200 protein-coding genes, 3 rRNA genes and 1 pseudogene (2 of these 204 running past the window's edge) are annotated in these 230,686 nt (G+C 71.2%); 65 read left to right on the forward strand and 139 right to left on the reverse strand.

Annotation, left to right across the window (positions count from 1 at the left end; translation table 11 throughout):
- Both AMO33_RS13985 and AMO33_RS13990 read right to left on the reverse strand, forming a co-directional pair.
- A protein-coding gene (locus tag AMO33_RS13985) for an AAA domain-containing protein (protein ID WP_076573584.1) crosses the window boundary here: on the reverse strand, positions 1–2,295 show its 5' portion. 480 nt of this gene lie to the left of the window's left edge; only the first 2,295 of its 2,775 coding nucleotides appear in the window; its start codon is at positions 2,293–2,295; the stop codon falls past the left edge of the window.
- Between the two features lie 169 nt (positions 2,296–2,464).
- The gene (locus tag AMO33_RS13990; protein WP_060592881.1) at positions 2,465–2,677 is read right to left on the reverse strand and encodes a hypothetical protein; all 213 of its coding nucleotides are present in this window, start codon (positions 2,675–2,677) and stop codon (positions 2,465–2,467) included.
- Between the two features lie 136 nt (positions 2,678–2,813).
- Between AMO33_RS13990 and AMO33_RS13995 the strand changes: the two genes are divergently transcribed.
- Positions 2,814–3,443, forward strand: a complete 630-nt coding sequence (locus AMO33_RS13995; RefSeq protein ID WP_228801744.1) for a methyltransferase domain-containing protein — start codon at positions 2,814–2,816, stop codon at positions 3,441–3,443.
- A 47-nt stretch (positions 3,444–3,490) separates the two neighbouring features.
- Here the strand turns inward: AMO33_RS13995 and AMO33_RS14000 are convergent, their stop codons facing one another.
- Positions 3,491–4,441 carry an acyl-CoA thioesterase gene (locus AMO33_RS14000; protein WP_240327518.1) on the reverse strand — a complete coding sequence of 317 codons (951 nt, stop codon included), beginning with the start codon at positions 4,439–4,441 and terminating at the stop codon, positions 3,491–3,493.
- 161 nt (positions 4,442–4,602) lie between these two features.
- Between AMO33_RS14000 and AMO33_RS14005 the strand changes: the two genes are divergently transcribed.
- A complete protein-coding gene (locus AMO33_RS14005) occupies positions 4,603–5,472 on the forward strand; it encodes a PaaX family transcriptional regulator (protein WP_011207781.1) in 870 nt (289 codons plus the stop codon).
- A gap of 117 nt (positions 5,473–5,589) precedes the next feature.
- Positions 5,590–5,910, forward strand: coding sequence for a hypothetical protein (locus AMO33_RS31480; RefSeq protein ID WP_159005491.1), 321 nt, complete (start codon positions 5,590–5,592; stop codon positions 5,908–5,910).
- On the opposite strand, the gene AMO33_RS14010 is transcribed toward AMO33_RS31480, so the two are convergent.
- From AMO33_RS14010 to AMO33_RS14020, 3 genes are read right to left on the reverse strand one after another with little or no spacing between them, the layout of a single operon-like run.
- Positions 5,874–7,583 (reverse strand): flavin reductase, encoded by a 1,710-nt coding sequence (locus tag AMO33_RS14010; protein ID WP_060592883.1) that lies wholly within the window; start codon positions 7,581–7,583, stop codon positions 5,874–5,876. The two genes, AMO33_RS31480 and AMO33_RS14010, sit on opposite strands and share 37 nt — an antisense overlap.
- The gene (locus AMO33_RS14015) at positions 7,580–8,809 is read right to left on the reverse strand and encodes a styrene monooxygenase/indole monooxygenase family protein (RefSeq protein WP_060592884.1); all 1,230 of its coding nucleotides are present in this window, start codon (positions 8,807–8,809) and stop codon (positions 7,580–7,582) included. Before AMO33_RS14015 ends, AMO33_RS14010 begins: the two co-directional genes overlap by 4 nt.
- Positions 8,810–8,836: 27 nt before the next feature.
- Positions 8,837–9,640 (reverse strand): SDR family oxidoreductase, encoded by an 804-nt coding sequence (locus tag AMO33_RS14020; RefSeq protein WP_060592885.1) that lies wholly within the window; start codon positions 9,638–9,640, stop codon positions 8,837–8,839.
- A gap of 301 nt (positions 9,641–9,941) precedes the next feature.
- Between AMO33_RS14020 and AMO33_RS14025 the strand changes: the two genes are divergently transcribed.
- Positions 9,942–10,982, forward strand: a complete 1,041-nt coding sequence (locus tag AMO33_RS14025) for an AraC family transcriptional regulator (protein ID WP_060592886.1) — start codon at positions 9,942–9,944, stop codon at positions 10,980–10,982.
- Between the two features lie 93 nt (positions 10,983–11,075).
- Here AMO33_RS14025 and AMO33_RS14030 read toward each other — a convergent pair whose 3' ends face one another.
- The 4 genes from AMO33_RS14030 to AMO33_RS14045 are packed head-to-tail and all read right to left on the reverse strand — an operon-like array spanning position 11,076 to position 15,953.
- On the reverse strand, positions 11,076–13,457 hold the full coding sequence (locus AMO33_RS14030) for a bifunctional salicylyl-CoA 5-hydroxylase/oxidoreductase (RefSeq protein WP_060592887.1): 2,382 nt from the start codon (positions 13,455–13,457) through the stop codon (positions 11,076–11,078).
- A 7-nt stretch (positions 13,458–13,464) separates the two neighbouring features.
- Positions 13,465–13,905, reverse strand: a complete 441-nt coding sequence (locus tag AMO33_RS14035; protein WP_060592888.1) for an acyl-CoA thioesterase — start codon at positions 13,903–13,905, stop codon at positions 13,465–13,467.
- The gene (locus tag AMO33_RS14040; protein WP_060592889.1) at positions 13,902–15,512 is read right to left on the reverse strand and encodes an AMP-binding protein; all 1,611 of its coding nucleotides are present in this window, start codon (positions 15,510–15,512) and stop codon (positions 13,902–13,904) included. The genes AMO33_RS14035 and AMO33_RS14040 overlap by 4 nt, the downstream gene beginning before the upstream one ends.
- A gap of 48 nt (positions 15,513–15,560) precedes the next feature.
- The gene (locus tag AMO33_RS14045; protein ID WP_011207772.1) at positions 15,561–15,953 is read right to left on the reverse strand and encodes a RidA family protein; all 393 of its coding nucleotides are present in this window, start codon (positions 15,951–15,953) and stop codon (positions 15,561–15,563) included.
- Positions 15,954–16,117: 164 nt separating this feature from the next.
- Here AMO33_RS14045 and AMO33_RS14050 point away from each other — a divergent pair, with 164 nt between their 5' ends.
- The 6 genes from AMO33_RS14050 to AMO33_RS14075 all read left to right on the forward strand — a co-directional run bounded on the left by AMO33_RS14050 (position 16,118) and on the right by AMO33_RS14075 (position 23,865).
- Entirely contained in the window at positions 16,118–16,975 is an 858-nt protein-coding gene (locus AMO33_RS14050) for a fumarylacetoacetate hydrolase family protein (RefSeq protein WP_060592890.1), read from the forward strand.
- The gene (locus tag AMO33_RS14055) at positions 16,972–17,412 is read left to right on the forward strand and encodes a cupin domain-containing protein (RefSeq protein ID WP_060592891.1); all 441 of its coding nucleotides are present in this window, start codon (positions 16,972–16,974) and stop codon (positions 17,410–17,412) included. Before AMO33_RS14050 ends, AMO33_RS14055 begins: the two co-directional genes overlap by 4 nt.
- A gap of 102 nt (positions 17,413–17,514) precedes the next feature.
- Positions 17,515–19,128, forward strand: a complete 1,614-nt coding sequence (locus AMO33_RS14060; protein WP_060592892.1) for a phytoene desaturase family protein — start codon at positions 17,515–17,517, stop codon at positions 19,126–19,128.
- A gap of 99 nt (positions 19,129–19,227) precedes the next feature.
- Positions 19,228–19,989, forward strand: a complete 762-nt coding sequence (locus AMO33_RS14065) for a cyclase family protein (RefSeq protein ID WP_060592893.1) — start codon at positions 19,228–19,230, stop codon at positions 19,987–19,989.
- Positions 19,990–20,062: 73 nt separating this feature from the next.
- Positions 20,063–22,225: a thiamine pyrophosphate-dependent enzyme gene (locus AMO33_RS14070; RefSeq protein WP_011207767.1), complete on the forward strand. Its 2,163-nt coding sequence runs from the start codon at positions 20,063–20,065 to the stop codon at positions 22,223–22,225.
- Positions 22,225–23,865 (forward strand): indolepyruvate oxidoreductase subunit beta family protein, encoded by a 1,641-nt coding sequence (locus AMO33_RS14075; RefSeq protein WP_060592894.1) that lies wholly within the window; start codon positions 22,225–22,227, stop codon positions 23,863–23,865. Before AMO33_RS14070 ends, AMO33_RS14075 begins: the two co-directional genes overlap by 1 nt.
- A 50-nt stretch (positions 23,866–23,915) precedes the next feature.
- On the opposite strand, the gene hutG is transcribed toward AMO33_RS14075, so the two are convergent.
- The 6 genes from hutG to AMO33_RS14105 all read right to left on the reverse strand — a co-directional run bounded on the left by hutG (position 23,916) and on the right by AMO33_RS14105 (position 30,690).
- Positions 23,916–24,848 carry a formimidoylglutamase gene (gene hutG, locus AMO33_RS14080; RefSeq protein WP_060592895.1) on the reverse strand — a complete coding sequence of 311 codons (933 nt, stop codon included), beginning with the start codon at positions 24,846–24,848 and terminating at the stop codon, positions 23,916–23,918.
- Positions 24,849–24,854: 6 nt separating this feature from the next.
- A complete protein-coding gene (hutI, locus tag AMO33_RS14085) occupies positions 24,855–26,033 on the reverse strand; it encodes an imidazolonepropionase (RefSeq protein WP_060592896.1) in 1,179 nt (392 codons plus the stop codon).
- A 9-nt stretch (positions 26,034–26,042) separates the two neighbouring features.
- Complete coding sequence (locus AMO33_RS14090; protein ID WP_060593488.1) at positions 26,043–27,479, reverse strand: purine-cytosine permease family protein; 1,437 nt, start codon at positions 27,477–27,479, stop codon at positions 26,043–26,045.
- A 186-nt stretch (positions 27,480–27,665) separates the two neighbouring features.
- On the reverse strand, positions 27,666–28,331 hold the full coding sequence (locus AMO33_RS14095; protein ID WP_060593489.1) for an IclR family transcriptional regulator: 666 nt from the start codon (positions 28,329–28,331) through the stop codon (positions 27,666–27,668).
- A 41-nt stretch (positions 28,332–28,372) separates the two neighbouring features.
- The gene (locus tag AMO33_RS14100) at positions 28,373–29,515 is read right to left on the reverse strand and encodes a CaiB/BaiF CoA transferase family protein (protein WP_011207761.1); all 1,143 of its coding nucleotides are present in this window, start codon (positions 29,513–29,515) and stop codon (positions 28,373–28,375) included.
- 11 nt (positions 29,516–29,526) lie between these two features.
- Positions 29,527–30,690: an acyl-CoA dehydrogenase family protein gene (locus tag AMO33_RS14105; RefSeq protein WP_060592897.1), complete on the reverse strand. Its 1,164-nt coding sequence runs from the start codon at positions 30,688–30,690 to the stop codon at positions 29,527–29,529.
- A 262-nt stretch (positions 30,691–30,952) separates the two neighbouring features.
- Here AMO33_RS14105 and AMO33_RS14110 point away from each other — a divergent pair, with 262 nt between their 5' ends.
- Together AMO33_RS14110 and hutH are read left to right on the forward strand one after the other, a co-directional pair.
- Entirely contained in the window at positions 30,953–32,428 is a 1,476-nt protein-coding gene (locus AMO33_RS14110) for an amino acid permease (RefSeq protein WP_060592898.1), read from the forward strand.
- Complete coding sequence (gene hutH / locus AMO33_RS14115) at positions 32,425–33,999, forward strand: histidine ammonia-lyase (RefSeq protein ID WP_170916127.1); 1,575 nt, start codon at positions 32,425–32,427, stop codon at positions 33,997–33,999. The genes AMO33_RS14110 and hutH overlap by 4 nt, the downstream gene beginning before the upstream one ends.
- Positions 34,000–34,252: 253 nt before the next feature.
- On the opposite strand, the gene hutU is transcribed toward hutH, so the two are convergent.
- The gene (gene hutU / locus AMO33_RS14120) at positions 34,253–35,926 is read right to left on the reverse strand and encodes a urocanate hydratase (RefSeq protein WP_060592899.1); all 1,674 of its coding nucleotides are present in this window, start codon (positions 35,924–35,926) and stop codon (positions 34,253–34,255) included.
- A 192-nt stretch (positions 35,927–36,118) separates the two neighbouring features.
- On the opposite strand from hutU, the gene AMO33_RS14125 reads away from it, so the two are divergent.
- Both AMO33_RS14125 and hutC read left to right on the forward strand, forming a co-directional pair.
- Complete coding sequence (locus AMO33_RS14125) at positions 36,119–39,523, forward strand: NAD-glutamate dehydrogenase (RefSeq protein ID WP_060592900.1); 3,405 nt, start codon at positions 36,119–36,121, stop codon at positions 39,521–39,523.
- A gap of 61 nt (positions 39,524–39,584) precedes the next feature.
- Complete coding sequence (hutC, locus tag AMO33_RS14130; RefSeq protein ID WP_060592901.1) at positions 39,585–40,340, forward strand: histidine utilization repressor; 756 nt, start codon at positions 39,585–39,587, stop codon at positions 40,338–40,340.
- Here hutC and AMO33_RS14135 read toward each other — a convergent pair.
- Positions 40,337–41,638, reverse strand: a complete 1,302-nt coding sequence (locus tag AMO33_RS14135) for a LuxR C-terminal-related transcriptional regulator (protein ID WP_060592902.1) — start codon at positions 41,636–41,638, stop codon at positions 40,337–40,339. The two genes, hutC and AMO33_RS14135, sit on opposite strands and share 4 nt — an antisense overlap.
- A 148-nt stretch (positions 41,639–41,786) precedes the next feature.
- Between AMO33_RS14135 and AMO33_RS14140 the strand changes: the two genes are divergently transcribed.
- The gene (locus tag AMO33_RS14140) at positions 41,787–42,872 is read left to right on the forward strand and encodes an S-(hydroxymethyl)mycothiol dehydrogenase (RefSeq protein ID WP_060592903.1); all 1,086 of its coding nucleotides are present in this window, start codon (positions 41,787–41,789) and stop codon (positions 42,870–42,872) included.
- Positions 42,869–43,501 carry an MBL fold metallo-hydrolase gene (locus tag AMO33_RS14145; RefSeq protein ID WP_060592904.1) on the forward strand — a complete coding sequence of 211 codons (633 nt, stop codon included), beginning with the start codon at positions 42,869–42,871 and terminating at the stop codon, positions 43,499–43,501. The genes AMO33_RS14140 and AMO33_RS14145 overlap by 4 nt, the downstream gene beginning before the upstream one ends.
- 75 nt (positions 43,502–43,576) lie before the next feature.
- On the opposite strand, the gene AMO33_RS14150 is transcribed toward AMO33_RS14145, so the two are convergent.
- The 9 genes from AMO33_RS14150 to AMO33_RS14190 form a co-directional block, all read right to left on the reverse strand.
- Positions 43,577–45,016, reverse strand: a complete 1,440-nt coding sequence (locus AMO33_RS14150; protein ID WP_060592905.1) for an aldehyde dehydrogenase family protein — start codon at positions 45,014–45,016, stop codon at positions 43,577–43,579.
- A gap of 16 nt (positions 45,017–45,032) precedes the next feature.
- Positions 45,033–45,548, reverse strand: a complete 516-nt coding sequence (locus AMO33_RS14155; RefSeq protein ID WP_060592906.1) for a flavin reductase family protein — start codon at positions 45,546–45,548, stop codon at positions 45,033–45,035.
- Positions 45,545–46,837, reverse strand: coding sequence for a styrene monooxygenase/indole monooxygenase family protein (locus AMO33_RS14160; protein ID WP_011207749.1), 1,293 nt, complete (start codon positions 46,835–46,837; stop codon positions 45,545–45,547). Before AMO33_RS14160 ends, AMO33_RS14155 begins: the two co-directional genes overlap by 4 nt.
- A 121-nt stretch (positions 46,838–46,958) precedes the next feature.
- Positions 46,959–49,277, reverse strand: coding sequence for an ATP-binding protein (locus tag AMO33_RS14165; RefSeq protein WP_139337509.1), 2,319 nt, complete (start codon positions 49,275–49,277; stop codon positions 46,959–46,961).
- A 91-nt stretch (positions 49,278–49,368) separates the two neighbouring features.
- A complete protein-coding gene (locus tag AMO33_RS14170; RefSeq protein WP_060592908.1) occupies positions 49,369–50,748 on the reverse strand; it encodes an MFS transporter in 1,380 nt (459 codons plus the stop codon).
- 28 nt (positions 50,749–50,776) lie between these two features.
- Positions 50,777–51,976: a cytochrome P450 gene (locus AMO33_RS14175; protein ID WP_060592909.1), complete on the reverse strand. Its 1,200-nt coding sequence runs from the start codon at positions 51,974–51,976 to the stop codon at positions 50,777–50,779.
- Positions 51,977–51,996: 20 nt separating this feature from the next.
- Positions 51,997–53,247, reverse strand: coding sequence for an NAD(P)/FAD-dependent oxidoreductase (locus AMO33_RS14180; protein ID WP_060592910.1), 1,251 nt, complete (start codon positions 53,245–53,247; stop codon positions 51,997–51,999).
- Positions 53,234–53,560: a 2Fe-2S iron-sulfur cluster-binding protein gene (locus AMO33_RS14185; RefSeq protein ID WP_011207744.1), complete on the reverse strand. Its 327-nt coding sequence runs from the start codon at positions 53,558–53,560 to the stop codon at positions 53,234–53,236. Before AMO33_RS14185 ends, AMO33_RS14180 begins: the two co-directional genes overlap by 14 nt.
- Before the next feature lie 49 nt (positions 53,561–53,609).
- The gene (locus tag AMO33_RS14190) at positions 53,610–54,800 is read right to left on the reverse strand and encodes a cytochrome P450 (RefSeq protein WP_060592911.1); all 1,191 of its coding nucleotides are present in this window, start codon (positions 54,798–54,800) and stop codon (positions 53,610–53,612) included.
- 104 nt (positions 54,801–54,904) lie between these two features.
- Between AMO33_RS14190 and AMO33_RS14195 the strand changes: the two genes are divergently transcribed.
- The gene (locus AMO33_RS14195; RefSeq protein WP_060592912.1) at positions 54,905–55,837 is read left to right on the forward strand and encodes a LysR substrate-binding domain-containing protein; all 933 of its coding nucleotides are present in this window, start codon (positions 54,905–54,907) and stop codon (positions 55,835–55,837) included.
- 116 nt (positions 55,838–55,953) lie between these two features.
- Here the strand turns inward: AMO33_RS14195 and AMO33_RS14200 are convergent, their stop codons facing one another.
- Complete coding sequence (locus AMO33_RS14200) at positions 55,954–56,328, reverse strand: winged helix-turn-helix transcriptional regulator (protein ID WP_240327520.1); 375 nt, start codon at positions 56,326–56,328, stop codon at positions 55,954–55,956.
- A gap of 85 nt (positions 56,329–56,413) precedes the next feature.
- Here AMO33_RS14200 and AMO33_RS14205 point away from each other — a divergent pair, with 85 nt between their 5' ends.
- On the forward strand, positions 56,414–57,007 hold the full coding sequence (locus tag AMO33_RS14205) for an NAD(P)-dependent oxidoreductase (RefSeq protein ID WP_060592914.1): 594 nt from the start codon (positions 56,414–56,416) through the stop codon (positions 57,005–57,007).
- Positions 57,008–57,079: 72 nt separating this feature from the next.
- Positions 57,080–58,288 (forward strand): hypothetical protein, encoded by a 1,209-nt coding sequence (locus AMO33_RS14210; protein WP_060592915.1) that lies wholly within the window; start codon positions 57,080–57,082, stop codon positions 58,286–58,288.
- Here the strand turns inward: AMO33_RS14210 and AMO33_RS14215 are convergent.
- The 5 genes from AMO33_RS14215 to AMO33_RS14230 all read right to left on the reverse strand — a co-directional run bounded on the left by AMO33_RS14215 (position 58,275) and on the right by AMO33_RS14230 (position 63,096).
- Positions 58,275–59,147, reverse strand: a complete 873-nt coding sequence (locus AMO33_RS14215; protein WP_197657706.1) for a ferredoxin reductase family protein — start codon at positions 59,145–59,147, stop codon at positions 58,275–58,277. The genes AMO33_RS14210 and AMO33_RS14215 overlap by 14 nt on opposite strands.
- Positions 59,039–59,590: a ferric reductase-like transmembrane domain-containing protein gene (locus AMO33_RS32325; RefSeq protein ID WP_197657708.1), complete on the reverse strand. Its 552-nt coding sequence runs from the start codon at positions 59,588–59,590 to the stop codon at positions 59,039–59,041. The genes AMO33_RS14215 and AMO33_RS32325 overlap by 109 nt, the downstream gene beginning before the upstream one ends.
- A gap of 271 nt (positions 59,591–59,861) precedes the next feature.
- On the reverse strand, positions 59,862–61,280 hold the full coding sequence (locus AMO33_RS14220) for an amidase (protein ID WP_011207736.1): 1,419 nt from the start codon (positions 61,278–61,280) through the stop codon (positions 59,862–59,864).
- Positions 61,281–61,283: 3 nt separating this feature from the next.
- Entirely contained in the window at positions 61,284–61,481 is a 198-nt protein-coding gene (locus tag AMO33_RS14225; protein ID WP_060592916.1) for a hypothetical protein, read from the reverse strand.
- Between the two features lie 133 nt (positions 61,482–61,614).
- The gene (locus tag AMO33_RS14230) at positions 61,615–63,096 is read right to left on the reverse strand and encodes an aldehyde dehydrogenase family protein (protein ID WP_060593491.1); all 1,482 of its coding nucleotides are present in this window, start codon (positions 63,094–63,096) and stop codon (positions 61,615–61,617) included.
- Positions 63,097–63,326: 230 nt separating this feature from the next.
- Here AMO33_RS14230 and AMO33_RS14235 point away from each other — a divergent pair, with 230 nt between their 5' ends.
- The 4 genes from AMO33_RS14235 (at position 63,327) to AMO33_RS14250 (ending at position 68,829) form a co-directional block, all read left to right on the forward strand.
- Entirely contained in the window at positions 63,327–64,928 is a 1,602-nt protein-coding gene (locus AMO33_RS14235) for a sigma-54-dependent Fis family transcriptional regulator (RefSeq protein ID WP_060592917.1), read from the forward strand.
- A 73-nt stretch (positions 64,929–65,001) separates the two neighbouring features.
- A complete protein-coding gene (locus AMO33_RS14240; protein ID WP_011207732.1) occupies positions 65,002–66,453 on the forward strand; it encodes an LLM class flavin-dependent oxidoreductase in 1,452 nt (483 codons plus the stop codon).
- A 10-nt stretch (positions 66,454–66,463) separates the two neighbouring features.
- On the forward strand, positions 66,464–67,633 hold the full coding sequence (locus AMO33_RS14245) for an LLM class flavin-dependent oxidoreductase (RefSeq protein ID WP_060592918.1): 1,170 nt from the start codon (positions 66,464–66,466) through the stop codon (positions 67,631–67,633).
- The gene (locus AMO33_RS14250) at positions 67,630–68,829 is read left to right on the forward strand and encodes an SfnB family sulfur acquisition oxidoreductase (RefSeq protein WP_060592919.1); all 1,200 of its coding nucleotides are present in this window, start codon (positions 67,630–67,632) and stop codon (positions 68,827–68,829) included. The genes AMO33_RS14245 and AMO33_RS14250 overlap by 4 nt, the downstream gene beginning before the upstream one ends.
- A gap of 16 nt (positions 68,830–68,845) precedes the next feature.
- Here the strand turns inward: AMO33_RS14250 and AMO33_RS14255 are convergent, their stop codons facing one another.
- The 7 genes from AMO33_RS14255 to AMO33_RS14285 all read right to left on the reverse strand — a co-directional run bounded on the left by AMO33_RS14255 (position 68,846) and on the right by AMO33_RS14285 (position 76,926).
- Positions 68,846–69,679, reverse strand: coding sequence for a vWA domain-containing protein (locus tag AMO33_RS14255; protein ID WP_197657709.1), 834 nt, complete (start codon positions 69,677–69,679; stop codon positions 68,846–68,848).
- 122 nt (positions 69,680–69,801) lie between these two features.
- Entirely contained in the window at positions 69,802–70,728 is a 927-nt protein-coding gene (locus AMO33_RS14260; protein WP_011207728.1) for an AAA family ATPase, read from the reverse strand.
- On the reverse strand, positions 70,725–71,840 hold the full coding sequence (locus tag AMO33_RS14265) for an NDMA-dependent alcohol dehydrogenase (RefSeq protein WP_011207727.1): 1,116 nt from the start codon (positions 71,838–71,840) through the stop codon (positions 70,725–70,727). The genes AMO33_RS14260 and AMO33_RS14265 overlap by 4 nt, the downstream gene beginning before the upstream one ends.
- A gap of 93 nt (positions 71,841–71,933) precedes the next feature.
- On the reverse strand, positions 71,934–73,187 hold the full coding sequence (locus tag AMO33_RS14270; protein ID WP_060592920.1) for a cytochrome P450 family protein: 1,254 nt from the start codon (positions 73,185–73,187) through the stop codon (positions 71,934–71,936).
- Between the two features lie 213 nt (positions 73,188–73,400).
- Positions 73,401–74,573 (reverse strand): aminoglycoside phosphotransferase family protein, encoded by a 1,173-nt coding sequence (locus tag AMO33_RS14275; protein WP_060592921.1) that lies wholly within the window; start codon positions 74,571–74,573, stop codon positions 73,401–73,403.
- Positions 74,574–74,710: 137 nt separating this feature from the next.
- Positions 74,711–76,477: an aa3-type cytochrome oxidase subunit I gene (gene ctaD, locus AMO33_RS14280; protein ID WP_011207724.1), complete on the reverse strand. Its 1,767-nt coding sequence runs from the start codon at positions 76,475–76,477 to the stop codon at positions 74,711–74,713.
- Between the two features lie 74 nt (positions 76,478–76,551).
- On the reverse strand, positions 76,552–76,926 hold the full coding sequence (locus tag AMO33_RS14285) for a hypothetical protein (protein ID WP_060592922.1): 375 nt from the start codon (positions 76,924–76,926) through the stop codon (positions 76,552–76,554).
- A 301-nt stretch (positions 76,927–77,227) separates the two neighbouring features.
- Between AMO33_RS14285 and AMO33_RS14290 the strand changes: the two genes are divergently transcribed.
- Positions 77,228–78,124, forward strand: coding sequence for an NAD(P)H-binding protein (locus tag AMO33_RS14290; RefSeq protein WP_060592923.1), 897 nt, complete (start codon positions 77,228–77,230; stop codon positions 78,122–78,124).
- Positions 78,121–78,741 carry a CPBP family intramembrane glutamic endopeptidase gene (locus tag AMO33_RS14295; RefSeq protein WP_082668665.1) on the forward strand — a complete coding sequence of 207 codons (621 nt, stop codon included), beginning with the start codon at positions 78,121–78,123 and terminating at the stop codon, positions 78,739–78,741. The genes AMO33_RS14290 and AMO33_RS14295 overlap by 4 nt, the downstream gene beginning before the upstream one ends.
- A gap of 6 nt (positions 78,742–78,747) precedes the next feature.
- Here AMO33_RS14295 and AMO33_RS14300 read toward each other — a convergent pair whose 3' ends face one another.
- Both AMO33_RS14300 and AMO33_RS14305 read right to left on the reverse strand, forming a co-directional pair.
- Positions 78,748–79,899: a hypothetical protein gene (locus AMO33_RS14300; protein ID WP_060592924.1), complete on the reverse strand. Its 1,152-nt coding sequence runs from the start codon at positions 79,897–79,899 to the stop codon at positions 78,748–78,750.
- A gap of 14 nt (positions 79,900–79,913) precedes the next feature.
- Positions 79,914–80,852 (reverse strand): metal-dependent hydrolase, encoded by a 939-nt coding sequence (locus AMO33_RS14305; protein WP_060592925.1) that lies wholly within the window; start codon positions 80,850–80,852, stop codon positions 79,914–79,916.
- Positions 80,853–81,053: 201 nt separating this feature from the next.
- On the opposite strand from AMO33_RS14305, the gene AMO33_RS14310 reads away from it, so the two are divergent.
- Entirely contained in the window at positions 81,054–81,680 is a 627-nt protein-coding gene (locus AMO33_RS14310) for a TetR/AcrR family transcriptional regulator (RefSeq protein ID WP_060592926.1), read from the forward strand.
- A gap of 3 nt (positions 81,681–81,683) precedes the next feature.
- Here AMO33_RS14310 and AMO33_RS14315 read toward each other — a convergent pair whose 3' ends face one another.
- Entirely contained in the window at positions 81,684–82,208 is a 525-nt protein-coding gene (locus tag AMO33_RS14315) for a hypothetical protein (protein WP_139337510.1), read from the reverse strand.
- A 106-nt stretch (positions 82,209–82,314) separates the two neighbouring features.
- Here AMO33_RS14315 and AMO33_RS14320 point away from each other — a divergent pair, with 106 nt between their 5' ends.
- On the forward strand, positions 82,315–82,980 hold the full coding sequence (locus AMO33_RS14320; protein ID WP_082668666.1) for a TetR/AcrR family transcriptional regulator: 666 nt from the start codon (positions 82,315–82,317) through the stop codon (positions 82,978–82,980).
- A gap of 64 nt (positions 82,981–83,044) precedes the next feature.
- Here the strand turns inward: AMO33_RS14320 and AMO33_RS14325 are convergent, their stop codons facing one another.
- Entirely contained in the window at positions 83,045–83,587 is a 543-nt protein-coding gene (locus tag AMO33_RS14325) for a DoxX family protein (RefSeq protein ID WP_011207716.1), read from the reverse strand.
- A gap of 72 nt (positions 83,588–83,659) precedes the next feature.
- The gene (locus AMO33_RS14330) at positions 83,660–84,202 is read right to left on the reverse strand and encodes a YaeQ family protein (protein WP_060592928.1); all 543 of its coding nucleotides are present in this window, start codon (positions 84,200–84,202) and stop codon (positions 83,660–83,662) included.
- Positions 84,203–84,430: 228 nt separating this feature from the next.
- Between AMO33_RS14330 and AMO33_RS14335 the strand changes: the two genes are divergently transcribed.
- A complete protein-coding gene (locus AMO33_RS14335; RefSeq protein ID WP_011207713.1) occupies positions 84,431–85,327 on the forward strand; it encodes a cutinase family protein in 897 nt (298 codons plus the stop codon).
- Between the two features lie 38 nt (positions 85,328–85,365).
- Here the strand turns inward: AMO33_RS14335 and AMO33_RS14340 are convergent, their stop codons facing one another.
- The 4 genes from AMO33_RS14340 to AMO33_RS14350 all read right to left on the reverse strand — a co-directional run bounded on the left by AMO33_RS14340 (position 85,366) and on the right by AMO33_RS14350 (position 88,105).
- On the reverse strand, positions 85,366–86,277 hold the full coding sequence (locus AMO33_RS14340; RefSeq protein ID WP_060592929.1) for a manganese catalase family protein: 912 nt from the start codon (positions 86,275–86,277) through the stop codon (positions 85,366–85,368).
- A gap of 175 nt (positions 86,278–86,452) precedes the next feature.
- Positions 86,453–87,160 (reverse strand): hemerythrin domain-containing protein, encoded by a 708-nt coding sequence (locus tag AMO33_RS14345; RefSeq protein ID WP_060592930.1) that lies wholly within the window; start codon positions 87,158–87,160, stop codon positions 86,453–86,455.
- Positions 87,161–87,233: 73 nt separating this feature from the next.
- Entirely contained in the window at positions 87,234–87,383 is a 150-nt protein-coding gene (locus AMO33_RS32085; RefSeq protein WP_167547512.1) for a hypothetical protein, read from the reverse strand.
- 86 nt (positions 87,384–87,469) lie between these two features.
- A complete protein-coding gene (locus AMO33_RS14350) occupies positions 87,470–88,105 on the reverse strand; it encodes a TetR/AcrR family transcriptional regulator (RefSeq protein ID WP_060592931.1) in 636 nt (211 codons plus the stop codon).
- A gap of 96 nt (positions 88,106–88,201) precedes the next feature.
- Between AMO33_RS14350 and AMO33_RS14355 the strand changes: the two genes are divergently transcribed.
- Positions 88,202–89,197 carry a Rieske 2Fe-2S domain-containing protein gene (locus AMO33_RS14355; RefSeq protein WP_060592932.1) on the forward strand — a complete coding sequence of 332 codons (996 nt, stop codon included), beginning with the start codon at positions 88,202–88,204 and terminating at the stop codon, positions 89,195–89,197.
- 44 nt (positions 89,198–89,241) lie between these two features.
- Entirely contained in the window at positions 89,242–90,333 is a 1,092-nt protein-coding gene (locus AMO33_RS14360; protein WP_060592933.1) for an NAD(P)H-dependent amine dehydrogenase family protein, read from the forward strand.
- A 67-nt stretch (positions 90,334–90,400) separates the two neighbouring features.
- Here AMO33_RS14360 and AMO33_RS14365 read toward each other — a convergent pair whose 3' ends face one another.
- Complete coding sequence (locus AMO33_RS14365) at positions 90,401–91,243, reverse strand: crotonase/enoyl-CoA hydratase family protein (RefSeq protein WP_167547513.1); 843 nt, start codon at positions 91,241–91,243, stop codon at positions 90,401–90,403.
- Positions 91,244–91,383: 140 nt separating this feature from the next.
- Between AMO33_RS14365 and AMO33_RS14370 the strand changes: the two genes are divergently transcribed.
- Positions 91,384–92,976 carry a GMC oxidoreductase gene (locus AMO33_RS14370; protein ID WP_082668667.1) on the forward strand — a complete coding sequence of 531 codons (1,593 nt, stop codon included), beginning with the start codon at positions 91,384–91,386 and terminating at the stop codon, positions 92,974–92,976.
- 105 nt (positions 92,977–93,081) lie between these two features.
- Here AMO33_RS14370 and gndA read toward each other — a convergent pair whose 3' ends face one another.
- Positions 93,082–94,524 (reverse strand): NADP-dependent phosphogluconate dehydrogenase, encoded by a 1,443-nt coding sequence (gene gndA / locus AMO33_RS14375; RefSeq protein WP_011207705.1) that lies wholly within the window; start codon positions 94,522–94,524, stop codon positions 93,082–93,084.
- A gap of 92 nt (positions 94,525–94,616) precedes the next feature.
- Positions 94,617–96,323 (reverse strand): dihydroxy-acid dehydratase, encoded by a 1,707-nt coding sequence (gene ilvD / locus AMO33_RS14380; protein WP_060592935.1) that lies wholly within the window; start codon positions 96,321–96,323, stop codon positions 94,617–94,619.
- A 109-nt stretch (positions 96,324–96,432) separates the two neighbouring features.
- Between ilvD and AMO33_RS14385 the strand changes: the two genes are divergently transcribed.
- The gene (locus AMO33_RS14385) at positions 96,433–96,804 is read left to right on the forward strand and encodes a helix-turn-helix domain-containing protein (RefSeq protein WP_011207703.1); all 372 of its coding nucleotides are present in this window, start codon (positions 96,433–96,435) and stop codon (positions 96,802–96,804) included.
- Between the two features lie 211 nt (positions 96,805–97,015).
- Here AMO33_RS14385 and AMO33_RS14390 read toward each other — a convergent pair whose 3' ends face one another.
- Both AMO33_RS14390 and AMO33_RS14395 read right to left on the reverse strand, forming a co-directional pair.
- Positions 97,016–97,609, reverse strand: a complete 594-nt coding sequence (locus tag AMO33_RS14390) for a ClpP family protease (RefSeq protein ID WP_011207702.1) — start codon at positions 97,607–97,609, stop codon at positions 97,016–97,018.
- A complete protein-coding gene (locus AMO33_RS14395) occupies positions 97,606–98,211 on the reverse strand; it encodes a ClpP family protease (RefSeq protein ID WP_060592936.1) in 606 nt (201 codons plus the stop codon). The genes AMO33_RS14390 and AMO33_RS14395 overlap by 4 nt, the downstream gene beginning before the upstream one ends.
- 270 nt (positions 98,212–98,481) lie before the next feature.
- Here AMO33_RS14395 and AMO33_RS14400 point away from each other — a divergent pair, with 270 nt between their 5' ends.
- Positions 98,482–100,098, forward strand: a complete 1,617-nt coding sequence (locus AMO33_RS14400; RefSeq protein WP_229434913.1) for an amidase — start codon at positions 98,482–98,484, stop codon at positions 100,096–100,098.
- Positions 100,099–100,122: 24 nt separating this feature from the next.
- On the opposite strand, the gene AMO33_RS14405 is transcribed toward AMO33_RS14400, so the two are convergent.
- From AMO33_RS14405 to AMO33_RS14420, 4 genes are all read right to left on the reverse strand, one after another.
- On the reverse strand, positions 100,123–100,632 hold the full coding sequence (locus AMO33_RS14405; protein WP_060592938.1) for a L,D-transpeptidase: 510 nt from the start codon (positions 100,630–100,632) through the stop codon (positions 100,123–100,125).
- 128 nt (positions 100,633–100,760) lie between these two features.
- On the reverse strand, positions 100,761–101,273 hold the full coding sequence (locus tag AMO33_RS14410) for a GtrA family protein (protein WP_082668669.1): 513 nt from the start codon (positions 101,271–101,273) through the stop codon (positions 100,761–100,763).
- The gene (locus tag AMO33_RS14415; RefSeq protein ID WP_060592939.1) at positions 101,270–103,513 is read right to left on the reverse strand and encodes a hypothetical protein; all 2,244 of its coding nucleotides are present in this window, start codon (positions 103,511–103,513) and stop codon (positions 101,270–101,272) included. Before AMO33_RS14415 ends, AMO33_RS14410 begins: the two co-directional genes overlap by 4 nt.
- A gap of 204 nt (positions 103,514–103,717) precedes the next feature.
- The gene (locus AMO33_RS14420) at positions 103,718–105,064 is read right to left on the reverse strand and encodes a WS/DGAT/MGAT family O-acyltransferase (RefSeq protein WP_060593497.1); all 1,347 of its coding nucleotides are present in this window, start codon (positions 105,062–105,064) and stop codon (positions 103,718–103,720) included.
- Between the two features lie 256 nt (positions 105,065–105,320).
- On the opposite strand from AMO33_RS14420, the gene AMO33_RS14425 reads away from it, so the two are divergent.
- Positions 105,321–107,771, forward strand: a complete 2,451-nt coding sequence (locus AMO33_RS14425; protein WP_139337511.1) for a LuxR C-terminal-related transcriptional regulator — start codon at positions 105,321–105,323, stop codon at positions 107,769–107,771.
- Between the two features lie 36 nt (positions 107,772–107,807).
- The gene (gene galT, locus AMO33_RS14430) at positions 107,808–108,872 is read left to right on the forward strand and encodes a galactose-1-phosphate uridylyltransferase (protein WP_060593498.1); all 1,065 of its coding nucleotides are present in this window, start codon (positions 107,808–107,810) and stop codon (positions 108,870–108,872) included.
- 9 nt (positions 108,873–108,881) lie between these two features.
- Here the strand turns inward: galT and AMO33_RS14435 are convergent, their stop codons facing one another.
- Positions 108,882–109,151: a cold shock domain-containing protein gene (locus tag AMO33_RS14435; RefSeq protein WP_011207693.1), complete on the reverse strand. Its 270-nt coding sequence runs from the start codon at positions 109,149–109,151 to the stop codon at positions 108,882–108,884.
- 125 nt (positions 109,152–109,276) lie between these two features.
- Between AMO33_RS14435 and AMO33_RS14440 the strand changes: the two genes are divergently transcribed.
- Positions 109,277–109,783, forward strand: a complete 507-nt coding sequence (locus AMO33_RS14440; RefSeq protein ID WP_082668670.1) for a CinA family protein — start codon at positions 109,277–109,279, stop codon at positions 109,781–109,783.
- 44 nt (positions 109,784–109,827) lie between these two features.
- Here AMO33_RS14440 and AMO33_RS14445 read toward each other — a convergent pair whose 3' ends face one another.
- Positions 109,828–110,097: a DUF2277 domain-containing protein gene (locus tag AMO33_RS14445; protein ID WP_011207691.1), complete on the reverse strand. Its 270-nt coding sequence runs from the start codon at positions 110,095–110,097 to the stop codon at positions 109,828–109,830.
- Between the two features lie 148 nt (positions 110,098–110,245).
- Here AMO33_RS14445 and AMO33_RS14450 point away from each other — a divergent pair, with 148 nt between their 5' ends.
- Positions 110,246–111,166, forward strand: a complete 921-nt coding sequence (locus tag AMO33_RS14450; protein WP_041559905.1) for an STAS domain-containing protein — start codon at positions 110,246–110,248, stop codon at positions 111,164–111,166.
- A gap of 4 nt (positions 111,167–111,170) precedes the next feature.
- Here the strand turns inward: AMO33_RS14450 and AMO33_RS14455 are convergent, their stop codons facing one another.
- A complete protein-coding gene (locus AMO33_RS14455) occupies positions 111,171–111,506 on the reverse strand; it encodes a MerR family transcriptional regulator (RefSeq protein ID WP_011207689.1) in 336 nt (111 codons plus the stop codon).
- A 132-nt stretch (positions 111,507–111,638) separates the two neighbouring features.
- Between AMO33_RS14455 and AMO33_RS31485 the strand changes: the two genes are divergently transcribed.
- Both AMO33_RS31485 and AMO33_RS14460 read left to right on the forward strand, forming a co-directional pair.
- Complete coding sequence (locus tag AMO33_RS31485) at positions 111,639–111,800, forward strand: hypothetical protein (RefSeq protein WP_157838347.1); 162 nt, start codon at positions 111,639–111,641, stop codon at positions 111,798–111,800.
- A gap of 274 nt (positions 111,801–112,074) precedes the next feature.
- On the forward strand, positions 112,075–113,340 hold the full coding sequence (locus AMO33_RS14460; RefSeq protein WP_060592942.1) for a diguanylate cyclase domain-containing protein: 1,266 nt from the start codon (positions 112,075–112,077) through the stop codon (positions 113,338–113,340).
- A 209-nt stretch (positions 113,341–113,549) separates the two neighbouring features.
- Here AMO33_RS14460 and AMO33_RS14465 read toward each other — a convergent pair whose 3' ends face one another.
- The 8 genes from AMO33_RS14465 to AMO33_RS14500 are packed head-to-tail and all read right to left on the reverse strand — an operon-like array spanning position 113,550 to position 121,133.
- Positions 113,550–114,491 (reverse strand): ABC transporter substrate-binding protein, encoded by a 942-nt coding sequence (locus AMO33_RS14465; protein WP_060592943.1) that lies wholly within the window; start codon positions 114,489–114,491, stop codon positions 113,550–113,552.
- Between the two features lie 19 nt (positions 114,492–114,510).
- A complete protein-coding gene (locus AMO33_RS14470) occupies positions 114,511–115,218 on the reverse strand; it encodes a class II aldolase/adducin family protein (RefSeq protein ID WP_041559904.1) in 708 nt (235 codons plus the stop codon).
- An 11-nt stretch (positions 115,219–115,229) separates the two neighbouring features.
- Positions 115,230–116,399 (reverse strand): LLM class flavin-dependent oxidoreductase, encoded by a 1,170-nt coding sequence (locus tag AMO33_RS14475; RefSeq protein ID WP_060592944.1) that lies wholly within the window; start codon positions 116,397–116,399, stop codon positions 115,230–115,232.
- Entirely contained in the window at positions 116,396–117,499 is a 1,104-nt protein-coding gene (locus AMO33_RS14480) for an LLM class flavin-dependent oxidoreductase (protein WP_060592945.1), read from the reverse strand. The genes AMO33_RS14475 and AMO33_RS14480 overlap by 4 nt, the downstream gene beginning before the upstream one ends.
- Positions 117,496–118,518 (reverse strand): ABC transporter substrate-binding protein, encoded by a 1,023-nt coding sequence (locus AMO33_RS14485; RefSeq protein WP_060592946.1) that lies wholly within the window; start codon positions 118,516–118,518, stop codon positions 117,496–117,498. The genes AMO33_RS14480 and AMO33_RS14485 overlap by 4 nt, the downstream gene beginning before the upstream one ends.
- A complete protein-coding gene (locus AMO33_RS14490; protein WP_098701493.1) occupies positions 118,515–119,252 on the reverse strand; it encodes an ABC transporter ATP-binding protein in 738 nt (245 codons plus the stop codon). The genes AMO33_RS14485 and AMO33_RS14490 overlap by 4 nt, the downstream gene beginning before the upstream one ends.
- Complete coding sequence (locus AMO33_RS14495) at positions 119,249–120,097, reverse strand: ABC transporter permease (protein ID WP_011207680.1); 849 nt, start codon at positions 120,095–120,097, stop codon at positions 119,249–119,251. The genes AMO33_RS14490 and AMO33_RS14495 overlap by 4 nt, the downstream gene beginning before the upstream one ends.
- A gap of 1 nt (position 120,098) precedes the next feature.
- Entirely contained in the window at positions 120,099–121,133 is a 1,035-nt protein-coding gene (locus AMO33_RS14500) for an NrtA/SsuA/CpmA family ABC transporter substrate-binding protein (protein ID WP_060592947.1), read from the reverse strand.
- A gap of 252 nt (positions 121,134–121,385) precedes the next feature.
- Here AMO33_RS14500 and AMO33_RS14505 point away from each other — a divergent pair, with 252 nt between their 5' ends.
- Positions 121,386–122,132 carry an IclR family transcriptional regulator gene (locus AMO33_RS14505; protein WP_060592948.1) on the forward strand — a complete coding sequence of 249 codons (747 nt, stop codon included), beginning with the start codon at positions 121,386–121,388 and terminating at the stop codon, positions 122,130–122,132.
- Positions 122,133–122,151: 19 nt separating this feature from the next.
- Here AMO33_RS14505 and AMO33_RS14510 read toward each other — a convergent pair whose 3' ends face one another.
- The 3 genes from AMO33_RS14510 to AMO33_RS14520 form a co-directional block, all read right to left on the reverse strand.
- A complete protein-coding gene (locus tag AMO33_RS14510) occupies positions 122,152–123,843 on the reverse strand; it encodes an FAD-binding dehydrogenase (RefSeq protein ID WP_060592949.1) in 1,692 nt (563 codons plus the stop codon).
- Positions 123,840–124,469, reverse strand: a complete 630-nt coding sequence (locus AMO33_RS14515) for a TetR/AcrR family transcriptional regulator (protein WP_060592950.1) — start codon at positions 124,467–124,469, stop codon at positions 123,840–123,842. Before AMO33_RS14515 ends, AMO33_RS14510 begins: the two co-directional genes overlap by 4 nt.
- Positions 124,470–124,871: 402 nt before the next feature.
- Positions 124,872–125,522: a hypothetical protein gene (locus tag AMO33_RS14520; protein WP_060592951.1), complete on the reverse strand. Its 651-nt coding sequence runs from the start codon at positions 125,520–125,522 to the stop codon at positions 124,872–124,874.
- Positions 125,523–125,752: 230 nt separating this feature from the next.
- Here AMO33_RS14520 and AMO33_RS14525 point away from each other — a divergent pair, with 230 nt between their 5' ends.
- Complete coding sequence (locus AMO33_RS14525) at positions 125,753–126,415, forward strand: TetR/AcrR family transcriptional regulator (protein ID WP_060592952.1); 663 nt, start codon at positions 125,753–125,755, stop codon at positions 126,413–126,415.
- Between the two features lie 38 nt (positions 126,416–126,453).
- On the opposite strand, the gene AMO33_RS14530 is transcribed toward AMO33_RS14525, so the two are convergent.
- The 6 genes from AMO33_RS14530 to AMO33_RS14555 all read right to left on the reverse strand — a co-directional run bounded on the left by AMO33_RS14530 (position 126,454) and on the right by AMO33_RS14555 (position 132,463).
- A complete protein-coding gene (locus AMO33_RS14530) occupies positions 126,454–127,293 on the reverse strand; it encodes a DUF72 domain-containing protein (RefSeq protein WP_076573587.1) in 840 nt (279 codons plus the stop codon).
- A gap of 10 nt (positions 127,294–127,303) precedes the next feature.
- The gene (locus AMO33_RS14535; protein ID WP_139337512.1) at positions 127,304–128,638 is read right to left on the reverse strand and encodes a hypothetical protein; all 1,335 of its coding nucleotides are present in this window, start codon (positions 128,636–128,638) and stop codon (positions 127,304–127,306) included.
- A gap of 87 nt (positions 128,639–128,725) precedes the next feature.
- Complete coding sequence (locus tag AMO33_RS14540; protein WP_139337513.1) at positions 128,726–129,223, reverse strand: Rv3235 family protein; 498 nt, start codon at positions 129,221–129,223, stop codon at positions 128,726–128,728.
- A gap of 88 nt (positions 129,224–129,311) precedes the next feature.
- Complete coding sequence (locus tag AMO33_RS14545; protein ID WP_060592956.1) at positions 129,312–130,736, reverse strand: DUF1254 domain-containing protein; 1,425 nt, start codon at positions 130,734–130,736, stop codon at positions 129,312–129,314.
- A 66-nt stretch (positions 130,737–130,802) separates the two neighbouring features.
- Complete coding sequence (locus AMO33_RS14550) at positions 130,803–130,997, reverse strand: ferredoxin (protein WP_011207669.1); 195 nt, start codon at positions 130,995–130,997, stop codon at positions 130,803–130,805.
- On the reverse strand, positions 130,994–132,463 hold the full coding sequence (locus AMO33_RS14555) for a cytochrome P450 (protein ID WP_240327528.1): 1,470 nt from the start codon (positions 132,461–132,463) through the stop codon (positions 130,994–130,996). Before AMO33_RS14555 ends, AMO33_RS14550 begins: the two co-directional genes overlap by 4 nt.
- 101 nt (positions 132,464–132,564) lie before the next feature.
- On the opposite strand from AMO33_RS14555, the gene AMO33_RS14560 reads away from it, so the two are divergent.
- Complete coding sequence (locus tag AMO33_RS14560) at positions 132,565–133,212, forward strand: TetR/AcrR family transcriptional regulator (RefSeq protein WP_011207667.1); 648 nt, start codon at positions 132,565–132,567, stop codon at positions 133,210–133,212.
- A gap of 185 nt (positions 133,213–133,397) precedes the next feature.
- Complete coding sequence (locus AMO33_RS14565) at positions 133,398–133,823, forward strand: hypothetical protein (protein WP_011207666.1); 426 nt, start codon at positions 133,398–133,400, stop codon at positions 133,821–133,823.
- Positions 133,824–133,826: 3 nt separating this feature from the next.
- Here AMO33_RS14565 and AMO33_RS14570 read toward each other — a convergent pair whose 3' ends face one another.
- Both AMO33_RS14570 and AMO33_RS14575 read right to left on the reverse strand, forming a co-directional pair.
- Positions 133,827–135,104 carry a sensor domain-containing diguanylate cyclase gene (locus AMO33_RS14570; protein ID WP_060592958.1) on the reverse strand — a complete coding sequence of 426 codons (1,278 nt, stop codon included), beginning with the start codon at positions 135,102–135,104 and terminating at the stop codon, positions 133,827–133,829.
- A gap of 29 nt (positions 135,105–135,133) precedes the next feature.
- Positions 135,134–135,943: an SAM-dependent methyltransferase gene (locus AMO33_RS14575; RefSeq protein ID WP_060592959.1), complete on the reverse strand. Its 810-nt coding sequence runs from the start codon at positions 135,941–135,943 to the stop codon at positions 135,134–135,136.
- 437 nt (positions 135,944–136,380) lie between these two features.
- Here AMO33_RS14575 and AMO33_RS14585 point away from each other — a divergent pair, with 437 nt between their 5' ends.
- The 4 genes from AMO33_RS14585 to AMO33_RS14600 all read left to right on the forward strand — a co-directional run bounded on the left by AMO33_RS14585 (position 136,381) and on the right by AMO33_RS14600 (position 141,149).
- Entirely contained in the window at positions 136,381–137,280 is a 900-nt protein-coding gene (locus tag AMO33_RS14585) for a cation diffusion facilitator family transporter (protein ID WP_041560715.1), read from the forward strand.
- 48 nt (positions 137,281–137,328) lie between these two features.
- Complete coding sequence (locus AMO33_RS14590) at positions 137,329–138,369, forward strand: DNA polymerase III subunit beta family protein (RefSeq protein WP_060592961.1); 1,041 nt, start codon at positions 137,329–137,331, stop codon at positions 138,367–138,369.
- Positions 138,370–138,409: 40 nt separating this feature from the next.
- The gene (locus AMO33_RS14595) at positions 138,410–138,895 is read left to right on the forward strand and encodes a hypothetical protein (protein WP_240327531.1); all 486 of its coding nucleotides are present in this window, start codon (positions 138,410–138,412) and stop codon (positions 138,893–138,895) included.
- 280 nt (positions 138,896–139,175) lie between these two features.
- A complete protein-coding gene (locus AMO33_RS14600; RefSeq protein ID WP_060592962.1) occupies positions 139,176–141,149 on the forward strand; it encodes an AAA family ATPase in 1,974 nt (657 codons plus the stop codon).
- Here the strand turns inward: AMO33_RS14600 and AMO33_RS14605 are convergent.
- Positions 141,047–142,555: a flavin-containing monooxygenase gene (locus tag AMO33_RS14605; RefSeq protein ID WP_060592963.1), complete on the reverse strand. Its 1,509-nt coding sequence runs from the start codon at positions 142,553–142,555 to the stop codon at positions 141,047–141,049. The genes AMO33_RS14600 and AMO33_RS14605 overlap by 103 nt on opposite strands.
- Before the next feature lie 71 nt (positions 142,556–142,626).
- Between AMO33_RS14605 and AMO33_RS14610 the strand changes: the two genes are divergently transcribed.
- Positions 142,627–143,643, forward strand: coding sequence for an AraC family transcriptional regulator (locus tag AMO33_RS14610; protein ID WP_060593501.1), 1,017 nt, complete (start codon positions 142,627–142,629; stop codon positions 143,641–143,643).
- Positions 143,644–143,652: 9 nt separating this feature from the next.
- Here the strand turns inward: AMO33_RS14610 and AMO33_RS14615 are convergent, their stop codons facing one another.
- The gene (locus AMO33_RS14615) at positions 143,653–144,369 is read right to left on the reverse strand and encodes a hypothetical protein (protein WP_139337515.1); all 717 of its coding nucleotides are present in this window, start codon (positions 144,367–144,369) and stop codon (positions 143,653–143,655) included.
- A gap of 208 nt (positions 144,370–144,577) precedes the next feature.
- On the opposite strand from AMO33_RS14615, the gene AMO33_RS14620 reads away from it, so the two are divergent.
- The 3 genes from AMO33_RS14620 to AMO33_RS14630 all read left to right on the forward strand — a co-directional run bounded on the left by AMO33_RS14620 (position 144,578) and on the right by AMO33_RS14630 (position 147,086).
- Entirely contained in the window at positions 144,578–145,519 is a 942-nt protein-coding gene (locus tag AMO33_RS14620) for an alpha/beta hydrolase (RefSeq protein WP_060592965.1), read from the forward strand.
- Positions 145,520–145,545: 26 nt separating this feature from the next.
- Positions 145,546–146,268, forward strand: a complete 723-nt coding sequence (locus tag AMO33_RS14625; RefSeq protein WP_060592966.1) for a VIT1/CCC1 transporter family protein — start codon at positions 145,546–145,548, stop codon at positions 146,266–146,268.
- Between the two features lie 134 nt (positions 146,269–146,402).
- Positions 146,403–147,086, forward strand: coding sequence for a phosphoribosyltransferase (locus AMO33_RS14630; RefSeq protein WP_060592967.1), 684 nt, complete (start codon positions 146,403–146,405; stop codon positions 147,084–147,086).
- An 88-nt stretch (positions 147,087–147,174) separates the two neighbouring features.
- Here the strand turns inward: AMO33_RS14630 and AMO33_RS32090 are convergent, their stop codons facing one another.
- The 12 genes from AMO33_RS32090 to AMO33_RS14685 form a co-directional block, all read right to left on the reverse strand.
- Positions 147,175–147,330, reverse strand: a complete 156-nt coding sequence (locus AMO33_RS32090; RefSeq protein ID WP_011207653.1) for a DUF6131 family protein — start codon at positions 147,328–147,330, stop codon at positions 147,175–147,177.
- Positions 147,331–147,375: 45 nt separating this feature from the next.
- Entirely contained in the window at positions 147,376–147,789 is a 414-nt protein-coding gene (locus AMO33_RS14635) for a hypothetical protein (RefSeq protein WP_011207652.1), read from the reverse strand.
- Positions 147,790–147,926: 137 nt separating this feature from the next.
- The gene (locus AMO33_RS14640) at positions 147,927–148,952 is read right to left on the reverse strand and encodes a DUF418 domain-containing protein (protein WP_139337516.1); all 1,026 of its coding nucleotides are present in this window, start codon (positions 148,950–148,952) and stop codon (positions 147,927–147,929) included.
- A gap of 104 nt (positions 148,953–149,056) precedes the next feature.
- Entirely contained in the window at positions 149,057–150,013 is a 957-nt protein-coding gene (locus AMO33_RS14645; RefSeq protein WP_011207650.1) for an MlaD family protein, read from the reverse strand.
- Positions 150,010–151,080 carry an MlaD family protein gene (locus AMO33_RS14650; RefSeq protein WP_060592969.1) on the reverse strand — a complete coding sequence of 357 codons (1,071 nt, stop codon included), beginning with the start codon at positions 151,078–151,080 and terminating at the stop codon, positions 150,010–150,012. Before AMO33_RS14650 ends, AMO33_RS14645 begins: the two co-directional genes overlap by 4 nt.
- The gene (locus tag AMO33_RS14655; protein ID WP_060593502.1) at positions 151,077–152,180 is read right to left on the reverse strand and encodes an MlaD family protein; all 1,104 of its coding nucleotides are present in this window, start codon (positions 152,178–152,180) and stop codon (positions 151,077–151,079) included. The genes AMO33_RS14650 and AMO33_RS14655 overlap by 4 nt, the downstream gene beginning before the upstream one ends.
- Complete coding sequence (locus tag AMO33_RS14660; RefSeq protein ID WP_060592970.1) at positions 152,180–153,226, reverse strand: MlaD family protein; 1,047 nt, start codon at positions 153,224–153,226, stop codon at positions 152,180–152,182. The genes AMO33_RS14655 and AMO33_RS14660 overlap by 1 nt, the downstream gene beginning before the upstream one ends.
- Entirely contained in the window at positions 153,214–154,218 is a 1,005-nt protein-coding gene (locus AMO33_RS14665; RefSeq protein WP_011207646.1) for an MlaD family protein, read from the reverse strand. The genes AMO33_RS14660 and AMO33_RS14665 overlap by 13 nt, the downstream gene beginning before the upstream one ends.
- Positions 154,215–155,243, reverse strand: coding sequence for an MlaD family protein (locus AMO33_RS14670; RefSeq protein WP_060592971.1), 1,029 nt, complete (start codon positions 155,241–155,243; stop codon positions 154,215–154,217). Before AMO33_RS14670 ends, AMO33_RS14665 begins: the two co-directional genes overlap by 4 nt.
- Positions 155,244–155,246: 3 nt before the next feature.
- Positions 155,247–156,113, reverse strand: coding sequence for an MlaE family ABC transporter permease (locus AMO33_RS14675; protein WP_011207644.1), 867 nt, complete (start codon positions 156,111–156,113; stop codon positions 155,247–155,249).
- A 1-nt stretch (position 156,114) separates the two neighbouring features.
- Complete coding sequence (locus AMO33_RS14680; RefSeq protein ID WP_011207643.1) at positions 156,115–156,960, reverse strand: ABC transporter permease; 846 nt, start codon at positions 156,958–156,960, stop codon at positions 156,115–156,117.
- 197 nt (positions 156,961–157,157) lie between these two features.
- A complete protein-coding gene (locus tag AMO33_RS14685) occupies positions 157,158–158,252 on the reverse strand; it encodes a calcium:proton antiporter (RefSeq protein WP_011207642.1) in 1,095 nt (364 codons plus the stop codon).
- Positions 158,253–158,368: 116 nt separating this feature from the next.
- On the opposite strand from AMO33_RS14685, the gene AMO33_RS14690 reads away from it, so the two are divergent.
- The 3 genes from AMO33_RS14690 to AMO33_RS32590 all read left to right on the forward strand — a co-directional run bounded on the left by AMO33_RS14690 (position 158,369) and on the right by AMO33_RS32590 (position 160,827).
- On the forward strand, positions 158,369–159,034 hold the full coding sequence (locus tag AMO33_RS14690) for a phosphate signaling complex PhoU family protein (RefSeq protein WP_229434911.1): 666 nt from the start codon (positions 158,369–158,371) through the stop codon (positions 159,032–159,034).
- A 195-nt stretch (positions 159,035–159,229) separates the two neighbouring features.
- Positions 159,230–160,009, forward strand: coding sequence for an HNH endonuclease family protein (locus AMO33_RS14695; protein ID WP_060592973.1), 780 nt, complete (start codon positions 159,230–159,232; stop codon positions 160,007–160,009).
- Positions 160,010–160,044: 35 nt separating this feature from the next.
- Positions 160,045–160,827 carry a hypothetical protein gene (locus AMO33_RS32590; protein WP_240327534.1) on the forward strand — a complete coding sequence of 261 codons (783 nt, stop codon included), beginning with the start codon at positions 160,045–160,047 and terminating at the stop codon, positions 160,825–160,827.
- 211 nt (positions 160,828–161,038) lie between these two features.
- Here AMO33_RS32590 and AMO33_RS14705 read toward each other — a convergent pair whose 3' ends face one another.
- The 9 genes and pseudogenes from AMO33_RS14705 to AMO33_RS14745 form a co-directional block, all read right to left on the reverse strand.
- A complete protein-coding gene (locus AMO33_RS14705; RefSeq protein ID WP_011207638.1) occupies positions 161,039–161,848 on the reverse strand; it encodes an ABC transporter permease in 810 nt (269 codons plus the stop codon).
- Positions 161,848–162,771 (reverse strand): ABC-2 transporter permease, encoded by a 924-nt coding sequence (locus AMO33_RS14710; protein WP_082668672.1) that lies wholly within the window; start codon positions 162,769–162,771, stop codon positions 161,848–161,850. The genes AMO33_RS14705 and AMO33_RS14710 overlap by 1 nt, the downstream gene beginning before the upstream one ends.
- A complete protein-coding gene (locus AMO33_RS14715) occupies positions 162,768–163,736 on the reverse strand; it encodes a daunorubicin/doxorubicin resistance ABC transporter ATP-binding protein DrrA (protein WP_060592974.1) in 969 nt (322 codons plus the stop codon). The genes AMO33_RS14710 and AMO33_RS14715 overlap by 4 nt, the downstream gene beginning before the upstream one ends.
- A complete protein-coding gene (locus tag AMO33_RS14720) occupies positions 163,733–176,950 on the reverse strand; it encodes a non-ribosomal peptide synthetase (RefSeq protein WP_060592975.1) in 13,218 nt (4,405 codons plus the stop codon). The genes AMO33_RS14715 and AMO33_RS14720 overlap by 4 nt, the downstream gene beginning before the upstream one ends.
- Before the next feature lie 242 nt (positions 176,951–177,192).
- Positions 177,193–177,618: an AMP-binding protein gene (locus AMO33_RS14725; protein WP_011207634.1), complete on the reverse strand. Its 426-nt coding sequence runs from the start codon at positions 177,616–177,618 to the stop codon at positions 177,193–177,195.
- Positions 177,619–177,761: 143 nt separating this feature from the next.
- Complete coding sequence (locus tag AMO33_RS14730) at positions 177,762–178,973, reverse strand: FAD-dependent oxidoreductase (protein WP_060592976.1); 1,212 nt, start codon at positions 178,971–178,973, stop codon at positions 177,762–177,764.
- 187 nt (positions 178,974–179,160) lie between these two features.
- Positions 179,161–179,814, reverse strand: a complete 654-nt coding sequence (locus AMO33_RS14735; RefSeq protein ID WP_041559898.1) for a PadR family transcriptional regulator — start codon at positions 179,812–179,814, stop codon at positions 179,161–179,163.
- Between the two features lie 54 nt (positions 179,815–179,868).
- Positions 179,869–181,904: pseudogene (locus tag AMO33_RS33015) on the reverse strand (MDR family MFS transporter).
- 66 nt (positions 181,905–181,970) lie between these two features.
- Positions 181,971–182,618 (reverse strand): TetR/AcrR family transcriptional regulator, encoded by a 648-nt coding sequence (locus tag AMO33_RS14745; protein WP_060592977.1) that lies wholly within the window; start codon positions 182,616–182,618, stop codon positions 181,971–181,973.
- Positions 182,619–182,742: 124 nt separating this feature from the next.
- Between AMO33_RS14745 and AMO33_RS14750 the strand changes: the two genes are divergently transcribed.
- Genes AMO33_RS14750 through AMO33_RS14760 form a run of 3 tightly spaced genes read left to right on the forward strand, consistent with a single transcriptional unit; the run spans position 182,743 to position 184,517 of the window.
- Entirely contained in the window at positions 182,743–183,618 is an 876-nt protein-coding gene (locus AMO33_RS14750) for an oxidoreductase (RefSeq protein WP_011207629.1), read from the forward strand.
- 42 nt (positions 183,619–183,660) lie between these two features.
- Positions 183,661–184,137: a transcriptional regulator gene (locus AMO33_RS14755; RefSeq protein WP_086839971.1), complete on the forward strand. Its 477-nt coding sequence runs from the start codon at positions 183,661–183,663 to the stop codon at positions 184,135–184,137.
- 56 nt (positions 184,138–184,193) lie between these two features.
- The gene (locus AMO33_RS14760; RefSeq protein WP_060593504.1) at positions 184,194–184,517 is read left to right on the forward strand and encodes a DUF3817 domain-containing protein; all 324 of its coding nucleotides are present in this window, start codon (positions 184,194–184,196) and stop codon (positions 184,515–184,517) included.
- A gap of 21 nt (positions 184,518–184,538) precedes the next feature.
- Here the strand turns inward: AMO33_RS14760 and rdgB are convergent, their stop codons facing one another.
- The 4 genes from rdgB to AMO33_RS14780 all read right to left on the reverse strand — a co-directional run bounded on the left by rdgB (position 184,539) and on the right by AMO33_RS14780 (position 187,664).
- The gene (gene rdgB, locus AMO33_RS14765; protein WP_060592979.1) at positions 184,539–185,153 is read right to left on the reverse strand and encodes an RdgB/HAM1 family non-canonical purine NTP pyrophosphatase; all 615 of its coding nucleotides are present in this window, start codon (positions 185,151–185,153) and stop codon (positions 184,539–184,541) included.
- Between the two features lie 2 nt (positions 185,154–185,155).
- The gene (rph, locus tag AMO33_RS14770) at positions 185,156–185,929 is read right to left on the reverse strand and encodes a ribonuclease PH (RefSeq protein ID WP_060592980.1); all 774 of its coding nucleotides are present in this window, start codon (positions 185,927–185,929) and stop codon (positions 185,156–185,158) included.
- A gap of 85 nt (positions 185,930–186,014) precedes the next feature.
- A complete protein-coding gene (locus tag AMO33_RS14775) occupies positions 186,015–186,779 on the reverse strand; it encodes a cyclic nucleotide-degrading phosphodiesterase (RefSeq protein ID WP_076573656.1) in 765 nt (254 codons plus the stop codon).
- A gap of 192 nt (positions 186,780–186,971) precedes the next feature.
- Entirely contained in the window at positions 186,972–187,664 is a 693-nt protein-coding gene (locus tag AMO33_RS14780) for a rhomboid family intramembrane serine protease (protein WP_170916128.1), read from the reverse strand.
- A 132-nt stretch (positions 187,665–187,796) separates the two neighbouring features.
- On the opposite strand from AMO33_RS14780, the gene AMO33_RS14785 reads away from it, so the two are divergent.
- Positions 187,797–188,069 (forward strand): YciI family protein, encoded by a 273-nt coding sequence (locus AMO33_RS14785; RefSeq protein WP_011207622.1) that lies wholly within the window; start codon positions 187,797–187,799, stop codon positions 188,067–188,069.
- Positions 188,070–188,115: 46 nt separating this feature from the next.
- Here the strand turns inward: AMO33_RS14785 and AMO33_RS14790 are convergent, their stop codons facing one another.
- The 6 genes from AMO33_RS14790 to clpS form a co-directional block, all read right to left on the reverse strand.
- Positions 188,116–189,078: a PLP-dependent cysteine synthase family protein gene (locus AMO33_RS14790; RefSeq protein WP_011207621.1), complete on the reverse strand. Its 963-nt coding sequence runs from the start codon at positions 189,076–189,078 to the stop codon at positions 188,116–188,118.
- 4 nt (positions 189,079–189,082) lie between these two features.
- Positions 189,083–189,370 carry a MoaD/ThiS family protein gene (locus AMO33_RS14795; protein ID WP_011207620.1) on the reverse strand — a complete coding sequence of 96 codons (288 nt, stop codon included), beginning with the start codon at positions 189,368–189,370 and terminating at the stop codon, positions 189,083–189,085.
- 50 nt (positions 189,371–189,420) lie between these two features.
- Positions 189,421–189,876, reverse strand: coding sequence for a Mov34/MPN/PAD-1 family protein (locus AMO33_RS14800; protein WP_060592981.1), 456 nt, complete (start codon positions 189,874–189,876; stop codon positions 189,421–189,423).
- 94 nt (positions 189,877–189,970) lie between these two features.
- Positions 189,971–191,029: a P1 family peptidase gene (locus AMO33_RS14805; RefSeq protein WP_060592982.1), complete on the reverse strand. Its 1,059-nt coding sequence runs from the start codon at positions 191,027–191,029 to the stop codon at positions 189,971–189,973.
- Positions 191,030–191,043: 14 nt separating this feature from the next.
- Positions 191,044–191,613: an oxidative stress transcriptional regulator AosR gene (gene aosR / locus AMO33_RS14810; protein ID WP_041559895.1), complete on the reverse strand. Its 570-nt coding sequence runs from the start codon at positions 191,611–191,613 to the stop codon at positions 191,044–191,046.
- A 44-nt stretch (positions 191,614–191,657) separates the two neighbouring features.
- Positions 191,658–191,978 (reverse strand): ATP-dependent Clp protease adapter ClpS, encoded by a 321-nt coding sequence (gene clpS / locus AMO33_RS14815; RefSeq protein WP_011207616.1) that lies wholly within the window; start codon positions 191,976–191,978, stop codon positions 191,658–191,660.
- Between the two features lie 101 nt (positions 191,979–192,079).
- Here clpS and AMO33_RS14820 point away from each other — a divergent pair, with 101 nt between their 5' ends.
- Genes AMO33_RS14820 through AMO33_RS14830 form a run of 3 tightly spaced genes read left to right on the forward strand, consistent with a single transcriptional unit; the run spans position 192,080 to position 196,117 of the window.
- Positions 192,080–193,396, forward strand: a complete 1,317-nt coding sequence (locus tag AMO33_RS14820) for a nicotinate phosphoribosyltransferase (protein ID WP_060592983.1) — start codon at positions 192,080–192,082, stop codon at positions 193,394–193,396.
- A gap of 37 nt (positions 193,397–193,433) precedes the next feature.
- On the forward strand, positions 193,434–194,003 hold the full coding sequence (locus tag AMO33_RS14825) for a nicotinamidase (RefSeq protein WP_060592984.1): 570 nt from the start codon (positions 193,434–193,436) through the stop codon (positions 194,001–194,003).
- Between the two features lie 59 nt (positions 194,004–194,062).
- Complete coding sequence (locus AMO33_RS14830) at positions 194,063–196,117, forward strand: ATP-dependent DNA helicase (protein ID WP_060592985.1); 2,055 nt, start codon at positions 194,063–194,065, stop codon at positions 196,115–196,117.
- Positions 196,118–196,357: 240 nt separating this feature from the next.
- Here AMO33_RS14830 and AMO33_RS14835 read toward each other — a convergent pair whose 3' ends face one another.
- From AMO33_RS14835 to glgP, 3 genes are all read right to left on the reverse strand, one after another.
- Positions 196,358–196,912 carry a DoxX family protein gene (locus AMO33_RS14835; protein WP_228790267.1) on the reverse strand — a complete coding sequence of 185 codons (555 nt, stop codon included), beginning with the start codon at positions 196,910–196,912 and terminating at the stop codon, positions 196,358–196,360.
- Positions 196,913–197,015: 103 nt separating this feature from the next.
- The gene (locus tag AMO33_RS14840) at positions 197,016–198,377 is read right to left on the reverse strand and encodes an NCS2 family permease (protein WP_060592986.1); all 1,362 of its coding nucleotides are present in this window, start codon (positions 198,375–198,377) and stop codon (positions 197,016–197,018) included.
- Between the two features lie 187 nt (positions 198,378–198,564).
- On the reverse strand, positions 198,565–201,138 hold the full coding sequence (gene glgP / locus AMO33_RS14845) for an alpha-glucan family phosphorylase (protein ID WP_060592987.1): 2,574 nt from the start codon (positions 201,136–201,138) through the stop codon (positions 198,565–198,567).
- A 131-nt stretch (positions 201,139–201,269) separates the two neighbouring features.
- Between glgP and AMO33_RS14850 the strand changes: the two genes are divergently transcribed.
- A complete protein-coding gene (locus AMO33_RS14850; RefSeq protein ID WP_060592988.1) occupies positions 201,270–203,273 on the forward strand; it encodes an alpha-1,4-glucan--maltose-1-phosphate maltosyltransferase in 2,004 nt (667 codons plus the stop codon).
- A complete protein-coding gene (gene glgB, locus AMO33_RS14855) occupies positions 203,270–205,504 on the forward strand; it encodes a 1,4-alpha-glucan branching protein GlgB (RefSeq protein WP_060592989.1) in 2,235 nt (744 codons plus the stop codon). Before AMO33_RS14850 ends, glgB begins: the two co-directional genes overlap by 4 nt.
- A 25-nt stretch (positions 205,505–205,529) precedes the next feature.
- Here the strand turns inward: glgB and AMO33_RS14860 are convergent, their stop codons facing one another.
- The 3 genes from AMO33_RS14860 to AMO33_RS14870 form a co-directional block, all read right to left on the reverse strand.
- Complete coding sequence (locus tag AMO33_RS14860; RefSeq protein WP_041559893.1) at positions 205,530–206,378, reverse strand: tetratricopeptide repeat protein; 849 nt, start codon at positions 206,376–206,378, stop codon at positions 205,530–205,532.
- A 61-nt stretch (positions 206,379–206,439) separates the two neighbouring features.
- Positions 206,440–206,808: a DUF3817 domain-containing protein gene (locus AMO33_RS14865; RefSeq protein ID WP_060592990.1), complete on the reverse strand. Its 369-nt coding sequence runs from the start codon at positions 206,806–206,808 to the stop codon at positions 206,440–206,442.
- Between the two features lie 127 nt (positions 206,809–206,935).
- The gene (locus tag AMO33_RS14870; RefSeq protein ID WP_060592991.1) at positions 206,936–208,114 is read right to left on the reverse strand and encodes an acetyl-CoA C-acetyltransferase; all 1,179 of its coding nucleotides are present in this window, start codon (positions 208,112–208,114) and stop codon (positions 206,936–206,938) included.
- A gap of 125 nt (positions 208,115–208,239) precedes the next feature.
- Between AMO33_RS14870 and mce the strand changes: the two genes are divergently transcribed.
- Entirely contained in the window at positions 208,240–208,728 is a 489-nt protein-coding gene (gene mce / locus AMO33_RS14875) for a methylmalonyl-CoA epimerase (protein WP_011207604.1), read from the forward strand.
- 86 nt (positions 208,729–208,814) lie between these two features.
- A complete protein-coding gene (locus AMO33_RS14880; RefSeq protein ID WP_041559892.1) occupies positions 208,815–209,819 on the forward strand; it encodes a coiled-coil domain-containing protein in 1,005 nt (334 codons plus the stop codon).
- 119 nt (positions 209,820–209,938) lie between these two features.
- On the opposite strand, the gene AMO33_RS14885 is transcribed toward AMO33_RS14880, so the two are convergent.
- The 20 genes from AMO33_RS14885 to prmC all read right to left on the reverse strand — a co-directional run.
- Positions 209,939–210,244, reverse strand: a complete 306-nt coding sequence (locus AMO33_RS14885) for a hypothetical protein (RefSeq protein WP_011207602.1) — start codon at positions 210,242–210,244, stop codon at positions 209,939–209,941.
- Positions 210,245–210,254: 10 nt separating this feature from the next.
- Entirely contained in the window at positions 210,255–210,947 is a 693-nt protein-coding gene (gene nucS, locus AMO33_RS14890; protein ID WP_041559891.1) for an endonuclease NucS, read from the reverse strand.
- 1,039 nt (positions 210,948–211,986) lie between these two features.
- Positions 211,987–212,103: ribosomal RNA gene (gene rrf, locus AMO33_RS14895) — 5S ribosomal RNA — on the reverse strand.
- A 119-nt stretch (positions 212,104–212,222) separates the two neighbouring features.
- Positions 212,223–215,351 (reverse strand): 23S ribosomal RNA (locus AMO33_RS14900).
- 334 nt (positions 215,352–215,685) lie between these two features.
- Positions 215,686–217,204: ribosomal RNA gene (locus tag AMO33_RS14905) — 16S ribosomal RNA — on the reverse strand.
- Together the 16S, 23S and 5S rRNA genes form the textbook arrangement of a ribosomal RNA operon.
- 519 nt (positions 217,205–217,723) lie before the next feature.
- Complete coding sequence (gene murA / locus AMO33_RS14910) at positions 217,724–219,004, reverse strand: UDP-N-acetylglucosamine 1-carboxyvinyltransferase (protein WP_011207599.1); 1,281 nt, start codon at positions 219,002–219,004, stop codon at positions 217,724–217,726.
- Positions 219,005–219,055: 51 nt separating this feature from the next.
- A complete protein-coding gene (locus tag AMO33_RS14915; RefSeq protein WP_060592992.1) occupies positions 219,056–219,637 on the reverse strand; it encodes a cob(I)yrinic acid a,c-diamide adenosyltransferase in 582 nt (193 codons plus the stop codon).
- Between the two features lie 21 nt (positions 219,638–219,658).
- Positions 219,659–220,081, reverse strand: coding sequence for a DUF2550 domain-containing protein (locus AMO33_RS14920; protein WP_011207597.1), 423 nt, complete (start codon positions 220,079–220,081; stop codon positions 219,659–219,661).
- Between the two features lie 180 nt (positions 220,082–220,261).
- Complete coding sequence (locus tag AMO33_RS14925) at positions 220,262–220,654, reverse strand: F0F1 ATP synthase subunit epsilon (RefSeq protein WP_011207596.1); 393 nt, start codon at positions 220,652–220,654, stop codon at positions 220,262–220,264.
- 6 nt (positions 220,655–220,660) lie between these two features.
- Positions 220,661–222,109, reverse strand: coding sequence for a F0F1 ATP synthase subunit beta (gene atpD, locus AMO33_RS14930; RefSeq protein WP_011207595.1), 1,449 nt, complete (start codon positions 222,107–222,109; stop codon positions 220,661–220,663).
- A gap of 98 nt (positions 222,110–222,207) precedes the next feature.
- On the reverse strand, positions 222,208–223,179 hold the full coding sequence (locus AMO33_RS14935; RefSeq protein WP_011207594.1) for a F0F1 ATP synthase subunit gamma: 972 nt from the start codon (positions 223,177–223,179) through the stop codon (positions 222,208–222,210).
- 66 nt (positions 223,180–223,245) lie between these two features.
- Positions 223,246–224,883 carry a F0F1 ATP synthase subunit alpha gene (atpA, locus tag AMO33_RS14940; RefSeq protein WP_011207593.1) on the reverse strand — a complete coding sequence of 546 codons (1,638 nt, stop codon included), beginning with the start codon at positions 224,881–224,883 and terminating at the stop codon, positions 223,246–223,248.
- A gap of 68 nt (positions 224,884–224,951) precedes the next feature.
- Positions 224,952–225,761 (reverse strand): F0F1 ATP synthase subunit delta, encoded by an 810-nt coding sequence (locus tag AMO33_RS14945; protein ID WP_060592993.1) that lies wholly within the window; start codon positions 225,759–225,761, stop codon positions 224,952–224,954.
- A gap of 19 nt (positions 225,762–225,780) precedes the next feature.
- A complete protein-coding gene (locus AMO33_RS14950) occupies positions 225,781–226,341 on the reverse strand; it encodes a F0F1 ATP synthase subunit B (RefSeq protein ID WP_011207591.1) in 561 nt (186 codons plus the stop codon).
- 5 nt (positions 226,342–226,346) lie between these two features.
- Positions 226,347–226,592: an ATP synthase F0 subunit C gene (locus tag AMO33_RS14955; RefSeq protein WP_011207590.1), complete on the reverse strand. Its 246-nt coding sequence runs from the start codon at positions 226,590–226,592 to the stop codon at positions 226,347–226,349.
- A gap of 76 nt (positions 226,593–226,668) precedes the next feature.
- Positions 226,669–227,499 carry a F0F1 ATP synthase subunit A gene (gene atpB, locus AMO33_RS14960; RefSeq protein WP_076573613.1) on the reverse strand — a complete coding sequence of 277 codons (831 nt, stop codon included), beginning with the start codon at positions 227,497–227,499 and terminating at the stop codon, positions 226,669–226,671.
- Between the two features lie 261 nt (positions 227,500–227,760).
- On the reverse strand, positions 227,761–228,219 hold the full coding sequence (locus tag AMO33_RS14965; RefSeq protein WP_060592994.1) for a hypothetical protein: 459 nt from the start codon (positions 228,217–228,219) through the stop codon (positions 227,761–227,763).
- Positions 228,220–228,229: 10 nt separating this feature from the next.
- Positions 228,230–229,402, reverse strand: coding sequence for an MraY family glycosyltransferase (locus AMO33_RS14970; protein WP_041560704.1), 1,173 nt, complete (start codon positions 229,400–229,402; stop codon positions 228,230–228,232).
- Between the two features lie 40 nt (positions 229,403–229,442).
- Positions 229,443–230,108: an L-threonylcarbamoyladenylate synthase gene (locus AMO33_RS14975; RefSeq protein ID WP_041559887.1), complete on the reverse strand. Its 666-nt coding sequence runs from the start codon at positions 230,106–230,108 to the stop codon at positions 229,443–229,445.
- An 81-nt stretch (positions 230,109–230,189) separates the two neighbouring features.
- Positions 230,190–230,686, reverse strand: partial view of a peptide chain release factor N(5)-glutamine methyltransferase gene (gene prmC / locus AMO33_RS14980; protein WP_060592995.1) — the 3' portion only. It continues 376 nt past the right edge of the window; only the last 497 of its 873 coding nucleotides appear in the window; its start codon lies off the right edge, out of view; it ends in the stop codon at positions 230,190–230,192.

Consider the following 230,686-nt stretch of genomic DNA (forward strand, 5'->3'; position numbering starts at 1 on the left):
CACCGAGACGATCGAGCTGTCGAAGACGTCGTCGCGGGGGTTCTGATACCTGATGTAGCCGATCAGGTCTCGCAGATTCCGGCTCCGCGGCAGCAGGTCGAAGTTCGTCACCAGCACGAAGCGCTTCCGCGCTCGCGACACCGCTACATTGACCAGCTGCGGCTTGTCGGCGAACTCCAGTCCCCTGTACCCGCGTCTGGTTTCGTCGAGTACGGTCGTCATCACGATCGCTTCGCGTCCTTGGAAGCTGTGGACTGTGTCGGACTCGATACTCCGGATCAGCTGATCGGTCACCAGGTCGGCTTGCCTGCGGAAGGGAGTGGTGATCCCGATCTGCTCGTCACCGAACTCCGCGCAGAATTCCGGTAGTACTTCTTCCCGAACGACATCTATTTCACGCTGATTGATCTTGCCCCCATCCCGGTGCGTCCGCATGTGGTTGCCTCGTTCGGTCCGCACCAGGACCATGGCGCGGTGGCCGGGGGTGGCGCGGGTGAACGGGACGAGGTCGTCGGCGTAGTACTTCTGATTGCAGAAGCCGATGATCCCCGGGTCGCAGCGGTAGTGCTCGCGCAGCATGGTGCGAGGTAGGTGGTCGCCATGCAATTCGAGCAACGACGACAGGATGCTGTGCCGGTGGTAGTCGTACGCCGGCGCCGGCGCAGCGGGGCAGGAGGATGCAGGCACATCGACAACGGGCGCGAGCTGCCGAAGATCGCCCACGACGACGAGATGTCGGCAGCAGGCCATCGCTGCCCCGGCCGCGAGCAGGTCGACCTGGGACGCCTCGTCGATGATCAAATAGTCGACGAGTCTTCCGCGACCGATGCTCGCCCCCAGCGAATGACAGGTGCTAGCGATGACCGGATAGTCACGACTGAATTCACCCCACTGAGCGAGGTAACGGTTGTCGTACCGCCGCGTCGGCCTGCCGGCGTATCGGCGGCGCAGATGCTCGGTCAGCCAAGCCACGGAGAGCGTACGTTGTTCTTCGGCGAGCTGATCGAAACGTCGCCTGCTGAGCATGCTCTGGAGCTCGTCGATCCGTTGGTCGAGTTCGGCGATCTTCCTGTCGTAATACTGTCGCTGTAATCGGAGAATGAGATCCACGTCCTGGGAGTCGGCGAATCGCAGCGAGCGGAACCGAAAGTAGTTTCGTATCCGCTCGATATGACGTGCCAGGCCACTGGTCCGCGCCAACTCGGGGTCCGTCGCGGCGATGAAGGAGAGGATTTTCGTCGAGCTCCACCGCAGCACCGGCAGCAGATCCTCGCCGGGTAGCCGGTGATTTTCCAGATGCTCCGCGAAGTGGCTGCGCTCGAGCTCATAAGCGGAACGCTCGGTCGTCAGCTGGGCGAGTTCTCGCTCCATTTCCCGCAGCGCCAGCAGTCTGCCGTCCAGCGCGACCAGCTCCGCGGGAGCCATCGGCACCGCCTCCGCCGACATCCGCAGCCGATCGACCTCGCTGTTGCGAACGTCCTGGTCCGCGAAGAATCGCTCCTTCTTGGACCTCCGGCCCAGGTTGGCGATGACGTAGCCGAAACCGGCCTCCACGAGTTTCGCGTGCACATTGTCGACCGCGGCGTTGTTCGAGGAGACGACCGCGACGGTCTTGGTCTCGTCGACGATCACATTGGCGATGAGATTGAGTATCGTCTGGGTCTTCCCGGTCCCCGGTGGTCCATCGATCACCGACAGCGGATGGGTGAGGGCCTTTTGGATGGCCTCCCGCTGACTGAGATTGGTGTGGAAGGGATACAGCGGGGGTCCCACCGGCGGCGCCGTCGGCGTGATCGGCGTTCCGTTCAGGTAGCGGTACAGTGCGCTGTCGGGCCGGAGGATCAGCTCGTCGCCATAGGCCTTTCGTAGCGACTGCCCGGCCTCTGGGAGCAGGTCGGCGATCGCTCGCCAGTAGGCCAGGATCGTCCCGGTTCTCGGCTCCCGTCCCGCATCGGTGACGATCTCCACCGACGAGCCGGGCCGGACCTCGTATTCACCGTCGCCGCGGACGAGGTGCCACCACTCTTCACCCCTCCCGGCGAAATGGTAGGCGGTGGTCACGTCGCTTCGGAGCTGTCCGCGGACCATGATCCGCGTGCCCGGACCAGGTCTCACGATGTGTGGATGGTCCAGTATCAGGACGCGGTCCCATCCGTACCGGTAGGAACCCCCGCCGCTGAAGGTGACGACCGGACCGGCGGCACCGAGACGCAGTGCTGTCACGTCCCGCGTGCGGTTCGAATACGGCTGGCCCACCGACTTGCGGATCAGCACGGCCTGTTGTCGTGGATCCACGACACCCCCTCGTCCCTAGCCCATGACCCACCTAGGGAGTAACGAATCATCGCGGCGGAATGTCTGGCACTCCCCCCGTGAGCCGAACGCCAGAAGCATACCCTCGCCGGAGCGATGAGGGCAGGTCATCTGCGGACCGAACTTGTTGCAGTTCTTGATGACTCGTTCATCAGGCGCCGTCGAGCACCGACCTCGCCGCACTCCGCTCGGGCAGCTGGCCGAAGCCGGTCCCCGTGCCCGCCCCCGTATCGGTCGACGGCGCCTGGTCGGCGTGATCGTCGGCGACGGTGCCCGCGACCATCCGCCCGGCGCGTCGCGGAGTCGGGGCGAGACGGCCGGCGTAGCCGCTCCCCTGCGCCGCGGGGGTGTCACGCCACCGCATGAAGCTGCTCTACCCCACGTTTGTCCATGGATCGGCCGGGTAGGGCATCGGCATGACTATGACCGCTCCTGTGCAGGAACTGTCTCCGCGACGGATGGATCTGTGTGATCGGCACTTGGAGGCCGTGGCTCGGGACATGGTGGGGTATGACGAGCGGCTGCGGGGGCTGGACTTGCGGGTCGAGTTCCGGGGTGGGGTCGCGCATCTGACCGGGGAGGTGGCCGATGCGGCGGAGCTGCGGACCGCGCGCGGGTTGATCGGGGGGCTGGCGGGGGTGCTGGCGGTGTGGGATCGGGTGCGGGTGGCGGGGCGGGAGCCGCGGATCCTGGATGTGGGGTGTGGGGAGACCAAGCAGTATCCGGGGAACGTGGGGGTGGATGTGCGGCCGGTGCCGGGGGTCGACGTGGTGGCGGATCTGCGGGGTGGGCTGCCGTTCGACGACGCGTCCTTCGACCGGGTGTTCGCGGTGCACGTGCTCGAGCACCTGGCGGATTTCCTGCCGCTGGTGGACGAGTGCCGCCGGGTGCTGCGGCCGGGCGGAATCCTGCACGTGCTGTCGCCGTGGTGGCGTTATGTGAACGCGGTGGCCGATCCGACGCATCTGCGGCTGCTGGATGTGCAGACGTTCAAGGGGATCTGCACGCGGGATCCGGCGTGGTATCCGCTGCACGCGGGGTGTGACGGCGCGAGCATCTTCGCGGATCTGGAGAACCGCGGGAGCCCGGTCACGCCGGACCCCGAGCATCTGGCGCGGTTCTTCGACTGAGCCGAAGACGCTGGGGCGGAGACGGACTCGGCCCACCTCGGTCCACCTCAGCGCGTGCGGATCATGCCTTCCTGCAGGACGGTGGCCAGGTGGCGGCCGTCGCGGGTGAAGAAGCGGCCTGCGTTGAGGCCGCGGCCGTGGTCGGCGGCGACGGCGTCCTGGACATAGAGCAGCCAGTCGTCGACGGGGCCCTGGCGGTGGAACCACATGGCGTGGTCGAGGCTGGCGGTGACCAGGGCGGGATCGGCCCAGGGCAGGCCGAGCACGCGCAGGGTCGGTTCGAGGATGGTGTAGTCGCAGACGTAGGCGAGGGCGGCGAGGTCGCGCTGGTCCGCGCGCAGGCCGTCGACGGGCCGCAGCGGATCGAACGGCTTCACCCAGACGGCCTGGTGCGGGGTGCGCTCGCCGTCGATCTCCAGGTAGACCGGGCCGGGGACGTGCCGCATGTCGAAGCTGCGGCCCGCCGACCAGTACGCCTTGGACTCCTCGGTCATCGAACCGCCGCTGCGGTCGCGCAGGTAGTCGGCCGAGCTGGGCAGGCTGCCGGGGTCGGGGACGGTCTCGGTGAGGGTGGCGGCGTAGCTGCCGCCGGGTTCGCCCGCGGCGAAGTTGGCCAGGCCGACGTAGATGGGTTTGCCGTTCTGGTAGCCGCGGACCTGGCGGGTGCTGTAGCCGCGGCCGTCGCGCAGGATCTCGACTTCGTAGCGCACGTCGGCGCCGATGTCGGCCGGGCGCAGGAAGTAACTGTGCATGGAGTGCATGGCCTTGGCGTCGGTGACCGAACGCATCGCCGCGACCGCGGCCTGGGCGACCAGGTCCCCGCCGTAGGCCTTGGGCCACGGGCAGGGCTGGGTGGTGGCGGTGAAGGCGAGGTCGAAGTGTTCGGGGTGCGCCGGGGTGAGGGTGATGGCGGCGGTGAAGATCCCCGAGGTCGTCATGGTGTCGGTCATCAGCTGCTCCAGCCGGTCGAACGTCTCGGACTCCGGTGGGACATCCACCGGTCGCCTGAATATAGCGTATATGTGACGAAAGTCTTGCAGTTGACATATTGCCGCCGTTCTCCCGTGGGGATCCGCAGGTCAGCAGGCCACCGGCGTTGTCTCGGCGAGCCCTACCATCGCGCTTCGTGGCCGGACCGGCGGTGACGTATGGTGCAGGCATGACGGCTGAGCTCGAACCGACCGGCGCGGGTACGGCAGGCGGCCGGGACACTCGCCTCGCCCAGTTCATCATCACGATCTTCGGCCTGTGCGCCCGTGCGGAAGGCAACTGGCTCTCCGTCGCGTCGGTGGTCGCGCTGATGGCCGACCTCGGCGCGGAGGGCCAGGCCGTCCGTTCCTCCATCTCCCGGCTCAAGCGCCGCGGTGTGCTCGTGAGCGAGCGGCACGGGGGCGCGGCGGGCTACTCGCTCGCCCCGCAGACACTGGAGGTGATCGCCGAAGGCGACATCCGCATCTTCCACCGCACCCGCGCCACCGAGGACGACGGCTGGGTGGTCGTGGTGTTCTCGGTGCCCGAAACCGAGCGCGAGAAGCGGCATTCCCTGCGAACCACGTTGACCCGCCTGGGTTTCGGCACCGCGGCCCCGGGGGTGTGGGTGGCGCCCGGGAATCTGGTGCGCGAGACCGAGCAGACCTTGCAGCGCCGCGGATTGTCCTCCTACGTCGACCTTTTCCGCGGCAGGCACCTCGGCTTCGGCGACCCGCGGGAGAAGGTCACCACCTGGTGGGATCTGGACGAGCTCACCGCGCTCTACACCGAGTTCCTCCAGCAGTACCGGCCGGTGCTGTATCGGGTGACCAGCGAAACCGTCACCGCGCGTGAGGCTTTCCAGCTCTACGTGCCGATGCTCACGCAGTGGCGACGGCTGCCCTACCGCGACCCGGGCATCCCGCTGTCGCTGCTGCCGCCCGCCTGGCAGGGCGAAGCCGCGGGCACGCTGTTCGACCAGCTCAACGAGGTGCTCAACCCGCTGGCCCACAAGCACGCGCTCGCGGTGATCCACGGCAAACGCCCCCAGGTCAGCTGATCGGTTCGCCTTCGCCGGTGGACCGATTCGGCCTCCGGTCACGATCGCCACCAGCGGCACCTCCCCATAGCGGGCGGTCGGCGCGACGCCGGGCAGCATCCAGTCGATCTCGCGGTCGTGGGTGAAGCAGGACAACTGCTCCGCGACGATGCGGTCGACGCCGATCGTCCGCTAGATCGGGATGGACTCGGTGTCGGCGGGATCGCTGTGCGCGAAATGGTGGGCGTAGAAGCGGGACAGGGCACGCCGCCGGCCTGGTTGTCCCTGGCCCGCAGCGCGGTGACGGTGTCGGCGAAGTGCGGCCGGGTCGGCGGCGAAGCGTTCGCCGGCGGATTGCACGACAGCGATGTAGGTGCCCGTGGCGGCGGTCCTTTCGGCCGGATCACGCCGGCGCGGTCGGTTCAGGCGAAGTCGGGATGGTCGGCGGCGATGCGATAGCCGCCGGAGTGGAACACCAGGGGCGCGCCGTCGCTGGTGTCGAAGTGCTCGACCTCGCCGATGAAGATGATGTGGTCGCCCGCCTCCACCCGCTGCACCGTGCGGCACTGGAAGCGCGCGATGCTGCGATCGAGCAGCGGCACACCGGCGATGCCGTCGCGGTAGGCGACGTCGGCGAACTTGTCCGGCGCCGGGGTGGCGAACTGCCGGGACAGCTCGTGCTGATCCGCGGCGAGCACGTTCACCGCGAAGTGGCTGGCGGCGATGAGGTCGGGCAGGCTCGGCGCCTTCTTCGCCGGGCACCACGCGATCAGCGGCGGATCGAGCGACACCGAGGTGAACGAATTGGCGGTGACGCCGATCTTGCGGCCGTCCGGCGCACGGGTGGTGACCACCGTGACGCCGGTGGCGTACTGGCCGAAGGCGTTGCGCAGGGCGCGCGGGTCGACGGAACGGTCGGCGGCGCGCACGGCCGCGAGCATCCGCTCGGCGTCGCCGGGGTCGAACCACCAGTCGTGCAGCGTGCTGGGGTCGTCGAAGCCGGCGGCGAACAGCGCCGCCACCGCGGGCTCCCGCGCCGCCACCGGGACGAGGTCGACCACGTGGGCGGGCAGGCCGGCCAGCACCCGGTTGGTCCAGGCCACCGACCAGCGCCCCCAGCTGCGCCAGAACGACTCGAAGGTCTCGTGCATCCACTCGGCGTCGAACGGCCGCGCACCGCGGTGCAGCACCGCGTCGAGATAGCTGCCGGCGGCGTGCACGGCGTTGTTGGCGCCCTGGGCGGTGACCGGGTCGTTGAGCACCACCGCGTCGGCGAGGCCGAGCACCGGATGGCCGGAGGCGGTGTAGGCGACGGGCTTGCGCACGGTCGGGGTGAGCCTGCCGCGCAGCACGGCGCCCTCGTCGGTGAGTTCCACGGACCGGGCGCGGGCGGCGACGGCGGAAAACACCTCCTCGAGCACCTTCTGGCAGCGGCGCAGGTGTTCCTCGGGCCCGGTGACGTCCTCGAAGCGGTCCATCGGCCCGCCCGGCACGCCTTCGAAGACCAGGATCGAGCACGGCCCCGTGGTGGTCAGGGCGGGCAGGGTGATCAGCTCCCCCACCCCCGGCGCGACGGTGATCGTCAGCTCCGCGCCGGTCTCGTCGGGCAGCAGGCCGTGCACGTAGGCGACGGCCAGCGCCCGCTGCGGGCGGTCGTAGGGCGAGCGGACCGCGTCGCGCACGAACATCCGGCCCAGGTCACCGGTGCCGGTCGCCACGATGGTCAGATCATGGTGTCCGGCAAGGACATCGAGACCGGCCGGGTCGATGTCGGCGACCCGGAAGTCGCCGCCCGCGGCGACGAAGTCCTCGATCAGCGCGGCACAGGCCACCCGTTGATCGACCGATTGCGCCGGTGCGTCGAATCCCGAGACCACCGTGCCGACCCCGTCGACGGTCAGCGCCAGCCTGTCGATGGGCGGTGCGGCGAGGCCGCCGTCGACGATGCGGTCGAGCACCCGCACCGCCGACCCGAACAGGCACTGGCTCGACAGCACCCCGCCCGCGCGCACCTGGTCGGGATCGCGGTCGCCGATCAGGGTGACCGCGCAGCCGTGCCTGCGCAGCCCCAGCGCCACCAGGGCGCCCGCCTGACCGGCGCCGACGATCGCGATCCGCCGCTGCGCGCTCATGCCGCCACGGCGAGGTCGTCCAGATACGACTTCGCGCTGTCGGGGTCCATGAACCAGTGGAAGAAGTCGCGCGGGTCGTCGAAGCCGTTGGCGAAGCGACGCGCGATGCGCGGATTGGCGCCGGCCGCCCCGAGCAGTCGCAGTACGTGCTCCGGCGGCGGCACGAGCAGCGCGTTGGTCCAGGTGGCGACGTAGCGGGCGTAGTCCCAGTACCGCTCGAAGGTGTCCTGCATGAACGCGCGGTCGAAGGGGCGGTCGCCGTGTTCGAGGATGCTGGCCAGGTACGACGAGGCGCACTTGGCGGCGTTGTTGGAGCCCTGGCCGGTCACGGGGTCGTTGAGCACCACCACATCGGCCATGCCGAGCACGGTCGCGCCGGAGGGCAGCACGCCGACCGGGCGGCGCACGGTGGGCGGGAAGCGCCCGGCCAGCACGCCGAGGTCGTCGGTGAGTTCCAGCTCGCGGCACCGTTCGGCCTCCCACGGCAGGTAGGTGCGCACCACGCCGAGCGCGAGCTCGAGATGCTGCTGCGGGTCGGTGACGCCGTCGAAGCAGTCCATCGGGCCGCCCGGCACGCCCTCCATGACCATGATCTCGCAGGGACCGGTGGTGGTCAGCGCCGGGAACACGAAGTACTCGCCGATGCCGGGAATCATGTTGAACGACACCGCGGAGAACGGCTCGCGCGGTGTCATGCCGCGCACGTAGGTGAGCGCGAGGGCGCGCTGCGGGGTGGCGAAGGTGGAGCGTTCGGCGTCGCGGTCGAACAGCTTGGCGATCTCGCCCTTGCCCGCGGCGACCAGCACCAGATCGCTCGAGCGCGCGTAGTCCTCCAGGTCGTCGACGGTCGCGTCGTGGATGTCGAGAACGCCGCCGCGCGCGGTGAATTCGGCCATCCAGCGCGGCATCTTCACCCGCTGGTCCACCGACTGGGCGGGCAGGTCGAGCCGCGAGTCCCAGGAGATGGCTCGCCCGCCCGCGCCGTCGGGCACGGTGAAGCCGATGCCTTCGACGTCGGGGCATTCGCTGCCCCAGAAGTCGATGCCGAGCACGCGTTCGCGCGCCAGCGAGGAGCCGAACATGCACTGGCTCGAGGTGACCCGGCCCTGGTGGATCTGCTCCGGGGTGCGGTTGGAGACCATGCGGACCTCGTAACCGGCCGCGAGCAGCCCGAATCCGAGCTGCAGGCCGGATTGTCCTGCGCCGACGATGGTGATGGAAGGCATCGGTGTGGTTCCTTTCGAGCGGATGGGCTAGGCGGTCGCGTCGACCGCGGCGAGTCGGGGGATGGCGGGCACGGCCTGCTCCGGGCCGAGCGCGGAGTAGCCGCCGTCGACGGCCCAGTCGGCGCCGGTGACGAAGGAGGCGGCGTCGGAGGCGAGGAAGGCGATCACGCGGCCGACCTCGTGCGGGTCGCCGACGCGGCCGAGCACGTGGAACGGCGCGGCGACGGCGTCGGTGTGCGCGCGGTCGCCGCCGGAGAGGTCGTCCATGATCTTCGACCAGGTCCATCCCGGGCTGACCGAGTTCACCCGGATGCCGTCGCCCGCGTAGTCGGTGGCCATGCTGCGGGTGACCTGCACGATCGCGGCCTTGCTCGCCGGGTAGACCCAGCGGCCGGTCTGGGCGACCTTGGCCGAGATCGAGCTGAGGTTGATCACCGCGCCGCCGGCGCGGGCCAGGTGCGGGCGGGCCGCCGCGGCGAAGACGACCGCGCCGACCAGGTTGACGTCGAGGGTGCGCAGCCAGGTCGCCCGGTCGGTGTCGGCGCCGTCGTCGCCGTAGGAGCAGGCCAGGTTGACCAGCACGTCGAGCGAGCCGAAGCGCTCGACGGCGGTGGCCACGCACCGGGCGATGGAATCGTCGTCGGTGACGTCGGTGTGCACGAAGGTGGCGCCGGTGCGCTGGGCGACCTGCGGCCCCGCGGCGTCGTCGAGGTCGGCGAGCACGACGCGCGCGCCCGCGGCCACGAGTTCCTCGACGACCGCGGCGCCGAACAGGGTGGCACCGCCGGTGACGATCGCGGTCTTGTTCGCTAGTGAGCTGGACTGTGGCATCACGCCCTCCGAGACGCTGGTTCCGGTGAGGGCTGTCACGGTAGGGACGCCGCGGGCGGGCAGCTATCCGCGGAGCGCGGGAGTTGTCCGAACTCTGTCGATCGCGCACGAGTCTGCGGCCCGGATGACGACGGTCGCGGCGACGGACTGGACAGTGTGACCCCGGTCACGGCACACTGTCCTGCGAGTCACGGACGGTTCCGCCCGCGCGACGGCATCGATTTCGCGATTCTTGACACGCCGGACCTCGGCGTGGAACACAATGGTAATGCGCCTTTGTGACGATGGTCATCAAATCGTCATGCGTTGGACCATTCCCGTGGAGGAGCCGTTGCAGTACGAGGACCGGCCGCTGGCCCGGCACCAGCTCACCACTTCCGGCGATCCCGACCTCGTCCGTTCGGCCGTCGGCACCGCGTTCTGCGATCACCGGCTCTCGCCGCTGCGCCGCGACATCGCCCTGGACGCGCACTTCCACGGCGTCCGTTGGGACACCGCCGGCGTCTACTACCTCGAATACGGCACCGACGTGCGTATCGACCCGCGCGACCTCGACGACTTCTACCTCATCCAGGTTCCGCTCGAGGGCCACGCCGCGATCACGGTCGGCTCGCGCAGTTTCGTCTCCACCCCCGAGGTCGCCTCGGTGCTCGAGCCGGGCGACCGGGTGTCGATGGCGTGGGAGGGCGCCAACCGGCAGCTGCTGCTGCGCCTGGACCGCGCCACCGTGCACGACGCGGTGCGCAAGAAACTCGGCCGTGAGCCCGCCGCGCCGCTGGTGTTCGACCCCCGCATGGATCTCACCACCCCGGCCAACCGGACCTGGCGCGGACTGCTCACCCTGCTGGTCGACGCCATCGACCGCGCGGCCGCACCCACCTCCATCGCGGTGCAGGAGTTCGAAGGGCTGCTGGTCAGCCAGCTGATCCTGGGCCAGCCGCACAACTATCGCGACGAACTCGACCGCAAACCACAGCCCGTGGTGTCCCGGCCGATCGCCAGGGCGGCCGAACTGATCGAGGCGCACGCCCACGAACCGCTGACCGTCGACGACATCGCCGACGCGGTCGGCATCGGCACCCGCACCCTGCAGGACGGTTTCCGCCGCTACTACAACACCACCCCGATGGCGTTCCTGCGCGATGTGCGACTGCGCCGCGTGCGCACCGACCTGCTCCAAGCCGACCCCACCCTGACCACGGTCACCGACATCGCCATTCGCTGGGGTTTCCTGCACCCGGGCCGCTTCTCGGTGCTCTACCGGGACCGTTTCGGCGAATCACCCTCGCAGACACTGCGGTTGGCCACCGACGGCGCAGCGCAGACCGCGGCCGCCTGCTGACCCGGCGCGCCCTCGTCGGCTCGGTGACCCGTCCGCCGCCGACCCCGGAACGACCACGTGCCCGGGAGCGTGGCTCCCGGGCACGTTCGGGTCTCAGACCGCGGCCGTCACCCGCGCGGGCGTCCACCGCCGCCGCGGTGCGGACGTGCCCGTCGCGCGGATCAGTTCCAGGCGCGGCGGTGGGCCGTCGGTGCGACCGGTGGGTGGTTTCCGGTTGCCCGCGCGGAAGGGCGCGGGCCATTCGGCGGCCTCGCCGCGATAGCCCTGTTCCACCGCCGCGTGCAGGGTCCACTGCGGATCCCACAGGTGCGCGCGGCCGATGGCGACGAGGTCGGCGCGACCGGCCAGCAGGACCGAGTTGACGTCGTCGTGGGAGGAGATGGCGCCGACGGCGACGACGGCCACGCCGTGCGGCACCCCGACCTCCTGGCGGATGCGATCGGCGAAAGGCGTCTGGTAGCTGCGGCCGTAGGCGGGCTTCTCGTGCTTGACCACCTGCCCCGAGGAGACGTGCAGCACGTCGACCCCGTGGGCGGCGAAGGCGCGCGCGATCTCGACCGCGTCGTCGACGGTGTTGCCGCCCTCGGCCCAGTCGGTGGCCGAGATGCGCACCGACAGCGGCCGGTCCGCGGGCCACACCTGCTTGATCGCGTCGAACACCCGCAGCGGGAACCGCAGCCGATTGTCCAGGCTGCCGCCGTACTCGTCGGTGCGCCGGTTGGCCAGCGGTGAGAGGAACGCCGAGAGCAGGTAGCCGTGCGCGCAGTGCAGCTCGAGCAGGTCGAAGCCGGCGCGAGCGGCGGCCGCGGCGGCGTCGGCGAATTCGCGGGTGACCCGGTCCATCTCCGCGCGGGTGATCTCCCGCGGGGTGCGGCTGGCCGGACCGTAGGGGATGGCCGAGGGTCCGACGGTCTCCCAGCCGCCGGACTCGAGTGGGTCGTCGATGCCCTCCCACATCACCTTGGTCGCGCCCTTGCGACCCGAATGTCCCAGCTGCACACCGATCTTCGCGCGCGTGTGGCCGTGCACGAAATCGACCACCCTGGCCCAGGCCCGCTCCTGCTCCGGTGTGTAGAGCCCGGCGCAGCCGGGGGTGATGCGCCCCTCCGGGGACACGCACACCATCTCGGTCATCACCAGGCCGGCGCCGCCGAGCGCCTTGCTGCCCAGGTGCACCAGATGGAAGTCGGTGGGCACCCCGTCGACGGCGGAGTACATGTCCATCGGCGAGACCAGGATGCGATTGGGCAGTTCCACGTCCTTGAGCCGCAACGGGTAGAACATCGGCGGCCGCGGCGCCGCGGCGGCGGCGTCCTGGGTGGACAGGTACCAGCCGTCGATGGCCTCGACGAAGCCGTCGTCGCGCAACCGCAGGTTGTCGTAGGTGATCCGGCGGCTGCGGGTGAGCAGGTTGAAGGCGAACTGGTCGGGGTGCTGGTCGGTGTACTGGGCGATGGACTCGAACCACTCCAGGCTGGCCTGTGCGGCGCGCTGCACCGATTCCACGACCGGTTTGCGTTCGGTCTCGTAGGCGGCCAGGCCGGCGGCGACCGAGTCGTTCTCGTGCAGGCAGGCCGCCAGTGCCAGGGCGTCCTCCATCGCCAGCTTGGTGCCCGAGCCGATGGAGAAGTGCGCGGTGTGCGCGGCGTCGCCGATGAGCACGATGTTGCCGTGGCGCCAGGTGCGGTTGCGCACGGTGGTGAAGGAGATCCACCGGGAGTTGTTGGCCTGCAACCGGTGTCCGTCGAGTTCGGCGGCGAACAGCTCGGCGATCCGCGCGATGGACTGCTCGTCGTTCTCCCCCGGCGCGAACTCGCGGTCGGCGAAGGCGGCGAAACCGGCCTCGCGCCAGACCGATTCGTGCATCTCGACGATGAAGGTGCTCTGCTGCGCGCTGAACGGGTAGGCGTGCACCTGCATGATCCCGTGCGGGGTGTGTTTGACGAAGAACTCGAACGCCTCGAACACCAGGTCGGTGCCCAGCCACATGTACTTGTTGCGCCGGGGATCCAGGCTCGGTTCGAACACGTCGGCGAAGGTGCTGCGCACCGCGGAGTTGATGCCGTCGGAGGCCAGCACCAGATCGTGGGTGGCGGCGAGATCTTCGACGTCGGGGGCCGGGGTGCGGAAGTGGATGGTGACGCCGAGGTCGGTGCAGCGGCGTTGCAGCAGCCGCAGCAGTTCCTTGCGGCTCATCGCCGCGAAGCCCTGGCCACCGGAGGTGCGCACCTGGCCGCGGTAGTGGATGTCGATGTCGCTCCAGCGCGCGAACTGCTCGCTCATCCCACGGTAGATCTGCTCGTCGGCGTGCTCGATGCCGCCGAGGGTCTCGTCGGAGAACACCACGCCGAACCCGAAGGTGTCGTCGGGAGCGTTGCGTTCCCAGATGGTGATCTCGTGGCTCGGGTCGAGCTGTTTCATCAGGGCGGAGAAGTACAGGCCCGCGGGCCCTCCGCCGATCACGGCGATACGCATCGAAGCCTCACTGGTGTCGGGGGTAATCGGTTCTGGGGTCGGCGGCCCGGGTACCGCGCAACGCGGCGGCCACCGCCGTGGGCCACGGCCGCGAACGGGCGGCGGGGTCGGGGGCGTGCACGGCGGTCAAGGCACCCCGCGCCGCCGGGGACGGGGGCTGCGCATCCGGGGGAATCCGGGTGACGAGGAAGTCGTAGCGCACCGAGGAGCGCCCGAGCCTGCCCACCGACAGCGCGATGGCGGCGGTGTCGCCGAACCACAGCCGGTCCAGGTAGTCGACCTCGAAACGCACCCGCGGGATGCTGCCGAACAGCCCGCGCAGCCCGAGCCCGTCCAGCAGGGCGGCTTCGGCCGCCTCCACCCAGCGGATCACGGTGCTGTGGTGGTAGTGCCCGGCGGCGTCGGTGTCCTGCCAGTCCACCACGCGCTCGACGACGACGCCGCTCATCGTGCGGCCTTCCACTGTTCCCGCACCTTGAACCGCTGGAGTTTGCCGCTGGGGTTGCGCGGCAACTCGGTGACGAACACGATGCTGCGCGGATACTTGTAGGGCGCGGCCGTGCTCTTGACGAAATCCTGGAGTTCCCGGACCTTCTCGTCGCTGCCGTCGACGCCCGCGCGCAACACGACGGCGGCGTGCACGACGTTGCCGCGGTCCGCGTCGGGCACGCCGACGACCGCGCACTCCGCCACGTCCGGGTGCCGGTCGAGCACGGCCTCCACCTCGGGCGCGCCGATGTTGTAGCCGGCGGAGACGATCATGTCGTCGCTGCGCGCGTGGTACCAGAGGTAGCCGTCGGCGTCGCGGGTGCAGGTGTCGCCGGTCAGATTCCAGCCGCCGCGCACGTAGTCCCGCTGGCGCGGGTCGGCCAGGTAGCGGCAGCCGGTGGGGCCCTTGACCGCCAGCAGGCCGGCGGTGCCGTCCGGGACCGGGTTGCCGTCGTCGTCCTGGATCTCCACCCGGAAGCCCGGCACGGCGCGGCCCAGCGAACCGGGCCGGATGTCCGCGTCGGCGGCGGAGATGTAGATGTGCAGCAGCTCGGTGCCGCCGATGCCGTTGACGATCGAGATGCCGGTCCGCTCACGGAAGCCGGTGAACACCGGCTCCGGCAGGTGCTCTCCCGCCGACACACATCGCCGTAGCGTGCGCAGTCCGTCCAGGTCGTCGCGCTTCAGCAGCGCCTTGTAGGCCGTGGGTGCGGTGAACAGCACGGTGGCGGCGAACTTCTCGATCGCCACCACCAGCGACTCCGGGTCGGCGCGCTCGAGCAGCACCGTCGAGGCACCGACCCGCAGCGGGAAGATCACCAGCCCGCCGAGGCCGAAGGTGAACGCCAGCGGCGGGGTGCCGATGAACACGTCGTCGGGGCGCGGGCGCAGCACATGCGCGCCGAAGGTGTCGGCGACGGCCAGCACGTCGCGGTGGAAGTGCATGGTGGCCTTGGGAGTCCCGGTGGTGCCCGAGGTGGGCGCGAGCAATACCACGTCGTCGGCGGCGGTCGCGACGTCGGTGAAGGTCGGTGGCTTCGCGGCGGCGCGGCGGGTGAGGTCCTCGGCGCCCGGCCCGCCCACCGGCACGACCGGCAGGTCGGCGCAGGCCAGTTCCGCGGTGAGGCGGTGATCGCACAGCGCCAGGGCCGGGCGGGTCAGGTCGATCAGCTTGGTCAGTTCGGCCGCGCGCAGCAGCGGCATGGTCGTGACGACCACGCCGCCCGCCTTGACCACGGCGAACCAGCAGGCCACCAGCCAGGGCGTGTTGGGCGAGCGCAGCAGCACCCGGTTACCGGGAACCAGGCCGAAGTCCTCGGTGAGCACCCGCGCGATCCGGTTGGCGGTGTCGAGCAGATCGCCGTAGCTCCAGGTGGATTCGGCGGTGGACAGGCACGGACGGTCGCGGCCGTGGCGGTCCACCGCGCCGTCGAGCAGCACGCTCGCGCAGTTCAGCCGCTCCGGATACCGCAGGGCGGGCAGGTCGAAGACGAACTCCGGCCACTGCGACGGCGGCGGGAGGTTGTCCCGGCAGAAGGTGTCGATGTGGGCTGAAGGAGTGAGCAAGGTTTCCGCCCTTTCCGAGACGGGAATCGGAGACGGGATCGCGCGCGCTCAGTCGATCGCGGCGACGGCCTGGATCTCGATGAGCGCCTCCGGTTGCCACAGCGCGGTGACGCCGACGCCGGTCATCGCCGGGTACTCGGTGCCCGCCAGCTCCCGCCAGATGCGCCCGATCTCCTTGCCGTTGGCCTGGTAGTCGGGAATGTCGAGCAGGTAGATCGTCACGCTCACCAGATCCTGCGGGCGCCCGCCCGCCGCGGCCAGCGCGGTCAGCATGTTCGTCATCGCCTGCCGGAACTGCTCGACGATGCCGCCCTCGACGATCTTGCCGTCGGCGTCCATCGCCGTCTGCCCGGCCAGATGCACGATGCCGCGGTGCCGGGTGGCGTGCGCGAAACCGGAGGGCTTCGCCAGCGTTGCGGGATTGATGCGTTCGACAGCCATGTCGCCTCACTCTGGTCCGGCTCGACGAAGCAGCGAGCCATGGGGGAAGGGGTGGTGCGGACCACACTATAGTGCTATTGTCACCACCGTCAACAGAACGCGATATTCCGCCGTTCCCCGGCCGCGGGATCGCCCCGGCCCCAGCCCCTGGAGTACATCGAGCAATGCGCCTGCGAACTGTCCGCACCGACGACGGCGGCTCCCACGCGGAGATCCGCCGCGACGGGCACTGGTACCCCACCGCCGCGCCCGACGTGGGCGCGCTGCTCGCCCGCCCCGACTGGCGGTCCGCGGTGACGGGCGAGCCGGTCGCCGGCCGCTCGGCGCCGGTGGTCACCGCGCCGCGCAAGATCGTCTGCTGCGGCCACAACTACCGCGCCCACATCGCCGAACTCGGCCGCGCGGAGCCCGAATTCCCCACGCTGTTCGCCAAATTCGCCGACACCCTCACCGCCTGGGACGCCGACATCACCCTCGGCATGGCCGCCGCCGACGCCGGCCTGGACTGGGAGGCGGAACTGGCCGTCGTGGTCGGGGTCGAACTGCGCCGCGCCGACCGGGCGACCGCACGGGCCGGGATCGCCGGTTACACGGTCGCCAACGACTTCTCGGTGCGCACCTGGCAGCGCCGCACCGCACAGTGGTTGCAGGGCAAGGCCTTCGACGCCACCACGCCCCTCGGCCCCGACCTGGTCACCCCCGACGAGGCCGATCCCGGCGACGGCCTGCGCATCACCTGCCGCGTCAACGGCGTCGTCGAGCAGTGCGGCTCCACCGACGACCTGCTGTTCGACCCGGGGGCGCTGCTGTCCTACATCTCCGCCTTCACCACCCTGCGCCCCGGCGACGTCGTGCTCACCGGCACGCCGGGCGGTGTCGGGGTGGCCGCCGACCCGCCGCGGCACCTGCGCGACGGCGACGTGGTGGAGACCGAGATCGAAGGCATCGGGCTGCTCCGCAACCGGATCACCCTCCCCACCGAAGACGATCCCGCCCCGCGGGACGGAAAGGAAGACCGATGAGCAACGAAACCCTCGACACCACCGCGGTTCCCGTCGTCACCCCGGCCGGGCAGGAGCACACCGACACCGCCCAGTCCGGCGGCGCGGTGCGGGTGTCGGGCGTGAGCCCGCAGCACACCCCCGCCACCAGGATCTGGTACGGCCGGGTGTCCAACGAGCCCGGGTACCGGTCGCTGCCGCACCACCACGGCGAGGCGGAGACCGGCGGTTACGTGCTGAAGGGGGTGGCGCGCATCTACTTCGGCGCCGACTACCAGCAGTACGTCGACATGAAGGAGGGCGACTTCGTGTTCGTGCCGCCGTTCATGCCGCACATCGAGGTGAACATGAGCACCACCGAGGAACTGGTGTGGCTGACCGCGCGCACCCCCGACAACATCGTGGTCAACCTGCCCGACGTGGACGACGCGATCCTGGTCGGCTACCGCCGCGCCTGAACCCGTCGCCGCGGGACCGCCGCCCGCTCCCCCGCGCTATCCGCACAGCCCTCGCGCACAGTGGATAGCGCGGGCTCACGCGCGCTCCTACCGTCGCGCGGCATGAGCGAACACACATCGGCCGAGGTCGACGCGATCGTCGTCGGATCGGGGATCAACGGGCTGGTCGCCGCCGCGGAACTCGCGCGCGCCGGATGGTCGGTGCTGGTGGCCGAACGCAACAGCGACATCGGCGGATTCATCGCCACCGAGGAACGCACGCTGCCCGGCTACCGGCACGACACCTTCTCCTCCTGGCATCCGCTGTTCGTCACCGGCGCGGCCTACGCCGGCCTGGGCGAGCTGCTGCACGAGCACGGCCTGACCTACCGCAACACCGACGGGTGGGTGACCGCCAGCGTCGGCGACGACGGCGCCGTCACGGCCGCGCACCGCGACCCGGAACGCACCGCCGCGGCCTTCACCGACGCCGGCGACCGCGCCGCGTACCTGCAGATGGTCGCGCGGCTGACCGCGAACCTGCCCGCGATCGGCGGGCTGATGGGCGCCGAACTGCGCTCGCCCGCCGTCCTGGGACCGGTGACCGGACTGCTGCGCGGCAACGGCCGCCGCGGCACCGAGACCTGGCTGCGCGACGCGCTGACCAGCGGGCGCGGCTACACCCGCCGCTACTTCCGCGGCCCCGAGGTCGACCACCTGTTCGCGCCGTGGCTGCTGCACGCCGGGCTGGCGCCCGACCACGCCACCGGCGGGTTGATGGTGCCGATGCTGGCCACCACCCTGCACGCCGCAGGCCTGCCCGTGGTAGCGGGCGGCTCGGGTGAGTTCGTGGCGGCGTTCCGGTCGCTGCTCGGCGCGCTCGGCGTGCGGATCGAGACCGGCACCGAGGTCGAGCGGATCGTGGTCGAGTCCGGGCGAGCGACCGGCGTCGTCGCGGGCGGCAGGACCTTCCGCGCCCGCCGGGCCGTGCTCGCCTCGGTGACGCCGACCGCGCTCTACGGCGACCTGCTCCCGGCCGCCGCCGTCGACGCGGACCTGCGCGCGGAGGCCGCCCGCTTCCGCTACGGCCGCGGCGAGATGCAGATCCACGTCGCGCTGTCGGGACCGCTCGGCTGGCGCGACCCGCGGCTGGCCGAGATTCCGCTGGTGCACCTGTCGGACGGATCGGCGAGCACCGGCATCGCCTGTGCCGAGGCCGAGGCCGGGCTGCTGCCGCGGCGGCCCACGGTCGTGGTGGGCCAACAGTACGTCCTGGACCCGGACCGGGTGCCCGCGGGCGCGGCGGCGCTGTGGCTGCAACTCCAGGAGGTCCCCTTCGCGCCGCGCGGTGACGCGGCCGGCGCCCTCGACACCGCCGCGGGATGGACGAAGGAGCTGGCGTCGGCGTACGCCGACCGCGTCCTGGACCGGATCGCCGCGCACGCGCCGGATCTGCGCGCCAAGGTGCTCGCCGTCGACGTGGTGACGCCGGCGGATCTGGCCGCCTACAACGTCAACGCGGTCGCGGGCGACCCGTACGGCGGCTCCGGCGAACTCGACCAGAGCTACCTGTGGCGGCCGCTTGGCTCGGTCGGCAGGCACCGCACCCCGGTGCCGGGGCTGTGGCAGATCGGCGCCTCCACCCACCCCGGCCCCGGGCTCGGCGGTGGGTCCGGGCACCTGGTCGCCACCACCCTCACCCGGCCGGGACCACTGGCCCGGCTGCGCCGGCGCTGACCTCGCGCACCCGGGACAACCGCCGCGCCGAGCGGATAGCCGGGCGTCCCGCCGATCACCAGACTCGTCGCAAACCCACGCACCCTCGCAGGAGTAGTGATGTCCGTTCTCAGCACCGTCGTCGAGGCCACCCGCAGCGGGGCCGTCGAGATCATCGATCTCACCACCCCGCTGCAGGAATCGACGCCGATCCTGCAACTGCCGCCGCCGCTGGCCAACACCGTGCCGTTCCGGCTGGAGGAGATCAGCCGGTACGACGACCGCGGCCCGGCCTGGTACTGGAACAACATCCACACCGGCGAACACACCGGCACGCACCTCGACGCACCAGTGCACTGGGAGACCGGCCGCGACGGGCACGACGTCTCGCAGGCGCCGTTGCAGACCCTGGTGGCGCCCGCCGCCGTCGTCGACCTCACCGCGCAGGTCGCCGACGACCCCGACTTCCTGCTCGAGGTCGCCCACCTCGAGGCATGGGAACAGGAACACGGACCGCTGCCCGAGGGCGGCTGGCTGCTCTACCGCACCGGCTGGGCTGTCCGCGGTGCCGACGCGGCCGCCTTCACCAACGACGGGCACACCCCGGGTGTGTCGGTGGAGTGCGCCCGCTGGCTGGCCGAGAAGTCCCCGCTGGCCGGCTTCGGGGTGGAGACCGTCGGCACCGACGCGGGCGCGGCGCCCGGCTTCGATCCCGCGTTCCCCTGCCACAGCCTGCTGCTCGGCGCGAACAAATGGGGCCTGACCAGCCTGCGCAACCTCGACAAGCTGCCCGCCACCGGCGCGCTGCTGATCGTCTCGCCGCTGCCGATCGTCGGCGGTTCCGGCAGTCCCGCCCGGGTGCTCGCCCTCGTCGAACGCTGACCCGGCACGCCCACCGGGCGGCGCCGCGGCTGATCGAACACCGGGCTCTCGCACACGAATCGGAGGACAACACATGGCGGAACGCTCGTTCGCCAACGAAGTCGGAAAGCTGCGCCAGGGGGCCGGGAGCACCCTGCACGTCGAAGGCATCCTGGCCGTCACGAAGGCGTTGCTGCAATCCGGTGTCGCCTACGTCGGCGGATATCAGGGCGCGCCGATCTCGCACCTGATGGACGTGCTCGGCGACGCCAAGGAGGTCCTCGACGAGCTCGGCGTCTACTTCGAGAACAGCGCCTCGGAGGCCACCGCGGCCGCCATGCTCGCCGCCTCGGTGCACTACCCGCTGCGCGGCGCGGTGACCTGGAAATCCACCGTCGGCACCAACGTCGCCGCCGACGCGCTGGCGAACCTGGCCAGCGGCGGCGTGACCGGCGGCGCGCTGATCATCCTCGGCGAGGACTACGGTGAGGGCTCGAGCATCATGCAGGAGCGCTCGCACGCCTTCGCCATGAAATCGCAGATGTGGCTGCTGGATCCGCGGCCGGACGTGACCGCGATCGTCGACGCGGTGGAGTCGGGCTTCGAGCTGTCGGAGGCCAGCAACACCCCGGTGTTCCTGCTGCTGCGGCTGCGCTCGTGCCACCTGCACGGCGCGTTCGAGGCCAAGGACAACAAGCGACCGCCGCTGACGGTGACCGAGGCGACCCGGCAGCCGACCCGCGATGTGAGCCGGATCGTGTTGCCGCCGGCCAGTTTCCAGCACGAACGGGAGAAGATCGAGGACCGCTGGCCCGCCGCGGTGCGCTACATCCGCGAGCACGGGCTCAACGAGGTGTTCGGCGCCGATCTGGCCGACGTCGGGATCATCGTGCAGGGCGGGCTCTACAACACCCTCAACCGCTCGATGGAACTGCTCGGCTGCTCGGACGCCTTCGGCAACACCCGGGTGCCGCTGTATGTGATGAACGTGGCCTACCCGGTGATCGACGAGGAGGTCGTCGAATTCTGCCGCGGCAAGCGGGCGGTGCTGCTGGTCGAAGAGGGTCAGCCCGACTTCATCGAACAGAACATCAACACCGTGCTGCGCCGCGCCGACGTGCCTACCGTGCTGCACGGTAAGGATCTGTTCACGATGGCCGGGGAATACACCTCGCTGGTGGTCACCCGTGGCCTGCACGAGTTCCTCGCGCGCTATCTGCCCACGGCGGTCACCGCCGAGCCGGCGCTGCTGCGTCCCGCCGACGACCCGGCCAGCCCCTTCGCCACCCGCGTCGATCCGCAGCTCGTGCATCCGCGCCCGCCGGGCCTGTGCACCGGATGCCCGGAGCGGCCGATCTTCAGCGGACTGAAGCTCGCCGAGCGGGAGACCGGCAAGCACCACATCAGCGCCGACATCGGCTGCCATCTGTTCTCGGTGAACGCGCCGTTCGACCTCGGCGCCACCACGATGGGCTACGGCCTGGGCTCCGCGGCCGCCTCGGCGCTGAACTCGACGGGCTCGGACCGCCGCACGATCGCCATGATGGGCGACGGCGGCTTCTGGCACAACGGGTTGAGCAGCGGCGTCGGCAACGCCGTCTACAACAAGAACGACCAGCTGCTGGTGGTGGTCGACAACGGTTACGCCGCCGCGACCGGCGGCCAGGATGTGCTGTCCTCGGCGGCCGAACTGCCCGCCCGCTCCACCAAGCACCCGATCGAGCGGGCCGTGCGCGGGATCGGCGTCCGGTGGGCCAAGACGATCGACGACACCTACGACGTCACGAAGGTCCGCGACACCTTCGTCGAAGCGCTCACCACCGACGAGCCGGGGCCGAAAGTCCTGGTGATGCAGAGCGAATGCCAGCTCAACAAGCAGCGCAGGGAGAAACCGCAGCGGGCCCGGGCGCTGCGCGAGGGCAAGCGCGTGGTGCGGGAACGCTACGGCGTCGACCCGGAGACCTGCACCGGCGACCACGCCTGCATCCGCATCTCCGGGTGCCCCTCGCTCACCGTCACCGACAATCCCGACCCGCTGCGCACCGACCCCATCGCCACCGTGCTGGACAGCTGCGTTGGCTGCGGTGTCTGCGGGGCGAACGCCCACGCGGCGGTGCTGTGCCCGTCGTTCTATCGCACGGATGTCGTCTACAACCCGACCCGCCGGGACCGGCTGCTCGCCCGGGTGCGCGGGTGGTGGATCGGGCTGCTCGCCCGCGGAGTCGAACGGCGGATCGCCGGTCTGGAGGCGCAGTGATGTCGAGTTGGTACGACGGGCAGCGGCCGCTCACCCTGGCCGTGCTGGCCATGGGCGGCGAGGGCGGCGGAGTGCTCGCGGACTGGATCGTCGAGGTGGCGGAGAAGGCCGGGTACTGGGCCCAGTCCACCTCGGTGCCCGGCGTGGCGCAGCGCACCGGCGCGACCGTGTACTACGTCGAATTGTTCCCGCCCACACCGCCTTCCGGTGCCGCACGGGCGGTGCCGGTGCTCAGTGTGTTCCCCACCCCCGGCGAGGTCGACGTCGTGGTCGCCTCGGAGCTGATGGAAGCCGGGCGGGCGGTGCAGCGTGGCTTCAGCACGCCCGACCGGACCACCCTGATCACCTCCACGCACCGGGTGTTCGCCATCGACGAGCGGATGGCCCCGGGCGACGGACGCGCGGATTCGGCGGCGCTGCTGGAGACCGCGCGGCGCGGGGCGAAGCGGCTGATCGCCGCCGACTTCATGGCGGTGGCCGAGCAGGCGCGCAGCGTGATCAGCGCGTCGCTGTTCGGCGCGCTGGCCGGGTGCGGGGTGCTGCCGTTCGGCCGCGAGCAGTTCGAGCAGCCGATCCGCGATTTCGGCAAGGGTGTCGAGCAGTCGCTCGCGGCGTTCGCCGCGGGCTACGAGGCGGCGCGGTCGGCGGCCCCCGCCGGGGGCACGACGGCGGCCGGCTCCGGCGCGGCCCGCGCGAGCGAGCCGGTGCCGTTGACGCTGGTCCCCCGGCCGCTGTCGGCGGAGGAGAAGAAGGAGCGGGAGGACCGGCGGCGCAACGAGATCGCCGCGACCGACCCCGGCGCGCTGGTGGGGCCGAAACTGCGGACCCTGGCCGCCGAGGTGGCCGACCTGCCCGCCGCGGCGCGTTCGATGATTCTGCACGGCCTGGTGCGCACCGCGGTCTACCAGAACAAGACCTACGCTCGGCGGTATCTGGAGCGGGTGGCGCGCTTCGCCGCCGTGGACCCCGACGCCGAGGGCGCCGCGCGGCTTACGGTGGAAGCGGCCCGGCACCTCGCGTTGTGGATGTGCTATCAGGACACCATCCAGGTCGCGCTGCAGAAGACCCGGCGTCACCGGATGGATCGCATCCGGGCGGAGGCCCGTGCGGAACCGGATCAGCTCATCCAGGTGCGCGAGTACCTGCACCCGCAGAGCGACGAGATCACCGACACCCTGCCCGAGCGGCTGGGCGCGACCCTGCGCCGCTCCACGGTCTTCGGCCGGGTGGTGCGCAAACTGACCCACCGGGGCATGATCGTCAACACCAGTTCGATCACCGGCTACACCGCCCTGTCGGTGATGGCCCGGGTGCGCCCGCTGCGCCCGCGCTCGCTGCGGTTCGCCCGCGAGCAGGCCGCCATCGAGGAGTGGCTGGCCATCGCGCTGTCGGCGGCGAGCATCGACGCCGACCTGGCCCGCGAGATCGTCGAATGCCAACGCGTCCTCAAGGGATACGGCGCGACCTGGGAGCACGGGTGGGAGAGCTTCACCCGCTTGATGGCGGCCGCGCAGGAGCTGGCGGGCACCCCGGACGCCGCCGAGCGGCTGGCGCGACTGCGGGATGCGGCACTGGCCGACGAGGACGGGGCGGCCCTGGCGGCGGAACTGGCGGAATCGGCGGCGGCGAGCGCGAAGTGAGCTCGGGTGCGCCGGATTCCGTTCCGGCGCACCCGAATTCGTGACGTCGGTCAGCCCGCGGGGACCGGCACGTGCCGGGTGACGATCCGGTGGATCAGCCGGGCCGCGGTGCGCGCGGTGCGGTTGTCGATGTCGAGGCCGGGGTTGAGTTCGGCCACGTCGACGACGGCGAGTTTGCCGCTGGCGCCGACCCGGTCGCACACGGCCTGCAGGGTCGGCAGCGGCACACCGAACGCGGCGGGTGCGCTGACCCCGGGGGCGACGGCGGCGGGCAGCACGTCGAGGTCGATGGTCAGATACACCAGGTCGATCTCGGCGAGGAAGGCGTCGACGAAGGCCAGGGCCGTCGCGGGGTCGCACTCGTCGTCGGGGAGGTGGCGCACGCCGAAGCGCGCGGCGGTGTCGAAGAGGGCGGCGGTGTTGCTGGGTTGGCTGATACCGAGCACCGCGTACCGGACGGCGTCCCCCTCGGCCGCGAGGATCTGCCGGAACGGGGTGCCCGAACTGGGCACCGGGTCGGCCCGCAGATCGAAATGCGCGTCCAGGTTCAGGATTCCGAGGCGGGTGCCGGGCGCACGGCGCGACGATCCGGTGACACCGAGGTAGGTGCCGTAGGCGATCTCGTGCCCGCCGCCGAACACCACCGGGAAATGCCCGGCGTCGAGCAGACCCGCGACCGTGCCGCCGAGCGCGCGCTGCCCCTCCTCCAGCGCCTCGCCGACCACCTCGACGGTGCCCGCGTCGTAGGCGCGGCGCGGGCGGTCGAGCGCCATCGGGGCCATGGCCTGCCGCAGCGCGTCGGGACCGGCGGCCGCGCCGACCCGTCCCTTGTTGCGCCGCACCCCTTCGTCACTGGCGAAGCCGACGAACACGCAGGAACCGGGCTCGGCGCCGGGCGCGTAGGGCGCCACGACCTGGTGCCAGCGCAGGTGTTCGTCGGTGGTGCCGTCGGTGCGGCCGGTCCAGCGGGGTGCGGGTCGCATGTCTCCTCAGTTCGTCGCGTAGGCGAGTGTGCCCTCGCGCCACACTCGGCTGATCAGCGGGACACCCGGCCGGTAGGCCAGGTGCAGGTGCGAGGGGGCGTCCAGGGCCAGCGCGTCGGCGCGGGCGCCGGGCGTGAGCACGCCGACGTCGCCACGCCGCAGCGCCCGCGCGCCACCGGCGGTCGCCGCCCAGACCGCCTCGTCGGGGGTCATGCGCAGCTCGCGCACCGCCAGCGCGATGCAGAACGGCAGGCTGGTGGTGTAGCTGGTGCCGGGGTTGCAGTCGGCGCCGAGCGCGACCGTCACCCCGGCATCGAGCAGGGCGCGCGCGTCGGGATAGCTGTTGCGGGTGCAGAAGTCGGCACCGGGCAGCAGGGTGGCGACGGTGTCGCTGTGCGCGAGCGCTTCGATGTCGGCGTCGTCGATGTAGGTGACGTGGTCGACCGAGGCCGCGCCCACCTCCACCGCCAGCTGCACACCGGGCCCGCGGTGCAGTTGATTGCCGTGCACGCGCGGGACCAGTCCGTGCGCGATGCCCGCGGTGAGCACCGCGTGCGCCTGGTCGCGGTCGAAGGCGCCCTGTTCGCAGAACACGTCGATCCACTTCGCGTGCGGCGCGCACCGGGGGATCATCTCCGCGCACGCCATCGCCACGTAATCGTCGACGCGCCCGGCGTATTCGGGCGGCGGCACGTGCGCGGCCAGCAACGTCACCTCGTCGGTGTAGCGGCCGGCCACCCGCACGCTGCGCAGCTCGTGCTCGACGGACTGCCCGTAGCCCGACTTGCATTCCACGGTGGTGCTGCCGGCGCGCAGCGATTCGTCGAGCAGCCGCCGCACGTTCGCGCCCAGCTGTTCGTCGCTGGCGGCGCGGGTGGCCTCGATGGTGGTGCGGATGCCGCCCGCGCCGTACGGGCGGCCGGACATCCTGGCGGCGAACTCCTCGGCGCGGTCGCCGGCGAACACCAGGTGCGAATGCGATTCGACGAAGCCGGGCAGCACGGCCCGCCCGTCCAGGTCGTGCGCGGTGTCGGTGGCGGGCACGTGGGCGGAGTCGCCGACCCAGGCGACGACACCGTCCTCGAACACGATCGCGGCGTCGCGGCGCAGGCCGAGCGGGCCCTCGCCCAGGGCGGGATCGTTGGTGACCAGCTGGCCGATGCCGGTCAGTGCGGTGGTGGGCATCGCGGGCTCCTAGAGGCGGGTGTCGACCATCTCGGTGTGGGTCGGGTAGATCATCTGCGCGGGCGGGTTGTTGGTGCGCTTGGCGATCGGGTAGTAGATCGCGCCGGTGAACAGGATGCCCACGATCCAGGAGATGTCGGCGCCGCCGAGCATCTCGGTGACCGGCCCGGTGTACATCTTCTGCGCCAGGAACGGGATCTGGGCCACCACCCCGAGCGCGTAGCAGATCATCGCGGGGGTGTTCCACGCGCCGTAGCGGCCGTTCGGGTCGTAGAGCGCGGGCAGGTCGATGCGCTCCTTGGAGATCAGGTAGTAGTCGATCAGGTTGATCGCGCTCCACGGCGTGAACACCATGAGCAGCACGAGCACGAAGTTCTTGAAGTTCTCCAGGAAGTCCGCGCTGGCGGCGATGGCGATGAGCATCGACACCCCGACGAAGCCGAGGATGTAGAGGGTGCGCGCGGTGGTGGAGATGTGCGAGCGGCCGTTGAAGGCGGTCACGGTGGTGAGGATGGACATGAACCCGCCGTAGGCGTTGAGCACGTTGACGGTGAGCTTGCCGACCACGATCACCAGGTAGATCAGGAAGGCGACGGCCGCCGGGCCGGCCAGATCGCCCATGAAGCCGACCTGGTTGCCGAGGAAGGCATCGCCCGCGACCGCGGCGACGAGCGCGCCGAAGGTCATCGACCACTGCGAGCCGATCACGCTGCCGAGGAAGGTCGACCAGAACGTGGTGCGCTCGCTGGTGCTGCGCGGCAGGTACCGGGAGTAGTCGGCGACATAGGGGCCGAAGGTCAGCTGCCAGCCCGCGCTCAGCGAGATCGCCAGCAGGAAGGTGACCACGTCGAAGTCGACGATGCCGACGTAGTCGGCGACCGGATACTCGGCGAACAAGCGGATCGCCAGGTAGGTGAATCCGACGATGCCGACGACGGTGGCGACCCGCCCGACCATGTGGATGAGCCGGTAGCCGGTGATGGCGACGAAGGCGGTGAGGCCGCCGAAGATCAGGATGCCGACGGTGGGGCTGTCGATGCCGAGGACCTGGTTCACCGCTTGACCGGCGAGCACGGTGCCGGTGGCGGCGAAGCCCAGGTACATCAGGATCACCATCACCAGCGGGATCACCGCGCCCTTGACGCCGAACTGGGCCCGGCTCGAGATCATCTGCGGCAGCCCCATCCGCGGACCCTGCGCGGAGTGCAGCGCCATCACGGCGCCGCCGAAGACGTTGCCGATCAGCAGGCCGATGATCGCCCACAGCGCGTCGGCGCCGAACACGACGGCCAGTGCGCCGTCGACGATCGCGGTGATCTGCATGTTGGCGCCGAACCAGAGGGTGAACTGGCTGCGCGGGGTGCCGTGTCGTTCGCTGTCGGGAACGACGTCGATGGTGCGGCGTTCGAGGGTGAGGATGTCCTCGGCGGTGCCGTCGTTTTTCATGGCTGGCCTGACTTTCTGCGGCGAGTGCATGTGCGGCGCGGTGATCGCGGCGTCGCACACGACGACGCGCGCTGTGTGTTGGATCACGCCACACCGGAGATATGTATATGCCTGTATAGACAGGCTGTCAAGCGGTTCGGAGTGGTTTCCCGGAGTTCCCCGGGTCCGGTGGCGCGCGAAAGGTGATCAGTCGGGGGTCGTGCGGCCCAGCTCGGCCGAGAGCCGGGCGCAGTGTTCGACCAGGACCCGGCCGTGCCGGGCGCAGGTCTCGTCGTCGAGGCGGAAGGTCGGTCCGACGACGCTCAACGCGCCGGCGACGCGGCCGATGGCGTCGTGGATGGGCGCGGCGACACCGGTCGAATGCTCCTCGATGGTGTCGTGGGCGACGGCGTAGCCCTGCGGGCCGACCTCACCGAGCAGCGCCGCGCCCACCGCGGTGCCCACCAGCGGCACGGTCTGCCCCACCCAGCCCATGTGCCGGATGGCGTAGGTGCCCTGGATCTGGTCGATGTAGAGCGCGGTGCCCCGCGGGCCGGGCGCCGACAGGTAGGTCGACTCCCGGGTGGTCTCGGCGATGGCCGCCATCGCGGGACGGGCACGCAGCACCAACTGGTGGTCGGCGATGGCGCGTGCGCCGATCTGCAGCAGCCGCGGGCCCACCCGGTAGACGTTGTCCTCGCCGCGCAGCACGAACTCGGTCTGCTCCAGGCTGCGGATCAGCCGCAGCGCGGTGCTCGGCGCGAGTTCGGTGGCCTTGGCGGCGTCGGCGAGGGTGAGCCCGCCGTGCTCGATGATGGCCCCGAGCAACTCGAAGGTCCGGCTCACGCTGCGGGTCACGTCGCCGGGGGCCATCGGGTGTTCCTCCATGTACCGGGAGCAAGGTGTGCCGGAAGCTAGCCGAATTCCGCGAGGACCTCCTCGTGGTGCTCGTCGAGCAGCGGACTGCGCCGCACCGGCGGACGGGCGCTGCCGCCGAAGACGACAGGCTGCCGGACGTAGCTTACGGTGCCCGCCACGGGATGCTCGAAGGACTGCACCACCCCGCGGCTGCGCGCCTGCTCGGAGTCCAGCGCCTGCGCCACGTCCCACACCGGTGAGGCCGCCAGGCCCGCGGCGGTCAGGATCGCCACGACCTGGGCGACCGTGCGGCCCGCCGCCCAGTTCTCGATCTCCTTGCGCAGCACCGGCTCGTTGACGGTGCGGGCGGTGTCGTCGGCGAAGCGCGGATCGGTGATCAGGTCGCCACGGCCGAGGGTGCGGGCCAGCTTCTCGAAACCGGACTGGCTGGCGACGGCGAGCACGAACAGTCCGTCGTCGGCGCGGTAGGTGTCGAACGGAGTGGACACCGGGTGCCGGTTGCCCACCCGGCCCGGCGCGGCGCCGGTGGCCTGCAACTGGCTGTGCGCGGTGGGCAACATGGCGAGCATGCTGTCGAACATCGCCACGTCCAAGTGCTGGCCCTGCCCGGTGGTGCGGGCGGCCAGCAGCGCGGTGCTGATCCCCCACGCGGCGAACAGCCCGGCGATCAGGTCGCCGAACGATTCGCCCAGGCGGGTCGGGCCGGATTCGGGCGAGCCGGTGATGCTCATGATCCCCGACAACGCCTGCACGACCAGGTCGTAGGCGGCGGCGCCGGACATCGGCCCCTGCTGGCCGAAGCCGGAGATGGAGGCGTAGACGAGGCGCGGGTTGCGCGCCCGCGCGGCGGCGTAGTCGATGCCGAGGCGGGTGGTGACACCGGGCCGGAAGTTCTCGACCACCACATCGGCCCCGGCGATCAGCTCCAGCAGCGCGTCCCGGTCGGCCGGGTCCTTGAGGTCGAGCGCGACCGAGCGTTTGCCGCGGTTGAGCACGGTGAAGTACAGGCTCTCGCCGTCACGGAACGGCCCGAGGTGACGGGCGTCCTCACCGGCCTTGGTCTCGATCTTCACCACGTCGGCGCCCGCGTCGGCGAGCAGCGCGGTGCAGTACGGCCCGGCCAGCACCCGGGACAGGTCGACGACGCGCACGCCGTCGAGCGGAGGTAGGGCGTTCACGGGTCGGCCTCTCAGTAGTCGTAGGACCGGATCGACGGGGCGTTGCCCGCGATGGTCAACAGCTGGATCTGCGAGGTGCCCTCGAAGATGCGCAGGATGCGGCAGTCCCGGTAGAGGCGTTCGATCTCGGATTCGCGCATGAACCCCGCGCCGCCGTGGATCTGCACCACCCGGTCGACGATCGCGAAGCAGGCCTCGGTGGCGGTGTACTTCGAGATCGAGGCGGCCCGGCGCAGGTCCTGCCCGGCGTCCTTGACATCGGCCGCCCAGTCGGCGGTCACCCGGGCGGCGACGAGTTCGGCGTCGCACGCGCCGAGCAGCAGCTGGATGGCCTGGAACTCCGCGATCGGATGCCCGAACTGCTTGCGCTCGACCGCGTACCGGCGGCCCAGCTCCCAGGCGCGCAACGCGATGCCGTTGGCCATCGCGGCGACATCGATGCGGGCGCGGTTGAGGGCGGTGAGCGCGATGTTGCCGCCGCGGCCCTCGGTGCCGATCACCGCGTCGTGCGGCAGGACCACGTCGTCGAGGTAGACGGTGTAGGTCGGCGCCGAGCGGATGCCCAGCTTGTCCTGCGGCTCGGAGTAGGTGATGCCCGGCGTGCCCTTCGGGACCGCGAAGGCGGTGATGCCGCGGAACCCGGCGTCGGGATCGGTCTTGGCGAACAGCACCACAAGGTCGGCCTCGCGGGCGTTGGAGATGAAGGTCTTGGCGCCGGAGAGGTGCCAGCCGTCCGCGGCGCAGCGGGCCACCGTGCGCATGGACGCGATGTCGGACCCGGCGTCCGGCTCGGTGAGGGCGAACCCGGCCAGCTGTTCACCGGCGGCAAGCGCGGGCAGCCGGCGCGCCCGCTGCTCGTCGGTGCCGCCGACCAGGATCGGTTCGAGGCCGAGGTAGTGGGCGGTGTAGATCGAGGCGAGGGCGGCGTCGGCGCGGGCGACCTCCTCGATGGCGACCAGCTGCGCGCGGGTGGACAGGCCGAGCCCGCCGTATTCGGTGGGCACCGAGATGCCCATCAGGTCCTGGTCGGCGAGCCTGCGCACCAGGTCGGCGGGGAACCGCGCCGAGGCGTCGCGCTCGGCGGCACCGGGCAGGATCTCGGCCTCCGCGAAAGCTCTTACGCTGCTGCGGAATTCGGTCAGATCTAGGTCGTGGTCGAGAACCGGGACGGACACGGGAACGCTCCTCGGGATAGGACGAGAATTTCATCAGACGGAATAAGTATTTCGCCAGACGGCAAGACCGACTATGGCGTGGATCGCAGAATTTGTCCAGAACCACGGGCGAACCGCAGAGTGATCGATCGGGTCCGGCCGAGGTGGGCATTGACATTTCTGTATAGACAGGCTTATACATGTACCTCGATGTGACCGGACGCACATCGATACCCGGAACGCATCGACCCCGTTTCCGTCCTCCGAAACCCGGGAGATTGGTTTGAACCAGACCGCCGACGTGCTGACACGGGGCCTCACGGCCCGGCACATCCGATTCATCGCCCTCGGGTCGGCCATCGGCACCGGCCTGTTCTACGGATCGGCCGAGGCCATCCACCGCGCCGGACCCGCGGTCCTGCTGGCCTACCTGATCGGCGGCGCCGCGATCTACATCGTGCTGCGCTCGCTGGGCGAGATGGCGGTGAGCAATCCGGTCTCCGGCTCGTTCGGCGAGTACGCCAGCAAGCACCTCGGCCCGCTGGCCGGATTCATGACCGGGTGGACCTACACCTTCGAGATGGTGATCGTCTGCCTGGCCGACGTCACCGCCTTCGGCGTCTACATGGGCTTCTGGTTCCCGGACGTGCCGCGCTGGATCTGGGTGCTGTCGATCATCCTGTTCATCGGCGCGGTCAACCTGCTGCACGTCAGGGTGTTCGGCGAGGTCGAGTTCTGGTTCAGCCTGGTCAAGATCGTCGCGATCCTGGCGATGATCGTCGGCGGCGTCGCGATCCTGATCTTCGGCTTCGGCATGCACGACACCGACGCCGGGCTCACCCACCTGTGGGCCGAGGGCGGCTTCTTCGCCACCGGCATCGGCGGCTTCCTCACCTGCTTCGCGATCGTGATGTTCGCCTTCGGCGGCACCGAGATCATCGGCATCACCGCGGGCGAGGCCGAGCGGCCCGAGCGCACCATCCCGCGCGCGATCAACACCGTCCCGGTGCGGATCATGCTGTTCTACGTGCTCACCCTGGCGGTGATCATGGCGATCAACCCCTGGCAGAGCATCGGCTCCGAGGGCAGCCCGTTCGTGCAGATCTTCCAGGCCCTCGGTATCGGCCCGGCCGCCACCGTGCTCAACATCGTGGTGATCACCGCGGCACTCTCGGCGATCAACAGCGACATCTTCGGTGCGGGGCGGATGATGTACGGCATGGCCCAGCGCGGCCAGGCGCCCGCGGTGATGCGCCAGGTCTCCCGCAACGGCGTGCCGTGGATGACGGTGGTGATCATGACGGTCACGCTGCTGGTCGGCGTGCTGCTGAACTACCTGATCCCGGACAAGGTCTTCCTGATCATCGCCTCCATCGCCACCTTCGCGACCATCTTCGTCTGGCTGATGATCCTGCTCGCGCACTACCGCTCCCGGCGGCGGATGAGCGCCGAGGAGACCGCGGCGCTGCGCTTCCCGGTGCCGTTCTGGCCCTACGGGCAGCTGATCACCATCGCGTTCCTGGTGTTCGTCGTGGCGATGATCGCCTTCGACGCCGACAGCCGGGTGGCGCTGGTGGTGGGCGCGGTGTGGCTTGCCCTGCTGTGGCTGGCCTATCGCCGGTGGGTGCGGCCCACCCCCGCCGCAACCGATGCGGCACCCGTGGCCGGTCCCGGAACCGACCCGGCCGACCCGGCCGACCCGGCCGACCCGGCACTGACGACCCCGACCCCTCGAATCGAAATGGAGAAGAACCTGTGAGCATCGACGCCGAGCGCAAGGCATCGGTCACCGCCGAACCCGTCGTGGTGGGCACCGGACCGGTGACGCCCGCGGACGTGGTGCGGGTGGCCAGGGACGGGGCGCCGGTGCGGCTGTCCGACGAGGCCGTGGCCGCGATGGCCGACAGTCGCAAGCGCATCGAGGCGCTGGCCGCCGACCCGAAGCCCGTCTACGGTGTCTCGACCGGGTTCGGCGCGCTGGCGGTGCGCCATATCCCGCTCGAGCTCCGCAAGCAGTTGCAGCGCAGTCTGGTGCGCTCGCACGCGGCGGGCTCGGGCCCCGAGGTCGAACGCGAGGTGGTGCGCGCGCTGATGCTGCTGCGGCTGTCCACCCTGGCCACCGGCCGCACCGGCGTGCGCCCCGAGGTGGCCCGGACCTACGCGGAACTGCTCTCGGCCGGGATCACCCCGGTGGTGCACGAGTACGGCAGCCTCGGCTGCTCGGGCGACCTCGCGCCGCTGGCGCACGTGGCGCTGGCCGTGCTCGGCGAGGGCACCGTGCGCGATGCCCACGGCGAACTCCGGCCCGCGGCCCAGGCGCTGGCCGAGGCCGGCATCGAGCCGGTCGAGCTGGCCGAGAAGGAGGGCTTGGCGCTGATCAACGGCACCGACGGCATGCTCGGCATGCTGGTGCTGGCCTGCCACGATCTGCGCCGGTTGCTACAGCTGGCCGACGTGACCGCGGCGATGAGCGTGGAAGCGCTGATGGGCACCGACAAGGTGTTCGCCGCCGACCTGCAGGCGCTGCGCCCGCACCCCGGCCAGGCCGCGGCGGCGTCGAACATGTCCCGGCTGCTCGCGGACTCACCCATCGTGGCCAGCCACGCCACCCCGGACTGCACCGTGGTGCAGGACGCCTACTCGCTGCGCTGCGCGCCGCAGGTCGCCGGCGGCGCCAGGGACACCCTCGCGCACGCCGAACGGGTCGCGCAGTGGGAGCTGGCCGCCGCGGTGGACAACCCGGTGGTGACGCTGGACGGGCGGGTGGAATCCAACGGCAACTTCCACGGCGCCCCGGTGGCCTACGTGCTGGACTTCCTCGCCATCGTGGTCGCCGACGTGGCGAGCATCAGCGAACGCCGCACCGACCGTTTCCTGGACAAGGCGCGCAGCCACGGCCTGCCGCCCTTCCTGGCCGACGACCCCGGCGTGGACAGCGGGCACATGATCGCCCAGTACACCCAGGCCGCGATCGTCTCCGAGCTCAAGCGGCTGGCCGTCCCCGCCAGCGTGGACTCCATCCCGTCCTCGGCGATGCAGGAGGATCACGTCTCGATGGGATGGTCGGCGGCCCGCAAGCTGCGCCGGGCCCTCGACGGCCTCACCCGCGTACTGGCCGTCGAGGCGCTGACCGCCGCACGCGCCCTGGACCTGCGCGCGCCGCTGTCCCCCGCCCCCGCCACCGCCGCCGTTCGCGCGGTGCTGCGCGAACACGTCGAGGGCCCCGGCACCGATCGCCACCTGGCCCCCGAGATCGAGGCGGCGGTCCGGCTGGCCGCCTCCGGCGCCCTCGTCGCGGGCGCGGAATCGGTGGTCGGCCCGCTGGATTGAGCACGGCCACCGGCTGAGCACCACGACGATGCCCCCGCCCCGACCCGGGCGGGGGCATTGTCGTATCCCCGCCCCGCGCCGGGCGGGGGGCATCGTCGTATCCCCGTTCCTCGGACCGACGCCGTCGCGATCCTGGCACCGGCCGTCCGGACAGCGGTCGCGGAATCCCGGTGAATACCAAGGCTTCCCGCAACGCAGACGACCCCGGAGCTGCCCCTCACGCAGCTCCGGGGTCGTGGACCGGTCGGGCCGATCAGCCTTCCTGCATCGGGATGCGCACGCCGCGCTCCCGGGCGACCTCGGCCGCGTGGTCGTAGCCCGCGTCCACGTGCCGGATGACGCCCATGCCGGGGTCGTTGGTCAGCACGCGCTCGAGCTTCTGGGCGGCCAGTTCGGTGCCGTCGGCGATGCACACCTGGCCGGCGTGGATGGAGCGGCCCATGCCGACACCGCCGCCGTGGTGGATGGACACCCACGACGCGCCGGAGGCGGTGTTGACCAGGGCGTTGAGCAGCGGCCAGTCGGCGATGGCGTCGGAGCCGTCGGCCATCGCCTCGGTCTCGCGGTAGGGCGAGGCCACCGAACCGGAGTCGAGGTGGTCGCGGCCGATGGCGACCGGCGCGGACAGTTCACCGGAGGCCACCATCTCGTTGAACTTCAGGCCGGCACGGTGGCGTTCGCCGTAGCCGAGCCAGCAGATACGCGCGGGCAGCCCCTCGAACTTCACCTTCTCCCCCGCCATGGTGATCCACCGCTTCAGGTGCTCGTTCTCGGGGAACAGCTCGAGGATCGCGCGGTCGGTGGCGGCGATGTCCTTCGGATCGCCCGACAGCGCGGCCCAGCGGAACGGGCCGAGGCCCTCCTCGAACAGCGGGCGGATGTAGGCGGGCACGAAGCCGGGGAACGCGAAGGCGCGCTCGTAGCCGCCCTTGCGTGCCTCGTCGCGGATGGAGTTGCCGTAGTCGAACACCTCCGCGCCCTTGTCCAGGAAGCCGACCATCGCCTCGACGTGCTTGGCCATCGAGGCCTGCGCGGCCTCGGTGAACCAGGCGGGGTCCTTCTCGGCCATGGTGTGCCAGTCCGCGAGCGCGACGCCCACCGGCAGGTAGGACAACGGATCGTGCGCGGAGGTCTGGTCGGTGACGATGTCGATCGGGGCGTCCATCGCCAGCAGCTGGGGGAAGATCTCGGCGGCGTTACCGAGCAGGCCGATCGAGAGCGGCTTGCGCTCGTCACGGGCCGCGAGCGCCAGCTTCAGCGCCTCCTCGACGGTGTCGGCCCTGGTGTCGAGGTAGCCGTGCGCGATGCGGCGGTCGATGCGCGCGGGGTCGCATTCCACGCAGATCGCCACGCCCTCGTTCATGGTCACCGCCAGCGGCTGCGCGCCGCCCATGCCGCCCAGGCCCGCGGTCAGGGTGATGGTGCCGGCCAGCGTGCCGCCGAAACGCTTGCGCGCGACCGCGCCGAAGGTCTCGTAGGTGCCCTGCAGGATGCCCTGACTGCCGATGTAGATCCACGAGCCTGCGGTCATCTGGCCGTACATGATGAGGCCGAGCTGCTCGAGCTTGCGGAACTCCTCCCAGTTGGCCCAGTCGCCCACCAGGTTCGAGTTGGCCAGCAGCACGCGCGGCGCCCACTCGTGGGTGCGGAAGACACCGACCGGCTTGCCGGACTGCACGAGCAGGGTCTCGTCGTTCTTCAGCGTCTTCAGGGTGCGCACGATCGCGTCGAACGCCTCCCAGCTGCGCGCCGCCCGGCCGGTGCCGCCGTAGACCACCAGATCGTCGGGCCGTTCGGCCACTTCGGGGTCGAGGTTGTTCATCAGCATCCGCAGCGCGCCTTCCTGCTGCCAGCCCAGCGCGCTCAGTTCGGTTCCGCGGGCGGCGCGCACGGGGCGCGGGCCGGGCGGGGTGGATGCGTTCGTCATTGTTCTCTCCTCGGAATCGGAAAATGTGCGCCGGGTCACGAGAAACCGGAGTTAGGTGTATAGTCCTGTATATACAAGCAACTGTCAAGCGACCGGCGCAGCGCGCCCTCGTGTGCGACCACCCCTGGCCGCCCGCGACCTGCGCCCGGCCGCGCCCCGGCGCGGAAACGGTGACATTTCCGCTGGAAGGTAGTGGACATGACGGCAACTTCTTCGGTTCCGGATGCGGCGTCGCGACCGCGGCGGCGCGTCGACGGCGACTGGGACGACCGCCTCCGCAACACCCCGATCGCACCCGCGCTGAGCGGGCACTACAGCGCGGTCATACCCGAAGGCTATAAGCGCGACACCTCCCCCGAGCGGGCCCTCGCCGACCTCGGACGGCTCGAAGCGCTCGACGACGGCGCGGTCGATCTGCGCATGGAACGGCTGCCCGGCACCGCCGGCGAGTGGCGGCTCACCCTGTATGTCGCCGGGCGGGCCGCCTCGCTGAGCGAGGTGATGCCGATCCTGCAGAGCCTGGGCGTGCACGTTCTCGACGAGCGGCCCTACCGCCTGACCACCGCCGCCGGAATCGACTGCCGCCTGTACCGGTTCACCCTGCGCTACCCCGACCACGTGCCGGCCGAGCCGCTGGACGAGGCCGACTTCGCACGCCGCTGCACCGACACCTGCGCCGCGATCTGGCACGGCCGCGCCGAGGCCGACCGTTTCAACGAGCTGGTCGCCCGGGCGGGCCTGGACCACCGCCAGGTCACCGTGCTGCGCGCCTACGCCAACTATCTGCGCCAGGGCGGCTTCCCCTACAGCGCCGACCACATCGCCACCGTGCTCGGCGCACACCCGGGCCCGACCCGCGCGCTGGTGCGGCTGTTCGAAGCCCGCTTCGACCCCGACGGCACCGCGGGTGACGCCGACGCACTGCGCGAGCGGCTCGAGCGCACCATCGCCGAGGTGCCGGGACTCGACACCGACCGCATCCTGCGCGGCTACCTCGGCGCCGTCCTGGCGACGCTGCGGACCAATCACTACCTCGGCGGTCCCGGCCACGAACCCGACTGCCTGGCACTGAAATTCGACCCGCGCCGGATTCCGGAACTGCCGCTGCCGCGCCCGCACTTCGAGATCTACGTGTACTCGCCCCGCGTGGAGGGGGTGCACATGCGCTTCGGTGCGGTGGCCCGCGGCGGGTTGCGGTGGTCGGACCGCAAGGAGGACTTCCGCACCGAAGTGCTCGGCCTGGCCAAGGCCCAGGCGGTGAAGAACGCCGTCATCGTGCCCGCGGGCGCCAAGGGCGGATTCGTGGTCAAGCGCCCGCCCGCGAGCACCGGCGACCCCGCCGCCGACCGCGAGGCCCACCGCGCCGAAGGGGTGCGCTGCTACCGCACCTTCATCGGCGGGCTGCTCGACATCACCGACTCGGTGGACCGCGCGACCGGCGCCGTGCGGCCGCCCGCACGGGTGCGTCGCCACGACGGCGACGACACCTACCTCGTGGTCGCCGCCGACAAGGGCACCGCGGCGTTCTCCGACATCGCCAACGAGGTGGCCGCCGCGCACGGCTTCTGGCTCGGCGACGCCTTCGCCTCCGGCGGCTCGGTCGGCTACGACCACAAGGCGCTGGGCATCACCGCCCGCGGCGCCTGGGAGAGCGTGAAGCGGCACTTCCGCGAACTGGGTCTCGACCCGCGGCACGACGACTTCACCGTGGTCGGCATCGGCGACATGAGCGGTGACGTGTTCGGCAACGGGATGCTGGCCAGCAGGCACATCCGACTGGTCGCGGCCTTCGACCACCGCCACATCTTCCTCGACCCCGACCCCGACGCGGCCACCTCCTACGCCGAACGCGCGCGCCTGTTCGACACGCCCCGCTCGTCGTGGGCGGACTACTCGCCCGAGCTGATCAGCGCGGGCGGCGGGGTGTGGGAGCGGACGGTGAAATCGGTGCCGATCAGCCCGCAGGCGCGCGCGGCGCTCGGCCTGCCCGCCGAGGTGACCAGGCTGACCCCGCCGGAACTGATCCGGGCCATTCTCCGCGCGCCGGTGGATCTGCTGTGGAACGGCGGCATCGGCACCTACGTCAAGGCGGCCACCGAGACGGCGCTGGACGTCGGCGACAAGAACAACGACGCGGTCCGCGTCGACGGCGCCGAGGTGCGCGCCCGGGTGGTCGGCGAGGGCGGCAATCTCGGCTTCACCCAGCGCGGCCGTATCGAATACGCCCGCGCGGGCGGCCGGATCAACACCGATGCCCTCGACAACTCGGCCGGGGTGGACTGCTCCGACCACGAGGTCAACATCAAGATCCTGCTCGACGGGCTGGTGGGCGCCGGACGGCTGAGCACCGCCGAACGCAACGCGCTGCTGGCCGAGATGGCCGCCGAGGTCTGCCGGCTGGTGTTGGCCGACAACGAGTCCCAGAACCAGCTGATGGGTACCGCCCGCGCCCGCGCGGTCGCCTCGCTGGCCGTGCACGGCCGGCTCATCGACCACCTCGAGCGCGAGTACGGCCTCGACCGCGACCTGGAGGTGCTGCCGTCGAAGCAGGAGATCGCCGCGCGCCGCCGCGCCGGGCATGGCCTCACCTCACCGGAGCTCGCTACGCTGCTCGCGCACGTCAAGCTCGCCCTGCGGGCCGATCTGCTGGCCGGTCCGCTGCCCGACGACCCGGCCTTCGCCGAGCACCTGGCCGGCTACTTCCCGCAGCGCCTGCGCGCCGAGTACGCCGAGGCGATCGCCGCGCATCCGCTGCGCCGCGAGATCGTGGCGACGGTGCTGACCAACGACGTGGTGGACAACGGCGGCATCACCTACGCCTACCGGCTCACCGAGGAGTCCGGCGCCGACAACGCCGACGCCGTGCGCGCGTTCGCGGTCGTCACCGCGGTGTTCGACCTGCCCGGACTGTGGCGCGACATCCGCGGCGCGGGACTGAGCGCGGACCTCACCGACGAGCTGATCGTGCTCAGCCGCCGCCTGCTCGACCGCGCCGCGCGCTGGATGCTGACCCAACGCCCGCAGCCGCTGGCGGTGGCCGAGGAGATCGCGCGGTTCCGCGGCGGGATCGCCGAACTCACCCCGCGGGTGGCCGGGTGGCTGTCCGGCCGCGACGCCGCCGCGCTGCGCACCCGCACCGCCGCGTTGACCGATCGCGGGGTGCCCGCGGAGCTGGCCGAGCGGGTGGCGCTGCTGCTGGACCGCTTCGCCCTGCTCGACATCATCGAGGTCGCCGCGGCCACCGGGCGCCCGGCGGCGGCGGTGGCGCCGGTGTACTACCTGCTCGGCGAACGGCTGGGCGTGGTGCCGCAGCTGATGGCGGTCTCGCGGCTCGAGCGCGGCACCAAGTGGAACGCGCTGGCACGGGTGGCCCTGCGCGACGAGCTCTACGACACCATCCGGGCACTGTGCCGGGACGTGCTCACCGACGGCGAGCCCGGCGAGTCCGCCGAACGCGTGATCGACGACTGGGCGCAGCGCTGTGCGGCCAAGCTCGACCGCACGCAACGTATCCTCGAGGCAATCTCGGAATCGGGCGACCGGGATCTGGCGGCGTTGTCGGTGGCGACGCGCCAGCTTCGGGCGCTGGCGCGATGATTCACCTCGGCGCGCAGCCCGTGGCACAGCAGCCCGGTGAGACAAGGGAACGGATGTCGGTGTGGCGATCGAAGTAGTCGACGCGGAACTGGCCGCGGTGTACGACGCACTGGGGAGCGAGTTCGCCGCGTACGAGCGCGTCAAGCAGCTCATCGTCTCGCAGATCAAGGGCGGCCGGTGGCGTGCGGGCGACCAGATCCCCTCGGAGAACCAGCTCGTCAGCGCGCTGGGGCTGTCCAGGATGACGATCAACCGCGCGCTGCGCGACCTCACCGCCGAGGGCGTGCTGAACCGGGTGATGGGGGTGGGCACCTTCGTCGCCCCCACCAAGGCGGCCTCGCCGCTGTTCGAGGTGAAGAACATCGCCGACGAGATCCAGCAGCGCGGCCACCGGCACCGCACCGAAGTGGTGTTCGTGCGGTCCGAGCACGCCGAGATCGGGCATCCGGTGCTCGGGGACGCCTTGGGCGGCAACGTCTTCCATTCGCTGATCGTGCATTTCGAGGACGATGTGCCGATCCAGGTGGAGGACCGCTATGTCAACCCGGCCGAGGCGCCGCACTACCTCGAGCAGGATTTCACCACGACCACCCCCAACACCTATCTCAGCGCGGTCGCGCCGCTGGAACGCGGCGAGCACGTGGTCGAGGCGGTGCTCGCCGCGCCGGAGGAGTGCCGCCTGCTCGGTGTCCCGCGCTCGGAGCCGTGCCTGCTGATCCGGCGCCGCACCTGGTCGGCGACCGGACTGGTGAGCGCGGCCCGGCTGATCCATCCCGGCTCGCGCAGCAGGCTGGAAGGCAGCTTCGGACCCAGCTAGCCGCTCTCGGCGACCGCCACGGCGGGGCGGCTCCCGGCGGCCGCCGCCCGCAGCCCGAGCGCCGCGGCCTCACCCCGGGTGGCCACACCCAGCTTCTTCAACACGCCCGCCACGTGGAACTTCACCGTGCTCTCGGCCAGCCCGAGCTCGCGCGCGATGGCCTTGTTGCGCATGCCCGCGCAGACCAGCGCGAGGACTTCGCGCTGGCGCCGGTTGAGACCGGCGAGCAGGCTCTGATCGCCCGGCGCCGCGGGCGGCTCGAGCGGGATCCGGACGGTGACCCGCGAGCCCCAGCCCGGCACCGACTCGTAATCGGCGCGCGCGGCCAGGGCGGCGACCCGCCCGTGCAGGCGCCTGCGCAGCCCGTCCAGGTCGTCGAGGCCCTCCCCCTGGTCGCGGAGGTCCATGACCAGGGCGTCGTCGTCGCACTCCCAGGCGATGCGCAGCCGGGAGCCGCACCGGTTGAGGAAGGCGAGCACCACCGCGTGCGCCATCGCTCTGGCGCCGGAGGCCACCTCGCCGGGGATCGGCCTGCTGGTCGGCGGCGGCGCGACGAACTCCACCGCCAGGTCGCGGTCGCGCAGCAACGGCACGATCTCCTCCCGCAGCCGGGCGAAAGCCGCCGCCGGTGACTCCTCGGCCAGGTTGCGGTCGGCCGACTGGGCCGCGCGCACGGCGAGCAGCGCCTCCGACGCGGCGGCGGCGGCGATGCCGCGGGCCCGGCCGTCGTCGAGGTTCGGGGCGCGCAGGGTGGCCAGGATCCCGGCCAGCGCCGCCTCGTGCGCGGCGGTGAGTTCGGCGGTGGCGCGGGCGCGTTCGCTGGAGGCGGCGCGCGACTCGGCCAGGTAGTCCGGCCCGGCCTGGGTCACCTGCTGCCGGATGGACACCGCGACCAGGCCGAAGATCGCCGCCAGCTGGTGCGGGCTCGGCAGTTCCCGCTCCGCGCGCGGCACCAGCACCAGCAACGTGCCGATGGCGTCGCGCACCAGCCACAGCGGGCGCGGCGCGCCCGCGAACCGCCCGACGGTGCTCGCCCAGCCACCGGGTGGCACAGTGTCTTTCAGGGCGTCGAGCTCGTCGATGGTCACCACGTCGACCAGGTCCGGCGGGCCGGCCACCTTGCGCGGTCGGCCGGTGCACTCGCGGGTGAACACCACCAGGGCCCGGTGCGGCCAGCCCTCGGCCAGGTGCCGGGAGAGCCTGCGGGCGATCTCGCCGAGCGGCCCCTCGATCACCGCGCGCACCGCCGCCAGCTGGTCGCGCGCGTGGTCGCACGCCGGGTGCGCTGATCGGGTCATGGCCGGAGTCTAGCGACCGGGACTAGCCGAAGGTCGAGCCGATGCCCGCCTTCCGACCAGGTCGCGATCGGGGCGGGCGGCAGTAGCGTCGTGGGTGGCTATGCGCGAACGCGCATGGATCCGCTACGTCTCGGAGGTACGAACACCCATGCCACAGCAGGTACGCGGCGTCATCGCCAGGTCCACGGGCGCGCCGGTGGAGATCACCGACATCGTCATCCCGGATCCCGGGCCGGGTGAGGTCGTCGTCGCCGTCGCGGCGTGCGGGGTCTGCCACACCGACCTGACCTACCGCGAGGGCGGCATCAACGACGAGTTCCCCTTCCTGCTCGGCCACGAGGCCGCGGGCACGGTCGAATCCGTCGGTCCCGGTGTGGATTCCGTGCAGCCCGGCGACTTCGTCGTGCTCAACTGGCGGGCGGTGTGCGGGCACTGCCGGGCCTGTCGGCGCGGACGGCCGCAGTACTGTTTCGACACCTTCAACGCCGAGCAGAAGATGACCCTGCTCGACGGCACCGAACTCACCCCCGCCCTGGGCATCGGCGCCTTCGCCGAGAAGACCCTCGTGCACGCCGGGCAGTGCACCAAGGTCGACCCCGCCGCCGACCCGGCCGTGGCCGGGCTGCTGGGCTGCGGTGTGATGGCCGGGCTCGGCGCGGCGGTCAACACCGGCGGGGTGAGCCGCGGCGACAGCGTCGCGGTGATCGGCTGCGGCGGCGTCGGTGACGCGGCCATCGCCGGTGCGCGCCTGGCCGGCGCCGCCACCATCATCGCCGTCGACCGCGACCCGCGAAAGCTGGCCTGGGCCACCGACCTCGGCGCCACACACACCGTGGACGCGAGCCAGGTCGACGCGGTCGCGGCGATCCAGGACCTCACCGGCGGATTCGGCGCCGACGTGGTGATCGACGCGGTGGGCCGTCCGGAGACCTGGAAGCAGGCCTTCTACGCCCGCGACCTGGCGGGCACCGTGGTGCTGGTCGGCGTCCCCACCCCGGACATGCGCCTGGAGATGCCGCTGATCGACTTCTTCTCCCGCGGCGGTGCGCTCAAGTCGTCCTGGTACGGCGACTGCCTGCCCGAGCGCGACTTCCCCTACCTGGTGGACCTGTACCTGCAGGGGCGGCTGCCGCTGGAGAAGTTCGTCACCGAACGGATCGGGCTCGAGGACGTCGAGAAGGCCTTCCACACCATGCACGCCGGCGAGGTGCTGCGCTCGGTGGTGATCCTGTGAGTGGCGCGTTGCGCATCGACCGGGTGGTCACCTCCGGGGTCTTCGAACTCGACGGCGGCTCCTGGAACGTGGACAACAACGTGTGGCTGATCGGCGACGACGACGAGGTCGTCGTGGTGGACGCCGCGCACGAGGCGGCGCCCATCCTCGCCGGTATCGGCGGACGGAACGTGGTCGCGATCGTGTGCACGCACGGCCACAACGACCACGTCACGCACGCGCCGCAGCTGTCGGCCGACCTCGACGCGCCGCTGCTGCTGCATCCCGGCGACGAGCCGCTGTGGCAGCTGACCCACCCGGGCCGGTCGTACAGTTCGCTCGCCGACGACCAGCGGATCGCCGTGGCGGGCACCGACATCCAGGTCATCCACACCCCCGGCCACTCCCCCGGCTCGGTCTGCCTGTACCTGCCGGAAGCGGGTGCGCTGTTCTCCGGCGACACCCTGTTCGCCGGCGGCCCCGGCGCCACCGGGCGCTCGTTCTCGGATTTCCCCACGATCATCGATTCGATCCGGGACCGCGTGCTGACCCTGCCGGAGGAGACCCGCGTGCACACCGGTCACGGCGACGCCACCACGGTGGGCACCGAGGCGCCGCACCTGGCCGAGTGGATCGCCCGCGGCTACTGATCCGACGGCTGCCGATACGACAAGGCCCCCGGCGCACCAGGTGGTTCGGTGCGCCGGGGGCGTCGCGGTGCGCTGTCAGGCCAACGCGGTCCAGATACTCTTGACCTCGGTGTAGGCGGCGATCGCCTCCCAGCCCATCTCGCGCCCGATGCCGGAGGCCTTCATGCCGCCCCAGGCCGCCGCCGCATCGAGCATGGGCGGCAGGTTCAGGTAGACGGTGCCGGCACGCACCGCTGCCGCCAGCCGGTTGGCGGTGGCGAGATCGCGCGACCACACGACCGCGGCCAGCCCGAAGTCGGAGTCGTTGGCCTGCCCGGCGATCTCCTCGGGATCGTCGTAGGACAGCACCGACAGCACCGGGCCGAAGATCTCCTCGCGGGCGATCCGCATGTCCTGGCGCACCCCGGTGAACACGGTCGGCTCGTAGAAGTAGCCGTCGGCGAGGTCGCCCTCGGCCCGCGCACCGCCGGTGACGAGTTCGGCGCCCTCGGCCACCCCGGTGCGCACCAGGGTGTGCACCCGGTCGAGATGTTCGGCCGAGACGAGCGGCCCCATCTGGGTGTCCGCGGCACGGCCTGGCCCGACCTTGATCGCGCGGGCCGCCGCGACGAGCTTGTCGACGAACTCCGCCTCGCGCCGCCGGTCGACATAGATCCGGGAGTAGGCGGCGCAGACCTGGCCGGAATTGAGCGTCCCGCCGGCGATGTTGCCCCGCACTGCGGCGTCGATGTCGGCGTCGGCGGTGACGATGCTCGGCGTCTTGCCACCCAGTTCCAGCGAGACCCGGGTGAGCGCGCGTCCCGCCGCGGCGCCGATCTCCCGGCCCACCTCGGTCGAGCCGGTGAACGAGATCTTGGCGATACCGGGATGCGCCACCAGCGCCCGGCCGGTGTCCGGCCCGCCGGGCACGACGTTGATCACGCCGGGCGGAAAGCCGGCCTCGGCGGCCAGTTCGGCCAGGCGCAGCGTGCTCAGCGGCGTCTGCTCCGCGGGTTTGACGACCACGGTGTTGCCCGCGGCCAGGGCGGGCGCCAACTTCCAGGTGAGAATGGTGAGCGGGAAGTTCCACGGCGTGATGAGCGCGCAGACGCCGAGCGGTTCGCGCCGCGTCCGGTAGTCGACATCCGGGATCGACAACGGCGCGGTGATCCCGGTGATCTTGGTCGCCCAGCCGGCGTAGTAGCGCAGGTGCTCGACGGCGTTGGGTACCGAGATGCCCGCGGCCACCCCCAGGGGTTGCCCCTGATCGGTGGTCTCGAGCAGGGCGAGTTCGTCGGCGTGGGCTTCCACCAGGTCGGCGAGCCGGTTCAACAGGCGGGCACGGGTGGCGGGCAGCATCGCCGCCCACGACGGTGCGGTGTAGGCGCGGGCCGCGGCCGCGACCGCGTCGTCGACGTCGGCGGTACTCGCCTGGGCCACGTCGGTGATGACCTTGCCGGTCGCCGGGTCGACGGTGGCGAAGGTACCCGCCCGGCCCGGGCGCCACTCGCCGTCGATGAAGAGCTGGTTTCGCATGATGGTCCTCTCGCGGTCAGTCGACGAGCGGCTGACCGAGCCAGCGATGATCGCCACGCAGGAAGATCAACGGCTCGCGATGGAAGTTGTTGTAGCGCACCACCTCACCCACCAGCAGGACGTGGTCGCCGCTGGTGATCCGGTGCGCGATCCTGGTCTCGAAACGCGCCGCGCACCCGCCGAGCAGCGGGGCTCCGCCCAGACCTTCGCCGACGTCGAGCCCGGCGAATTTGTCCTCGGCCGGAGTCGCGAAGCGGCGGGAGAGTTCCTCCTGGTGCCAGGCCAGCACGTTCACGGCGAAGTGCCCGGAATCGCGGAACACCGGCAAGCTCGGCGAGTCGGTGCGCAACGCCCACAGCACCAGCGGCGGCTCCAGGGAGACCGAGGCGAACGAGTTCGCGGTGACCCCGACTCGGACGCCCGCGTGCGCGGCGGTCATCACGGTGATGCCGGTCGGGAAGCAACCGAGCGAGCGGCGGTAGGCGCGCAGGTCGTCGGCCGGCAGCAGCGGGCGCGGTTCGACGGTGGTCATGCCGGCGCCCCCACGACCCCGTCATGGCGACGCCGCATCCGCAGCTCGTGGCGTGCGGTCGCCTCGGCCAGGAAACGCGCGGTGAGTTCTGGGTCGAAGAAGTAGTTGCGCAGGTCGGTGGGATCGCTGAAGGCGTTGCAGAACCGGTTGGCCACCTCCGGCACCCGGGCGGCGGTGGTGAGCAGGTCGACCGCGTGCGCGGGCGGCGCCGCACCGGGAGTGTTGAAGGCGAGCATCGCGTTGGTGAAGTTCGTCGCGTACTCGGCTCGCTCCCACGCCTGGTCGAAGGTCGCGCGCATCCACCGATCGTCGAACGGCCCGGACCCCTGGTCGAGGATCATCCGGTGCACTACGGCGGCATGGTGACTGGCGTTGTTGGCGCCCTGGCCACAGGCCGGGTCGTTGAGCACCACGACATCGGCCATGCCGAGCACCTTGCGTCCCGAGGGCAGCGTCGCGATCGGCTCGCGCACCAGCGGCGGTACCGCCCCGCACAGCCAGCCGTTGGGGTCGCTGATCTCGGCGTCGGCGTAGCGGGCCGACTCCCACGGGAAGAAGTCGGCGAACGTGCGGCGGGTGAGGTCGAGCATCTCCTGGGCGGTCGTGGCCTGAGCCCACCGGTCCATCGGTCCGCCCGGCAGCGCTTCCATCACCCAGGCGACCCCCGGGCCCGCCGCCGTGAGCATCGGGATGCCGAAGGCCTCGCCGACTCCGGGGCGGATGTTGTAGCAGACCCCGTCGGAGTCGGGGTGCTCGGTGCCGACGAGGGCGATCAGGCCGATGGAGCGCTGTGGCCGGTCATGGACGGTCCGGGTGCGGTCGAGCGGGAAGATCCGCGCGATGTCGCCCTTGCCCGCGGCCACGACGGTGAGGTCGTGGATGGCGGCGATGTCGTCGAGGCGATCCGGGTCGACGGCGCCGTACACGACTTTGCCGCCGCGGTCGGCGAATGCCTCCAGCCAGGTGCTGAACTTCAGCCGCTGGTCGACCGACTGACCGTGCTTGGCGAAACGGGCCTGGAACTGGATGGCCACCGTGCCCTCGGGATCGGTGACCGTGGCGAAGGTGTGGTCGATGAGCGGGCGCTCGCCGTCCCAGAAGCAGATGTCGAGAGCGCGCTCGTGATCGAGCGCATGAGCGAAGATGCCCGCGCTGGACGGGAATCGGCTGCAGGCGATCTGCTCCGGCGTCCGCTCGGAATACACCGTGACGTCGTAGCCGTCTCGCAGCAGCCCGAACGCGAGCTGCAACCCGCCCTGGCCGGCACCGATGATGGCGATGGAACGCACGTCTACCTCCTTGTCGCTGTGCGGCGCGGCGGCAGCCGCGACCGCATCCAAGGATGTGACGCAGATCATGATCGCGGACCGGGGGAACCACGTGGTTCCACCACGCGGTTTTCGCCACGGGTCAGGCGTCGAGGTCGCGGGTGGCCGCCCAGACGGCGATTTCGGTGCGCGAGCGGAAGCCCAACTTGGCCAGCACGTGCTCGACGTGCCCCTCGACGGTGCGATGGGACAGCACCAGCTCGCCGGCGATGTCACGGTTGCTGAGTCCCTTGCCGACCAGCGCGGCGACCTGCCGTTCCCGGCGGGTCAGCGCGTGCGCGCCGGTCGGCGTGGCCGATCGGTCGCGCTCGGTGCCGTGGGTGCGGGTGAGGGCGGCGAGGTATGCCCGCACCTGTTCGTCGCCGAAGCCGGCACCCTCGCGGTAGGCCTCGTCGAAGGCGTCCGCGCCCAACGCGGCCACGGCCCGGTGGGCGGCGTCCTCGTGCGCGCGGGCGAGCTGTGGACCGAACGCGGACAGCGCGGTACCGATGCGACGCCAGAACGCATCGGCGATGCCGAGCAGGGTGGCACCCTCGCGATGACGCGCCGCCGCCACCGAGGCGGTGGCCAGCACCTCGAGCACCAGCACCACGGCGATGTGGTTGTCCAGCGGCAAGCTCGACTCCAGGCTCTGCGCCGCGGCGGTGATCGCCTCGTCGACGCGGTCCTCGGCGACCGCCAGGTGGGCGCGCACCCACAGCGCGTAGCCGCGGGCCCACCGGTCCCCGGTGGTGGTACCGGCGGTCATCGCCTCGGCACAACACCGCGCGGCCTCGGCGTGGTCACCGAGCAGGGTGCGGGTGAGGGCGAGCTGGAACAGCGACATCAGCAGGCCCTCCACCGAGCCGTCCGCGCGGTGGCCCGCGGCCGCCTCGGAGAAGCGTGCGGCGGCGGTCTCGAGGTCGCCGCCGAACAGCGCGAGCGACCCCTGCCAGGTCGCGACGAAACTGCGGGTGTGCGGGCCGGCCACGGCGTCGAGCGCGCCGCACTCGGCCAACCGCTCGCGGGCGCCCTGGTGATCACCCTGCAGCAGCGCCACCCACGCGCACGACCACAGCGCCTCGACTCGTTCGGCACAGGCCGCCGGATGCGCGGCCAACGCGCGGTCGAGCCTGCGTCTGCCCTCCTGGAGGTGCCCGCCCATCACCCACAGGATGCGAAGCCGCGCGGCCAGGGTGAGCGCGTGCCGACGTGCCCGCTCGTCCTCGTCGCCGAGGAAGGAGTCGAAGGCGGCGGCGAAGTTGGGCAGTTCGGTGGTGAGGCAGGCCAGCATCCGGGCCTGGTCGGGACCCCAGAAGGCGGTGCCGACCTGTTCGGCCACCCGGCGGTAGTGCTCGCGGTGCCTGCGGCGCAGTTGCTCCTCGGCACCGGACTCGCGCAGTCGGTGCCTGCCGTACTCGGCAATCGATTCCAGCATCCGGTACCGCAGGCCGCACGGCGTCGTCTCGGTGACCAGGATCGACTTGGCCACCAGGCCGTCCAGCGCGTTCACCACCTCGACCGCGTCGTCGTCCGCGCAGACCGCCTCCACGGCGGCCAGGTCGGCACTGCCGACGAAGACCGACATCCGTGCCCACAGCTGCTGTTCCTCCGGCAGGCACAGCCCGTGACTCCACTCCACCAGCGCCCACAGGGTGCGATGCTGTGGCAGGTCGGTCGGGTCGCCGCCGGCGAGCACGCGGAACCGATCGGTGATCCGCGCCAGCAGCTCGGCGAGCGACAGCGAACGCAGCCGCGCGGCGGCCAGTTCGATGGCCAGCGGCAGGCCGTCCAGCCGCCGGACGAGCTGGGCCGCGAGTTCGACGTTCTCCTCGGTGATCCGGTGGTGTGCGCTCACGGCGCCCGCGCGCTCGTCGAGCAGCCGGATCGCCGGATACGCGGCGGCGTCCTCGACCCGCAGCACCGTGCCCGACGCGGGCGCCCCCAAGGTCCGCACCGCCAGCACCCGCTCGCCGGTGATGCCCAGTGCCTGCCTGCTCGTCACCAGGAACCGCACCCCGGGGGCCGCGCGCAGCACCCGGCCGACGAAGACCTGGCAACCGGAGACCACGTGCTCGCAATTGTCCAGCACGATCAGGATCTCGCGGTCGGCCAGCGCGGCGATCAGATGATCGACCACGTCGGGGGAGGAGAACTTCGCCCCCAGCGCGCTCGCGACGGCCTGGGCGACGTCGGCCGGGTCGGTCAGATGGGCCAGCGGCACGAACCACGCCCCACCGGGAACCTCGGCGGCCAGCGGGCGCGCCGCCTCGATCCCCAGCCGCGTCTTGCCCACGCCGCCGGGACCCACCAACGACACCAGCCGGAACCGCGCCAGCGCATCCCGGACCGCCGTCAGCTCGTCGTCGCGGCCGATGAAGCTGGTCATCCGGGCGGGCAACTGCCCCGCGCCTGCGCTCATCTCGAACTCCCGCGTCGGTGAGGGTAGTGGCAGTGTAGGTCCCGTCTCGGGCAGCTCCGGCCGCGGCAGGCCGGGTCGCCACGACGCGCGGTCAGACCGCCCGCACCCGGTCCGGCATCCGCGCACCCGGCACTGCCGGTTCGCCGTCGAGTTCGCCGGCGGGGCTCAGGTCGAGGCCGGGGCGGTCGCGCAGGGCGAGCACCGCGGCGACGGCCAGGACGAACATGACCAGCAGGTAGCCGCCGACGGCGAGCACGCTGCCGGTGGTGCGCACCAGGGCGGCGGCGATCATCGGGGCGAAGGCCCCGCCGAGGATCGCGCCGAGGGCGTAGGAGATGGCGACGCCGGAGAAGCGGATCGAGGCCGGGAACAGCTCGGCGTACCAGGCGGCCTGCGGCCCGTAGGCCAGTCCGAGTCCGACGGTGAACAGCGCGAGGCCGAGGAACAGCAGGCCGATCTCACCGGTGTCGACGAGCAGGAACATCGGGAACACGGTGACGATCAGGCTGCCGTAGCCGACGAGGTAGGTGCGCTTGCGGCCGTAGCGGTCGGCCAGATATCCGGACAGGTAGGTGGTGCACGCCCACAGCGCCGCCGCTGCGGTGATGGCCACCAGCACCGGCGTCCGGTCCAGGGCGACCGGTCCGTCGGGGTCGGTGGCATAGCTGGTGATGAAGCCGCCGGTGGTCATGTAGCCCGCGGCGTTGTTGCCCGCGAAGACCAGCGCGGCCAGCAGCACCAGCAGGCCGTGCCGCCGGAACAGCGTCAGCACCGGCACCTTCGCGCGCTGCCTGCCCGCCGCCAGTTCCGCGAAGACCGGGCTCTCGTCCACGGTGCGGCGCACCACGTAGCCCACGCCGATCAACACCACGCTCAGCAGGAACGGCACCCGCCAGCCCCAGTCCAGGTAGGCCTGCCCGGGTGCGACGACACCGGTCATCAGCGCGGTCACCCCCGAGGCGAGCACCATGCCGAACGGCACGCCGAGTTGCGGGAACGCGCCTGCCCGGCCGCGCCGGTCCGCGGGGGCGTGCTCGACCGCCATCAGCACCGCGCCGCCCCATTCGCCGCCCGCCGAGATGCCCTGCAGGATGCGCAGCAGGATCAGCAGGATCGGGGCGAGCACGCCCGCCGAGGCGTAGGTGGGCAGCAGACCGATGAGGCTGGTGGAGATGCCCATCGTCAGCAGGGTCGCGACCAGGATGGCGCGCCGCCCGAGCCGGTCGCCGAAGTGCCCGGCCAGGAAGGCGCCCAGCGGGCGGAACACGAAGCTGATGCCGACGGTGGCGAAGGACAGCACCAGCCCGATCGAGGAGCCCGCCGGGGCGAAGAACAGCTCGGAGAACACCAAGCCCGCGGCGGTGCCGTAGATGAAGAAGTCGTACCACTCGATGGTGGTGCCGATGACGGTCGCGGCGGCGACCCGTCGCGCGGACGTCGTCGGCGTCGACGACGAGGTTGCGGTACTCATGCTGATTCCTCGGGGGGGTGAAGGGTTTTCAGTGATCCCAGGTGACGGGCAGCGCGGTGGAGCCGCGGAACACCCAGCCGTGGAAGGCGGGTTGCCGGCGGGGGTCGGTGCGCAGGCCGGGCAGTTCGGCGTAGAGCAGCGGGACGGCGATCTCGCCGATGGCGATGCGGGCGGCCCAGTGCCCCGCGCACAGGTGCACGCCGCTGCCGAAGCCCAGATGCGGACGGCGCGGGCGGGTGATGTCGAACCGGTCCGGGTCGGTGAAGACGGCGGGATCGCGGTTGGCGGCCCCGACCACGACGCCGAGCGCCGCGCCCGCGGGCAGGACGACGCCGGCGAGCTCGACTTCGCGGGTGGTCTCGCGCGGATACATCCCGATCGGGGCGAGCCAGCGCACCGTCTCGTCGAACACCGCCGCCCACCCGAGTTCACCGGCGAGCACCCGCGCGCGCTGGTCGGGGTGCCTGCTCAATGCCCACACGGTGTTGGTCACCATGTGTTGCGGCTCGTTCATGCCGCCCGCGACGGTGAGCTTGACGTTCGCCGCCACCTGCTCGGCGGACAGTCCGGCGGCGATCATGGCCGAGGTGATCGAGGCGTCGGGGTGACGCCGGTAGTACGGGATCAGCTCGTCGAGCAGCGTGTCGACCTCGTCGCGCGCGGCCTCGCAGCGCCGCCAGATCTCCGGGTCGTCGAGCAGGTTCCCGGTGCCGGCGATGAAGGCGTGCGACCAGCGCCGCATGTCTTCGGGCGCAACGTCTTTCATACCGAGCAGATCCACCAGGTTCTGCGCGGCGACGGGGGCGGCGTAGTCGCGATCGAGGTCGGCCGCGTCCGGGCCGCGCTCGCGCAGCCGGTCCAGATATCGGCGTGCGGTGCGTTCGAAGACCGGAACCCACTGCTCCCGGAGGTTCTTCGGTCGCAGCGCCGGGTTGACCGCCCCGCGTTCGCGTGCGTGTTCCGGGTCGTCCTTGCGCAGCATCGGCACCCCGCCGAGGGCGCGCCGCATGGTGGCGCCGCCACCGGACACCGCGGCGCTGAAGGTCTGCTGGTCGTCCTCGACGGCGCGGCACCCGGCGAACGAGGTGACCAGGTAGCGGCCCAGCGCGGGCGCCCACGCCACCGGGCTCTCGGCGAGCAGCCGGCGATAGGACGGGTAGGGGTCGGCCGCGAGTTCGGCGGGGTCGAGCCAGTCGGCGACCGGGGCGGGCGTTGACGTCGTTGTCATCCGGGACTCCTGGGGATCGCTCAGCGAGCGGGGGCGAGTGCCGCGGCGCAGCGCTTCAGGCTGAACGCCGGATCGGTCAGGTCGGGCGGTGCGGGCACCGGGCCTGCGGCGAGGAGCCTGCGGGCGGCCATGTGGTCGGCGGGGCGGCCGACGGATTCCACCGCGACGAGGTCGCCCTCGCGCAGGCAGCAGACCGAGAACCGGCCGGTGGCCGGGTCACCCAGGGTCACGGTGTCGTCACCGGGCCTGCGCAGGCCGGCGATCTGCACTTTCACCGCGCCCTGGTGACTCCAGAACCACGGCAGGTCGGCGTAGTCGTGCTCGGCGCCGAGGAGGCCGGCGGCGACATGCCTGGCCTGATCGGTGGCGTTCTGCACCGATTCCAGCCGGATGCGGGTCCCGGCGTGCGGGTGCGGGTGCGCGGCGCAGTCGCCGACGGCGTAGATCGCCGGGTCGGCGGTGCGCAGGCGCCCGTCGACGACGATCCCGTCGGCCACTGCCAGCCCGGCCCGCTCGGCCAGCTCGACCCGTGGCGCCGCGCCGATCCCCACCAGCACCAGATCGGCCCGGTACTCGGTCCCGCCGGTGCCGACCGCGCCGCGCACCCGCCCGTCCGCGCCGACGAACCGGGCCACCGATTCGCCCAGGCGCAGATCGATGCCCGCGGCCCGGTGAGCCGCCGCGACGTGCGCCGAGATCGGTTCGGACACCGCGCGGGCCAGCGGCCGCGAACCGGCGTCGAGCACCGTCACGGGCAGGCCGCGGGCACGGGCGACGGCGGCGAATTCGAGCCCGACGAAGCCGGCGCCCACCACCAGCACCGCACTCGCCGCGGCCAGCGCCGCCCGCAGTGCCCGCGCGTCGGCGAGGGTGCGCAGCGCGTACACGCCGGCCAGTTCCGCGCCGGGCACCCGCAGCGGCCGGTTGACCGAACCGGTCGCCAGAACCAGTGCGTCGTAGCCGATCTCGCGGCCGTCCGCGAGCCCGACGAGCCGCGCCCGCCGGTCCACCGCGACCGCCACGGTACCGGTGCGCAGGTCGATCCCGTGGTCGGCGAAGTAGCGCGCCCCGCGCAGCGGCAACGGCTCGGCGCCGGGTTCGGCCGCCAGGTGTTCCTTGGACAGCGGCGGGCGCTGGTAGGGCAGGCACGGTTCGTCGCCGACGAGCGTCAGCCGGCCGGTGTGCCCGCCCGCGCGCAGCGCGTCGGCGACCTGCACCCCGGCGTGCCCGGCCCCGACGATCACCACCCGCGTCGCCTCAGATCTGGGCATCGGGCACCTCGACCTCGACCTCCGCGAGGTCGGCGGGCAGGGACAGCTGGCAGCCCAGCCTGCTGCGCCGCTCGTCGCGGGGTGCGGCGGTGCAGTCGAGCATCTCCTCCTCGTCGTCGCTGATCGGCGCGAACCGCGACAGGAACGGTTCGCGCACGTAGACGTGGCAGGTGGCGCACATCGCCTGGCCGCCGCACTCCCCCACGATGCCGGGCACGCCGTTGCGCACCGCCGCGTGCATGACGGTGCTGCCCGCGTCGGCGTCGACGACGGTGTCGGTGCCGTCGGGATGGTGGTAGGTCACCTTGGGCATGGCTCTCCTCGATTCGCTGGTCGGGGGTTCACAGGGTGGGCAGGGGTGCTCAGCCCCAGTGGACGGGCAGGCTCAGCACGCCCCGGAAGACCCAGCCGCCGACGGTGGCGGGGCGGTCGGGATCGGGGCGCAGGCCCGGGAAGTCGGCGAACAACCGCGGCAGCGCGACCCCGACGACCGAGGCGCGCGCCACCCACGCACCCGCGCAGAAGTGGTTGCCGCCACCGAAGGCCAGGTGCGGTTTGCGCGGGCGGTCGATGTCGTAGGACTCCGGGTCGGTGAACGCCGCCGGGTCCCGGTTGGCCGCCGCGACCACCACCCCCAGCCGGGCGCCCGCGGGCACCGCCATGCCCGCCACCTCGGTGTCGGCGGTGGCCTCGCGCGGGTACATGCTGATCGGCGCGACCCAGCGCACCGACTCCTCGAACGCGTCCGACCAGCGCGCGCCCGCCCGCACGGCCGCCAGCTGCGCCGGATGGGTCAGCAGCGCCCACACCGTGGTGGCGATCGCGTCGCGGGGCTCGTTCAGGCCGCCGCCGATGGTCATCTTGAGATTGGCCCGCAGCGACTCGATCGGCATGCCCGAGGCGCCGAGCACCGCGAGCAGGCTGCCGTCCGGCTCGGCGCGCAGGGCGGGCAGCATCTCGTCGATCGCCGCGTCGACCTCCCGCGAGGACCGCTCGGCCCGCGCCCACACGTCGGGGTCGTCGGCGTAGTTGCCGGTGCCGTCGATCAGCGTCTGCGACCAGCGCTGCAGGTCCTGTTCGGTGGCGTTGGCGAAACCCAGGATCATCCGCAGGTTCTCCGCCGCGTAGGGCGCGGCGAACTCGGCGACCAGGTCGGCGCCCGGCCCGGCGGCCCGCAGTCGCGCGGCGTAGGTGGCGTAGTTGCGGGCGAACAGCGCGTTCCAGTGGTCCTTGATCGCCTTCGGGCGCAGCACGCCGCCGTAGGCGCGGCGTTCGGCGTCGTGCTCGGGGTCGTCCTTGCGGAGCATGCTGTGGCCCATCGAGCGCTTCATCAACGAGCCCGTCTCGTCGGCGCTGAACCGCTGCTGATCCAGCTCGATCTCGTGGCAGGCCTCGTAGCCGAGCACCAGGAAGCGGTTGACGGCCGGTACCCAGTGGATCGGGGCCTGGGCGCGCAACCGCTGATAGATCGGGTACGGATCCGCGTACAGTTGCGCGATCGTCACGTCCTCCGCGGTCGGGATCGCCCGTGCCGCAGCGGTTTTCACAGTCATCCTCGCTCACCTTCCTCGATACCCGATGGGACACAGTGTGGGCCCGGTCACCTCCACAGGTAAAGTTCAAAAAACCTTCCAAACACCACAGAAATGGTTCGCATATGCCCGGCTACACCCTGCGCCAGCTGGAGTACTTCGCCGCCGTCGCGCAGGCGCGCTCGATCTCCGCCGCAGCCGCCGCGCTGCACGTCACCCCCACCGCGGTGGCCTCGGCACTCACCGATCTCGAGCGCGTGCTCCGCACCCAGCTGGTGGTCCGGCGCAAAGCGCACGGCATCACCCTCACCCCGACCGGCAGCTACCTGCACCAGCGCGTCGCCGGGCTGTTACGCGAGGCCGACGAGCTCGAACTCGCGGCGGCCGGTGGCGGCACCGAGCTGGTCGGCCCGCTGCTGCTGGGTTGCTACTCCACCATCGCCCCCACCGTGGTGCCGCTGCTGATGGAGTGGATGCGCGAACACCACCCCAGGGTCGACCTGACCGTGGTCACCGGCAGCCAAGCCGAACTCCCGCAACGCCTGCTCGTCGGCGGCCTCGACCTGGCCATCGGGTACGACATCGGCCTGCCCGACGGCCTCGACTCGGTGCTGCTCTACCGCGCACCCCCGTACGCGATCCTGCCGACCGACCACCCGCTCACCCGCCGCGACACGGTCACCATCGCCGAGCTGGCCCGCGAGCCGATGATCCTGCTCGACCTACCGCCCGCGGCGCAGCACACCCTGCAACTGTTCACCGACGTCGGCGTGGAACCGCGTATCGGACAACGTATTTCGGATTTCGAACTCACCCGCGCACTGGTCGCCCGCGGCTTCGGCTACTCGGTGCTGATCCAGCGGCCCGCCATCAGCCGCTCCTACGAGGGCCTGCCGATCGCGCTGCGCGAGATCGAATCCCCCAGCCACAGCGGCCATGTGCTGATGATGTGGCCGCGCCAGGTCCGCCTCACCGACCGCGCCGCCGCCCTCGTCGACTTCGCCACCCGCCACGCCGACCACCTGGACCCGCGCAATCACCACAGCGCACCGGCCTAGTCCCGAACCCCGAACAGCGCCCGATCGGCGGGCGGCGCCCAGCAGCCGGTGGCGATCTCGGCGGCCCTGCTGGGGGAGTTGAAGGCCCTGCTCGGGCCCGGAGGTGTGCGGACCGATCAGCCGTCGCCGCGGGCGTCGTAGGCCTGCTGGGCGGCGCGGATGGCGGGGGCGTTGGCCTCGGCCCAGCGGCGCATGGCGATCAGGGGGACGAGGGCGTCGCGGCCCAGCGGGGTGAGCGCGTATTCGACGCGGGGCGGGATCTCGGGGTAGTGGGTGCGGGTGAGCAGGCCGTCGCGTTCCAGGCTGGTCAGGGTTTGGGTGAGCACTTTCGGGGTGATTCCGGCAACGGTGGCGCGTAGGCCGGTGAAGCGCAGCGGACCGTCGGCCAGTGCCTGCAGGACCAGCATCGACCATTTGCCGCCGAGCCGTTGCAGGATCGGCCGCGATGGGCAGTCGGGATCCATGACGTCGTAGACCAGGTCACTTTCCACAAGGAAACTATGGCACGTTGAAGTCATCGGTATCAATCGGATACCAATGTCGGCAGCAGGTTCACGACTACTCGAAAGGAAGCACATGAAGATCGCCGTCTTCGGGGCCACCGGCATGGTCGGCTCCGCCATCGTCGACGAAGGTCGCAGCCGCGGGCACGAGGTGCGCACCGTCTCCTCGCGGCCGGGCGCGGCCGACGTGACCGCCGACCTGACCCGGTTCGAGGACGTGGCCGGGCTGGCCGAGGAGGTCGACGCGATCGTGGTGTCGGTGCCACCGTCGCGCACCGGCGAATCGCACGAGCCGTGGGTCGCCGCGCACGAGCGGCTGGCGCGCACCCCGCTGCCCACCCGCCTGGTACTCGTCGGCGGCGCGGGCAGCACCCTGGTCGAGGGCACTCCCCTGCTCCAGACGCCGGACTTCCCCGCCGACTACCTGCCCGAAGCGACCTCCGCGGCGCGGGTGCTCGAGCTGTTCCGCGCGGCCGACCCCGGCGTCGACTGGACCATCCTGTCGCCCGCGCCGGTGATCGCCCCCGGCGAGCGCACCGGCAACTACCGGCTCGGCGGCGACGAACTGGTCGGCGAGCGGGTCTCCACGCAGGACTACGCGGTGGCGCTGTGGGACGAGCTCGAGCAGCCGAAGCACCGCAGGACCCGGTTCACGGTCGCCAACTGAACGGGTTGCCCGGCGTTCGCCGGTCGGCCGCTTTCGCTGCGCCGCGCGGGTGCGGCATGGAACCATGAGCCTGTGGCGCACGACATCGCGGCGGAGGACACGGCGGCGATCCGGCGACCGATCCGGCGGCGCACAAGGGTCGTGCGCAACGCATACGGCAGCGCGGCCGCGGAAGCGTTCCTGATCATCGCCATCACGACGATCCTGGTGACCCGCCTCTACCTGGCCTTGACGAACTACCCCCAGGTCGGCGGCGGGTCACTGCACATCGCGCACGCCCTCTACGGCGGCGCGGCGATGATGGTCGCGCTGCTGGTCGGCTGGCTCGTGCTCGGCGAGACCGCCCGCGGCGTCGCGGTGCTGATCGGCGGCATCGGGTTCGGACTGTTCCTCGACGAGGTCGGCAAATTCGTCACCGCCGACAACGACTACTTCTACGGCCCCGCCGCCGAGATCATGTACGTGCTCGTGCTGGTGGTGCTGGTGGCGAACCGGGCGGTGCGCCTGGTCCGCGCGCCCACCGTCGAGGAGTACCTGGCCAACGCCGCCGCCATCGCCGCGGCGGGTGCGGCGGGCGGCCTGCCCGAGCACCGGCGCGCGGCTGCCGAGCGGATGCTGGCCCGCGCCGAGCTGGGCGGCGCCGACCCGCGCGCCGTGCGGGGAGTGCGGTTGCTGCTCGATTCCGCCGGGCACCGGGTCGACCGCCTGTACGCGGTCAGGCAGCGTCTGCCCCGGCTGGTTCCCGCGATGTTCCGCAGTCCGCGGTGGGTGCCGGTGCTCGGCTGGTTGCTCGTGGTGTCCGCGGCGGTGGGCATCGCGGTCGGCATCCTGCAACTCGCGCTGGGCGGCCTCGAACTCGACACCGCCGACACCACTCTCGACATCGGACGGATGGGCATCGCCGAGGCCATCCTGTTCACCAGCGCCTGCCTGACCTTCCTGGTGGCCGCGCCCGCGATCGTGCGCTACCGCCCCGACGGGCCGCTGTGGCCGTTGCACGCGCTGCGCATCGCCGCGCTGATCTTCACCGTCCTCAACGCCTTCGCCGACTTCGCGACCGAAGGGTTCGGCGCGCTGGTCGGTGTCGCGCTCGGCCTGTTCACCATGGCGATGTTGTCCTACCGGATCGGCGTGCGGCTCGGCGGGCAGGTCGTGCCCGGGTCAGGCCAGGGCGAGCCCGAACCAGAGGCAGGCCGCGAGCAGGAGCACGGTGATCACCCACACGGCGCGGGTGGTGTAGGTGTGGCGCATGACGGGGCCTCCCGGGTCAGACGAAGGTGAAGCGTTCGGTGTGCACGCGTTCGGCCGGGACGTCCAGGGCGGCGAGGGCGTCCTCCACGGCGGTCACCATCGGCGCCGGGCCGCAGATGAAGTACTGCCGGCGCTCGTGCCGGTCGGGCAGGTGCCGCCGCAGCAGCGCGGCGTCGACGAACCCCGACTCGCCCGGCCATCCGGGCGGCGGGTCCTGCGGCACGAGCACGACGGTGAGGTCCAGACGGCGGGAGAGGGCGTCGATCTCGGCGTCGAAGGTCTGCTCGGCCACCGTGCGCACCGCGTAGAGCAGCAGGAACGGGCGCCGGTCGCCGCGGTCGGCCATGGTCCGCAGGATGGAGACAATCGGGGTGATGCCGACACCGCCCGCGATCAGCACGAAGCCGGGACCTTCGTTGCGGTCGGGGGTGAACACCCCGTGCGGACCGTCGAGGTAGGCGCGGGTGCCGGGGGCGATGTCGCCGACGGTGGCGGTGAAGTCGCCGAGCGCCTTGATGGTGATCGCCACCCGGTCGTGGTCCTCGGCGCTGGAGGAGAACGAGAACGGATGCGCGGTGATCGCGAAGGGGGAACGGTCGACGGTGAGCCAGCCGAACTGTCCCGGCGCGAACCGGATTCCCGGGTGCCCGACCGGCGCCAGGGTCAGGGTGGTGGCATCACCGCGTTCGGGGGTGACCGCCTCGATGCGCCACGGCCGCCGCATCCGCCGCACGGGCGCCACCACCCGCACCCATACCAGGAGTCCGACCAGCGCCAGCGTCATCGCGACCCACAACCACACCTTCCACACCGCGTCGAGGTAGTAGCCGACCAGCAGCATGTGGCCCAGCGCGAACCCCACCACCGCCACCGACAGCACCCCGTGCACGACCTGCCACACCTCGTAGCGGATACGGAGGCGCCGCCGCCACACCGAGGTCGCGACCCGATCAGCAGCAGCACCGTCGAGGTGACCGCGAAGCGGGCCCGCCACGGCGCCTCGGCGAGGTTCAGCAGCGCCACGATGTCGATGCCGCCGATCTGCAACAGGACCGGGTGGGCCAGCACGAACGCCAGCGCCACGGCGGAGATCTGGCGGTGGAACTGCACCAGCGCGTCCTCACCGAAAGGCGCCGCCATCGACCGGAACCGGGCGACCAGCGCGAACTGCGCCCCGAGCATCGACATGCCGACGAATCCCAGCGCCACCGAGAACTCCACCCAGAAGCCGCGCCCGCCCTCGACCGGCCCGACGACGGCGAAGATCAGCGGCACCACCGCCACCGCCACGTACAGCGTGATCCACCCGATACCCCGAACAACCACAGACACCGCGACCTCCGATCGAAGGGCGTTCCGCCGCGCTCGGCCGGCGCTCGTTCCACGCTAGCCCGCCCGGCCGATGCCGAAGCCGTTCGACCCGGCGTGTTCCCCGGGACCGCGGCGTCACGGCGACGACGATGCGGGTTGTCGGGAGCCGCAGGTGCCACTCCCCCCTCATCAGGAGTGGCACCTCGGCGCGTGCGGTACCCGGTGCGGCCGACCGTGCGACGCCTGCCTGGTCGTGGGGCGACGACGGTGCGGCGGTCGCGCGAACGCGGGGTCAGACGCCGGCTTCGCTGACGTCCGCGATCAGGTCCGGCGCGCGGCGCGTCCAGTCGGTGGCCGATTCGTAGGTGTGGCCGACCCGCAGGACCGTCGCTTCGTCGAACGGCTTGCCGATGATCTGCATGCCGATCGGCAGACCGGTGGCGGTGAAACCGCACGGCACCGACATGGCGGGCAGGCCGGTGAGATTGCCCGGCGCGCACGTGCGCACGTAGGCGTTGATCAGCGGCTCGCTCATCCCGTCCGGCCAGGTGAACTCACCCTGTCCGGCGGGCGCGGCCGCGCGCGGAACGGTCGGCGCCAGCACCGCGTCGAGGCCGTCGAACATCTCCCGCCAGCCCTGCTGCAACAACGTCCTGGCCCGCAGCGCCCGGATGTAGTCGGTGGCGAGCACCATCTCGCCCGCCTCCAGCATCAGCCGCACGTCCGCCTCGTAGCGGTCGGCCCGCTCGCGCAGCGCCTCCTGGTGGTAGGCGCTGGCCTCGGCCACGAAGACGGCGTACTCGACCGGCATGTACTGCTCCGGCAGCGGCAGCGCGACCTCGCGCACGTGCGCGCCCGCGTCGGCGAGGACGTGCACGGCGGCGCGGTAGGCGGCCTCCACCTCGGGATCGATGTGGTCGAAGAAGTAGTTCGTCGGCACCCCGACGGTCATGCCGCGCACGTCGGCGACCAGGCTCGCGCGGTAGTCGGGCACCTCGGCGTCCACGGTGGCGGGATCGCGCGGGTCGAAACCGGCGAGTTCGCCCAGCAACAGCGCGTTGTCGGCGACGGTGCGGCCCATCGGCCCGATGTGGTCCAGCGACCAGCTCAGCGAGGTGGTGCCGTAGCGGGAGACCCGCCCGTAGGTCGGCTTGATGCCGGTGACGCCGCAGAGGGCGGACGGGATGCGGATGGACCCGCCGGTGTCGGTGCCGATCGCGCCGAGCACCATGCGCGCGGCCAGCGCCGCGCCGGACCCGCCGCTGGATCCACCCGGGATGTGGTCCGGATGCCAGGGGTTGCGCGTCGTGGGAGTCACCACCCCGTAGGCGAATTCGTGGGTGTGGGTCTGGCCGACGAGCACCGCGCCCGCGCGGTCGAGCCGTTCGACGACCGCCGCGTCGTCCTCGGGGACGTGCCCGGCGCGGCTGCGCGAACTCGAGGTCGTCTCCACTCCGGCGCGGTTCACCAGCGCCTTGACCCCGATCGGGATGCCGTGCAGCGGTCCGCGGCGCCGGCCCGCCGCGATCTCCTCGGCCGCCCGCGCGGCCTGCACGGTCGCGGCCTCGGCGGTGACCACCGAGAACGCGCCGATGACGGGTTCGTGCCGCGCCACCTGGTCGAGCACCGACTCGGTCAGCTCGACCGGGGACAACCGGCCGGCGGCGATCTCCTCGCTCGCCTCGCTCAGCGTCAGATCACAGGGCCGCACGGCTCACCTCCACCGCGCGTCGAAGGCGGTAGCCGGCGGCGTGTCGCCGAGCTCGAGCTCGCGCAGCCGGTCGATCTCGCCGTAGACGGAATCCAGTGCCGCGCCGACGATGTCGTGCCGCTCGTCCGGCAACGGCAGCCGGGCGAAGGCCGCCAGTTCCGCGACCCGCGCGGGCGGACGGGCCGTTGATCGATCACCCACAATCCACTCCTGACCTCGGATGTGTCCCTGATCACAGGGCTGCGGTGACCGTATCGATCGCGTTCCCCCGCCTCCACCCCCGAAAAGGGGTAGACCCCGCCCCGCGCGCGGGCGGTGGCGGGGTCGGCGCGGCTCACAACTGCGCGTTGATCGTCTTCTGCTCGGTGTAGGCGTCGATGGCGGAGGCGCCGAGTTCGCGGCCCCAGCCGGACTGCTTGTAGCCGCCGAACGGCAGCGCCGCGTCGAAGGCGTTGTGCGCGTTGACCCACACGGTGCCCGCCTTGATCTGCCGGGCGGTGCGGTGCGCCTTGGAGATGTCGCGGGTCCACACGCTCGCGGCCAGGCCGTAGGGGGTGTCGTTGGCCGCGGCCGCGACACCGTCCTCGGCGTCGAACGGGGTGGCGACCACGACCGGGCCGAAGATCTCCTCCCGGTACACGCTGAAGGAGGACTGCACGTCCACCAGCACCGTCGGCTCCACGTAGAACCCGGAGTCGCCGTGCCTGCGCCCACCGCACAGGGCACGGGCGCCGTCGCGCAGGCCCTGGTCGATGTAGCCGGTCACCCGCTCGAGCTGCTCCTGCGAGACGAGCGGGCCCACCTCGGTGGTCGGGTCGAGGCCGGGGCCGAGCTTGCTGGCCGCGGCGATGTCGGCGACGCGCTGGGTGAACTCGTCGAAGATGCCGCGCTCCACCAGGATCCGGGTGCCGCTGGTGCAGGTCTGGCCGTGGTTGAACAGGAAGCCCGAGGCCACCCCGGGCACCGCGAGGTCCAGATCCGCGTCGGCGAACACGACCTGCGGGCTCTTGCCGCCCAGTTCCAGGGTGACGCGCTTGAGGTTGCCCTTGGCCGCGTCCACGATCAGCTTGCCCACCTCGGTGGAGCCGGTGAAGGCGATCTTGTCCACGTCCAGGTGTCCGGCCAGCGCCGCACCGGCGTCGCCGTAGCCGGTCACCACGTTGAGCACGCCGTCGGGCAGCCCGGCCTCGGCCATGATCTCGGCCAGGCGCAGCGTGGTCAGCGGGGTCTGCTCGGCGGGCTTGACGACGATGGTGTTGCCGCACGCCAGCGCCACCGGCAGCTTGAAGGCCACCATCAGCAGCGGGAAGTTCCACGGCGTGATCGCCCCGCAGACGCCGACCGGCTCGCGCAGCGTGTAGGCGTGCCACTGGGTGCCCGGCGCCCACGGCATCGACACCGGAATGGTCCGGCCCTCGATCTTGGTGGCCCAGCCCGCGTAGTACTGGAACAGTTCGGCGACCCAGGTGATGTCCACCGCCTGGGCGACCGCGGCGGACTTGCCGTTGTCCAGCGATTCCAGCTGCGCCAGTTCCTCGGCGTGCTCGAAGATGGCCTCGCCGATCCGGAACAGCAGCCGCTGGCGCTGCGCGGGCGTCCACAGCGACCATTCACCCTCGAACGCGGTGCGGGCGGCGCGCACCGCGCGGTCGACATCCTCGGCGCCGCCGTGCGCGACGGTGGTCAGCACCTGCCCGGTGGCCGGGTCGACGGTCTCGAAGCTCCGGCCCGAGGCGGCGTCCACCCACCGGCCGCCGATGAACAACTGCTTGGGGCGGGCGAGCCAGTCGCGCACCTGGGGCAGAACGGGGGTCAGCGTCGAGGCGGACGCCTCGGAAAGCGTGTCGGTCACGGTCACTCCGTTCGGAAGGGAACTATGTCGCAGACCACATTCCCCGGCACCGCACCGCCCGACTGTTCAAGTACTGGACAAGCGCGGCGGCCCCGAACGGCCCGGTGTCCAGTTCCTGAACAGTGCGCGCCGACGCGGGCACGGTACCGTGATCTGGGACACATCGAGGAGGTCGTGCTATCTACACCACTGAGTTGATCGAGCGCCGCCGATTCCGCGAACCCATCGCGCGCTCCTGGCGGCGGGCCGCCCTGGCGGGCCTGGCACCCGACACCGTGCTGCGCGACGTGCGGGTGGTCGACGTCGATCCGCGCAGCCATCTGCTCGCCGCCGCCGCGCCGGTCATCGAGGAACTCAACGACCGGCTGGCCGAGACCGGGATGTGCACGGTGCTGGTCGACCGCGAGGGCCGGGTGGTGCACCGCTGGTGCGGCGACCCGCGCGCCGAGAACATCTTCGACGACCTGGCGATCGGGGTGGGCACCTCGCTGCTCGAGGAGGCCATCGGCACCAACGCGCTGGGCACGGCGCTGGAGATGCGCACCGGCATCGCCGTGCACGGCGGCGAGCACTTCGCCGAGCGGCTGCGCGCGTTCAGCTGTTACGGCCACCCGATCTTCCATCCGACCACCCGCCGCATCGAGGGCGTCCTGGACATCACCGTGCTGGCCCGGTCGGCGAGCCCGCTGCTGTCACCGCTGGTCGCCAAGGCCGTGGCCGACATCGAGCAGCAGTTGCTCGAGGGCAGCCGGATCTCCGAGCGGGTGCTGCTGGCCGCCTTCCAGACCGCCTCGCGCCGCAGCAGGCCGGTGGTCGCCGTCGGCGACGACATGTTCGTCACCAACATGGCCGCCTCCGATCTGCTCGACACCAGCGACATGGCGTTGCTGCGCAACCTGGCCGGCGACCTGTCCGGCAGCACCGAACTCGAACTCGAACTGCGCTCCGGGCAGGCGGTGCTCACCGCCGAGCGGGTGCCGGGCAGCCGCGGCGGGGTGCTGATCTACATCCAGCCCACCGAGCGCCGCACTCCGCGCACACCCACCACCGGCGCGGCGCCGGTCGGACACGTGTGCATCTCCGGCCAGTCCGGCACCGGCCGGACGACGGCGGCCAGGCAGCACGCGCCGCAGCGCCCGTACTCCGTGCTCACCGGCGGGCAGGCGATCATCGGCGGCTCGGCGGCCTGGGCCGAGCAGTTCGCCTCCATCGTCCGCGCCGAGCAGGGCACGCTGTGCATCGACGGCGTGGATCTGCTGCCGCCCGAGCTGATCGAGATCGTCACCCGGCACGCCCGCTCGGGCACCGCGCCGCACCTGGTGCTGACCTGCGGCCCGCTGGACGGGTTGCCCGGCCACGTGCGCGCCCTGCCCGCGCTGTGCGCGTCGACGGTCGAACTGCTGCCGCTGGCCAACCGCCTCGGCGAGCTGCCCGCCATCGCCGAGGCCATGCTCGCCGAGCTCGGTGCCGACAAGACCCATCACCTCACCCCGGGCGCCCTGCGCGCGCTCGGCGGGTACTGGTGGCCGGGCAACCTCAGCGAGCTGCACGCCGTGCTGGAACGGGCGGTGCGCGCGCACGCGGGCGGCGCCATCACCCCGGCCGACTTCCCCGCCCACCTGGCCCCGGACGGGCCGCCACGCGATCTGGCCCGGCTGGAGCGCGCCGAGCGCGACGCGATCGTCGCCGCGCTGCGCGGCTGCGGCGGCAACAAGGTCCGCGCCGCCCAGCAGCTCGGCATCTCCCGCACCACGCTCTACGCGAAGATGCGCACCCTGCGGATCCAGACCTACTGACCGGCGCGGCGCAGTTGCGATCGCGCTGAATGTAACCGGTGACCGGGGCGCCGAACACGGGCAGCCTTTCGGGGTGACTCGTGTGATCCGCTTCAACGCCTTCGACATGAACTGCGTCGCCCACCAGTCCCCCGGGCTGTGGAAGCACCCCGAGGACCAGTCCTGGCGCTACAAGGACCTGGACTACTGGACCGAGCTGGCCCGGCTGCTCGAACGCGGCCGCTTCGACGGCCTGTTCATCGCCGATGTCCTGGGCACCTACGACGTCTACGGCGCCGGTGACGAGGCCGCGATCCGGCAGGCCGCGCAGATCCCGGTCAACGATCCGATGCTGCTGGTCTCGGCGATGGCGCTGGTGACCGAGCACCTGGGCTTCGGGGTCACCACGGGCACCGGTTTCGAGCACCCGTATCCGTTCGCCCGCCGGATGTCCACCCTCGACCACCTCACCAAGGGCCGCATCGGCTGGAACGTGGTCACCGGCTATCTGCCCGCGGCGGCACGCAACATGGGCCAGACCGACCAGCCGGCGCACGACGCCCGCTACGACCACGCCGACGAATATCTCGAGGTGCTCTACAAGCTGTGGGAGGGTTCCTGGGAGGACGACGCGGTGGTCCGCGACGCCGCGAACGGGGTGTTCACCGACCCGGCCAAGGTGCACCACATCGGCCACGAAGGCACCCACTTCCGGGTGCCGGGCGTGCACCTGTCCGAGCCGTCCCCGCAGCGCACGCCGGTGATCTACCAGGCCGGGTCGTCGCCCCGCGGGGTGCGGTTCGCCGCGGAGAACGCCGAGGCGATCTTCACCGCCGCCCCGACCAAGGCGATCCTGCGCGAGACGGTCGGCACGATCCGCCGGGAACTCGAGATCGCCGGGCGCGACCCGTATTCGGTGCGGATCTTCAATCTGTCCACCGTCATCACCGCCGCCACCGACGAGGAGGCCGCGGCCAGGCACGCCGAGTACCTGTCCTACGGCGACCCCGAGGGCGCGCTGACCTTCATGTCCGGCTGGATGGGCGTGGACCTGGCGCGCTACGGCCTCGACGAACCGGTCGGCAACGTCGATTCCAACGCGATCCTCTCGGCGGTCGCGGCGTTCCGCTCGGCCGATCCCGCGGGCGGTGAGTGGGCGATCCGCGACATCGCCGAGTGGGGCAAGATCGGCGGCATGGGACCGCTGTTCGTGGGTTCCGGTGTGCGCGTGGCCGACACGTTGCAGGAGTGGGTCGAGGAGACCGACGTGGACGGGTTCAATCTCGCCTACGCGATCACGCCCGGCTCGTTCGCCGAGTTCATCGAGCACGTGGTGCCGGTGCTCACCGCGCGCGGCGCCTACCAGTCGGCGTACACGCCGGGCACGTTGCGGCACAAGCTGCTCGGCCGGGGCGACCGCCTGCCCGCCGACCACCGCGGCTCCCGCTACCGGGTCGGCGGGCCGCTGTCGACGATCATCGAGCGGCCGTCGACGGTGCCGTCGTCCTCGGCGTCCACCGCGACCCAACCCGCGCGCGGGCGATAGGAGACCCGACATGACGATCCGTTTGCACTGGTTCCTGCCCACCTACGGCGACAGCCGCCTGATCGTCGGCGGCGGCCACGGCATGCCCGCCGGGGCCGCGCACGGCGACCGGGACGCCTCGATCGACTACCTGGGTTCGATCGTGCGGGCCGCCGAGTCGTTCGGCTTCACCGGCGCGCTGATCCCGACCGGCGCGTGGTGCGAGGACGCCTTCGTCACCGCCGCGCTGCTGGCCCGCGAGACCACCTCGCTGGCGTTCCTGGTGGCGTTCCGGCCCGGTCTGGTCAGCCCGACGCTCTCGGCGCAGATGGCGGCCACCTTCGCCCGTCACGCGCCAGGGCGCATCCTGCTCAACGTGGTGGTCGGCGGGGAGGCACACGAGCAGCGCGCCTTCGGCGACCACCTCGACAAGGACGCCCGCTACCGGCGCTGCGACGAATTCCTCGACGTCGTGCGCAGGCTGTGGGCGGGCGAGACGGTGACGCTGGACGGCGAGCACATCAGGGTCGAGCAGGCCGCGCTGCCGACGCTGCCTGACCCGGTTCCGCCGCTCTACTTCGGCGGCAGTTCGGCCGCCGCGGGCCCGGTCGCCGCGCGGCACGCCGACGTCTACCTCACCTGGGGCGAGCCACCGGCGGCCGTGCGCGAGAAGATCGAGTGGGTCCGCGGCCTCGCCGAGCGGCAGGGCAGGCAGGTGCGGTTCGGCATCCGGTTGCACACCATCTCCCGGGACACCGCCGACGAGGCGTGGGCGCAGGCCGACCGCCTCGTCGCCGCCCTCGATGACGACACCGTCCGCAGCGCCCAGCACGGCCTGCACCGCAGCCAGTCCGAAGGCCAGCGGCGCATGCTGGCGTTGCACGAGCAGCAGCGGCGCGAGGGCAGCTGGCACGACGCGCGCGCCCTGGAGGTGGCGCCCAACCTGTGGGCGGGGGTGGGTCTGGTGCGCGGCGGGGCGGGTACGGCGCTGGTCGGCAGCCACACCGAGGTGGCCGACCGCATCGCCGAGTACGCCGTGATCGGCATCGACGAGTTCATCTTCTCCGGCTACCCGCACCTCGAGGAGCTGTACTGGTTCGGCGAAGGGGTGGTGCCGATCCTGCGTGAGCGCGGGCTGTTCGCGGGTGCGGCGACGACGGTGGCGCCCGCGTCGATCCCGTTCGTCGGCGCGGCGCGATGACGACGATCGTCGCGGCCGCGGAGGCGATCGACGTCGCGGCCGCGCTCGCCGCGGATTTCGCGGCGGGCGCGGCGGCGCGGGACGCGCAGCGGCGGTTGCCGGACGAGCAGGTGGCGGCGTTGAAGACCTCGGGTCTGCTGGCGCTGTCGGTGCCGGTCGAGTACGGCGGGCCCGCCGCCCCGGCCACGGTGCTGGCCGAGGTGTTCCGCATCCTCGCGCACGCCGACCCGTCGCTGGCGCAGATCCCGCACTCGCACTTCGTGTTTCTCGAAGCGCTGCGCCTCCAGGGCACCGACGAGCAGTGCGCCCGCTTCTACGAGCAGGTCCGCGCGGGCGCGCTGCTGGCCAACGCGCAATCCGAACGCGGCCCGCACCCCATCGACGTCGACACCACCACGCTGGTGCGCCGACCGTCCGGCGACTACCTGCTGTCCGGGCGCAAGTTCTACGCCACCGGTGCGCTGTTCGCCGACTGGGTGGTGGTGCGGGCGTCGCTGAGCGAGGGCGCCGAGGCACCGACCGCGGCCACGCCGAAGGCGATCGCGTTCGTCCCCCGCGACGCCACGGGCCTGACGGTGCTCGACGACTGGGGCGGCATGGGCCAGCGCACCACCGCCTCGGGCACGGTCACCCTCGACGACGTCGCGGTGCCCGCCGCCGATGTGGTGCCGTTCTCGCCGATCTTCACCCGCCCCACCGTCTACGGCGCGCGAGCCCAGTTGCTGCACACCGCGATCGACGTCGGTATCGCCACCGGCGCCCTGGCGGCCGGCGTGTGCCAGGCGCGGCGCGCCCGCCCGCATTTCGAGGCCGGGGTGGCCGCGGCGGTCGACGATCCGACCTTGCTGACCGTGGCCGGTGAGCTGGCCGTGACGGTGCGCGGCGCCGAGGCCCTGCTGGCCGCGGCGGCCCGCGCCGTGGACGCCGCCGCGGCGAATCCCACCGAGGAGAGCGCCGCGGAGGCGTCGATCGCCGTCGCCGCGGCGAAGGTGGCCGCCGTCCGGGCCGCGCTGGCCGCCACCAACGGGTTGTTCGAGCTCGGCGGCACCAGCAGCGCGACGGCGGCGGCGAACCTGTCCCGGTACTGGCGCGACGCCCGCACCCACACCCTGCACGATCCGACGCGGTGGAAGGTGCAGCACATCGGCCGCCACACCCTCACCGGCGCGCCGCCACCGCGCCACGGCCAGATCTAGCGGCGGCCACCCGGAGTCAGTGCCGCAGCAGCGATTCCAGCACCTCGGGCAACCCGTCGACCGAATCCAGCACCGCCACCCTGGCATCCGCGAGGGCCGCGAACCGCTGCGCCTCGGCCGGATCGCTGCCCGGCGCGATCACGGCGAGGTCGGGCACCCCGCGGGCGGCCGGGATCGGGTCGACGTCGTCGGTGACGCGGCAGTCCGAGAGCAGCACCGTGACCGAACGCGCCGAACGGGCCCGCGCCAGTTGGCCCGCCGCCGCGCCGAATGCCGCGTGCAACGACGTGGTGCCGTGGCCGCGCAGACCGAGCACCGCGTCCACCACGGCGTCGGGGTCCACGGTGGCGGCGATGTCGTGCAGCACCCGCGCCCGCGCGTCGAAGGCGATCACCGCCAGTTCGGTGCCGGTCTGCCTGGCACGCGTCGCGCAGGCCGCGGCGGCCAGCGCGGCGGTGGCCAGCCGCTCGCCCTCCATCGATCCGGACCGGTCGATCAGCAGGCACAACGCCGCACCCGGCCGGTGCCAGCGGGCGGCGGTGAGTTCGGCCAGGCCGGGCTCCCTGCCCGCGGCGCGGGCGGCGGCGATGGCCTCCAGGGAGGCATCGACGTCCAGATCCCCGCCGTGGTCGGCGCGCTGCCGTCGCATCCGCGGCCTGCCGCCGCCGTGGTGTCGACCGGCCGCGGCGCGTTCGAGCAGCAGGCGCGGCACCAGTGCGTTGATCTTGTCCCGCAATCCGGTGTCGGTGGCCCGCCGCATCGCCATGAGCAGCGGCAGCACCGCGTCCGGGTCGGCGGCGACCGCCGCGCGCACCGCCGCCTCGTCGAGTTCACCGACCTCCGGGGACAATTCGGCGAAACGCTCGGCGCGGCCCAGTTCCGAGCGCGGGAGCGTCCGTTCTCCGCGAGCCCGGCGCGGCCCGCGGTCCTGTTCGGGTGACCGGGAAGCGCCCGCCCCGGCCGGGGGCGGGCTCAGCGTTCCCCCGGACCACCCGCCTCCGAGGGCTCCGGCGTGTCCGGCGCGGGACCGAAGACGGCGGTATAGATCTCCTCGATCACGTCCTCGGCGGTGCGGCCCGCCGATCGGTGCACCTGCACCCGACCGCTCAGCGCGACCCGCGCCGCGTCCAGCCCCACGTGCCAGTCCGCCGTGGGCGCGCCGCGCGCCGCCGCCAGATGGTGGGCGACACCGACCAGATCGATCGCCCCGCGCACCGAGGACCCCACCCGCAGATCGGGGTGCGACCGCGTCGCCCGCACCAACTCCACCGCCCGCGACCGCCACTCGTCGGACACGCGCGGGGCCCGCCGCGCCACGATGGTCTGCTCGGCCTCGGCCGACTGGTAGTCCATCGCGACCCGGCACATCCGGTCGTGCACCGCGCTCGAGATGCGCGCGGTGCCCACCGCGTCGAACGGGTTCATCGCCGCGACCAGCGCGAAGCCGGGCGCGGCGGCGATCGTGCCGAGCCGTGGCACCGCGATCTCCCGCTCGGACATCACCGTGATCAGCGTGTTGAGGGTTTCCTCCGGCACCCGGTTGATCTCCTCGACGTAGAACAGCCCGCCCTCGCGCATCGCGGTGAGCAGCGGTCCGTCCACGAAGATCGCCGGGTCGTAGCCGCGCTGCAACACCTGCGCGGGGTCGAACTGGCCGACGATGCGCGCCGGGGTCAGCTCCGCATTGCCCTCCACCAGCACGAACGAGCTGGCGCGGCGCACCGCCAGATCACGCAGCAGCGTGCTCTTGCCGGTGCCGGGCGGGCCTTCCAGGACGACGTGCGCGCCACTGGCCAGGGCGGCCTCCACGAGCTGGATCTCCCTGGCGCGGTCGACGACGACGTCGGCGGGCGCGAGCGCGCCGCCCGCCGACGTGGCACACCCGTCGGTGAGGGTCACGAGTGGTCGTGCACGAGCACGCCGCGCACGTTCTTGCCGTTGAGCAGGTCGTCGTAGCCCTCGTTGACCTGTTCCAGGGTGTAGGTCTTGGTGATCAGCTCGTCGAGCTTGAGGTCGCCGGACTGGTACAGGCCCAGGATGCGCGGGATGTCGACGGTCGGGTTGCAGTCACCGAACAGGCTGCCGCGCAGTTGCTTACGGAACAGCGTCATCACCGAGCCGGACAGCTGGACGGTGGTCTCCTCGAGCTTGTTCAGGCCGGTGAGCACCACCACGCCGCCCTTGCCGACCGCGTCGAAGCCGCCCTGCACGATCTCGGAGGTCATCAGGCCGGGGGTCAGGATCGCCGAGTCCGCCATCTGGCCGCGGGTCAGGTCGGTGATGGTCTGCATGGCCTCGTCGGCGCTGGCGAAGGCGTGCGTGGCGCCCAGCTCCATCGCCTTCTCCCGCTTGTTCGGCAGCGGGTCGATCGCGATGACGTTCTTCGCCCCGGCCAGCGCCGCGCCCTGCACGGCGTTGATGCCGATGCCGCCGATCCCCATCACCACGACGGTCTGGCCCGCCTTGACCTCGGCGGTGTTGACCGCCGCGCCCCAGCCGGTGGGCACACCGCAGCCGACCAGCACCGCCTTGTCCAGGGGCAGGTCGTCGTCGACCTTCACGCACGAGTTCTGGTGGATCACGCCGTACTGGCTGAACGTGCCGAGCATGCACATCGCACCGTACCGGCCCAGCGGGCCGGTGATCGGGAACCGCTCGCCCGGCAGGTAGCCGTCCAGAATCGTGGCGCCCATGTCGCAGATCGACTGCTGGCCGCTCGAGCAGTAGCGGCAGGTGCCGCAGTTGGGGATGAACGAACAGACGACGTGGTCGCCGGGCTTGACGCGGGTGACCCCGGGCCCGACCTCCTCGATGATGCCCGCGCCCTCGTGTCCGAGCACCATCGGCAGCCGCGCCTCGAGATCACCGTGGGCGATGTGCACGTCGGAATGGCACAACCCGCCGTAGAGGTAGCGGATGAGCACTTCGCCCTCGCGCGGCTTGTCGAGCTCCAGCTCCTCGATCTCGATCGGCTTGCCCGCCTGACGGACCACAGCGGCCTTGGTTTTCATGAGCACTCCTCGCGACGTTCGGTTGTGCGACAACCTTCGCGGCTCACGAAAGCCCGTGGTGTTCGGAAACTGCACAATCCGTCGCGGCGGGGCCTAGCGGATCAGCGGTGCCATCGGGGGGAAGGTGACGGGTAGTTCGGCCAGGGCGCGGTGGAATGGGCCGGGGCGCCAGTTCGGCTTGCCGTCGGGCAGGTCCAGGCGCATCTCCGGCAGCGCGTCGAGCAGCTGGTCGATGGCGTCCTTGGCGATGAGGTAGGCCAGCGACTGCGCCGGGCAGGCGTGCTGGCCCACGCCCCAGGCCAGGTGCGAGCGGTTGCCGGTGAGGTCGCCGCCGCGGATGGCGGGGTCGTTGTTGCAGGCGGCCATGCTGATGACCACCGGCTGGTGGGCGGGCAACCAGACGTCGTCGATGAGGACGGGCTGGCGGGGGTAGGTGATCAACAGGTTCGCCAGCGGCGGGTCGTTGAACAGCACCTCGTCGAGCGCGTCGCGCGAGCTGAGATTGCCGCCGAGCACGCTGTCGCCGAAGCGGTGATCGGTGAGGATCAGCAGCAGCGTGTTGACGATCAGATTGAGCTCGAATTCGATCCCGGTGCCGTAGACCTGCGAGACGTGGTGGGAGACCTCCACGTCGTCGAGCCCGGACGGATGCTGCAGCAGCATCGAGGTGATGTCGCGGCGCGGCTCGGAGCGCTTGAGCGTCACCAGTTTCCGCAGCGCCTCGCCGAGCAGTTGGTTGCCCTTCTCCGCGTCCACGCCCTCGAGCAGCGCGGCGGTGCCCGCGGCGACCTGCTGGCCGATCTCCGGCGGGCAGCCGAGCATCGCGTTGACCACGGCGAAGACCAGCGGGAAGACGTACTGGCGGATGAGGTCGGCGTGCCCGTCCTGGCAGAACGCGTTGATCAGCGGAACGGCGACCTCCTCCACGATGTCGTGCATCGCGTACAGGTCGACCTGGTCGATGCTCGCGGTGATGGCCTGCCGGTAGCGCACGAACTCCGCACCGGTGCTGCGGCTGGCCATCGGCCGCCACTCGAGCAGCGGCAGGATCGGGCAGTCGGCGGGCACCGTCTTCTGCCAGGTGCGCGGATCGGCGGGAAAGTGCTCGGGGTCGTTGAGGATGCGCAGGGCGGTGCCGTAGCCGATCACCAGCGTGGCGGGCACGCCGGGCGCCAGCTCCACCGGCGCGAGGGAGCCGTAGCGGGCCCGCATCTCGCGGTAGACCCGATGCGGGTCGGCGGCGAACTCCGGTGTGTAGAGCGGCACCGAAGCCTCGTCGAAGGTGACCGGCGAACCGTGCGCAACCGGGCAGGACTGGACCGGCACCCGGGACTGGGGCGTACTCAAAGGAAGAACTCCAGACTGTTCACGTGTACTGCGAGTGTGGCACCACGCTGTGCCGGGACGCTGCTCTGGAAGCGCGTGACGCGGCCTCCACCGGAACTCGTCGAATGGTATAGCCGACCGCGCGCGGATGGGTATCCAACCCGAAAACCATCTGCGCAGAATCTTTTTCGCGTCCAGACCGGTCGGTCGCGATCCGGCCCGGACGCGGCGCGATCAGACGCCCAGGGCGCCCAGGGAATCGTGATCGTCGATGGCGGTGGTGATCCGGCGCAGCAGCGTCAGACAGGTCTCCTCCGACTGCATCTTCGGCTGGTAGGCGGCGCGGCCGATGGTGAAAGCCCATGCCGCGTAGGCGAACATTGATTGCTGCCGGTACGCCAGCCACGCCTCGTCGAACGAGGGCGCCTTACCCCCCAGCTCGCCGAGCTCGTCGAGATAGGCGGTGAGCAGCTCGCGATCCCACTCCCGCCGGTCCGCCGGCTCGCACCCGGAGTTGACCGTGTAGGCGAAATCGTGCGCCCAGCCGCCGCGCATCACCACCTGCCAGTCCACGAATCCCATCCGGCCGGTGTCGGTCCGGTAGGTCTGCCCGATGTGCGGGTCACCGTGCAGCAGGGTCTGCGGCATCTCGTCGGTGGCGATGTCGATGGCGCGGGCGACACCGGCCCACAGCCGCTCGCTCTGTCCGTGCAGCGCTTCCGGCACCACCGAGGCGGCGCGCCGCAATCCCACCGCGCAGCGCTTCTTCATGTCGATCGCGGCCAGATACGCCTGCAACGCCTCGGTGGTCGTCTTGAGCACCGCGATGTCGGGATGCGTCCAGAATGTGCGGTGCAGCCGGGCCAGATTGCGCACCAGATCCTCCATCTGGTCGCGCCCGATCCTGGCGTTGGGCTCGATGAACTGCGCGCCCCGGGTGGCGGCGATGTCCTCCATCAAGGCGATCGAACGCCACGATCCCGCATCGGCGGCGCCCCAGTAGCCGATCGGCGCCTCCATCTCCACCTGGGGACGGAAGTCGCGGAAGAAACGGGTCTCGCCGTCGATCATCTTGCCGCCGCCGAGCAGGATGCGCTGCGAGAAGGCGGTGGTGGTCTTGGCGAACAGCCGCGTCGGCAGCCCCGCCACCGCACCGGTCTCGTTGTACTGCACGCGGATCGCCACCCGGGTGGAGGTGCCGACGCTGCCGTCGGCGGTCTCGAACGAAACCGCCTCCGCCCCGGGCACATCCCGGCACAGCACGGCCGTCAGCCACTCCGGCGTGATGGTCTCCCCAGAGACCGGTACGTCGTCGATGGTGCGCGCCTTCGGCCGGGTGATCTTCTCCCCCAGCATGCGTGTGCCGACCGTCAGGGAACGCCCGAGCAACCAGAGCTTGTGGTTCATACACCTGCCTCGATTCGCCGAACACGACCGTTGCCGCACCGGGCAACCGATCGCCAGGTGCACGGGACCGCCCGACAGTACCGCATCCTACGGTCGGGGTAACCGGTTGTATCCCAACGAATTCCGGAATCAGCAGGTCAGCTGGTGTGGTCGTCGTCTTTCGTGGCCACGGTGGACGGCACGGAGAGCTCCGCGCCCGCGCCGTGCCCGGCGCGCCTGCCCGCGTGCGCCTCGGCGCGCATCCGCTCGGCCATGTGCGGATAGTGCAGCTCGAAAGCCGGTCGCTCGGAGCGGATCCGGGGCAGCTCGTAGAAGTTGTGCCGCGGCGGCGGGCAGGTGGTGGCCCACTCCAGCGAATTCCCCGCACCCCACGGGTCGTCCACCGTCACCACCTCGCCGTAGCGGAAACTCTTGAAGCCGTTCCACACGAAGGTGACCATCGAGATGCCCAGCAGGAACGATCCGATGGTGGACACCGTGTTCAGGCCGGTGAAGCCGTCGGACGGCAGGTAGTCGGCGTAGCGGCGCGGCATGCCCTCGTTGCCGAGCCAGTGCTGCACCAGGAACGTCAGGTGGAAGCCGAGGAACGTGGTCCAGAAGTGCAGCCTGCCCAGCCGCTCGTCCATGAAGCGGCCGGTGAGCTTGGGGAACCAGAAGTAGATGCCGGCGAAGGTGGCGAACACGATGGTGCCGAAGAGCACGTAGTGGAAGTGCGCCACCACGAAGTAGGAGTCGGTGACGTGCCAGTCCAGCGGCGGGCTGGCCAGGATGACCCCGGACAGGCCGCCGAGCAGGAACGTCACGATGAAGCCGATCGCGAACAGCATCGGTGTCTCGAAGGTGATCTGACCCTTCCACATGGTGCCGATCCAGTTGAAGAACTTCACCCCGGTGGGCACCGCGATGAGGAAGGTCATCATCGAGAAGAACGGCAGCAGCACCGCGCCGGTGGCGTACATGTGGTGCGCCCACACCGCCATCGACAGCGCCGCGATCGCCAGCGTCGCGTAGACCAGCGCCGTGTAGCCGAAGATCGGCTTGCGGCTGAACACCGGGATGACCTCGCTGATGATCCCGAAGAACGGCAACGCGATGATGTAGACCTCGGGGTGGCCGAAGAACCAGAACAGGTGCTGGTAGAGGATCGCCCCACCGTTGGCGGGGTCGTAGATGTGCCCGCCGAGGTGCCGGTCGTAGGCCAGCGCCATCAGCGCCGCGGTGAGGATCGGGAATGCCAGCAGCACCAGGATGCTGGTGATCAGGATGTTCCAGGTGAAGATCGGCATCCGGAACATCGTCATGCCGGGCGCGCGCAGGCACACCACGGTCGTGATCATGTTGACCGCGCCGAGGATGGTGCCCAGGCCCGACACCGCCAGGCCGAGAATCCACAGATCCGCGCCCACACCCGGCGAGTGCTCGCTCAGGCTCAGCGGGGTGTAGGCCGTCCAGCCGAAGTCGGCGGCGCCGCCGGGGGTGAGGAAGCCCGCGGTGGCCATCGTCGCGCCGAACAGGTACAGCCAGTAGCTGAAGGCGTTCAGGCGCGGGAACGCCACGTCGGGGGCACCGATCTGCAACGGCAGCACCGCGTTGGCGAATCCGAACACCACCGGTGTCGCGTAGAACAGCAGCATGATCGTGCCGTGCATGGTGAACAACTGGTTGTACTGCTCGGCCGAGAGGAACTGCAGCCCCGGCCGGGCCAGCTCGCCGCGCATGAGCAGGGCCAGCAGCCCGCCGATGAGGAAGAACCCGGTGGCCGAGACCAGATACAGGACACCGAGGTCCTTGGGATCGGTGGTGGTGACCATCTTGCGCAGGTAGGAGCCCTTGGGTCCGTGCCGCGCCGGGTAGGGGCGAGTCGCCGGGAGAGCGGGACGGCGCTGAGCGGGTGTTGCGGTCACGGCTCCTCCTCACCACACCGGATCCCCCCGTTCCGGCCCGTCGTACCCGTTCTAGGCGCGGCTAAACCCGCATGTCAGGAATGTTCCCGCGCAATCTGGCGGGCCCAGGCCGCCAGCCAGCCCACCTCCATCGCCGCGTCCAGCAGATAGGTCGGGGGTATCCGCCCGGCGGGCACGAACACGAGGTCGATGGCGAGCAGCCAGACCGCCGGAACCAGCCCGGCGCGGCGCGCGGCCCGCACACCGGCCGGAGTCGGCTCGGCCAGCAACTGCACCACGCCGGTGCCCGCCAGCAGGCCGCCCACGGTGTACTGCAGCCACCGGTCCTGCTTGGGGCCGAACACGGCCTCGAAACTGCGGACACTCACCAGCGGCCACAGCCCGCCGACCAGGTTGAACGCCCCGTGCGCGCGGGCCAGCGCGAGCCCGCGCACCTGCGGGCCACTCATCGGCGCGGCTTCGTGACGGGGGCCTTCGCGCGATCCGTCCCGGCGGCGGACGAACCGGCCACAACGCCGGCGGTCGAATCGATCGTGGGTGCTCGCATGGGCGGACTTCTCCTCGGATGTCGGCGGCTGACGCATCGCCGGAGACCGTTCGTCGGTGACGGCGTCGGTCGAGGCGGTACCCGGGGCGGCGCGGGGCAAACCGTCACGGCGCGTGGTGGGCGGCGGCGGTAGTCTGGCGCAGAGCAGTCCGGGGCGGTGTCGGGCCCCGAGTCCATGTCCCGCCCCACCGAGAGGATGCGCGATGGACGTGCTCGTCGCGGGAGCCACCGGATTCATCGGGCAACGGCTGTGCCCGAAGCTGGTGACGGCCGGGCATCGGGTGCGGGCGATGACGCGGGCCCCGATGAGCTATCGCGGCGTGGGCACCCCGGTCGGCGCCGACGTCGCCGACCCGGCCTCGCTGCGCGCGGCCCTCGACGGCTGCGACAGCGCCTACTACCTGGTCCATTCGCTGACGAAGACCGACTTCCGCGCCCGCGATGCGACCGCGGCCCGCAATTTCGGCACCGCCGCGGCCGCGGCGGGCGTGGACCGGATCATCTATCTCGGCGGGCTGGGCGACGACAACGACGACCTGTCCGAGCACCTGCGCAGCCGCCGGGAAGTGGAGAGCCTGCTGGCCGACGGCGGCGTTCCGGTCACCACGCTGCGGGCGGGAATCATCGTGGGGCACGGCGGGATCTCGTGGGAGATCACCCGCCAGCTGGTGGAGCACCTGCCGGTGATGGTGGCCCCGCGCTGGGTGCGCACCCGCACCCAGCCGATCGCCGCCGACGATGTCATCCGCTATCTCGTCGGCGTGCTCGAGATCCCCGGGACCGCCGGACGCACCTTCGACATCGGCGGTCCCGACGTGCTGGCCTACCTCGACATGCTGCGCCGGGTGGCGCGCATCGAGGGCAGGCCCGCGCTGATCCTGCCGGTGCCGCTGCTGTCGCCGCGGTTGTCGGCCCAGTGGCTGGCGCTGGTCACCGATGTCGACGTGCGCACCGGCCGGTCCCTGGTCGATTCGATGGTCAACGAGGTGCTGGTGCGCGACACCGCCATTCGCGAGTTCCTGCCCTTCGAGCCGATGGGCTACGACGCGGCGGTGCTGCGGGCGCTCGGCGAGCGCGTCGGCCTCCGGGACGGGACGTGAACCGCCGCGACCGAGCCCCGGTCGTGCTGGTGGGCGCGCTCGGCACCGGCCTGCTCGGCGTCTCGTTGACCGCGCCGCCGGACAGCGCCCGTTTCTACGGCCTGACGCTCGCCACCGCCGCGACGTTCACCGCGGGCGGGCTGGCCGCCACCCCGCCCGGGCCGCCCGGCGATCGGCGGGTGCTGCCCCCGGTGCTGCTCGGCGTGGGCGCCTTCGGCGTGTTCTACGGCTGCGCGCTGGTGGCCCGGCGGATTCCGCTGCTGCGCAGGGCCATCGCGCACCTGCTGCGCTACGCCGACCGCGGCCGCACCCCGGCGGTGCTGCTGACCGCGCTCGCCAACGGCGCCGCCGAGGAGGTGTTCTTCCGCGGGGCCGTCTACGCGGCGGCGGGCACCCATCCGGTCGCGGTCTCGACCGGCGTGTACGTGCTCACCACGACGGCGACCCGCAACCCCGCGCTGGTGCTCGCCGCGGCCGTCATGGGGTCGCTGTTCGGCCTGCAACGCCGCCGCACCGGCGGCATCACCGCGTCGCTGCTGACCCACCTGACCTGGTCGACGTTGATGCTGCACTACCTGCCGCCGCTGTTCCTGCCCGAGCCGGGCAGGAACAGCTGACCGGACTCACGCCGGTTGCGGCTGCGCCTCGGCGCTGTCGGTGGCCGAGCTGGGCCGCACCCGCGGGATCGTGAACACCGCGAGCACGCAGGCGATCGCGATCGCGAAGCACAGCAGCGTGTACCAGAGGTTGCCGATCGGGTCGCCGTTGTCGGTGATGCCGTCGACCGCCCCGAAGTAGGCGGGCAGCGCGGTCACCCACAGCAGCGCCATCACGGCCAGATACACCACCGCGTACCAGCGGGCGAAGTCGTCGACGAAGCCCGGTCCCTGTGCCGGATCCCGGCGCAGCAGCGACCACTGGCGGGTCAGCGCCCACACCGCCACCGCGCTGACGGCCAGCAGTTCCAGGCCGTACACCACGCCGCGCACCGGCGTGCCCGCCAGGCCGAGCACGGTCGCGGGCAGCGGCAGCAGGAAGGTGCCGACCGAGGCCAGCAGCCCGATCACCACGGTCCGCCAGACCAGTTCGACGCCGCCGAACTCGCGGCCGCGGTCGACGTGCCTGCCCACGAACCACTGCACGCAGAACGCCAGCGACATCGGCCACAGCGCGGCGAAGACGACCACGCTCGGGAACGGCACGGAATCGAACATCGGCTGGTTGATCGGATTGGTCGTCGACCACTCCCACCACCGCAGCTGCGGCCCCAGGTGATCGAAGATCTCGTAGAAGGCGTGGTGCACGAAGCCCACGCAGGCCGCGCCGATCACCGGGCCGTACCGGCGGAACACCCCGAGCATCCGGACGATCTCGAAGGCGATGGTGGCCATGAGCGGGTAGATCGCCACGATGTAGAGCGGCAGCCTGCCCCACAGGAAATCGACGGTGAACACGTTGTGCGCGAACATCGTGTCCACGTGTTCCTCGATGCCGAACGCGGCCGGGAAGTACAGCGGCGGCTCGATGACGAACAGGTAGGCGGTCGCGCCGAACCACAGCACCAGGTTGGTGGGGTCGCCCTGGCGGCGCAGCCGCAGCACGGCCAGCACCAGGGCCAGGACCGCGCCGACGACGATGGTCAGCTCCAGCACCGGCAGGGTCCAGTTCTCCAGCGCGAACGGGCTGCGGAATTCCACGAGGCCGCCGGCTTCGGCGCAGGAGAAGCCCAGCTCCTCGGCGAGTTGGGCGAAGGTGGGCGAACAGCGATCGGACATGGTGCGGCCACTCCCTACGACGCGGTGGTCGAATTGTTCGATTCGGCGGTGTACCAGCGCTGCACGTCGTAGCCCGCCTCGTAGCGCCGGAACCACTCGTCGGCCAGCGCGGGCAGCTTCTCGTGGGCGGGATTGTGCTTGGGCAGCTGGCTGCGCACGATGCCGACCAGCGCGATCAGCTGCTCACGCAGCGGCAGTTCGTCGAACGCGCGCAGCATCGGCCCGTCGTTGGTCGGTGTCAGCCCCGGCACCCACTTGCGCAGCGTCTGCATGCGCCGGTACCTGGCGAACATGGCCAGCGCGTCGACCTGCCGTTCGGCCAGCGGCACATGCTTGTTGAAGCCCGCCGAGGCGATCTTGATGACGTCGAGCACGTGCTTGAAGATCGAGGGCGCCACCCGCATCCGGTACAGGTCGCTGCCCACCACCGAGTCGAAGATGATCAGCGCCGAGCTGCGGTGTTCGACCTCCTCGACGAAGTGCCAGATGAACAGCGAGGCCACCCGGTCGTCGCCGGGGCGGAACAGCGCGGCCTCGTTGTCGAGCATGAGTTTGAAGACGGGGGTGAAGGTGGCCTCGAGGTCGGCGGTGTAGGCGAGGCGGTACTCGAGGGAGGTGTCGCGGGTGAGCTGGTCGAAGGCGCCGATCACCTCGTCGAGGGTTTCCTGCAGGCCCGGGTAGTGCCGGATCAGGCCCTTCACGTGCTGGCGGTGCGCGGTGGAGTGCTGGCCCTCCTGGCGCATGAACGCCTCGGCCTCCTCGGCCACCGCCGGATCGGTGATCAGCGGCTTGGCCTGCAGGATCATGTTCACGATCATCTTCTCGAAACCGATGGCCAGGAACGACACCGCGTTGGCCATGCTCGAGAACGCCGGATTGCGCGGGTTCCACAGGAACGGCACTTCGTGATCCTCGAAGGCGAAGTTCATCTTTCGGACTACCAGGTCGGTCATGGCTACCTCGTCTGACGGAAGCGGGTGGCCGCGCCCACGGCGAGCCACTGTCAGCACAACCATACACAGACCGCCCAATGTGTATGATCACTTTGCCGAGATTCGGCACCACCGGCGGTCGCGGGCGCTGTGATAGCGTCGAGCCCTTGATCTGGAGATGAGCGGCTGATCCGGAGACGAGCGGAGCCGAGGAAGCGGGCGGTGGCACGAAGGCGCGGGTGGGGCGGTAGTCCGCCGGACAGCGACGAGGAGGCCACGCGCCGGATCGTCGCCACCGCGGTCGATCTCATCGCGCGCACCGGAGCCGAGATCAGCATCGCCGACGTCGCCGAATCGCTCGGGGTCATCCGCCAGACCGTCTACCGCTACTTCCCCAGCGCCGAGGCCCTGATGAAGGCCGCGGCGATCGCCTCGGTGGACGGCTTCCTCGACCGCCTCGCCGCCCACGTCGCGGGGCTGGAGGATCCGGTGGAGGCGATGACCGAGGGCGTGGTGTTCACCCTCACCGAGGTGCGCCGCACCCCGCACCTGGGCATCCTGATCACCGGCAGCTACGCCAACGTGCACAGCGACGGCATCACCTCCGAAGAGGCCAAGGCCTTCGGCCTCACCATGATCCGCCGCTTCGACGTGGACTGGGAACGCTACGGCTACGACGACGAATCACTGCCCGAACTCGTCGAGTACATCCTGCGCACCATGCAGTCGTTCTTCGTCTCCCCCGGCCATCCGCCGCGCACCGAGGACGAGCTGCGCCGGTATCTGCGCCGCTGGATGGGCTCGGCGATCATCGCCCAGACCCGGCAGCCTGCCGCGCCGCGCGGATAGCCCTCACGGGCCCGACTCCCCGCCGGGCAGCGGGTGCGCGAGGAACCCGTCGGCGAAGAACTGCATCGAGCCGCACCCGTCGCACCGATAGGCGTGCTGGTCGAGAACCTGCTGCCCGAGCTCGCTCGGATGGTCGGTGAGGAACCCGCGGTGGCCGGTGAGGAAGCCGAGCACGCCCAGGTAGGTGCGCTGCCGGTGACACCAGGGGCAGGTGAGATCGATCGATTCGCGTAAGCGGCGAATCCGGTCCTCCCGCTCGGCGATCCGGGCGCGCACCTGGCGCAGGTAGTGATCGGCCTCCGACAGCGACAGCCGGGCAGGCTCGCTCCACGGGCCCTCGTAGACGCCGTCGACGGCGGTGCGCAGGTGCGCGAACTCGGCCTGCGAGCGGCGCACGACGCGGGTGCCGCCGATCCCGCCGGGCACCCGGTAGGTGAGTTCCGCGCGGGAGACATCGGCGGGCAGCCCGCGGCTGATCCTGATCCGCTTCGGATCCTCGGCGTCCGGCTTGTGGTCGATCCCCCGCACACCGCGCACGATACCGCCCACCGGCCGTACTCGCGCGCCGCCGAACGCGGCCCGACCGCACCGGCGCCCCACTCGACCCGCCGCATCCGGCCTAGGATGAGGCACCGTGGCGAGGAGGGCGGTCGACCAGGAGCGCGCGGACACCGTGAGCGCCCCCAAACTGTGGCGGGGCCAGACCCTCGACGACCGCAGCGCCGACCGGCGCGAGCAGTTGCTCGCGGTCGGCACACAGCTGCTGGGCACCGCGGGCGCCGCGGCGGTGACCATGCGGGCGGTGACCCGGCAGGCCGCGCTGAGCCCGCGCTATTTCTACGAGAGCTTCGAGACCAGGGAAGACCTGCTGCGCACGGTGTACGACCGGGTGGAGGCGGGACTACTGGCGCGGGTCGAGGACGTGGTGCCGAGTGGTGACCTGCGCGCCGACGTGCGCGAGGTGGTCGACCGCTGCGCGCGGTACTTCGAGGAGGATCCGCGGCGGGCGCGGATCCTGTTGCGCGAACCGCTGGGTGACGACACCCTGCACGAGCACAGCGCCGCGCGGGCGCCGGCCTTCATCCGCGCGCTGGTGGGACTGCTCGGCGCGGAGGCGGATGCGCTGCTGCCCGCCGACGAGGAGGCCCTCGCCGTTCAGGCGACCGCGCTGGGCGGCGCTCTGATCGCGCTCTACCTGGACTGGGCCGACGGCCGCCTGGCGCTCGCGCGCGAGCGGCTGGCGGCCGCGGCGGTCGACATCGTGTTCGCCCTCACGAGCGTCGGGCGGGCGCGCGGCTGACGGCGGCGGCGCGGTGCGTTGTCGCGGCCGTGCCGCTGTTGACCTTCAGCGCCACTGTCCCCGCTCAGCCGATGGGCGAATCCGTTTCGTCCGCTTCCGGTTTCGGCGGAGTCCAGAACAGCGCCAGCTGGGCGGCCGCCGCGGCGATGCCGAGACCGGCGGCGAGCGCGGCGGCCTTGGCGCCGGAGATCCTGCCGTCCAGGCCGGTCGCGCGATCCACGCTGAAACGGCCGGGGCCGATGCCGGCCAGCGCGACCGCCGCGGTCGCCAGGTTCGCCACGTACTCCCAGCCCTGATCGGTGATGAAGAAACCGTTGGGCGCGTGCACCGACCTGGCCGCCACGCCCATCGTGCCGACCACCGCCGCGGCCGCCACCGGTGTGCCCGCGCCCGCCACCAGCAGTGCGCCCGAGCCGACCTCCACGGCCGCGCTCGCCTGCGCCTGGAGTCGAGGACGCCGGAACCCGATGGCACCGAACCACCCGGCGGTCCCGTCCAGGGTGCGGGCGTGCTTGACGCCGTGGGCGATCATGGTGCCGCCCACGACGCCGCGCAGCAGCAGGCTCGCGATCTCCCGTCCCGTGGTCCCCCGTTCACGCCTGGCCATTCGTCTCCTCCTCGTCTCGGTTCCCGGTGTGTAGTGCGAAGTCTGGCAGGCCCGGCCCGGCGGCCGGGGAGGCTAGCCGAGTCGGTGCTCGGTGACGGCGGTCTCGAATCCGGTGCCGTTGACATCCAGGTAGAGCCGCCGCTCGGTGACCGACAGGGTGAGCGTGTTGCGCCGCTCGATCGCGGCCACCGCGGCATCGATGAACGCGCGGTCGAGGGCGTACAGCGGGATCTGCTCGGCGCGATGGATGCGCTTGCCGCGCAGTTGCGCCAGCACCTTGGCGGGATCGCGGTGGGTGTAGATCGCGACCCGCTCGGCGGCTTTGCTGCCGCGATGCACGCGTTCGGCATCCGGGGCGCCGATCTCGATCCAGCACAGCAGCCGGCCGGTGGCGTCGCGGACCGCGACCGCGGGCTCGTCGGTGGCCGACACACCGCCGTCACTGAAGGCGATGCCCTCGGTGTACTCCAGGCAGTAGGCCAGCAGGCGGGTGAGCATGAATTCCGCGGTCTCGGACGGATGCCGGGCGACGCGCACCTCCATGTCGGTGTAGACGCCGCGGTCGACGTCGGCGAGTTGGATGGCGAAGGAGTGCATCGTCGCGTTGAGAGCCATAGACGCAGCAGCTTAGCCACTCGCCGACTACCATTCCGTCTGGGAAGGTCACCGGTGCCCTGGTCACCGAAGCCCTGGTCACCGATGCCCTCCCGGCGATGGGCCCGCCCGTCGACCGCTTCGGCAGTACCCCTCACGTCCCCGACACCGACCCGACCGGCGCCCTGACCCAAGGGCGTCTTCGCCGCCCGGGCCTCGCGCTCGGCAGTGCAGAGACGGAGTACGACGATGCTCTCTCGATGGACGAACGCCACGGTATGCGCGGTTGCGATGGTCGCGGCCGTGCTACCCATCGGCGCCGCATCCACCGCCCAGGCCGCCCCCGGCCCCTGCCCGGATCTCCACGTGGTGGCGATCCCCGGCACCTGGGAGACCTCCAAGAACGAACCCGGCAAGGGCATGCTCGCCGCGGTCGCGGACGGTTTGCCGGGCGACGTCCGCACCGACTACGTCGCCTATCCGGCCACGGCCTTCCCCTGGGAGGGCGAGGTCTACGGTCGCTCCAAGCGCGAGGCCACCGACATCGCCCGCGCGTTGATCCGCGACGTCGGCGCCCAGTGCCCCGAGACGCGTTTCGCGCTGCTCGGCTACAGCCAGGGCGCCGACGCGGCCGGTGATCTCGCGGCCCAGATCGGTACGGGCCTCGGCGTCGTCGCTCCGAACCGGGTCGGGTTGGTCGGGCTCATCGCCGACCCGCGCCGTTCGCCCACCGACCAGCTCATCGGCCCCCCGGTGCCCGGCGCGGGCGCGGGTGGTCCGCGGGTGGGCGGCTTCGGCTGGCTCACCCCGGTCACCTACACCTTCTGCGCGCCCGGTGACCTCTACTGCGCCACTCCGGAGGGCGATTTCGCCGCCCGCATCGCCGGAATCCTCGCCCAGGCCTCCGATCCTTCCCAGTTCGACCAGTTGCCCGCAGGCGACCTGGTCGGCGACGTGCTGGCCGCGGGCGGGCTCGGGCTGCTGCACGATCAGCTCAACAACTCCGCCTACGAGGAGCGCAGGCGCCAGATCGACAACTTCCTCGAATCCGGCGCGCATCAGAGTTACCCGTCCTACCCGGTGGCCGGTGGCGACACCTCGCTCACCTGGCTGCGCCGGCACCTGGTCGCTCTGGCGAACGGGTAGCGCCCGGCGCACCGGTGCTGCGGTGACCGAGCCGGGGCTCAGGGCTTGTTGGGATCGAGCGCGTCCTTGACCTTGCCCATCAGCCCCGCCTCGGTGCCGAAGGCCGCCGAGCGCGGCTCGCCCTGCGAACCGTCGTAGGTGGCGTAGAGCTTGGGGTCCGGCGGCGGCGCGGAGGCCTTGTCGCCCAGCGGCTGTGGATCGGCGAGGAAGCCGTTCTGGTGCACCCCGTCCGGCGCCACGCCGCCCGCCCACCGGCCCTGATCGGACTGGGTGCCGTCGGACAGGTGCCACAGGCTGGTGGCGTGCTCGGAGTACTCCTCGTCGAACAGCGCGTCCGGGGTGACGGTGCCCTCGAGACCGTCCTCCTTCAACTGCTCGATGGCCGCGAGCCAGAGGTTCTGGTGATAGGTGTCGCGGGCGAGGTTGAACTTGAGCATGTTCTTCACGCCCGGGTCGTCGGTCATGTTGTACAGGCGCGCGGTCTGGATGCGGCCCTGCGACTCGGCGGTGACGTTGGCGCGGAAGTCGGCGAGCAGGTTGCCGCTGGCGACGATGTAGCGGCCGTTCCAGGGCACGCCGTTGGCGTCGGACAACGTCGGCCCGCCGCCGGAGACGATCGCCTGCTGCGGATCCATGCCACCGAGCACGGCGGCGACCACGGGATCGGCGGCGGCCTCCTGGGTGGCGCGGGTGGCGGGCGCACCTTCGAGCAGCCGCGCGACCATGGTCGCGATCATCTCGACGTGCCCGATCTCCTCGGTGGCCACGTCCATGATCATGTCCTTGTACTTGCCCGGCATCCGGCAGTTCCAGCCTTGGAACAGGTACTGCATGGTGACGGTCATCTCGCCGAAGGCCCCGCCGATGAGCTCTTGGAGCTTGCGCGCGTACACGGGGTCGGGCTTCTCGGGTTTCACATCGAACTGCAGGTAATCGGTATGACGGAACATCCACGCCTCCCAGCGAAGTGAACGGGACTTCCCCTCCCCTGGCGGCAGTACCTCGCCCTCGCACCCACAAACCTGAGAATTTCCGCCTGGCAATTTCCGGAACTGTTTGGGCGCCACCGTGTTTCGCGCACCCGAAAATGGAGCGGCGGGCCACGCCGCTCCATCGCGCCGTGGATCAGGTGCGGGTGGACGGATGCTCGCCGCGGCGCAGCGGCGGCAGGTGCTCCACCGCGCCGGCGACCTGCGCCAGCGCCCGGCTGGCGCGCACACATCCGGTCGCCCACCGGCCGGGCGCCCGCCGGGCCACCTGATCGAGCCGGTCCCGCGACCGATCCAGCGGCGCCAGCGGCACCGCCGCCAGGGCGTTGCCCGGCAGCCTGCGCGCGACCGTCGGGTGCGGCCGGGTGGGCGCGGTCCGGCGCACCGCCAGCCATGCCCAGCCGATCCGGCGCAGCGTGTCGGCGCCGACCGCCTCCTGCAACTTCGGCAACAACACGTCCTCCTCGTCGCGGACGTCCTCGCGCAGCAATTGCGCGATCCGGGCGAAGAGCAGGTGGTGCTCCCGGCTGTCGACATCCATCGTCTCCAGGCGGGTGAACAGTTCGTTGATCTCCTGGTGCTCCTGTTCGACCCGCAGCGTCAGTTCCTCGCCGTCGGGCAGCACCCGGCGCAGCAGCGGCCACAGCACCGCCTCCTCGGCGAAGGCGTGCGGGAACACCAGGCGGCACAGTTCGGTGAGCGCCGCCGCGCGCTCGTCGCCCGCGCTGCTGCCGATGCGCTCGAGCAGCGCCTCCAGGTCCTGATGGTCGCGGCGCTGCATGGTGAGCACGCTGCGCGCACCGCCCAGTTCCGTCTCGGTCTGATCGGCCAGTGAACGCGCCATGGTCGGCTCCTTCGTCGAACGGGGTCTCGCCCCGCCTACCCGGGCGCCGTCCTGCTCAAACGACCCGTGCCGCTCAGTCGCGGGATTCCTCCGGCTCGGTGAGCTCGGGCGCGAGCTCCCGCGTGGCCATTCCGCCGTCGCGGCCCTGATCGGTCGGCCCGGGCCTGCCGCCCTTCGGTTCGTCCTCGTCGCGGGTGTCCGCGTCGTCGCGCTCGCGTGTCATGGCCGGCCCCTTTCGTCGTCGGCTTCGAGCTACCCCGCCCGGGACGGATCAATCGGGGCGGCCTCCGGCCCGTGCGGCCCGGCCGGTCAGCGCCGTGCGGGCCGGGAGTGTTCGAGGTAGGCGACGATGGCGGCGGCCAGCCCGCGGCGGGCCTCGGCGAGGTCCACGTAGGTGCCCAGCTGCTGTTCGGAGACGATGCCGCGCATGGCGCCGGGCAGGAAGGCCGCGACCTCGCGCACCCGCTCGGGATCGACGTCGAGATCGGCGAAGGCCTTCTGGCACGCGCGCACCCACGCCTTGTTCCAGGAGGCCAGTTCGGCGGCGGTCCGGGGGTAGAGCCGTTCGAGTTCGGCGTGTTCCCGCGGCAGCGCGGCGCGCAGGGTCTCGATCGCGCGTGAGTCGGTGCCGGTGAGCCCACGGAAGAGCGTGTCGACCGTGGCCGCGACACGTTCGCGCAGCGGTCCGCCCGGGGCGAGGCCGACCGGCAGTTCCCCGCGGCGCTCGGCGGTGCGGCGTAACACGGCGGCCCACAGGCCGTCGATGTCGCCGAACTGGTATTTCAGCGCACCCCAGGTCGCGCCGATGTCCTTGGCGATGCGGTTACCCGAGACCGAGCCGGGGTCTCCGGTGGCCAGCGAGCGCAGCGCGGCGTCGAGCATGCTCTCCCGGGTCGCCATGCCGCGCCGGTTGGCGCGCCGATTGCTGGAGTCGGCCTCGGTCATGGGTCGGATGGTAGCGGCAGGCCGATTTCATAGAAGTCTCTGCCAAACTTTCACAGAGCCCACTACGATTCCTTTCGAACGAGGAAGGGGCTCCCGATGGCCAAACCGCCGCTACCGATGAATCCCACCGGCTGGTTCCAGGTCGCCTGGTCGGCCGAGGTCGGCGTCGGCGAGGTCCGCCGGATGAGCTATTTCGGGCGCGAGATGATCTGCTGGCGCAGCGCCTCCGGCGCCGTCGCGGTGATGGACGCCTATTGCGAGCACCTCGGCGCCCACCTGGGCCACGGCGGCACCGTCGACGGCGAGCGGATCGTGTGCCCGTTCCACGGCTGGGAATGGAACCGCGAGGGCCGCAACGTCTGCATCCCCTACGAGGACCGCCCCAATCCGGTGCGCCGCATCCGCAGCTACCCCGTCGTCGAGCGCAACGAGTCGATCTACCTCTGGCACGACGTGCACGGCAGGGCACCGTATTTCGAGGTGCCCGACGTGTTCACCGGATTCGGCGACGGGCGCACCGAAGCCGACTACCACCGCGCCCACCCGCACGGCACCCTGTTCCGCGAACGGCTGGAACTGCATCCGCAGTACGTGCTCGAAAACGGCGTGGACTTCGCGCATTTCACATACGTGCACAAGGTGCCGATCGTGCCGGTGTTCACCCGTCAGGAGTTCGACGCGCCGATCTCCCGGGTGGATTTCACCATCGATTTCGGCGAGGGCGCCCGATCCGCCGACGACGTGCGCAGCGGCGTGCAGGCGATCAACGCCGGACTCGGCGTCGCGGTCACCAAGAGCTGGGGCATGGTCGACAACCGCACCGTCTCGGCGGTGACCCCGGTCGACGACGCCACCTGCGACGTGCGGTTCACCGTGTGGATCGGCTGCCCGCCGGGCAAGGACCGCGACAACCCGTCGGACAAGGCGCTGATGTTCGGACAGGCGGTGATCGATCAGTTCCTCGCCGACATCCACATCTGGTCACACCAGCGCTATTCCGATCCGCCCGCGCTGGCCCGCGCCGAATACGCGGGATTCAAGGCACTGCGCACCTGGGCGCGGCAGTTCTATCCCGCCGACCGGGTGCGCTGAATGTTCGCACCGAACAACCATTCTCGACAGAAGGACGGACGACGATGACCGAGCGCACCCGACCACCGATCCGCGTCTTCCAGGTGGCCACCGGCAATGTCGGCACCGAGATGATCAAGCGCATCGGCAATCATCCCGACCTGGAGCTGATCGGCGTGCACTGCTACACACCGGAGAAGATCGGCCGCGACGTCGGCGAGCTGGCCGGACTTGCCCCGATCGGGGTGGTGGCGACCGGTTCGGTGGACGAGATCCTCGCCGCCCGGCCCGATGTGCTGACCTTCCACGGCGTCTTCCCCGACGAGGACCTCTACGTGCGGGTGCTCGAGGCCGGGATCGACGTGGTCACCACCGCCGACTGGATCACCGGCCACCACCGCGACGCCAATCACCCGCACCCCTCCGGCCGCCGGACCAGCGAGGTGATCGCCGAGGCGTGCCGGAAGGGCGGCTCGACCTTCTACGGCACCGGGATGAATCCCGGCCTGTGCCAGATCCTCGGCATCGTGCACACTTGCGACGTGGCCGACATCGAGAACGTCACCGTCATCGAGTCGGTGGACGTGTCGTGTCACCACTCGGCCGAGACCTGGCGCGCGGTGGGTTACGGCCTGCCGGTGGACGATCCGTCGATCCCCGGCTCGCTGGAGAAGTACACCAGCGTCTTCGCCGACTCCGTGCACCTGATGGCCGACTGCTTCGACCTGACCCTCGACGAGGTCACCTTCGACTACCGGCTCGGCGCGTGCACCAAGGACGTCGACCTGGGCTGGTACCACCTGCCCGAGGGCTCTCTCGGCGGCAGTTACATCCGCTACCGCGGCATGGTCGACGGGGTGGCGCGGGTGGAATCGCACCTGGAATGGCAGATGACCCCGCACACCGACCCGAAGTGGGAGATCAAGGGCTGCTACATCACCCGGATCACCGGCGACCCGAACGTGTACAGCAAGCACATGATCTTCCCCAGGGCCGGTGTCGATCTCACCGACCCGTCCTCGTTCGCGTCCATCGGCATGACCGTGACCGGCCTGCCCGCCCTCAACGCGATCCGGTCGGTCGTCGCGGCCCCGTCGGGGATACTCACCAGCGCCGATCTGCCCTTGCGCGCGTTCGCCGGACGCTTCGCGCGCTGAGAACCGCGCCGCCGCCGCGGTTCTCGTCGTCGGGTGCCGATCCGAACCGGCTGCGGGCGGGTCCGGTTCAGCTCCGGAACGGCGGCACCGGCAGGTCGTCGCCGAAGATGTCGGGCAGGTCCCGCACGCTGTCCGGGAACCGGGCGGGGCGCTTCTCCAGGAAGGCGGTGACCCCTTCGCGCGCATCGGCACTGGCGCCGCGGTGGTGCAGGCCGCGCGATTCCACGCGGTGGGCGATCATCGGGTGGTCGGCGCCGAGGCCGCGCCAGAGCATCTGCCGCGACAGCGCCACCGAGACCGGCGCCGACTGCTCGGTGACCCGCTTGGCCAGGGCATACGCCTCGTCCAGCAGCTTCTCCGGCGCGTGCAGGGCGGCGAAGAGTCCGGCGCGGTGCGCTTCGTCGGCGTCCACCAGCCGCCCGGAATACACCCAGTCCAGCGCGGTCTGCATGGGCACCAGGCGGGGCAGGAACCAGCTCGAGCAGGATTCGGGGACGATACCGCGGCGGTTGAAGACGAAGCCGATGCGCGCGGTCTCGACGGCGAGGCGGAAATCGGCCGCCAGCGTCATGGTGATGCCGACGCCGACGGCGGGCCCGTTCACCGCGGCGATGATCGGCTTGCGGGACTCGAACATCCGCAGCACCACCTCACCACCGGCGTCCCGGTAGGAGTCGGCGTCCTCGGGCGCGGCGAAGGTCTCCGCGCCCAGGGACAGATCGGCCCCCGCGCAGAACGCGCGCCCGGCGCCGGTGATCACGACGGCGCGCACCGCGTCGTCGTTGTCGCAGGTGTCGAACGCCTCGATCAGCTCACGGCTCATCGCGAGGGTGAACGCGTTGAGTTGCTCGGGACGGTGCAGGGTGATGGTGGCGATGGCGTCGGTGACGTCCAGGCGAATATCGGCCATAGCGGACAGCATGCCATCGGCGACCCGGCGCCGGCATCCCCCGTCTTCCCGCGAAACTCTTGACGCCCAGGGCTCCTCGGCGGCAGACTCCCACCGACCGGACAACGGTGTCCGGTCATCCTCGTGACACAAGGTGGCGAATGTCGGAGATCACGCGCCGGTCCCTGCTGACCGGAGCCGCGGCGGCGGGCGTGCTGCTCGCCGCCGCGCACAGCACAGGGCGGCAACCCGTGGCCGCCCGCGTCAACCAGATCCCCCTGACCAGGGAAGAACACCGCGCCGTCGTGGTCGGCTCCGGGTTCGGCGGCGGCGTGAGCGCGCTGCGGCTGGCCCAGGCCGGCGTGCCCGTGCTGCTGCTCGAGCGCGGCATGCGCTGGCCGACCGGCCCCAACGCCGAGACCTTCCCGCGCGCCTCGGCGCCGGACAAACGGCTGCTGTGGTACCGGTCCAATCCCAACCTGTTCGGCCAACCGCTGGCGTTCGAGCCCTACACCGGCCTGATCGAGGCCGTCGCCGGGGCGAACATGACCGCGCTGTGCGCCGCCGGCCTGGGCGGCGGATCGCTGGTCTACCAAGGGATGTCGCTGCAACCGGCGCGAGCGGTGTTCGAACTGCACTTCCCGGCCGAACTCGACTGGGACGTGCTGGACCGGGTGCATTTCCCGCGGGTCGCGCGGATGCTCGGCCTCGCGGTCGCCCCGGACGAACTGATCGACTCCCCCAACTATCTCGCGGCCCGGGTCTTCGCCGACCACGTCCGCAAGGCCGGCCTACCGCTGGACAAGATCCCCATGCCGATCGACTGGAACTACGCGCTGGCCGAGTTGCGCGGGGAGATGAAGCCCTCCTACACCAACGGCGACGGCGCGATGGGCGTCAACAACGGCGGCAAGAACTCCGTCGACGTCACCTACATCGCCGCCGCCGAGGCCACCGGACTGGTCCGGGTGGAAACCCTGCACCAGGTGACCGACGTCGAGCGCGCCGCCGACGGCCGCTGGACGGTCCACGTCGACCGGCTCGACACCACCGGCGCGGTGCTCGAGCAGAAGATCATCACCACCGGGGCGCTGATCATGGCCGCGGGCAGCCTCAACACCACCAAACTGCTGGTGCGAGCCGCCGCCACCGGCCGCATCCCGGACCTGCCCGACGCGCTCGGCCACGGCTGGGGCACCAACGCCGACCGCATCTACGCATGGTTCAACCCGGCGGCGAACTTCGGTCGCGCGCAGGGCGGTCCGGTGGTCTACGGCAGCAAGATCTGGGACGACCCACACCGGGCGTGCACGCTCATCCAGGCCTCCATCCCGCCACTGCAGGTGGATCCGATGAGCACCATGATGGTCGGCTACGGCGTCAGCGCCGACCGCGGGCACTTCGCCTACGACCACGCCGCCGAAGAGGCGGTGCTGCACTGGCCCGCGACCGGCGACGCCACCATCCAGAACACCCGCATCGGCCCGCTCGCGCACCGCATCGCCGGACCGGGCACGGTACTGATCGACACCAACGAGCTCTTCCCCTCCACCTGGCACGCCCTGGGCGGCGCCTGCATGGGCACGGTGTGCGACGTGTACGGACGGGTGCACGACCAGCCCGGCCTGTACGTACTCGACGGCGCGCTGATGCCCGGCAACACCGCGGCCTGCAACCCGTCCATGACGATCGCCGCGGTGGCCGAACACGCCCTCGACACCCTCGTCGCCGAGGACGTCGGCACCGTCATCTGACCGGCGAAAGGACCGGCCGCTTGACCCGTCAGGCTGTGCTCAATTCGCCTGAGCGGGGCGGCCTCCGTGGTCACGCTGCGCTACCGCCTCCGGCCGCTGACCCGTCTAGGCGGTGACTTCGCTGCGGTCGCCGCTCCAGAGGGTGTGGTACTTGCCGTCGGCGTCGATGCGTTCGTAGGTGTGGGCGCCGAAGTAGTCGCGCTGGGCCTGGGTGAGCGCGGCGGGCAGCCGCGGCGAGCGCAGCGCGTCGTAGTAGGACAGCGAGGAACCGAACGCGGGCACCGGGATACCGAGCAGGGTCGCGGTGGACACCACGCGGCGCCAGCTGTCGATACCCGCCTCGATGGCCTCGCGGAAGTACGGGTCCAGGATCAGGCTCGGCAGCTGCGGATCCTTGTCGTAGGCCTCCTTGATCCGGTTGAGGAACCGGGCGCGGATGATGCAGCCGCCACGCCAGATGGTCGCCAGGTCGCCCGGGCGCAGGTTCCAGCCGTATTCGGCGCTGCCCGCGGCGATCTGGTCGAAGCCCTGCGCGTAGGCCACCACCTTGGAGGCGTAGAGCGCGCGGCGGATGTCCTCGGTGAACTGCTCGACATCGGTGGGGCGGTCGGCGAGGGTGCCCGCGGCCAGGCCCGTGGCGGCCTTGCGCTGGGCGCGCGAACCCGACAGCGCCCTGGCGAACACCGCCTCGGCGATGCCGGTGACCGGAACCCCCAGATCCAGCGCCGACTTCACCGTCCAGCGGCCGGTGCCCTTCTGCTCGGCGGCGTCGACGATCACGTCCACCAGCGGGCGGCCGGTCTTGGCGTCGACCTGGTTCAGCACCTCGGCGGTGATCTCCACCAGGTAGCTCTCCAGGTCGCCGCTGTTCCACTGCGTGAACACCGCGGCGATCTGCCCGGCGTCGAAGCCGAGCGCGTCGCGGAACAGGTGGTAGGCCTCGCCGATCAGCTGCATGTCGGCGTACTCGATGCCGTTGTGCACCATCTTCACGAAATGACCCGAACCGTCGGGGCCGATGTGGGTGCAGCAGGGGGTGCCGTCGACCTTCGCCGCGATGGATTCCAGCAGCGGGCCGAGCGATTCATAGGACTCGGCCGGGCCGCCCGGCATGATCGCCGGGCCGTTGAGCGCGCCCTCCTCGCCGCCGGAGATGCCGGCGCCGACGAAGTTCAGCCCGCGCTCGCGCAGGGCGGCCTCGCGGCGGATGGTGTCGGTGTAGAGGGCGTTGCCGCCGTCGATGATGATGTCGCCCGGCTCCATCGCCGCGGCCAGTTCCTCGATCACCGCGTCGGTCGCCTCGCCCGCCTTGACCATGATCAGCACCCGCCGCGGCCGCTCGAGCGCCGCCACGAACTCCTCGATGGTCTCGGTGCGGACGAAGTCGCCGTCGCCGCCGTGTTCGGCCAGCAGCGCGTCGGTCTTGGCCACCGAGCGGTTGTGCAGCGCGACGGTGTAGCCGTGCCGGGCGAAATTGCGGGCGATGTTGCTGCCCATGACAGCCAGTCCGGTCACACCGATGTGTGCCCGCGCGGTAGAGGTCGGCATCGATCAGCTCTCTTCGTTCGACGGTCCGGTGGGTGCGATCAGCCCGGATGCCAAGCTACTAAACGGCGCGTCCCGCGCCGCGACACCCCCGCTCAGTCGCAGACCGCGCCGACCGAGGCCGAACCGACCAGCTTGGTGTACTTGGCGAGCACGCCGCGGGTGTAGCGCGGCGGCAGCGGTCGCCAGTCCTGTTTGCGCCGCTCGAGTTCGGCGGGCTCCACCAGCAGGTCCAGGGTGCCCGCGGCCACGTCGAGCCGGATGCGATCGCCGTCGCGGACGAACGCGATCGGACCGCCGTCCACCGCCTCGGGCGCGACGTGCCCGACACACAGTCCGGTGGTGCCACCGGAGAAGCGGCCGTCGGTGAGCAGCAGCACGTCCTTGCCCAGGCCCGCGCCCTTGATGGCGGCGGTGATGGCCAGCATCTCGCGCATGCCGGGTCCACCCTTGGGGCCCTCGTAGCGGATGACCACCACGTCGCCTGCGGTGATGGTGCCGTCCTCGAGGGCGTCCATCGCGGCGCGTTCGCGATCGAAGACCCTGGCCGTGCCGGTGAAGACGTCCTCGTCGAAACCGGCGGATTTCACCACCGCCCCGCCGGGCGCCAGCGAGCCGGACAGGATGGTGATGCCGCCGGTGGGATGGATCGGATCGTTCAGCGCCCGCACCACCTTGCCGTCCGGGTCGGGCGGGGCGATGTGGGCGAGGTTCTCCGCGACGGTGCGGCCGGTGACGGTGAGGCAGTCACCGTGCAGCAGTCCGGCGTCGAGCAGGGTCTTCATCATCACCGGCACGCCGCCGATGCGGTCGACATCGGTCATCACATGCGCGCCGAACGGCTTGACGTCGGCCAGGTGCGGCACCCGCCTGCCCACCCGCGCGAAATCGTCGAGGGTGAGCTCCACCCGTGCCTCGTGCGCGATCGCGAGCAGGTGCAGCACCGCGTTGGTCGAGCCGCCGAAGGCCATCACCACCGCTATGGCGTTCTCGAACGCCTCCTTGGTGAGGATGTCGCGGGTGGTGATGCCGCGGCGCAGCAGCTCGACCACGGCCTGACCGCTGCGGCGGGCGTACCCGTCGCGGCGGCGGTCGGTGGCGGGCGGTGCGGCGCTGCCGGGCAGCGACATGCCCAGCGCCTCGGCCGCGCTGGCCATCGTGTTGGCGGTGTACATGCCGCCGCAGGCGCCCTCGCCGGGACAGATCGCGCGTTCGATGGCGTCGACGTCGGCCCGGCTCATCAGCCCGCGCGCGCACGCTCCGACCGCCTCGAACGCGTCGATGATCGTCACCTCGCGCTCGGTGCCGTCGGAGAGCTTGGCGATGCCGGGCAGGATCGAGCCCGCGTAGAGGAACACGCTGGCCAGGTCGAGGCGGGCCGCGGCCATCAGCATGCCGGGCAGCGACTTGTCGCACCCGGCCAGCAGCACCGAGCCGTCGAGCCGCTCGGCCTGCATCACCGTCTCCACGCTGTCGGCGATCACCTCGCGCGACACCAGCGAGAAGTGCATGCCCTCGTGGCCCATCGAGATGCCGTCGGAGACCGAGATGGTGCCGAACTGCATCGGGAAGCCACCGGCGGCGAACACGCCGTCCTTGCAGCCCTGCGCGAGCCGGTCCAGCGACAGGTTGCACGGGGTGATCTCGTTCCAGGAGGAGGCGACGCCGATCTGCGGCTTCTCCCAGTCGTCGTCGCCCATGCCCACCGCGCGCAGCATGCCGCGGGCGGCGGTGCGTTCCAGCCCGTCGGTGACGTCACGGCTGCGGGGCTTGAGGTCGGGGGTGTTCGTCTGCTCGGCCACGGCCCCATCATGCTCGCTGCGACCGCGCGCCGCCGACGGCCACGCCGAATTCGTCCGCCCAGAGCGTAATCGAGCGCTCGCACCGGGGGCCGGATCGTAGGCTGCGAGCATGACCGAGCATCCGAGACTGCACTCGATCCCGGGCGGGCGCGCGGACCGGCGGCCCGAACCCGACACCGCTGCCGAGCCGCTATGGCGGGAGGTGCTCGGCGAACGCCTGCGCCTGCTGCGCCGCGAACAGGACGAGACGCTGGCCGAGACCGCCGCGCGCGCGGGCATCTCCCCGCAGTACCTCTCCGAGGTCGAGCGCGGGCGCAAGGAGCCCTCCAGCGAGATGATCGCGGCGCTGGCCGGCGCCCTGGGCACCACCCTGGGCGGGCTGACCGAACTGGTCGCCGACGAGCTGCGGATGCGGCGGCGCCGCGCCGCCTTCGCCCGGCGCAGCAGCGCGGGCCCCACCCTCACCCTGCGCGCCGCCTGAGCGGGTCAGCGGCCGAAGGGGGTAGCGCAGCGTCACCCCCGCAGGCCGCCCCGCTCAGGCGAAATCCGACACAGCCTGAGCGGGTCAGCGGCCGGAGGCGGCAGCGCAGCGTCACCCCCGCAGGCCGCCCCGCTCAGGCACATCCAACACAGCCTGAGCGGGTCAGCGGCCGGAGGCGGCAGCGCAGCGTCACCCCCGCAGGCCGCCCCGCTCAACCCCGCGGACTCAGCACCGTGTCGATCAGCCCGTATTCGAGGGCGGCGGTCGCGGTGAAGACGCGGTCGCGGTCGGTGTCCTCGCGCAGCTGCTCCGGGGAGCGGCCGGTGTGCCTGGACAGGATCGCCTCGATCTCGGACCGCATCCGCACCAGCTCGTCGGCCTGCAGGATCAGGTCCGGGATCGGCCCCTGGCCGCGCGCGGCGGGCTGGTGCAGCACGACGCGGGCGTGCGGCAGCATCGCGCGCTGCCCCGGCGCGCCGCCCGCCAGCAGCACCGCCCCGACCGCGATGGCCTGCCCGACGCAGGTGGTGTGCACCGGCGCGCCGATGTGCTGCATGGTGTCGTAGACGGCCAGCATCGACGGCAGGTCGCCGCCCTCGCAGTTGATGTAGAAGTTGATCTCCTGGTCGGGGCTCTCCGATTCCAGGTGCAGCAGCTGCGCGATCAGCGCGTTGGCGACCCCGGAGTCGATCGGCGTGCCCAGGTAGACGATCCGCTCGGCGAGCAGGTGCGAGTAGATGTCGGTGATGCGCTCGCCACCGCGGGGATGCTGGGCGATGACGTTGGGAATGGTGTAGGTGCTCATAGCGTGATCCCCACTCGCGGCCGCTGCGGGACGACCTGGCCGAAGCTGTCGACGATGTGGTCGATGAAGCCGTATTCCTTGGCCTGCGCGGCGGTGAACCAGCGGTCGTGCAGGGAGTCCTCGTAGATCCGGGCGTAGGGCTGGCCGGTGTCGGCGGCGATCAACCCGAGCACCGTCTCGACCGTGTGGCGCAGGTCGTCGGCCTGCACCTCCACGTCGACGGCGGTGCCGCCGATGCCCGCCGATCCCTGGTGCATCAGCACGCGCGCGTGCGGCAGCGCGAACCGTTTGCCCCGGCTGCCCGCCGAGAGCAGGAATTGTCCTGCGCTGCAGGCCAATCCGAGCGCGAGCGTGGACACCTCGCAGGGCACGAGGCGCATCACGTCGCGGATCGCCAGCATCGCGGGCACCGAACCGCCCGGCGAGTGGATCCACAGCGAGATCGGCGCCTCGTCGTTCTCGGCGGCCAGCGTGAGCAACTGGGTGGCGAGCAGGGTGCCGTTGTCGTCGTCGAGCGGTCCGTCGAGCACCAGGATGCGCCTGCTCAGCAGCTGTTCCCGTGCCCGCCAACCGAACAGCGGGGTCTTGTCGTCGTGAGCCATGCCTCCACCCTGCCCCCGCTCGCGGCCCGCGCGGGGGCCACGCTGCCGTGGGCGGATCTGCTCACAGCAGCGCGACGGTGGGGTACGCGCCGTGCTGCGAGGTATGTCCGAAAACTGCTGGCAAGTGCCCCCGGTTCCGGGGGCACCGGGTGCTGCTCTGATAGGTTCTGCGCATCGGTTCCGGCCGGTGCATGCTCGTCGTCCGACGAACACTCAGGGGGTCACGTGCAGTCACCCGTTTCGCGCAGGTCCTTCCTCCGAGGCGCGAGCGTGGGGGCCGCGGTGGGCGCCACGGCGCTGCCCGGCCTCGCGCACGGCGTGCCGCTGCCGCGCCGGCCCGCGCCCCGGCTGCCCGACCCGGCCACCGTGGCGGCCACCGACCCAGCCATGCTGACCGCGCTGGAGGCCGCGAGCCTGTTGCAGGCACGCACCCTGCATCCGGTCGATCTGCTCGACGCCTGCCTGCGCCGCAGCGCCGACTACGACGGCGCCACCAACGCCTGGATCCGCACCTACCCCGAGCTGGCGCACGACCAGGCCGAACAGGCCGCGCAGCGGCTGGCCGCGGGCGACGCGCCGCTGCTGTGCGGACTGCCGATCGCGGTCAAGGATCTCTACGCGGTGGCCGGATTGCCGCTCACCGCGTCCAGCCGGGTCCTCGACGGCAACATCGCCGCCGGTGACGCGACGGTGTGGCGGCGGCTGCGGGAGCACGGCGCGGTACTGCTCGGCCACACCCACACCGACGAGTTCGCCATCATGACCGCCACCCCGCAGGTCGGCAATCCGTGGAAGACCGACGACACCGCGGGCGGCTCCTCCGGTGGCAGCGCGGCGGCGCTGGCGGCGCGGTACGCGCCCCTGGCGCTGGGCACCGACACCGGCGGTTCGGCGCGGTTGCCCGCCTCCCGCTGCGGCGTGAGCGCGATCAAGCCGACCTTCGGCCGGTGCAGCAAGTACGGTGTCATCCCGGTGATGTGGACCAGGGACCATCCCGCGGCGATGGGCCGCACGCTCGCCGACGCGGCGCTGCTGCTGTCGTTCATGGCGGGCGCCGACGCCAACGATCCGGTCACCGGCACCGCGCCGCCGCTGCCCGCGGCCGGGTTCCCGTTCACCGCGCCGGAGGCGGCGAAACCGCTGGGCGGCAGGGTGTTCGGCGTCCCGGTCGCCGCCGACCGGCTGCCCGCGGAGCTGGGCAGGCTGTTCACCGAATTCCTCGGCGTCGTCACCGATCTCGGCGGCGAGCTGCGCGAGGTGCGGATGCCCGCCGAGCCGGAGGGCCTGGCCACCGGCGACGCGGTGGAACTCGGCATGTACCACCGGCAGTGGATCGAGCAGCTCGGGTTGTTCCGGCCGCTCAGCGCGGCCGTGGTCGAGGTCGGGCTGGCCTCACTCGGCATCCCGTCCACGGACTACCTGCAGTACAGCCGGGCCCGTGCCACCTATCAGCGCGCCTACAACCGCCTCTTCGACGAGGACGGGATCGACGCCCTGGTGCTGCCCGGCGCCGCCACCGACGGCATGCCGCGCAGCACCGCCGCCGCGGCCTCCATCCTGGGCGCCGACCATGTCCCGGTCACCTGGGCGAACTACTCCGGCGCACCGGCACTCTCGCTCCCGGCGGGCCGCTCCCGGGTGACCGGCCTGCCGTTCGGCGTCCAACTGGGTGGGCGGCCGTGGGGCGAGGCCGATCTGCTCCCGCTCGGGCTCGCGATCGAGGCGGCCGCCCCGCACTGGCGCGATGTGCCGCCCCTGCGACCGAATCCGCGACCGTTGCCGCAGGTGGGGCTCGGCACGCCCGGCCCGGGCCCCGACCCCACCAACACCGACGCCGCGGCGCCCGCGTTCAGCTTCATCCCCACCACGACCGCCGCGCCGGTCTAGGCAGCTCTCACTCCACCACTTCTCTCACTCCACCACTTCGACGACGTCGCCGGGCCACAGGTATTCGTAGAAGGCCTTGGCGCCCTCGTGCGTCATCCGGACGCAGCCGTGCGACTCCTTCTCGATGGGGCCGACGTGGAAGGCGATGTCGCCGTTGAAGAACGTGGCGTACGGCATCGGAGCGTTGTGCATGGTGCTCCAATGGAATTCGCGCTTGAACGACACCTTGAAGACCCCGGGCGGTGTCTCGTAGCCGGGCATGCCGTGTGAGACCGGGGTCGGCCCGTACGTGACGCGGCCGTTGTCCATCAGCCATGCCTCGTTGGTCGACAACCGCATGCAGGCCCTGGCCTGGGCCGAACACGGCGCCACCGGGGGCGGCGGCTGGATGATCGCCGGGACGCCGGGAATGTCGGGACCGCCGGGCCACAGGGGCTCGGCCTGGGCGACGCCGGTGCCGAAACCGGCGGCGGACGCGAGGCCGAGGACGACCGCGAGGCGTCCCGCCCAGTGCCGCTTACGCAATCTGCTCATCACGCACCTGCCCTCTCTGCCGGGCGGGCTCCGTTGCACCGCCGGCTGCCGGGAACACCTCGAGGTGTCAGACGATCATGACGACAGCCGGATACCCCGGTCAAGAGCGCGGTAACGCGCCCCCGACGTCAGCGCAGCGGCGGACGCCTGCGAAAGGAGATGTGGCGGTGCCCGAAGAAGCTGGCGACCGCGACCACCGCCATCACCCCGAGCGCGGCCGGGATGCGCGGCAGATGCGCGACCTGCACGGCCAGCTGCAACAGCACCATGTTCATCAGCAGCCCACCGGAATTCACCACCACGAAGGCCACGAAGTCGCGGACCAGCCGCCCGCGCACCCGGAACACCAGCGTGCGGTGCAGGGTGAAGGCGACGACGATGCTCACCGCGTAGGCCAGCGCGGGCGCGACGGCCGGGCTCACCCCGGCACCGAGCACCAGCAGCCACGCCACGGTCAACGCCATGCCGAGGGCGGTGTTGAACGCACCGACCACCGCGAACGCCAGCTCCTGCCGCCGCACCACCCGCAACAGCGGGCCGGGATCGGCGCCCGCGTCGCGGGTCTCCGCCGTCGCGGTGGCGGACCGCGGCGGTGGCCAGGCGGCGGGGGCGTCCGGCGCGCGGACGGCGTCGGCGGTCATGGTCGCGCGCCGACCAGATCGGGTTCGCGTTCGACGTCCGGCGGGGAGGCGTCGGCGTCGCCCGAGTCGCCGCGGTCGCGGCGGTCGCGCCGGTACAGCCACTGCAGGAGCGCCACGCCGAGCAGGCCGAGCGCGGCCGCGCCCATCCCCAGCGGCCGACCCGGCGGCGACCAGGTCAGCTCCAGCTCGGCGTTCTCGGTTCCCGCCGGGATGTCCACCGCGGCGAAGACATTGCCGACCAGGTCGACCGGCACGTCCCGGCCGTCGAGGGTGGCGCGGTAGCCGGGCCAGCCGAGCCGCGCGAACACCACCCGGCCGCCCTCGGCGCTGCTCACCCGCACCCGGCTGGCGGTGTCGGATTCGGCGAGCGAGGTGGCCGTGACGCCGGGGGCGGCGGCGACGCGGCCGTCCCGGGTGGACACCGGGCCGTCGATTCGCTCGAGCACCGCGATGTAGCGCTCGTGGCCCGGGTAATCGACCCACTGCCAGCCCGGCGGCGCGGGCTGGTCGCGCGCGTCCGGATAGAGCGCGCGCTGGAGCACCACACGGTCGATCTTCATCAGATCGACGATCGTACGGCCGGTGCTCGGCTCGGTGGCGAAGGCGCGGCGGTAGGCGTCGGGACAGACGCTGGTGTCCCAGCGCATGCACAACGTCTCCCCGAACCAGAAGTGCCCGTTCGGGGTGTAGCCGCCGACGTAGCTGCGCTCCAGGTTCTTGGCGTAATTGCCGAACACCAGCGATCCGTACGCGCCGTCGAGGCTGCGTTCCTCGGGGCGGATCAGCGCGCGGTCGGCCAGTTGCAGGGTGGTGCCGTCGAAGTCCGGGAAGGCGGCCTTCATCTCCGAACGATGGGTCGGCAGATTCCAGCCGAGCGGCGTCGGCTGCGCGGCCGACACCTGCGCGTAGGCGATGGGGACCACCGAGACGATCACCACCGCGCAGGCCGCGGTGGCCCGCCCGCGACGGGCCAGCGCCACCACTCCCGCGCCGAGGACGGCGAGCACGACGACCCAGACCACGTGCCACACCGTCTCGTCGGGCGCCGCGGCGGCCGAACGGACCAGCAGCACGCCGAGCAGGCCGCCCGCCACGAGCAGCCGCTTGCGCGCGTCGGCGACGGTGCCGTAGCGGCCGAGCAGCACGCACACCAGGATCAGCAACCCGAGTGCCAGCATCGGCAACACCCGGGCGGGCCAGCGCAGCGGACCGATCGCCCCCGGGCCCGCGGTCCACATCAGCACCGCCACCGAGAACAGCGCGGGAGCGGTGAGTTCCCGCAGTCCCGCCCGCGCCGCGCGCCAGTCCACGAAGGCCAGCCCCGGGATCAGGAACCAGGCGATGTAGACCACCGGCATCGGCTGCACATACCCCCACCACGAGGTGAAGGCGGGCAGTGTGCTCGGCAGACCGGCATTCAACGACTCCGACCACGGCACGGCCAGCAACTGCTCGTTGTTGATCTGCGCGGTGCCGCGCCAGGTGGCCTTGGCCGACAGCAGGCTCGGCAGGTAGGTCATCAACCCGGCCGCGGCCGCGCACACCGACACCAGCGCCAGGCGCAGCGGACCGCGCCGGTCGCGCTGGTGGATCAGCTCGCCGACGAGCACCGCGCCGATCACCAGCCCCGCCTCCACGGCCGGGAAGATGTACTGCACCGACATCACCAGGTACAGGAACACGAACGTGGGGATCGGCCCGCTGCGGCCACGCGCGTAGCGCACCCCCGAGGCCCAGGCGTGCACCAGCCAGGCGGTGCCGGTCAGCGCCGTCCACCAGCTGGCCTCGTCGAAGAACAACAGCCAGCCGCTGAACGGCATCGCCACGCCCGCGACCGCCGCCCACGCCGCCCGCGCACCGTAGACCAGGCACACCCGGTAGACACCGAGCGCGAGGATCACCGCGAAGATCAACTTCACGACGGTGGCGTAGAGCGCCAGGTTGTCCATCGACGGCGCGAGCAGGTCGATCAGCAACTGTGGCGGGTTGAGCAGACCCGCCTCCTCGATCGTGTAGTTACCCGCCAGCCAGTGCTCGGGCACCATGGTCGGAAACCGGCCCTCGCGCAGGCTGCGCCCGAGCATGACCCACAGTGGGGCGTACTGGGATTCGGTGTCGTCGGTGTAGAAGTGCCGCGGGTTGGCCGCCAGCACCGCGGCGTACCCCGCCACGACACCGAGCGCGGTGATGATGCCCCATGTATAGATGCCTCGCGGAGCGAGCGTTCCCCTGTCCGCCACGAGTTCCAGACCCTACAGGCACCCCCGCACCCCTCCGGGCGCTGACCCGCTCAGGCGGTGTCGACTGTGCCTGAGCGGGGCGCCCTCCGTGGCCACGCTCCGCTACCGCCTCCGGGCGCTGACCCGCTCAGGCGGTGTCGACTGTGCCCGAGCGGGGCGCCCTCCGTGGCCACGCTCCGCTACCGCCTCCGGGCGCTGACCCGCTCAAGCGGCTTTCTCCAGGTCCGTGAGGCCGTCCTCGAGATGGCCGAGCAGGCGTTGCAGGTGCGGGACGCTGCGGCGGCAGCCGACGATGCCGAAGTCGAGGTAGGCGTCGCGGCTGCTCACGGTGATGTTGACGGCCTGCCCGTCGAGCACGATCGACAGCGGATAGTTCCCGTCCAGCCGGGCGCCCTGCCAGTACATCGGCACCCGCGGGCCGGGCACGTTGGAGATGACGATGTTGAACGCGGGCCGGGTCGCGGTGACGAAGCCGGGCAGGCCGACGAGTCCGAGCGGCGCGATCATCAACGCCGACACCGCCAGCGCGAGCGGCCGGGGCAGGGCGCTCATCTGTTCCTTGCCGATGCGGGCCGATTCGCTGATCGCGGTCAGCCGGGCGGCGGGGTCGGCCAGATCGGTGGCCAGGTTGCACAGGATGGTGCCCACCCGGTTGCCGCCCTCGTCGGACTCGTCCTCGGTGCGCAACGACACCGGGACCATCGCCACCAGCGGGGTGTCGGGCAGCGCGTCGTTCTCGATCAGGTAGGCGCGCAGCGCCGCGGCGCACATGGCCAGCACCACGTCGTTGAGGGTGACGCCGGTCCGTTCCCGGATCGCGGCGATCCGCTCCAACGGCCAGGACTGGGCCGCGCAGCGCCGTGCGCCGCCGATGCGGACGTTGAGCATGGTCTTCGGTGCGGAGAACGGCAGCAGCACCTCGTGTTCGGCCAGTGCCGTCCTGGCCAGCGCCAGCGTGGCGGGCGGGGTGCGGGCCACGTCCCTGGCCAGCCCGGTCAACCACGAGCGGTCCCCGCCGCGGCCACCGGATTCGCGCGGCGGGAGGTTCCAGGGCACTCGCAGCTCCGGCGAGTCCGGATCCTCGTCGAGGGTGCGTTGCAGCATCCGCAGCGCCGACACGCCGTCCATCAGCGCGTGGTGCAGCTTGGTGTATACCGCGAAGCGGCCGTCGGCCAGCCCTTCCACCAGATGCGCTTCCCACAGCGGCCGATGCCGGTCCAGCAGGGTGCTGTGCAATTGCGAGGTGAGCTCGAGCAGTTCGCGCACGCGGCCGGGCCGGGGCAGGGCCGAGCGGCGCAGGTGATAATCCAGATCGACGGTGTCGTCGGTGGTCCACGCGATATTTCCGAATCCGCCGAAAATTCGCGCCGGGTGTTTACGGAAGGTGGGCCGGAATTCGGTTGCCTGGCACACTTTCTCGTACATCGACCGCACGTAGTCCGGATCGCCGTCCGGCGGCGGGCTGTACAACTGCAACGCTCCGACGTGCATGGGATGTTCGCGGGACTCCGCCAGCAGGAACATCGAATCGGTCGGCGACATCCACTGCATGACGTCCTCCACGACGCAGACAACCGGTACGCCCACGGTATCGGGTGCCGCCACGCGCGCGGGCCGAACCTGGGATGAAATTTGAATAACAAGATCCGGCGGGTCGAAACCGCAGGTGGGAGTATCCGGTAAATTCCCGTCTCTGAGTGTGCTCGTGGTGAATCGCGTTTTTTCGGTCCGGGAGGAACATCGAAAAGGCAGGGCAGGCGTGAACACTTCGCACGACCCGGGACGGCCACGGCGTTCACCTGTGCCGGTGCCGCCGTTCACTCCGATCGCCAGGCCGGTCCTGTTCGAGGCCGTCGACGCCGCGATGGCGGCGCGGTCCGGACGGGTGCTGTTGGTCAGCGCACCGGCGGGCGCCGGGAAGACGGTCCTGCTCGCCGACTGGGCGACGCACCGTAGTGATCTCGCCGTCCACTGGGTGGGCGCCGCCGACGAGTTCACCGCGGCGGCCGAACCGGCGGCGGCCGTGCGCGCCCGGCTCGCCACCACCACACCGGGAGTGTTGATCCTCGACGACGCGCATCTGCTGGACGATCCGGCGGCGCTGGCCGGTCTGGAGCGGTTCCTGCTCGAGGCCCCGCCGGAACTCACCGTGGTGGTCTGTGCCCGGTTCGATCCGCCGATCCGCTGGCATCTGCTCGAACTACAGGCCCGGTTGACCCGGCTGGGCGCGGCCGAACTGGCCCTCACCCCGGAGGAGATCAGCGGGCTGTGCGCCGAGCACGGCGTCACCCTCGACGAGGCGGGCCGGACGGCGCTGTCCGAGCTGACCGGCGGCTGGGCCGCGCTGGTCCGTATCACGGCCGTGCACCTGGCCGCGCACCGCGACGAACTCGCGGTGCTGGCGACCCGGCTGCCGCACGCGGTGGTGGACTATCTGGGCGCCGAACTCCTGGACGGCCTGTCCCCCACCCTGCGCGAGTTCCTCACCGTCACCGGCGTGCCCGCGACGTTCACCGAGAAGCTGGCCGACGACCTCGTGGGCGGCGGCGCAGGCCACTGCCTCGACGAGCTGGACCGGCTCGGCTTCCCGCTCGTCCGCACGCCCCGCGGCACCGAACTGTGGTTCAGCTATCACCCGATGCTGCGCGCGCACTTCCGCGCCGAGGCCGACCGCCTCGGCCGCGACCGGATCCGCGCGCTGCACCTGCGCGCGGCGCGCTGGTTGCACGCCGCCGGGCACCTGCCCGCCGCGCTGACCCACCTGTGCGCGGCCGGTGACCGGGCGCCACTGCTGGATTTCGTGACCGCCGCAGGCCCGACACTGGTTCTCGACGGCGCGGGCTCGGTGCTGTTCGCCGAACTCACCCGCACGGCCAACGACGTGCTCGACGACCCGTACGTGTGGGCGCTGCGGGTGCTCGACGCGCTCGTGCACGGCGACACCGCCGACGCCGTCGCCTGCCTCGACCTGGCCCTGGCCCGGCGCACCCACCGCACCTCCTTCGCCCCGCGGGCCTGGACGGACGCGCTGCTGCGCGCCCTCGCCGTCGACGTGGCGGCGGCCACCGGACGGCTGCCCGAGCCGCCGGGCCCGGTGGAACCGACCGGCCACGCGGACATCGACTGCTACACCGCGATCCAGGTGGCGACCGCGGCCATCGTGCGCGGGCAACTCGCCGACGGTGAGGAGCTGCTGCACCGCGGGCTCGCCCTGGCCGACCATGCCTGCCACCCGCGCCTGGCAGTGCGGGCGGCGGCCCGGCTGGCGTTCGCGGCGGGCGCCGCGGAATCGACCACCGCGATGCGGCAGCGCGCCGGCCGGGCGCTGGCGCTGGCCCGCGAGCACGACCTGCTCGACTCACCCGACGCCGCACAGGCGATGACGGTCGCCGCGGCCGCGGCCTACCTGCGCGGGGAGCAGCCCGAGCCCACCCAGCTGGCGGCGGCGCTGGCCATGCACCGCGACCGGGACGGCGCGCACAGTCCGCTCGTCGGCAGGCACGGCCACCTCGTCGGGCAACTGCTGGCCGCCGAGACCGGCACGGCGGTGGACGCCCTGCACCGCGACATGATCGCCCTGCTCGATCACGACGGGATCGCCGCCAGCACGGCGGCGCTGCTCCCGCACGTGGTGTGGGCGCTGCTGCGCAGGCACGAACCGCGGACCGCGCGACTGCTGGTGGACCGGGCCCGCAACCTGCTCGGTGACGTGCCCGACGTCACGCTGGCGCGCGGAGCGTGCGCGCACGCCGAGGAGAAGCCGCGCCAGACCCTGGAGCTGGTCGAGCCGCTGTTGCGTGAGCCCGCGGCGCTGCGGCCGAGCAGCCGGGTCACCGCGCGCCTGCTGTGCGCGATCGCCCGCTACCGCCTCGACCGCCCGCGCGCCGCGGGCGACATGCTCGACCGCGCGGTGCGGGACGCGGCCGACGAGGAATTCGTGCGGCCGTTCCTCGACGTGCCGGGCGCGGTCGCCCTGCTCGACGTCTTCTCGGGCCGGTTCGGCCGTGACGAACCGTTCGTCGCCCGCGTGCGCGCCAACCCCGCGGCCCGCAGGGAGATCGCGCGGCCGGCGTTGACCGACACCGAACTGCTCGTGCTCAAACAGTTGCCGACCGGCCGCACCGTCGGCCAGATCGCCGCGGACCTCGGCGTGTCGATCAATACGGTGAAGACCCACCTCCGCGGCATCTATGGCAAACTCGGCGCGAATTCCCGCGTCGGCGCGCTCGACACGGCCCGGCGCAGCGGCCTGCTCTGATCGAAAGAGGCGCGAATGCACAGGACCCGGCGCAGCCTGGCCGACGGCCGGGAGATCTACTACTACGACGCCGAGCCGGTCCCGCGGACCGCCGTGGACAGCCGCGAGCTGCCCACGACGTCGACCCATTCCCAGGCGCGATTCGATCCGTTGCTGGGCGAATGGGTCGTGATCGCCTCACACCGCCAGACCCGGACCTTCCTGCCGCCCGCCGATCTGTGCCCGCTGTGCCCCTCCACGCCGGACCGGGCCACCGAGATCCCCGAGGCGGACTACCAGGTGGCGGTGTTCGAGAACCGCTTCCCCTCGCTGTCCACCGACCGCATCGAGCTGCCGGAGACGGTCACCGGGGCGCCGCTGTCGGCCCTGCGCAACGGATTCGGCCGCTGCGAGGTGGTCTGTTTCACCAGCGATCACGACGCGTCGTTCGCCGATCTGGATCCGGCCCGGGCGCGCCTGGTGGTCGACGTGTGGGCCGACCGGACCGCGGAGCTGGCCGCGATCGAGGGCATCGAGCAGGTGTTCTGTTTCGAGAACCACGGCGCCGAGATCGGCGTGACGCTGACCCATCCGCACGGCCAGATCTACGCCTACCCGTTCGTCACCCCCCGAGTGGCGAAGATCGCCGGTAACGTCCGGCGTTACCGGGAAGCCCACGCGCGCAATCTCTTCGGCGACATCCTCGACGCCGAGCGGCGCGCGGAGCTGCGTGTCGTGGGCGCCAACGACGAGTGGACGGCGTTCGTGCCGCCGTTCGCGCGCTGGCCCTACGAGGTACAGCTCTACCCGCACCGGCAGGTCGCCGACCTGCCCGACCTCGACGACGCCCAGCGCGACGGCTTCGCCGCCCTGTACCTCGACGTCCTCGGCCGCTTCGCCCGCCGGTTCGACGCGCCGATGCCCTATGTCGCCGCCTGGAACCAGGCGCCGACCGCGGATGCCGCTGTGCCGCGCGAGGATTGGTGGCTGCACCTGCAACTGTTCTCGATCCGGCGGGCCCCGGGCAAGCTGAAGTATCTGGCCGGGTCGGAGTCGGGCATGCACGTGTTCGTCAACGACACCACCCCCGAGACCGTCGCCGCCGAACTCCGCGACGTCTGACCGCGCCGGCTACGCCGCGACGCCCGCCGACCCGGTCTCGGCCAGCGGCCGCACCGCCACGGCCTCCGCGCGGCCCGCCGAACGGACGAATCGCACCGGCTGGCCCTCGACCAGGGTCCGGTAGCCGCTCATCTCGATACTGGAGAAGTCGACGAAGACGGGGCCGCGCGGCCCCTCGGCCGGTTCGATGAATCCGAACCCCTTCGGCGCGTCGAACCACGCGACCGTGCCGTGGTACCAGGTCGACGCCTCCGGCGGCGCGGGCATCGCACAGGTCATGGCTTCCCTCCTGATCGTGTCCCGCCGCGGCGTCGGCGGCGAGTCCAGGCGGATTTCCCGCTTCCGCGCCGCCGAAACACCGCGCGCAGCCGAGGAGCCTGCCGCCCGCAGACACGGTAGCGTCGATGGACGAGAACCGCAGAAGGGAGTACCGGGTGACCGACGAATCGCAGCGGGCGGAGGAACTCGCCGAAGTGGCTCTGCGCCAGGGCATCACGATCGCCGTCGCCGAATCGCTCACCTCCGGCAAACTGTCGGCCGCGCTCGGCGCGGCGGGTGATTCCGCCGAGTGGTTCCGCGGCGGCATCGTCTCCTACAGCGCCCAGGTCAAACACCGGCTGCTCGACGTGCCCGATGTACCGGTGGTCTCCGCGACGGCCGCCGCCGCGATGGCCGCGGGTGCCCGGCGCCTGCTCGAGGCGGACGTGGCGGTGGCGGTGACCGGTGTCGGTGGGCCGGACCCGCAGGATGGCGAGCCCGCCGGGTCGGTGTGGTTCGGGGTCGTCTCCGGCGACGGCGAGCTCACCCGGCACCACGTGTTCGACGGCGAACCCGTCGAGGTGCTCGAGCAGACCGTCGACCGGGCGGTCGAACTCCTGCTCGAGGTCGTGCGCGGGGACGCCGCGCAGTAGCCCGAGCGGGCAGGCCGCCCCCGGCCAGGCGCATCCCCCGTCGGTCAGTCGTGCGCGTGCAGGCGCGCCACCACCTCGGGGCGGCGCAGGGGCGGCACGGTCTTGGGCGGAACCTTGCGCTCGGGTAGACGTTCCAGCAGGCGGGTGGTCGCCGCCGCGATCTCGGCCACGGCCTCGTCGACCGCGGGCCGGGTGGCCGCGGAAATGCTGGACAGCCCGCCGACCTTGCGCACGTACTGCAACGCCGCGGCCTGGATCTCCTCGGGCGTCGCGGCGGGCTCCAGCCCGCGCAGAGCGGTGATGTTTCGGCACATACCCCGAGGCTAGCGCGCCCCGCGCGACGAACTGGTCGGTCGACGAATTCGGCTGCGGCACAAGCGCGCAAACTCCGCCGATGCGCCCGCACGGGGGTATACGATGCGGCGGGGCGGGCCGACGCGCGCCGCCGTGGCGTCTCGATCGATGGAGGACCCGGTGTCGGAAGTGTTCAGCCCCGCGCAGGCGCAGCCGGGCGTGGGCGGCAACGGTGAACGCCTGCTCTCGGAACTGGTGGAGCACCTGCGGCAGAACCGCACCGCCCTGCGCGAGGAGTGGGCGCGGCGCATCACCGACGCCCAGCTGCTCACCGCCATGACCCCGGAGGAGATCTTCTCCGAGGCCACCTCCATCTACGACAACTACGTCGAGGTGCTCGAGACCGGCAGCGTCGAGGCACTCCAGGCCTACGCCCGCGACCTGTCCGAACGCATCATCCCCCGGGGCGTGGAGACCGACGAGGTGCTCGGCATCGTGCTGCTGCTGCGCGACGTGCTCGCGCGCTCGCTGTTCGAGAAGTACCAGTCCAACTTCGAACTGCTCAACCACGCGCTCGACGCCTACGAACCCGCCGCCAACCGGATCGCGAGCACCGTGGCGATCTCCTTCGTCGAGGAGCGGGAACGGATCATCCGCCAGCAGCAGGAGGCCATCCGCGAGCTGTCCACGCCGGTGCTGCAGGTGCGCGAGCAGTTGCTGATCCTGCCGATCATCGGCGTGCTCGACAGCCAGCGCGCCCGCCAGCTCACCGAGCAACTGTTGCGCGCCATCCGAGCGAACCGTGCCAAGGTGGTGGTCATCGACATCACCGGCGTGCCCGACATCGACTCCACCGTGGCCAACCATCTCGTCCAGACCGTCGACGCGTCGGGCCTGATGGGCGCGAACGTGATCATCACCGGCCTGTCCTCGGAGATCGCGCTGACGCTGGTGACGATCGGGCTGGACCTGTCGAAGATGAACGCCGTCGGCGACCTGCAGGGCGGCATCGAGGAGGCCGAGCGGCTGCTCGGCTACGCGGTGACCCGCACGGGCGAGCACGGCGGGCGCGCCGAGCCCGCCCACTGACCGGTCAGGATTCCGACCGCAGGCTCTCGTTGTCGGCGCGTAGCCGCTGGTTGTCCTCGTGCAACGCGGCGTTGTCGTCCTCGAGTGCCAGGATGCGGCGCACGCCCGCCAGGTTCACCCCGGAGGCCACCAGCGAGGTGATGCGCCGCAACCGCGCCAGATCGTCGCCGCTGTACCGACGGGTGCCGCCATCGCTGCGCGCGGGAGTGAGCAGCCCGTGACGCTCGTACAGGCGCAGGGTCTGCACGCCGATACCCGCCAGTCCGGCGGCGACGGAGATGCCGTACACGGCCTCGTCGGGGGCGGGCAGATGTGACGCCCGGCCCTGATCGTCGTCCATGGATCCCTCTTCCGTGTTCCCTTCTGCGCTCAGATTACATATTGGTGGGGGTTGAACTCTATTGGTGGCACTGCTATAAGAAATCTATATCTACGGGCATAGGTTATCTGACATCGCGAGAGGGAGGTGCCCGTGTCGGCAACCGAGAGCTCGACCACCCCGACAGCACGGCCGGCCATCGAGGGCGAGAGTCCGGTCGTCTGGCCCGATCCCAGCCCGCTCACCGGATGGTGGGAGCGCGTCATGCGGGGTGGCCCCGTCGACCGCACCCCGGCCCGCCGCGACGCCGCGTGAGGAGTCCGCGCCCGAGCGGTGCCGAGGAAGGCGATCAGCGTTCGGCTGGTCGCCTTCGTCGTGTCCGGGTGTGGGTGATTGCGTCCGCACCGAGGCAGCCGCTATTGTCGGCCATCGATACCAACTAGTCTCTTTTTGTTCATCGACTGGTCGATCTTCGGTATCGGCACCTCGGGCAGGTGGATCGCGGCGCAGGGTGGGCATTCGCCGGATCTGGCGGGGTGGCAGGAGCAGTTCCGGGCACGAGCCGCATCGTTCGACGAACAGGATTCGCATGAACGAGGACACCAGGACACCGGGCGGTACCGCGGTGGCGCAGCTGGCGCAGCGCTATCGCGCGCTCGTCGAGCACTCCCCCGACGCGATCTGCGTGCACGACGGAGACGCCATCGCCTATCTCAATCCCGCCGGTGTCCGGCTGTTCGCGGCCGATGCCGCCGAGCAGGTCCTCGGACGACCGCTGTCCCAGTTCCTCATCCCCGAGGGCGCACCGCCGCGCACCGAACCCGTCCGGCCGGCCCAGCGCACCCTCGCCACGTTGGTCCGCGTCGACGGGGTGCGGGTACCGGTGCAGGCCGCGACCGTGCTCACGGTGTGGCAGGGCCGCCGCGCCTACCAGGTCGTGCTGCACGACCTCAGCGCCCAGCGCGCCGCCGAGGCCGCCCGGCAGCGCATGGAACGACATTTCGCGGCGGTGGTCGCCCAGCTCGAGGAGGGCGTCGTCGTCATCGGCAGGCACGGCCGCATCGAGTCGATCAATCCGGCCGCGCTGCGGCTGTTCGGTTGCGAGGGAGCCGAACTCGTCGGCGCGAGCTATCAGGCGCTGTCGCTGTGCATGGTGGACGCCGACGGCGCGCCGTTGGCCGCGACCGCGCATCCGGTGGCGCGCACCATGCGCACCGGCGAAGCGGTCACCGGCTTCGTCTTCGGCATCGACGGCCACCACCGGGGCAGGCGCTGGCTGGCGGGCAACTGCCGGCTGCTCGATCCCGCGGACCGGCACTCGGCCGTGGTGGCCTCCTTCACCGACATCACCGAGAGCCGGGCCAGGCACCGCAGGCTGCGATACCAGGCCACCCACGACGACCTCACCGGACTGGAGAACAGATCGACGATCCTGGCGCGCCTCGAGCGCGCACTCGCCGATCCGTCCGCCGAACAGGTGGCGGCCGTGCTGTTCGTCGACCTCGACCGGTTCAAATCGGTCAACGACCGGCTCGGGCACTTGGCCGGCGACGAGGTGCTGCGGGTCACCGCGCGACGGTTGCGCCGCGCGGTACGCGACCGCGACCCGATCGGCAGGCTCGGCGGCGACGAGTTCCTGATCCTGCTGCGCGGCGCCGACGTGGATCTGGGCGCGGTACTCGACCGCCTGCACGCGGTGATCGCCGAGCCGATCCGCCTGCCCGGCCACCGCATCGACCTCGCCGCCTCGGTGGGGGCGACGCGGCTCCGGCCCGGCGATCGCCGGACGGTCACCGAGGTGCTGCACGATGCCGACACCGCGATGTATCGGGCCAAGGCCGCCGAGAGCGCCTGATCATTCCGGACCATCGAGGACGCGCGATTGTCCACGATGTCACCGGCCGGAGACCGGGTGCCCGCGCACCGGCCAGCGTACGATCGGCAACCGCGTCAGCTATCCCTGAGCTGACCGGTGCGCGGGCCGTCCCCCTGCGGTGCGCGCACAGTCGAGTCGATGCCGCCGGGCTCCCCTTCCCGGCGGCATCGTTCGTTGTCCGGCTCCGATCAGGAGGGTACGGCGGTGCCCGTCACCGCGTCCGCGACCCACGGCAGCACCGCGTCGCGCACCCGCACCGTGCGTGGCAGCAACCCGTTGGCGGCCAACAGGTCCGCCGCCCGCTGCTGCTCGTCGAGGAAGGACTCGTCCACCGGCCGCACCCCGAAGGGCCTGCCGCGCAGAGCCGCCTCCCACGCGTCGAGGTCGGCGGCCGCGCCGCGCGCGTGGGCGTCGTCGACGAAGTACCGAGCCGCCGCGCGCGGGTTCTCGGTGATCCACGCATCGGATTCCTGGAGTGCGGCGAGGATTTCGGTGACCGCCGCGCGGTTGTGCTCGGCGAAGTCGCGGCGGGTGAACCACAGCGAGGGATGGCTGAACAGCGGCTCGGTCGCCACCAGGGTGTGCAGCTCGGTGGCGGCCTCCACCGCCGCCAGTCCCGGATACGCGCCCACCCACGCGTCGAGCGAGCCGTCCAGCAGCGCCGCTCCGCCGTCGTGCACGTCGGTGTCGACCGGGACGACGTCCGACCAGCGCAAGCCGGCCCGGTCCAGGGCGAACAGCAGCAGCGTGGTCTGCCAGGAACCGTGCGCGATGCCGACCCGCTTGCCGCGCAGATCGGCGGGGGTGCGAATACCGCTGTCGGCCTTGGTGACCAGCCTGCCGTTCTCCACCCGCGGGCCGGAGATGCCCAGGTAGACCAGATCGCGGCCGTGCGCCAGGCCGGTGATCGGCGGGGTGAAACCGGTGCCGATCACGTCGTAGCCGCCCTCGGTGAACAGCCAGTCCGAATGCAGGGTCGGCAGCCCGGACCGGGGGTCGACCCGGGCGGCGGCGGGCAGCGCGCGCAGGTCGACCCATTCCACTTCGGGCAGCCGCCGCTCGAGGATGCCGCGGTGGCGCAGGACGAACAGTGAATTGTTGTGCGGGAAGTACCCGACGCGAATGCTCATGGGAGTGCTCTCCTGGGGGTCAGATCAGGCCGCGGCGGCGGGCCTCGTCGGCCAGGCCGGTACGGCCCCACTGCACGGCGAGGTTGGACGGATCGAATTCGACGGAGCCGCCGAGGGTTTCGGCGATGGCCTGGTATTGCGCGCCCTCTTCCAGCAGCACCACGAACTTCGCCAGCTCGAGCAGACCGGACCGGCCGATCACGTTCGCGCCGCCGTTGGCCTCGAAGATGGCGACCAGGTCGGGGTCCTCGGCCAGCCGCTGGAGGATGAACTCGCCCGCACCGATGCTGCGGTCGATGTGCGGCGGGATCTCCCGGGAGAGCGTGAGCCGCTGCGCCGCGGCGTAGCGGATGGGCAGGGTGCGGTGGGTCTGCGCCCAGCCGCCCAGCCACGGGCTGTGCACGTGCACCACCGAGGTGATCTCGGGATGGCGGCGGAACACCTCGGCGTAGCCGGTGACGAATCCCGCGGGGCCTGCACCGTCGAGCACGGTGCCGTCGAAGGTGGCCACGATCGGGCGCACGGTCGGGTCATCGGCCCAGGGCCCCGGTGCGTTGAGTGCGACCGCGATCTCCTCGCCGGGCACCCGCTCGACGAAATTGACGGTGCCGTTGCCGGTGACGGTGCCGGTCTCGCGGAACACCCGCAGGGCCCGTTCGGCGTCACGGGCGGCGGCCGCGGCGAAGTCGGCGACGGCGGCGGGCAGCCGGGTCTCGGTGGTGGTCATGAGGTCTCCTGTCATCGGACGACGGTGAGGGTGTCGGTACGGGCCTGCGGGGTGAGGCGGGAGCGGCCGAGCAGCGGCAGCACCTCCTCGCCGACGCGGTAGGCCTCCTCGAGATGCGGGTTGCCCGCGAGGATGAACGCGTCGACGCCGAGATCGATGAGCTGGTCGAGCCGTTCGGCCACCTGCTCGTAGCTGCCGACCAGCCCGAAGGCGGGTCCGCCGCGGATGAGGCTGAAGCCGCACCACACGTTGGGCGAGACCTCGAGATCGCGGTAGCCGGTGATGGTCTCGGGCACCCAGCCGGCGATCCTGGCGGCTCCGACGGAGTCGCCGCGGGCGGCGCGCTCGGCGGCGCCGCGGTCGACGAAGGCCCAGCCCTGTTCGATCTCGGCCCAGGCGGCTTCTTCGGTGTGCCGGGCCAGGATGTCGATACGCACCGCGAATTTCGGTGTCCTGCCCAGTTTTTCGGCATGGGCGCGGACACCGTCGAATTTGGCGCGCAGATCGTCGAACGGTTCCAGCCAGGACAGGTAGTAGTCGGCGTGCCGCCCGGCCGCCGCCACCGCGGCAGCGGAGGATCCCGAGAAGTACACCTCGGGGAACGGCTGCCCGGCCAGCCCCGGCGGCAGCGCCGCACCGCGCGTGGTGAAGAACCGCCCGCTGTGGTCGTAGGGCTCGCCGTCCCACACCCCGCGCAGCACGTCGAGGAACTCGCTGGTGCGCGCGTAGCGGTCGTCGTGGGCGACCTTGTCGCCCCACCACAGCTGCGCCGGTCCCCCGCCGCCGCTGATGATGTTGTAGACCAACCGTCCGCCGGTGGCCCGTTGCAGGCTCGCCGACATCCGCGCCGCCTGCACCGGGTGCAGGAAGCCGGGCTGGAAGGCGACCATGAACCGGTAGGTGGTGGTCTCGCGGGCCAGCGCCGCCGACACCGCCCACGGATCGTCGGTCACCGGGAAGGAGGGCAGCAGCCCGCCGAGGAAGCCCGCCGATTCCGAGGCGCGCGCGACGGCGGCCATGTGGTCGATGTAGCCGTAGTCGTCGAGGTGCCCGTCCCGCACCGCCGGGGCGATGTTGCCCGGCCCGTAGCCGTTGGCGTGGCCCCGGTTGTAGCGGCGCGGGGTGCGCAGCGACGCGTGATCGCCTTCCATGCCGATGCGCCAGTAGATGTCGATGGTCATGCCGGTACCTCCTCGGCGCCGGTGAGCGTGCGCCCGGCCGGATCGGCCAGGTGCAGCAGGTGCTCGCCCGCCCGGTGCACTTCCTCGATGTGCGGGTGGCCGCCGAGCACCACCGTGTCGATGCCCGCCGCGGCGTAGTCGCGCAGTCGCGCCGCCACCTGTTCGTAGCTGCCGACCAACCCGACCGGATGCGGGTAGCCGAAGGCGGCGAAGCCGGCCCAGCGCCCGTCGCCGAGGTCGAGTGCGCGCGCCTCGGCGATGTCGCGGCCGGTTTCCCGCCACTGCCGGTGCACCCTGGCCCAGGCTTCCCGTTCGGTCTGCCTGGCCACCACCGGCAGCTCCAGACCCGCGCGCACGGTGCGGCCCACGGCCGCCGCGCGGTCGCGCAGCTCGGCGAGCGCGGCGGCGGGACCGCGCGCCGACTCGGTGAAGACGTGCAGGTCGCCGTGCCGTGCCGACAGGTCGAGTGCCTCGGGGGCATCCCCGCTCAGCTGCACCTGCGGGAACGGCAGACCGGACAGGATGCCGCGGAATCCGCCGTCGATCACGTGGTAGTGGTCGCCGTCGAAGTCGAAGCCCGTGCCGTCGAACCCGGAGCCGGGCACGGGCTCGGCGTTCCACACGCCCCGGGCCACGGTGAGGAATTCGGCCGCCCGGGCGTAGCGGTCCGCTCCGGTCACGGTGTCACCGCGCGCGGCCGCCTGCGCGGCGTCGGTGTCGACCGCCAACCGCCAGGCCAGCCTGCCGCGCGAGAGTCGTTGCAAGGTGGCCGACATCTTCGCCGCGTACACCGGGGTACCGAAGCCGGGCTCGAACTCGACGACCACCGTCGCGTAGCGGGTCGCGCGCAGCGCACCGCCTGCGACGATCCAGGACTCCTCGCCGAGCGGGTCGTACGGCGCGAGCACGCCGTCCAGCCCGGCCAGTTCGGCGGCATCCACGATCTGGGCGAGATCGTCGAAGGGGCCGTAACGGCCGGGTCGCGGATCCGTGGCGGGGGTCGTCGGCGGCGGGCCCCCGAAACCGCCCCGGTGCCGCGACTCCGGCCGGGCGCGCCTGCCGTCGCCGCGGGTGGGCAGCCGCCACAGGAACGCGGTCATGCCGCCGCCCTCTCGGCCTCGACGAGTTCGCGCGCGCGATCCAGCGGTTCGGTCGCCACCCAGGAGCCGAGATCGAAGTCGGCGGCGAGGAATCCGTGGGTGTAGAGGAACTGCTTCTGCACACCGAGGAGTTCGAGCCGCTCCGCCGACAGCGACGGATGCAGGCCGCGGTGGAAATCGGCGCCGTACGCCGCGTGCACCCCGGCCGGGCCGGACAGCGTCTCCCGCTGCAACACCGCGCGCACGCCGTCGAGGTTGTCGGCGGCCCAGTCGGCCGCGCGCAGGCTCTGCGCCAGGAAACCGACGACCACCTCCGGGTGGTGTTCGAGCAGGTCGGCATGCACCGTGATCGGGCGCGGGGTCCCGTTGTTGACGCGCAGCCGCCGCTCGGGGGTGGCGTCCAGATCGACCGCGACCCGCAGACCGTGCTCGGCGGCCACCTCGGCGGCCCGCGCGCCCTTGACGTAGATGGCGTCGACCCGGCCGTCGAGCAGTTCGGCGACGCCCCAGGTGGTGCCGCGTTGCCGCTGAACGTCGTTGCGCACCTGCGGATTTCGGTCCACACCCACCTCCACGACGGACACGTCGGCGAGGGTGTGCCCGCTCAGCCGCAGCGCGTTGGCGAAGCCGTGCAGCGCCATCGCGCGGGGGAAGCTGCGCGCCTGGTCGGCGGCCCAGCCGGGGACACCGATCCGCAGACCGGCCAGCTCGGCCGGGCTCGCGACCGGCGAATCCGGGCCGACCAGGATGGCTTGCGCCTCGTCGATCCAGGTGAGCCCGATCAGGCGGGTGGGCGAGCCCTGCGCGCGGGCGGCCAGCGCGGGTACGTTGCCGCCCTCGCGGATCAGGCTCGGCAGGTCGTGCAGGAAGTGATGGCCGGCCAACTCGGGGCCGGCGTCCTGCAACACGCCGAACTCCAGGCCGGCGGCCGCGGCCGTCTCGCCGAGCCAGCCGAGACTGTGTGCCAGGCCGCTCGCGGTGGGGACCGGGCAGCGGGTGTACCAAAGGGTGTCGGTCATGAAGCACTCCTGATGGGGCGGCGGTCGGGGCCGCCGACTCCGAGATGGGCGAGGAATTCGGTCTGGTAGCGCAGGATGTCGGGGTCGGCGCGCTCGCGCGGACGGGGCGCGGTGATGGCGGTGTCGACCGCGAAGCGGCCGCGGTCGAGCACGATCACCCGGTCGGCCAGGCGCACGGCCTCGTCGACATCGTGGGTGACCATCAACACGGCGGGGCGGTGCCGGGCGACCAGATCGCCGACCAGGTCCTGCATCCGCAGCCGGGTCAGCGCGTCGAGCGCGGCGAACGGCTCGTCGAGCAGCAGCAGCTCCGGCTCCCGGACCAGCGCCCTGGCCAGGGCGGCACGCTGTGCCTCACCGCCGGAGAGCGTGGCGGGCCACTGGTCGGCCTTGCCGTCGAGCTGCACCTCCGCCAGCGCGGCCAGCCCGGCCGCCCGGTTGCTCCGGGTACGGCGCAAGCCGACGAGCACATTGGCGAGCACCCGTTTGGACGGGATGAGCCGAGGTTCTTGGTAGACGGTGGTCCGGCGGCCCGGTACCAGCACCTCGCCCGCGTCGGGGACCTCCAGCCCGGTCAGCAGCCGCAGCAGCGTGGTCTTGCCGGTGCCGCTGGGCCCGAGCAGGACCACGAACTCGCCGCGGCGGATGGTCAGGTCGACCCCGTCGAGAACGGTCTTGTCGCCGAAGGACTTCCGCAGTCCGGTGATCGAGACCGCGATCGGTTCGGTGCTCATCGGATCGCCACCTGCTTGCGCCAGGGCATCGCGAAACGCTCGAGCAACCGGACCAGGCCGTCGAAGACCAGGCCGAGCAGCGCGTAGAGCACCACGCACAGCACCATGTAATCGGTGCGGTTGTACTCCTGGGCCAGGGTGACCAGGTAGCCGACGCCCTCGCGGGTGCCCACCTGCTCGGCCGCGATCAGGCCGGTGATGCTGATCGACAGGCACACCCGCAGCGCCATGAGCACGCCGGGCAGTGCGGAGGGCAACACCACCTCGCGCACCAGCCGCGCGCCGGAGAGCCCGAACCCCCTGGCCGCCTCGACCATCTTGCGGTCGACGTTGCGCACCCCGAGATAGGTGTAGGCGTACATCGGCGCGACGGTGGCGACCGCGATGAGCAGGATCTTGTACAGCTCGTCGATGCCGAACCAGGCGATGAACAGCGGCACCAGCGCCAGGAACGGCACGGCGCGCAGGATCTGCATGGTCGAGTCGACCAGTTCCTCACCGAGCGCGGACAGGCCGGACACCAGCCCGAGCAGCAGCCCGGCCGAGACGCCGATCCCGACGCCGAGCGCCGCCCGCACGAACGAGGCGAGCGCGAAGTCGATCAGCTGACCGTTGCCGAGCAGTTCGGTGAACGCCGTCCACACCGCGGGCGGTCCGGCGATGACCCGTTCGGAGATCGCCCCGGTGGCCGAGCCGATCCACCACGCGGCCACGAACAAGGCGGGCAGCAGGAAGCGCAGGGGCACCGACACCCACGCGGGCCGCGACCGCTCGGTGCGCGCGCGAGGCGCGGTGAGCGGGGTGGCCTGCGCGGTCGCGGGCAGTGGCGGGGTGAGCACGGCCATGTCAGCTCCCCGCCCGCACCGCGACCAGCTGATCCCGGGTCAGCTTGGCGCGCAGATCGTAGAAGATGTCCGCCGGGGTGATGGCGCGGCTGATCACGCCGTTGGCGAGGAAGATGTCGACCACGTCAGCCAGTGCCTCGGCATCCTCCTGATCGGGCAGGTGCGGGACGGTCGCCTCGCCGCCGACCCGCAGTGCGTCGGCCAGGCGCTGGCCGCTCAGCGCGCGCGGCCCGGTCTGCTCGAAGACGTTCTCGAACTCGGCCGGATTCGCCCGCTGGCGCTCGCTGAGCTGCTGGAGCACCTCGAGGTACTTCGCGGCGATGTCGGGGCGCTCGTCGAGCACCTCGGTGCGGAACACCACCACGGTGTTGTCGCGCGAGCCGATGCTCGCCTCGGTGGCGATCTCGACGCCACCGTTGGCCTTGGCCTCCTGGTAGGGCACCAGGAACGAAGCCCAGGCGTCCACCTTGCCGGTGGCGAAGGCCGAGGCGGCTTCCTTCTGTTGCAGCGGCACCCGCGTCACCTGGTCGGCCGGAACCCCCGCCTGCGCCAGCGCCCGCAGCAGGATGTACTCCCCCTTCGCGGCCGGGTTGACCGCGACCCGCTTGCCGACCAGGTCCTGGACCGAGCGGATACCCGACTGCGGGGTGGCGATGATGCCGCTCTGGTCCTTGCCCGCCGGGTCCTGCACGGCGACGATGCGCACGCCCACGTCCTTGGACAGCGCCCCGACCACCGGACTGAAGGCGGCACCGGACACGTCGAGTTCGCCGGTGTTGAACAGCTTGAGGTTGGAGCTGAAACCCGGTGTGCTGTTGACCCATTCGACCTTGGCGCCGAGCGGGGCCAGCGCCGCGTCGAAGAGCCCGTCGCGCTTGCCGACGGCCAGCGGACCGGAGTTGCCCGGGTCGGTCACCTTCAACACGAAGGTGCCGGAATCGGACCCCGCGTCCGGCTCGGAGCCACACGCGGCGACGAGTGCGACGACGGGGGCGACCGCGAACGCGATGCGCAAGAAGGCGCGCCTGCGGGACATCGTGGGTGACTCCTGTTCGGGGAAGTGATCGAGCGAATGCCCTCGCAGCGTAGGGACGACGGTCACCGACCCGACAGGGAATGCTTGCCGAAGATCGGAAAGGTTGACAACCGGCCCTCGTTGGACATAGGGGCATCGATCGGCCAAATTACGCACCCGATCTCCGGCGATCCCCTCCGTGAGCGCCCGCGCTTTCCACATGACGGAAAGTTCCCGGGTTGTCCACAAGGTCGGCTGTGTTACCGTCGAGCCGTGGAACCCTCCGGTGTGCAGACCGTCTCCCGCGCCCTGTCGGTCCTGGACTGCTTCCGCGGCGGCGACTCCCGCGGCGTCTCGGAAGTGGCTCGCGCGCAAGGCATCCCGGTCAGCACCGCGCACCGCCTGCTGACCGCCCTGGTGCGTGCCGGCTTCCTGGAGAAGGACCCGGCCTCCAGCCGCTACCGGATCGGCCGGGCACTGGCCGAGTACGGGCAGATCGCCTACCGGCAGCACCGGATCTACCTGGCCGAACCGCTGCTCGAACAACTCGCGGGCACCACCGGCGCCAGCGCCTCCATCGCCACCCGCCACGACATCCACGCGGTGCTGCTCGGCACCAGCCGCTGGCGCGAATCCGACGGGCACCGGCTCCAGGGCGTGCGCCTGCCCCTGCACGCCAGCGCACTCGGCAAGGCGCTGCTGGCCTGGTCGGACGTCGGCGACGCGGACCTGCGCGCCCTCCCCTACGACGAGGGCACCGAACGGTCGGTCACCGGACCGGCGGAACTACGCGCCGAACTCTCCCTGACCCGCGAGCGCGGCTACGCCTACAACGACGAGGAACTCGACCCCGGCTTCCGCACGATCGGCTTGCCGATCCCCGACCCGGACGGCGGCTGCCGCTTCGCGCTCGGCCTGCGCGGACCGACCACCCTGATGATCCCCGAACGCGTGCCGTTCTTCGTGGAGCTGGCCAAGGTGACCGCCCGCGACATCGCCGCGGCCTTCGCCACCCCCTGAGGGGTGCGACGACCTCACCTCAGGCGAGTGACCTCGCCAGGGCTCGGCCCGCGGCGCGGCCGGAGAAGATGCAGCCGCCGAGGAAGGTGCCCTCGAGGGCGTTGTACCCGTGCACGCCACCGCCGCCGAACCCGGCGACCTCGCCCGCGGCGTAGAGACCGGGCAGGGGTGTGCCGTCGGGCCGCATCACCTGCGAGTCCAGGTTGGTCTGCAGGCCGCCCAGAGTCTTGCGGGTGAGGATGTTCAGGCGCACCGCGATCAGCGGGCCCGCCTTCGGATCCAGGATGCGGTGCGGCTTGGCGACCCGGCCCGCCTTGTCGGCGAAGGACTGGCGGGCGTTGGTGATCGCCATCAACTGGGCGTCCTTGCTGAACTTGTTGTCGATCTCCCGGTCGCGCGCGACGATCTGGCGTTCGAGTTCGGCGAGGTCGAGCTGCGGGCCCCGGGCGATCTTGTTCATGCCCTGCACCAGCTCGGCCAGCGTGTCCGCGACGACGAAATCCACGCCGTGCTGCTTGAACGCCTCCACCGGCCCCGGTGCGCCCTTGGCCACCCGGCTCTTGAGGGTGAGCTTGATGTCCTTGCCCGTGATGTCGGGGTTCTGTTCCGACCCCGAGAGCGCGAACTCCTTCTCGATGATCGCCTGGGTGAGCACGAACCACGAGTAGTCGTAGCCCGCGGCCAGGATCGCCTTCATCGTGGCATTGGTGTCGAAACCGGGGAAACACGGTGCGGGCAGCCGCTTTCCGGTGGCGTCGAACCACATCGAGGAGGGGCCGGGAATGATGCGGATCGCGTGGTCGGGCCAGACCGGATCCCAGTTGTGGATGCCCTCGGTGTAGTGCCACATGCGGTCCCGGTTGACGATCGCGCCGCCGGCGGCCTCGGAGATGGCCAGCATGCGCCCGTCCACGTGTGCGGGCACGCCGGAGATCAGGGTCTGCGGGCAGCGGCCCAGGCGCTCGGTGGGCCAGTTGCGCCGGATCATCTCGTGGTTGTGGCCGATGCCGCCGGAGGTGACCACCACCGCCTTGGCGCGGAACTCGAACTCGTCCACCACCGTGCGCGACGACGCCCGACCACGCGCGAGATCGGTGTCCTCGAGCACGCTGCCGCGCACCCCGACGACCGCGCCGTCCTCGACGATCAATTCGTCCACCCGGTGCCGGAAACTGAAGCCCACCAACCCGCGGCGCTCGGCGTCGAGCACCGGTTCGGCGAACACCCGCACCACCTCGGGCCCGGTGCCCCAGGTCAGGTGGAACCGCGGCACCGAGTTGCCGTGCCCGTCGGCCAGTCCCCCGCCGCGCTCGGCCCAGCCGACCAGCGGCGTCACCCGCAGGCCGAGATCGCGCAGGTAGTCCCGCTTCTCGGTGGCGGCGAAGCGGACGTAGGCCTGGGCCCACTGCCGCGCCCAATGGTCCTCGTCGTCGCGGTCGAACCCGGCCGAGCCCAGCCAGTCCTGGAGCGCCAGTTCGTAGGAGTCCTTGATGCCCAGCCGCCGCTGCTCGGGGGTGTCGACCAGGAACAGCCCACCCAACGACCAGAAGGCCTGTCCGCCCAGGTTGTTGCGGTTCTCCTGATCGAGCAGGTGCACCGTGCGTCCGGCCAGGGCCAGCTCGTGGGCCGCCACCAGCCCGGCCAGACCCGCGCCGACGACGATCACGTCGGCCTGGCGCGCGAACTCGGGACTGCAGTTGGTCATCGTCATCCTCCGTTGGGCGTGCTGTAGGCCAGCACCACGTGACAGAACAGCTCGGCGCGCCGCCGGTGCACGGCGGCGTTGTCCGGCTCCATGAGCACCTGCGCCGCGGTGCCGTCGTGCACCGCGACCAGCGCCTGACCGAGCGCCACCGGGTCGGCGACGGTGCGGCCCGCGCGCGCCAGCGCCGCGACGACGGTGGGCATCAGCGCCGCCACGATCGCCTCCTCGCGCGCGGCCATCACCCGGCGCAGGGCCGGGGTGCGCAGCGCGTGCGCGGTGAATTCGGCGGTGATCCGGAACCAGGCGTCGTCGAGCGGCACCGCGCGCAGCAGGCCGTCGACCGCGGCCCGGACATCGGTCACGCCGTCGACGGAGATCTCGTCCAGCGCCGCGCGCACGTCTGTCAGCAGCTCCGCCGAACGCTGCTCCCACATCGCCAGGAACAGCTCGTCGAGCGAGGTGAAGTTCGAATAGAACGCGCCGCGCGTGAATCCGGCTCGCTCACAAACTTTTTCGACGGTGGCCCGGCCGAAGCCCTCCGCGGCGAACACCTCGTAGGCGGCGGCGAGCAACCGATTGCGCGTGTGCACCCGACGCCTGCTCGGCGCCTTGGCCGCCGCGTGCGATGCCACCGGACCTCCTCGCGCCGGTTCGATACACCGGCGTATTCGATACAGAAACGTATCAGAAGCGCCGCGATGGCGTCAGCACTTCGGCCGACCGGATCCGGCCCGCCCACGGCGAGCCGGATCCGGTAACCCTCACCAGCCGGAGCCGGAGCCACCCGATCCGGTGTTGGCCAGGATCGTGCCGATCACGATCTGGGCGAGCCCGGCCACAGAGCCAAGAAATTCCACGGTGTCCTCCGATTCCTCATCGCCGACAGTCCGGCGTAGCCGTAACTTAGCTGATCGGCCGTCCAAAAGGGGGGCGTTTCATATAACTGCTCGACTCACCTACCTGGATGGGACTCGCGGCGAATCGTCACGACCAGCGGGCCCGTCCCCGGGCGGCTGCCGGCGCCGGGCCGGGGGTCACCGGTCCGGGGGTGCGATGCGGGTGATACGGGTGCCGTCGGCGTGGTCGGCGACCGTGACGAATTGCCGATAGGTCTTCACCACGCCATCGGGGCGTATTTCGGTGAGGACCACGTCGTAGCGGCCGTCGGGGAGCGGGGTGATCAGCACGCAGTGGCGCGTGCCGGGGGGCACGGAGGCGATGCCGGCGTCGATGGTCGCGACCGCGGAGACGGCGGCGTCGCGGGTGGTGACCGCGCGGGCGGCCGCGCCGGATCGGGTGACGTAGTAGGCGTACTGGAAGGCCAGGACGGCGTCGGGGCCGTCGGCGGTCGATCCGGTGCCGTTGCCGCGCACCAGTTGCGGGGTGCGGACCGGTTCGCAGCCGGGCCCACCGCCCAGGACCGGGTCGGCCACCGTCGCGGACTGTCGCGGTCCGGCGGCGGAGGCCACGTAGGCGAGCACCACCGCGACCGCAGCCAGCGAGACCCCCAGGGCGACGGCGGCCACCAGCCACGGCCGATGCGGCCGGGCGCTCCGGCCCCGCCGCCGCGGTGGTCGGTGACCGCGATGCCTGCCCGGGGTCGCCCCCGGCGCGATCATGCCCGGCCACAGCGGTGTCCGCGCACCCGGCGCCGCACGGCGTGACCCCACCGCGTTCGACGCCATGATCGACGCACCTTCCCCTGTCAATACCGTTGCGCAGTAACAAGATTGCACATGTCCGCGGATAATGGCGGGCGAATGGGCCGATCGGGCGCGCCGGAGCCGCCACGACGCGACCACCGGCGTCGATGCGCGCATAATCGGAACCCGCGAGCGGCGGCGTCGGGGCGGTCCGCGCGGAACGGTCCCGTGCGTTCGGCGCGCCCGCGCAACACACCGACAGAGAGGCAGCCATGCGCCCACCGACAACGCAACGGGAGTCGTTGTCCGACAGCGAGTTCGCCGATCGTCACCGCGCGGTCCGGGAGGCCGTCCTCACCTCACCGCGCGGCAGGCTGATCGCCGCGATCGTCGACTGTGTCGAAACCAAGGGCTATCCGGCGACCACGCTCAGCGACATCGTCGCCCGGGCGCGGGTGTCGCGCAGCACCTTCTATGAACATTTCGCCAACAAGGAACACTGCTTCGTCGAGGCCGTGCACGCGGGCATCGACATCCTGGCCGCCCGGATCAACGGGGAGCTGGCGCAGCTGCCCCGCGACGCCGACCCGCGCGCCAAGATCGCCTCGGTGATCACCACGTTCTGCGAAACCGTCGCCGCCGAGCCGGGGTTCGCCCGGCTGGTGCTGGTCGAGGCGTTCCGCGTCGAACGGGCCGCCGAGGCGGTGCGCAACCGGGCCGTCGACCGGTTCACCGACCTCTACCGGCACTTCCACGCGGTGGCCAGGGCGGGCGACCCCTCGGTGCCACCGGTCTCGGCAGAGCTGATCTCGCTGATCCCGGACGCGGTCGGCGAACGCACCCGCAGGCTGATCCTCACCGACGGACCCGAGGCGGTGCCCCGATCGGCACCGCTGTTCATCGCGTTCACCACCACCGTGCTCGGCCTGGACTGAGCGCGGCGACCGAGCGCGGCCGGGACAGCGTCGAGGGCTCAGAACAGCGTCATGGGCTCGGAGTCGACCGGTTCGGGCAGCGGGTCCAACTCCGGCACGAGCGCGCGCACCTCGGTGTGGAAGCGCCGGGCCAGGTCGAGAGCGCCCGCGTTGTCGGGGGTGTGCACGAACACCGTCGGTGAACGGCCCTCGCGCAGCCAGCCCGCCACGACCGGCAGCCACGGCTGCCAGCCCGCCACGGTCTCGGCGGGATCGTCGCGGCCGTGGTAGCGCACCATCGGATGCGCGGTCAGTGCCCGGGTGCGCCGGGGCACCCGCGGCTTCTTCGCCCACGCCTCCTCCTCGGCCGGGCCGCGCGGCGGTGCGCCGAACAGGACGGTGGTGTCGAAGATCGTCCACTCCGCGCCCGCCCGGCCGAGCACCCGCTCGAGCGCCGCCGCGGCGCGTTCGTCGTCGAAGAAGGCGCGATGGCGCACCTCGACCGCGCGGCACGGACCGGCCGGGAGCGTGCGCAGGAACGCGGCCAGCGCACCGAGATCGGTGGGCCCGAACGACGCGGGCAACTGAATCCACACCGTGTGCAGGCGCGGCCCGAGCGGCGCCAGCACATCGAGGAACGCGCGCAGCTCCGCGTCGGCGCCGGTCAGCCTGCGCTCGTGGGTGATCGTGCGCGGCAGCTTGGCCACGAACCGGAAGTCCGGGCCGGTCTGCTGTGCCCAGGAGCGCACGGTGCCCGGCGACGGGCTCGCGTAGAAGGTGGTGTTGCCCTCGACGGCGTCGCAGCGCTCGGCGTACCACCGCAGCCGCTGGGCCGAGGGCACCTGCCGGTCCTGCCACGCCGGATGCGTCCACATCGCACATCCCACGTGAAGCCGCATGGCCGCGACGTTAGTCGGCCCGGCCGACATCCACGCCGGTGGCTCCCTCCTCCGCCCGGTCGGCGGCGGGTTTGCGCCACCGCCACAGCAGCAGGATGCCCAGCGCGCAGCCGACGGTCACCAGCGCCGCCACGGCGCCCGGCAACGCGTAGAGCAGCAGGTCGGAGCGGCCGTAGGCGCGCGGCACCTCCCACTGCCGGGGAAGCGCGAAACCCACGCCGAAGATCCTGGCGCGCACGGCGACCACCACACCCGGTAGGAACAGCACGATCAACCCGAGCAGCAGCGTCGGCGCGCCGCTACGCGGCATCGTCGCCGCGAGGCAGTAGCCGGTGACCAGGGTGAGCAGCAGGCAACCGGCCACCGAGGCGGCCGGTACCGGTCCCTCCGGGCGTGCGGTGAGCACGGCGAACAGCGAAAGCCCCGCCGTGCCCGCCACACCGGCCACCGGCATCGGCCGGTACCGGCCCAGCACCATGCCGCCGACGCCGGCCGCGATCAGCAACGGCACCATCCAGCCCGTCAACGGCAACACGACGGTGGCGCCGCCCGCGGCCGCCACCGCCACCGCGCACAGGATCAGCTCGCCGTCGCGACCGGGCAGCAGCAAGGCGGTGAGCATCGCCGTCACCACGGTCACCAACGCCACCGGCAACGCGTCGGCGATCGTGCTCTCCTCCCGGACCAACCACGCCGAACCCGCCACCGTGCTCAGCGCCATCAGCAGGACCGCCACGATCGGGCGCAACGGAAGTTCCACCGAGATCGCCTGTTCCTCGGCCCGGCCGCGATGGGTGTAGGCACACACCGCGATCAACGCGGTGGCGGGCCACAACAGCCACTGCGGCGGCGAATCCACCACGAACCAGGCCAACGGCGAGTTGCCCGCGGTGCCGGTGAACTCCGCGTCGGAGACACTCAGATCACTGAGCATGATGCTGGTCATCGCGCCGAGCGCAGCCATCAGCGTGGGCAGCCGCCGGAACTGCACGGCCGCGGCCAGACCACCCAGCAGCACCCCACCGGCGAGGCAATCGATGTAGTTCAGGGTGGTGAGCGGGGCGAATCCCGAGAAGTACTGGCCGAGGACGTGATTGGCCAGCAGGACGACGCAGCCGCCGACCGCGGATCCCCAGGCGACCACCGCCGAGCTGGTCGTCGTGGCGAACACCGCGGTGATGACCGCGGCCACACCGCCGACCGCGGTGGCGCGCGGCAGGCTGTAGACCAGCAGCTCCATCTCCAGGGAGGCGGTGCCGTGTGCCCAGGCCAGCGAGATCGGGGTGGTGAGCGCCAGTCCGCCGATCACGGCGGACAGGTACACCGTGAACAGCTCGATCGACACCGAACAGCGCCGCACCAGTTCCAAGGTAGTCGAGTCCGGCGCGCCGGGGGTGCGACGCGCGGGGATGTCCCGCGCTCGGGCAACCGCTCAGCGCACGCGCAGCGCGGTCAGCCGCCAGCCGGTGGCGCGGGTACGGGCCACCCGCGCGGCCAGGGCGAAGCGCCGCCCACCGCGGTCGTAGCCGGCCCAGACCTCCGCGGTGTCGGTGTCGAGCAGCCGCAAGCGCACTCGGAGGTGCACCGCGGAGCCGAGCGCGCGGCCGGGCACGAGATCCGCGCTCACCAGCGTCCGCACGGCGGCCAGCACGGTGGGATCGGCGAGTCCGGCCAGCTGCCCCACCGGTCTGCGGCGGTCGAGCACCTCGAGCGCCATCCGCACCGCGCGCTCGGCGAACCGGGTCGCCCCGTCGGCGGCCGCCGCGCGTTCGGCGGCGTGCACCGCGCGCAGCGTCCGCTGGATCCCGGCGCCGGAGCGCGCACCCGAGCGCCGCGGCGCCGGCCTGCCGGCCCGTACGGGTGCGCCGGCACTCCGAAATGGCGGCTCCCCCTGCGGCGCGCGCGACAACGCCTTCCGTCCCTCGCTCATCCCTACCCCTCCTCACGACCGGTTCCGGCGACGATCATCGATCCGGGCGCGGGAGCGCACCCGAGTAGCGCGCTACTCGAATCTCCGTTCAGGGCACGGGAACCAGCGGCGGCGGGTGCCAACTACCGTCCAGCACTTCGGTTCTCGGCGCGTACAGGCGCAGGGTCAGCGAGAAGGTGCCGCGGTCGGGGATCGGCAGCCAACTGCCCGCGGGCACGCCGGGACCGGGGTCCGCGTGCTGGATCACCAGCACCAGCGATCCGTCCGGCGCGGGCGGCACCGGAATCCGATGGCCCACCGAGTAGATCTCCGCGTCGTTGGGCACCAGGAACCCGTCGCCGTCGTAGGCGGTCACCGACCAGAAGGCGTCCACCGGCGGCGCCTGGCCCGGCGCGAAGGTGAGCCGGTATCGGGTCGGAATGCCGTCGTCGTCGGCCGCGGCGAACAGGGTGGGATAGGCGGCACTCTCCGGCCGGTTGGCGCCGAGGCCCTTGGCGGCCGTGCTGGCGCGGCGCAGGTAGTCGTCGCCGTAGACGCCGATGTTCGGGTCGACCAGCCAGCCGTTGTCGATCCGGATCCCCGGATCGACGTAGACCTCGATGGTGTGCCGCACCGCCTGCACGGCCTCGGCCAGATCGTCGTCGGAGATCCCGGTCAGCGCGCCGCCCGGGGCGATGCCCAGCTGCGCGAACCGGGCCAGCGCGGGCCCGTCGGCGGGGGCGGGCGGATTCACCGCCATCAGCGCGCACAACCGCTCGAAGAACTCCGCCGGGTCCATCGCGGCCACCTGCTGCACCGGCGGCACGTCGCCGTCGCCGGTATCGGTGCGCCCGGGACCGGGGTCGCGGCCCGCGGGCCAGTCGGCCAGCGGGACCAGCCGCATCCGTTCCTGGATGGCCCGCACCGCGGGTACGTCCTCCGGTCCGTCGACCTGGATGCGGCCGAGCAGCCACACCATCGGGGTCGGCATCGGCAACACCACCAGATCGGGGGGCAGTTCACCGGTCCAGCCGGGACCGGTCACCACATAGGTGTAGGGCGGCGCCGCACCCGCCGCCACCCGGGGACGCAGGTTGCCGGGGTTGTGCACGGTGTTGGTCCAGGCGTCGAGCAGTTGCAGCACCCAGTAGCGCTGCGGTTCCACCTCGGGCATCTGCACGACCATCGGTCCGGCGGACAGGTCGAGCCAGGCGATCGAGTACAGCGTGTCCATGTTGGGCCGGACCGGACCGCGCCGTCGCGGGGTCGGCAGTCCGGCCGCGTGCCGGAACTGGTTGTCCGGCGTGCTCGCCCGCGCGACCCGGCGGGTCGCGTCCATGAGCACCAGCGGACAACCGAAGACATAGGCGTCGGAGACGATGGTCTGCGGGTCCTCACCCGAGGGCGGCCGCTCGGTGACGCGCTCGGATCGCCCACACGCCGCCGTCGCGCCGAACGCCGCCAGCGCGGCGCCCGCGCTCAACACGGTCCGCCGCGACAACGCCGGACCACCGGGGCGCCGCTGCTCCCGCATGGATCTGCTCCCAACTCCGCCTGGGTCGTGTCGAGCCGGCCATGCCGGAGTATAGCCGCGCGGTGCTCAGCTCCCTTCCAGCCGCAGGGCCTGCACCGGGCAGCTGTCCACGGCCAGTTCGGCCACGTCCCGGTCGGCTGGGCCGAGGGTGTCGGTACGCGGGCGCACGACGTCGTCGTCGCCCACCCGGAACAGATCCGGCGCCAGCGCCTCGCACATGCCGTGGCCCTCGCACCGGTCCCGATCGACGACCACCCTCATCGCGCGAGCCGTTCCAGCCGGATGGGCAGCCCGTCGGCGGGCGTCGGCCCGGTACCCGCCACCAACAGCGGCTCGTAGCCCGGCCGCACGCTCCAGCGGAACCGCGTGAGCATCTGGTACAGCACGGCTTTCACCGTCATTCCGCCGAAGTACAGGCCGATGCACTTGTGCGCGCCGCCGCCGAAGGGCGCCCAGGCGAAGCGGTGCGATTTGTCCTCGCGGCGCTCCGGCGCGAACCGCTCGGGATCGAACTCGTCGGGATCGCGCCAGTACTGCGCGGTGCGCATCATCATGTACGGTCCGCACATCACCAGCGTGCCGCGCGGCAGGTAGTGCCCGCACAGCGCGGTGTCGGCGATGGTCTCGCGGGCCTGCTGCGCCACCGGCGCGTACATCCGCAGCGCTTCCTTGAACGCCATGTCCAGCAGCGGCAGCTCGTCGAGGTCGTCGTAGCCGACCGACTCCTTGCCGAGCCCGATCGCCTCGGCGCGCAGCTTGTCCTGCCACTCCGGATGCCTGCCGAGCTCGTAGACCAGCATCGAGGAGGCGATGGTGCTGGTGTCGTGCGCGGCCAGCATCACGAAGATCATGTGCTGCACGACCTCCTCGTCGGTGAAGGTGTGCCCCTCCTCCGTCGTGGCCCGGCTCAGCACGCTGAACAGGTCGTTGCCCTCCCCCGCGCGCTTGGCGGGCAGTTCGCGGCGGAAGTAGTCCTCGAGTCGGCGGCGGCCGCGCAGTCCGCGCGCCCACACGCCGCCGGGCACGTTCGCGCGCACCATCGCGGTGCCGCCGTGCACCGCGTCCTCGAACGCGTGCGCCAGCGCGACGCTCTCGCGGCCGAGTTCGGCGCCGGCGAACACCTCGGTGGCCTGCTGCAACAGCAACTGCTTGATCGCGGTGTGGATGTGGAATTCGGCTGCGGGACACCAGGATTCGATGCCGCGACGCAGCAGCGGGCTGGTCAGGTCCTGGTACCCGTGCAGCCGCGGCCGGGTGAAGGCCTGCTGCAGGATCCGGCGATGGAACATGTGGTCGTCGAAGTCGCGCAGCATCACCCCGCCGTGGAAGAACGGCCCGATCAGCCATTCCCAGCCGCGCTGGGCCGAGTAGACCTTGTCGCGATCGAGCAGCACCTCCTCGAACGCTTCCGGACCGGCCACCGACACCACCGGCCTGCCGAGCACGCCGAGCCACGACACCGGGCCGAGGCGTTCGAACCGCTCGCGCGAGAAGCCCATCGGGTCGGCGAGGGTGTGCAGGGTGTACCCGATGCCGGGCGGGCCGAAGTCACCGAGCACCGGTTTCAGGCCGCTGCCCGGCGGCGGCTCGGCGAGCGGCCGGATCCGGGTCGGATACCGCTTCACCACCTGCAGCCCCGCGCGCTGCGCCTGCCAGGACAGGCGGGTGCGCAGGTGCCTGGCGTTGTCGGAGACCGCGCTGACCGTGGTGGGAAGTTGAAGACTCATGCCGAATCCCTTCGCGACGCTGCGAGTGATCTCGACCATATCGGAAACAAGCGTTTCCGTACACAGTTGTTTCCCGATTCGTGCTGTGAAAAGCTGTCTCGATGACCCGCGCAACGACCGGCACGTATCGCGGCGCCTCCACCGCCGAGCGGCGCGAGGACCGGCGCAGGCGCCTGCTGGACGCCGCGCTCGACATCGTCGGCACCAACGGCCTGTCCGCGCTGACCGTCCGCGGCGTCTGCGAGCAGGCCAAAGTGGGCCCGCGTTTCTTCTACGAAGCCTTCCCCGATCTCGACGCGCTCGCCATCGCGCTACAGCTCGAGGTGCAGAATTCCGCCCTGGACAGCGCCCGCACCGCGATCGCGGTCACCGCCGGCACGCCCGCCCAGCGGATCAGGGCGGGGGTGGCCGCGCTCATCACCGACCTCACCGACGATCCGCGCCGCGCCCACATCGTCTTCGCGCAGGCCTTCGGCAGCGAAGCGCTGATGCGTTCGCGGTTCGCGAGCATGCGCACGGTGGCGGCCACCATCATCGAACAGACCCGCGTGGTGCTGGATCTGCCCGAGGGCCAGGACGCCGCGGTGGCCGCCACCTCGCAGTTGATCACCGGCGGCGCGGCGGAGCTGGTGCTGGTCTGGCTGGACGGCGGGCTCGACGTGGACCGCGAGGGATTGATCGACCTGCTGGCGGATTTCACGATCGCGATGATCGAAAGACTCCCCGCGGTGGCCGTACGCCTCGGATGATTGCAGCGGCGAGAAGTAGCCGTTCGCTATACACTGATTTGCAGGCCAGTTCTCCTTTCAATTCGAATTGGCTTCGGGCACACGATGTCCCGACCTGTGACCGGCTGTTCTCATCCATCGACGTCGGGAGGTGCGTTGTTCGACCCCGCACAGCGCGCCCGCCCACGTCCCACCGGAGGTGCGAGATGATCGAGAGTGCGTACGCGGCCGAGGCGACGGACACCACCGACCTGTCCCAGCGGTGTGCGGGCGAACCCGACGGCCCGGCCGCGCGGCTGCCCGGCAACAGCATGTGGACCGTCTCGGCCGTGGTGGTCGAGGCCGACGGACCCACCCCGCGCCCCGGCGTCGTGGCCTCGGCCAGCCTGCCCGACGCCGCCGAGCAACTGTGCGAATATCTGCCCCGCGCGGGCGCCGACGGCGACTGCTACCTGGTCGCGCGGCAGGTTCCGCTGGTGACGCACGGCCCGTGCAGCGGCGGGCAGCTGCCCCGACGCGCCTGGGTGAGCCCGATCCGCCGCGACGACGAGGGCCAGGCCACCTGGGGCCGGTGGACCCGCGCCGAGGAGCACCCGCAGTTCCGCCGCGAGGACGGCCTGGCCTGGAACTGACACTCAGCCGCGGCGGCCCGGCCGGGGCGCCGCGTGCTTGTCCCGGTACATGGCGGCGTCCGCGGCCCGCATGAGTTCGTCGACCTCCGCGGGCCGCTCCCGGCTGAACACCGCGCCGATACTGGCGCTCACCCGCACCGGCTGGCCCAGCACGTCGAGCGGGTCGAGCAGCGCCGCGTGCAGCCGCCGGGTGAGCAGGTCCAACTGCTCGCGACCCTCGCAGCGCTCCACCAGGACGATGAACTCGTCGCCGCCGATACGCGCGGGCAGGCCCCACGATTCGACCGCCGCGCTGAGGCGGCGGGCCACGTCGTGCAGCACGCTGTCGCCGACGCTGTGGCCCCAACGGTCGTTGATCTCCTTGAAGCCGTCCAGGTCCAGGTAGCAGATGCCGATCGGGGCCTGCGCGGCGGCGAGCCGGTCGAAGAACAGCACCCGGTTCGGCAGCCCGGTGAGGCTGTCGTGGTTGGCGTCGTGCCAGAGCCGGTCGGCCAGCTGCTTGCGCTCGGTGACGTCGACGGCGACCCCGATGAGAAAGCGGACCTGCCCGTCGGCATCGCGCACCGCCGACATCGACAGGTCGATCACCGAGACCTCGCCGTCGGGGCGCATGTAGTGGGTCTCGATGCGGAAGCGGCGGATCTCGTCGGCCAGCATCCGTTGCATCTGCACGAACGCCTCGCCGAGATTGGCCGGGCCCATCAGCTCGGCCACCGACCGGCCCGGCATCCGCTCCTGCGGCAGGCCGAGCATTTCCGCGAAGGCGGCGTTGACCTCGAGCACCCGGCCGTGCACATCGATGGTGCCGATGCCCACCGACGCGCCCGCGAACACCGCCTCGAACCGGGCTTCCGAGAGCTGCCGCCTGGCCTCGGCCTCCTGCGCGGCCGCCAGCGCGGCGCCCAGCGTGGTCTCCTGCTCGGCCAGCGCGACCGCGCGCAGCGCACCGGTGAAGCCCGCGGCGAACTCGGCGGCGACGTCGACCGCCCTGGCACGGCACCGTTCGAACTCCGGATCCTCGCGGGCGCAGCAATCCTCGACCATGTCGGTGCAGATCACCCGCACGGTACGGCTGACGGCCAGCGGATCGCGATAATTGGCCGCCACCAGCATCACCGCCGCGCCCTGGGCGGCGTCGGGTTCGTCCCGGCCGCGGATCGCGCCGACCAGCAGTTCGGCGAGGTCGGCGAGCATCGCCTCGATCTCGGTACGCGTGAGCGCGGGGGCCACGACGCCGTCCAGCGCGTCGGCCCACCGTAACGACAGCTCACGCAAGCCCACCGGCCGCTACCCCCTCCCTCGGCGCGTTGTCAGGCCTTGCGGCCCACTCCTGCCAGGCCGAGCGAGCGGCCCGGCGCCTCGTGCCGGTCGCGGTCGGATTCGGGCCGCCACAACGGCAGTTCGACGACCCCTGGTTCCACCAGCGCCCATCCGTCGAACATACCGGCGATGGCCGCGGCGGGCCGGAAGTGGATGCCCACCTTGCTCGAGTCGGCGGCGCTGGCGCCCAGCGCGGCGGCGTCGTCGGGGCGCAACTCCGAGGTGAGATGCGAGATCGCCACGTACGAGCCGGGGACGACCGCGTTTCGCAGGGCGGCGACCCGCTCGGCCGGACGGTCGTCGTCGGCCAGCAGGTGCAGCACCGCGATCAGCAGCAGCCCCACCGGCTGGTCGAGATCGATGAGACCGGATTCGCGTACCCGGGCCAGCAGGTCCTCGGGCTTGCGCAGATCGGCTTCGACGGCATCGGCGTTGTCGTTGTCACCCAGGATCGAGCGGGCATGCGCGACGGCGACCGGATCGATGTCGATGTAGAGCACCCGGACGCGCGGGTCGAGGCTCTGCGCGACCTCGTGCACGTTGCCCACGGTGGGGATGCCCGAGCCGATGTCGACGAACTGGGTGATGCCCGCGTCGACGAGGAAGCGGACCGCACGGCGCAGGAAGGCGCGGTTGCTCAGCGCCAGCCGGGGCAGATCGGGCACCAGCCGCTTGCCCATCTCGGCGGCCATCCGGTCCACCTCGAAGTTGTGCGAGCCGCCGAGCAACGCGTCGTACATGCGTGCCGGACTGGCCTGATTCATGTCGACGCCCTCGGGCGCCCAGGACGGCCTGTCCATCGAAATCCCCTCTGCCACGACTGGATCGCCGCGACGATCCGCACCGGCGCGCGAACCGCCCGGTGCTCACGGATGGTAATCCGCCGCGGTGACATGCGCCCGCGCCGTGCCGCGGAGAATTGCCGAAGATGGATGCAGACATTCGCATGTCAAGAAGTTAGGCTGAGCTCAGTTGATCACGACTGTATTCGATCGGACCGGCGTTCGATCGGACCGGCGTTCGATCGGGACCGGCGCGAGACGGAAGGGACGACCTCGGCATGGGAGAACAGTGCGGCTCCAGCGGCGCACAGCGGATGGCGCCGACGCCCGGCGGCCACGAGCACGGCCACGAGCACGGCGGCCGCCGCACCGGTGGGCAGCGAAACGATGACACCGCCCACGCTCGGACCGCCCACGCTCACACCGGCCACGACCACGCCGGCCACGACCACGGTGTGACGGCCGAGTCCGATCCGCGCTGGCTGAGCATCGCCCTCGCGCTGATCGTGGGATTCATGGCCGTCGAGGTGGTCGTCGGCATCATCGCCCAATCGCTGGCGCTGATCACCGATGCCGCGCACATGCTCACCGACGCCGCCGCGATCGTGCTGGCACTCGTCGCGATCCGGCTGTCCCGCCGTCCCGCCGCGGGCGCCTACACCTACGGCTACAAGCGCGCCGAGATCCTCTCCGCCCAGGCCAACGGCATCACCCTGCTGCTGCTCGCGGCCTACTTCTGCTACGAGGGCATCCACCGCCTCATCGAGCCCCCGGACGTGGCGGGCCCGCTGGTGCTGATCACCGCGCTGGCCGGTATCGCGGTCAACATCGCCGCGGCATGGTGCATCAGTCACGCCAACCGCACCAGCCTCAACGTCGAAGGCGCCTTTCAGCACATCCTCAACGACATGTACGCCTTCATCGGCACCGCCGTCGCGGGCGCGGTCGTCTGGCTGGCCGGGTACCCGCGCGCCGACGCCGTCGCCGCGTTGATCGTCGCGGCGCTGATGGTCAAGGCGGGCTGGTCGCTGGTGCGCGAATCCGGGCGGATCTTCCTCGAGGCGGCGCCCGCGCACCTGGACCCCGACGCCATCGGCGCCCGTATCTGCGCCGTGCCCGACGTCACCGAGGTGCACGACCTGCACGTCTGGACCATCACCTCGGGCGAGCCCTCGCTCTCGGCACACGTCCTCGTCGACGACCGGGCCGACTGCCACGGTGTCCGCCAGGCCATCGAGAACACGCTGCTCGGCGAATTCGCGCTCGCGCACACCACCCTGCAGATCGACCACGCCGCCGCGCCCGCCACCGCCCCGCACTGCGCCGAGCCGCACGGTCGCACCCACCGGCGCTGAGCGGCGCGTGCTTGACCTTCAGGTCTGTCGAGACTCCATGATGGCCGCGTGACGGAGACGCGCGACCAGGGGTTGCTGACGATCGGCGCGGTGGCGCGGGCCAGCGGGCTCACCGCCAGTGCGCTGCGGTTCTACGGCGACTGCGGGTTGCTGGCGCCCGCCGTGGTCGACGAGGTGACCGGGTACCGCTACTACACCCCCGAGCAGTGCGCGCGGGCGGTGCTGATCCGGCGCCTGCGCGGCATCGAGTTGCCGTTGCCGGAAGTGGCCGAGGTTCTCGACGCCGGTGCCGCACGCGCCGGGGAGGTGCTCGACCGGCACGTGGCCGAGCTGGCCCGTCGCGCCGCGGCGGCCGCCGCGGTGGCCGGGGAGGTGCGGCAGGTGCTGGCGGCCCGCGGCGGCGTCACCGTCGACGCCGCCGGGTTCGCCCGCGCCGTGCGGCAGGTGGTGCGCGCGGCGGTGGTCGATCCGGAGTTTCCGGTCCTGGCCGGCGTGCTGCTCGAGGTCGACGACACCGGGGTGACGGTGACGGCGACGGACCGGTACCGGCTCTCCACCCGGTCGGTGGCTCCCCGCCGCGGCGTCGAGCGATCGTGGTCGGCGGTGGTCGAGGCGGGGGTGCTCACCGCCGCGGTCGCGGAGGCGCCGGGCGAGCTCGTCCTCGCCGAGGACGAGGGTGGCGTGCGGATCGTGACCGGCGCGGTTTCCCGGCGGCTGCCCGGAATCGCGGCCGAATTCCCCGACTACCGCGCCGTGCTCGCCGGCCTGGGCCCGGCGCGCACGCGGGTGCTGCTCGGCCGCGCACCGCTGCTGGCCGCGCTGGAAGCGGCGACCGCGACCGTGCCGCTGGTCGTCGCCGGGGCCGGCGTGGCGCTGGGCGGTCCGGTTCCGGTCACCCTGCCCGCGACGGTGACCGGGGCGCCGCTGCGGCCGGCCTTCGACCCGCGCGTGCTGCGCCCGGCCGTCGAGGACGCGCTCGGACCGGAGTTGATGCTCGACCTCACCGCCCCCGACCAGCCGGTGGTCCTGCGTTCGGCCACCGACGGCGACCTCACCACCCTGGTGATGCCCGTCGATCCGGCTCACTGACACCGAACCGCCCGAGACCCGAACCGATCCAGGAGAACCCGTGACCGACACCGTCATGACCGCCATCATCGATGCCGTGGAGCGCGGCCGGGCGGGCGATCGCGACGCCGCCCGCACCGCGCTCACCGACCTGTGGCGCACGCTCGGTCCGCACGGCGATCCCCTGCACCGCTGCACGCTCGCCCACCACCTCGCCGACCTGCAACCGGATGCGGCCCAGGCCTTGGTCTGGAACGTGCGTGCCCTCGACGCGGCCGACTGCCTTACCGACGAGCGCGCGCAGGCACACCACCCCGGGCTCACGGTCGCGGGCTTCTACCCGTCCCTGCACCTCAACCTCGCCGACGACTACCGCAGGCTGGGCGCCTTCGACGCCGCCCTGCGCGAACTCGCCGCCGCTCGCACCCGCCTGTCCGAACTCGGCGACGACACCTACGGCGCGATGATCCGCACCGCCTTGGCCGAGGTCGAACAGGCGGTCCTAGCGAGCGACACGACACCGCGCCCCACGGCCGCCCCCGCCTGAGCGGTCAGCGGCCGGAGGCGGCAGCGCAGCATCACCACGCAGGCCGCCCCGCACAGGCGAATCCGACACAGCCTGAGCGGGTCAGCGGCCGGAGGCGGCAGCGCAGCGTCACCACGCAGGCCGCCCCGCACAGGCGAAATCCAACACAGCCTCCGGGAGCTCACCCGTTTCGGGTGAACCGCCGCGCCGCGCCGGTGCATAGCGTTGATCATGCCGCTCGGTCGGTATATGGGGGGCATCCCGTTCGTCTCGCCCGCGGGCACAGCTTCGAGGAGGCACCGTGGACTCCGCACGTCCCATCCCCGATCGACCGGCCGCCCCGCATCCGGAGCCGACCGGCCGTCCGCTGTTCTCGCCCGCGCTGCTGGCCCGGTTCGACCGCGCGATCGCGGCGAGTGCGGCACCGATCATCCTGGTGGTCGGCCCGGCGGGCAGCGGGAAGACCGCCTTCGCTCAGGGGTGTGCCGAATTCGCCCGTCCGGGAACGCGAGTCGCCCGGTTGACCCTGACCCCGGCGCTGAACGATCCCACCGCACTGGCCGCGGCCCTGGACACGCCGGCCACCGCGGCGACACCGCGCGAGGACGCGGTCCGTCGAGCGCCCGCCCAGCCGGAGCATCCGGCGGCTACGGGCACGCCGTCGACCGACCCGGCGGCTGCCCCGCATCCCGCCGACGCCCGGCGGCGCAGGCGGCCCGCCCCGCGAAACGCCCGCGGTGAGAACCGGACTCGCACCGCCGACACCCTGCTGGTCCTCGACGACGCCCACCATCTCACCGACCCCCGCGCGCTGGCCTGCCTCGCGCGGTTCCTGCACACCGCCGCCCCCGCCACCACCACGGTGCTCACCGCCCGGCACACCCCGCCGCTGCCGTGGCACCGGTGGGCGGCGACCGGCAGGCTGACCCGGATCACCGCGGCCGACCTGCGTTTGGACGCCGCGCGCACCGCCGCCGTCTTCGACCGCCACGGTGTCGCGCTCAGCGCCGCCGAGCTGACCGCCGTGCATCGCCTCACCGGCGGCTGGCCCGCCCTCGTTCACCTGGCCGCCGAGTACGTCGACACGCATCGCGACTACCGCGACGCGGCGCTCGGAATGCTCGAACACGCTCCGCGGCCGGTGGCCGACTTCCTGGCCGAGGAGGTACTCGGCGGTCTCGCCTCACGGCTGCGCGCCTTCCTCGCCGCCACCTGCCTGCCCGCCGACTTCACGATGGAGCTGGCCGAGGAACTCGCCGGTGACGGGGCGGCGTCGGCGGTGGAGGAGCTGGAGCGCCGGGATTTCCCGCTGCGCCGCCGGGTGCGCGAGGGCGTGGTGCGCTACTCCTATCCCCCGCTGCTGCGCGCCGAGCTCGTCGGGGAGGTGCGCAGGTCACAGCCGGATCGGATGCCGGGGGCGCACCGGGCGGCCTGCCGGGGCGCGGACGCGCTGACGCACGTGCTGTCGGTGCCGGGCCGGCCGGAGCTGGTGGCGTTCCTGCGCGAGCACGCGGTCCGCCTGGTGCTCGACGGGGCGGGCCCGATCCTGTTCGGCCGCTTGGAGTCCGCGCGCGCCTGGGTGCTGGACGACCCGTTCCTCGCCCTGCTGCACACCGCCGACGCCCTGGTCCGCGGCGAGCCGGTGCCGCCGCCGGGCCCGCCGCGCGCCTCCCGCGTCGTCGACGAGCGCGTCCTCGCCGCCCTGGCGGCCGCGGTGGCGATCGAGCACGCCACCGGCACCGGCACCCGCGACACGCTGCGCGCCCTGCGCATCGCGCGCCGCCCCGAACCGACCGGCCACACCCCGCTCGACTACTACCTGGAACTGTCCTTCGGCACCGCGCATGTCCTGCGCGGCGACACCGACACCGGTGGCCGGGGGCTGCGCCGGGCGCTGGTGCTGGCCGACCGGATGGACGCGGCCCGGCTGCGGGTGCGCGCGCTGGCCCGGCTGGCGCTGGCGGCGATGCTCGACGGCGACACGGCGGTGGCGCGGGCGCGGGCCCGGCACGCCGTGGCGCTCGCCGACGCGGCGGCGCTCATCGGTTCCGTCGATCACCTGCGGGCGGTCGCGATCGACGCCCTGTGCCCGTCCGTCCCCGAGCGGGGCGGCCTCCGTGGTGACGCTGCGCTACCGCCTCCGGCCGCTGACCCGCTCGGGCTGGGCGATCCTCAGCCGGCGGCGGCCACCGCCGAGGCCCCGCGACCGGCGGGGACCGGCGCGAGCGTCTTGCCGAGATCGGTGCGCAGCGTGGTCGCCGAGTCCACCAGATAGTTCTGCCGCACCTTCCACGGATGCCGGTCGCCCTGGCGCGGGAACTCGCCGATCGAGCGCTGGATGTAGCCGGAGGCCAGGTCCAGCAGCGGGCGCTCGCTCAATTCGCCCTGCGGGCGCGGTACCACGGCGGCGTAGCCGTTGCGGTCCATGTACCGCAGCACCTTGCACACCAGCCGGGAGGTCAGGTCGGCGCGCAGCGTCCAGGAGGCGTTGGTGTAGCCGATGCAGACGGCGAAGTTCGGGACGCCGGTCAGCATCGCGCCCTGCCAGACGAACTGTTCGGCCAGCGGCACCGGGACACCGTCGATGTGCGGGGTGATGCCGCCGAAGGCGAGCAGGCGCAGGCCGGTGGCCGTGACGATGATGTCGGCCTCGAGCACCCGCCCGGACTTCAGCCGGATCCCCTCGGGCACGAACGCGTCGATGTGGTCGGTCACCACCTGCGCCTTGCCCTTCTTCATCGCCTTGAAGAAGTCAGCGTCGGGTGCGGCGCACAGCCGCTGGTCCCACGGGTCGTAGTTGGGGGTGAAGTGCTCGGCGACGGCCTGCTCGTCCTTCAGGATCCGGGTGGTGAGCCCGGTGAGCAGCTTGCGCGCGGACTGCGGGCGGCGACGGCAGTACTGGTAGAAGGCGATGTTGAACAGGATGTTCTTGGTGCGGATCAGCCGGTGCGCCAGGTCGGGCGGGAGCAGTTCGCGGAGTTTGTCGGCGCGCTTGTCGCGGCCGGGCACGGCGCTGATCCAGGTGGGGCTGCGCTGCAACATGGTCACCGACTCGGCCTGCTCGGCCATCGAGGGCACGAGTGTGACGGCGGTGGCGCCGCTGCCGATGACGACCACGCGCTTGCCCGCGTAGTCGAGGTCCGCCGGCCAGAACTGCGGGTGCACGATGCGGCCGGTGAATTCCGCCGCGCCGGGGAACTCGGGGTCGTGGCCGCGGTCGTAGTCGTAGTAACCGGCGCAGGCGTAGAGGAAGCCGCAGGTCAGCCGCCGCTCGACGACCGTGCCGTCGGCCTCGCGCACGGCGAGGGTGAGGCGCCAATGCGCCTGCTCGCGCGACCAGTCGGCGGAGACCACCCGGGTGCGGTAGCGGATGTGACGGTCGATGCCGAACTCCTGCGCCGTCTCCCGGATGTAGCGCAGGATGGACGGCCCGTCGGCGATGGACTTGGCGTCGCGCCACGGCTTGAACGGGTAGCCGAGGGTGAACATGTCCGAATCCGAGCGGATGCCCGGGTAGCGGAACAGATCCCAGGTGCCGCCGAGCGCCTCGCGCGCCTCGAGGACGGCGTAGCTCTTGCCCGGGCATTCGGTCTGCAGCCGGTAGGCCGCGCCGATGCCGGACAGCCCGGCTCCGACGATCACGACGTCGAGGTGTTCCACGGTCGGCTCAGTCTGGGTCATGGCTACCAGTCTCCCCGATCGCCACGCCCCTCTTCTTGACTTCGCGCGACAAGTATTTGATTCTCGACGACATGTCGGTGATTCGATCCGCGGGCCTGCGGGGTTTCCGCGCCACGGTGGCCGAACTCGGGGGCGACGCCGAGGAGTTCGCCGCGGCCGTCGGCCTGCCGGTGGCCGCGCTCGACGCCGACGACCTGCTGGTCCCCGACCAGGCCGTGGCGGCGGTGCTGGAACTGGCCGCGCATCGGCTGGACCGCCCCGATCTCGGCCTGCGCATCGCGCGGCGCCAGGATCTGGACATGCTCGGCCCGCTGGCGCTGGCGATCCGCAACTCCCCCACCCTGGCCCACGTGCTCGAATGCACCTCGCGCTACCTGTTCGTGCACGCGCGGTCGCTGAGCCTCGAGATCGAACCCGATCCGCACGGCGAACGCGGCGTGCTGGCGCTGCGCTACGGTGTGCGCCCCGGCCTGCCGACGCCGGTGCAGGGCACGGATCTGGGACTGGGGTTCGTGCACCGCGCCATCCAGCGCCTGGTCGCGCCGCGTTACGGCCTGCGGTCGGTGGAACTGCCCTATCGCCCGAGCGCGCCGCCTGCGGCCTACGAGGAGTTCTTCGGCGCGCCGGTGCGCACCGGCAGACCCGCGGCGCTGCTGCGGGTGCCCGCCGAACTCGCCGACCGGCCGCTCTCCGGCGGTGACGAGAACCTGCACCGGCTGGCGCTGGCCTTCCTCGCCGAGCAGGCCACCGAGACCGGGGCGGCGACCGCGCCGAAGGTGCGCGCGGCGGTGCAGCAACTGCTCGGCACCACCCCGCCCGAGATCGGTGTGGTCGCCCGCCTGCTCGCCGTGCATCCGCGCACCCTGCAACGCAGTCTCGCCGCCGAGGGCACCGGCTTCGCCGCGATCCTCGACGACGTGCGCCGCCAGCAGGCCCGCCGCTACCTCACCACCACGACCATGCCGCTGGCGCAGGTGGCCTCGCTGCTCGGGCTGGCCGAACAGGCCACCCTCACCCGCTGCTGCCGCCGCTGGTGGGGCCGCACGCCGACCCAGGTGCGCCGCGCCGGGCTGGGCGCACCCGCGTGAACCCGGTCGTCAGGCGGCCTTTTCCACCTTGCGCACGGCGTCGCGGAAGAGCTGGTCGAACACGGCCTGGTCGACGCTGTCCTGCAACGCACCCACCCGCACCACGACCGTGGTGCCGCGCACCACGGCCATGCCCTGATACGCGGTGGTCGTCAGCGGCTTGCCGCTGCCGACGGTCGAGGTGCTCACGGCCTTGAAGGCCACCGCGTCGTTCGCGTTCACCCCCGCGGGCACGGTGAGGTTCTCCACCCGGCCGACGGTGGTGATCTCCTTGCCCTCCACGGTCGAGGTGACGGTCACCTCGGGACATTGCGCGTTGACCTCGCGCACGCGGGCAGGCTCACCGGCGCGGCCCGCGACGAACTCCATGTACATCAGACCGGCCTTGTTGTCGTTGGCGGCGATGACGGCGGAATCGGCGAGCAGCTCGCTGGTGGCGGTGCTGAGGTCCTGCTGGGTCTGCCCGCACTCGGCCGGGGTGACGGTCGAATTCTGCTGCATGCCGGTCATGTCCGCGACCGCGTCCTGCAGCCGGTCCTGCGGGAGGTCGACCTTCTCGGCGCCCTCGGGGAATTCGTCGATGCTCAGCAGCAGCTGGTCACGCGGGGTGCTCGGCGGCGCCGAACTCGGCGTGGTCTCGTCGTTGCCGCCGCAGCCGGCCAGCAGCAGCGCGCCCGCCGCCAATCCGGCCAGCAGTCGTGTTCCCGGGTAACGCAGTGTGATCATGCGGGCCAGCATGCCAGCAGGGCGGCCGATCAACGAATCGACGACCGACCGCGCGGTCCGTGCCGCCGACGCGCCGAACACCGGAAAGCGCAGGCGCACCGGCGAATTCGAGAATGGTGACGCACGACACATTCCCTCGGAGCCGCGGTCGGCGTCGCCCGCGCTGTTCTACCGTTCGAGCACAGGTCGAATCGGAAGGAACATCTCGATGTCCGGTCTGAGCAGAGTCCTCGTCGTGGTACTCACCGCGCTGGCGGGCATCGCTGTCCCCGCACTCCTCGCGCCGCAGGCCCACGCCGCGCCGATCGTGCGCTGGGAGACCCGGGTCAGCGACCGGATCCTCGACATCGGGGTGTCCTCACCGCATCTGGAGGGGCCCGACTGGTCGGTGAAGGTGGTGCGGCTGGTGGTGCCGCCGGGCTGGTCGCCGACCGCGAACCGCACCTGGCCGACGGTGTGGGTGCTGCACGGCGGCTTCGACGATCACAAGTCCTGGACCGACAAGGGCGGGCTGGAAGCACTCACCGCCGGTCGTGAGGCCATCTTCGTCCTCCCCGAGACCAGTTGGTGCAGCGCCTATTCCGATTGGTGGAACTACGGCGCCTACGGCCCGCCCGCCTGGGAGAAGTACCTGCTCGAGGACGTGCGCGGGCTGCTGGAATCGCGCTACCGGGCCAACACCACCCGGGCCGTCGCGGGCAATTCCATGGGCGGGCTCGGTGCGATGAAGTTCGCCGCGGAGTACCCGGGCATGTTCCGCGCCGCGGCCTCGTTCAGCGGCAACGTCGACCCGTTGCGCGAGTCCGGCGCACCCGGCGGCCCGGACCTGCCCGGTCTCGGCTGCGGCGCCGACTGGAAGCGCGTGTGGGGCGATCACGCCGTTCCGGCGCAGCGGGCGATCTGGCAGGAGAACAACCCCTACAGCCGCGCCGCCGACCTGATCGGCATCCCGCTGTTCGTCTCCTACGGGCGCACCGGCACCGTGGAATCGACGGTCTACGAACAGAACTACCGCTTCGCCGACCGCTTGCGCGCGGTGGGCGCCCAGGTGGACGAACGCTATGTGCCCACCGACGGGCACGACTGGCCCGCCTGGCAGCGGCAGCTGGGCAACGCGCTGCCGATGCTGCTGGCCGCCGTCGGCGCCTGACCCGCCCCCGGCGGTATGGTTCGGGCATGGCGGACTCGGACGAGCGCATCTCCCACCACGAACCGCACTCCCGAGGGTTGTCGACTCGGCTGAACTGGCTGCGCGCCGCGGTGCTCGGCGCCAACGACGGCATCGTCTCCACGGCCGGACTCGTGGTCGGCGTCGCCGCGGCGACCACCGCGCAGTCCGCGATCTTCACCGCGGGCATCGCCGGGGTGTCCGCGGGCGCCATCTCGATGGCGGTCGGCGAGTACGTCTCGGTCAGCACGCAGCGCGACTCCGAGGAGGCGTTGCTGGCCAAGGAGCGCCGGGAACTGCGCGAGGACCCCGCGGACGAGCTGCGCGAGTTGGCCGACATCTACGAGGCCAAGGGGCTGTCCCCGGCCACCGCCCGCACGGTCGCCGAGGAGCTCACCGCGCACGACGCCTTCACCGCGCACGCCGAGGCCGAACTCGGGCTCGATCCGGGCGCGCTCACCAATCCGTGGCAGGCCGCGGCCTCGTCGGCGGTCTCGTTCACCCTCGGCGCGCTGCTGCCGCTGCTGGCGATCCTGCTGCCCCCGGTCACCGCCCGTATCCCGGTGACCTTCGCCGCCGTGCTCGTCGCGCTGGCCCTCACCGGCTCGATCAGCGCGCGCCTGGGCGGCAGCAACCGGCTGCGCGCGGTGGTCCGGGTGGTGGTCGGTGGCGCGCTGGCGATGACCATCACCTACTGCATCGGGCAGATCGCCGACGTCGCCGGAATCTGACACGCCGGTGTCGGGCACCTTTCTTTCCGACGACGGGCCGTCGACGGTCGCCGCGGCGTAGACTTCGGTTCGACTCTGCGAGTCCCGATGTGCGTGGCTCGAATCCTGCGAAGTCCCTATTCAGGAGGACGAGCATGCCTTTTCTTGACCGCCGGGAAGCGGGCCGGCGTCTGGTCGAGAGAGTGCGCGGGTTCCACACTGCCGACACCGTGGTTCTCGGTGTGCCCCGCGGCGGTGTGCCGGTCGCCTACGAGGTGGCGGCCGCGCTCGGTGCGCCGCTGGACGTGGCGGTGGTACGCAAACTGCGGGTGCCCTACCAGCCGGAGCTGGTGTTCGGCGCGCTGGGCGAAGACGGCGTGCGTGTCGTCGACGACAAGATCCTGGTGCGGGCGTTCGTCTCCGATTCCGGCCGCGCCCAGGTGGAGACCAACGAGCGCGCCGAACTGGCCCGCACCGCGCTGCGCCTGCGCGGCGGCGCCGAACGGCTGGATCTGCACGGCCGCACCGTGGTGATCGTCGACGACGGTGTCGCCACCGGTGCGACGGCCCGCGCCGCGCTGGCCACCGCCCGCGCCCGGGGTGCCCTGCGCACGGTGCTGGCGGTGCCGGTGGGTTCGGTGCGCAGCATCCGGGCGCTGGCCGCGGTCGCCGACCACGTGGTGTGCCTGGAGACGCCGGAGATGTTCCATTCCATCGGGCACTGGTACCGGGATTTCGCGCCGGTGGAGCCGGCGCGGGTGTGTGATCTGCTCGACGGGGCGGCCGCGGAATTCCGGCAGCGCGCCCGGCGCGCGGCCGAATTCCGCCCGGTACGCTGAATCGGCCGGGTGGCGAATTCGCCACCCGGCCGATCGCGGGTCACCGCCGATTTCGGGTGAGCCGATCTCGGGTCACCCGGGCGGTAGGTCAGTAATAGTGCCTGCGGCCGCCGACGGGACGGCCCACCGAGCCGGCGATCCAGAGCACCGCGCCGACCAGCAACACCACGATGCCCGCGGTGACGAGCAGGTTGATGCCGAGCAACCAGCCGACGATCAGCAGAATCAATCCGAGAATGATCACGGTCTTACCCTTTCCTCATCAGTCGTCTCTCGACTGAAACGTCGTTCACGCCTTGGCTGGACCGGAGCCCGGTGGCCTGCGCAGGAATCGGTTGGCGCTCCACATCGGCCCGCCGGTCTGCGGCGGGGCGGGTGGTGCGCCGGCCGGCGCCTGTGGTGCGGGGGCGGCGCGGCGCGCGGCCGCGACCTCCCGGCGCGAACGACGAAGTTCCCGGCGCGCTTCGCTGCCGCGGCGGGCGCTACGCCACACACCGGTCGACAGGAGCAGCAGGCCGAGCATGCCCGCGGCGCCGACGAGAATGCCGACACCGAAGACCTCCCCCACGGTGGGGGTGAACAGAGAGCCGAAGATCTCGAAATCGCCCGCCGGTGCGCGCATCCGATCCAGGTCGGCTGCGGCGATCGACACCCCGACGACGACCGCGGCGATCAGGACGAGAAGTCCCAGAACTATGAACATGACAATCCCGCTTCGCTGAAATGTTCTGACATGTCGGCTATTCCCGGGAATCGGGCGCCCAAACGGCCACCAGCGAGAAGGAAATGCCCCTAAACGAGAAAATCCGGCACGGCGACGATGTCGGGACCGGAAGGTTCTCAATGGCGCGGCAATCCGAGAGATGCCGTCGCACTCTCTCGCCGACGCAGCACCGGGGCCGGCGCCCACCGGGCGACGCTGCGTGTCACCCACTCCAGCGGCCCGTCGCACAGCCACCGCAACCACAGGTGGCTGCAGAAGATCTGCCCGGCGAGAATGCCCGCCGCCAGGACCACCACGGCGCCGTAGCGGGTCGAGTCGGTCAGCCGCAGCTGCGGCTCGGCGAGCAGGATCAGCGGGGTGGCACTCAGCGAGGCCGTCAGCGCCATCCGGCCCAGCGGCGCCAGCAGCTCGGTCAGCAGCGCGCCGGTCTCGGTCCGCAGCAGCAGCAGGAGCCCGGTGAGGTAGGCCAGGGCACCGGCGAGCGCGGCGACCGGGCCGCTCGGGCTGCTCCAGAGCTCCAGATACGGTGTGCGCCACTGCCATACGGCCGTCGCGACCGCCGCGGGGACGGCGAGCAGGAAGACCGCGACCAGCCAGGCGGGACGCTCGACAGCCCGCTCGAGCAGGCGGTAGCGCTGGGCCGCGAGGCCGAGCAGCAGCAGGCCGGGCACCGGCGCCAGATCGCCGCCCAGGGTCAGGGCGACCGCGACCGTCACCCCGAGCCCCAGAGCGAGCACCGCGCCGCGCGGCAACAGGGCGGCGGGCGCCAGCACCACCGCGCCCGCGACGGCCAGCGGCAGCAGCACCGCCCCCGGCCGGTACCACAGCTCGATCGCGCCGAGCACGCTCAGAACCAGCAGCCCGCGCAGCAGCACCGCGTGGGGCCGCTGCCCGCGCCGGACCGCGGCGTCCATCGCGCGGGCACAGCCCAGGCCGAACAGGAACGCGAGCATCGCCAGGAAGCGACCGTCGAGCGACACCGCGAGCACCTGCCGCACGCCGTCGAGCCGCTCCCCGGACGGGTCGGTGTCGCGCATGTCCACGGCCCGCCAGATCCCCGGCACCAGCACTCCGCACACCGCGACGCCGCAGAGCGCCTCGAACTCGCGCCGCACCGCACCCGGCGCATCCTGACCAGCCATGCCGATCACGCTAACCCGGAACCGTTGCCGGGCCGTCGCTTCCGCCGGCACCACGCCCGGCCCGGTCGGCGGTGGCGCGGCGTCCGACCATCGCGCACACCGCGTCAGCGCACCGCGACCCGTACCTTCACCGCGTCCTCGGCGGTGCCCGCGAGCGCCTGCTCGATCAGTGCGCTCAGGTCCAGTTGCGGGCCCGCCTCGGCGACGGCGCCGGTGAGGGGTTGCAGGCCGGGCAGCAGCGCGCGGATCTCCGGACCCGCCTCGCGCAGCCAGGCGGTGAGCCGTTCCAGGAACGGCACCAGGCCGTCGTCCTCCAGATACCGCTGCGGGCTGCCTTCGGTGAGCATGGCCCGGCCGACCGCCTCGACGAGTTCGTCCAGGGCCTGCCCGAATCGGACCAGGGCGGGCGCGCCCGCGGAGGTGGCCGGGCCCGCCCAGTCGATGTCGGCCGCGGCGAGCTGGAAGCTGGTGAGCAGCTCGGCGATCCGGGGCTGCCTGGCCATGATGGTGGCCGCCAGCAGGTCGCCGGACCGGGCCAGCTCCGGCACCACCGCCTCGGTGCCGGTGAGCGCGGTGCTCACCGTTTCGACCAGCGAGCCGACCACGGTCGGGTCGAGCTGGTTCATGGTCTTGGTGACCAGCCGGGCCACCTCGGCCACCGACATCGGGGTGCGCACGTCGGAGGTGTCCAGGCGCTGACCGTCGCGCAGGTAGGGCCCGCCCGCGGCCTTGGGCACGAACTGCACGTAGGGCTCGCCGAGCGCGGACAGATGCTCGATGGTCACCACGCTGTCCACCGGCAGCCGGTGGTCGCCGTCCACGCGGAAGCCCACCTCGACCCCGGCGTCGGTCGCCCGCACCGCGGTGACCTCGCCGACCTCGATTCCGGTAAGCAGGATCGGGGAGCCGACCCCCAGGCCGCCGGAATTGCGCAGCACCATGGTGGCCTCGGTGTGTTCGGCGAACGGGTCCACCCGCACCACACCGAAGGCCAGGTAGGCCGCACCCAGGATCATGATGGCGGCGATACCGCCCAGCGAGGCCAGCGAACCCGCCTTCATCGCACCGCTCCGATCATGCGCAGTGTCCGGACGATCTGTTCGACCTGCTCGTCCTCGGCGACGGGACTGCCCTCCACCCGTACCCCGGTGACATTCACCTTCGGCCCGCGCTCGGCGAACGGGATGATCTTGTCCCGCAACAGCGCGACCAGCAGCGCCAGATTGCCCGGCCTGCCCAGATCCAGCGGGCCGCCGGTGACCAGCGGCGCGAACGCGGTGGCCGCGGCGTCGCCGGAGCGCGCCAACGGTGCCAGCCAGGACAGCGACTGGCCGACCGGGCCGAGACCGTCGAAGATCTCGGTGACCCCGGCGATGGAGGCGGCGTTGGCGTTCATCCGCTCCACCGAGGCGGCACTGAGGATGTTGTCGAGCTCGGGCCGGATCTCGTGCAGCACTTCGGCATTGGTGGCCAGGCCGTAGAGCAGCAGATCCACCTGGTCGAGGTTGGCGGCCAGGTCGGCGGCGTCGGCGCCGAGCACACCGGCGATCCGGGCGGTCTCGCGGGGATCCTGCGGCATGACCGCGTTGATCCGGTGCACGATGTCCTGCAACTGGTTCACCGCGCCGCCCTGCACGAACAACGCCATCGCGGCCATCGTGTCCTCGAGCTGCACGGGTGGACGGGTGTGGTCGAGGCCGATGGTGGCGCCGGGGGCGAGCAGCTCGCCGAACCCGTCCGGCGGGGTGGTCAGCGCGATGTGGATGTCGCCGAGCACGGTGTTCTGCCGCAGTTCGGCGATGGTCGCGGTGGGCAGCCGCACCGATGCGGAGATCGCGGTGCGCACCACCACGTACCCGCCGCGACCGGGCGGCGCCTGGTCGGCGGGCACCACGGTCACCTGCTCGACGGTGCCGACCTGGGCGCCGTTGGCGATCACCTTCGCCCGCGCGGGCAGGTTGAGCACGTTGGCGAATTCGATGTCGAGCGCATAGGTCGGTCCGGGCACCGAGTTGCCCGGCACCGGCACCGCCGACGGGTCGAACGCGCACCCCGCGAGCGCGATCGTGCCGGTCAGCAGCGGCGCCAGGAACAGGCGGCGCAGGACACGTCCGGCCGGGACTCTCATCGCGCACCCACCGTTCCGAGTACCAGGGACACCAGATCCACCCGCACCAGGCCGTTCTCGGCGCCCGCACACCGGCCGGGGGCGATCGCCTCGACCGCGGCGCAGACCTGTTCGGCGGCCGGTTGCGGGAGCGCCACCCGGGGCGGGGCGTAGGTCAGCCCGCTCGCGCCGGTCTCGGGATCGGCGGCGGTGCGGAACGCCGAGGCCAGCACCGGGGTGGTGAGCACGATGTCGCGCAGCGATCCGACGTTGGCGCGCAACAGTTTCAGCAGCGGCACCGTGCGGTCGAGCAGCCCGAGGATCTCCGTCCCGAACAGGGCGGTCAGGTCGTCGAGCATCGGCAGCACCTCGCGCAAGGCGTCGAACAACTGCGCGCCGGGCACCAGCAGGTCGTCGGTGGCCTGGTCGAGCACCGGCCCCACCCGCACCAGCATGGTCTCCAGGTCGCCCCAGTACTGGTTGACCTTCTTCGACACCGAGGAGAACGCGTCGAAGATGCCTGCCAGATGGGCGATGTCGGCGTCCGGCGATTTCAACGCGGAGCCGAGCTTGTGGATCAGCTCGTTGATCTGCGGGCCGGTGTCGGCGGTGGCGCGATCCAGCGACGCCAGCCCGGCGGCCAGCGAATTCTGCTGTGCCGGATCGGCGCCGACGAGTTCGTCGGAGAGCTGCGCCAAGGCGGTGAGTGTCTCGGTGAGGCTCTTCGGTGTCAGCGTGCGGGTGATGCACGCGCCGCTGTCCCAGGGCTCGGTGGTCGTGCCCGAGGCGAGGACGGCCAGCTCCCGGTCGGCGACGACGGTGTCGGAGACGGTGGTCGCGGAGGCGTCGGCGTAGACCGGATGGTCGGCGTCGACCTCGAAATCCACCCGCACACCGCTGCCCTGGTTGCGCACCGAGGTGACACTGCCGACCACGATGCCGCGCATGGTCACCTGGTTGCCCTCGTAGAGACCGATGCTGTCGGGCATGATCGCGCAATAGCTCTCGGTGCGCCGCAACGGCTCGAAGGCGAGCACGTAACCGACCACGGCCACCACCGCGATCACCACCACACCGGCCACCGACATGAAGGCCTGACTGCCCAGCAGACGCTTGACCATCAGCACTGCCTCCCCGGCACCGGCACGCACACATCCGGCAGTTCGAGGCCCGCGGGCACGGGCACGGTCTGCGCGGACTGATCGATCACCAGGCCCTCCTCCGGAATCACCAGGGTGCGCAGCTTCTCGCCGAGTTCCCGGGTGGTGGCGATGACGGGTTCGAGCGTGCCGCCCATCTCGGTGAGCCGGCCGATCGCCGCGGACAACTGGTCCGCGCGCGGCCGCACCGACGACTCCCAGGCCGGGGCCAGGGCCGCGACCCGCTGCACCACGCTGGTCAGCAGCGCGACCGCCTCGCGCAGTTCGGCGCGCTTGTCGATGAGCACGTCCTCGAGCAGGATGACGTTCTCCATCAGCCTGCGCAGATCGCTCTTGGCGCCGTCGTACATGGTGACGTACTCGTCGGCGACGGCGATGGCGTTGGAGACCTGGGCGCGCTGCCGGTCGATCGCGTCGACGTAGCTGCCGACGGTGTCGAGGGTGGTGCGCAGCGTCTCCGGCGCGTCGGTGACCGCGCGGTCGAGTTCGGCGAGGTTGCGGCGCAGGGTGTCGCCGTTCACCTCGCGCAGCGGAGCGGTGGCGTCCTGGAAGGTCTCCATCAGGCTGTAGGGCAGGCGCACCCGGTCGGCCGGGATGACGCCGTCGCCCAGCGGTTCGGTCCCGGCCGGGAACAGCGCCACGTAGTGCCCGCCGACCAGGGTGAGCATGCGGATGTCGAGCGAGGTCTGGTCGCCGACGAACACGTCGTCGTCGACGGTGAACCGCATGACCACGCGGTCCGGCTTCAGCTCCAGGCTCGTCACCGCGCCGACGGTGACCCCGGCCAGGCGCACGTCGTCGCCGACCTTCACCGACTGCGCCTCGGTCAGCTCCGCGGTGTAGGTCGACTTGCCCAGCGGCACCGCGTACAGCACCCCGGCGGCGACCACGCCGAGCACCACGGCCAGCACACCGACGATGCCCAGCCGCACCTCCCGGCGCGTGCGGGCCGCGTCGTCGAGCACCGGGCGGTCGCCGCCGAACCAGCGCGAGATCATCGTTTGCATATCGTCACCTGTTGTCCGGCGATCAGCACCCGCAGCGGGGTGGGCACCTCGGCGGGGCCGTTGCCGCATTCGGGCTGCCAGCCCGCGACGGTGCGGGGCAGCGCGTTGTCGACGGCTTGGAGCAGGCCGGGCAGCCGGCCGAACACCTCGACGGCCTCCCGCGGATCCGGGAACAGCGAGCGCACCAGCGCGTCGATGTCGGTGGCCCGGTCCGGGTCGAGGCCGAGCGTGCCCAGCAACCGGTCCAGCGGCGCGAGCACCGAGGGCGCGCTCATCGCGAAGTCGGCCAGGCCGCCGATGTTGGCCTGCAGCGCCTGGAAGATGTCGCTGAGCCGGGCCAGCAGCGGTACCAGGTGGTGCACCCGGCCGCCGACCTTGTCGGCCAGCTCGGACATGTTCTTCACCAGCGTGGCGATCACTTGCTGCCGGTCGCCGACGTATTCGCTGAGCTGCCCGATGGCCGCCATCGCCGGGCCGAGGCCGGTGCCGTCACCCTCGATGACCGCGAGCATGCTCTCGGTGAACTGGTTGACCGCCTCCGGGGAGAGCGTGGCCAGCACCGGTTGCAGGCCGTTGAACAGGCTCGTCACGTCGAACGACGGCACCGTCCGGTCGGCGCCGACGACCGCGCCGGGGGCCAGCCGCACCCCGGGCGTCGGTTCCTGCTGCAGGTCGATGTAGCGCTGGCCGGTGAGGTTCTGGTAACGGATGGCCAGGCGCGAGTTGTCGTAGATCGGCGTCGCGGTGGTGACGGTGAACCGCACCTTCGCCATCGACTGCTCGAGGCCGATCCGCTCCACCTTGCCGACCTGCACGCCGAACATGCGCACGTCGTCGCCGACCTTCAGGCCGTTGGCGTCGGTGAACAGCGCCTCGTGCGTCTCGGTGTCCCCGGCGACCGGGCGCTGGATCGCGGCCAGCACCAGCGCGAGCACCACGGCCATCACCGCGGCGAACAGGCCGAGCCGCCAGGCGGCGGCACGCACCGTCATCGGGCACCTCCGAGCAGCGGGACCGCCAGGCCGGGCACGTGCGCGAGTTCGACCTCGAGATTCAGCACCGGGCCGTCCGGGGTCTCCGGCATCGCCGCACGCAGTCGGCCGAGCAGTTCGCGCAGCTCGGCGCCGGACTGCGCCGGGCGCGGCACCATCTGCGCCAGCACGGCCAGCATCGGCGCGAGCATGTCGGTGGCCTCGGCGAGTTCCTCGCCGGCCGTGCTGACCGTGGTGGCCAGGCCGGGCAGGATCGAGCCGGTCAGGGCGCCGACCCCGACGTCGTAGCGGTCCTGGTCGGTGCGCAGGATGCGGATGTCGTGGAACTGGTCGAGGATCCGGATCGTCGCGCCGGCGAACTCGCCGCCGCCGTCGAAGGCGGGGCCGAGATTGCCGAGCAGTTCCGAGGCGGGCATGGTCTGGTGGTCGGCGATGGTGCGCGCCACCGTGATCAGCGCCTGCACCAGCGGGGTGAAGGCCTGCACGTCGGCGGAGATCTGCGCGATCACGGTGGCCAGGCGCGGGGAGAACGCGGTCTCGCCCACCTGGGAGAGGCTGCGCAGGATCGCGCCCATGGTGGCGTCGTAGACGTCGCCCGCCCGCGGGCCGGTGAGGTCGACGACGGTGCCCGCCCGCAGCGGCGCACCGCCGGGGCCGCGCAGCAGTTCCAGTTCGCTGATGCCGAACAGGTTGGCCGGTGCGTAGTCCAGCCGCAGCGAGTCGTCGATGCCGGGCAGCGCGTCGGCGTCCAGGCGCAGGTCGATGCGCTGGGTGCCGCGCTCGTCGGGTGCGATCGCGGTCACCTCACCGGCCAGCACGCCGTCCACCCGCACCTGGGTGCCCTCGGTGACGCCGTCGCCGATCTGCTCGGTGCGCAGCGTGATGCGCAGCCCGTCCTCGCTGCGCAATCCGCGATAGAGACCCGTCACCAGCGCGACCACCACGACCAGCGCCACCAGCACCAGTCCGAGGGTGCGCGCGCGGGTCCGGTCGGCGGCGACGCCGGGCAATCCGTATTCAGGCACCGTTCACCCCGTGAAGCTGATCGCCGAGTTGAAGCCCCACAGCACGATCGAGAGCACCATGTCGATGGCGATGATCGCCACGAAGCTGGTGCGCACCGCGCGCCCCGACGCGATGCCGACGCCCTCGGGCCCGCCCTTGGCGAAGAAGCCGTAGTAGCTGTGGACCAGGATCACCACCGTCCCGAAGACCGCGACCTTGATCACCGCGGCGATCACGTCGAAGCCCGAGACGAACTGGAAGAAGTAGTGGTCGTAGACACCGGCCGACTGTCCGTGCAGCAGCGTGATCAGCCCGCGGCAGGCCGCGTAGGCCAGGATCAGCGCGATCAGGAAGGTCGGCACGATGGCCAGCGCGCCCGCGATCACCCGGGTGGTCACCACGAACGGCACCGAGCGCAGGCCGAGTGATTCGATCGCGTCGATCTCCTCGGAGATGCGCATGGACCCGATTTCGGCGGTGATCCGGCAGCCCGCCTGGGCGGCGAACCCGACCGCGGCCGCGATCGGTGCCAGCTCGCGGGTGGTGGCGTAGGCGGAGACGATGCCGGTGACCGGGCCCATGCCGAGCATGTCCAGCGTGGCGAAGGACTCCACACCCACCGAAGCGCCCATCACCAGCCCGAGCACCACCATCATCGGCACCGTGCCGCCGCCGACCACGATGGAACCGCGGCCCCAGGTCATGTTCGTGATGGCACGCATGGTCTCGGCGCGGTAGCGCGACAGCGTCAGCGGCACCGCCGAGAGCACCTGCCAGACGAACACCGCGACGAAGCCGAAGGATTCGATGCCGCGCAGCACCAGCCCGCCGCGCCGCACGTAGCGCACCAGCGGACCGAGCCCCTTGGGCACGTACGAGGAGACCGCCATATCAGGCCAGCCTCGTCGGCAGGAACATGGCGGTGACCTGGGTGAGCAGCAGGTTCACGCACACGATCGAGACCACCGAGAGCACCACGGCGGCGTTGACCGCGTCGGCCACGCCGCGCGGGCCGCCCTTGGCCTCCAGACCGCGCTGGCAGGCGATGATCACCACCAGGAAGCCGAAGATCAGCGCCTTGCCCAGCGACACCCACACGTCCGCGGTGGAGGTGAACGAGCCGAAGGTGGCCCAGTAGCTGCCCGGTGTCACGTCCTGGCCGCCGATGGCGACCGCGTACCCGGCGAGCACGCCGACGAAGATCACCAGGACGTTGAGCAGCGGCGCGACGATCAGCATCGCGACCATGCGCGGGATCACCAGCCGGTGGATGGGGCTGATGCCCATGGTGTGCAGCGCGTCGATCTCCTCGCGGATGGTGCGCGCGCCGAGGTCGGCGGCGATGGCGGCCGCGCCCGCGCCGCCGAGCAGGAAGCCGGTCGCCATCGGCGCGCCCTGCTTGATGACGCCGAGCCCGCCGGTCGCGCCGACGAGGGAGTCCGCGCCGAGGGTGTGGATCAGGTTGCCGACCTGGATGGAGACGATCACGCCGAACGGGACGGCCATCAGGATCGCGGGCACGGCGGTCACGGTGACCAACCGCCACGCCTGGAGCAGGGCCTCACGCCACTGGAATTCGCGGCGGATCAGGTCGCCGACGGTGCCGGTGACCGATTCCTGGGCGATGCCGACCGCGCGGCCGAAGGTGCGCAGCGAGGAGACGACCGTATCGGAGAAGTTCTTCCGGACGATCGCCGTCGCGGATACGCGGTCGGCCGTGCGGATCTCCGGCGTCATTCGGCGGGCCCGCGGGCCGCGCCCGCCGCACGGGACGTCTGGATGTTCATGGCGCTCTCCGAATCCGGCTTCGATGCCAACGTCGGCCAAGCTAATAGGTACTCTGCGTCACAACAAAATCAGGGAGCCGTGACGCTGACCACTTTCCAACCGAACCCGAGCACCGTTCCGGTTATTCGTGATCCGCACCACTTCGGCTACGGACTGGCGGCGAGGAACACAAAAGCCGAGAACAGAGCCAGGTGCACGCCGCCCTGCAGGAGCGTGGCGCGCCCCGGAACCACGGTCAGCACGCCGACGACGACGGTCAGCGCGAGCAACACCATCTGCGTGGCGCCCAGTCCCAGAATCAACGGACCAGGTAGCCAGATAGTTGCTACAGCGATGACCGGGATGGTCAACCCGATGCTCGCCATCGCCGAGCCGAGGGCCAGGTTCAGGCTGATCTGGAGTCGGTCGCGCCGCGCGGCCCGGACCGCGGCCAGCGTCTCCGGCAGCAGCACCAGCAGCGCGATCACCACACCCACCGCCGCGTGCGGCATCCCGGCCGTCGCCACCGCCGACTCGATCGACGGCGAGACCACCTTGGCCAGCCCGACCACCCCGGTCAGCGCGAGCAGCAGCAGCGCAAGGCTGAGCAGCGCCGCGCGCGTGGAGGGCCGCTCGTCGTGCAGATCGTCGTCGGTCACCACCCCGTCCGCCTGGACCGGCGGCAGAAAGTCGTCGCGGTGCCGCACCGTCTGCACCATCACGAACAGCCCGTACAACGACAGCGAGGCGATCGCGGCGAAGGCCAGCTGCGGGGTGGAGAACTCCGGGCCCGGCACGCTGGAGGTGAAGGTCGGCAGCACCAGACTGAGCGTGGCCAGCGTCGCCACCGTCGCCAGCGCCGCGCCGGTGCCTTCGGCGTTGAACTCGGCCACCCGCCTGCGCAGCGCCGCGACCAACAGGGCGAGGCCGAAGATGCCGTTACAGGTGATCATCACCGCCGCGAAGACGGTGTCCCTGGCCAGCGTCGCCGATTTCTCCCCGCCGGAGATCATCAGCGTGACGATGAGCGCCACCTCGATCACGGTGACGGCCACGGCGAGCACCAGCGCCCCGAACGGTTCACCGACCCGCTCGGCGACCACCTCGGCGTGATAGACCGCCGAGAGCACCGCCCCGATCAGGAACGCGGCAACCACCACGACACCCACCGAAGGCAGACTTCGCCCCCAGGTGGCGGCCAGGACGACGGCGGCGAGCAGGGGCACGAACACGGTCCAGCGGTCTCTCAGCGCACGGATCATGCTTCCATCGTCCCAGCAGAATCGGACATCAAGATCGAGGCACGTGGCCGAGTCGCCCGCGGCGATATTGTGGCGATCGATTCCGCACCGGCCGGGGCATGGGCGAGAATTCCCGTGTGCGGACCCAGTTCACCCACGAGCTCATCGCGTTGACCAACGATCTGACGCTGATGTGCCGTCTCGCCCACGATTCCCTCGAACGGGTCGTCGACGCGCTGGCGGGCGCCGATCTCACCGCCGCCTACGAGGTGTTCGCGCTCGAGGAGCAGTTACACAAGATGCACGGCACCTGCGAGGCGCGCACGGTGGCGCTGCTGGCGTTGCAGGCGCCGGTCGCCCGCGACCTGCGCCATGTGGTGACCGCGATGCAGATCGCCGACCAGCTCTCCGGCATCGGCACCCTCACCAGCGCGGTCGCCGACCAGGTCTACCGCCACCACCCCGAACACGTTGCGGCGCAGCCGATCCTGTCCGCGCTGACCGAGCTCGGCGGGGTCGCCGCGGCCCGGCTGGCCGCCGCGGGCGAGGCGGTGACCACCGGCCACCCCGCCGACGACCCCGCGCCCGGTGCCTCCGTGGCCGAGCTGCGTGCCCGGCTGCACGCCGCGCTGAGCGATCCGGACCGTCCCGAAACTCCGGCCGTCGTCATCGATCTCACGCTGCTCGGCAGTCACCTGGAACGCTGCGTGGAGCGTGCCGAGCGCATCGATCGGCTGATCCGCTTCCTGGACACCGGGATTCCGCCCACCGCGCAGCCCGGACCGGAACTCCCGGCCGACTGAGTGTGCGCAACCTCATAGCGGTCGGTCCGCTCGCATCGGTGACCGGCGGGGTAGCTTGACGGCCGCTGAGGTAGGAACGCCACCGACGATGCCGAATCGATGCGTGACATCGGTCTGCTTGCTACGGCAGCATTTTCGGTAGCGCATGGTAGTGAGTGCGGGACGGGTGAGCTCCCGTTTCGGTAGGGAGTCGTTGTGAAGGTGTTGTCGTCCCGCCGGATTCGCCGTTTCCTGGGAGTGGCGGGGCCGATCGTGCTGGCCGCGCTCATCGCGGCCGCGTTCGCCGTGGTGGAGGAGCGGACCGGAACCGTCAGCGGGCGCACCGATACCGCCGGTTCGGCACCGGGCTCGGCCGCCGAGGTCACCGGAATGCTCGCACAGCTGAAGGTCGCCCCGGAAGCCTCGATGAACGGCTACAGCCGAGAGAAGTTCCCGCACTGGGACTCCAACAAGGCCGAGCACGGCTTCGGGGCGGAGTTCACCCGCTACAGCCGGTGCACCACGCGCGAGGTGATGATGCTGCGCGACGCGGAAGGCGCGGTGCAACTGGACCCGGCAACCTGTCAGCTCACGGTCGGCTCCGGCGGTGGCTGGCGCGACGAGTACGGCACCCTCGACCGGAAGACCGGTCAGCTCAAGCCCTACAAGTGGATCACCGACCCGGCGGCGGTGGACGCCGAGCACATCGTGGCGCTGGCCGAGGCATGGCGCTCGGGCGCGGCGGGCATGGACGAACAGACCCGCCGCCGGATCGCCAACGACGCGCTGAACCTGCAGGCCTCCGACCCGACCGCGAACCGCTCCAAGGGCGACCAGGACGCCGCGAACTACCTGCCGCCGGGAAAGTTCCGGTGTGCCTATGTCGATCGGTACCTGCGGGTGAAAGTAAAGTACGGGCTGACCGTGGACTCGGCCGAGCAGGCCGCGCTGCGCACCGCGGTCGACGACTGCGTGCGGCAAGGAGGGTTCCGATAAGCGACATCGTGGCAATCTCGGGCAGAGCCGCCGTCATGACCGACGAGGAAGGCACGGTCTCCGGCGACCTCGAGGTGACCCTCGACGAGGCGGGCAGGGGCCTGGTGCGCTATCGCGACACCGACACCTGGTACACCATCGGCAATCTGGACGGCGAACCGCCGCACCCGTGGGACTCGGTGCAGCGCCTGGCGGCCGCGATCGAAGCCGATCTCGGTGCGCGCGACGCCGCCGGGAACGTGATCCCCTTCGAGGTCTTCCCCGAGGACGACAGCGCGGCCGGTGCGGACACCCCCGCACCCGACGGGCCGGACGCTCCCGCCACCGCGGGGACCGGCACCACGTCCGACATCCCCGCGCAGACCGCCACCGGCCCGACCACGACGGGCACGGGCAGGACGGGCACGACCGGCACGGGCACGACCGCGACGGACGCGGCCTCCGCAGGCCCCACCCCGAACGCCGCACCCACCGGCGCTGCCTCCGCGGGCACCGCCACGGACCCCGCACCCACCGGCGCTGCCTCCGCGGGCACCATCGACGCGGCTCCCCTGGACACCAGCCCCGACGCGACCGGCCCCGACGCGCCCTCGGCCACCGCAACAGCCACCGACGCGGCGTCCACCGACACCGTCACGGTCCCCGGTCCCACCGACGCGGCCTCCGCCACCACCGACGCGGCCTCCGCAGGCAGCGCTGCCGACGCGTCCGCCACGGGCACTGCCACCGACGCAGTGAGCACGGGCACCGCCACGAACCCCGCCTCCACCGGCGCCGGCTCCACCGAAGCGGCGGACGACCCCCGTTCGACCGGGTAGTCCGCCCGCTCCGACACCGGCTCCGGCGACGCCGGGACCCCGAGCACCCCCACTGCCACTGCGAGCACCACGACTGGCCCAGGAGGAGGCGCCCGCCGACGACGCGTCCCAGACGCCACGGCTGCCCCGCCCTCCGGTTCCAGCGCGGGTACCGCTGACCGGGGACGACGAGTACCGCCCCTGACCGCGTACCGTCCGCCGGAGAACCCCGTCAGCTGCGGCTGGCCCGCCGGTAGCCGATGGCTGCCGGAACCGCGCACACCGCGATGATGCCCAGCGACCACAGCACCGTGCGGGTCAGCGGATCGGCGAGCGGCCCACCCAGTGACAGCGCCTTCATCGCGTCCACGGCGGCCGACATGGGCTGGTTGCGGACGACGGGCTGGATCCACTCCGGATAGGCGATCAGCGGAACGAACCCGGTGCTGAAGAACATCAGCAGGGAACTGAGGATGGCGACCCCCTCGACCAGCGCGGCCTTGGCCGTGTACACCGCCACGGCGGTGACCAGGGTGGCGAAGGCGAGGCCGAACAGGACCGGGACGGCCACGAACGCCAGTGCGGCGGGCACCCCCTGGTGGAAGCGGAATCCGAGCAGATAGCCGACGCCCACGACGACGAGGGTGCCCAGCAGGATGCGGCAGCCCTCGGCGAGCACCCGCGCCACGAGCCCGGAGGCGCGGTGGACGGGCAGCACCCAGAAGCGGGCGAGCAGGCCGTCGTCGCGTTCGCGGCCGAGCATCACCCCGCCCGCGACGGCGCCGGACAGCGCGCCCACCACCGCCACCATCGGCACCGATCCGTAGAGGGCGTCGTCGCCGGCGAACTTCTGGATCTGCCCGCCCACGACGGTGTCGAGCATGAACAGCAGCAGGCACGGGATGATCAGGGTCTCCAGCAGCGCCACCGGGCTGCGCGACCAGCGCAGCAGCAGCCGCTGGGTCTGCACCGAGACGTTGGCGGCCAACGTGATCGGCGAGTTCTCCGGATACGTCGGCTTCGCGCGATGTGCCGCCCCCATCACGACCTCCTCGTGGCGAATCGAACGGCCAGGGGCAGTGCGAGCGCGAGGATGCCCGCCAGCCACAGCAGCGACGGCCCGAGCAGCGACCAGCTGACCACTCCGGCGTTGCCCGCGGTGTCTCCGGCCAGTGCCCGCAGCCCGATGGCGAACTGCGAGATCGGCTGGTTGCGCACGAACGGCTGCACCCACTGCGGGAACTGGGTGGCCGGTGCGAGCGCGGTGGAGAGCATGCCGAGGATGAGCGGCGGCAGCACCAGCGCCTGGGTGGTGGCCTCGGGGCTCTTCGACGCGGTGCCGATGACGTCCGCGCCGACGGTGAAGGCGATGCCGATCGCCAGCGCCAGCGCCAGGAATCCGAGCGTGTGCAGGGCGTCGAGCCGGAACCGGAACCCGATGACGTGCCCGCACACCAGCGCCGCGGTGAGGGCGATGACGAGCCGGAACACGTTGCCGGACATGCGCGCCCCGAACGGCACCAGCTTCCCGATCGGCATGGAGCCGAAGCGGCGGTCCAGTCCCGCGACGGCGTCGGTGGCCGAGCGGAAGGCCGCGCCGATCGCGGTGAACGCGGCTGCCTGCAGGATCACCAACGGCATCATGAACTGCGCGTAGCTGCTGAATCCGGTGCCCGCGAAGGTCATCACCGTTTTGAGCGGGATGTAGAAGCTGGCGGTGAAGGCGGCGGGCGCGAACACCGAGGTGAGCACCTCCCCGGTCTTGACCGAGGGTGTGATGAGCCGGGTGGTGAGCACCCACCACTGCCGCGCGCGCACCGGCCGCGCGCGCAGATCGGTGAGCCAGGCGCCCCGATGGGCGGGTGCCGCTGGCTCCGTCGCGACCGCCTCGATCACGGGCACCGCGCCGGCCCGGGAAGCGCTGCGTGCGGATGCCGCGCCGCCGCCGGGTGTCGGCCCGCTCATGCGGGCACCTCGCTCTCCGTCGCGGCGGGATGGCCGGTGAGGTGCAGGAAGACGTCGTCGAGGGAGGGTCGGCGCAGGGCGATGTCGACCAGTTCCAGCCCGGCGGCGTCCAGGCGGCGCAGGGCCTCGGCGAGCGTCTTGGCGCCGTCCGGGGCGGGGATGGCGAGGCGGTCGGCGTCCGGGCCGGGCGCCGGATGGCCGGGTGGCAGCAGCGGACCCAGGACGGCCGCGATGGCGGGCAGGTCTTCCAGTCGCAGCGGCACGACCTCGCAGTAGCTGCCGCCGGTGCGGGATTTGAGTTCGTCGGCGGTGCCCTCGGCGATGACGACGCCGTGGTCGATGACGATGATCCGGTCGCAGAGCGCGTCGGCTTCCTCCAGGTACTGGGTGGTGAGCAGGGTGGTGATGCCGTGCGCGCGGAATCCGCCGACCAGATCCCACACGCCCTGCCTGCTGCGCGGGTCGAGGCCGGTGGTCGGCTCGTCGAGGAACACCACGTCGGGCCGGACGACCAGTCCGCAGGCGATGTCGATGCGCCTGCGCATGCCGCCGGAGTAGGTGCCCACCCGGCGTCCGGCGGCGTCGGTGAGGTCGAATTCGACCAGCAGTTCCTCGGCACGGGCCCGGGCGGCTCGTTTGCGCAGTCCCATCAGCCTGCCGAACATGACCAGGTTCTCGTAGCCGCTGAGCATGTCGTCGAGCGCGGCGAACTGGCCGGTCAACATGATGCAGCGGCGCACGCCCGCCGGGTCGGCGACCACGTCGTGCCCGGCGACACTCGCCCGGCCCGCATCCGGGGTGACCAGGGTGGACAGGATGTTGACCGTCGTGGTCTTGCCCGCGCCGTTCGGGCCGAGGATGCCGAGCACCTCCCCCTGGTGCGCGACGAAGTCGACGCCGCGCAGCGCGCGCACGGCTCCGAAGGACTTCTCGACGCCGTCGACCACTACCGCGGTGTCGTTCACTGGGTGCCTCCAAGGTGCTGGTCGAGCAGCCGGGCGATCCGCGGCAGGACGTGCGGTGCGGTCAGCTCGTCGTGGGTGGCTTCGATGTCGTGACTGGTGAGGCGGCCGGTGATGTAGGGCCGCCAGCCGTCCGGTCCGAAGATCTCGGAACTGTCCACGGTGGCGTGGAAGTACACCGCGTCGCCGGGGAAGACCGGCCTGCGGTAGCCGGTACGGGTGCGCGCGGAGGCGTTGTAGGACGCCGCCATCCGCTCCAGGGTGGCGGCATCGACCACGGCCGCGCCGCCCATCCGTGCCGCGATCAGCTCGGCCGCCTGCTCGGCGGTGGCCGCGGCGGGCACGTCCTCGATGCCGAAGACGGCGCCGAAGGTGTGCACGAAGGTGCCCGCGGTGAGCGGTTCGATGCTGTCGCCGTCGATGTCGGCGGTGTCGGCGTCCAGCAGCGCGAGCACACCGACCTCGGCGCCCTCCGCCGCCAGCTGCGCGGCCATCGCGTGCGCGATCAGGCCGCCGTAGGACCAGCCCAGCAGGTGGTAGGGCCCGTCCGGTTGCACGGCTCGGATCTCGCGCAGGTAGCGGCGGGCGAAGGCCTCGATGCTGCCGGGGGACGGCTCGCGGCCGCTCAGATCGGGTGCCTGTAGGCCGTAGATCGGGCGGCCGGGCGCGAGCGCGTCGGCCAGGCCCAGATAGGTCCACGCCATGCCCGACGAGGGATGCACGCAGAACAGGGCGGGTGCGTCGCCGCCGAGCCGGATGGGCAACAGGACATCCAGGCCCAGACCGGCGCCCGGGGTGACCTCGGCCTGTTCGGCCAGGTGCCGCTGTTCGGCTTCGGCGGTCTCCCGGCCGAGCGGGCTGTGCGCGAAGCGGGCCAGCGCGGTCAGCGCCGCGACCCACGATTCGGCCAGCTCGGCGACGTCGGCGCGGTCGAGCAGGGTCGCGGGGAACCCGAAGCTCGCCCGCAGCCGGTCGTCGATCACCACGGCGTTCACGTCCACCTCGGCCTGCAACGGCACGCCGGGGTGTTCGGTCGCGGGCAGCTCGCCGAGGTCGTCGGTGGGCAGCCAGCCCAGGCCCTCGAGGCCCGCGGGGATGTCGGCGGCGGCGTAGCGGCCCAGGTAGTTGAAGGCGATCCGGCCGGGCAGCCGTGGCGGAAGGTGCGGTGCGGTGTCGCTGTTCAGGTAGCGGAGCATGCCGAAGCCGAGTCCCTTGTCGGGGACGGCCCGCATCACGTGGGTCACCGCGCGCATCGCCGCGCCGAGTTCGGCGCCGCCCGCCAGCGCCGCGTCCACGTCGACCGCGACCGGTAGGCGCACCGGGTAGATGCTGGTGAACCAGCCGATCGTTCGGGACAGGTCCGCCCCGGGAATCACGTCCTCCTGCCGCCCGTGGCCTTCCAGGCGGACCAGTACGTCGCCGGTGTCGGTGCCGCGCCGCGCCCGCCAGGCCCGCACGGCCAGCGCGAGACCGGTGAGCAGCCCGTCCTCGGCGCCGCCGTGCACGAGCGCGGGGACGGCGGTCAGCAGGTCGGTGGTGAGCTCCGCCGGAAGTTCGACCTCCACCTGGGTGAGCGTGCGCGCCTGATCGATCGCCGGGTCGAGGTCGCGCGCGGCGAGGCCGGGGTCGGGACCGGCCACGACCTGCTGCCAGTAGGGCAGCTCGGCCCGGCGTCGCTCGCTGTGCGCTTCCTCGGCCAGGGCGTGCGCCCAGCGCCGCATCGACGTGCCGGTGTCGGCGAGCACCGGGGTGGCCCCGGTCGAGACCTGCGCCCACGCCGCCATGAGATCGGGCACCAGGATGCGCCAGGAGACGCCGTCGATCACCAGGTGGTGGGCGACCACGACCAGCCTGCCGGTGCGGGGTCGGGCCCCCGCCGTGCCGACCGGATCGAGCCAGAGGAACTGGAGCACCGGGCCGTCGGCGGGGTCGAGCCGGTTCAGCGCGGCGTCGAGTTCGGTGACGGCGAATTCGCGCAGGTCCAGCGGATCGGCGTCGGCCGGGAACTCGATGCGGCGCACCAGCGCGGCCACGTCGACGGTGCCGGGCGCACCGGTCACGATCCGCCAGTCGCCGTCGACCCGGAGCAGCCGGGCCCGCAGCATGTCGTGCCGGTCGACGACCGCGGCCAAGGTGGTGTGGAGTTGCTCGGCGGTGATGCCGAGCGGCAGCTCGAGCACCGCGGTCTGCGCGAACCGGTCGAAGTCGCCGCCGCGCTCGATCATGTAGCGCACGATCGGGGTCGGCGGCAGCTCCCCCACCCCGCCACCGGGCAGCTCCTCGAGCACCACGGCCACGCCCGCGTCATCGGCCGCGGCGGCCAGCGCCGCGACCGTGCGATGCTCGAACACCTGCAGCGGGGTCAGCGTGATGCCTTCCTGTTTGGCGCGGGAGACCAATTGGATGGCCAGGATGCTGTCGCCGCCGAGGGCGAAGAACGAGTCGCGCGTGCCGACCCGGTCGCGGCCGAGCAGGTCGGCGACCAGGGCGGCCAGGGTCTGCTCGGTGGGCGTGGCCGGGGCGACGTACTCGGTGCCCGCGCCGCCGAACACCGGTGCGGGCAGCGCGGCCCGGTCCAGCTTGCCGACAGCGTTGCGCGGGATCGCGTCGAGCACCACGAACGCGGACGGCACCATGTATCCGGGCAGGGTTTCCGCGGCGTGAGCGCGCAGCCGGGTGAGATCGAGGTCGGCGCCCGGCTCGGGTACCACGTACGCGGCGAGGGCGGTACCGCCGCCGGGCCCCGCCACGCCGAGGGTGACCGCGAAGTCGACACCGGCGGCGCGGGTCAGCACCGCGTCGATCTCGCCGAGTTCGATGCGCTGACCGCGCACCTTGACCTGGAAGTCGGTGCGGCCCAGGTACTCCAGCTCGCCGTCGCGGGTCCAGCGCACCAGGTCGCCGGTGCGGTACATGCGCTCGCCCGCGCCGCCGTAGGGGTCGGCCACGAACCGCGTCGCGTTCAGGTCCGCCCGGCCGTGGTAGCCGCGCGCCAGGCCCGGCCCCGCCAGGTACAGCTCACCCGCCACCCCGGCGGGGACCGGGCGCAGCCGGGCATCGAGCACCACCGCGCGCGCCCCGGCCACGGGTCCGCCGATGGTGACCGGCGCGTCCGGCGTCAGCGGTGCCGAGGCGGTCGCCCAGATGGTGGTCTCGGTGGGGCCGTACAGGTTCAGCATGGTGCGACCGCGCGCCCACCGCCGCACCACCTCGGCGCCGACGGCCTCCCCGGCGACGGCGAGCACGCGCACCGACGGCGTCGACTCCGGCTCCAGCGTCGACAGCGCCGAGGGGGTGATCACCATGTGCGTTACCTGCTCGGCGGCGATCAGCTCGGCCAGCGCGGTCCCGCCGAACACGTCCGGCGGTGCGACGACACACGCCGCGCCGGTCCCGAAGGCCATGAGCGCCTCGAACACCGAGGCGTCGAAACTCGGGGACGCGACCTGCAATACCCGGGCCCGCTCGTCGAGCCGGAGCAGATCTCGTTGCGCTGCCACCAGATCGGCGACGCCGCGGTGGGTGACGGTGACGCCCTTGGGGATTCCGGTCGAACCGGAGGTGTAGATCATCCACGCGGGCCGGTCGGGATGGACGGTGCCGGGCAGCGGTGTCGCACGACCGTCACCCGACGCCGGTGCCGGGGCGGTGGTGTCGAGAACGAGCCAGTGGGCCGAACCCGGCAGCCGGTCGCGGTGGGCCGCGACCGTGAGGCCGAGCAGCGCGCCGGAATCGGTGAGCATGTGCTCGATCCGGTCGCTCGGGTGCTTCGGGTCGACCGGCAGGAACGCCGCGCCCGCCTTGGCCGCCGCCCACATGCCGATCCACAGGTCGGCGCCGCGGGGGAGGCCGAGGGCGACCACCGTCTCCGGTCCGGCACCCGCGGCCACGAGCAGGCGTGCCACGTCGGTGGCCCGCCGGTCGAGTTCGCGATAGGTCAGCACGGTCCCCCCCGCGATCAGCGCGATCCGGTCCGGGTGGGCGGCGGCGGTGCGAGCGAGCAGGCCGGGCAGCGTCGTGGTGGCCGCCGCCGCGCGCGGGTCGATGGCAGGCACCAGGCGGCTGCGTTCCTCGGGCAGCAGCAGGTCCAGGTCGCCCACCCGGACATCGGCGTTCCCGGCGACGGTCGCCAGCAGCGCGACCCAGCGCCGTGCCATCGCCTCGGCCGTGCCGGGATCGAACAGGTCGGTGGCGTAGGTCAGGACCGCGTCGATGCCGGCCCGGTCGGTGCCGTCGGTGTGTTCGCGCAGGTCCAGGGCCAGGTCGAACTGGGTGGCGTCGCGGTCGAGGTCTTCGACGGTGATGCGCAGGCCGGGCAGTTCGAGGACCGGCTCGGTGTAGTTCTGCAGCGACAGGGTCACCTGGAAGATCGGGTGGTGGGCGGTCGAGCGGGGCGGGTCCAGGTGCTGGACCAGCCGCTCGAAGGGCACATCGGCGTGGGCGAAGGCGGCCAGGTCGCGCTCGCGCACGGCGCCGAGCAACTCCCGGAACGAGCGGTCGGGATCGACATCGGTGCGCAGCGCGAGCGTGTTGACGAACATCCCGACCATGCCGTCGAGCGCGGGCTCGCCGCGCCCGGCCACGGCGGTGCCGAGCACCACGTCGCGGGTGCTGCCGAGACGGGCCAGCAGCACCGCGAAGGCGGCGTGCACCACCATGAACAGGCTCACCCCGGTCGCGGCGGCGAGTGCGGCCAGTCGCCGGTGCAGATCGGCGTCGACGGTGAACGGCAGGTCCGTTCCGCGCAGCGAGGGCACGGCGGGTCGCGGCCGGTCGGCGGCGAGTTCGATCGATTCCGGTGCGCCGAGCAGGGTTTCGCGCCAGAACGCGGTCTGGGCGGCGGTGCGCGAGGTGGGATCGTCCTCGTCGCCGAGCAGTTCGCGGTGCCACAGCGCGTAGTCGGCGTATTGGACCGGCAGCGGCGGCAGTTCGGCGGTGCCGCCCGCGGTCTCGGTGGCGTAGGCGGTCATCAGGTCCGCGGCCAGTGGCGCCATGGACGCGCCGTCGGCGCTGATGTGGTGCACCACCAGCGCGATCACGTGCTCGGGCGCGGCCCCCGCGTCCACGGGCAGCCGGAACAGCCCGACCCGCAGCGGCGGATCGGTGGTGAGATCGAAACCGGCGCAGGCGAGTTCGGCGATCGCGGCGCGCAGCGCGGCACCGTCGTCGATCGGCAGGACGGCCGGCTCGGGGGCGGCGACCTCGACGCCGACCACCACCTGCCGCGGCCCCTCGGCATCGGCCGGATACACCGTGCGCAGGCTCTCGTGGCGGCGCACCACCGCGGCCAGCGCACGGCGCATCGCGGCGGTGTCGAGGACGCCGGTCAGCCGCAGGGCGACCGCGATGTTGTAGGCCGGGGAGTCGGGTTCGAGCCGGTTGAGCACCCACATGCGCTGCTGGGCGGGCGACAGCGGCACCCGGTCCGGCCGCAGGCGCGGCGCGAGCACCGGCAGCCCGCTCGGTCCGTCGAGGGCCGGCACCACCCGCGCGGCCAGTTGCGCGGCGGTGGGCGCGTCGAACAGGTCGCGCAGCGCGACGGTCGCATTCAACGCGGCATTGACCCGCGCCACCACCTTGGTGGCGCTGAGCGAGTTGCCGCCCAGCTCGAAGAAGGAGTGGTCCACGCTGACCCGCTCGGTGCCGAGCACCTCGGCGAACACCTCGGCGACGGCCCGCTCCACCGCTGTGCGCGGAGCCAGGTACGGCCGCTGCGACACCGTGAAATCGGGCACCGGCAGGGCCTTGCGGTCCAGCTTGCCGACCGGGGTCAGCGGCACCTCGTCGAGCACCACCAGGTGGGCGGGCACCATGTAGCCCGGCAGCACGCCCGCCACCCGCGACCGCAGCCGCTCGGCGTCCAGCTCGCCCGGGGTGCGACCGGGGACGGGCACCACATACGACACCAGCACCGGTTCGCCCGCCGGACCGGGAAGGCCGATGGTGGCGGCGTAGTCGACGGCGTCGTCGGCGGCCAGCACCGCGTCGATCTCGCCCAGCTCGATGCGCAGGCCGCGGATCTTGACCTGGAAGTCGCTGCGCCCCAGGTATTCCAGTTCGCGCACCGCACGGCCGTCGCGCGGCACCTCGATCCAGCGCACCATGTCTCCGGTCCGGTACATGCGTTCGCCGGGCGCGCCCCAGGGGTTGGCGACGAAACGGGCGGCGGTCATCGCGAATCGGTTGAAGTAGCCGCGCGCGATGGCCGGGCCCGCCAGGTACAGCTCACCCTCCACGCCCATCGGCACCGGCCGCAGCCAGGTGTCCAGTACCAGCACCGCGGCACCGCGGATCGGCCCGCCCACCGTCACCGGCTCCCCCGGCCGCAGTTCGCCGGGCCCGGTGGCCCAGATGCTGAACTCGGTGGGGCCGTAGAGGTTCAGCATGCGCCGCCCGACCGCCCACTGCGCGGTCAGCTCCGGGCCGGACGCCTCGCCCGCGACCGCGAGCACCCGCAGGTCGGGCAGCTCGCGCGGGTCCATGGTGGCCAGCACCGAGGGGGTGATGACGGCGTGGCTGACCCGTCGGTCGCGCAGCAGCCGTTCCAGTTCCGGCCCGCCGTAGACCTCCGGCGGCGAGAGCACCAGGTGCCCGCCGACGGCGTGCGCGGTCAGCAGCTCGAACACCGAGGCGTCGAAGCTCGGTGAGGCGACCTGCAAGGCGCGCGCCGACGGCTCGAGATCGAGCGACTCGTGTTGGGCCGCCACCAGATCCGCGATCCCGCGATGGCTGAGCAGCACGGCCTTGGGCTTGCCGGTGGAACCGGAGGTGTAGATGAGGTAGGCCGTCTGGTCCAGCCGGATCGCTCCGCCGCGTTCGGCGTCGGTGATCGGATCGTCGGGTACCGTCATCGCCCGCCGGATGGTGGCGAGGTCGTCGAGCAGCAGCCAGTCGATGGTGCCGGGCAGGGTTTCGCCGGTGGCGCGGACGGTCACGCCGATGGGCGCCTTGGAATCGGTGAGGATGTGCTCGATGCGTTCCACCGGATAGTTCGGGTCCAGCGGCGCGAAGGCCGCGCCGGTCTTGGCCAGCGCCCACACCGCCACCACCGACTCCACCGAGCGGGTGAGGGCGAGCACCACGAACACCTCGGCGCCCACCCCGCGGCGCAGCAGCACCCGGGCGAAGCGGTTGGACCAGGCGTCCAGCTCGCGATAGGTCATGCTGTCGGTCCCGGCGCTCACCGCGACGGCATCGGGGTCGAGCGCCGCGGCGGCGGTGAGGACCTCCGGCAGCGTGCGCGCGGGCACCGAGGCGGGCCCGCGCACCGGTGCCAGCGCGGCCAGCTCGGCGGGGTCGCAGTGCTGCACGGCCGCCACGCGCCGGTGCGGGTCGGCGGCGATCTGTTCGAGCAGCGCCACGAACCGGTCCAGCAGCCGGGCGGCCGCGGGCTCGGGCAGGTGGTCGGCCATGAACTTGATCGTCAGCCGCAGCCGGTCGCCGGGTTCGCCGGGCACCGCGTGCAACGGAATGACCATGAGGTTCAACGGGTACGGCGTGGCGTCGGTGCCCGCGACGTCGAGCACCCGCATGCCGGCGATGTCCAGCGACTGCGACAGCGCCTCGCGGTCGACCGGATACGACTCGAACACGGTGAGGGTGTCGAACAGCTCGGGCAGGCCGACCGCCTCGTGGATGGCGGCCAGGCCCACGTGCTGGTGATCGAGCAGGGCCGCCTGCTCGGCCTGCACCCGCGCCAGCAGTTCGCCGACCGTCTCGGCCGGGTCGAGGCGCACCCGCACCGGGAGGGTGTTGATGAACAGCCCCACCATCTCCTCCACCCCGGGCAGCTGCGGCGGCCTGCCCGAGACGGTGCCGCCGAACACCACGTCGGTGCGGCCGGTGAGCATGGTCAGCAGCAGCGCCCAGGCGGCCTGCACCGCGACGTTGACCGTCGCGCCCGCCGCGCGGGTGGTCGCCTCGAGCCTGGCCACCGCGGTCGCGGGCAGATCCACCGAGACCATGCCGGATTCGGTGGAGCGGATCCCGGCCAGGGTGGGCACCGCCCGGGTGGGTGCGTCGACGCCGGCCAGCGCCCGCCGCCAGGCGGTCAGCGAGTCGTCGCCGTCGGCGGGACGCTGCTCGGCCAGCCAGGCGAGGAATTCCCGGTAGGAGGGGGCGGGCGGCAGCACGTCGGCCACCGGCGCGCCGAGCCCCGCCGCGATGTAGACCGTCAACAGCTCCCGCACCAGCAGCGGCGTGGACCAGCCGTCGAGCACCAGGTGATGGTTGGTCATCAGCAGGGTGTAGGTGTCGGCGTCGGTGCGGACCAGCTGGAACCGGATCAGCGGCGGACGGGCCAGATCGAAGCGGGTGCCCGCGTCCACGGCCAGCACCCGGTCCAGTTCACAGGCCCGCTCCCCCGGCGGCAGGTGGGTGAGGTCGGTGTCGCGCCAGCTGACCTCGGCGTCGGCCAGCACGAGTTGCCGTGGGCCGTCCGGCGTTTCGACGAATGCCACGCGCAGGTTCTCGTGCCGGTCGACGAGCACCTGGGCGGCCGCGCGCAGCCGGGCGCCGTCGACCCGGCCCGCGAGGGTGAGCCTGGTCTGCACGGTGTAGCCGTCGGCGGTGTCGGTGTCGTACCAGGCGTGGAAGAGCAGGCCGTACTGCAACGGCGACAGCGGCCACACCTGCGCCAGGTTCGGGTATTCGCGCTCCCACCGCACGAGTTGTTCCTGGGTGACGGTGGTGAGCGGGAAGTCGGAGGGGGTGTGTCCACCGGCGCCGGGGCGCTCGGCGTGGGCGGCGAGCGCGGCCAGTGCGTCGGCCCAGTGCCGCGCGAGTTCGTCGACCTCGGCGGCGTCGAGGATGCCGCTCGCGTAGGTCCAGGTGATCTCCAGTCCGGCCGTGCCGAGGATCGCGTTGATGTCGACGACGGCGGGCAGCGGGGCGCGCTCGTCGGTGGTGCCGGCGAATCGCCTCGGCAGCCAGTGGCTCCCGTCGGAGTCGGTGGTGGCGCGGCCGAGGTAGTTGACGCTGATCTGCGGGGTCGGTCCGGCCGCGAGCACGGGCGCGGTCGCCGGATTCAGGTAGCGCAGCATTCCGTAGCCGACGCCCTTGTCCGGGATCGCCCGCACCTGTTCCTTGACCGCCTTGATCGCCGCGCCCGCGGCGGGCCCGCCCGCGAACGCGTCCGCGAGGTCGATGCCGGTCAGGTCGAGCGCGATCGGGTAGACGCTGGTGAACCAGCCGACAGTGCGCGCGAGATCGGCGCCGGGCAGCACGGATTCCTCGCGACCGTGTCCCTCCATCGTGAACAACGTCCTGGTCCGGCCCCGCCAGCGCGCGACCGCCATCGCCAGCGCGGCCAGCAGCACGTCGTCGGCGCCGCAGTGGAACAGCTCGGGCAGCACGTCCACGGCGGTGGCCGCGATCGCGCCCGGCACCGTCGTGCGCCGCTCGCCGGCGGTCGCGACCACGTCGACGGCCGGATCGGCGGCGCGCCTGCCCAGCGGCGGATCGGGGACCGCGGCGATCGCCTGCCACACCGGCAGCTCGCCGACTCGGGCCTCGGCCTGCTCGACGGTGGCGTGCGCCCAGCGCCGGAACGAGGTGCCGACGGGCTCGAGTTCCCCACCGGCCCAGGCGGTCACCAGGTCCGGCACCAGGATGCGCCACGACACCCCGTCGACGACCAGGTGGTGCAGCACCAGCCACAGCAGCGGCGTGCCCGCCGGGGCGGCCGGGCGCAGCAGTACGAACCGGGCGAGCGGCCCGGCGACCGGGTCCAGCCGATCCGCCGCCGCCTGCAACGCGGCCTCGACCACCTGCTCCGGAACCTCGGGTTCGGCGACCTCGATCACCTCGACCAGCGCGGCGGCGTCGACAGCGCCGGGCGCGGCGACCGTCCACGCCCACCCGTCGCCCTCGTGCAGGGTGGACCGCAGGATGTCGTGCCGGTCGACCAGCGCCTGCACGGCGTTCGTGAGCTGCACGGCGTCGACGTCGGACGGCACGGCGAGCAGCGCGGCCTGGCCGTAGCGGTGCCACGTCGGTCCCTGCGCGAGCATCGCCGCCACGATCGGGGTGATCGGGATCGGCCCCACGCCGCCACCGGGCAGTTCGGTGACCGCGGTGTCGGCGGCGTCGGCGGCCACGGCGGCCAGCGCGGCCACCGTCTTGCGCTCGAAGACGTCGCGGGCGCTGAACCGCAGGCCCGCCGCCCGCGCCCGCGAGACCAACTGGATGGAGACGATGCTGTCGCCGCCGAGGGCGAAGAAGTTCTCGTCCACGCCGACCGCGTCCAGACCCAACACCTCGGCGAACAATCCCGCCAGCGTCTCCTCCCGCGGCGTGCTCGGCGCCCGATGCACGCCCGGCCGGGCGCCGAAATCCGGGGCGGGCAGCGCCCGGCGGTCCACCTTGCCGACCGGGGTGAGCGGGACGGCGTCGAGCACCATGATCACGCTCGGCACCATGTACCCCGGAAGTGTCTCGCCCACCGCGGCTTTCAGCGCCTCCGGTTGCACCTCGCAGCCGGGGGTGGCGACCACGTACGACACCAGCGCGGTCGCGCCCGCGGGCGTGGTCGCCCCGATCGTCAGCGCGAACTCGACCTCGGGCCGGTGTTCCAGCGCGGCGTCGATCTCGCCGAGTTCGATGCGGTAGCCGCGCACCTTGACCTGGAAATCGGTGCGGCCCGCGTAGTCCAGCTCCAGCCGCTCGCCCGCGCGCCGCCACCGCACCAGGTCACCGGTGCGGTACATGCGCTCGCCGGGTGTGTAGGGGTTCGCCACGAACCGGCTCGCCGTCAGGCCGTTGCGCCGGTGGTAGCCACGCGCGAGACCCGGTCCGCCCAGGTACAACTCGCCGGTGACGCCGGGCGGCACCGGCCGCAGCCAGGGGTCGAGCACCAGCGCCGTCATCCCGGTGGCCGGGCTGCCGATCGTCACCGGCCCGTCCGGGGACAGCGGTGCGCTGAGCGTCGCGGTGACCGTGGTCTCGGTGGGCCCGTACCCGTTGAGCAGCCGCCGCCCCGCCCAGCGCGCCACCAGCTCCGGTGGGCAGGCGTCACCGCCGACCACCACCGTCCGCACCGCGGGCAGGCTCGCCGGGTCGAGCGAACCGACCACGGCCGGAGTCACATTCAGGCAGGTCACCTCGTGCGCCCGCAGCACCTCGGCCAGTTCCTCGCCCGCGTAGGCCTGCGGCGGCACCACGGCCAGGGTGGCCCCGGCCGCGAAGGTCACCAGCAACTCCTCCACGGAGATGTCGAACGACGGCGAGACCGCGTGCGCCACCACGGCCTCGGCGGTGACGCCGAACGCGGCGCCCGAGCCCGCGGCCAGGTTCGCCAGCCCCCGGTGCGGGACCACGACCGCCTTCGGCAGCCCGGTCGAGCCGGAGGTGTAGATCAGGTAGGCGGGCTGGTCGGGGTGCGCGGGCGCGCGGCGGTCGGCCGCGGTGACGGTGGCCGGATCCTGATCGGCGACGATCGCCGCCGTGGCCGGGTCGTCGAGCGCCAGCCAGGTGAGGTGACCGGGCAGGGCGGGCCGGGCCGCCGCGACGGTCACCCCGGCCTGCACGCCGCTGTCACCGACCATGTGCTCGATCCGGTCGGCGGGCAGGCCCGGATCGATCGGCACGAACGCGGCGCCGGTCAACGCCACCGCCCAGGTGGCGAGCACGGATTCCATCGAGCGTGGAATCGCCACGGCCACCGCGGTTTCCGGGCCGGCGCCCTGCGCGATGAGCAGCCGCGCCACCCGCGAGGCGTAGGCCAGGACTTCCCGATAGGTCAGCGCCCGGTCCCCCGCCCGCACCGCGATCGCGTCCAGATCGCGGGTCGCGCCCGCGATCAGCAGGTCCGGCAGCGTGCGCGGCGGCAGGCCCGCCGGGCCGCGCGCGGGCAGCAGCTCGGCGCGCTCGGCCGGGTTCAGCACCGGCACGTCCCGCAGCGGCGCGGCGGTCCCGGCGGCGAGGAAGCCGTGCAGGAAGTCCAGGAATCGGCTGTGGTGCCCGGCCAGCTCGTCGGGGGCGTAGAGGTTCGGGTTGGCCTGGAAGTCCAGGTGCGTGGTTTCCCCGCCGACACCGGGATACAGGTTGAGGAACAGGTCCTCGATCAACCCGGAGGTCAGCACGTGGGTGCGGCCGACCACCTCGCCGAGGGTGATCCTGGTGTCGATCATCATCAGGTTCACCGTGGGACCGAAGGAGGCGGCCTCGTCCACCGCCCAGCCCAGGTCGCGCACGATGTCCTCCTGGCGGTAGCGCTGCCTGCGCAGCGCCGAGGTCAGCTCGCCCTGCGCCGCCCGGATCAGCGCACCGACCGTGATCGCGGGGTCCACCCGCAACCGCAACGGCACCACGTTGGCGACCATGCCCCCGGAGCGGCGCAGCGCGGCGGTGGTGCGTCCGGACACCGGCAGACTCAACGTCACCTCGGCCGCGGACGTCGCCGCGGCCAGATACGCGGCGAACGCGGCGACCACGATCGGGGCCACCCCGGAGGACTCCGCCCGGGCCACGGCGTCGATGAGTTCGGCGGTGGCCGAAGGGAGTTCGCCCGCGGCGACGATCGGATGCGCGTCCACCGGCGCGGTGCGCCCGGCCAGCCCCACCGGCTCGGCCATCCCGGCCAGGTGCTCGCGCCAGTGCGCGCCGTCGGCCTCGAACCGGGCCGAATCCCGGTACGCCGCATCGGCCGCCACGATCGCGCGCAGGTCCTCGGCGGTGCTCGGCGGAGGCTGCGTGCCGGTGCGCGCCGCGGTGTACAGCTCGGCGATGCGCCGCACCATCGTCACCGCGCCGAAACCGTCCAGCACGATGTGGTGGATGCGCTGGTACCAGTACCAGTGCTCGTCCCCGAGGCGCAGCATCGCGAACGCGCCGAGGCGATCGCTGAGCAGATCCAGCGGCGCGCTGTACTCCGCGCGCATCCACTCCTGTGCCGCCGCGACCGGATCCGCCGCGTCGCGCAGATCGATCACCGGCAGGTCGTGCTCGATCCCGGTGTCCACCACCTGATAGGGCAGGCCGTCGACCTCCATCAACCGCAGGTAGCCGGTGCCGAACTCGCGGCCCGCCTGCCGCGACACCGCGGCGAGCAGCTCGACGTCGACCGGCCCCGTGAGCTCCACGTACTGCGCGATGGAGATCGGGGTGTCCCCGGCGAAGTGCTGGGCGAACCAGATACCGCGCTGCGCGGCCGAGAGGGGGAAGGCGTCGGCGGGCAGCTGCTCGCGCGCGGCGACCGGGGAAACGGAACGCTGAGGCATGGGAAGTGTCCTGCGTGCTCGAGAGTGGGCGTGCTCAGGAGAGGAATCGACACAGACAGGGGTGGACGGCGCGTCCGCGTGGTGGACGCGCTCAGCCGCCGGCGGGCCGGGCTCGCGACGAGATTTCCGGCGGGTCGATCGACCAGCGTGCGCGTGGAGGTACTTCCGCTGGAAGTTTAGCGCCGGTGCAGGTCGCGACTGCTCGGATTGCGGATGTCGGGGGCGCGGGCCGCCCGGCCCCGTCAGGAGGCCGGGCGGAGCCCGCGCAGCTCGGCGTCGGTGAGCGGCGCGTCCGAACCGGTCAGGTATCGCAGCAGGGTGGACCGGTCGTCGAGCACCAGCCAGGCGATGCCGTCACCGAGGCCGCCGCGCGCGTCCTCGGTGGTGATGCCGAAGGCGGGTGCGGGCACCTCGGTACCCGCGGGCACGGCGGTGGCGCCGGTCTTGGCGATCGCGGTGCGGCTGACGATGTCCTCGATCAGCGGCTCGACGGCGACGGCGACGACCACGCCCGGCCCGGCGCCCATCCCCAGCAGCACCCGCGCGAGCCGGTTGGACCAGCTGTCGAGCTCGCGATGGGTGAGCGTGCCCTCGGGGGTGGACACCGCGACGGCGGCGTCGGACCGGGAGACGGGGCGGATGAGCAGGGTGTCGGCCGTGGTCTGCATGAGGGGCTCCTGACGAGTCGACGGGTGGATCGGAGGGGTGTCTCCACTCTCTCGCCGGCTCGCCCGCCGCGACAGGAACCCCAGTGCTGTCCCACCCGCCTCCGAGGGTGCGCGTTTTCCCACCCTCGGTGGGGGCCGAGGCGTCAGGCTCTGCCCGATTCCGGTTCGCCCGGCACGGGTGCGTCCCACTCGATGCGGTAGCTCCGCTCGCCGGCCACCTTCTCGTCCGGCTTCATGACCGTCCGGACCAGCAGCGGCATCAGCAGGTTCATCATCGCGCGGCCCACCGGACCGGGCGCCTTGCTGCGGTTGATCCGCGCGGCGCGGGCGGCGATGCCCTCCACCCGGGTGCGCCGCAACCGTTCGTAGGCGGCGAAGGCCGCGCCCGGATCGGGCAGGTCACGCAGGCAACGGGCCAGCTGCACCGCGCTCTCCACGGCCAGTGAGGCGCCCTGCCCGGAGCTGTTGGACGGCGCGTGCACCGCGTCGCCGACCAGCACCATGCGGTCGCGATACCAGCGCGGCACCGGCGGCATGATGTGCAGGCCGCCGACGACCTCGAGCTGGTCCGGGCGGGTGCGCCGCGCCAGTTCGCCACCGGGGGTGTCGGCGCCGTAGGTCTCGCGCAGGATCGCCAGCCAGCGCTCGGCCGGCACCGCACGCGCCTCGGTGAGCGACAGGTACTGCTTGTGCGGCAGATTGGCGCCCCAGCCGACCCGGCCGTCGCCGTCGGACCAGTACAGGTAGTAGGCGCGTTTGCCGTAGGCGAAGACCATGGCGTCGGCCGGAGTGTCGATCGCGCACTCGATGGTCGCTCCGAAGCCGAGCAGGCCGGTGTACTCCGGGCCGGGCGCGTCCGGGTCGATGATCCCGCGGACCGTGGATCGGACGCCGTCGGCACCGATGAGCACGTCGGCGGTGGCGGTGCTGCCGTCGGCGAAGCGCGCGGTCACGCCCGTCGCGTCGCACTCGGCGCCGACCAGCCGTTTGCCGTAGTGGAACGGCACGCCCGCGGCGACGGCGTGCTCGTGCAGCACCCGATGCAGTTCGGCGCGATCGACCACCTGCAGCGGCGGTTCGTCGGCGACCGTCGGCAGCCGGTGGTGCCTGCCGCCGACCGACAGGATCATGCCGGTGACCGGCGTGGCGATGGCGCGTACACGATCTCCGGCGCCGAGCAGGTCGAGCGCGGCCACACCGTTGGGCGCGAGCGCGAGCCCGCTGCCGATGCCGTCGGACGGGCCGGGGTAGGCCTCGTGAACCTGCGCCTCGATACCGGCCTCGAGCAGGGCGGTGGCGACGACCGGTCCGGCGATGCCGCCGCCGACGACGAGCGCGGAACGAATTGCGGACATGGATGTACCTCCAGGGGTGGGTTCGGCGAATCACCGCGCCCGCCACACCCCCGGCTATCCTGTGGTTGCCGACCTCGTGGCCGGGTGCGTGCACGTGCGCGGTGCGAGAAGGTCACCGGTCCCGGCGGCGGTGTTGCCGCACCGCCGCCGGGCCGGGTTTCATCGCGGTGGTATCACCGCCGCGGTCTCACGACGAGGACTGGTGCATCCCCCTTTCCACCGCCGCCACGGCGGTACCGGGGGTGAAGCCCCCGGCGTGGATGTTGCGCCACATCTCCAGGTCGGGGAAGGTGCCGTCGAGCAGTTCGGCGCGCCAGCCACGCGTCCAGGCCACCTCGGCCTCCAGCATGGCCAGCCCGTATTCGGTCTCGATGAGGAACAGCCGCGGCAGCGTCCCGGCGAGTGCGTCGAGTTCGGCGCGCACCCCGGCGATGATCGTCTCCAGCGCGGTGATGCGGGCGTCGAGCAATTCGGCCACCTCGTCCGGTGGCAGCAGCGCGGTCACCGAGAGTCCCGCTGTGTAGGCGCTGCGCTCGGCGCGCGGCTCGGCCAGCAATTCCTTTGTCCAGTCGGTCATTTCGGCCTGCCCGGCCGGGGTGATCCGGTAGATCACCCGCTCCGGCCGCCCGCCCTGGCGCTCGCTGCCGACCTCCTCGAGGAATCCGGCCTTCACCATGTTGCGCACGACGGTGTAGAGCGAGCCCCACTTGATGTCCATGTCGCGGTCCTTGCCGCGCTCGCGCAACTTCGAGGCGATCTCGTATCGGTGCATCGGCCGCTCGGCGATCACCGACAGGATCGCCAGCGCCAGCAGATTGTCGACTTTGCGCTTGGCGGGCATCACACCTCCTACTCGCAGACGAATATACGTGCGCGAGTATTCGGCGGCAAGCCGTCAGCGCACCGCCACCGCCTCGGGTTCGTGCAGTTGTTCGTCGAGCAACTTGTTCGCGATCACGTCGAGCGCCTGCTCGAGCAGTTCGCGGTCGCGCGGATCGCCGTCGTCCGCGAGTTGCAGGCGCTCGCGCAGCCAGCGCCGCCAGGCCGCGCGCACCCGATCCATCTGTGCCTCCCCGGCCGGGGTCAGCCGCACCTCGTCGGCGCCGATCTCCACCTGCCCCGCGGCCGCGACCCGGGCGAAGAACGGTTCGAGCACCTCCTCGGGCAGCCGGTGCGCCGCCGCGATCGCCGACAACCGCGCCGCGCCACGCAACCGGGTGTGCAGGGCGATCTGCCCGAGCACCCACGCCTCGCCCCGGCCCATACCACCGCCCGCGTCGGCGAGGATGGCGGGCGTGACCGGCCCCTGCGCCCGCGCCCGGCGCAGCGCCTCGGCGACCGTGCGTTCGAGCAGATCGGCCCGATCGGCCGACTGCGGCGCCGAAAACCCCTCGCCCACTTCCCCCGCCGCCGTGCGCGCGCTGTCGCGCAACGGCACCTCTTTCAGGAACCAGGCCACCACGAAACCGATCAGCGCCACCGGCACCACCCACCGGAAGACGTGCTCGATGGACATCGCGTAGGCGTCGATGATCGGCACCGCCTGCTCGGCGGGCAGGCCACGCAACGTCTCCGGATCGGCCGCCGCCTCCGGCGAGACCACCCGCACCTCGGTGAGGGCCGCGGTGAGGTTCGGGGTCAGCTGATTGCTGTAGAGGGTGCCGAACACCGCGGTGCCGAACGCGCTGCCCAGCGTGCGGAAGAAGGTGACCCCCGAGGTGGCCGTGCCCAGGTCGGCGTAGGGCACGGTGTTCTGCACGACGATGGTCAGCACCTGCATGGCCAGGCCGATCCCGAGGCCGAGGATCAGCATGTACAGCGACTCCAGCCAGGTGCTGGTCTCGCGCCCCATCGTCGACATCAGCAGCAGACCCAGCGCCATCACCGCGGTGCCCGCGATCGGGAAGTACCGGTAGCGCCCGGTCCGCCCGACCACCTGGCCGGAGATGATCGAGGTGAGGAACAGGCCCGCCACCAGCGGCAGCGTGCGCACGCCGGACATGGTGGCCGAGATACGTCCACGTACTGCAGATACGCGGGCAGGTAGGTCATCGCGCCGAGCATGGCGAAGCCGACGATGAAGCTCAGGATCGAGCAGACGGTGAAGACGTTGGACCGGAACAGCCGCATCGGCAGCATCGGCTCGGCGGCGCGCGATTCCACGGCGACGAACCCCGCCAGCAACACCACCGCCGCGGCGAACAGCCCGAGGATCTGCCAGGAGCCCCACGCGTACTCCTGCCCACCCCATTCCAGGCCGAGGATCAGGCAGGACACCCCGAGTGCCACCAGCCCGATGCCGGCGTAGTCCACGATCGGCCTGGCCGCGGCCCGCACCCGCGGGATGGTGCGCGCCGCGACCAGGATCATCAGGATCGCCAGCGGCACGTTGACGTAGAAGCACCAGCGCCAGCCCGCGTGATCGGTGAACAGGCCGCCGAGGGTCGGGCCGACGACCGTGGTGACACCGAACACGGCGCCGAGCGCACCCTGGTACTTGCCGCGTTCGCGCAGCGGGATGATGTCGGCGATCAACGCCATCGAGGTCACCATCAGCCCGCCCGCGCCGATCCCCTGCACCCCGCGCGCCAGGATCAGCAGCAGCATTCCGTTCGCCAGCCCGGCCAGCATCGAGCCCGCGATGAAGATCAGGCCGCTGAGCTGGAAGACCAGCTTGCGGCCGAACAGGTCGCCGAGCTTGCCCGCCAGCGCGGTGGCCACCGCCTCGGCGAGCAGGTAGGCCGTCACCACCCAGGCCATGTGTCCGGCGCCGCCCAGATCGGCGACGATGGTCGGCAGCGCGGTCGAGACGATGGTCTGGTCGAGGGCGGCCATCAGCATGCCGAGCACGATGGTGCCGAACACGACGTTGATCCGCGCCCGGCTCATCGGCTGGTCCGGCGCATCGGCGACAGCAACGGCACCGTTCATCACCTCAGTATGGGCGGATGCGTGCGGACCGGGCAGCCAGCGACACAGCGGCGAACCGCCGCGGGCTCAGGACGTCTCGATCAGCGAGACCGCCACCGGCACCAGCAGGGCCACCAGATCGTCCACCGGTGGGCGCGGGTCCGACAGCAGCCATTCGTGGGTGAGTCCGTTGATGGCGCCGATCAGCGCGGCCGCTGCCAGCCCGGACCGGCCCCGGACCCGGCCGCCCGGCACGATCCTCGGCACCACCGCCGATTCCAGCAGCCGGGCCCAGGCGTGCCTGCGCTGCCTGCGGTGGCGCTCCATCCGCTCGCTGACGCCGACCACCTCGATGAAGGCCAGCTTCGCCCGGAACGGGTCCGCGCCGATCGACTCGAGGTAGGCCGTGAGCACCGCGGTGAGCGCGGTATGCGGGTCTGCGGTGTTCGGATCACGACCCCGGCCGACCCCGGCCAGTGCGCCCACGACCGCGTCGGCCGCCGCGTCCTGGATCCGGTCGTAGGCGGCCGCGAGCACGTCTTCCCTGGTCTCGAACTCCTCGTAGAACTGTCGTTTGGACAGTCCAGCGGCGGCGCACATGTCGGCCAGCGAGCAGTCGGTGTAGCCGCGCTCGGCGAACAGCCGGGTGGCGGCGTCGAGGAAGCGCAGCCGGCGCTCGGCCTTGCGCTCCGCCACGGCCCGCCCGCCGTACTGCCTGCCCACCGAGGTCGTCACGTCCCCACCGTAGCGAACCCGCCCGGCCGCCCGGCATTTTCGGCCGCGAGCCCGTAGCGTGCGAACCGAAGCCCGGTCCCGATCGCCTCTTCCCCCGGAACTTACTCCAAAGTAAGGTTGTCGCATGGCGTGGAACCCGACCCAGATCCCGGACCAGACCGGCCGGACGTTCGTGATCACCGGCGCGAACGGCGGCCTCGGCGCCGAGACGACGAAAGTCCTGGCCGACAAAGGCGCGACCGTCGTCATGGCGTGCCGCAACGTCGCCAAGGCGCAGCAGGTCGCCGACGGCATCCCCGGCGATGTGCGCGTCGCCGAACTCGACCTCGCCGACCTCGCCTCGGTGCGCGCGTTCGCCGAGCGGGCCGAGGAGTTCGACGTGCTGATCAACAACGCCGGCCTGATGTACATCCCGTTCTCCCGCACCGCGGACGGCTTCGAGACCCAGTTCGGCGTCAACCATCTCGGGCACTTCGCCCTCACCGGCCTGCTGCTGGACAAGATCCGCGACCGGGTGGTCACCCTGGCGAGCATCGCGCACCGGCAGACGCCCAAGCTGTGGATCGACGACCTCAACTACGAGCGGCGCCGCTACTACCGCAATCTCGCCTACGCGCAGTCCAAGCTGGCCAACCTGATGTTCGCCCGGGAGTTGCAGCGCCGCCTCGCCGAGGCGGGCTCACCGAAGCGCTCCTACGCGGTGCACCCGGGCGTCTCGGCCACCGAACTGTTCGCCCGCACCGAGACCCCGCTCGACCGCATCGCCAAGCCGATCATCCGGCTCGTCGGGCATCCGCCCGCCAAGGCCGCGCATTCGACACTGTTCGCCGCGACCATGCCCGACGCCGACCCCGGCACCTACTGGGGCCCGAACCGGCTGTTCCAGAGCCAGGGCCCGGTGGAGCCCTCGCCCTCGACGCGGCTGTCGAAGAACCCGGAACTGATGCGCAGGCTCTGGGCCGAGTCCGAGCGGATGACCGGGGTCACCTACCCCGTCTGAGCACCCACCTCCGCCTACGTGTCGTGTAGTAGACGGGGTACCGTGGTAGACGTGTCCGCTTCACCGCGTCGCCCGGCCGGCAAGGACCGGGCGTACAACCGCCCGGCCCTGATCGCGCTCGTGCTGGTGGCCGCCGTGATCTGCCTGGCCCTGGGCTGGTGGCAGTGGGAGCGGTTCGAATCGGCCAGCGGCACCGGCCAGAACCTCGGCTACGCCTTGCAGTGGCCGCTGTTCGCCGCGTTCGTGGTCTTCGCCTACTTCCGGTTCGTGCGGCTGGAGAGCGAGTCGACGGAGGGACCGGCCCCCGCCGAACCCGCCGCCACCCGCCGGCCGCGCAAGGACCGGCCGCGCGAGATTCCCGCGGGCATCCTGCCCGAGCGGCCCACCGCCGCCCGCGCCGCGGATCCGGTGCTCGCCGAGTACAACCGCTACCTGGCCGAACTGCACGCCGCCGATGTCGAGGAGCAGGTCCGCGCGGCCCGGCTCGACCTCGGCAAGACCGAGAGGAGCGCTGGGTGAACGCCGGCGACAACGAGACCGTCTCCGTCGACCGGCCGGCCGCCCCGGCGTCCGCGGTGGACCCCGCCCGGCGGGCCAAGATCAAGAGCGCGCTGCTGCGCTACCGGGTGCTCGCCTGGTTCACCGGTCTGTGGCTGCTGCTACTCACCGGCGAGATGATCGCCAAGTACGGATTCGACGCCGACCCGCCGAGCTGGATCGCGATCGTGCACGGCTGGGTCTACTTCGTCTACCTGATCCTCACCGCCGACCTGGCGCTGAAGGTGCGCTGGCCGCTGGGCCGCACCGTGGGCACCCTGCTCGCCGGCACCATTCCGCTGCTGTCGTTCTTCGTCGAACACGCCAACGCCAAACAGGTCAAGCGCGACTTCGGCGTCTGAGTCCGCCCCCGACCGATCCGCTCAGTCCGTTCGGTCGGCGAGGGCGGCCAGGGCCGGAAGCAGGTGGCGCAGGGCGCGGCCGCGGTGCGAGGCCGCGTCCTTGGCCGCGGGTGTCAGCTGGGCGGCGGTGACGTCGCCGCCGTCCGGCACGAACAGCGGGTCGTACCCGAAACCGCCCTCCCCCACGGGTTTCCGGCCGATCGTCCCGGGCCATTCGCCGCGCACCACGGTCTCGGTACCGCCGGGCACCACCAGCGCGCACGCGGAGACGAAGCGCGCGCCGCGGCGCTCGTCGGGCACGTCGCGCAACTGGGCGAGCAACAGCGCGTTGTTGGCCGCGTCGTCGCCGTGGGTGCCCGACCAGCGCGCCGACAACACGCCGGGCATCCCGTTGAGCGCGTCCACGGCGAGGCCGGAATCGTCGGCGACACAGGGCAATCCGGTCGCGGCGGCGCCGTCGCGCGCCTTGGCGAGCGCGTTCTCCTCGAAGGTGGCGCCGGTCTCGGGCGCCTCGTCGTAGGGCGGCACGTCGTCGAGTCCGACGATCTGCACCCCCGCCACCCCGGCATCGTCGAGGATGCGGCGCAACTCGGCCAGCTTCTTGGCGTTACGGCTGGCGACCAGGACGCGCGCCATCGTCACTTCCGTTTCGCCGGTTCGGCGGGCTCGGGCAGCACACCCGGATACGGCAGCGCCAGCGCCTCCTTCTGCACCGCGAACAACTGCTCGCAGCCGGCCAGCGCGGCATCGAGCAGCTTGTCCAGCGTCGACCGCGGGAAGGTGGCGCCCTCGCCGGTGCCCTGGATCTCGACCAGGGTGCCGGTGTCGGTGGCGACCACGTTCATGTCGACCTCGGCGCGCGAGTCCTCCTCGTACGGCAGGTCCAGCCGCACCCGGCCGTCCACCACGCCGACGCTCACCGCGGCGATGGCGCACGAGATCGGCTGTGGATCGGCCAGCGCCCCCGCCGCGCCCAGCCAGGTGACCGCGTCGGCGAGTGCCACGTAGGCACCGGTGATGGCGGCGGTCCTGGTGCCACCGTCGGCCTGCAGCACATCGCAGTCGATGGCGATGGTGTTCTCCCCGATCGCGGCCAGGTCGATGCAGGCCCGCAACGAGCGCCCGACCAGCCTGCTGATCTCCTGGGTGCGCCCGCCCACGCGCCCCTTGACCGACTCACGGCCGGTGCGGGTGTGGGTGGCCGCGGGCAACATCGCGTATTCGGCGGTGAGCCAGCCCAGCCCGGAGTCGCGCCGCCAGGCGGGCACCCCTTCGGTCACGCTGGCGGTGCACATCACCCGGGTCTGCCCGAATTCGACCAGCACGGAACCGGCTGGATGCGTGGTGAATCCACGGGTGATCCTTACCTCGCGGAGCTCATCGTCCGCCCTGCCATCGGCTCGTCTCGACACGGGCCAAGCCTAAACGACGTGCCGCGACGGTCTCCGGCGCAACCCCCACCACCCGAGCGTGGCGCGCAGGCCGCTCGGCGACGGCTCAGAGATCGAAGACCTCGCCGGGCGCGACGGCGTGCACCGGGCCGGTGAACTCGGCCTTGGCCTCGGCGATCACGTCCTCCCGGGAGGTCCACGGCGGAATGTGGGTGAGCAGCAGCTCCCCGACCCCGGCGCGGGCGGCGATGCGGCCCGCCTCGGTGCCGGACAGGTGGATGCCGGGCGGCCGGTTGGCCGGGTCGTGGGTCCAGGACGCCTCGGCCATCAGCACGTCGGCGCCCTGGGCCAGCTCCTGCACCGCATCGCACATGGCGGTGTCGCCGGTGTAGACGAAGGTGCGCCCGGCGTTGGTGGTGATCCGCAGACCGTAGGACTCCGGCGGGTGGAACATCCGGCGCGCGGCGATGGTGTGGCCGGGGCCGAACTCGACGGTCTCGCCCTCCTGCCAGGGCCGCAGATCGATCACGTCGGACCAGTCGTCGCATTCGCCGCCGACCTCGGCCGAAGCGTTGCCGATGCGCAGCGCCGAATCGGAGGGGCCGCGCACGATCGCGCGCCCGACCGGCGGGGTCGGGTGGTAGCGCCGCCACACCAGCAGGCCGGGCAGATCGAGGCAGTGATCGGCGTGCAGGTGGGTGAGGAAGATGTCGACCTCACCGGGATCGGCGTAGCGCTGCAGCGCGCCGAGCACCCCGGGACCGAAGTCGATGACCACCGGTGTCATGTCCGGGCCGGTGAGCAGGTATCCCGACGCTGGGGAGTCCGGGCCGGACACACTGCCCGAGCACCCGAGGACGGTAAGGCGCATGCCCACATGCTGCCACGACGAAATCTCGCTCACGAAACGATCCCCCGAAAATCCCCGCGGGCCTCCCGGTCGTGCTGGGGCGCCGCGCATCCCCCCACCACCCGGCCACGAACATCGACGTCCATTGCCCGAGGGTACCCACCGGGCACACCGGCCATGCCCGCGAGCCCGAATGCGGCGCGGCCCAAGGCTTTACACCCGCGCGGCGGCCGGTGGCCCGGCCTGGGCCCCGCGGCGGCGCCCGGCCAGCGTCCTGGCCGCGACCACGCCGCCGACCGCCCCGAAAAGATGTCCCTGCCAAGAGATCCGGTCGGGGCCGGGCAGCACGCCCCACAGCAGGGAGCCGTAACAGGCCAGCACCACCAGACCCAGCACGATCTGGCCGAGATTGCGGGCGAACCACCCGCGCAGGATCAGGAAGGTGAGCCAGCCGAACACCAGTGCGGACGCGCCGAGGTGCACGGTGCCGCTCCCACCGGTCAGCCAGGTGCCCAGCCCGGCGACCACCCAGATGATCGCGGTCGCCGCCAGCCCGCGCAGGATGCCCGCGATCAGCACGAGAAACCCGAGGACCAGCACCGGCAGCGTGTTGGCGAGCAGGTGATCCCAGCCGTGGTGCAGCACCGGCGCCCACAGGATGCCCCACAGGCCGTCCAGCTCACGGGGGTGGATGCCGGCGTCGTCGAGTTGGGCCTTGCCGTCGAGACTGTCGACGCCCTCGATGCCGTAGAGCAGCGCGACGAACCCCGCGATCAGGACCGCGGCCCGCGCCCACAGCTGCCGCACCCCCGCGAACCGGCCCGACCGCGACGGCGTGGTGGTCGTCGCGCCGTCCGCCCGCGCGCGCAGTGCCGCGATGCGTTCCGGATCGAACGACGCACCCATACCCGGACCACCGGACACGGCCACCTCCCGGAGGCTGACGGACTCGACGCCTTCGAGGGTACCGAAACCGGCGTTTCCGGCAGCTCGCCCAGAAGCCCGGTCGATGTCGGCACCCGCTCGTAGCATCCCCCCATGCGCTACGTCCTGTTCTACGAGTCGGCCGACGACGTGATGCCGCTGGCCATGCAACACTTCCCCGCCCACCAGGCCCACTGGCAGCCCTTCGCCGAGGCGGGCACGCTGCTCGGGATCGGCACCTTCGGCGATCCGCAGACCGAGGGATCGATGGCGATCTTCCGCACCAGGGAGGCGGCGGAGGAATTCGCGCGTGCGGACCCGTTCGTGCTGAACGGCGTGGTGAAGAACTGGGTGGTGCGCGCCTGGGACGACGCCATGAGCACGTGAACGCTCGCGCGTCGCGAGCCGACGGCGTCGCCGGCTCGCCGGCGGCTCAGGCCCAGAGCTGGCCTTCCAGCCTGCTCTCGGCGTCCTCCAGCGTGCCGTCGTAGGCGCCGGTGGACAAATACTTCCAGCCGCCGTCGGCGACGATGAACGCGATGTCGGCGCGCCTGCCCGCCTGCAGCGCCTTGCGGCCGATGCCGAGCGCGGCGTGCAGGATCGCACCGGTGGAGATCCCGGCGAAGATGCCCTCCTCACCGACCAGCTCGCGGGTGCGCTTGACCGCGTCGTAGGGCCCCACCGAGTAGCGGGTGGTGAGCACGGTCTCGTCGTAGAGCTCGGGGATGAAGCCCTCATCGATGTTGCGCAGCCCGTACACCAGCTCGCCGTAGCGGGGCTCGGCCGCGACGATCTCGATGCCGGGCACCTGCTCCCGCAGGAAGCGGCCGGTGCCCATCAGCGTGCCGGTGGTGCCGAGCCCGGCCACGAAGTGGGTGATCTCGGGCAGGTCGGCGAGCAGTTCGGGTCCGGTGGTGTCGTAGTGCGCCTGCGCGTTGGCGGGGTTGCCGTACTGGTACAGCATCACCCAGTCCGGGTTCTCCGCGGCGATCTGCTTGGCCAGCGCGACGGCCTGGTTGGAACCGCCCGCCGCCGGCGAATCGATGATGCGCGCGCCGTACATGGTGAGCAGCTGACGGCGTTCCACGGAGGTGTTCTCCGGCATCACGCAGACCAGCTGATAACCCTTGAGCTTGGCCGCCATCGCCAGCGAGATACCGGTGTTGCCGCTGGTCGGCTCGAGGATGGTGCAGCCGGGGCGCAGCCGCCCCTCGGCCTCGGCCTGCTCGATCATCCGCAGCGCGGGCCGGTCCTTGACCGACCCGGTGGGATTGCGGTCCTCCAGCTTCGCCCACAGCCGCACGTGGTCGTCGCCGTCCCATTTCGGCGACAGGGTGCGCAGGCCGACCAGCGGCGTGTCACCGAGGGTGGCGATCAGCGATTCGTAGCGTGCCACGGATTCAGCGCAGATCCGGGGCGCCGCCCGCCACCGCGGGCAGGATGGTCACGCTGGCGCCCTCGGGCACCTCGGCGGCGAGCCCGCCGGCGAAGCGGACGTCCTCGTCGTCGACATAGATGTTGACGAAGCGGTTGAGCTTGCCGTCCTTGAGCAGCCGCTCGGCCAAGCCGGGGTGGTTGGCGTCGAGGTTCTCGATGAGCGCCGACAGCGTCGCGCCCTCGGCCTGGACGCGCTTCTCGCCGCCGGTGAGGCCGCGCATGATGGTCGGGATGGACACGGTTACCGACATGGGTTCTCCTCGGAGTTGCTCGTTCGGTGATGCTCGGGGACGAAACCGGCTCAGGCGCCGGGCGTGACGGTGTCGTGGTCGTCGGTGACGGTGTCGTAATCGTCGACGACGCGGACCGGCTCCTCGGTGACCACGCCGTCGCGGATCCGGTAGCTGCGCAGCTCGTGCTGCTCCGGATCGCGGGTGGAGATCAGCACGTAGTGCGCGTTCGGCTCGGACGCGTAGGAGATGTCGGTGCGGCTGGGGTAGGCCTCGGTGGCGGTGTGCGAGTGATAGATGACCACCGGCTCCTCGTCGGCGGCGTCCATCTCGCGCCACACCTTCAGCTGCTCCCCGGAATCGAACCGGTAGAAGGTGGGCGACCGCTCGGCGTTGGTCATCGCGATGAAGCGCTCGGGGCGGTCGGAGCCCTCGGGCCCGGCGATGACGCCGCAGGCTTCGTCGGGGTGATCGGCGCGGGCGTGGGCGACCATCGCCGCCACCAGATCGGACTTGATCACCAGCACCAGATTCGAACCTTTCCGCGCACCTGCTCGTCACAGCCGTCAACGAGCCAGGATATGTGGCTATTCCCGGCGGATCGGACCCGGGGCGGCGGGCTCAGGAGGGGAAGAGGTCGCGGTAGGCGGGCACGCCCGCCACCGTGGTGGCGGTGAGCACGGCGTCGACCACCGCCCGTTCCACACAGACCGCGGCGGCCGTGCAGACCGCGTCGAGCACCAGCAGTTCGGCCGGAAACGCCGAGGGCAGCGGGAAGCCGGGCGGCTGCACCGCGCCGGTGGCGACGCCGAACAGGGTGTCGCCGTCGAGCGGGGAGTGCGCGGGCCGGATCGCGCGGGCGAGCCCGTCGTGCGCGGTGGTCGCCATGCGGCGACAGCCCGCCGGATCGAGCGCGGCGTCGGTGGCCACCACCCCGATGGTGGTGTTGAGAACGGTGCCCTTGACGGGCAAGGCGTTGGCGGCGGCGAGCTGTTCGGGTGTCGGCGGCCGCAGACCGAATCGCTCGGGACCGTTGGTGCCCACCCCCCACGGCAGCCCGGTGCGCGGATCGAACACCGAACCGACCGGGTTGGCCACGACGAGCGCGGCCACCGTGACACCCGCGGCGGGCCCGTCGCCGAGCACCACGCTGGCGGTGCCGACACCGCCCTTGATCGAGCCCGCGCGAGCGCCGGTGCCCGCGCCGACCGAGCCGCGCGCGAACTCCGTGCCCGCGGCTTGCGCGGCCAGCAGGCCGAACTCCGCGGTGGGGCGGATGTCCCAGGCGCCGACGGGCAGGTCGAAGATCACCGCGCCGGGCACGATCGGCACCACCCGGGCGGGCTCGGCCGGGTCCATCGGGATGCCTTCGCCGTGTTCCTCCAGCCAGCGCATCACCCCGTCGGCGGCGGCCAGACCATAGGCGCTGCCGCCGGTGAGCAGCAGCGCGTGCACCTGGCGCACCGTATTGGCCGGATCGAGCAGATCGGTCTCCCGCGTGCCCGGCCCGCCACCGCGCACGTCGACCGCGGCGGTGACCCCGCCCGGCGCCCGCACCACGGTGCAGCCGGTGGCCGCACCCGCACCGAGCGAGGCGTCGGCGTCGAGGACGTGGTGGTGGCCGACCAGCAGCCCGGCCACGTCGGTGAGCGCGTCGCGCGGACCGGGAACCGCCGTCATGCCGTAGTCCTCCCCTAGGGCGCGAGTGCTTGCAGCAGGCTGTCCTGCATCCAGGTGAGCCAGTGGTAGACGTCCAGGTGCGGCGCCCGCGGATCGTCCGGATCGAGCTGGTCGGGCGTCTCGGCGTCGATGCCGAGCACGGTGCCCAGCGCCAGCCGCACGTCGGTGAGCGCGCTCAGCCAGGCGTCGGCCTGCTCGGGGGTGAGCACGATCTTGCCGCCGCGGGCGGGCACGGTGTCGAGCACGACCGAACCCGCGGCCAGCTTGGCGTCGATGATCTCCGGTTCGTGCAGCGCGCGCAGGGCGCTGTTGAGTCCGGCCCGGTCGGCGTCGGGGGAACCGGGCTCGCTGCGATGGAAGTCGGGCAGCAGCCGCGCCAGTCGCGGATCGTCCGGCGGCGCGGTGTTGCCGGTGCGCAGGCCGGTGAGCGCGCTCAGTTCGTCCTCGGGCGCGGACTGGGCCCGTTCGGCCAGCAGTCCCGAGACCGCGCCCACCAGCGAGCGCAGCACCTCGGCCTCGTGCGCGTCCATCTCGGCGCGCAGCTTCAGGCCGCCCAGCGAGTTCTTCCTGGTCCACTTACGCACGGCTGCTCGTCCCATCACGCACGAGCGCCAGGGTAGTCGCAGGGTCAGTCGTCTCGCTGCATGGTGGCCCAGAGGCCGGCGGCGTGCAGTCGGCGGACGTCGTGCTCCATCTTGTCGCGCGATCCGGACGAGACAACGGCTTTGCCTTCGTTGTGCACCTGCAGCATCAACTCGGTCGCCTTGGCTTTGCTGTAGCCGAAAAGCTTCTGGAAGATGTACGTCACGTAGTGCATCAGGTTGACCGGGTCGTCCCACACGACAGTCACCCACGGACGGTCCTCCGCCTCCAGGATCTCGGTGTATTCCACCGCTTCCGGAGTCGCCTGTGCCGCCGACAGTGTCAGGTTCGTATTGCACAAGCCCATAACGTCAAGGGTACGACGCGGCTCGCGATACTCAACACCCCAGCCGGACCCGGCCGGATCGGGCGAGCGCGCCCCCGGTGCCCGCTGTCTACAGTGACGGAGTGGACATCCGCGACCAGGTCACCACGAGCACCGCGCTGCTGACCGATCAATACGAGCTCACCATGCTGGCCGCCGCGCTCGCCGACGGTTCGGCCGCGCGCACCTGCGCGTTCGAGGTGTTCGCCCGGCGCTTGCCGCACGGGCGCCGCTACGGCGTGGTCGCCGGTACCGGGCGGTTGCTCGAGGCGCTGCGGCACTTCCGCTTCGGCGAGCCCGAGCTCGCGGTGGTGGCGGGGTTCCTCGACGAGCGCACGCTGAACTGGTTGCGCGAGTACCGCTTCACCGGCGACATCGACGGCTATCCGGAGGGCGAGCTGTACTTTCCCGGCTCCCCGATCCTGTCCGTGCGCGGCAGTTTCGCCGAGTGCGTGGTGCTGGAGACGCTGATCCTGTCGATCTTCAACCACGACAGTGCCATCGCCTCGGCGGCGGCCCGCATGGTCTCGGCCGCCGACGGCCGCCGGATGATCGAGATGGGCTCGCGCCGCACCCACGAAGCGGCCGCACCCGCCGCGTCCCGGGCCGCCTACCTCGCCGGTTTCGACGCCACCTCGAATCTGGAGGCGGTGCGCCGCTACGGCGTGCCCGGCGCGGGCACCAGCGCGCACGCGTTCACCCTCCTGCACAGCGGCCGCGACGGCGCGCACGAGGCCGAGGCGTTCCGCAGCCAGGTCGCCGCGCTCGGCGTCGGCACCACCCTGTTGGTCGACACCTTCGACATCACCGAGGGGGTGGCGACCGCGATCCGGGTGGCCGGACCGGAGCTGGGCGGCGTGCGCATCGACTCCGGCGACCTGGGTGTGCTGGCCCGGCAGGTCCGCGAGCAACTGGACGCCCTCGGCGCGACCAAGACCCGCATCGTGGTCTCCGGCGACCTCGACGAGTACGCGATCGCCGCGTTGCGCGCCGAACCCGTCGACGTCTACGGCGTGGGCACCTCGCTGGTCACCGGTTCCGGCGCGCCGACCGCGGGCATGGTCTACAAGCTGGTGGAGGTCGAGGGCGTGCCGGTGGTCAAGCGCAGCAGCCACAAGGAATCGCGCGGCGGTGCCAAGCGGGCACTGCGGCTGACCAAGAGCTCGGGCACGATCGTGGAGGAGATCGTCTACCCGGCCACCGCCGAGCCGCCGGCCACCGACGGCTTCGAGGCCAGGCAGCTGCTGGTGCCGCTGGTGCGCGGCGGTGCGGTCGTCGACGACCTGCCGACGATCACCGACGCCCGCGACCGCGTCGCGCGCGGGCTGGTGAGCCTGCCGTGGGAGGGCCTCAAGCTCTCCGACGGCGAACCCGCCGTGCCCACCACCTTCGTCTCCTGAGCGGGGCCTGCCCCGCCGGGCGGGGTAGCCTCGGGGCATGAGGCGGGCGCTGATCATCGTCGACGTGCAGAACGATTTCTGCGAGGGCGGCTCCCTGGCGGTCACCGGCGGCGCCGCGGTCGCCGATCGGATCAGCGATCACGTCACCGGTAGCGACTACGCCGCCGTCGTGGCCACCCGCGATCACCACATCGACCCGGGCCCGCACTTCTCCACCGCTCCGGACTACGTCGACAGCTGGCCGCCGCACTGCCGGGTCGGCACACCGGGCGCGGACTTCCACCCGAACCTGGACACCGCCGGGGTGCAGGAGATCTTCTCCAAGGGCGAATACTCGGCCGCCTATTCGGGTTTCGAGGGTGCCGCGGCCGACGGCACGGCGCTGGCCGAGTGGCTGCGCGACCGCGGCATCGACGCCGTCGACGTGGTCGGCATCGCGACCGACCACTGCGTCCGCGCCACCGCCCTGGACGCGCGCACGGCCGGTTTCGACACGCGGGTGCTGCTGAACCTGACCGCGGGCGTGGCGCCGGAGACCGTGGACAAGGCCCTGGTGCAGCTGCGGGAGGCGGGCGTGGAACTGGCCGGGGAGCTGCCCGGCCGGTAGGACGCCGCCGCGCACCTTCGCTCGCTCGCGGTGTCGGTGCCGGGCAGTAGGCTGCACGCGTGCCCGAACTGCCTCCCACCGCCGAACTCCTGGCCACCGCCGTGCACGCGCTCGGCGGCAAGGAACGTCCGGGCCAGGTGCGGATGGCCGCGGCCGTCGACCACGCCATCGACACCAAACAGCACCTGGCCGTGCAGGCGGGCACCGGCACCGGCAAGTCGCTGGCGTACCTGGTGCCGAGCCTGCGGCACGCGGTGCGCACCGGCCGCACCGTGGTGGTCTCCACCGCGACGATCGCCCTGCAGCGCCAGCTGGTCGACCGGGACCTGCCGCGCCTGGCGCAGGCACTGGCCGGGCCGCTCGGCCGCCCGCCGCGCTTCGCGATCCTCAAGGGCCGCAACAACTATCTGTGCCTGAACAAGATCAACAGCGCCGTCCCGGACGAGCCCGCCGAGGCCGAGCTCTTCGACGCCTTCGCCATCTCCCGGCTCGGCCGCGAGGTGCAGCGGCTCAACGAATGGGCCTCCGACACCGAGACCGGCGACCGGGACGAGCTGGCGCCCGGCGTCAGCGACCGGGCCTGGCGGCAGGTCAGCGTCTCCTCCCGTGAATGCCTGGGCAAGTCCCGGTGTCCGTTCGGGCAGGACTGCTACGCCGAGCGCGCCCGCGGCGAATCGGCCCAGGCCGACGTGGTCGTCACCAACCACGCGCTGCTGGCCATCGACGCCATCAGCGGCATCCAGGTGTTGCCCGAGCACGACGTGGTGGTCATCGACGAGGCGCACGAGCTGGTCGACCGGGTCACCGGGGTGGCCACCGCGGAGCTGTCGGCCGCGAGCATCAGCGCCGCGGCCCGCCGCTGCGCCAAACTCATCGACGAGCGCGAGGTCGACCGGCTCGAGGGCGCCGCGGAGGCCTGGCACGAGATCCTCGACAACCTGCCGCCCGCCCGGTGGGACCGGCTGCCCGAGGGCGCCGCGCAGGTGCTGGCGCTCATCCGCGACTCCGCGTGGAACGCCCGCACCGAGCTGTCCCCGCCCGGCAGTTCCACCGCCCAGGGCGACCCGGACACCGCGGCGGCGCGCAACTTCGCGGTGGCGGCCGTGGAGGAGGTGCACGACAGCGCGGTGCGCGCGCTCACCGCCTTCGACGAGCCCGACCCGGCCGCCCGGCGCGACGTGATCTGGCTGGCGGCCGAGGAGAGCCGGGGCGGGGTGCCGCGCAAGACCGTGCGGATGGCGCCGCTGTCGGTCGGTGGGCTGCTGCGCGCCCGGCTGTTCGGTGCGGCCACCGTCGTCCTCACCTCGGCGACACTGCAAATCGGCGGTTCCTTCGACAATCTCGCGGTCACCTGGGGCCTGCCCGCGCAGTCCGGCGATCGCGTCGACCCCGCGACGGCGAACGGCGGCCGAGCGCCCTCGGACACCGAGTCGATCCGCTGGAGTTCCCTGGATGTCGGCTCGCCGTTCGACCACGCCAAGTCCGGCATCCTCTACGTCGCCAAGCATCTGCCGCCGCCCGGCCGCGACGGGCTGCCGCCGGCCTACCTCGACGAGATCGAGCGGCTGATCGACGCCGCGGGCGGGCGCACGCTCGGCCTGTTCTCCTCGATGCGCGCGGCCCGCGCGGCCGCCGACGCGATGCGCGACCGCCTGAGTACCCCGGTGCTGTGCCAGGGTGAGGACGCCACCGGCGCGTTGGTCGGCAAGTTCGCCGACGATCCGGAGACCTCCCTGTTCGGCACCCTGTCGCTCTGGCAGGGGGTGGATGTGCCGGGCCCGTCGCTGAGTCTGGTGATCCTGGACCGCATTCCGTTCCCCCGCCCGGACGATCCACTGCTGGCCGCGCGCCAGCGGGCGGTCGAATCCCGCGGTGGCAACGGCTTTCTCACCGTGGCCGCCAACCATGCCGCGCTGTTGCTCGCCCAGGGCACCGGCCGGCTGCTGCGCAGCGTGGACGACCGCGGCGTGATCGCGGTGCTCGACTCCCGCCTGGCCACCGCGCGATACGGCGGCTACCTGCGGGCCACGCTGCCACCGTATTGGGAGACAACGGATCCCGACGTGGTGGCCAAGGCGCTGCGCCGACTCACCGCCGACGCCGCTAAACTGTGATCTGACGCACAAAACCTGCTCTATGGTTCCGGACGGAACTACATTGAGCACCGGTACCTCGGTGGATACCCAATTCCCGCGCCGACGTATCCGGTCCCCGCGCCAAGCCCTGCACGCGGCGCGGGGCCACCGCCTTCCCCGATCGCCCACGGCGGATAGGGTTTTCACGCGAGCGCGGCGCGCGCGGCCGATCCCGGCCCCCACGCCGAGCGCCCCGGCGGTCTCAGTCCCGTACCGAGATCACAAGGCCCACTTGAGGATCAGCGTCAGCACCGCGGACACCACGGCCAACCCCAGCACGCCGACGCCCCACACCAATCCGTTGCGCTCCCACGGCCGCCCGGCATCGAGGGCGTAGCGACCCGCACCGGTGAAGCCGAGCCCCGCGGCGACGGCACCGAACAACAGCCCCATCTCCCAGCCGCCCTGGCCGAAAAGGCCGGGGCCCCAGGTTGCGTTGATCGCGTTGATCATGGTGCCGAGCGCGATGGCCGCGGCCAGCGGAGTGAACAGGCCGAATGCCAGCAACAGGCCGCCGACGAGTTCGGTGAGCCCGGCCAGGGTGCCGAACAGCGCGCCGGGGTTGTAGCCCATCGCCTCGAACATGGCGTTGTTGGCGTCCAGGCCGGGGCCGGAGAACCAGCCGAACAACTTCTGCGCGCCGTGCGCGGCCAGCAGGCCGCCGAAGACGACACGCACGATCAGCAGGCCGATGTCGGCGGCGGCGGCGTTGTCGAATGCGGTGGTGGTGATGGTGTCGCGGTCGCGGACGGGAGCGGTATGCGTCGTGGTCATGATCAGTCCCTGCGGTCGTTCCGACTCGGTCGTTAGGCTCGGCAACTAAACGGACTCCAGTCCGCTTGTCGCACAACCCCTTCCAACCGGCGAGCCCGCGGACCTATTCCGCGAGGAAGAAGAAATATCCGAGGAACACCACCAGCAACGCCCACATCGCCGGGTGTACTTCCCGGATCCGGCCGCGCGCCGCCATCACGATCGGGTAGAAGACCATGCCCATCGCCAGCCCGTTGGCGATCGAGTACGTCAACGGCATCATGATGATGGTGATGAACGCCGGGATCGAGTACTCCAGCGCGGTCCACTCGATCTGCCCCAGCGAGCGCGCCATCAGGATGCCGACCACGATCAGCGCCGGCGCGGTGACCTCCCCCGACGCGGCCACCACCGAGAAGATCGGGTAGCAGAACATCGCCAGCAGGAACCAGCCCGCGGTGGTCACCGCCGTGAGCCCGGTCCGCCCGCCCGCGGTGACGCCCGCGGTCGACTCGACATAGGCCGTGGTGGTGGAGGTGCCGATGACCGCGCCCGCGGTGGTGCCGATGGAATCGGCGGCGAAGGCGCTCGCCGCGCGCGGCAGCTTGCCCTGCTTGTCCAGCAGGCCCGCCTGATTGGCCACGCCGATCAGCGTTCCCGAGGCATCGAAGAAGTCGACGAACAGCATGGTGAGCACGACGACGGCCATCTGCGCGGTGAACGCGTCGGGGAGGTGGATGATCGCCTGGCCGAAGGTCTGGTCCAGCCCGCGCGGCAGCGCCGCCACCCCGCTCGGCAGATCGACCAGGCCGGTGACGATGCCGAGCACCGCGGTCAGCACGATGCCGTAGAGCACCGCGCCGTGCCAGCCCTTGACCAGGAACACGATCGTGACGACCAGACCGAACAGGGCCAGCAGGGTGCGGCCCTCGGTGAAGTCGCCGAGGGTCACGAAGGTGGCCTCGCTGGAGGCGACGATGCCCGCGTTCTTCAGGCCGAGGAACGCCACGAACAACCCGATGCCCGCGCCGACGGCGAGCTTGAGTTGCAGCGGGATCGCGTCCAGGATCCGCTCGCGCACCTTGGTGACCGCGAGCACGAAGAAGATCACCCCGGACAGGAACGTGCCCGAGAGCGCCACCTGCCACGGGATCCCCATCCCGAGCACCACCGAGTAGGCGAAGAAGGCGTTGAGGCCCATGCCCGGCGCCAGCGCGATCGGGTACCGGGCCCACAGGCCCATCACCAAGGTGCCGAACACCGCCGCGACCGCCGTCGCGGTGAAGACGGCCTGCATCGGAATGCCCTTGTCGCCCAGCGCGCCGCCGTCGCCGAGGATGCCTGGGTTCACCGCCAGCACGTAGGACATCGCCAGGAACGTGACGGTGCCCGCCATGATCTCCCGCCGTACCGTCGATCCGGTGCGGGTGATGCCGAAGTAGTCGTCGAGACGACTCAGGCCGCGGGGCTGCGCGTCGGTTGCCAAGGCGGTTCTCCGGTTCTTCCAGGTGGGGCAGGGGGATGAACGGACGGTAGCGGAGAATTCACCGGTTCGCGCCGCGGGGTCCCGCTGCCGGGCGCCGGAGTGACCCGACACACGGCCGCTGCCGTGCCGGTCCCCGCCCGGCGGCGGTCGAGAGTGACCGTGCCGGGCGTGCACCGGCGGCCCGGCGTCAGCCGCGCGGCGCCGCGATCAGGCCCAGCTCGGCGGGCGAGGCCAGCAGCTCGTGGCGCGGCAACACCCGCACGGTGTAGCCGACCGCACCGGACAGCGGTACCGGCGTCTCGACCGTGAACAACTCGACACCGCCGTCGGAACCGGTGTGGGCCATCTCGACAGTGGTCACATCGCTGAGGTCGTCACCGGGCGACACCCGGCCCAGCACCGCCTGCACGGTCACGTCGGCGACCGCGAGCCCGCCCAGGTCGACGCGCGCGGTCAGCGACAGCGGCGCACCGATCACGGGGGTGTCGGGCAGGCCGGCGCTGTCCACCTGGATCACCTTGACCGCGGGCCAGGCCGCTTCCACCCGCCGTCGATACTCGGCCAGCGCCCTGGCGCCCGCGTAGTCGTCGGCACTCACCCGCCGGTAGGCCGCCGCGGCCGGGCCGTAGTACTCGACGGCGTAGTCGCGCACCATCCGTGAGGCCAGCACCTTCGGGCCGAGCGTCTGCAGGGTGTGGCGCACCATCTCCACCCACCGCACCGGCATGCCGTTCGCGTCGCGGTCGTAGAAGCGCGGCGCGACCGAACGCTCGAACAGCTCGTAGAGGGCGGCGGCCTCGAGGTCGTCGCGGCGGTGCTCGTCGCGCACGCCGTCGGCGGTCGGGATGGCCCAGCCGTTCTCGCCGTCGTACATCTCGTCCCACCAGCCGTCCCGGATGGACAGGTTGAGCCCGCCGTTGAGCGCCGACTTCATCCCGGAGGTGCCGCACGCCTCCAGCGGGCGCAGCGGGTTGTTGAGCCACACGTCGCAGCCCCAGTACAGGTATCGGGCCATCGACATGTCGTAGTCGGGCAGGAACACGATCCGGTGCCGCAGTTCCGGGTCGTCGGCGAACCGCACCACCTGCTGGATCAGCGCCTTGCCGCCGTCGTCGGCGGGGTGGCTCTTGCCCGCCACCACCAGCTGCATCGGCCGGGTGGGATGCAGCAGCAGCGCGCGCAACCGCTCGGGGTCGCGCAACATCAGGGTCAGCCGCTTGTAGGTGGGCACCCGGCGGGCGAAGCCGACGGTGAGCACGTCGGGGTCGAAGACCTGATCGATCCAGCCCAGCTCGGCCTCGGCGGCGCCACGTTCCAGCCAGGAGGCCCGCAGCCTGCGCCGCACCTCCGCCACCAGCGTGGCGCGCAGGGTGTTGCGGGTGGACCACAGTTCGGCCGGATCGACCTCGCGCAGCTTCTCCCAGCCGCGCCCCTCCTCCGCCAGCTCCACACCGACGAGTTCGCGCGCCTTGTCGATCCATTCGCGCGCGGCCCAGGTGGGCGCGTGCACGCCGTTGGTCACCGATCCGATCGGCACCTCCTCGGCGTCGAAACCCGGCGAGAGCGGGGCGAACATGCCGCGGCTCACCTCGCCGTGCAGCCGGGAGACGCCGTTGGCCCGCTGCGCCAGCCGCAGGCCCATGTGCGCCATGTTGAACACCGCCGGGTCCGGCTCGCGGCCGAGCGCCAGGATCCGGTCGACCGAAAGCCCGGGCAGCAGCGCCGATTCCGGCTCGCCGTGCGCGCCGCCGAAGTACCGGCGCACCATCGGCATCGGGAACCGGTCGATGCCCGCGGGCACCGGAGTGTGCGTGGTGAACACCGTCGCGGCCCGCACCACCGCCAGCGCGGTGTCGAAATCCATCCCGTCGGCCACGTATTCGCGGATGCGCTCCACCCCGAGGAAGCCCGCGTGGCCCTCGTTCATGTGGAAGACCTCCGGATCGGGCAGCCCCTCGGCGCGGGTGAACGCCCGCACCGCGCGCACGCCGCCGATCCCGGCCAGGATCTCCTGGCGGATGCGGTGGTCCTGGTCGCCGCCGTAGAGGCGGTCGGTGACCGCGCGCAACTCCGGATCGTTCTCCGCGATGTCGGAGTCCAGCAGCAGCAGCGGCACCCGCCCCACCTGCGCGATCCACACCCGGGCCCGCAGTACCCGCTGATCCGGCATCGCCACGTGCACCAGCACCGGCGCGCCCTCGCTGGTCAGCAACCGCAGCGGCAGACCCTGCGGATCCAGCGCCGGATAGTGCTCGATCTGCCAGCCGTCGGCCGACAACGACTGCCGGAAGTACCCGGACCGGTACAGCAACCCGACACCGATCAGCGGCAACCCCAGGTCCGAGGCGGCCTTGAGATGGTCGCCCGCCAGGATGCCCAGACCGCCGGAGTAGTTGGGCAACACCTCGGTGACGCCGAACTCCATGGAGAAGTAGGCGATACCGCGCACCCCGTCCTCGCGGCCCTGCCGCTGGAACCAGGTCGCCGCGTCGAGGTAACCGCGCAGATCCGCGGCGGCCGCGTCGACCCTCGCCACGTAGCCGGCGTCGGCGGCCAGCTCGTCGAGCCGGGCGGCGGGCACCTCCCCCAGCATCCGGACCGGATCGCGGCCGACCTCGCGCCACAGCTGCGGATCGATCGCCGAGAACAGATCCTGGGTGGGCGGATGCCACGACCACCGCAGATTCGTGGACAGCTCCCCCAGGGCCGCCAACCGCTCGGGCAGATGGGCACGGACAGTGAACCTGCGCAAAGCCTTCACCGGCTAGACCCTACACGGCCGCCGCGGCCGTCGCCGTCCACGAACAACGCTCTCAACAGGCACAACCGCCCCCGGTCGCCCTGTGGATGCCGAGCCGCCGCGGCCGGTGATCTTCCAGTAGGTTGGTGCACGTGACCGGCCGCATCGCCATCGATGACACTGCCCCGTCCATTCCCGGCGGCCGCCCGGCCAAGGCCGTGGTGGGCGAGGTGTTCCCGGTGCGTGCCGTGGTCTGGCGCGAGGGGCACGACGCCGTCGCCGCGACGCTGGCGGTGCGCGGGCCCGGCGCCACCCGGCCCACCCGGATCAGGATGACCCCCGATCCCGAGCCCGACGTGTTCAACGCCACCTTCATCCCGAACACGCCGGGCACCTGGACCTTCCGCATCGAGGGCTGGGGCGACCCGATCGCCACCTGGCGCCACGCGGTGGAGGCCAAGCTCGCCGTGGGGCAGAGCGCGGCCGACCTGGCCAACGATCTCGAGCTCGGCGCCCGCCTCCTCGAGCGCGCCGCGCAGGCGCTGCCCAAGGCGAAGTTCGAGAAACTGCGCGCCGCCGCCGCGGCACTGCGCAGCGACGAACAGTTGCCTGCCCGGGTGGCGCCCGCCTTCGGCGCGGAGGTCGCCGAGATCCTGCGCACCACCCCGCTCCGCGATCTGGTCACCCGCGGCCCGCAGCACTGCGTGGCCGTCGAGCGCCCGCGCGCGCTGTTCGGCTCCTGGTACGAGTTCTTCCCGCGTTCCACCGGCGGCCGGGACGCCGAGGGCAGGCCGGTGCACGGCACCTTCGCCACCGCCGCCAAGGAGTTGCCGCGCATCGCCGGCATGGGCTTCGACGTGGTGTACCTGCCGCCGATCCACCCGATCGGCGAGGTGAACCGCAAGGGCCGCAACAACTCCCTCGTCGCCGAGCCCGGCGACGTCGGCTCGCCCTGGGCCATCGGCTCGAAGGACGGCGGCCACGACGCGGTGCACCCCGCGCTCGGCACCGAGGCCGATTTCGCCGAGTTCGTCGCCACCGCCGCCGAACTCGGCCTCGAGGTCGCCCTCGATCTGGCTCTGCAGTGCGCGCCGGACCACCCCTGGGTGCGCGAACATCCGGAGTGGTTCACCACGCTGCCCGACGGCACCATCGCCTACGCGGAGAACCCGCCGAAGAAGTACCAGGACATCTACCCGGTCAATTTCGACAACGACCCCGACGGCCTCTACGCCGAGGTGCTGCGGATCGTCCGGCACTGGATCGGCTTGGGCGTCAAGATCTTCCGGGTCGACAACCCGCACACCAAGCCCGCCGACTTCTGGGAATGGCTCATCGCCACCGTGCGCAAGGACGACCCCGACGTGGTGTTCCTGTCCGAGGCGTTCACCCGCCCCGCCCGCCTCTACGGCCTGGCCCGGCGCGGATTCAGCCAGTCGTACACGTATTTCACCTGGCGGGTGGCCAAGTGGGAGCTCACCGAGTTCGGCAACGAGCTCGCGGCCAAGGCCGACGAGGCGCGCCCCAACCTGTTCGTCAACACCCCCGACATCCTGCACGAGAGCCTGCAGCACGGCGGTCCCGGCATGTTCACCATCCGGGCGGTGCTCGCCGCGACCCTCTCCCCCACCTGGGGCGTGTATTCCGGCTTCGAGCTCTTCGAGCACCAGGCGGTCCGCCCGGGCAGCGAGGAGTACCTGGACTCGGAGAAGTACGAGCTGCGCCCCCGCGATTTCGCCGGCGCGCTGGCGCGCGGGGAATCCCTCGAACCGTGGCTGACCCGCCTCAACGAGATCCGCCGGGCGCATCCGGCCCTGCAACAGCTGCGCTGCCTGCACTTCCACCACGTCGACAACGACGCGCTCATCGCCTACTCGAAGTTCGACCCGGTCAGCGGTGACGCGGTCCTCACCATCGTCAACCTCAACCCGTTCGGACCCGAGGAGGGCTTCATCTCCGTGGACCTGCCGGCGATCGGGCGCGAATGGCACGACCACCCGGTGGTCTTCGACGAGGTCAGCGGCGAGGAATACCACTGGGGACAGACCAACTGGGTGCGCTTGGACCCGGCCCGCGCCGTCGCGCACATCATCGCGCTGCCGCCGGTGCCCGCCGCCCTGCGCACCCCGCTCGCGCACCGGCGGAGCCTGCGATGAGCGGCCCCGAGGATCCGGCCGACCGCCGCCACGGCGAGTTGCCCGCACCCCGCCGCGACATTCCGCGCCCGCTGGTCGAACGCCGCGATCTCATGCTGCTCGCCGCGGGCACGCACCGCGATCCGCACACGGTGCTCGGCGCGCATCCGCACCCCGACGGCACCGTCGTGCGGGTGCTGCGCCCGCACGCGGCCAAGGTGAGCGTGCGCGTGGGCGGCGTCGACCATCCACTCGACTCGGTGGGTTACGGCGTCTTCGCCGCGGTGCTCCCGCACCCCGAGCTGATGGACTACCGGATCGTCACCGAGTACCCCGGCGGTCCGACGGTGATCGCCGCCGACGGCTACCGCTTCCTGCCCACCCTCGGCGAACTCGACCTGCACCTGATCGGCGAAGGCCGCCACGAACACCTCTGGCACGTGCTCGGCGCCCATCCGCGCCGGTACACGACACTGGACGGACCGGTGTCGGGCACGTCCTTCGCCGTCTGGGCACCGAACGCCCGCGGCGTCACGGTGATCGGTGATTTCGACGGCTGGAGCGGCAACACCGCGCCCATGCGCGCCCTCGGCACCTCCGGTATCTGGGAGGTGTTCGTGCCGGACGTGGGGCCCGGCACGAAATACAAGTACCGGGTGCACGGCGCCGACGGCCGGGTCGTCGATCACGCCGACCCGCTCGCCTTCGCCACCGAGCCGCCGCCCGCCACCGCCTCCGTCGTCACCGGCAGCGACTACACCTGGCAGGACGCGCAGTGGCTGGAGCGCAGGCGCAGCACCGACCCGACCCGCTCCCCGATGAGCGTCTACGAGGTGCACCTCGGCTCGTGGCGGCCCGGCCTCGGCTACCGGGAACTGGCCGAGCAATTGGCCGACTACGTGCGGGCGGCGGGCTACACCCACGTCGAACTGCTGCCGGTCGCCGAACATCCCTTCGGCGGCTCCTGGGGCTACCAGGTCACCTCGTACTACGCCCCCACCGCCCGCTTCGGCTCCCCCGACGACTTCCGCGCGTTCGTCGACCACCTGCACGGTGCGGGCATCGGCGTGCTGCTGGACTGGGTGCCCGCGCATTTCCCGCGGGACGAGTGGGCGCTGGCCCGCTTCGACGGCACCCCGCTCTACGAGCATCCCGACCCGCGCCGCGGCGAACAGCTCGACTGGGGCACCTACGTCTTCGACTTCGGCCGCAACGAGGTGCGCAACTTCCTGGTCGCCAACGCCCGGTTCTGGATCGAGGAGTTCCACATCGACGGCCTGCGCGTGGACGCCGTCGCCTCGATGCTCTACCTGGACTACTCGCGCGGCGAGAACTGGGAACCCAACATCCACGGCGGCCGGGAGAACCTGGAGGCCGTCGCCTTCCTGCGCGAGCTCAACGACGTCGTGCACCGCGCCCACCCGGGCGTGGTGACCATCGCCGAGGAGTCCACCACCTGGCCGGGTGTCACCCGCGGCACCGAGGTGGGCGGCCTCGGTTTCACCATGAAATGGAACATGGGCTGGATGCACGACACGCTGGGGTTCCTGGCGCGCGACCCGATCCACCGGTCCTGGCACCACAACGAGATCACCTTCTCGCTGGTGTACGCGTGGAGCGAGAACTACGTGCTGCCGATCAGCCACGACGAGGTGGTGCACGGCAAAGGCACGCTGTGGACGCGGATGCCCGGCGACGATTTCGCCAAGGCGGCGGGAGTGCGCGCACTGCTGGCCTACATGTGGGCGCACCCCGGCAAACAACTGCTGTTCATGGGCCAGGACTTCGGCCAGTTCCGCGAGTGGTCACACGACCGCGGCCTGGACTGGGGCGAACTGGACAATCCGCTGCACCGCGGCATCGCCACCGCCGTGCGGGACCTCAACCGCGTCTACCGCGCCACGCCCGCGCTGTGGAGCCAGGACACCACCCCCGGCGGCTACGCCTGGATCGAGGCCGACGACCGGGACCGCAACGTGCTGGCGTTCCTGCGCTACGGCTCGGACGGCTCGACGGTGGCCTGCGTGTTCAACTTCTCCGGGGCACTGCACGGCGAGTACCGGGTCGGCCTGCCGATCGCCGGGGAATGGACCGAGATCCTCAACACCGACGCCGCCGACTACGGCGGCTCCGGCGTCGGCAACTACGGAGTGGTCCGCACCGAGGAGATCCCCTGGCACGGACGGCCGGTGTCGGCCACCGTCGCGCTGGCGCCGAACAGCGCGGTCTGGCTGGCGGCGCCGCGCGCGTAGGCGGCGCCGGATCAGTACCGCCGGATCAGTACAGCGCGGCCGCGAGCTTGCGCCGCGCCGCCACCACGAACGGCTCGGCCTGGTCGAACAGTTCGAACAGCTCGAGCAGGTGGGTGCGGGCCTTGGTGCGATCGTCACCCGCGCTGCGCTTGACGACGGCGATGAGCCGGTCGAACGCGGCCTCCGGCTGCTGGTTGAGCAGTTCCAGATCGGCCGCGGCGATGGCCGCGTCCACGTTGGCGGGGTCGGCGTCGGCGGTGGCGACGGCGTCGGCGGGCACCTGCTGCGCCCTGGCCAGGAACCGCAGCTGCCGCAGCGCGCCCTTGGCCTCGGTGTTGTTCGGCTCGGCGGCAAGGATCTGCTCGTAGGCGGCCTCGGCGGCCGCCATGTCGCCGCGTTCGAGCGCCTCCTCGGCGGCGACGAACCGCGGGTCCTCCTGCGGCTGGGGCTCGCCGCCGTCGCCTTCGAGCTTGCCCGCCACGGCCTGGACCACCGCGTCGATCCACTGACGCACCTGCGGCTCCGGCTGCGCGCCCTCGAAATCGGCCAGCGGCTGGCCCGCGGCGATCGCGATCACCGTCGGAATGCCCTGCACCCGCAGCGCCTGCGCGATCCGCATGTTGGCCTCGGCCTCGACGGTCGCCAGATCCCAGGTGCCGCCGTCGGCCGCCACCATCCGCTCGAGCGTGCGGACCAGCTCGACGCTGCCGGGGCTGCGCTGCGAGTACAGCGCGACCACCACCGGCACCTGCAGCGACCGGCGCAGCACCTTGGTCTCGAAATCGGCTTCCGAGACGGCGTATCCGCCGGCCGCGCCACCGGAGGCGCCCGCGGGCGGCTGCTTCAGACTGGACAGGTCTACCGCTCCGGACATGGCTGCGGCGACTGCTGGCGAAGGACGGCGTGCGGCTGGTCGAGTCACGGTTTCCAGTTTGTCACGAGGAGGCGCGAACGGCTCCCGCGGCGTCGGCGGAATCGGCGGTTTCGGCGGCGGTCAGCTTGCCGGTGCGCACCGCCCAGACCTCGAAGACGACGGTGAAGAACGGCGGGATGCTCGACAGCAGCGCGAGCACGGTGGTCTTCCAGTTCCAGTTCAGCTCGCGCGCGGCCAGCAGCGCGGTGAGCACGAACAGCATGAAGATCGCGCCGTGCACCGGGCCGAAGATCTTCACGCCCACCTCGTTGCCCGGATCGGGCAGGTACTTGAAGCCCATGCCGATCAGCAGTCCCAGCCACGACAGTGCCTCGAGGACGGCGAAGAATCGGAATCTCCCGGCGACGCTGCGCAGATCGAAGTAGCCCATGCGCCCTATTGTGCCGCACCAACTACACCGGGTCGTAGTTGAACCGGTCACATCGGACAGATCGGTCGGATCCGGACATGTGAACGCCGCGCCCCGCGGACGCGGGACGCGGCGTATCGGCTACCCGTCAGACCTTGACGATGAGCGCGTCGCCCTGCCCACCACCGCCGCACAGCGCCGCCGCGCCGATGCCGCCACCGCGCCGCTTCAGCTCCAGCGCCAGGTGCAGCAGGATGCGCGCACCGGACATGCCGAGCGGGTGCCCGATGGCGATGGCGCCACCGTTGACGTTCACCTTGGCCGGGTCGATGCCCAGCTTGCGGGTGGAGGCGATACCCACCGCGGCGAAGGCCTCGTTGATCTCGACCAGATCCAGGTCGGCCGGCGAGATGCCCTGCTTGGCACAGGCTTTCGCGATGGCGTTGGCCGGCTGGTCCTGCAGGGTCGAATCCGGGCCCGCCACCACGCCGGCGGCGCCGATCTCGGCGATCCAGCTCAGCCCGAGCGCCTGCGCCTTCGCCTTGCTCATCACGACCACCGCGGCGGCGCCGTCGGAGATCTGCGAGGCCGACCCGGCGGTGATGGTGCCGTCCTTGCGGAAGGCCGGGCGCAGCTTGGCCAGCGACTCCACCGTGGTGTCGGCGCGAATGCCCTCGTCGGTGGTCACGAGCACCGGGTCGCCCTTGCGCTGCGGCACCGCGACCGGCACCACCTCGTCGTCGAAGACGCCGTTCTTCCAGGCCGCCGCGGCGCGCTGGTGCGAGGCGGCGGCGAAGGCGTCCTGGTCTTCGCGGCTGATCGGCTGCCGGTCGTTGCCCTGCTCGGTGAGCAGGCCCATGGCCTGATCGGTGAAGATGTCGTGCAGGCCGTCGTAGGCCATGTGGTCGCGCAGCGTCACGTCGCCGTACTTGAAGCCCTCGCGGCTCTTCTCCAGCAGGTGCGGCGCCTGGCTCATCGACTCCTGGCCGCCGGCCACGACGATCTCGTGCTCGCCGGCGCGGATGAGCTGATCGGCCAGCGCGATCGCGTTGATGCCCGACAGGCACACCTTGTTCAGCGTCAGCGCGGGCACGTCCATCGGGATGCCCGCGGCGACGGCGGCCTGCCTGGCCGGGATCTGGCCCGCGCCCGCGGTGAGCACCTGGCCCATGATCACGTACTCGACCTGCTCCGGAGCGACGCCGCCCTTCTCGAGCGCCGCCTTGATGGCGAACCCGCCCAGGTCCGAGCCCGAGAAGTCCTTCAGTCCGCCGAGCAGGCGACCGACCGGGGTGCGCGCACCGGAAACGATGACGGATGTGGTCACGACGAGCCTCGCATTCTTCGCGGCCGCGCCATCGCACGGCGACGACGCGATGTCAAGTGGTTCTACTCAACGGTAGCCGGTCGGGCGGAACGGACATCGCGCAGGTGGGGCGCTACCGTCGAGGTGTGAGCAACGCGAATCAGACATCCGAATCCACCCCCGGCGACTTCATTCCCGGCGACTACGTGGTCGCCGTCGACCACGTCGGCGTGGCCGTGCCCGACCTGGACGCCGCGATCGCCTGGTACGCCGAGAATCTCGGCATGGTCGAAACGCATCGCGAGGTGAACGAGAGCCAGGGCGTGCACGAGGCGATGCTGTCGCTGCCCGGCGCCCCCGACGGCGCCACCGCGCTGCAGTTGCTGGCCCCGCTGGACGAGTCCTCCACCATCGCCAAGTTCATCGATCGCAACGGACCGGGACTCCAGCAACTGGCCTACCGGGTCACCGACATCGAGGCCGTCTCGGCGTACCTGCGCGGCCGCGGACTGCGTTTGCTGTACGAGGCTCCGCGGCACGGAACCGCCGATTCCCGCATCAATTTCATCCACCCGAAGGATGCTGGAGGTGTGCTGGTCGAGTTGGTCGAACCGAACCCGGATGTTACGCACTAGTATCGGCCCGGACGCCCGGAAACCAGCCCCCTTCACATTCGCGGTCGAGTCACCATCGGCCGCGCCTAGGCTGTAGTTTGTGTGCCATGTCGTCACCTGAGTCCGATCGCAATCGCTTCGTCGCATTGCCCTTCACCGTTGTGCGGAAGGGTTATGCACAAGACGAGGTGCGTAACTACTTCGACCGCTTCGATGCCGAACTGAGGGTCACGGCCACCGACCGCGATGCCGCTGCGGCGCAGGCCCGTAACCTTGCCGCGCAGCTGGAGGACGCGCGGGACGAGATCGACGAGCTCCGTAAGGAGGTCGACCGCCTCTCGGTGCCGCCGACCACCGCCGAAGGCATGTCCGACCGCATCTCCCGCATGCTGCGGCTGGCGTCGGACGAGGCCTCCGAGGTCCGGGCGCTGGCCCAGGCCGAGGCCGCCGAGATGGTGTCGATCGCCGAGCAGCAGGCCGCCGAGATGCGCGGCAAGTACGAGTCGCTGCTGGCGGAGACGAAGGAAAAGCGCGAAGCGCTCGAGATCGAGTACGAGCAGACGCTCGCGAACGCGCGCACCGAGTCCGCGAAGATCATCGAGGCCGCCCAGGCCGAGGCGGAGCGGATCCTCAAGGAGGCCGAGGCCAAGCGCAAGGCGGCGCAGCAGGACTTCGAGGTCACGATGTCCGAGCGGCGCACCAAGCTCACCCGCCAGATGGAGGAGCTCGAGGCCACCAGCCGGGCCGAGGCCGCGCAGCGGATCAAGGACGCCACCGACGAGGCCAACCGCCTCATCACCTCGGCGACCCAGACCTCCGAGCGCAAGATCGCCCACGCCAAGGAACTGGCCGAGGAGATGCGGGTGCTGCGCGGCCGCGTGCTCGCCCAGCTGCTCGGCATCCGCGGTCAGCTCGACTCGGTGCCCGCCATGCTCGCGGCGGTCAACCGCGAGAGCGAGCTGCTCGACGGCGTGCCGGAACAGCGTAAGTCGATCGGCGGCAACAACACCAAGTCGGTCGGTGCCCGCACCACCAAGGCGATCCCCGAGGCCGCCGAGGACGACGAGGACATCGACGCCGACGAGCGCGAGAACGCCGAGATCGCCAACTGACGTCGGTTCCCGGAAGGCGACGACGCGGTTATCACCACGGTTCAGCCCGAAGGCCGTCCCCGGTTTCGCCGGGGGCGGCCTTCCCTAATTTCCGGGTGGCTGGATCGGCTTTGCGCCGATCAGGACCAACGGCGCGTGATGCGCCGGGTCCGGCGCCCGTTCCAGCAGCCGCGATGCCAGTGCCGACGGTCGTCCTCACCGCCGAACCGCGGCCAGGCGACGATGTGGGCGACGCCCGGCGCGATCTCGTGATCGCATCCGGGGCACCGGTAGGTCTTGAGCGCCCGCGCCGCCGGGATCGTGCGCACCGCGTAGTCCTCGTCCCCGTCCGGCCCCGGCTCCACCGAGCCGAACACGTCGCTCAGCGGCCGGCCACCGTCGAGGCGGCCCGCCTTGCGGTCGGCACGCGGTTTGCGACGGGGCACGTACCCAAGCCTAGAACAGCCGGAATTCGTTGCTCTCCGTGCCGCGGAGGGCGTCGTAATCGAGTGTGAGGCAACGGATGCCGCGATCCTCGGCGAGTGTGCGCGCCTGCGGCTTGATCTGCTGCGCGGCGAACACCCCGGACACCGGGGCCAGTAACGGGTCACGGTTGAGCAGTTCGAGGTAGCGGGTCAGCTGCTCGACACCGTCGATCTCGCCGCGGCGTTTGATCTCCACCGCCACCGTGGCGCCGCCGGCGTCCCGGCACAGCAGATCCACCGGCCCGATGGCGGTCATGTACTCGCGCCGGATGAGGGTGTAGCCGGGCCCCAACGTCTGCACGTGCTCGGCGAGCAGTTCTTGCAGATGCGCCTCGACACCGTCCTTCACCAGCCCGGGGTCGATGCCGAGATCGTGCGAGGAGTCGTGCTCGATGTCCTCGATCGTGATCCGCAGTTCCTCACCGGCCTTGTTGGTCACCACCCACAGCGCCTTCGCCGTTTCGGGCACCTCCGCGGTGGCGAGATCGCGCTCGTCGAGCCAGCACGGCGGACTCATCCAGTTCAGCGGCTTGTAGGAGCCGCCGTCGGAGTGCACGAGCACGGAGCCGTCGGCCTTGATCATCAGCAGCCGGCGGGCCATCGGGAGGTGGGCGGTCAGACGACCGACGTAGTCGACCTGGCAACGAGCAATCACGAGGCGCACCGGTAACAGTTTAGGGGCTCGATGCCCACGGACCAGCACGCACCACCTGTGCCCGCCAAGGGCCGAAGATTCGTCGGGAACGACCGGCCGGATCGGGCGGGTGCTATCGGCGATGTGGTCCGATGACGTGTGGGGCGTAGCGGTCCAGCGATGCCCGGGTGGGTCTGCCGGTGCGGACCGGAATCGCGTGCCCGGAGGGCAACAGCAGGCGAGGGAATGCGGCGGGCATCTCCGACGGCTGCGGATGCCCGCCGTCGAATACCGATGCCCCGCGGTCGAGTACCGATGCCGCGCCGTCGAGTACCGAGGCAATGGTCGCAGGGCTCGGCCTGGAGCAGGACAGAGCGTGCAGCGGGAAGGGGCAGGCGGTGGCGCGGCGCGGACCGCGTGCCCGGCTGCCGGCGCAGACGCCGACGAGGAAGCGGCACCGCCTGGTCCGACCTGGCGACGGTGTTCGTCGTCCTCGTGCTCTGCACCGTCGCCCGGCCGACGCTGTACCTCACGCACGTGGTCACCAGCACCGAGGCGCGCCGGTGGTGACGGTTGCTCGCAGACGGCCTGCTGCGCGTCGGCGCTGACGGCGGCGCTCGACGATGGCGTGCGCACGCACGAGCGGGGCCGCGCTCCGGCAGGCGGGGCCGGCTCACCAGGAGAGCGGCGACCTGCCCGAGTAGGCAGCGCGCCGGTAACGGCGCGTCAAATCAGCGGGGTGGCGCTCGGGTGGCCGGCCTGCGCAGGAGTCCGCGGGACCGCGCGCCACCGGTCGGCCGGCATCCGCTCGAGTGGGCGAGGCCGCGCTCGAGTGGGGCGGACCACCGGTGACCGCTGCGCTCGAGGGAGCGGGACCGTGCGCGAATGGGCGCTGCGATCAGGGGGGCGGGCCGGCCGAGTCGAGGATGTCGGCACAAACGGCGGTGGTCGCGGAAACAGCAAAGGCCTCCAACGCTATTGGAGGCCTCGATGTTCCGGTCGCCGAACGGTTCCGGTCCGGAAATGCCGATAGGGGACCCAGTCATGGGTCCCCTATCAGGAAAGGATGTTCCGGCGGTGTCCTACTCTCCCACACCCTGTCGAGTGCAGTACCATCGGCGCTGGCAGGCTTAGCTTCCGGGTTCGGAATGGGACCGGGCGTTTCCCCACCGCTATGACCGCCGTAACTCTATGAAACTATCCACACCACCCGCACACACCCCACACCCTTTCGGTGATGGGGCGGGTGTCAACGGTGGGTTGTGTGTTGTTTCAGATACCGCACAGTGGACGCGTAACATCGTTGTTGGTAAGTCCTCGGCCGATTAGTACCAGTCACCTCCACACGTTACCGCGCTTCCAGTTCTGGCCTATCAACCCCATGGTCTGTGGGGGGCCTTACCCCCTCGAGGGGGTGAGAAACCTCATCTTGGAACAGGCTTCCCGCTTAGATGCTTTCAGCGGTTATCCCTTCCGAACGTAGCTAACCAGCAGTGCCCTTGGCAGGACAACTGGCACACCAGAGGTTCGTCCGTCCCGGTCCTCTCGTACTAGGGACAGCCTTCCTCAAGTTTCTGACGCGCGCGGCGGATAGAGACCGAACTGTCTCACGACGTTCTAAACCCAGCTCGCGTGCCGCTTTAATGGGCGAACAGCCCAACCCTTGGGACCTACTCCAGCCCCAGGATGCGACGAGCCGACATCGAGGTGCCAAACCATCCCGTCGATATGGACTCTTGGGGAAGATCAGCCTGTTATCCCCGGGGTACCTTTTATCCGTTGAGCGACACCGCTTCCACATGCCGGTGCCGGATCACTAGTCCCGACTTTCGTCCCTGCTCGACCCGTCAGTCTCACAGTCAAGCTCCCTTGTGCACTTGCACTCGACACCTGATTGCCAACCAGGCTGAGGGAACCTTTGGGCGCCTCCGTTACATTTTAGGAGGCAACCGCCCCAGTTAAACTACCCACCAGGCACTGTCCCTGAACCAGATCATGGCCCGAGGTTAGAAGTCCAATACGATCAGAGTGGTATTTCAACGACGACTCCCACCACACTGGCGTGTGGCTTTCACAGTCTCCCACCTATCCTACACAAACCGTACCGAACACCAATACCAAGCTATAGTGAAGGTCCCGGGGTCTTTTCGTCCTGCCGCGCGTAACGAGCATCTTTACTCGTAATGCAATTTCGCCGAGTCTGTGGTTGAGACAGCAGAGAAGTCGTTACGCCATTCGTGCAGGTCGGAACTTACCCGACAAGGAATTTCGCTACCTTAGGATGGTTATAGTTACCACCGCCGTTTACCGGGGCTTAAATTCTCAGCTTCGCGCCGAAGCGCTAACCGGTCCTCTTAACCTTCCGGCACCGGGCAGGCGTCAGTCCGTATACATCGTCTTACGACTTCGCACGGACCTGTGTTTTTAGTAAACAGTCGCTTCTCTCTGGTCTCTGCGACCCAACCCAGCTCACGGTGCAAGACCGGTCACCAGATCAGGTCCCCTTCTCCCGAAGTTACGGGGGCATTTTGCCGAGTTCCTTAACCACAGTTCTCTCGATCGCCTCGGTATTCTCTACCTGACCACCTGTGTCGGTTTGGGGTACGGGCCGTGTACCAACTCACTAGAGGCTTTTCTCGGCAGCATAGGATCACTGAATTCACCTCAATCGGCTACGCATCACCTCTCAGGCTCATGTTGTGCGGATTTGCCTACACAACGCCCTACAGGCTTACACCAGTACAACCACTCACTGGCCCAGCTACCTTCCTGCGTCACCCCATCGCTTGACTACTACAGCAGGGGTCGTGCGCAGCCACTTCCGGCCTCCCGAAGGAGGTCCATCCGCTTTTGGGCACTTAGCACCACTGATTCGCCATTGGGCGCGGATACACGGGTACGGGAATATCAACCCGTTGTCCATCGACTACGCCTGTCGGCCTCGCCTTAGGTCCCGACTCACCCTGGGCGGATTAACCTGGCCCAGGAACCCTTGGTCATTCGGCGGACGAGTTTCTCACTCGTCTTTCGCTACTCATGCCTGCATTCTCACTCGCACAGCCTCCACAACTGGGTTACCCCGCTGCTTCCCTGGCTGCACGACGCTCCCCTACCCACCCCAACCACTGCGCACCGGACCGTAACCCGATGCGGATGTCATGTTGGAGTGCCGCGGCTTCGGCGGTGTACTTGAGCCCCGCTACATTGTCGGCGCAGGATCACTTGACCAGTGAGCTATTACGCACTCTTTCAAGGGTGGCTGCTTCTAAGCCAACCTCCTGGTTGTCTTCGCGACCCCACATCCTTTTCCACTTAGTACACGCTTAGGGGCCTTAGCCGGCGATCTGGGCTGTTTCCCTCTCGACTACGAAGCTTATCCCCCGCAGTCTCACTGCCACGCTCTCACACACCGGCATTCGGAGTTTGGCTGACTTCGGTAAGCTTGTAGGCCCCCTAGGCCATCCAGTAGCTCTACCTCCGGCGTGAAACACGTGACGCTGCACCTAAATGCATTTCGGGGAGAACCAGCTATCACGGAGTTTGATTGGCCTTTCACCCCTACCCACAGCTCATCCCCTCAGTTTTCAACCTAAGTGGGTTCGGGCCTCCACGACGTCTTACCGTCGCTTCACCCTGGCCATGGGTAGATCACTCCGCTTCGGGTCTAGAACACGCGACTCAACGCCCTATTCGGACTCGCTTTCGCTACGGCTACCCCACACGGGTTAACCTCGCCACATGCCACTAACTCGCAGGCTCATTCTTCAAAAGGCACGCCATCACCCACAGCAACAAAGTCACTCGCAGGCCCTGACGGATTGTAAGCGCACGGTTTCAGGTACTATTTCACTCCCCTCCCGGGGTACTTTTCACCTTTCCCTCACGGTACTAGTCCGCTATCGGTCACCAGGGAGTATTCAGGCTTACCGGGTGGTCCCGGCAGATTCACAGCAGATTTCACGGGCCCGCTGCTACTCGGGTATCACTCACATGAGCCGTCATGTTTTCACTTACCGGACTCTCACCGTCTACGGTAGGCCGTCCCAGACCACTTCAGCTAACACAACGGTTTCTGACTCACGCCCAGCTCGGCAGAACCGGGAAGAGCAACCCCACAACCCCACATAGACAACGCCTGCCGGCTATCACATCTACATGGTTTAGCCTCATCCGCTTTCGCTCGCCACTACTCACGGAATCACTCTTGTTTTCTCTTCCTGTGGGTACTGAGATGTTTCACTTCCCCACGTTCCCTCCACACACCCTATATATTCAGGCGCGGGTAACACGACATCACTCGTGCTGGGTTTCCCCATTCGGAAATCCTCGGATCTCAGCTCGGTTGACAGCTCCCCGAGGCTTATCGCAGCCTCCTACGTCCTTCATCGGCTCCTGGTGCCAAGGCATCCACCGAACGCTCTTAAACACTTACAAACAAAGATGCTCGCGTCCACTGTGCAGTTCTCAAACAACACACCCACCCGAACCAGAAACCCAGGACCAGCACCCCCGAAGGAGCCGGTATCACATGGCGATCCGAGCAGATCATGCATTCGCCTAGAGAGTCACTCGCGTGTTCTCTCAGGACCCAACAGTGTGTCGACTACATCCCCGCCGGCCGGCCACACAGGACCAACCGATACACGAGGCACATGCCAGCGTTCCACCCATGAGCTCCCGCCGGAAGACGACTGCTTCCGAAACGGTCTCTGCCACAAGACGTTTACCATCCCGACTCCTCGGGTGTCCGTGGAGAAGTGCTCCTTAGAAAGGAGGTGATCCAGCCGCACCTTCCGGTACGGCTACCTTGTTACGACTTCGTCCCAATCGCCGATCCCACCTTCGACGGCTCCCTCCCACAAGGGGTTAGGCCACCGGCTTCGGGTGTTACCGACTTTCATGACGTGACGGGCGGTGTGTACAAGGCCCGGGAACGTATTCACCGCAGCGTTGCTGATCTGCGATTACTAGCGACTCCAACTTCACGGGGTCGAGTTGCAGACCCCGATCCGAACTGAGACCGGCTTTAAGGGATTCGCTCCACCTCACGGTATCGCAGCCCTCTGTACCGGCCATTGTAGCATGTGTGAAGCCCTGGACATAAGGGGCATGATGACTTGACGTCGTCCCCACCTTCCTCCGAGTTGACCCCGGCAGTCTCCTGCGAGTCCCCGCCATAACGCGCTGGCAACACAGGACAAGGGTTGCGCTCGTTGCGGGACTTAACCCAACATCTCACGACACGAGCTGACGACAGCCATGCACCACCTGTACACCGACCACAAGGGGGCCTACATCTCTGCAGGTTTCCGGTGTATGTCAAACCCAGGTAAGGTTCTTCGCGTTGCATCGAATTAATCCACATGCTCCGCCGCTTGTGCGGGCCCCCGTCAATTCCTTTGAGTTTTAGCCTTGCGGCCGTACTCCCCAGGCGGGGCGCTTAATGCGTTAGCTACGGCACGGATCCCGTGGAAGGAAACCCACACCTAGCGCCCACCGTTTACGGCGTGGACTACCAGGGTATCTAATCCTGTTCGCTACCCACGCTTTCGCTTCTCAGCGTCAGTTACTGCCCAGAGACCCGCCTTCGCCACCGGTGTTCCTCCTGATATCTGCGCATTTCACCGCTACACCAGGAATTCCAGTCTCCCCTGCAGTACTCAAGTCTGCCCGTATCGCCCGCAAGCTTGGGGTTGAGCCCCAAGTTTTCACGGACGACGCGACAAACCGCCTACAAGCTCTTTACGCCCAGTAATTCCGGACAACGCTCGCACCCTACGTATTACCGCGGCTGCTGGCACGTAGTTGGCCGGTGCTTCTTCTACAGGTACCGTCACTTGCGCTTCGTCCCTGTCGAAAGAGGTTTACAACCCGAAGGCCGTCATCCCTCACGCGGCGTCGCTGCATCAGGCTTTCGCCCATTGTGCAATATTCCCCACTGCTGCCTCCCGTAGGAGTCTGGGCCGTGTCTCAGTCCCAGTGTGGCCGGTCGCCCTCTCAGGCCGGCTACCCGTCGTCGCCTTGGTAGGCCATTACCCCACCAACAAGCTGATAGGCCGCGGGCCCATCCTGTACCGATAAATCTTTCCACCAAACACCATGCGATGTAAGGTCATATCCGGTATTAGACCCAGTTTCCCAGGCTTATCCCGAAGTACAGGGCAGATCACCCACGTGTTACTCACCCGTTCGCCGCTCGTGTACCCCGAAGGGCCTTACCGCTCGACTTGCATGTGTTAAGCACGCCGCCAGCGTTCGTCCTGAGCCAGGATCAAACTCTCCGTTGAAGACTCACAATCACACCCCACAGGGCGCAATCAAAAGTACAAAACTAGAGTCCGAAAACCCAGCAAAACAATCGCCAGCCGGAAATTAGCTGACAAAAAATATCCGACCCTCACACGGGGGTATGAGGAACCGGAACCAAAAAAAATTTGGCACTGACATTCATCGACACACTATTGAGTTCTCAAAGAACACACGCACACACATCCGATCGGAACTTCTTCCGAGTTTCAGTGAGGCAACTTCACCAGTTTAGCGCGGCCGTTCTCCCGAACCAAATCGGGGTCTCGGTCGAGCCAGTGTGACCGTCAGGCGCTCCTCGTCCTACCTCGTTTCCCAGGCCCCGCCCAGCCTCTCGGCTCGGCGTCCGGCTCAGCGTTTCCGCTCAGCGTTGCGGCTCCGGGTCGGTGTCCGTGTCGCTCTGACCTGGAATAAGTTACGTGCTGCGGATGATCATGTCAAATCGCCTGGTCAGGAACCGTTTTCGCGCGCTGTCGGCGTGCGGCTCCGGCCCGGACCACCTACTCCGCGCCGCCCACCCGCTCGACGAGCCCGCCGAGCGACTGCAGCTGCTCGACGAAGTTCGGGTACCCGCGGTCGATGTGGAAGACGTCGTGCACCTCGGTGGTGCCGTCGGCGACCAGGCCCGCCAGCACCAGGCCGGCGCCCGCCCGGATGTCGGAGGACCACACCGGCGCGCTCGACAGCCGCGGGATTCCGCGCACCACGGCGTGGTGACCGTCGGTGCGCGCGTCGGCGCCCAGCCGGATCATCTCCTCCACGAACCGGAACCGCGCCTCGAAGATGTTCTCGGTGATCATCGAGGTGCCGTCGGCGATCGCGGCCAGGCCGATGGCCATCGGCTGCAGGTCGGTCGGGAAGCCGGGGAACGGAAGCGTCGAGAAGTTCACCGCGCGCGGGCGATCGGGTTGCACCACCCGGAAGCCGTCCACATCGAAGGAGATTCGCGCACCCGCCGAGCGCAGCTTGTCCAGCACCAGGGCCAGGTGCTTGGGGTTCACGCCGGTCACCCGCACGTCGCCCATCGTCATGGCGGCCGCGATACCCCAGGTGGCGGCGACGATGCGGTCGCCGATCACGCGATGCTCGGTGGGATGGAGGCGCTCGACGCCCTGGATGGTGAGCACCGAGGTGCCCGCCCCGCTGATCCGGGCGCCCATCTGCACGAGCATGTTGCACAGGTCGACGATGTCGGGCTCGCGGGCGGCGTTGTCGATGACGGTCTCGCCCTCGGCGAGCACCGCCGCCATGAGGATGTTCTCGGTAGCGCCCACCGAGGGGAAGTCGAGGCGGATCCGGGCGCCGCGCAGTTCCTCGGCGCGGGCGACGACGCAGCCGTGCTCGATCTCGCTGGTCGCGCCGAGCAGCCGCAGACCAGCCTGGTGCATGTCGAGCGGACGGGAACCGATGGCGTCACCGCCGGGCAGTGCCACGACCGCGCGCTTGCACCGGGCCATCAGCGGCCCGAGCACGCACACCGAGGCGCGGAACTGGGTGACTGCCGGGAAGTCGGCGTGGTACTTCGGTTCGGCCGGGGTGGTGATGGTCACCACCGACCGGTCCCCCGGCGCGTCGTCGGTGATGGTCACCTCGCAACCGAGGCCGCGCAGCACCTCCGCCATCAGCGGAACGTCGAGGATGTCCGGGCAGTTCGTGATCGTCGTCGTGCCCTCGGCCAGCAGCGCGGCCGCCATCAGCTTGAGGACGCTGTTCTTCGCGCCTCCCACTGCGACCTCGCCGACGAGCCGATTGCCCCCGGTGACCAGAAACCGTTCACTCACACCGGGTAGCTTATCCACCGCCGGCCGGCGACACCCGCGTGTAGGGCATCCTCACCGCGCGGATTCGGCACCGCCGGGCCGCCAGAGCACATCGCCGTCCGGATTGGTGTAGCGGCTGAGGATGAACAGCAGGTCCGAGAGCCGGTTGAGGTACTTGGCGGGCAGCACGCTGGTGTCGTCCGGGTAGGACCGCACCGCCGCCCAGGCCGAGCGCTCGGCGCGGCGCGCCACCGTGCGCGCGGTGTGCAGCAGCGCGGCCAGCGGGGTGCCGCCGGGCAGGATGAACGAATTCAGCGGCGCCAGTTCGGCATTGAACTCATCGCACCACTTCTCCAGGCGATCGATGTAGTCCTGGGTGATCCGCAGCGGCGGGTACTTCGGCTCGGCGACCACCGGGGTGGACAGATCCGCGCCCGCGTCGAACAGGTCGTTCTGCACCTGCCGCAACACCGGCCGCACCCGCTCGTCGGGGTCACCCAGCGCGAGCGCGACACCGATCGCGGCGTTCGCCTCGTCACAGTCGGCATAGGCGACCAGGCGCGGGTCGGTCTTGGGGACCCGGGAGAAGTCGCTCAGGCCGGTGGTGCCGTCGTCGCCGGTGCGGGTGTAGATCCGCGTCAGGTGCACGCTCACGCGTCCAGCCTAGAGGGGAGTTCAGAGTCCCCGCATGCGCCGGGCGCGATCGGAGGGGCGGGATTCCACCCAGGACAGAAAGGCCGCCCGGGCCCCGCGGTCCAGCGCGAGCTCGTAGCGGCCTTCGGAATCGGAGACCTCGGTCACGATGATCTCGTCGGTCATGATGTCGTATTCGTCGCCCACCGGGCCCCGGCGATTGCCGATGTCGATACCGCGGCGATGGATCACCGCGTCCGGGCCCAGTTTGAGGCTGGTGAGCTTGAAGAAGACGAGGCGATCCTCGTCGTAGCGGATGAGACCGTGCCGCCAGCCCTGACCGCCGCTGGCGGGCAGTACCCGCAGGATGGCCGAGGTGCCCCCGCGCCGGATCATGACGAGCCGGTAGAGCGAGACCACAGCGACCGCGACCAGCAGCAACACCAGAATGATCAAGACAACCATCCCGGTTTGCAATGCGGTCCGTCCTTTCGTTCGGCGACCCGTGCGCAACGGTGCCGGATACCCATCCGTGGGGACATTCAAACACGAGTCTACAAACCGACTCGCACCGGTCCCGAATAGCGTTGTCGGCGGCGAAGATTACCTTCGCCGCCGACAACGGGGATGTTCTCGAACCAGAAGCTAGGCGCTCGCGACCTGCTCGACCGCGCGCACCCGGCCCTGCGCCACGCGCAGCTCCTCGTCGCTGGCGGCGGAATCCGCCAGCACCTTGCGAGCCTCGTCGACGTCGACCTCACCGGCGAACTCCGCCGACTCGGCCAGGATGCGCACCGTGCCCGCGGTGACCGAGAAGAAGCCACCGTGCACGGCGGCCACGATCCGCTCGCCCTCCACCGGGACGATGTTCACGATCCCGCCCTCGACCAGCTGGCCGAGCAGCGGCTCGTGACCCGGCATGATGCCGATCTGGCCCTCGGTGGTCTGCGCGCTGACGAACGTGGCCTGGCCCGACCAGAGCCGCCGCTCGACCGCGACGAGATCAACCGACATGTCTTTCGTGGACTCAGCCGCCATCGGTGACTACTTTCCGGCGATCTTCTTGGCGGCCTTCTCGACGTCGTCGAGACCACCGCAGGAGTTGAACGCCTGCTCGGGGTAGTGGTCGAACTCGCCCTTGCAGACGCGATCGAAGTCGTCGATGGTCTGCTCGAGCGGCACGACCGAACCCGGCTGACCGGTGAACTTCTCGGCCACGATGAAGTTCTGGCCGAGGAACTTCTCCAGGCGACGGGCGCGGCCGACGAGGACCTTGTCCTCTTCGGAGAGCTCGTCCATGCCGAGGATGGCGATGATGTCCTGCAGCTCCTTGTACTTCTGCAGGATCCGCTTCACCTCGTTGGCCACCGCGAAGTGCCGGTCGCCGACGATCGAGGCCTCGAGGATGCGCGAGGTCGAGGTCAGCGGGTCGACGGCGGGGTAGATGCCCTTCTGCGAAATCGGGCGGGAGAGCTCGGTCGTCGCGTCCAGGTGGGCGAAGGTGGTCGCCGGCGCCGGGTCGGTGTAGTCGTCGGCGGGCACGTAGATGGCCTGCAGCGAGGTGATGGACCGGCCACGGGTCGAGGTGATGCGCTCCTGCAGCTCACCCATCTCGTCGGCCAGGGTCGGCTGGTAACCGACGGCCGAGGGCATGCGGCCCAGCAGGGTCGAGACCTCGGAACCGGCCTGGGTGAACCGGAAGATGTTGTCGATGAACAGCAGCACGTCCTGGTGCTGGACGTCGCGGAAGTACTCCGCCATCGTCAGCGCGGACAGCGCCACGCGCATACGGGTGCCCGGCGGCTCGTCCATCTGGCCGAAGACGAGGGCGGTGTCCTGGAGGACGCCCATCTCCTCCATCTCCAGGTGCAGGTCGGTGCCCTCACGGGTGCGCTCGCCGACGCCGGCGAACACCGAGGTGCCGGAGAACTCCCGCGCGATACGGGTGATCATCTCCTGGATCAGAACGGTCTTGCCGACACCGGCGCCACCGAACAGACCGATCTTGCCGCCCTTCACGTACGGGGTCAGCAGGTCGATGACCTTGATGCCGGTCTCGAGCAGCTCGGTCTTGCCCTCGAGCTGATCGAAGCTCGGCGGCTTGCGGTGGATGCCCCACTGCTCGCCGTCGCGGCCCAGGCCGGGGGTGTCCAGGCAGTCGCCGAGGGCGTTGAAGACGTGGCCCTTGACGACGTCGCCGACGGGCACCGAGATCGGCTTGCCGGTGTCGGTGACGGTCGCGCCGCGGACCAGGCCGTCGGTCGGCTGCATGGAGATGGTGCGGACGATGTTGTCGCCGAGGTGCTGGGCGACCTCGAGGGTCAGCGTCTTGGCCACCGAGGTCAGCGTGATGTCGGCGTGCAGAGCGTTGAACAGCTCAGGAATCGCGCCACGCGGGAACTCGACGTCCACGACGGGGCCGATGACCCGGACGACGCGGCCTGCGGCGGCGCCGGTCCGGCTCGTGTTGTCTTGAGTGACAGCTGCGGTCATTTGGATTGGTTCTCTCTGTGTCGGTTGGCGGCATTCGCGGGCCCTACGTGGCTACGCAAGCTCCCGCCTTCGGGCCGTTCGCTCATGCCGCGGCGCTTCTAGTCGCGGTCCGAGCTCGACGCCAGCGCGTTCACACCGCCGACGATTTCGCTGATTTCCTGCGTGATCTGGGCCTGGCGCACCGAGTTCGCCTCACGCTGCAACACGCTGGCGAGTTCGTTGGCGTTGTCGGTGGCCGCCTTCATTGCGGTGCGCCGAGCCGCGGACTCGGATGCCGCTGCCTCGAGCAACGACGCGTAGATACGCGTATTGACGTACTTCGGCAGCAGCGCCGCCAGCAGCACATCGGCGTCGGGCTCGAATTCGTACTGCGCCTGAACCTCGGCGGTCGGGGAATCGGAGAACGAGTCCTCGCCCATGTCGAAGTTCTCGTCGACGAAGCTCACCTGGATCGGCGCCAGGCGGCGCACCTCCGGGGTCTGGGTGAGCATCGAGACGAACCGCGTGTAGACGATGTGCAGCTCGTCGACGCCGGCGATGTCGCCGGTGCCGTTCGGGTGCGGCACCTCGCCGTCCGACCCGACCATGAAGGCGTCGACCAGGTGGCGGCAGGCGGCCGAAGCATCGGTGTACTTCGGCTGCTGCGAGAACCCGGTCCACGCCGACACGAACGGCCGGTTGCGGAAGGTGTAGTAGGTCAGGCCCTTGGCGCCCATCACATAGAGCACCGGTTCCTTGCCCTCGTTGCGCAGGGTGGTCATCAGCTCTTCGGCGCGCTTGAGCACGTTCGAGTTGTAACCACCGCACATGCCGCTGTCACTGGTGATCACCAGCACGGCGGCCCGGCGCGGGTTCGGGCGTTCGGTCAGCAGCGGATGCGAGAGGTTCTTCGACGCGCTCGCCAGCTCGCCGAGCACCTTCGTGATCTCCTCCGCATACGGCTTCGCGGCGGCAACCCTGGCCTGCGCCTTGGAGATGCGCGAGGTCGCGATCAGCTCCTGGGCCTTGGTGATCTTCTTGATCGAATTCACACCACGAATGCGGGAGCGCAATTCGCGCAAGCTAGCCACGGTTCACCCCTTCATTCGCTGTGGTCGGCGTGATGCCGACAATCGAATAGCGCATTGCTCGACCGATTACTTCTCGACGTGCTTGCGGGTGACCGACAGCGACTCGACCTCTTCGTGGCCCAGCTCGCCCGCCGCGGCCTCGTTGACGACACGGCTGCCGTCGGAGGCCAGGAAGCCCTGCTTGAACTTGTCGGTGGCCGCCTTGATGGCCTCGGCCGCCTCGCCCTCGAGCACCTTGCCGCCCTCGATGGACTTGAAGGCGTCCGCCGCGGAGCGGTGCAGGTCTTCGAGCAGCTCGGCGTTGAACCGGCGGATGTCGCCGACCGGCACCGAGTCGTAGTAGCCCTGGTCGACCAGGAAGATCGAGACGATCTGGTCCTCGACCGGAACCGGCGAGTACTGGTCCTGCTTGAGCAGCTCGACCCAGCGCGCGCCGCGCTCGAGCTGCGCCAGCGACGCGGCGTCGAGGTCGGAGGCGAACGCGGAGAACGCCTCCAGCTCGCGGTACTGCGCCATTTCCAGACGCAGCGAACCGGCGACCTTCTTCATGCCCTTGGTCTGGGCGGCGCCACCGACGCGGGAGACCGAGGTACCGACGTTGATCGCCGGGCGGACACCCTTGTTGAACAGGTCGGACTCGAGGAAGACCTGGCCGTCGGTGATCGAGATGACGTTGGTCGGGATGAACGCCGAGATGTCGTTGGCCTTGGTCTCGATGATCGGCAGACCGGTCATCGAGCCGCCGCCCATCTCGTCGGAGAGCTTGGCGCAACGCTCGAGCAGGCGCGAGTGCAGGTAGAAGACGTCACCCGGGTACGCCTCGCGGCCCGGCGGGCGGCGCAGCAGCAGCGAGATGGCGCGGTAGGCCTCGGCCTGCTTGGTCAGGTCGTCGAACACGATCAGGACGTGCTTGCCCTGGTACATCCAGTGCTGGCCGATGGCCGAGCCGGTGTAGGGGGCCAGCCACTTGAAGCCGGCGGAGTCCGAGGCCGGGGCGGCGACGATGGTGGTGTACTCCAGCGCACCGTGCTCCTCCAGCGCGGCCTTGACGCCGGCGATGGTGGAACCCTTCTGGCCGATGGCGACGTAGATGCAGCGGACCTGCTTGGTCGGGTCGCCGGTCTCCCAGTTCGCCTTCTGGTTCAGGATCGCGTCGATGCAGACCGCGGTCTTGCCGGTCTTGCGGTCGCCGATGATCAGCTGGCGCTGGCCGCGGCCGATGGCGGTCAGGGCGTCGATGGCGGTGATGCCGGTGGCCAGCGGCTCCTCGACCGGCTGGCGCTGCAGCACGGTCGCGGCCTGCAGCTCGAGCACGCGCTGCTCTTCGGCCTCGATCTCGCCCAGGCCGTCGATCGGCTGGCCGAGCGGGTTGACGACGCGACCGAGGAACTTGTCGCCGACCGGCACGGAGAGCACGTCGCCGGTGCGGCGCACCTGCTGGCCCTCTTCGATCTCGGCGAACTCGCCGAGGATGACCGCGCCGATCTCGCGGTCCTCGAGGTTGAGCGCCACGCCGAGCACGCCGCCCGGGAACTCGAGCAGCTCGTTGGCCATCGCCGAGGGCAGGCCGCTGACGTGCGCGATGCCGTCGCTGGTGTCGGTGACGACACCCACTTCTTCGATGGAGGTCTCGGGGGTGTAGCTCTGGGTGTAGCTCTCGATCGCGCTACGGATCTCGTCGGAGGAGATCGTCAGCTCCGCCATGTTCTTCCTGCTCTCGCTGTAAGGGTCTCGAATGTCGGTGTGGTGGCCGCCCGTGGCGCCGGCCCGCCCTAGGCCAGTTCCCGGCGCAGCCGCTCCAGTCGGCCGACGGCGCTGCCGTCGATCACGTCGTCGCCGATCCGGACGACCAGCCCGCTGAGCAGGCTCGGGTCGACCTGCACGTGCACCGTGACCGGCTTGCCGTAGATGCGCTGCAGGGAGGCGGCGAGCCGCTCCCGCTGCTGCGACGTCAGGGCGATCGCGGCGCGCACGTGCGCGACGATCTGATCGCGGCGGGCCGCCGCCAGATCGGACAGTTCGTCGAAGGCCGCGCCGATGCGGGTGGTGTTGCGGCCGACCACCTGCTCCGCCAGGGAGATGGTGACCGGCTCGGCCTTACCCGCCAGCAGCCGGGCGAGCAGCTCGCGCTTGGCCGCGGCGGGCTTCGCGCGATCCGACAGCGCCTGCTCCAGGTCGGCGTTGTCGGCGATGATCCGGCCGAGCCGGAACAGCTCGTCCTCCACCGCGTCCAGCCTGCCCGCGTTGGCGGCCGACTCGAGCAGCGCCTCCTGACCGAGCAGCACCAGCGTGTCGACCATGTCGGAGGTGCGCGACCAGTTCTGCGCCACGGCGGTGGTCAGCACCGCCTGGGTGGCGACGCTGACCTTGCCGCCGAAGACCCGCTCACTCAGCTCGGCGCGCGCCGAGCCGGGAACCGACACGTCCGCGAGCGCAACACGCAGCGAACGCTGGTCGTCCAGCACGGCGACAACGGCGAACAGTTCCGAGCCCGTCGTGGCGGCAACACTGTCGCTTCCGGTCAGCGCGGCCCGAAGCGCCTCCCGGGACCGGGAGCTGGCCTCGCGGCTCGCTGCGTACATGCTTCTCACTTTCGCGTCGTTACCTTCCGACCCCGATGCCGGCATCGGAGGAATCGAGCTCGCTCAGGAAGCGCTCGATCGATGCCGCCTGCTTGGCCTCGTCCGAGACCGACTGACCGATGATCTTCTCGGCCAGGTCGACGGCCGTGCGGCCGACCTCGGAGCGCAGTTCGGTCAGGATCTGCTGGCGCTGGGCTTCCAGCTGCGCGTGGCCCGCGGCCACGATGCGGTCGCTCTCGGCCTGCGCCTCCGCGCGCATCTGCGCGAGAATCTGCTGACCCTGGGTGCGCGCGTCCTCGCGGATGCGCGCGGCTTCCAGCCGGGCGTCGGCCAGCTGCTGCTGGTACTGCTCCAGCGTCTGCTGGGCCTCCGCCTGCGCGGCCTCGGCCTTGGCGATACCGCCCTCGATCTTGTCGGCCCGCTCGTTCAGCACCTTGGTCAGGCGCGGAATGACGTACTTGTAGAAGACGACCGCGATGATCGCGACGCAGACGACCGACCAGACGATGTCGTACGTTGCGGGGATGAGAGGATTCACATCCTCTCCGCTCTCCGCTGCCAGTACTGAGTACTCGTACATCGGAATCAGAAGATGAAGCCGGCGACGAGGCCGATCAGGGCCAGCGCCTCGGTGAACGCGATGCCGAGGAACATGTTGGTGCGGATCGTGCCCTGCAGCTCGGGCTGGCGGGCGATACCCTCGATCGCCTTACCGACGACGATGCCGACGCCGATGCCCGGGCCGATGGCGGCCAGGCCGTAGCCGACGGCGCCGAGGCCCTTCAGCGTCGACTCGTTGGCAGCTTCCTGGGCCAGGTACGAGAGGCTCATGAGTCTTCTTTCCCTTTCTGTTGCTCACCCGCCGGGTGGCGCGGTGTAGCAGGTCTGGCGGTGATGGGTAGTGCGGTCAGTGGGAGTCGGCGTGTTCGGCGAGACCGATGTACACGGCCGTCAGCAGGGCGAACACGTAGGCCTGCAGGAAGATGACCAGCATCTCGAACAGGGTGAACCCGAGCCCCGCGAGCAGCGAGAACGGCGAGAACACCTTCATCCAGGCGGTCGCGTCGAACAGGAAGTACCAGGTCGCGCTGAAGAACAGCACCAGCATGATGTGGCCGGCCAGCATGTTCGCCATGAGTCGGACGGTCAGCGTGAACGGACGCAGGATGAACGTCGAGACGAACTCGATCGGGATCAGCAGCACGTGCAGCGCGGGCGGCACGTTCGGCACGACGATGCTGCTGCGCATGTAGGTGAAGAAGCCGTACTTCTTGATGCCCACGTAGTTGAACGCGATGTACGCCACGACGGCCAGCACCAGCGGCATACCGATCCGCGCGTTCGAGGAGATGTTCAGCAGCGGGACGATGCCGGAGAAGTTCAGGAAGAGGACCGTGAAGAAGATCGTCGCGATCAGCGGGAAGAACTTGCGGCCGGTTTCCTTGCCGAGCACCTCTTCGGCAATCTGTTCCTTGACGAAGACCAGGCCGATTTCGGCGACATTCTGCAGGCCGCGCGGAATGATCCGGGGGCTGCGGAATGCCAGCAGCATCACGGCCACGAGCACCGCGGTCATCAGCAGCCGGACCAGCATCAAACGATCGAGTTCGAACGGCGTTCCCTCGAACAGCACAGCTGGAGGGAAGAAGTCGGTTAGCGACGGCGCGTGGAACTCACCCGCCGCCAAAGTGGTGACGCTCAGCGTTCTCTCCCGTGTTCGGGCCGCGGGTTCGGTCATTCCCGCGGTTCGATCGGACATTGACGATCAATTTGGTCGACTCAGGTCGGCTCGAAGTTCGTCAGCAGCTGTGCGGCAAACCGCTTAGGCGTCTGTACGTGTGTCGGCGACATCGTCGACATGCAGAACCGGAACCCTCGGAGTCCGGCACGGCAGTAAGCATAGCGGCACGGAGGGCCATCGAGGTGAGTGCCCCTCGCTTGGTCGCTTGCTTACCAACACTTTACCAAGGTATCTACGACGCTGTGTAGGGGGGTGAAGTCAGTCCGCCCGATCGGCGGGGTCGGGGTCGCCCGCAGTGGTAGTGACATACGGAACCTTCTGGCGCAGAACGCCGTACGTCTCGGCGCCGAGCACGATCACCAACGCGCCGATCACCGTGAGGAACAGCGCCACCCGGTCGTAGAAGTCGAAGCGGTTCAGGATCGCCACCGCGATGAGCACCAGCAGCACCTTGGCGACCCAGCTGACCAGCATGACCAGCCCCGCGGTGCTCGGCGGCAGCTTGGCGCCCAAGAGCACGACCGCCGCGGTGGTGAGGATGAAGACGCCGCCGATGGCCGCGCCGAGCAGCGCCCCCCACAGCCCGGGCAGGCCGGCGGCGGCGCCCGCGATCGCGGCGCTCAGCACGACCAGCACCGCCAGCCCGATCAGGCCGTAGCGCAGCGCCGACTTCAGCGGCGCGTCGGGACCGGGGACGGGGGTGGGGGTGAAACTCACGCCACCGACTTTACCCAGACGGCGGACGGCGCTGCGCCGCCTCCCCACGTCGCAGGCCCGGTACGGCCGTCACCACCAGCGCGAACACCAGTCCGCCCGCCATCAACAGCACCACCAGCCTGCGATCCATCAGCGAGGTGCCGACGGCGCCGAAGGCCAGTACCCCGACCCACAGGTAGATCAGCAGCACGACGCGGCGGTGCGAATGCCCGATCTGCAACAGCCGGTGGTGCAGGTGCATTTTGTCGGGGGTGGAGAAACTCACCCCGGCGCGCACCCGGCGCACGATGGCCAGCAGCAGATCCAGCACCGGAATGAACATCACCGCGCCGACCAACAGCACCGGCGAGAGCAGACCGACGATGTCGCGCGGGCCGTATCCCTGGAGCGGAATTCGCCCGGACGCGCCGGTGGAGACGGCGGCCAGCATCAATCCGATCAGCATCGATCCGGAATCGCCCATGAATATCCGCGCGGGCTGGAAATTGTGCGGCAGGAATCCCAGGCAGGCACCGGCCAGCGCGGCGGCGAGCAGGGCGGGCGGATAGGTGTCCACCGAGCCGCCCTGTTCGTAGAGCAGACCGACCGAGAACACGAACACCGCGCCCGCGGCGATGAAGCCGAGCCCGCCGGCCAGGCCGTCCAGGCCGTCGACGAAATTCATCGCGTTGATCAGCGTCACCGTGATGGCGACGGTGACCAGGCCGCCCTGCAGCGCGTCCAGCACCACGGTGGAGTCGTCGAAGGGGTTGTAGATGACGTACCAGCTCAGGCCCATCACCGCCATCACCCCGGCGGCGGTGACCTGCCCGGCGAATTTGGTCAGCGCGTCCAGACCCCAGCGGTCGTCCACGATGCCGACCGCGACGATCAGCGTGGCCGCGACCAGGACCGCCGGAATGTCCGGGGCATAGTCGAAACCCCTTCGCAGCGCGGGCAATTGGTGCGCGAACAGCACGGCGGCGACGACGCCGACATACATGCCCACCCCGCCCATCCGCGGAATCGGCTCGAGGTGCACATCGCGCTCCCGCGGCACCGCGATCGCGCCGAAGCCGATCGCCAGCACCCGCACGCCGCCGGTCGCCAGGAAGGTCACCGTGGCGGAGACGAGCAGGACCAGCACGAGCTCGCGCAGCGGGACCACCGAACCGGAGCCTGCCAACGGCGAGAACGCCAGCATCACCCGCGATACCGCCCGATCATGCGTCGCTGCATGCGGCTCACCGCGCCGCGGTGCCGGTCAGTTCGTCCGGCGACATGCCGAGCACTTCGGCGATCTCGGCGGCCGAGACCGCACCCTCGCGCAGGATCCGCGGCCGGTCGGCGGTGAGATCGACGATGGTGGAGGCCACCGCGTGCGCGGCCGGGCCACCGTCCAGATAGACCGAGACCAGGCTGCCCAGCTGCTCGCGCGCCTCGGCGGCGGTGGTGGCGGGCGGCTGTCCGGAGACGTTGGCGCTCGACACGGCCAGCGGGCCGACGTCGCGCAGCAGGTCCAGCGCGACCGGGTGCAGCGGCATCCGCAGCATCACCGTGCCGCGGGTGTCCCCGAGATCCCAGGCCAGCGAAGGAGCTTGCTGCACAACGAGACTCAGGCCACCGGGCCAGAACGCCCGGATCAGGTCTCTGGCCTGCGGACGCACCGAGAACACCAGTCCATCGATCGTGTTCCAGGATCCGACCAGCACCGGGACGGGCATGTCACGGCCGCGCCGCTTGGCGGCCAGCAGCTCGGCCACCGCGGTCGAGTCGAAGGCGTCGGCGGCCAGGCCGTACAGGGTGTCGGTGGGCATGACCACGAGTCGCCCGGACTTGAGGGCACTGGTGGCCGCGGTCAGTCCGGCGGCGCGCGAGTCGGGATCCGCGCAGTCGTAGACGGTACTCACGGTAACCATCCTGTCACGCGAGCGCGCCCGCTCCACCATCCCCCGCCACCTTGGCGGCGACCGGGGAACCCACGGCCGCGCTCAGCTGCGGACGGCGACCACGAAGCGCGGTTTTCCGGCCAGGTCGGGGTGTTCGACGACCTCACTGAACTCGCCGTGGGCGGTGAGCAGCGCGGCGAGCGCGTTGCCGTTGGAGTCGTCGTGTTCGATGCCGGTGGCGCCGCCGGGACGCAGCAGGCGGGCGATGGTGGGCACCATGCCGCGGATCACGTCGAGTCCGTCGGCACCGCCGAACAGGGCGAGGTGCGGGTCGTGGTCGACGACTTCGGGGTCGAGCACGGCGCCCTCGGGAATGTAGGGCGGATTGGCGACGACGAGGTCGACGCGGCCGTTCAGGTCGGTGAGCAGGCTCGGATCGGTGACGTCGTCGGCGTGCAGGGTGATGGGAGTGTCGCCGTCGGCGATGCGCTCGTCGGCGTTGCGCCGGGCCCAGCGCAGCGCGGCGGGGTCCAGTTCCACCGCGTGCACCTGCGCGTCCGGCCTGGCGTGCGCGATGGCCAGCGCCAGCGCCCCCGATC

It is taken from the genome of Nocardia farcinica (assembly GCF_001182745.1).
In the GTDB taxonomy this organism is placed as follows: domain Bacteria; phylum Actinomycetota; class Actinomycetes; order Mycobacteriales; family Mycobacteriaceae; genus Nocardia; species Nocardia farcinica.

Excerpts from the sequence above, each read along its gene's own strand:
- AMO33_RS14445 (WP_011207691.1), bottom strand. The coding sequence starts at position 110,097 with ATGTGCCGAAACATCACCGCTCTGCGCGGGCTGGAGCCCGCCGCGACG.
- AMO33_RS14350 (WP_060592931.1), bottom strand. The coding sequence starts at position 88,105 with ATGACCGAGGCCGACTCCAGCAATCGGCGCGCCAACCGGCGCGGCATG.
- AMO33_RS14645 (WP_011207650.1), bottom strand. The coding sequence starts at position 150,013 with ATGAAGGCGGGTTCGCTGGCCTCGCTGGGCGGTATCGCCGCCATCATG.
- AMO33_RS14555 (WP_240327528.1), bottom strand. The coding sequence starts at position 132,463 with ATGAGTCTTCAACTTCCCACCACGGTCAGCGCGGTCTCCGACAACGCC.
- AMO33_RS14440 (WP_082668670.1), top strand. The coding sequence starts at position 109,277 with ATGGACGAGAACCGCAGAAGGGAGTACCGGGTGACCGACGAATCGCAG.
- gndA (WP_011207705.1), bottom strand. The coding sequence starts at position 94,524 with ATGCCGACCTCTACCGCGCGGGCACACATCGGTGTGACCGGACTGGCT.
- AMO33_RS14150 (WP_060592905.1), bottom strand. The coding sequence starts at position 45,016 with ATGCGAAACCAGCTCTTCATCGACGGCGAGTGGCGCCCGGGCCGGGCG.
- AMO33_RS14265 (WP_011207727.1), bottom strand. The coding sequence starts at position 71,840 with ATGAAAACCAAGGCCGCTGTGGTCCGTCAGGCGGGCAAGCCGATCGAG.
- AMO33_RS14190 (WP_060592911.1), bottom strand. The coding sequence starts at position 54,800 with ATGACTGTGAAAACCGCTGCGGCACGGGCGATCCCGACCGCGGAGGAC.
- AMO33_RS14710 (WP_082668672.1), bottom strand. The coding sequence starts at position 162,771 with ATGAGCGGGCCGACACCCGGCGGCGGCGCGGCATCCGCACGCAGCGCT.
- AMO33_RS14365 (WP_167547513.1), bottom strand. The coding sequence starts at position 91,243 with ATGGCCGATATTCGCCTGGACGTCACCGACGCCATCGCCACCATCACC.
- AMO33_RS14170 (WP_060592908.1), bottom strand. The coding sequence starts at position 50,748 with ATGAGTACCGCAACCTCGTCGTCGACGCCGACGACGTCCGCGCGACGG.
- AMO33_RS14950 (WP_011207591.1), bottom strand. The coding sequence starts at position 226,341 with ATGTACGAGTACTCAGTACTGGCAGCGGAGAGCGGAGAGGATGTGAAT.
- AMO33_RS14620 (WP_060592965.1), top strand. The coding sequence starts at position 144,578 with ATGTCCGGTCTGAGCAGAGTCCTCGTCGTGGTACTCACCGCGCTGGCG.
- AMO33_RS14275 (WP_060592921.1), bottom strand. The coding sequence starts at position 74,573 with ATGAACCACAAGCTCTGGTTGCTCGGGCGTTCCCTGACGGTCGGCACA.
- AMO33_RS14245 (WP_060592918.1), top strand. The coding sequence starts at position 66,464 with ATGACGATCCGTTTGCACTGGTTCCTGCCCACCTACGGCGACAGCCGC.
- AMO33_RS14465 (WP_060592943.1), bottom strand. The coding sequence starts at position 114,491 with ATGAGCATTCGCGTCGGGTACTTCCCGCACAACAATTCACTGTTCGTC.
- AMO33_RS14485 (WP_060592946.1), bottom strand. The coding sequence starts at position 118,518 with ATGACCGACACCCTTTGGTACACCCGCTGCCCGGTCCCCACCGCGAGC.
- AMO33_RS14325 (WP_011207716.1), bottom strand. The coding sequence starts at position 83,587 with ATGGCCAGGCGTGAACGGGGGACCACGGGACGGGAGATCGCGAGCCTG.
- AMO33_RS14410 (WP_082668669.1), bottom strand. The coding sequence starts at position 101,273 with ATGACCGCCGACGCCGTCCGCGCGCCGGACGCCCCCGCCGCCTGGCCA.
- AMO33_RS14725 (WP_011207634.1), bottom strand. The coding sequence starts at position 177,618 with ATGCAGACCACGGCCGACACCCTGCTCATCCGCCCCGTCTCCCGGTCC.
- AMO33_RS14050 (WP_060592890.1), top strand. The coding sequence starts at position 16,118 with ATGCGCCTGCGAACTGTCCGCACCGACGACGGCGGCTCCCACGCGGAG.
- AMO33_RS14405 (WP_060592938.1), bottom strand. The coding sequence starts at position 100,632 with ATGAGCAGATTGCGTAAGCGGCACTGGGCGGGACGCCTCGCGGTCGTC.
- AMO33_RS14250 (WP_060592919.1), top strand. The coding sequence starts at position 67,630 with ATGACGACGATCGTCGCGGCCGCGGAGGCGATCGACGTCGCGGCCGCG.
- AMO33_RS14550 (WP_011207669.1), bottom strand. The coding sequence starts at position 130,997 with ATGAGGGTGGTCGTCGATCGGGACCGGTGCGAGGGCCACGGCATGTGC.
- AMO33_RS14880 (WP_041559892.1), top strand. The coding sequence starts at position 208,815 with ATGTCGTCACCTGAGTCCGATCGCAATCGCTTCGTCGCATTGCCCTTC.
- AMO33_RS14340 (WP_060592929.1), bottom strand. The coding sequence starts at position 86,277 with ATGTTCCGTCATACCGATTACCTGCAGTTCGATGTGAAACCCGAGAAG.
- AMO33_RS14095 (WP_060593489.1), bottom strand. The coding sequence starts at position 28,331 with ATGGCCCCCGGCGACGTGACCCGCAGCGTGAGCCGGACCTTCGAGTTG.
- AMO33_RS14450 (WP_041559905.1), top strand. The coding sequence starts at position 110,246 with ATGGAGGACCCGGTGTCGGAAGTGTTCAGCCCCGCGCAGGCGCAGCCG.
- AMO33_RS14435 (WP_011207693.1), bottom strand. The coding sequence starts at position 109,151 with ATGACCTGTGCGATGCCCGCGCCGCCGGAGGCGTCGACCTGGTACCAC.
- AMO33_RS32590 (WP_240327534.1), top strand. The coding sequence starts at position 160,045 with ATGACCGACGAGGAAGGCACGGTCTCCGGCGACCTCGAGGTGACCCTC.
- AMO33_RS14540 (WP_139337513.1), bottom strand. The coding sequence starts at position 129,223 with ATGAGCGAGGGACGGAAGGCGTTGTCGCGCGCGCCGCAGGGGGAGCCG.
- AMO33_RS14395 (WP_060592936.1), bottom strand. The coding sequence starts at position 98,211 with ATGGCTCACGACGACAAGACCCCGCTGTTCGGTTGGCGGGCACGGGAA.
- AMO33_RS14005 (WP_011207781.1), top strand. The coding sequence starts at position 4,603 with ATGACGGCTGAGCTCGAACCGACCGGCGCGGGTACGGCAGGCGGCCGG.
- AMO33_RS14500 (WP_060592947.1), bottom strand. The coding sequence starts at position 121,133 with ATGTCCCGCAGGCGCGCCTTCTTGCGCATCGCGTTCGCGGTCGCCCCC.
- AMO33_RS14175 (WP_060592909.1), bottom strand. The coding sequence starts at position 51,976 with ATGACAACGACGTCAACGCCCGCCCCGGTCGCCGACTGGCTCGACCCC.
- AMO33_RS14785 (WP_011207622.1), top strand. The coding sequence starts at position 187,797 with ATGCGCTACGTCCTGTTCTACGAGTCGGCCGACGACGTGATGCCGCTG.
- AMO33_RS14370 (WP_082668667.1), top strand. The coding sequence starts at position 91,384 with ATGTCGGAGATCACGCGCCGGTCCCTGCTGACCGGAGCCGCGGCGGCG.
- AMO33_RS13990 (WP_060592881.1), bottom strand. The coding sequence starts at position 2,677 with ATGCGGTGGCGTGACACCCCCGCGGCGCAGGGGAGCGGCTACGCCGGC.
- AMO33_RS14300 (WP_060592924.1), bottom strand. The coding sequence starts at position 79,899 with ATGTCCGATCGCTGTTCGCCCACCTTCGCCCAACTCGCCGAGGAGCTG.
- AMO33_RS14775 (WP_076573656.1), bottom strand. The coding sequence starts at position 186,779 with ATGCGCCTTACCGTCCTCGGGTGCTCGGGCAGTGTGTCCGGCCCGGAC.
- AMO33_RS14780 (WP_170916128.1), bottom strand. The coding sequence starts at position 187,664 with ATGGGTGCGTCGTTCGATCCGGAACGCATCGCGGCACTGCGCGCGCGG.
- AMO33_RS14835 (WP_228790267.1), bottom strand. The coding sequence starts at position 196,912 with ATGACCACGACGCATACCGCTCCCGTCCGCGACCGCGACACCATCACC.
- AMO33_RS14945 (WP_060592993.1), bottom strand. The coding sequence starts at position 225,761 with ATGTACGCAGCGAGCCGCGAGGCCAGCTCCCGGTCCCGGGAGGCGCTT.
- AMO33_RS14195 (WP_060592912.1), top strand. The coding sequence starts at position 54,905 with ATGCCCGGCTACACCCTGCGCCAGCTGGAGTACTTCGCCGCCGTCGCG.
- AMO33_RS14565 (WP_011207666.1), top strand. The coding sequence starts at position 133,398 with ATGATCGAGAGTGCGTACGCGGCCGAGGCGACGGACACCACCGACCTG.
- AMO33_RS14470 (WP_041559904.1), bottom strand. The coding sequence starts at position 115,218 with ATGACCACCACCGAGACCCGGCTGCCCGCCGCCGTCGCCGACTTCGCC.
- AMO33_RS32085 (WP_167547512.1), bottom strand. The coding sequence starts at position 87,383 with ATGACACGCGAGCGCGACGACGCGGACACCCGCGACGAGGACGAACCG.
- AMO33_RS14185 (WP_011207744.1), bottom strand. The coding sequence starts at position 53,560 with ATGCCCAAGGTGACCTACCACCATCCCGACGGCACCGACACCGTCGTC.
- AMO33_RS14345 (WP_060592930.1), bottom strand. The coding sequence starts at position 87,160 with ATGGCGCGTTCACTGGCCGATCAGACCGAGACGGAACTGGGCGGTGCG.
- AMO33_RS14055 (WP_060592891.1), top strand. The coding sequence starts at position 16,972 with ATGAGCAACGAAACCCTCGACACCACCGCGGTTCCCGTCGTCACCCCG.
- AMO33_RS14650 (WP_060592969.1), bottom strand. The coding sequence starts at position 151,080 with ATGAGAGTCCCGGCCGGACGTGTCCTGCGCCGCCTGTTCCTGGCGCCG.
- AMO33_RS14035 (WP_060592888.1), bottom strand. The coding sequence starts at position 13,905 with ATGAGCGGCGTCGTCGTCGAGCGCGTGGTGGACTGGCAGGACACCGAC.
- AMO33_RS14925 (WP_011207596.1), bottom strand. The coding sequence starts at position 220,654 with ATGGCGGCTGAGTCCACGAAAGACATGTCGGTTGATCTCGTCGCGGTC.
- AMO33_RS14060 (WP_060592892.1), top strand. The coding sequence starts at position 17,515 with ATGAGCGAACACACATCGGCCGAGGTCGACGCGATCGTCGTCGGATCG.
- AMO33_RS14010 (WP_060592883.1), bottom strand. The coding sequence starts at position 7,583 with ATGAGCGCGCAGCGGCGGATCGCGATCGTCGGCGCCGGTCAGGCGGGC.
- AMO33_RS14610 (WP_060593501.1), top strand. The coding sequence starts at position 142,627 with ATGTCGGTGATTCGATCCGCGGGCCTGCGGGGTTTCCGCGCCACGGTG.
- AMO33_RS14385 (WP_011207703.1), top strand. The coding sequence starts at position 96,433 with ATGACCGAGCATCCGAGACTGCACTCGATCCCGGGCGGGCGCGCGGAC.
- AMO33_RS14495 (WP_011207680.1), bottom strand. The coding sequence starts at position 120,097 with ATGGCCGTGCTCACCCCGCCACTGCCCGCGACCGCGCAGGCCACCCCG.
- hutU (WP_060592899.1), bottom strand. The coding sequence starts at position 35,926 with ATGACGAACGCATCCACCCCGCCCGGCCCGCGCCCCGTGCGCGCCGCC.
- glgB (WP_060592989.1), top strand. The coding sequence starts at position 203,270 with ATGAGCGGCCCCGAGGATCCGGCCGACCGCCGCCACGGCGAGTTGCCC.
- AMO33_RS14290 (WP_060592923.1), top strand. The coding sequence starts at position 77,228 with ATGGACGTGCTCGTCGCGGGAGCCACCGGATTCATCGGGCAACGGCTG.
- AMO33_RS14420 (WP_060593497.1), bottom strand. The coding sequence starts at position 105,064 with ATGCAGTGGATGTCGCCGACCGATTCGATGTTCCTGCTGGCGGAGTCC.
- AMO33_RS14075 (WP_060592894.1), top strand. The coding sequence starts at position 22,225 with ATGTCGAGTTGGTACGACGGGCAGCGGCCGCTCACCCTGGCCGTGCTG.
- AMO33_RS14685 (WP_011207642.1), bottom strand. The coding sequence starts at position 158,252 with ATGATCCGTGCGCTGAGAGACCGCTGGACCGTGTTCGTGCCCCTGCTC.
- AMO33_RS14615 (WP_139337515.1), bottom strand. The coding sequence starts at position 144,369 with ATGATCACACTGCGTTACCCGGGAACACGACTGCTGGCCGGATTGGCG.
- AMO33_RS14205 (WP_060592914.1), top strand. The coding sequence starts at position 56,414 with ATGAAGATCGCCGTCTTCGGGGCCACCGGCATGGTCGGCTCCGCCATC.
- atpD (WP_011207595.1), bottom strand. The coding sequence starts at position 222,109 with ATGACCGCAGCTGTCACTCAAGACAACACGAGCCGGACCGGCGCCGCC.
- AMO33_RS14065 (WP_060592893.1), top strand. The coding sequence starts at position 19,228 with ATGTCCGTTCTCAGCACCGTCGTCGAGGCCACCCGCAGCGGGGCCGTC.
- AMO33_RS14180 (WP_060592910.1), bottom strand. The coding sequence starts at position 53,247 with ATGCCCAGATCTGAGGCGACGCGGGTGGTGATCGTCGGGGCCGGGCAC.
- AMO33_RS14285 (WP_060592922.1), bottom strand. The coding sequence starts at position 76,926 with ATGAGTGGCCCGCAGGTGCGCGGGCTCGCGCTGGCCCGCGCGCACGGG.
- AMO33_RS14720 (WP_060592975.1), bottom strand. The coding sequence starts at position 176,950 with ATGCCTCAGCGTTCCGTTTCCCCGGTCGCCGCGCGCGAGCAGCTGCCC.
- clpS (WP_011207616.1), bottom strand. The coding sequence starts at position 191,978 with ATGGGCTTGTGCAATACGAACCTGACACTGTCGGCGGCACAGGCGACT.
- AMO33_RS14860 (WP_041559893.1), bottom strand. The coding sequence starts at position 206,378 with ATGTCCGGAGCGGTAGACCTGTCCAGTCTGAAGCAGCCGCCCGCGGGC.
- AMO33_RS14635 (WP_011207652.1), bottom strand. The coding sequence starts at position 147,789 with ATGTTCATAGTTCTGGGACTTCTCGTCCTGATCGCCGCGGTCGTCGTC.
- AMO33_RS14625 (WP_060592966.1), top strand. The coding sequence starts at position 145,546 with ATGGCGGACTCGGACGAGCGCATCTCCCACCACGAACCGCACTCCCGA.
- AMO33_RS14025 (WP_060592886.1), top strand. The coding sequence starts at position 9,942 with ATGCGTTGGACCATTCCCGTGGAGGAGCCGTTGCAGTACGAGGACCGG.
- AMO33_RS14680 (WP_011207643.1), bottom strand. The coding sequence starts at position 156,960 with ATGACGCCGGAGATCCGCACGGCCGACCGCGTATCCGCGACGGCGATC.
- AMO33_RS14655 (WP_060593502.1), bottom strand. The coding sequence starts at position 152,180 with ATGGTCAAGCGTCTGCTGGGCAGTCAGGCCTTCATGTCGGTGGCCGGT.
- AMO33_RS14330 (WP_060592928.1), bottom strand. The coding sequence starts at position 84,202 with ATGGCTCTCAACGCGACGATGCACTCCTTCGCCATCCAACTCGCCGAC.
- AMO33_RS14030 (WP_060592887.1), bottom strand. The coding sequence starts at position 13,457 with ATGCGTATCGCCGTGATCGGCGGAGGGCCCGCGGGCCTGTACTTCTCC.
- AMO33_RS14630 (WP_060592967.1), top strand. The coding sequence starts at position 146,403 with ATGCCTTTTCTTGACCGCCGGGAAGCGGGCCGGCGTCTGGTCGAGAGA.
- AMO33_RS14640 (WP_139337516.1), bottom strand. The coding sequence starts at position 148,952 with ATGGCTGGTCAGGATGCGCCGGGTGCGGTGCGGCGCGAGTTCGAGGCG.
- AMO33_RS14730 (WP_060592976.1), bottom strand. The coding sequence starts at position 178,973 with ATGTCCGCAATTCGTTCCGCGCTCGTCGTCGGCGGCGGCATCGCCGGA.
- AMO33_RS14390 (WP_011207702.1), bottom strand. The coding sequence starts at position 97,609 with ATGAGCACCTACACCATTCCCAACGTCATCGCCCAGCATCCCCGCGGT.
- AMO33_RS14460 (WP_060592942.1), top strand. The coding sequence starts at position 112,075 with ATGAACGAGGACACCAGGACACCGGGCGGTACCGCGGTGGCGCAGCTG.
- AMO33_RS14045 (WP_011207772.1), bottom strand. The coding sequence starts at position 15,953 with ATGGCTGTCGAACGCATCAATCCCGCAACGCTGGCGAAGCCCTCCGGT.
- AMO33_RS14665 (WP_011207646.1), bottom strand. The coding sequence starts at position 154,218 with ATGACGGTGCGTGCCGCCGCCTGGCGGCTCGGCCTGTTCGCCGCGGTG.
- AMO33_RS14805 (WP_060592982.1), bottom strand. The coding sequence starts at position 191,029 with ATGACGGCGGTTCCCGGTCCGCGCGACGCGCTCACCGACGTGGCCGGG.
- AMO33_RS14955 (WP_011207590.1), bottom strand. The coding sequence starts at position 226,592 with ATGAGCCTCTCGTACCTGGCCCAGGAAGCTGCCAACGAGTCGACGCTG.
- AMO33_RS14335 (WP_011207713.1), top strand. The coding sequence starts at position 84,431 with ATGCTCTCTCGATGGACGAACGCCACGGTATGCGCGGTTGCGATGGTC.
- AMO33_RS14455 (WP_011207689.1), bottom strand. The coding sequence starts at position 111,506 with ATGGACGACGATCAGGGCCGGGCGTCACATCTGCCCGCCCCCGACGAG.
- AMO33_RS14155 (WP_060592906.1), bottom strand. The coding sequence starts at position 45,548 with ATGACCACCGTCGAACCGCGCCCGCTGCTGCCGGCCGACGACCTGCGC.
- AMO33_RS14090 (WP_060593488.1), bottom strand. The coding sequence starts at position 27,479 with ATGAAAAACGACGGCACCGCCGAGGACATCCTCACCCTCGAACGCCGC.
- AMO33_RS14605 (WP_060592963.1), bottom strand. The coding sequence starts at position 142,555 with ATGACCCAGACTGAGCCGACCGTGGAACACCTCGACGTCGTGATCGTC.
- AMO33_RS14480 (WP_060592945.1), bottom strand. The coding sequence starts at position 117,499 with ATGACCGCGTTCCTGTGGCGGCTGCCCACCCGCGGCGACGGCAGGCGC.
- AMO33_RS14825 (WP_060592984.1), top strand. The coding sequence starts at position 193,434 with ATGAGGCGGGCGCTGATCATCGTCGACGTGCAGAACGATTTCTGCGAG.
- AMO33_RS14970 (WP_041560704.1), bottom strand. The coding sequence starts at position 229,402 with ATGCTGGCGTTCTCGCCGTTGGCAGGCTCCGGTTCGGTGGTCCCGCTG.
- hutG (WP_060592895.1), bottom strand. The coding sequence starts at position 24,848 with ATGCGACCCGCACCCCGCTGGACCGGCCGCACCGACGGCACCACCGAC.
- AMO33_RS14575 (WP_060592959.1), bottom strand. The coding sequence starts at position 135,943 with ATGGACAGGCCGTCCTGGGCGCCCGAGGGCGTCGACATGAATCAGGCC.
- AMO33_RS14525 (WP_060592952.1), top strand. The coding sequence starts at position 125,753 with ATGCGCCCACCGACAACGCAACGGGAGTCGTTGTCCGACAGCGAGTTC.
- atpB (WP_076573613.1), bottom strand. The coding sequence starts at position 227,499 with ATGACCGAACCCGCGGCCCGAACACGGGAGAGAACGCTGAGCGTCACC.
- AMO33_RS14490 (WP_098701493.1), bottom strand. The coding sequence starts at position 119,252 with ATGAGCACCGAACCGATCGCGGTCTCGATCACCGGACTGCGGAAGTCC.
- AMO33_RS14795 (WP_011207620.1), bottom strand. The coding sequence starts at position 189,370 with ATGTCGGTAACCGTGTCCATCCCGACCATCATGCGCGGCCTCACCGGC.
- AMO33_RS14560 (WP_011207667.1), top strand. The coding sequence starts at position 132,565 with ATGACCCGCGCAACGACCGGCACGTATCGCGGCGCCTCCACCGCCGAG.
- hutI (WP_060592896.1), bottom strand. The coding sequence starts at position 26,033 with ATGCCCACCACCGCACTGACCGGCATCGGCCAGCTGGTCACCAACGAT.
- AMO33_RS13995 (WP_228801744.1), top strand. The coding sequence starts at position 2,814 with ATGGTGGGGTATGACGAGCGGCTGCGGGGGCTGGACTTGCGGGTCGAG.
- AMO33_RS14520 (WP_060592951.1), bottom strand. The coding sequence starts at position 125,522 with ATGGCGTCGAACGCGGTGGGGTCACGCCGTGCGGCGCCGGGTGCGCGG.
- AMO33_RS14475 (WP_060592944.1), bottom strand. The coding sequence starts at position 116,399 with ATGACCATCGACATCTACTGGCGCATCGGCATGGAAGGCGATCACGCG.
- AMO33_RS14015 (WP_060592884.1), bottom strand. The coding sequence starts at position 8,809 with ATGCCTTCCATCACCATCGTCGGCGCAGGACAATCCGGCCTGCAGCTC.
- AMO33_RS14360 (WP_060592933.1), top strand. The coding sequence starts at position 89,242 with ATGACCGAGCGCACCCGACCACCGATCCGCGTCTTCCAGGTGGCCACC.
- AMO33_RS14510 (WP_060592949.1), bottom strand. The coding sequence starts at position 123,843 with ATGACGATGACCAACTGCAGTCCCGAGTTCGCGCGCCAGGCCGACGTG.
- AMO33_RS14660 (WP_060592970.1), bottom strand. The coding sequence starts at position 153,226 with ATGCAAACGATGATCTCGCGCTGGTTCGGCGGCGACCGCCCGGTGCTC.
- AMO33_RS14070 (WP_011207767.1), top strand. The coding sequence starts at position 20,063 with ATGGCGGAACGCTCGTTCGCCAACGAAGTCGGAAAGCTGCGCCAGGGG.
- AMO33_RS14865 (WP_060592990.1), bottom strand. The coding sequence starts at position 206,808 with ATGGGCTACTTCGATCTGCGCAGCGTCGCCGGGAGATTCCGATTCTTC.
- atpA (WP_011207593.1), bottom strand. The coding sequence starts at position 224,883 with ATGGCGGAGCTGACGATCTCCTCCGACGAGATCCGTAGCGCGATCGAG.
- AMO33_RS14750 (WP_011207629.1), top strand. The coding sequence starts at position 182,743 with ATGGCGTGGAACCCGACCCAGATCCCGGACCAGACCGGCCGGACGTTC.
- AMO33_RS14735 (WP_041559898.1), bottom strand. The coding sequence starts at position 179,814 with ATGCCCGCCAAGCGCAAAGTCGACAATCTGCTGGCGCTGGCGATCCTG.
- AMO33_RS14705 (WP_011207638.1), bottom strand. The coding sequence starts at position 161,848 with ATGGGGGCGGCACATCGCGCGAAGCCGACGTATCCGGAGAACTCGCCG.
- AMO33_RS14165 (WP_139337509.1), bottom strand. The coding sequence starts at position 49,277 with ATGAGCGCAGGCGCGGGGCAGTTGCCCGCCCGGATGACCAGCTTCATC.
- AMO33_RS14530 (WP_076573587.1), bottom strand. The coding sequence starts at position 127,293 with ATGCGGCTTCACGTGGGATGTGCGATGTGGACGCATCCGGCGTGGCAG.
- AMO33_RS14305 (WP_060592925.1), bottom strand. The coding sequence starts at position 80,852 with ATGACCGACCTGGTAGTCCGAAAGATGAACTTCGCCTTCGAGGATCAC.
- AMO33_RS14675 (WP_011207644.1), bottom strand. The coding sequence starts at position 156,113 with ATGGCGGTCTCCTCGTACGTGCCCAAGGGGCTCGGTCCGCTGGTGCGC.
- AMO33_RS14020 (WP_060592885.1), bottom strand. The coding sequence starts at position 9,640 with ATGCCACAGTCCAGCTCACTAGCGAACAAGACCGCGATCGTCACCGGC.
- AMO33_RS14140 (WP_060592903.1), top strand. The coding sequence starts at position 41,787 with ATGCCACAGCAGGTACGCGGCGTCATCGCCAGGTCCACGGGCGCGCCG.
- AMO33_RS14920 (WP_011207597.1), bottom strand. The coding sequence starts at position 220,081 with ATGGTTGTCTTGATCATTCTGGTGTTGCTGCTGGTCGCGGTCGCTGTG.
- AMO33_RS14135 (WP_060592902.1), bottom strand. The coding sequence starts at position 41,638 with ATGACCCGATCAGCGCACCCGGCGTGCGACCACGCGCGCGACCAGCTG.
- AMO33_RS14355 (WP_060592932.1), top strand. The coding sequence starts at position 88,202 with ATGGCCAAACCGCCGCTACCGATGAATCCCACCGGCTGGTTCCAGGTC.
- rdgB (WP_060592979.1), bottom strand. The coding sequence starts at position 185,153 with ATGGCGCGCGTCCTGGTCGCCAGCCGTAACGCCAAGAAGCTGGCCGAG.
- AMO33_RS14545 (WP_060592956.1), bottom strand. The coding sequence starts at position 130,736 with ATGCGGGAGCAGCGGCGCCCCGGTGGTCCGGCGTTGTCGCGGCGGACC.